Genomic DNA, 223984 nt, shown 5'->3' on the forward strand with positions numbered 1-223984 from the left:
AGCCGCCGGCCACACGCCGGTCGAACTGATGGGCGGGCCGGACCTATGAACGGGCCGTTGCTGCGGATCGAGCACCTCGAGGTGCGCTACGGCGATCTCATCGGCGTGTCCGACGTCTCGCTGGAGGTTCCCGAAGGCAGCGTGGTCGCGCTACTCGGCTCCAATGGCGGCGGCAAGACCACGACGCTGAACGCCATCGCCGGCCTCATTCCGGTGCATTCCGGATCGATCCGCTTTCGCGGCGAGGACATCGCCGGCGAGAAGGCGTTTGCGATCGTGCGCAAGGGGCTGGCGCTGTCGCCGGAAGGCTGGCGCCTGTTCGTGCAGCAGAGCGTCGAGAACAACCTCATGCTTGGCGCTACGCCGTTGCACGACAAGTCGCGCCAGGCCACGCTGCTCGAACGTGTCTACGAGATCTTTCCGCGCCTCAAGGAACGCCGCAACCAGCGTGCCGGCACCATGTCCGGTGGCGAACGGCAGATGCTCGCGGTCGGGCGCGCGCTGATGAGCGACCCGAAGCTGTTGATGCTGGATGAACCTTCGCTCGGTCTCGCGCCGGCGGTGGTCGAGTCCATGTACGAGACCTTCGGCCGCCTGCATCGCGAGGGCCTGACCATTCTGCTCGCCGAGCAGTCGATCGAGCTCGCACTGGAGGTCTCGGATTTCGCCACGGTGCTCCAGGTCGGCAAGAGCGTGCTATCAGGCACGGCGGCGGCGCTCGCGGAGGATCCGCAGGTGCAGAAGGCTTATCTGGGCGTGGACTGACCGATTTCCGCCTGGAGGCGCCCGGTATCGGGGGCGTTGGGCTGCAATATGGATATGCAACAGTAACGGCGAGGCGTCGCTACTTGATCTTGTCGTAGGCCGCCGCGAAATCGCCGAGCGGCATCGGGATCGCGATCGTTTCCTTCGCCATGTTCTGGAAGGAGACCTTGAGCTGCTTGCCCGACCGCAAGGTCGCGAGCAGGTCCGGTGCGATCGGCGTGGAGGCGTAGCAGCCGCGGTTCTCGCAGGTCTGGATCTGGAGATCGACCGCCTTGCCCTCGTCAACCTGGAGCTTGGCGCCGATGGGAAGGTTGAGGCCAAGCGGCAATTGCAGCAGCGCCACCGGTGTGCGGGTGTCGGGCGCGATGCGGATGTTGATCAGAACGATGGTCTGGCCGGTCTTGGTCAGCACCGCGTTCTGCTCCATCGCGCATTCGAGCGGTGCGTCGCGGCTGACGCTGGTGCAGCGCACGACCCAACCGGGCTGCTGCGCCGCAGCGCCGTCAGCCTGGGGCTGCGTCGGAGCCGGCGCGGACTGTGCCGCCGGGGCAGAGGGAGCCGCGTTCTTCTTGGCGCCTTGCTGGGCATGCGCGGCACCCGCCGACAACAGGACAGCGGCGGCAAGCGCGACAAGTCTGGATTGGATGGGCATGGCAAGACCGCGTTGACGTGAACCGAGGGTCTCGCTGTAACGTCGTGAGGCGCGCGGTGCAAGCTGCTACTCGGCAGCTTCCTTAACGGTGCCGTGCTCGACCGTCTCGTCGCCTTCGCCGTCACCCTTGCGGCCCCAGCCCGAGAACCAGTTGTTGAGCTCGTCGAGATAGAGATAGACGACCGGGGTGGTGAATAGCGTCAGCGCTTGACTGACGATCAGACCGCCGACCATGGCGTAGCCGAGCGGTTGGCGAATTTCGGCGCCGGTGCCGTGGCCGAGCATCAGCGGCACGCCGCCGAGCAGGGCAGCCATGGTCGTCATCATAATCGGACGGAAGCGCAACAGCGCTGCCTGCCGGATCGATTCCGCCGGCGTCTTGTGCTCGTCGCGCTCCGCGGCGATGGCGAAGTCCACCATCATGATGCCGTTCTTCTTCACGATGCCGATCAGCAGAATGACTCCGATCAAAGCAATGAGGCTGAACTCGAAGCCCGCCGCCATCAGGATCGCGAGCGCGCCGACGCCGGCCGAGGGCAGAGTCGACAGAATCGTGATCGGATGGATGTAGCTCTCGTAGAGGATGCCGAGGATCAGATAGACCACGACCAGCGCGGCGAGGATGAGGAGCGGCACGGTGCCGAGCGACTGCTGGAACGCCTGTGCCGTGCCCTGGAAGCTCGAATTGAGCGTCGGCGGCGCGCCGAGGTCCGCCATCGCCTTCTGCACGGCCTCCGTAGCCTGGCCGAGCGCGACGCCCTGGGCGAGGTTGAAGCTGATCGTGATCGCCGGGAACTGGCCCTGGTGGCTGATCGAGAGCGGGCGAACCGGATCGGTGCTCCAGGTCGCGAAGGTCGACAGCGGCACCTGGTCGCCGGTTAGCGGAGACTTCAGGTAGAGCTTGTTCAGGCTCTCGAGGCTGCCCTGCATCTCCGGCAGGATCTCGAGAATCACCTTGTAGGTGTTGAGCTGGGTGAAATACTGCGTGACCTGGCGCTGTCCGAAGGCGTCGTACAGCGTGTCGTCGATCAGCTGCGGCTGGATGCCGTAACGCGCAGCCGTATCGCGGTTGATCTTGAGCTGAACCGTGGTGCCCTGGGTCTGCTGGTCGGTCGCGACGTCGCGCAGTTGCGGCAAGGTCTGCATCTTGGCGAGAATCTTCGGCGCCCAGTCATTGAGCTCGGCGAGATCGGCGTCCTGCAGGGTGAACTCGAACTGCGTACGCGTCGGCCGGCCGCCGAGCCGGACGTCCTGGGCCGCCTGCATGTAGAGGCGGGCGCCGGACACCTTCTCGAGCTTGGGACGCAGCCGCGCGATGATCTGCTGCGCCGAGGCATTGCGGACGCTGAGCGGCTTCAGCGTGATGAACATGTTGCCGTTGTTGCCGGCGCGGCCACTGCCGCCGATGTTCATCGCGATCGTTGCGACGTCGGGGTCGTCCATTACGATTTTGCCGAGCTCGACCTGGCGGCGCTGCATCTCCGCGAACGAGATGTCCTGGGAGGCTTCCGAGGTCGCCGTGATCAGGCCGACGTCCTGTTGCGGGAAGAAGCCTTTCGGGATCAGCACGAACAGATAGACCGACAGGGCAAGGGTGGCGAAGAAGATCGCGAGCGTGGTGCGGCGCCAGCTCAGGGCATGGTCGAGCACCCATTCGTAGCCGCGCAACATTGCATCGAAGCCGCGCTCGCTCCATTGGTAGAACTTGCCGTGGGTGACCTCGCCATGGGCGCGCAGGAAGCGCGAGGCCATCATCGGCGTCAGGGTCAGCGACACGAACATCGAGACGAAGATTGTCATCGCCAGCACGACGGCGAATTCGCGGAACAGGCGTCCGATGATGCCGCCCATCAGCAGCAGTGGAATCAGCACTGCGACCAGCGAGATGCTGATCGACACGATGGTGAAGCCGATTTCCTTGGAGCCCTTGAAGGCCGCCGCCATCGGCGATTCGCCTTCTTCGATGTAGCGCGTAATGTTCTCGAGCATCACGATAGCGTCGTCGACGACGAATCCGACCGCGATGGTGAGCGCCATCAGCGACAGATTGTCGAGCGAATAGCCGACGACCCACATCAAGGCGCACGCGCCCAGCAGCGCCAGCGGCACTGTGATTGTGGGAATGACGGTCGCCCAAAAACTGCGCAGGAAAATGAAGATGACCATGACCACCAGCGCTATGGTCAGCAGCAGCGTGAACTGGACGTCCTCGACCGCTGCGCGGATCGTCGTGGTGCGGTCGCTGATGAGCTCGATCTTGATCGCGGGCGGGATCGCGGCGACGAGGCGAGGCAGGGTGGCCTTGATCCGGTCGACGGTTTCGATGACGTTGGCGCCCGGCTGCTTGAAGATCACCAGGAACACGCCGCGCTTGCCGTTGGCCCAGGCCGCCTGCTTGGCGTCCTCGGCGCCGCTGACCGCCTGGCCGATGTCGCGGATTCGCAAGGGGCCGCCGTTGCGATAGGCGATGATGACGTCGTTCCAGTCCTTGGCCTGGGTGAGCTGGTCGTTGGCGTAGATCGTGTAGGCGCGCTTCGGGCCGTCGATGTTGCCCTTGGGGCTGTCGACCGTGGTGATCGCGATCTGGCTGCGCACGTCCTCCATCGACAGGCCCTTGGCGACGAGTTTCGCCGGGTCGATCTGGATGCGGATAGACGGTTTCTGCTGGCCCCCGATGAAGACCTGCGCGACGCCGGAGAGCTGGCTGATCTGCTGGGCGAGCTGGGCGTCGACCGCGTCGCTGACGCTGGTCAGCGGCAATGTGTCTGAGGTTGCCGACAGCAGCAGGATCGGCGCGTCGGCCGGGTTGACCTTGCGGTAGGTCGGCGGCGACGGCAGGTTCTTCGGCAGCTGACCGCTCGCGGCGTTGATGGCGCCCTGCACGTCGTTGGCGGCGCCGTCGATGCTGCGGTTGAGGTCGAACTGGATGGTGATCGACGCGGTGCCCAGATAGCTCGTCGAGGTCATTTGGGCGATGCCCGGGATCTGGGCGAATTGCCGTTCGAGCGGCTGGGCCACCGACGAAGCCATGGTCTCTGGGCTGCCGCCCGGCAGATTGGCTGTGATCTGGATGGTCGGGAAGTCTACCTGCGGCAGTGGCGCGACCGGCAGCAGGGGATAGGCGACGAGACCAACGAAGAGAATGCCGGCCATCAGCAGCGAGGTGCCGATGGGATAACGGATGAAAGGTGCCGAAATCCCGCCCGCGTTCATTCCTGTCGGACCTTGTTCTGGGCCGGATCCGTACTCGCCACGGCCGTGGAGACGAGGCTTCCGGGCTGGACCTTGAATTGGCCGCCGGTGATCACTTGCTGCCCGGGCGTCAGCCCTTCGTCGACGACCGAACGTCCGTCGATGCTGTAGCTGACCTTGATCTTGTGCACCTGGGCCTTGTTGTCCTGATTGACAGAATAGGCGTAGAGGCCGTTGGTGGAGTGCTGGACCGCGTCATCCGGGACAACGGTCGCATCCTTGAGGGTGCGCACCAGCAGGCGTGTCGACACCGATTGACCGGGCCAAAGCGCGTGGTCCTTGTTCTCGAACACCGCCTTGAGCCGGATCGTGCCGCTGCTGGTGTCGACTTGGTTGTTGATGACGGCAAGCTTGCCCTCGGCCAGCGTCTTCTTGCCGTCGGTCGTGAAGGCGATCACCCTGAGCGCGCCGGCCTTCTGGCCCTCGCTGATATAGGGCAGCTGATCCTCTGGCGCGGTGAAGATCACCGAGATCGGCTCGACCTGCGAGATCGTGACGATGCCGGTCTGCGTCGAGGCGTTGACGATGTTGCCGATGTCGACCTGGCGCAGGCCCGCGACGCCGGTGATCGGCGCCTTGACCTGGGTGTAGTCGAGCTGGGTCTGCGCGTTGGAGATCGCAGCATCATCGGCGGCGATCTGTGCGGTGAGCTGGGCGACCGTGGAGCGCTGGGTGTCGACCCGCTGGGCGGTGGCGAATTCGCCGAGCTTCATGGCGCGCTGGAGCTCGAGATTGGCGTTGGCCAGATTTGCCTCGTCCTGGGCCTTCTTGGCCTTGGCCTGGTCGAGCGTGGCTTGATAGGGACGGGGATCGATCGAGGCGAGAAGCTGGCCCTCCTTGACGATCTGGCCTTCGGTGAAGGCGATCTTGTCGATCTGGCCATCCACCCTGGTCCGGACTTGGACGGTGTTGAAGCCCGCAACCGTGCCCAGACCGGTCAGGTAAACCGGAAAGTCCACCTTCTGAACTGGCGAAACGCTCACGGGGACGGCGGACGGGCGCTGCGGCCCCTTTTGTGCGGTCTGGGTTTTTCCGGCGTCGGGCGAGCCGAATTTCTGCCAACCATAGTAACCTGCGGAGGCCACGGCCGCGATGATCAGAATCCAGAGGATCGGCCGGGACTTTTTCATATCGTCTCGTGTCGGCTCTTATGCCCTAAGCTACGAATTATGAGGCAATCATAGGGTTCCAGGAGGCTTGTATAATACACGCCAAGTTCCAGTGTAAACAGCACTATCGGTTGAGAATCCTAAACAATTGGAAAGCTTTGCACGGGTTAGGCAGCTCCGTGTCACTACGGTGTGCCGTGCTGCATTCCCCCCTCAGGAACGATCAGCGTGCAAAGTTTGTGCAATGCTCGAAAGCGGTGTGCTCTGGACTGAGCGGCGCCGCGCCTAGGCCGCAAGGCGACGGCTGGCAGGAACGGTTCTAATCGTGCGGAGCTCGTTTCGGTTGTCAGGGAAATCGGCATCGGTCATATCGACGCGCCACAACGGGAGCGCAGCATGGACGAACTGAACGGCAAGCTGATCGCGTGTCAGATCCTGATCACGGGACTGATCGCACGCGTCGCCAACGAGCAGCGTGATCCCTTGCGCTTTCTCACCGAGTTCCGCGACGAGATCAGAGCCGTCGTCAACGGCGTCAACATCGCAGGCATGGACAACAGCGACCGCGTGCGCGCGGTGGCGCGGAAGACCGTCGATGAATTGTTCTCGTTGATGAAGCCGCCAAGCAGCGATTGACCATGCGCCCGCGACCGCCGATTTAGCAGCATTTTCACGCGCTCTTTAGAACGACTCCAATCTCGATTTAGAACGATTTCAAACGGCAGTTTAGAATCGCTTTGATCTGGACTTATTCAAGCGTTCTCGCGGCTTACTCGCATTGACCCGCAATTTTGCAGCCGATACCAACACTCCAATCGCTCATCGAAGTGAATGGGCGAACTGGAATATGGGGCGTGTTTGGTAATGGGGCAGGTGGTCGCACCGAAGTCGTTGCGTTCGGTCGCAGCATTCGATGAAAAGTTCACGAGCGTTTCCGGCAAGAAGGTCTCCGCTGTCGCGGGCCTGATCGCAGCAGCATCGGTGTCGAGCGGCGCGGAGGCGCAGCAGTCGAACCTGCCGCCGGTGACGGTCGATGCGCCGGTCGCGCGTCCGCGCCCGGTGGCTTCGAAGCCGACGGCGGATCAGGTCCGCGCGCGCAATGCGCTTCGCCGCGCCGCGCAGCGGCAGCAGGCGGCGCAGCAGACCGCTCCCACCACGCCGTCCGGCGAGGTTGACCGCAATCCGTATTCGGATCCGGCGGCGCCATACAAGGTCGACCACGTCCAGGCCTCCGGCAAGTTTCCCGAGCCGATGCTGAACACGCCGAAGACCATCACCGTGCTCAGCAAGGAAGTTCTCGAGGACAAGAACGCCACGACGCTGAAGGAGATCGGGCGGTCGACCGCCGGCGTGACGCTGGGTTCGGGGGAGGGGGGCAACGCGTTCGGCGACCGCTTCTTCATCCGCGGCTTCGATGCGCGCAACGACGTCTTCATCGACGGTATCCGCGATCCCGCGGTCTCAATCCGCGAAAACTTCTTCACCGAGCAGATCGAGATCCTGCGGGGCCCCGCCTCGTCCTACGCCGGCCGCGGCACCGCTGGCGGTGCCATCAACATCGTCACCAAGCAGGCGGGCGACGTCAATTTCAAGCGGATGGATACCGAGTTCGGCACCGACAGAACCAAGCGCGTCACGCTCGACGTCAACCAGGTCGTCGATCCGACCTTCTCCGTGCGCGTGGGCGGCCTGTTCCAGGACGCCAACGTCGCCGGCCGCAACTATATCACCGACGATCGCTGGGGTTCTTTCATCTCGACCAAGTACACCCCGACCAACGACATCAAGATCACGACGAACTATGTCCACACCGATCTCAGCGGCTACCCGGATTTCGGCGTGCCCTTCTACAGGCAGGGCAATGTCCCCGTGACGTCGGCGGGCATTCCGCGCGGAAACTGGTACGGCTTTCTCAACCGCGACTTCCAGACGGCGCGGCAGGATTTCGGCACCGGCACGATCGAGTACAAGGTCAACGATGCCATCACGCTGACCAGCAAGGTGCGCGGCGAGCACTCGCTGCTGAATTATATCGGCACGCTGCCGCAGAACCCGATCACGACCAGCCCCAATCCGCTGCTCTGGACCACGACGGCCAGTGCGCAGAGCCGCTACCAGAACGTGGATGTATGGGCCAACCAGAACGAGGCCACATTCAAGCTCAACACCGGCGGGGTCAAGCACACCGCAGTGTTCGGCGTCGAATATGCCAACGAAAACATCTCGATCGACCGTTACACCGGCCTCTCGTCCGAACTGTTCGGCGGCGGCTCGACCAGCAACGGAGCGGTCACGGGGGTCAATCTCTACTCGCCGCAGTACACCTACATTCCCTTCAGCAACACGCCGTCGCTGGTTGGAAATCCGACGCGCTACGGTGTCAACACCAGCAGCGTCTACGTCATGGACACCGCGAACTGGCAGGACACCATCATTGTGAACGGCGGCGTGCGCTACGACGGCTACAGCCAGAGTTCGTCGACCAACGCGGCCTATTTGAAGCAGAATGCCGATCTCGTGAATTACAACGTCGGCGCGGTCTACAAGCCGATGTCGATCGGCAGCCTGTATGCAGCCTATGCGACCTCGGCCAATCCGTTCGGGTCGGAACTTGATGCGACCGCGACCGATTACGGTGGTGTTCCGCCCAACACGGCCGTTTTGCTCGGACCCGAGCGTAACAAGGCGATCGAACTCGGCACCAAATGGGAGCTCGCCGACCGTCACCTGTTGGTAACCGGTGCGCTGTTCCAGACGACCAAGGACAACGCGCGCGAGACCGTCAACAATCTGCTGACCTCGGGCGCTGCCTACAGGATCCAAGGCATCGACATCGAGGCCGAGGGCAAGCTCACCGACCGCTGGAGCATTTTTGGCGGTCTGGTGCTGATGCAGTCGAAGGTCACGCAGAGCGGCGTTGCCTCCAACATCGGTCTGCAGCTCGCCAACATTGCCCACCAGTCGTTCAGCATGCTGACCAAGTACAAGTTCGACGGCGGCTGGGAACTCGGCGGCCAGGCGGTGTACCGCTCGAAGGTCTATGGCGGCACGTTCGCGGCCAACACCAACGAGTTGCCGAGCTACTGGCGTTTCGACGCATTCCTCGAGAAGAAGATCGACCAGAACTGGACCATGAAGTTCTACGCCCAGAACCTGACGAACAAGCTCTATTACGACTCGTTCTATCGCAGTGCCGTGCCCTTCGTGGCGGTCGCGCCAGGGCGGGCATTCTACCTCGTGACGACAGCGAAGTTCTGATCATGCTGACGTGCCTTCCTGGCGTTCTGAGCAAGGATGATGTGGCGGATTTCCGCCGCATCATGGACGTCAGCGAATGGGAGGACGGGCGCTCCACCGCCGGCTCGCAGTCGGCGATGGTCAAGCGCAACGAGCAATTGGCGCCGGACAGCGAGGTCGCGCGCAAGCTCGGCAACCGCATCATTTCGGCGCTGACGTCGAACCCGCGCTTTATCGCGGCCGCGATCCCCCTCCAGATATTCCCGCCGCTGTTCAACCGCTATGCGGCCAGCAGCGGCCACCATTTCGGCCTGCACGTCGACAATGCGATCCGCGGCGACCGCCTGACCGGCCTTCGCATCCGCACAGACCTCTCGGTCACGCTGTTCCTGGCCGAGCCGGAGGAGTACGACGGTGGCGAACTTGTGATCGAGGACAGCTACGGCTCGCACGAAGTCAAGTTGCAAGCCGGGGACTGCGTGCTCTATCCCTCGACCAGCCTCCATCTCGTGACGCCGGTGACCAGGGGAACGCGGGTTGCGTCTTTCTTCTGGCTTCAGAGCATGATACGGGACGATCAAGCCCGGAGCATGATCTTTGACCTCGACACCGCGATACAGGCGCTGGTGGAACGGCTCGGGCGTGACGATCCCGAAACGGTCAAATTGACGGGTATCTATCACAACCTCATTCGCTACTGGGCCGAAGTATGAAGATCATGTCCTTCCAAGCAAGCCTTGCCGCAGCTCTGGTGCTGGCGGCCGCCTGGCTTGCATCCCCCGTTTCTGCCCAGACACAGGCCGCCCCCGCGGCACCCGTCCAGTCGACGGCTCAGCCGTCCGCGGTCAGTCCAGCCCCGGTTGTTGCTCCGCCTATGACGCCCCAAGCTGCCGCGCCCGCGGCTGCAAAGTCCGATACGGCAGCCGGCATCGCGCCCGCCATGAAGGAACTGTCGCCCTGGGTGATGTTCATGTCGGCGGACATCATCGTGAAGGCGGTGATGATCGGGCTCGCCTTTGCATCGCTGATGACCTGGACGGTGCTGATCGCCAAGTCGATCGAATTGTCGATCGCCGCGACCAAGCTTCGCTCGGCGCTGAAGAAGATCGCAGAGGCGCGCTCGCTCGCGGAAGCGCAGATGGCGCTCGGGGCCAAGGAGGGCATCCTGCCGTCCTTCCTGGCGGCGGCGCTGCGGGAGGCGCGGATGTCGGCCGGCCTCTCCAGCGACACCGGCATCAAGGAGCGGGCGGCTTCGAGCTTCTCCGAGATCATGCGTGCGGAGGCGCGGCGCATCCGCGTCGGCATGGGCGTGCTCGCGACCATCGGCTCGACCTCGCCCTTCGTCGGCCTGTTCGGCACGGTGTGGGGCATCATGAACAGCTTCATCGGCATCTCGAAGTCGCAAACCACGAACCTCGCCGTCGTCGCGCCCGGCATCGCCGAGGCGCTGCTCGCCACCGCGATCGGCCTGGTCGCCGCCATTCCCGCGGTCATCATCTACAACTACTTCTCGCGCGTGACGAAGAGCTATCTCGAACTCGTCAGCCGTGCCTCGGGCGCTGCGGGGCGGTTACTCTCGCGCGATCTCGACCGCAGCCACGGCAGCGTGCATTCGCGCGCGGCGGAGTGACCCATGGGCGTCTCGCTCGCAGACAATGATGACGATGACGATTTCGGCGAAACGCATGAAATCAACGTCACGCCGTTCATCGACGTCATCCTGGTGCTGCTGATCATCTTCATGGTGGCAGCGCCGCTGTCGACCGTCGACCTGCCGATCGATCTGCCGACGTCGAGCGCGACACCGCAGAAGAAGCCGGACAAGCCGACCTATCTCAGCATCAAGCCCGATTTGACGCTTGCCATCGGAGAGAACCCGGTTCACCGCGCCGAGTTGATCGGCACCCTCGACGGGCTGTCCGACATGAGCAAGGACAAGTACGTGTTCCTGCGCGCCGATCGCTCGGTGCCGTATGGCGAGTTGATGGGCGTCATGGAGCTGTTGCGCTCAGGCGGCTATTCGCGGGTGAAGCTGGTTGCGCTGGAAGGCGCTCCGGGGGCGCCCGCGGCAGGCGCCGCTCAGCCTTAGAGGCCCGCTATGTCGGACGAGTCCAGACCAGCCCGGACGCTTTGGATTTTGGCAGCGATGGCGGCGCTCGCGCTCCATCTGGGCGGGGCCGCGCTCGCGTTGGCGCACCTGCGGGCCGATGACGCCGATGACGGCCTCGGCGCGGCCGGCGCGGAGTTCGCTGTCGAGATGGCCTCGCCGAAGGCGCCTGACACCGACCTTCCGCCGGGACCGGATAGTGAAGCGATGCAGGAGCAGCAGGCGCTTCCCGAGCAAAAGGCCGAGACCAAGGAAACCGAGCTTCCAAAGGATCAGTCGCAACAGGTCGACGATCCCGATCGGGTCGTCACCGAGAACATTTCGAAGAAGCCGCAGGACGAGGATCCGAAGATTGCGGCGGTCGAAACGCCCGCTGCGGAGGCCTCGCCGAAGTCCGTTGCGACGGCGCGGCAGACGCTCGACGAGGACGCGCGCGAGGCCGAGAAGGCACTGGCGCCCGTGCTGGGCATCGGCAAGGACATTCTAAAGCTCACGGCAGACTGGAATCGCAAGATTAGCGCGCACCTTACGGCCCACAAGGTCAATCCGGAAGGCAAGGAGCCCAACAATCAGAAAGTCAAGGTCAGCTTCGCGATCAACCGACGGGGCAACGTGCTTTCAGTCGACGTTGTCGAGTCGTCCGGGGATGCAGCTTACGATGCGGCCGCGATCTCGATTGTCCGCAAATCCGATCCCATCCCGCAGCCGCCTGCCAGCCTGACCGACGACCGGTTCGAGCGCACCGTCGACATCATCTTCACGCCGCCGGACGCAAGGAAAAAGAAGAAGACGGCTCAGCGCCAGTAGAGCCTGATCCCGACATAGACCACGACCAGGCAGGCGAAGATCAGGGCCACCGGGAGCGGCCGCTTCTGGGTTGCGCCCGCGGTCGCTGCCCGGAAGAAACTGGCCTTCTTCGGCTTCGGTTCGGGGCGGCGGAAAGCGGTAACATTGTCCGCCGCCGGTTCAGCCGCCCGGGGGCGGACGTCAGGTGGAGTTCCCGCGCCGCCCATCTCGGCATAGTAGGCCTTGTAGATGGCGCCGATGGTGGCCTCGGTAGCCTCACCCTCGTTCATCTGCGCCCGCAGGTTCTTGTAGCTCAGGAGGAACTCCTGCGCCTCCGGAGGCAGCGCGGACGACCCGTTGAGCTTGGCCATCATCTTCCAGGTGGCAAAATCGGCGCGAGCGCGGGTATCAGCGCGTCGCGCGATCAGCATATCGGCAGCTTTGACCAAGTCGGCCTCGAGCCCTTCGGCTTGTGTTCGGGTGTGCTGTTCAACTACGTATTGCCGGTCAGAATGAGAACAGCCTGAATCACATAACCGGTCAACGTTCGCAGTATTGCTGAAATAACATCAAGATTTAGACCGAACTGCGAGCCTGCCAGCGGTAGCAGGATCAGCAAGCCGATCAGAATCAGCATCCCGAACGGCTCGAGCCGCGCCAGCGGGAGGGCGAGCGGCCGGGGCAGCAGCCCTACCGCGACGCGCCCGCCGTCGAGCGGCGGGATCGGCATCATGTTGAACACCGCCAGCACCGCGTTGATCAGCAGTGCGTTCTTGAGATTGTCAAAGATCCATTGCGCCGAGTTCGCTGGGGCCCAGGGCAGGGCGTGCAGGGCAAGAGCTGCGGACAGCGCCAGCAGGATGTTGGTGGCGGGCCCGGCCAGCGCCACCCAGACCATGCCGAGTCTGGGGTCGTTGAGCTTGCGGAAATTCACCGGCACAGGCTTGGCATAGCCGAACAGGAATGGCGAATGTGCGAACAGCAGCATCGCCGGCAATATCAGCGTGCCGAACGGGTCGATGTGGCGGAGCGGGTTGAAGCTGACACGGCCGAGCTGCCATGCGGTATCATCACCGAGACGATGTGCGACGAAGGCGTGGGCAGCCTCGTGGAAGGTGATGGCGAGCACCAGCGGCAGCACCCACACCGAGAGGTCATACAAGGAAATGTTCACGGCTCGTCCGTCCCGGTTTGCCTGCGGTCTTGCAGCCGACCCAGCCAACCGGTGGTGCAGCAACGCGTCACCCCAACATAGGGTGGGCGGTCCCGAAATGCCACGCCGCAAATGATCGGCGAGACCAGCGGCCGTGACGTGGAGCCTTGGCGCCGGATGAGCTACGTCGGGATCGTCCCGTCATATCGGATCATGCCGTCCTCGATCGTCACCCAGCCCATCTTTTCGCTGACCCAGATGTGCTCGGTGGGCACAAACGCGTTGCGATCGTCGAAGGTCGCCAGCGCAACGCCAGCCAGCGTGCCGTTGCGCCGCCAGGCGAACAGGCGCGTGCCGCAGCGCTTACAGAACACGCGGTCGATGTTCTCGGACGACGCATAGCGCTCGGTGTCGCCCTCGACAGTCAGTGCGCGCTGGTCGAATTGCGCGCGGGCGAAGTAGGGCGAGCCCATCGCCTTCTGACAGATGCGACAATGGCAGATGCGGACGTTGAGCGGCTCGCCCTCCGCCTTGAACCGCACCGCGCCGCACAGACATCCGCCTTCTCGGATCATGGCTGCCTCAATAGGTTGCCCGCCCACCCGAGATGTCGAACACGGCGCCGGTCGAGAACGCGCAGTCCTCGGATGCGAGCCAGCTCACCATCGCGGCTAGCTCTTCCACCAGCACAAAGCGCGCTTTCGGGATTTTCGACAGCATGAAGTCGATATGCTGCTGCGTCATCTGGTCGAAGATCGCCGTCTTCGCAGCCGCGGGAGTCACCGCATTGACGAGAATGTCGTGTGCGGCCAATTCCTTGCCGAGCGACTTGGTCAGCGCGATCAGGCCGGCCTTGGACGCCGAATAATGCGAGGCGTTGGGATTGCCTTCCTTGCCGGCGATCGAGGCGATGTTGACGATGCGCCCGTACTTCTGCTTGAGCATCCAAGGCACGATCGCCTTGCAGACGATGAAAGGGCCGTCGAGGTTGATGCGCAGAACTTTCCGCCATTCCTCGAGATCGGTCTCCCAGACCGGCTTGTTGACGCCGGCGATGCCGGCATTGTTGACGAGGATGTCGATCTTGCCGAAGGCGGCCAGCGTCGCGTCGCGGGCCTGCTCGACGGCCGCGGTATCGGTGACGTCGACCTTGAAGACGCAGGTGTTATCGCCGATTTCCTTTGCCGTCTTCTCGGCCAGGGCTGCATCAAAATCCCAGATCGCGACCTTGGCGCCGGAGGCGACGAAGCGCTGAACAATGGCGCGGCCAAAGCCCTGCGCGCCGCCGGTGACGATGGCGACACGGCCGTTGAGATCGATCTTGTTCATGCCGGGCCTCTGGCGTCAGAGCATGTAGCCGCCGTCGACCACGAGGTCGACACCGGTGGTGAAGGCGCTCTCGTCGCTGCCGAGATAGACCGCCATGGATGCGATCTCGTCGGCGGTGCCGAGCCGGCCCATCTTCTGGCGGGAGACGAACATCTCCTTGCCCTGCGGCCCTTGCGCTGCGGCACGGTCGAGCATCGAAGGCGTCTCGACGGTGCCCGGGCAGATGCTGTTGCAGCGGATGCCCTTGGTGATGAAGTCGAGCGCGACCGCGCGCGTCAGCAGCGACACCGCTGCCTTCGAGGCGCTGTAGACATAACGGTTGGCCGGCGGCCGCAGCGCCGCGCAGGAGGAGATGTTGACGATGCTGCCGCCGCCGCCCGCGAGCATGTCCGGCAGGAAGGCCCTGATGGTCCGGTGCATCGACTTGACGTTGAGGTCGAACGAGAAATCAAAATCCTCTTCCGAACACTCCAGGATGGTGCCGTGGTGCACGAAGCCCGCCGCGTTGAGCAGGATGTCGACCTTGCCGACGCGCTTGGCGAAGGCGTTAACGTCGGCGGTGCTGCGCACGTCGAGCTTCGCAGTCTCGGCAATACCTTCCTTAGCCAGGCTCGCGATGCCGCTCTCATTGATGTCGGTGGCGATGACGGTTGCGCCTTCACGCGCGAATGCAATGGCGCATGCGCGCCCGATGCCTGCCGCTGCAGCCGTGATGACGGCGCGCTTTCCCTTGAGGCGGTCTGCCATTTGTATTCTCCTCGATTTTCTCAGTGCCGTAGCCCGGATGAGCGCGCGAGCGCGATATCCGGGAGCGGATGTCCCGGGTGTCGCTCCGCTCACCCGGGCTACGTGTTCCTAACTCAGTGATTATCCCGCGCTACGCCAAATGTGCCGGCGACGTTCTGATAGCGCGTAGCGAGCTCCATGCAGGCACCGGTCGACTGCTGGCCGACGGTGTTGCGATAAAGCTCCTGCCACGGCGTCTGGTTCGGCGGATGCTTGAAGCCGCCATTGGCCTTGAGCTCGGCGTGGCGCTTCTTCACCTCGTCGTCCGAGATGAGAATGTTGGCGCTGCCCTTGTTCAGATCGACGCGCACCTTGTCGCCGTTTCTGAGGATCGCGAGCCCGCCATTGGCGGCGGCTTCCGGCGAAGCATTGAGGATCGAAGGGGAGCCCGAGGTGCCCGACTGGCGGCCGTCGCCGATGCAGGGCAGGGACATGATGCCGCGCTTGATCAGCGCCGCAGGGGGCTGCATGTTCACGACCTCGGCGCCGCCGGGATAGCCGATCGGGCCGGTGCCGCGAATGAACAGCACGCAACGCTCGTCGATCTCGAGTGAGGGATCGTCGATCCGCTCGTGATAGTCCTCGGGGCCCTCGAACACGATGGCGCGGCCCTCGAATGCATTGAGATCGGTCGGGTTGCTGAGGTAGCGATCGCGGAACTCCTTGGAGATCACGCTGGTCTTCATGATCGCGGAATCGAACAGATTGCCCTTCAGCACCAGGAAGCCGGCGTCCTTCACCAGCGGCTTGTCGTAAGACCAGATCACGTCGTTGTCGGGTTTTGGCGCATTGGCGCAGTTCTCGCCGATGCCGCGGCCGTTGACCGTGACCGCGTCCTCGTGGATGCGCTTGTGCTTCATCAGTTCGCGCACCACGGCCGGCACGCCGCCGGCGCGGTGGAATTCCTCGCCGAGATAGAAGCCGGCCGGCTGCATGTTCACCAGCAGCGGCACGTCGTGGCCGACCTTCTGCCAGTCGTCGATGGAGAGCTCGACGCCGATGTGGCGCGCCAGCGCGTTAATGTGGATCGGTGCGTTGGTCGAGCCGCCGATCGCCGAATTGATCACGATGCAGTTCTCGAACGCCTTGCGGGTCAGGATGTCCGAAGGCTTGAGGTCTTCCCAGACCATGTCGACGATGCGTTTTCCCGTCTCGTAGGCGATCTGGCCGCGCTCGCGATAGGGGGCGGGGATCGCCGCACAGCCCGGCAGCGAGAAGCCGAGCGCTTCCGCGAGCCCGTTCATGGTCGAAGCGGTGCCCATGGTGTTGCAATGGCCGACCGAGGGCGCCGATGACGCCACGATCTCCATGAATTCTTCATAGTCAATCTCGCCGGCGGCGAGGCGCTCGCGCGATTTCCAGACGATGGTGCCGGAGCCGGTGCGCTCGCCATTGTGCCAGCCGTTCAGCATCGGCCCGCCCGACAGCACGATCGCGGGCAGGTTGACGGTCGCCGCCGCCATCATGCAGGCCGGCGTGGTCTTGTCGCAGCCCGTGGTCAGCACCACGCCGTCGAGCGGATAGCCGTAGAGGATTTCGACGAGGCCGAGATAAGCGAGGTTGCGGTCGAGCGCCGCGGTCGGGCGCTTGCCGGTCTCCTGGATCGGATGGGTCGGGAATTCCATCGCAATGCCGCCGGCCTCGCGGATGCCTTCGCGGACGCGATGGGCAAGCTCGATATGGTGGCGGTTGCAGGGGGAGAGGTCGTTGCCGGTCTGCGCGATGCCGATGATCGGTTTGCCGGACTGGAGCTCGGCGCGGGTGAGACCGTAGTTCAAATAGCGCTCCATATAGAGCGCGGTCATGCCCGGATTATGCGGATTGTTGAACCATTCCTGCGAGCGGAGGTGGCGGCGAGCGCCGTTGCCGGCGGGGGCATGCCCATTGGTTGGTTTTTTTGTCATTGGTTTCTCCTGCAATGCAAACGCACTGGCGTCCGTTTTATGGTATCGGCTTGTGCGATGCCCAACGGCGCGAGCGACGATTTGCCTGCCCGCTGGCGGGTCGTTTCCTCACAAATCCGATACTAGTCATGGCCACTTGGTAACGCTACCATTTTGTTCGCAACACCCCCGCCTGAAACGGCTGGCCGGTTGTCGGAACGCCGGGCCGACGAGCTTTGCCGCTCGATCACCTTGAAGCCGAGATCGAGCACCGGCTGCTCCGGACGCCGTCCGTCGATCGCGTCGATCAGCATGCTGGCGGCCGTGTTGCCCATCTCGTAGCGGTTGGTGCGCACGCTCGTCAAAGTCGGGACGGCGGAGGCCATGAATTCGAGATCGTTGAAGCCTACGATCGCGATCTGTTCGGGGATCGCGATCTCGCGGCGCCTGCATTCGAACAGCACACCCAGCGCGAGGTCGTCATTGGCGCAGAACACCGCGTCCATGCCGGGCTCCCGCGCCAGGAGATCGGTGAACAGGGCGCCTCCGAGCGTTACCGAGGTCGGAGTCGCCGTGGTGACGACGAGGCGTTGGTCGAACAGTCCGGCGTCTTTCATGGCCGAGACGTATCCGTCGAGCCGGCGCTGCACCCGCGGATCCATCCGTGCGCCGACGAAACCGATCTTGCGGTGACCTTGCGCGAACAGATGCGCAACCGCCGCACGGGCTGCGTCATAGTGCGAAAAGCCGATCATCATGTCGATCGGATTGGGTCCGATCTCCATGATCTGCACGATCGGGCAGTCGGCGGCATCGAGCATTGCGCGCGATTCCGTGGTCTGGTCGATGCCGGTGACGATCAGCCCGGCCGGCTTCTGCGCAAGAAACAGCCGCAGCAGCTTCTCCTCCTGGAGAATACTGTAGCGTGTGTTGGACAACTGGATCGAGTAACGGCTGTTTTCGGAGGCGTCGTAGATGCCGCGTAGCACGTCGGAGAACACGTTATTGGTCAGCGACGGAATCAAGACACCGATCACCTCGGTGCGCTGCGAGGCCAACGCGCGCGCCGCCAGGTTCGGTACATAGCCGAGCTCCCTGGCTGCGCTCTCGACCCGGGTCCGTTTGGCGAGCGACAGCGCCTCGGGATTGCGGAAGAAGCGGGATGCTGTGATCGGGCTGACGCCGGCGAGCTCGGCGACTTCCGCCAGCCGGATTTTGCCTGACTTGGTGCGGTTTCGACCCATTTGCTGCTCTTAACACACTCAATGTCGCAAACAAAGGAACGTTGACAGCGCTACCAGCACGGACTAACCAAAGACAAATTGCCAAAACCGCACAAACTGCCGACAATGTCGCCCGCTAAGGTTGGGCTTCGCTCGGTGAAGTCTGAAAAACAAGACGGTCGCGGCGCGAGATGCGTCGTGGACTTTCGAGGAGGGAGCTAGATGTCGTCTGTGCAAATCCGCGACGTGCGGAAATCGTTCGGCAATTTTGAAGTCCTGCACGGCGTTTCGATTCCGATCGAGGACGGCCAGTTCGTTGTCCTGGTTGGCCCCTCCGGCTGCGGCAAGTCGACGCTTCTGCGCATGCTCGCCGGTCTCGAGAACATCACCTCAGGCACGATCTCGATCGGCGACCGCGTCGTCAACAATGTCCAGCCCAAGGAGCGGGACATTGCGATGGTGTTCCAGAACTACGCGCTCTATCCGCACATGACGGTCGGCGAGAACATGGGCTTCTCGATGAAGCTGCGGGGCGAGAGCACCGAAGAGATCAACAAGCGCGTCAAGCGCGCCGCCGAGATCCTGGCACTGTCGCCGCTGCTCGAACGCTATCCGCGCCAGCTCTCCGGCGGCCAGCGCCAGCGCGTCGCCATGGGCCGCGCCATCGTGCGCGATCCGCAGGTGTTCCTGTTCGACGAGCCCTTGTCGAACCTCGACGCCAAGCTGCGCGTCGCGATGCGCACCGAGATCAAGGAGCTGCACCAGCGGCTGAAGACCACGACGGTCTACGTCACCCACGATCAGATCGAGGCCATGACCATGGCCGATAAAATCGTGGTCATGCATGACGGCATCGTCGAGCAGATGGGTACGCCGCTCGAGCTCTACGACAAGCCCGAGAACCAGTTCGTCGCCGGCTTTATCGGCTCGCCGTCCATGAACTTCCTGAAGGGTCATGTGCGGGTCAACGGCGTTGCGACCTTCGAGGGGCCGAATGGCGTCAAGCTGCCGCTCAGGAACGCGCCGGCGGCGTCCGACGGGCGTCCTGTCGTTTACGGCGTGCGTCCCGAGCATTTCACCATCGCTGACGACGGCGCCGATGCCGAGATCGTCGTGGTCGAGCCGACCGGCTCGGAAACGCAGGTGTTTGCGAAGCTCGGTGGTGAGCAGGTCGTCGCGGTCTTCCGCGAACGTCACCAGTTCAACCCGGGCGACAAGGTCAAGCTGAAGCCCGATCCTTCCGTGATTCATCTGTTCGACGAGGCGACGGGCAAACGCGTATAGCGACGCCAAAGAACTGCCAAGCAGAACTGCCCCAATACAAGACGACCCAATACAAATATAAAATTTAGGGAGAGAACGATGAGCGATTTCGACAGGCGAAGTGTGCTTAAAGTCGGTCTGGGCGGCGCGGCGCTGCTGGCCGGCCCGGGCATTGTCCCGGTACGCGCGGCGGAGTGGACCAACACGCCCGAGCCGAACGCTTCCATCCGCGTCTTGCGCTGGAAGCAGTTCATTCAGGCCGAGTTCGACAAATTCGCCGAGCAGACCAAGGCGTTCTCCGAGAAGACCGGCGTCAAGATCAAGCTCGAGGCCGAGAGCTGGGAGGACATCCGCCCCAAAGCCGCGGTCGCCGCCAATGTCGGCGCCGGTCCCGACCTGATCATCGGAACGCTCGATGATCCCCACAAATTCCCGGAAAAGCTGATCGACATGACTGACGTCGCCGACTATCTCGGCGCGCAGTATGGCGGCTGGTACCCGGTTGCCGAACGCTACGGCAAGAAGGGCAACAGCTGGATCGCCATTCCGCAGGGCGCGACCGGCGGCTGCCTGAACTATCGCGTTAGCCACGTGAAGGCCGCCGGCTTCGATGAATTTCCCAAGGACACTGCCGGCTTCCTCAAGCTCTGCCAGGCGCTGAAGAAGAACAACACGCCGGCCGGCTTCGCGCTCGGCCACGCCACGGGTGACGCCAACGGCTGGTGCCAGTGGGCGCTGTGGGCCTTCGGCGGCAAAGTCGTCAATGAAAAGAACGAGGTCGTGATCGACTCGCCGGAGACGATCGCCGCGCTCGAATACGTCAAGCAGCTCTACGAGACCTTCATCCCCGGCGTGCTGTCGTGGAACGACTCGAACAACAACAAGGCGTTCCTCAACGGCGAGCTCAGCCTGACGCTGAACGGCATCTCGATCTGGACCGTCGGAAAGAACTCGACCGATCCGAAGCAGCAGGAGATCGCCAAGGACATGAACCACGCGCCGATGCCGATCGGTCCGGTCGGCGTGTCGACCGAGCAGCAGAACGTACTGGTTTATTACGGCTACAAGCACTCGAAGTATCCGAAGGCGGTCAAGGAATACATCAAGTTCATGATGGACAAGGCGAACTACGACGCCTGGGAGGTCTCCTCCAACGGCTACGTGTCGCCGCCGCTTCCGGCCTACAACGACAACCCGGTGTGGACGTCGGATCCGAAGATCACGCCGTATCGCGACTGCCTGAAGCGCTGCCGCGACAACGGCTATGCCGGCGATCTCGGCTATGCCTCGGCCGCGGTGATGGGCGACTTCGTCGTCGTCGACATGTTCGCCGAGGCGGCGTCGGGCTCGGTGACGCCGAAGGCGGCAGCCGCACGCGCAGCCGAGCGCGCCAAGCGCTACTATCAGGTCTGATCAGCTCCAATCTACGCGGCGTCCGGTTCGCCGGACGCCGCGACTTTTCGTCGAGGGGAATCCGACATGGCAGTTTTGGCCGAGTCCACTGTCGCGCAGGCCAAGCGCAGCAGCTTGTGGACCAGAGCATTCGAGAGCCGGCATTTCCTCGGCGCGATGTTCATGGTGCCGGCAATCGCCATCCTCATCCTGTTTCTGGCTTACCCGCTGGCGCTGGGCTTCTGGCTCGGCATGACCGACACCAAGATCGGCGGCGCCGGGCGCTACATCGGCTTCCAGAATTTCGTCTCGCTGGCGAAGGACTCAGTGTTCTGGCTTTCGGTGTTCAACACCATCTTCTACACGGTCGCCGCCAGCGCGGTGAAATTCGCCATCGGCCTTTACCTGGCGCTGCTGCTCAACGAGCGGCTGCCGATGAAGTCGATGATCCGGGCGATCGTGCTGTTGCCCTTCGTCGTGCCCACGGTGCTCTCTGCGATCGCGTTCTGGTGGATTTATGACAGCCAGTTCTCGATCATCTCCTGGGTGTTGATCAAGGCCGGCCTGATCACGCGCTATATCGATTTCCTTGGCGATCCCTGGAATGCGCGCTGGTCGGTCGTCGCCGCCAATATCTGGCGCGGCGTGCCTTTCGTGGCGATCACGCTGCTGGCGGGATTACAGACCATCTCGCCCTCGCTCTATGAGGCCGCCAATCTCGACGGCGCCACCAATCTGCAGCGCTTCCGCCACATCACGCTGCCGATGCTGTCGCCGATCATCGCGGTCGTGATGACGTTCTCGGTGCTGATGACCTTCACCGACTTTCAGCTCATCTACACCATCACGCGGGGTGGACCGATCAACTCCACCCATCTGATGGCGACGCTGTCGTTCCAGCGCGCCATCACCGGCGGCAATCTCGGCGAGGGGGCGGCGATCTCGAACGCGATGATTCCGTTCCTGGTCGCGGCGATCCTGCTCAGCTTTTTCGGGCTTCAGCGTTCCCGCTGGCAGCAGGGCGGGAGGGACTGACCATGACCACGGCAGACGACCAAAGCGTCGGAATGGACTATCTCGAGAGCTTCCCGCGGAAGTTTTTTCGGGTCTACCTTCCGCTCGGCCTGATCATCTTCTTCCTGCTGTTCCCGTTCTACTGGATGGCGGTCGCGACGTTCAAGCCGGACGCGGAGATGTACGACTACGAAAAGTACAATCCGTTCTGGATCGTGCATCCGACGCTGGAGCACATCAAGAAGCTGTTCTTCGACACCGACTATCCGCTCTGGATGTGGAACACCGTGATCGTCTCGGTGTCCTCGACCTTCATCTCCCTGTTCGCCAGCGTCTGCGCCGCCTATGCGATCGAACGCCTTCGCTACAAGGGCTCGCGCTATGTCGGCCTTGCGATCTTCCTCGGCTATCTGGTGCCGCCCTCCATTCTGTTCATTCCGCTGGCGGCGATCGTGTTTCAGCTCGGGCTGTTCGACGGCAATTTGGCGCTGATCCTGACCTATCCGACCTTCCTGATCCCGTTCTGCACCTGGCTCCTGATGGGCTATTTCCGCACCATCCCCTATGAGCTGGAGGAGTGTGCGCTGATCGACGGGGCGACGCGGCTGCAGATTCTGATGAAGATCACGCTGCCGCTTTCGCTGCCGGGCGTGATCTCGGCGGGCATCTTCGCCTTCACGTTGTCCTGGAACGAGTTCATTTACGCGCTGACCTTCATCTCCTCGTCCGAAAACAAGACGATCCCGGTCGGCGCGATCACCGAGCTCGTCAATGGCGACGTCTACCACTGGGGGGCCCTGATGGCGGCGGCTCTGACCGGCTCGGTTCCCGTAGTTATCCTTTATTCCTTCTTCGTCGAGTATTATGTGTCGGCGATGACCGGCGCCGTGAAGGAATGATCGCGGGGCCTGCCTCGAGAGCGCGCCAGGACGAATCGCCGAAATCGGCGCGTTCCGGCCAATAAAAAGGAGTAGGCTCTTGCACATTCTGGTTCTGGGCGCCGCCGGCATGGTCGGCCGCAAATTGTGCGAACGGTTGTCGCGCGACGGCCGGCTCGGCAAGAGCGACATCACCAAGCTGACCATGCATGACGTGGTCGAGCCGAAGGCGCCCGAAAGAGCCGGTTTTGCCGTCGAGACCGTGTCGAGCGATTTCGCCGTGCCGGGTGCGGCCGAAAAGCTGATCGCCGGCCGTCCGGACGTGATCTTTCATCTCGCCGCGATCGTCTCGGGCGAAGCCGAGCTCGATTTCGACAAGGGCTACCGCATCAATCTCGACGGCACGCGAATGCTGCTCGATGCCGTCAGGCTTGCAGGCGGCGGCTACAAGCCGCGCGTGGTCTTCACGTCCTCGATCGCGGTGTTCGGCGCGCCGTTCCCCGATGCGATCGGCGACGAGTTCTTCCACACGCCGCTTCTGAGCTACGGTACGCAGAAGGCGATCGGCGAATTACTGCTGGCCGACTATTCCCGCCGCGGCTTCCTCGATGGCATCGGCATCCGCCTGCCGACCATCTGCATCAGGCCCGGCCTGCCCAACAAGGCGGCATCGGGCTTCTTCTCCAACATCCTGCGCGAGCCGCTGGCCGGCAAGGAAGCGGTTCTTCCCGTGTCCGAGGACGTCCGCCACTGGCATGCCACGCCGCGCTCCGCCGTCGGCTTCCTGCTGCATGCCGGCACCATGGACCTCGCCGCGGTGGGGCCGCGCCGTAATTTGACCATGCCGGGTCTGTCGGCGACGGTTGGCGAGCAGATCGCTGCGCTGAAGCGCGTCGCCGGCGACAAGGTCGCCGCCCGCATCAAGCGGGAGCCCGATCCCTTTATCGTCAGCATCGTCGGCGGCTGGCCGCGCAACTTCAATGCAAAGCGGTCGCTCGAGCTCGGCTTCACCACTGCCGAGAAGACTTTCGACGACATCATCCGCATTCACATCGAAGACGAGCTCGGCGGCAATTTCGTCGCCTGATCTCTGACTGAGCGGGTAAAGTGATGGCGAGCGTTGCTTGCATCGGCGAATGCATGGTCGAGCTCCGGCAGGCCCAGGGTGGACAATCCGCCGGACCTTCCAGCGGGCAGGGCGGGGGCCTCTACTCGCGTGGATTCGGCGGCGACACCTTCAACACGGCCGTTTACCTCGCGCGGCTCGAGGTCAAGGTCGATTATTTCACCGCGCTTGGCGACGATGCCCTGAGCGATGAGATGATCGCGGCCTGGACTGCGGAGGGCGTCGGCACGAGGCGCGTCGCGCGGCTGCCGGGCAAGCTGCCCGGCCTCTACATGATCCAGCTGGATGCGAAGGGAGAGCGCCAGTTCTTCCACTGGCGCGACAGTGCGGCGGCGCGCCAGCTGATGAACCTGCCGGAGACGGACGATCTCCTCAATTCGCTGATGAGCTACGACATCGTCTATCTCTCTGCGATCACGCTCTCGATCTACGACACGGCTGGGCGCGAGCGCCTGCTCGCGGCGATCAAGCGCGCGCGTCTGCTTGGCACCCGCTTCGTGTTCGACACCAATTTTCGCGCGCGGGGATGGCCGGATCGTGAGGTCGCGCGCGAGGTGTTTTCAGCGGCCTTCGCGGCAGCCGACATCGTGCTGACCTCGACCGAGGATCTGCTCGCTCTCTATCCCGGCGAAAGCCACGAGCAGTTGATGGCGCGCATCCCAAGCCCCGAGCTGGTGTTCCGGCTCGCCGAGCCGGTCAGCCTGCTGCGCTTTCCCGGGGGGCCCTACGAGGTCCGCGCAGAGCCCATGACCAAGCCCGTGGTCGACACCACCGCGGCCGGCGACAGCTTTGCGGCGGCCTATATCGCGGCACGGCTCGCCGGTTCCGACCCGGTCGAGGCCGCGCAGGCCGGGCACCGCCTCGCCAGCCTCGTCATCTGCTATTCCGGCGCCATCATTCCGGGTTATGCCATGCCGCCGAAGAAACGGCATCGGCCGGCGACCACGCGTCAAGCGACCAAGTGAAACGAAAGCCAAGATGACCACGACTGCCCAACAGAACCACCTCGCCGCGCTGTTCAAGGCCGCGACTGTCATTCCCGTCCTCACCATCGAGCGTATCCAGGATGCGGTGCCGCTGGCGCGTGCGCTGGTGGCCGGCGGCGTCCGCACGCTGGAGGTGACCATGCGTACCCCTGTTGCGATCGAGGCGGCGAGGGCGATGATGGCCGAGGTGCCCGAGGCGGTGGTCGGCATCGGCACGATTCTCAATCCGGCCGACTTTACCCGTGTCGAGAAGCTCGGCGTTGCGTTCGGCATCAGCCCGGGCTTGACCCCGGACCTCTTGAAGGCCGCCACCCATAGCTCCTTGCCGTTTGCGCCGGGTATCGCCACGGCCTCCGAGCTGATGATGGCGCTGTCCTACGGCTTCGACATTGCAAAATTTTTCCCGGCCGAGCAGGCCGGCGGCATCAAGGGGCTGCGCTCGCTGGGTGGGCCGTTCCCGAACGTGCGGTTCTGCCCGACCGGCGGGGTCGGCGAGGCCAATGCGGCAACCTGGCTCGCGGAGCCCAATGTGGTCGCGGTCGGCGGTTCCTGGCTGTGCCCGACGGCGGAGATCAGGGCCGGGAACTGGGCCGGCATAACTGCCATCTGCCAGCGCACCCTCGAGGCCCTTAAACCCGCGTGAAGTCTTGCCATCCCTGAGCTAAGACTTAGGTCAGCAAGAGAGCGCCAGGGAGAATGACCATGACCGCCAGCATCGTCGGATGGGCGCATACGCCGTTCGGCAAGTTCGACACCGAGACCGTGGAAAGCCTTGTGGTGAAGGTAGCCAATGAGGCGCTGGCGGATGCCGGCATTTCGGCCGGCGATGTCGACGAGATCGTGCTCGGCCATTTCAACGCCGGCTTCTCGCCCCAGGATTTTACCGCCTCGCTGGTGCTCCAGGCCGACCCGAAGCTGCGCTTCAAGCCGGCGACCCGGGTCGAGAACGCCTGCGCCACCGGCTCCGCCGCCGTCCATCAGGGCGTGCGCGCGATCGCGGCCGGCGCGGCCAGGATTGTCCTCGTTGTCGGGGTCGAACAGATGACGCGCACGCCGGGCCCGGAGATCGGCAAGAACCTGCTCAAGGCGTCCTATCTGCCCGAGGACGGCGACACTGTCGGCGGCTTCGCCGGCGTGTTCGGCAAGATCGCCAGCTCCTATTTCCAGAAATACGGCGACCAGTCCGATGCACTGGCGCTGATCGCGGCCAAGAACCATAAGAACGGCGTCGCCAATCCCTTCGCCCAGATGCGCAAGGACTTTGGCTTCGACTTCTGCCGCGCCGAGAGCGAGAAGAACCCCTACGTCGCCGGCCCCCTGAAGCGCACCGACTGCTCGCTGGTCTCGGACGGTGCCGCTGCCCTGGTGCTGGCCGACGCGGAAACCGCCAAGGGCATGAGCAAGTCGATCGGCTTCCGCGCCACCGCGCACGCCCAGGATTTCCTGCCGATGTCCAAGCGCGACATCCTCCAGTTCGAGGGCTGCACGGTCGCTTGGCAGCGCGCACTGGAGAAGGCGGGCGTTACACTTTCCGATCTCTCCTTCGTCGAGACCCATGACTGCTTCACCGTCGCCGAGCTGATCGAGTACGAAGCGATGGGCTTGACGCCGCGGGGGCAGGGTGCCCGTGCCATCAAGGAAGGCTGGACGCTCAAGGACGGCAAGCTGCCGGTCAATCCGTCCGGTGGCCTGAAAGCCAAGGGCCATCCGATCGGCGCCACCGGCGTCTCCATGCACGTGATGACCGCGATGCAGCTCGCCGGCCAAGCGCCCGAGGGCATGCAGCTCAAGAATGCAAAGCTCGGCGGCATTTTCAACATGGGCGGTGCGGCGGTTGCCAACTACGTCTCCGTGCTGGAGCCGCTGAAGTAAGGCTGCTGCACGGTAGGCAAGGCGTGAAGCGCCGTGCCCACCTTCTTATCTTGCGCTAGATCATGGTGGGCCCGCTGCGGGCCCTTAAAGCTCTTGATCGATTTGCAGGGGATGCATCATGAGCAATGACTACGAAGATTCGCTGTCGATGGACGCACTCAACGATCGCATCGCGATTCTCGAGGACAATATCCGCCAGCTCATCGAGCAGGCCGCGGCCGCCTCGGGTGAGCAGAACGAGTCGCGGATCGCTGACCGCATCAACCAGCAGAATGATGAGCTCGACCGCCTCCTCAAGATTCGCGATTCCCGTCAGAAGAAATAGCCGCCTTTCGCCGCCGGCGCATGCGGCCATACGCCGGCGGCTCTTGCGCATGCGCCGCCACTGCCGTTAGCTGGACCGAAATCGCAGGCCTCACTTGAGGCCGCGCAATCGGGAGCGAACGATGGGGCCGCTGAAGGGCATCAAGGTCGTCGACATGACCACCGTGCTGATGGGCCCCTATGCGACCCAGATGCTCGGCGATTACGGCGCAGACGTCATCAAGGTGGAGTCTCTGGACGGCGACGTCACCCGCCTGATCGGCCCGATGCGGCACGCAGGCATGGGCCCGGTGTTTCTCAACACCAACCGTAGCAAGCGCTCGATCTGCCTTGACCTGAAGAAGCCCGCCGGCCGCGAGGCCGTGCTCCGCTTGCTGAAAGACGCCGACGTTCTCGTCTACAACGTCCGCCCGCAGGCGATGGCGCGGCTTCAACTCGGCTATGACGTTGTTTCCAAAATCAATCCGCGGCTGGTCTATGCCGGCGTGTTCGGCTTCGGCCAGGACGGGCCCTATGCTGCAAAACCGGCCTATGACGATCTGATCCAGGGCGCCACCGCGCTGCCCGCCTTGATGGCGCAGACCGGTGACGGTGTGCCGCGCTATGTGCCGAACGCACTGGTCGATCGCATCGTAGGCTTGACTGCCGTGGGCGCGATCTGCGCCAGCCTCGTGCACCGCGACCGCACCGGCCGCGGCCAGCGCGTCGACATCCCGATGTTCGAGACCATGGCCGGCTTCGTCATGGGCGACCACATGGGCGGATTGACCTATGAGCCCCCGCTCGACAAGGGCGGTTACGCCCGCCACCTCTCGCGCGACCGCCGGCCCTACAAGACATCGGACGGTTATCTCAGCGTCATCGTCTACAACGACAAGCAGTGGGAGAACTTCTTTAAGGCGACGGGACGCGACGACCTGCGCGCCGACGCGATGTTCGCGACATTCGCCGGCCGCGCCGCCAATATCGACGTCGTCTATGCCGAGCTCGCGCGCATCTTCGAGACGCGCAGCACCGCGGAATGGATCGACCTGCTCACCAAGGCCGACGTGCCGGTGATGCCCATGCACGACCTCGCGTCGATGCTGCACGATGAGCATCTGGAGGCGACCGGCTTTTTCCCAGTGGTGAACCATCCAACTGAAGGGCCGATCCGGAGCATGAGGGTGACGGCCACCTGGTCCGAAACCGAAGCCGAACCGGTGCGGCTCGCGCCGCAGCTCAACGAGCACGGCGCGGAAATCCTGCGCGAGATCGGCTATTCCGCCGACGAGATCGACGCCATGGTCCGCGATGGCGTCACCCGTTCGCCGCCCCGGAATGACGATGCACTGGTGCGCCCATGAGCTTCATCACCGGCGTCGGTCTCACGCCTTTCGGCAAGCACGAAGACTCGTCCTCGCTGGAGCTGATGAGCAAGGCCGCGCAGGCTGCGCTCGACGATGCCGGGCTCAAGCGTGCCGAGATCGACGGCATCCTCTGCGGCTACTCCACCGTCTCGCCGCACATCATGTTGGCGACCGTTTTTGCCGAGCATTTTGGCATCCGCCCCAGTTACGCCCATGCCGTCCAGGTCGGTGGCGCGACCGGGCTCGCGATGACCATGCTCGCCCATCATCTCGTCGAAGCGGGCGTCGCCCGCAATGTGCTTGTCGTGGCCGGCGAGAACCGCCTCACCGGGCAGAGCCGCGATGCCTCGATCCAGGCGCTGGCGCAGGTCGGCCATCCCGACTACGAACTGCCGCTCGGCCCGACCATCCCCGCCTATTACGGCCTCGTCGCTAACAGATACATGCACGAATACGGCGTGACGGAAGAAGACCTCGCCGAATTCGCGGTGCTGATGCGCACCCACGCCTGCACTCATCCTGGTGCGCAATTCCAGGATCCCATCGAGGTCGCCGACGTCATGGGCTCGAAGCCGGTGGCGATGCCGCTGAAGCTGCTCGATTGCTGCCCGGTGTCCGACGGCGGTGCCGCCTTCGTCGTCAGCCGCGAGCGGACCGGAGAGGCCGGCGTGCGCATTCTCGGCTGTGCCCAGGCTCATACCCATCAGCACGTCACTGCAGCGCCGCGCTTAAGCGAACTCGGCGCCGAGATCTCCGTCGCCCGCGCCAGGGAGGCCACCGGCCTCGCGATTTCCGACGTGCGCTACGCGGCGATCTACGACAGCTTTACCATCACGCTCGCGATGCTGCTGGAAGATCTTGGCCTTGCTGGCCGGGGCGAGGCAGCCGCACGCGTGCGCGCCGGCCATTTCAGCCGCGACGGCGCGATGCCGCTGAACACCCATGGCGGCCTGCTCAGCTACGGTCATTGCGGCGTCGGTGGCGCCATGGCGCATCTGGTGGAAACGCATCTGCAGATGACGGGGCGGGCGGCGAATCGTCAGGTGCGCGACGCCTCGATCGCGCTGCTGCACGGCGATGGCGGCGTGCTGTCGTCCCACGTCAGCATGTTCCTGGAGCGGGTGCGATGAGCAAGCGTCTTGGCGACTGGACCAATGGCGAACAGGCCGTCACCTATCAGACCTGCACCGCATGCGGCCATGTGCAGTATTTTCGTCGCGCCTTCTGCGTGGCCTGCGGCGCGTCCGATCTGCGGGAGCAGCGCGCCAGCGGCAAAGGCAGGGTCTATGCGACGTCGCTGGTCTGCCGCGCCGCCACGCCTGAGACGCGGTCGCACGTGCCCTACAACATCGTGCTGGTCGATTGCGCCGAGGGTTTTCGCATGATGGCGCATGGTGAGAATGATCTCGCCATCGGCGATGAGGTCAATGCGAGCTTCAAGCCATTCGCCGGCAAGCTGGTGCCGTTCTTCGCCAAAGACAGATAGTGAAATTTAGTTGCTCGAATGCAGCCCGGATGGAGCGGACCGAAATCCGGGGTTTTCGCCTCACCGATAGACTTTCCCTGCTCGCGCTTCGTTCCATCCGGGCTCCTGCAGCAAAGCGAGCGGTGGGATCCGTCATTCGGGGGCGGTCCTGAGAGACCGAGCCTGGAACGGGAATTCTGGGCCTGGCCTGTGCGAGGGCCACCCCGGAATGACGAAAGCTCTCACCCGACTCTTAACTAGCGCCCGTAGAACAGGATGCTGGCGATGACGAGCATCGCCATCACCGCTAGCATATGCGCGAACGCTTCCGAGGCCGCCCCCTTGGTGGCTTCCTTCATTCCATTTTCTCCCTAGACTTGGGCGTGACTCATCGATGCGCGGTTAGCGCCCAACGGCCAATTGTTTTTACTCGGAACACCCCTTGCGAGTATCCGCCGCGATCAAGTCCCCACGCGGCGAATATCGACTGTGCCAAGGTCGTTCAGCAATGCGGCGGCATTTTGACTCGATGTTGTTGCTCCTGCGGACGCGCAAGAATACAGTTTCGTGGAAATTTCGCCGCTAACGACAAAAAGCATCAAAGGCTTAGGGAAAAACTTCAGGAAAATCATGGCCCGCATCAACTACAGCGACCCGTCCAAGGCATCCGACCGCACCCGGGAGATCCTCGACAAGAACCGCAATGCCAACATCTTCCGGATGATGTCGCATTCGCCGAGCTATTTCGAGCAGTACTGCCGGCTCGGCGGCGCCATCCGCCACAAGGGCGAGCTCGATCCGATCGTGCGCGAACTCGCGATCACCCGCACCGGCATTTTGTGCGAGGCGCCGTATGAGATCGTCGCGCACAAGCGCATCGGCAAGAATGTCGGCGTCACCGACGAGCAGAACGAGGCGCTCGAGAACTGGCAGGCCGCGAACTGTTTCAATGAAGTGCAGCGCGCCGCGCTCGCCTTCACCGACGAGATCGTCAAGCTGAACAAGCCGACGGATGCGACCTTCAAGGCGATCTCATCGAAGCTGACGCCGGCCGCACTGGTTGAACTGCAGCTCTCGGTCGGATTCTACATCATGACGTCAAAGTTTCTGGAGACCTTCGAGATCGACCTTCAGCCGGTCACCGAAGTGGTCGGCTGATCGAGCAATTGCTGTGAGGGATGCTCATGACGATCGATGAATATGCCGCCTGGGCTGCAACGATTGCGAAAGTCGATGAGCGTCCGTCGAACGAACGGCTGTCCTATCTCGGGCTCGGCCTCGCCGGCGAGTCCGGCGAAGTCGCCGACCATATCAAGAAGCTGCTCCGCGATGACTGGCTCGACCAGGCGGGCCTCGTCGAAGAGCTCGGCGATGTCATCTATTACTGGGCCTGCCTCTGCGTGGCGACCGGCCAGCAGCCATCGGAGCTGCTCAAGACCAGTGCCGCCAAGATCAAGCGGCGGATCAGCGAGGCGGCGAGCCGCTAGGCCACTCAGGTGGAGGTCAAGATATCCACTTTGGCGTTGGCGACGATCAGGCGCTCGGCCAGAAGCTGCGCAAGATTGCGCATGATGCGTTCGCTGGCGTGCGGGTGCTGCTTGCGGAAGCGCTCGAACGCTTTCAGAGGCGCCTCGAACGCGGTCGCAGCCATATCCGCGAACACGTCCGCGGAGCGGGTGGTCTCGATCAGGGCCATCTCGCCGAACGCCATGCCGGCGGTGAGTGTTGCGAGCCGCACTCCGTCGGGCAGGGTGACATGCACCGCGCCGCTGCGCAGGAAGAACAGGGAATCGGCTGCGGCGCCAGTGGTGAGGATTTTCGCGCCAGACTGATAGATCCGGATCGTGCAGATCGAGGCGAGGTCGGTCAGCTCTTCCGCGCTGAGGCCTGCGAGCAGCGGCTGCTCGGAAAGCTCGGTGGTCTCGTGAAAATCGATCGAGCCGCCATAGCGGTAGACGATCTGGTCTTCGGCCCATTCGGTCGCGGTGTCGAGCACATAGAAGTCGCGGACGTTCTTCAGCTCCGCGGTCCACTCCCGCAGGCTGTCCCATTCTTTGGAGGCGCGCCTGACGCCTGACAGGACGACGGTGACATTCAGCGCCGCCAGCTCCTCGAACGCTTCAGCCACCAGCCGCGCCCCGGCGCGTGTGGTGGAGGTGACGCGGTGGAGATCGAAAATCACGAATTGCGGCCGCGGCCGGCCCGCAAGCCGGCGTGAGACATAGTCGACCGCCGACAGCGACAGCGTGCCGACCAGCTCGATGATCCGCACCTCCTGCTCGTGGGCTGCGAGAATATCGCGCTCCTGCGGGCGGCGCACGCGCCGCGACGGGCTCTTGCCGATGTCGTAATCGGCGATGACGGCGTTGCGTGCGTCGTCGCTGCGGTTGAGCATATGCAGATCGTAATGCGAGGACAGCGCCTCGCAGACCTTGATGCCGCGCACGCTGTTGCCGTGCTTGTCGAGCCTTGGCGAATAGCTGCCGAGCCCGAGGCGGGCGGGGAGTGCGGCGAGAATTCCGCCGCCGACGCCACTCTTGGCGGGGATGCCGATCCGATAGATCCATTCGCCGGCATAGTCGTACATGCCCGACGACGTCATCACCGACAGCGTGCGCGAGATCGCGTAAGGCGTCAGCACCTGCTCGCCGGTAACCGGGTTGACGCCACGGTTGGCGAGCGTTGCCGCCATCACGGCGATGTCGCGCGCGGTGACCAGCACCGCGCATTGCCGGAAATAGACGTCGAGTACGGCCGCGACATTGTCCGAGATCACCGCATTGGTCTTGAGGAGATAGCCGATGGCGCGGTTGCGGTCGCCGGTCTGGCTTTCGGAAGCGTAGACGGCCTCGTCGACGGCGAGGTCGCGGCCGGCAAAACGACTGAGCGCGAGGCGAATTTGCTCGAAGGCGTCCGGACCCTTGCTGTCGTGGATCAGCCCGGTGCAGGCGATCGCGCCGGCATTGACCATCGGGTTGAATGGATGATTCTCCGAGTTGAGCCGGATCGAGTTGAAAGGATCGCCGGAGGGCTCGACGCCGATTGCGCTCTCCACCCTGTTTGCGCCGAGCAGGTCCAGCGCCAGCGCGAACACGAACGGCTTTGACATCGACTGGATGGTGAAGGGCGCCCTGGAGTCGCCGACCTCGTAGACATGACCGTCCAGGGTCGCGAGGCTGATGCCGAAACAGGCAGGATCGGCCTTGCCGAGCTCGGGAATGTAGTCGGCGACCGCGCCCGAGGTCTCTGCCGAGAATTCGTTGAGGCAATTGTCCAGAAACCGCAGCAAAGGCGGCTTCGAGCGGGTCCAGGCGGTAGCGAGAGGCGAAAGCGGTTTCATTGCCTCTCTTTGTGCAACGCAATCAGGGCACGCGCAACCCGTCCGGCACCACGGTCTGCCGCCGGACCAGCAGCAGGGCGAGCAAAATCGTGGGGATCAGGATGGCGAGGCCGAGCAGCGTCACCTGCATCTGCGACAGCGGCATGATGCCGCCGCCGGGGGTGGCCACCACGAAACCGCCGATCACCAGCAGCACGCGGATGGGCCACTCCAGCGCACCGGCGCCGCGGAGATCGCCGACGAAGGGCTGGTAGCCCTGGATGCCGCCGCAGATGAACAGCGTGCCGAACGCCGCGAGCGCCATCAAGCCGAGACCGGCCAGATAGGGGCTCGGCCCCTGCAGCACCAGCGCGGGATTGAGCACGAAGAAGAACGGGATGAAATAGATGATGCTGCCGACCCACATCGATTCCCAGCCCGTCTTCATCGCCGGCGAGCCGGCAATACCTGCCGCTGCGAATGATGCAATCGCGACCGGCGGGGTGATCGACGACAGCATGCCCCAGTAGAAAATGAACATGTGCACGGCCATTTTGTTCAGCCCGAGCTTCTCCAGCGCGGGTGCGACCAGGATGGCGAGGAAGATGTAGCAGGCCGTCGTGGTCAGGCCGAGCCCGAGAATCAGGCTAGTCAGGGCGCACATGCCGAGCAGCAGGAACGGATTGTCGCCGGCGATATGCAGCAGGTCGTTGGCGAGGCTCGACACCACGCCGGTCATCGAGAAGGCGCCGATCAGCAGGCCGCACCCGGCGAGGATGCCGACAAGCTCGACGAAGGTGCGGCCGTTGACCTCGAGGAATTTGCCGATGGTCGCGACAGTCCAGCGCGTGTCCTTCGAGAACAGCTGGTTGAGCACAAGAAGCAATGCGGTGGCGTAGAATGGCGCATGGCTCTCGCGCTTGAAGTAGAGCAGCATCACGATCAGGAGGGCGATGACGAAGACGTAGTACCAGCCATCCTTGATTGTATCCATGACCCGCGGCAGCTCCGCGCGCGGAATGCCCTTCAGCCCGTGTCGTGCGGCGTAGGAATCGACCTGCATGAACAGGCCGATATAATAGAGCGCGGCGGGAATGATGGCCGCGATCGCGACATCGGCGTAGCTGACATTGAGGAACTGCGCGATTACGAAGGCGGTCGCGCCCATCACCGGCGGCGCCAGCACCGCGCCGGTCGAGGCACAAGCCTCGATCGCGCCCGCATAGGAGGCGCGAAAGCCGCTCTTCTTCATCACCGGAATGGTCATGGTGCCGGCGGTCAGCACGTTGGAGATGATCGAGCCTGACATCATGCCGAGCAGGCCGCTGGCGAAGATGCACACCTTGGCCGCGCCGCCGCGGAACGTGCCACACAGCGCGAAGGCGAGATTGATGAAGAACTTTCCGGCGCCGGTCATCATCAACGCGGTGCCGAACACCAGGAAGCCGATCACGGTGTCGGCAAACGCCTGGATGGGAATGCCGAGCAGGCTCTCGCCCGACAGCACGTGATAGGCGGTCGCCTGCTCCAGCGTCGACTGCGTGCCGCGGAACGGCCCGAGCCAGCTGGATTCCGCGAACAGCGGATAGACGGTGAAGGGAAGCACGCTCAGTAGCAGGCTCCAGCCGCCGGTGCGGCGCAGCGCCTCCATCAACATCACCCACATCACGAGACCGGCTGCGATCACGCTGTTCGGCGCGCCGCCGAATTCCCAGCCGGCCTCGGCGGCCTTGCGGACGTTCGACATCAACAGCAGCGCGGCGGCAAAGGTCACGACGAAGCAGAGAAGGTCATACCAGGGAATGCGGTCGAGCGGCGCGCGCGGGGTCCCCGGGAAGATCAGGAACGTGAACGGCAGCATCAGGGCGATCAGGAGGTAGAAGTATTCCGTGTTGAGCTGGGTGTAGCCGACGAAGAAGCGCAGCGAGAATTGCTGGTTGATGCAGAGCAGGATGGTCGCGGCGGTCGCGAGGACGAGCAGCCAGCGCCACGCGCCACGCAAGCTTCGCGCGCGCGTAACTTCCGCTTCCTGCATGTTGGCGGCGGCGCCATGCGGATCGTCGAACACGATCCGCTTGGCCCCGTCCTGGGAGGGGGTGGAGACTGAAGCAGACGACATGATCGACCCCGGGCGTGGACAATTAACGCTGTGAACTAATCCTCGAACCCGTTCGGCATGTCGGCCTTCGCAAGCGCCGCGGCACGCGCCTTCATCCAGGCGTCGAGGAACGCCTTATCATCCGCAGGCGGATTGGATTTTCCGTAGTCGGTCCACGCGGCGCCAAGCACCTCTTGCCGCTTGATCAGTCCGTTGTTGTGCGCCTCCTGTGCGTCGTTCCATTGCCCGGCCTCCTTCAAAGCCTTCACCGCGCCGGGATGCACCGGCACCACCCAGTTCTTGGTCTGGCGATCGGCCGCAAGCCCGCCGGCGCCGGGCGCGGAGTCCTTGTAGGAATCGTAGTTCACGATCATCGCCTTGGTGATCGCATAGACCTGCTCGGGGGCTTGCGAGGCGTAGGCGACGAAGATCGGATAGGGATAGTTGCCGAGCTCGATCGGCTTGTCCGGCGAGATACCGGCGCCGCAGGTCGCGGTCTGCGGGAAGAAGAACGAGCCGACCTTCTGCATCCGTGCCCAGCCTTCCTTGTCCTTGGCCGGCAGCGGCGGCCAGACCAGCCCGCGCGGCGAAGTCTCGGCTTCCTTGGCGGGACCGGTGATGGTGGTGCCGAAGGCCGCATCGGTGTCGTTGTTGATCAAGCCCTTCCACATCGCGCCGTAGCTTGCGAACTCGACGATCTTGACGTCCTTCTGCGTCAGGCCGGCGAAGGCGAGCACCGCGAGCGAGTTCTGGTTCAGTGCCGGCGAGCCGACGACGAAGCCGACGCGCTTTCCCTTGAGGTCCTTCAGCTCCTTCACCCCTGTATCCGCGGCCACGCCGAGCGAACCGCAATTGCAATCAACGCTCGAGAGCAGGATCTGGAGCGGCTGCGGGCCCCATTCCCTGGAGCCGAACTCGAACACGCCCTCCTGCGCGAAATATGTCCCCGATCCCATCGCCGCGGAGACCGCGCGCTTGGCGCGCAGCGGCGCCAGACGCGCGACATCGTTGCCTGCGGGGAGCACGCGCACGTCGGTCGAGTATTTGTCCTTCATCATCTTGCCGACGCCGACCGCGATGTTGAAGCCGGCGGTACCGGTGTCATAGGCGGTGAACGTCAATGTTGCCGGCAGCTTGATGTCGTCGGCGAATGCATAGCGTGTAGACACAAAAGAAAGGCCTGCCACCACGGCAGGCGCGAGCATGATCAGCCCACGACGCATGTTTCCCTCCAATGATCCTCGCGTTTGCCGCGACGATTTCTTTCTTTGTTTGAAACAGGTTTTGTTTGAGAGATCATGTCATCGCGGTCAGGCAATGGCAACGCCGTACCGCGAACGCAGCAATGAGGCTGACAGAATGTCGCGGAAAACGACGGAGAATGCAGTCAGCTTGCGACGATTGCGATCGCCTGTCCTTCGGTAACGACGTCGTCGAGCTTCACCAGAAGCGATGTGATCTCGCCGCTCACAGGCGAAAGCACCGGTATCTCCATCTTCATCGCTTCGACCACCACAATCTCATCGCCATCTGCAACGGTTCCTCCAACTTGCACGGGAGTTGCGCAGACGCGTCCGGCGATCTCCGTGACGATCTTAATTTCTGGCATGCCATCGCCTTTTTGTTGTGGTCGCAAAATGCCTGAGGTAGTTTCTTCTGCAAGCGGAATTTAATTCCGCACAGCGGAACAAGCGGTAGGGATCATGGGACGACGTTCGGAGCGGTTGAGTAGACAAGGTGCGCTCGCTGGCGAAGCCGGTGAGGGTGATGTCATCCAGGTGGTGTCGCGCGCGTTCGACGTGTTGCGATGCTTCGAGGGCCACGAGGCCAGGCTTGGCAATCTGGAAATTTCAAATCGCTGCGGCCTGCCGCGCTCGACCGTGTCGCGGCTCACGCACACGCTGACGCGGATGGGGCAGCTGGTCTATCTGCCGCGCGATCAGAAATATCGCATCGGGCCAAGCGCGGTGGCGATGAGCGCCTCGATGATGAAGGGCGCGCAGCTGCGCAGCATGATTCGCCAGCGGCTCCAGGAAGTCGCTGAGCAACTGCCGGGCACCGTCGGCTTCGTGGTCCCCGATCGCTTCCATCTGGTCTATCTTCAGTTCGCGCGTTCGGCCTCGGCACTCGGGCTGCACGAGGGCACCGGCAGCCGCATCTCGATGGCCTCGACCGCTGCAGGCGCAGCCTACACTGCGGCATTGGCGCCCGAGGTCGGCGATGCCTTCATCGCGGACATGGAGCGGGAAGCTCCCGAGGCTGCGAAAATCCTGCGGCCCCGCGTCGAGGCCAACCGGCAGTCGCTGCATGAGCGCGGCTATGTCGTGGCCTGCGGCCTGTGGAGCCCGCATATCAACGGGCTCGCGGTGCCGATCTGGTCGCCGCAATACCAGACCTTCGTCGTCATCACGATCGGTCTTCTGTCGGCGATGTACGACGAAGAGCGCCTGCATGCCGAGGTCGCGCCGCTGATGCTCGCGCTCGGCCGTTCGCTCGGCAGCCTGATGGAGGGCGCGGAAGGCGACGTCTTCAACGCCCGCATCCCGCGTAAACCGGTCGCCATCGCCGTGCACAACAATAATAAGCCGATCAATTCGGAGGGAGTGAATGAACTGGAAGCCGGAACTCGACGAGCTCGCCCGGCGCGAAGCCTTCGCGCGGGAGATGGGCGGCGTTGACAAGGTCAAGCGTCAGCATGACCAGGGCCGACTGACTGTTCGGGAGCGTATCGACAGACTGACCGACAAGGGCAGCTTTCACGAGATCGGCGCCGTCTCCGGCGTCGGTGAATACGATTCCAGCGGCGAGTTGCAGAAATTGACGCCGGCGAACTGCGTGTTCGGCCGCGCGCGCATCGAAGGCCGCACCGTCGTCGTGGTCGGCGACGATTTCACCGTGCGCGGCGGCTCGGCGGACGCGTCCATCTCCGCAAAACCGCTGATGGCGGAGGAGATGGCGCATGATCTCCGCCTGCCCATCGTCCGCATCATCGAAGGCTCCGGCGGCGGCGGCTCGGTCAAGACTATCGAGACCAAGGGCGCGGCGAACTTGCCGGGCGGCATCGGCGGCACACGCTGGTATCGCTTCACCACCGAGAATTTGTCGCGCGTGCCCGTGGTCGCGCTCGGCCTCGGCTCGGTCGCAGGGCTCGGTGCCGCGCGTCTTGCCGCCAGCCACTATTCCATCATGACCCGGAAGTCCGCGATGTTCGTCGCAGGTCCGCCGGTGGTGAAGGCGCTGGGGCAGGACCTCTCGAAGGAAGAGCTCGGCGGCGCCGACATCCAGACCCGCGCCGGCGCGGTCGATCATGCCGTCGACACCGAGGAGGAGGCGTTTGCCTGCGCCCGGCGATTCCTGTCCTATCTGCCGTCGTCGGTCTACGAGCTACCACCGACCTTGCCCTGCACCGACAATCCGGAGCGCACAGAAGACGCGCTGATGAGCGCGGTGCCACGCAACCGCAAGCAGGTCTACAAGATACGGCCGATCGTCGAGCAGGTCGTGGACAAGGGCTCGTTCTTCGAGGTCGCCAAAAATTTCGGCAAGCCGATCATTGTCGGCCTCGCGCGGCTCGAGGGCAGGGCGGTGATGGTGCTCGCCAGCGACAGCTTTCACTATGGCGGCTCCTGGACGGCGGATGCCTGCCAGAAGGTGGTGCGCTGGGTCGACTTCGCCGAGACCTTCCATTTGCCGATCGTCTATCTCATGGACTGCCCCGGCTTCATGATCGGCCTCGATGCGGAGAAGGCGGGCACCATCCGCCATGGCGTTCGCGCTATGGCCGCGGTCAACCAGGCCACGGTGCCCTGGTGCACGGTGATCCTGCGCAACGCCTTCGGCGTCGCCGGCGTGGTGCATCAGCCCGCCGACCGCTTCTCGATCCGCTACGCCTGGCCGTCGGCTTATTGGGGCTCGCTCCCGCTCGAAGGCGGCATCGAAGCCGCCTACCGCGCGGACATCGACGCGGCCGAGGACAAGGCGGAGAAACTGAAAGAGATCGAGGACCGCCTCAACAAGCTGCGCTCGCCATTCCGTTCCGCCGAAAAATTCTGGGTGGAGGAGATCATCGATCCCAGGAAGACGCGGTCGCTGCTGTGCGAGTTCGCGCGGCTGTCGGAGCCATTGCGGAAGCCAGGGCCGCCGGAGAGTTTTTCGATCAGGCCGTAGCCTCAGCCGTCACTGCGAGCTGCTGATGCCGATCTCAGCCTAATTGCAGTTCGGCAAAATTGATCTATCGCAACACGTAGCGTTCGATTGTCTGCAAGCGTCTCGTTTGAAACGAGGGAGAGACGTCATGACAAATGCGGGTAACGCGCTGCTTTGGACAGCCATATTTTTCTGCCTGTCGTTCGCTTCGATTTTTGTAGTCTGGTTTGCCGAGAGGTTGCGCGCGGGCTTCGTAAGGAAGCCGTAAAGCCTCCTCGGTTCGCTCCCTCGTCACCTGCTGACCGGACGGCAGATGCCTGCCGCCGGGCGGTGCCTCGGCGTCGACGGCGTTGTGCTCGCGCTTTGCCGCGGCAGCGATGACGTGACCTCAAAACAATAACGCGCTACGCTTCCCGGGCAAGAACAAGAGGAAGCGCCAATCGTGTACGACTTCATTATCGTGGGCGGCGGCTCGGCGGGGTCCGTGCTGGCCCACCGGCTCTCCGCGAGGAGCGCCAACAAGGTCCTGCTCTGCGAGGCTGGACAGGACACACCGCCCGGAGACGAGCCGGCCGAGATCAAGGACAGCTATCCGGGGACGGCCTATTTCGATCCGCGCTTCCACTGGACCGAGCTCAAGGTCACGACCCAGATCGTCAGTCACAACAACCCGGACGAAGGGCGCCCGCCCCTGCGCAAATACGAGCAGGCTCGCGTGCTTGGCGGCGGCTCCTCGATCAACGGCCAGATGGCCAACCGCGGCGCGCCGACCGATTACGACGAATGGGAAGCGCGCGGCGCCGCGGGGTGGAGCTGGAATGATGTGCTGCCCTTCTTCAAGAAGGTCGAGCGCGACCTCGATTTCGACGGTCCCTACCACGGCAAGGACGGCCGCATCCCGGTCCGCCGAATCCCCAGGGAGCACTGGACGCGGCATTCGCAGGCGTTCGCGCAAGCCTTCCAGCAGGCCGGACATCAGTTCCTGCCCGACCAGAATGGCGAGTTCGTCGACGGGTTTTTCCCGGTGACGCACTCGAACCAGGCCGAGCAACGCGTCTCGGCTGCCATGGGCTATCTCGATCGAGACACGCGCAAGCGCGCCAACCTCACGATCTCCACCAACACGCAAGTCAGGGAGTTGCTGTTCGAGGGCACGCATTGCGTCGGCGTGAAGGCGGTGGTCGACGGGCGGGAGCAGGAATTCCGCGCCCGCGAGATCATTCTCTCCAGCGGCGCCATCCATTCGCCGGCGCATCTGTTGCGCGCCGGCATCGGCCCGGTCGGTCACCTCAGGGATATGGGCATTCCCGTGTTGATGGGGCTGCAGGGCGTCGGCCAGCGCCTGATGGATCATCCCTCGATCTCGCTATCGTCCTTTGTCCGCCGCGGCGCGCGGATGAACGAGCACACCAGGCGCCACATGCAGCTTGGCCTGCGTTACTCGTCCGGGCTCGAAGGCGTACCGAAAGGCGACATGTTCGTCGTCCTGCTCAGCAAATCGGCCTGGCACGCCGTCGGTGAGCAGATCGGATCGCTGCTGACGTTCGTCAACAAGACCTATTCCGAGACCGGACAGGTCAAACTTGCCTCGCGCGACACGGCAGTCGAGCCGATCGTCGAATTCAACCTGTTGTCCGACCGGCGCGACCTTGATCGCCTGATGAGCGGTTTCCGCAAGATGGCGGCCGTGCAGATGAGCGACGTGGTCAGGGCCGTGACGGACAAGCCGTTCCCGGCCTCCTATACCGATCGCGTGCGCAAGATCGGCGTGGTCAACACCAAGAATCGGATTCTGACCAAGATCGCCGCGGCCCTGATGGACGGGCCGGCGGCGCTGCGCCACTACATGATCGACAATTTCGTGGTCGAGGGCTTCACCTTCGACGACGTCATCAACGATGACGAGGCGTTGGAAGCCTTCGTGCGCAAGGCCACGATCGGCGTGTGGCACGCCTCCTGCTCGTGCCGCATGGGCCGGACCGATGATCCGATGGCGGTGGTCGATCCAGAGGGGCGCGTCAAGGGCGTGCAGGGCCTGCGCGTCGTCGATGCCTCGATCTTCCCGGTGGTGCCGTGCGCCAACACCAATTTTCCGGTCCTGATGTCGGCGGAGAAGATCGCGGCCGCGATGATGCAGTGAGCCGGCGCGGCTTTTCGGCTGGCGAACCGCCTTGTCGACGCTGACCGTCCAGGACCGCTAGTGAGACCGCAAAAGCTGAAATGGTGGGCGAGAACGGTTCCGCGGCCGACGGTCTGGCGGACATGCGTCCTTAGGCGGAACTTGGAACCCGGCTTCGGCGTTCTTTGCCAGATTTCGCCTTACGACTGAGACGGGCCGCTGACCGCGCGTCCCATCTCGGGGCCGGAGCGCACTGTCGGCGATGGAGCTTCACGGGGGTTCAATGATCAATTCATCAAGCCGGGCGCAAACCAGCGACCCCGGAGAGTTGCCCAGGATTTCGACCGGCAGTGATGGCCTCGACGATATCCTCTACGGCGGGCTCGATCCCAATCGCATGTACCTCTACGAGGGTCGGCCCGGCTCGGGCAAGACCACGATGGCGCTGCAATTCCTTCTCGAGGGCGCCCGCTGCGGTGAACGCGTGCTCTATATCTCCTTGTCGGAAACCAAGCGTGAGCTGACGCTGGTGGCACAGCGGCACGGCTGGTCGCTGGAAGGGGTCGACATCTTCGAACTGGTGCCGCCGGAGACGACGCTCGATCCGGAGCGCGAGCTCACCGTCTTCCACCCCGCCGAAATGGAACTGAGCGAAACCACAGGCCTGATATTTAAGGAGGTCGAACGGATCAATCCCGCGCGCGTGGTGCTGGACAGCCTGTCCGAGCTCCGCCTCCTTGCGCAGAACCCGCTGCGGTACCGGCGCCAGGTTCTGGCCCTGAAGCACTTTTTCACCAACCGCAACTGCACGGTCATCCTCCTCGACGATCTCTCGTCCTCCCAGGACGATCTGCAACTCCATTCGATCGCGCATGGCGTCGTGATGCTCGAACAGCTCGCCATTGATTATGGGGCAGAGCGCCGGCGGCTTCGCGTGATCAAGATGCGCGGCATTCGATTTCGCGGCGGTTTCCACGATTTCACGATCGAAGCGGGAGGGGTGCGGATATTCCCCCGTCTGGTGGCGGCGGAACATCACACCTCGTTTATCGGTGAGTTGACGCCCAGCGGCAATGCACACCTCGACCAGCTCCTGGGAGGAGGGCTCGAGCGCGGCACCAGTGCGCTGCTCTTGGGCGCCGCCGGTGTCGGCAAGTCGTCTCTCGCGCTGACCTATGCGATCGCGGCGGCAGATCGCGGTGAGCATGCGGTGTTCTTTGCCTTCGATGAAGGTCGCGGCACAGTGGAGGCCCGGGCTCGAACGCTGGGCCTGCCGCTTGAAAGCCATCTGCAATCGGGACTCATCCGATTTAAACAGATCGATCCCGCCGAAATGTCCCCCGGCGAATTCGCCGCCAATGTGCGCAACAGCGTCGAAAAGGACAACGCCCGAATTGTTGTCATCGACAGTCTGAACGGCTACCTCAACGCAATGCCGGATGAGCGATTTCTCATCCTCCAGATGCACGAGCTCCTGAGCTATCTCGGACAGAAAGGCGTGCTGACCGTCCTGATCCTCGCTCAGCACGGGCTGGTCGGTCCGATGGAAACGGCTCTCGATATCAGCTATTTGAGCGATGCCGTGCTCATGCTGCGCTATTTCGAGGTCGGCGGAACGGTGCGGCGCGCCCTCTCGGTCGTGAAGAAGCGCAGCGGCAATCATGAAAATTCCATCCGCGAGTTTCGTCTTGGCAGTGCCGGCATTACGGTCGGTCCTCCGCTGACCGGATTCAGCGGCATCTTTTCCGGGAATCCGCGTTACTCGGGCACGGAGATACCGGAGGGGCTGTCGGAATGAGCGCCGACCGCGATCATTGCGTCCTCGTGTTTGCTCCGATTGGCCGCGATGGACCGGCATCGGTCGAGCTTCTCCGCAGTTCGAATCTCGTGGCAATCAATTGTCGAGGTCTGCCTGAACTGGTCAACGAGATGTCGGCTGGCGTGGGCGCGGTGCTTCTCGCCGAGGAGGGCTTGTTCGGAAAGGATACCCAGCCGCTGGCACATTGGATCGAGCGGCAGCCGCCCTGGTCCGACCTGCCCTTTGTCATTCTTACCAGCCACCGGGAGCAGCCGGCGGTGGTTGCCTGGCGCCGCAGCATCGTCGATACACTCCGCAACGTTTCGCTGCTCGAGCGCCCGGTTCAGCCGATCACGCTGACGAGCGCAATTCAATCCGCAATGCGGGCCCGCCGGCGGCAATATGAGATTCGGACCTTGCTGCAGGCGCGCGAGCGGACGGCCCAGGAGCTCGAGAAGCTCGTGGTCGAGCGCACCCGTGCCCTCGAGGAGGCCAACAAGCATCTGCGGGCCGAAATGGAAGAGCGCGCCCGCGTCGAGGAGACCCTTCGTCAGGCCCAGAAGATCGAGGCCATTGGGCAATTGACCGGCGGAGTAGCTCACGATTTCAATAATCTGCTGATGGTGATCTCCGGTGGATTGGACATGCTCGACCGACAGACCGATCCTGATCGGCGGCGTCGGCTGTTGGAAGGAATGGTTCAGGCGGCGCAGCGTGGTGCGGGCCTGACCAGGCAGCTTCTGGCTTTTTCACGGCGGCAGAAGCTCCGGCCCGAGGCCGTCGACATCCCCGCGCAGATCGGCGGCATGCGCGAATTGCTCGATCGGAGCCTGAGAGGCGACGTTCACGTCGAGTTCGATTTTCCGGAGGGGCTTTGGCCGGTTGAGGTCGATCCGGGAGAGCTCGAACTGGTCATTCTCAATCTGGCGGTCAACGCCCGCGATGCGATGCCGAACGGCGGTACGATCGTTGTCCGTGGCGAGAACCTGGCCGGCCTGAACGAGAACGAGATCGCGGGCGATTACGTTCGCCTATCCGTGGTCGACAGGGGTGTTGGAATGAGCCCCGAGATCCTGGCGCGGGTCTTCGAACCGTTCTTCACGACCAAGGATGTGGGGAAAGGCTCGGGCCTGGGGCTTGCTCAGGTCCACGGATTTGCGACGCAATCACGCGGGATGGTTCAAATAAAATCGATCGTCGACGAGGGCACCAGCATCGAGCTCTATTTGCCGCGATCCAGGAATATCCCTTCGGGTGAACGGCACCTCATCGACCTGAACAGGGCTCGGCCCAAGAAGGCCAATCAGGGCCGAATCCTCCTCGTCGAAGACGACGACGAGGTCGCCGCGCTCGTCAGCGAGATGCTTGCGCAGCTCGGTTACCAGGTCACGCGCGCGGCCAGCGCTGCGGCGGCTCTCGGTGCCCTAGCGGACGGCCGCTCCGTCGATCTGGTGTTTTCCGATATCATGATGCCGGGCGGCATGAACGGTGTCGAACTCGCGCGCGAGATCAGAAGAAGGCGAAGCGACATTCCGGTCCTGCTGACGAGCGGATACGCCGAAGCCGCGGTTCACGACGCCGAGCAGGCTGGGATCCGGATCCTGTCGAAACCCTACCACATCGACGAGCTCGCCGCAGCGCTCGGCGCTGCAAAATCGGACTTTGCGATAGCCACAGGAGCGGGGTTGGCGACGACTCGGGGCTGACCAAGCGCGCAACAATCACTGCCCGGGTTTATGGCTCGAGGGGTACCCGGCGCAATTGTGCGCTCGGGCCGGTCGACGCCCGTCGCTGAGCGGCGCGTGCACATGCGATCGCATTTCAGTTGCGACGACACGCGTTCGTTCTCTGCGAGTTATCCATCTCCGCCGCTACGTCTGGGCTATGAGGACTGCAGAAATCGACCCGCAAATGAAGCCACTTTTGGCCGTTCTTTTAGCCGATTTCAGCCAAACTGTTATTGGTTTCTCATTGCCGGGGCAGGGATCTTCAATTTGGAGCCCTGCAATGTTCAAGGCGGTTCTTTCTGCGTGTCTCTTGGTTGCCCTCAGCTCCGTCGCTTCCGAAGCACGGACTTATCGCATTCATCAAGTACCTGAATGCAACGTCACGATGCCCTGCGACTTCTCGTATTCGCAACCGCGCCGTGAGCGGACTTCCCGGTCCCCACTGAATCCCAGGTCCTCGCTACAAGCCTATCGCGCGACGCAATTGACAGTGACCGACGCGGGCGGCGCCGCGACGACGAGCATCTCCAGCGCCCGCGTCGTCGGCAGTCGTCCGGCAGGGTGTCCTTCCTCCTTCTGCGGCTGCGGCGCGGCTCTGCGCGTGTTCGGCCGTATCGTGCCGGAATTGAATCTTGCGGCCAATTGGCTGCGCTTCCCGCGGACATCACCCGCACCGGGAATGGTCGCAGCGCGACGTGGACATGTGTTCGTCCTCGAGCAGCATTTGGAAGGGGACATCTGGATGGCGTACGATGCCAACTCGGGCGGACACGCGACGCGAATGCATGCGCGTTCATTGCGTGGCTATACGATCGTCAACCCGCGCGGGGGGTCCCTCGCCTGAGCGGCCAGCCGACATAATTGCGACGCATGAACATCCGCAAGGCGTCTGTTGACGGTTACGGCAGGTTCGCCTTGCTGATTTTCGATCTGCGACGGCTGGTCGCGCTTTATTTCAGGTACGTCTTCCGCAATCGAGCGGCACCCCGAACCCGGACGACCCGCCTCGTGTCGGGCGGATCGGTGACGCCGCATTTTACGGCGTCACCGGCACCATCAGATACTAAGCCATCGCCGCTTGCGGCTTCGGCTTCGGTTGTCGCGACAGCGTCAGCACGATCAGCGAGGCGAACACGCAGAGCGCGCCGGCGATGAAGAAGGCGGGCAGGTAGCTCTGATAGACCGTCCGCGAGAGACCGGCGCCGAAGGCAGCGGTGCCCGCGCCGAGCTGGTGGCCTGCAAAGATCCAGCCGAACACCAGATTGGCGCGCTCAGGTCCGAATTTCTGCGCGGTCAGGCGCACCGTGGGCGGCACAGTTGCAATCCAGTCGAGCCCGTAGAACATCGCGAAGATCGAGAGCCCATAGAACGAGAAATCGCTGAAGGGGAGGAAGATCAGCGAGAGCCCGCGCAGGCCGTAGTACCAGAACAGCAAATAGCGGTTGTCGTAGCGGTCCGAAAGCCATCCCGACATGATGGTGCCGAAGAAGTCGAAGATGCCCATTGCAGCCAGCAAGCCCGCGGCCTGCACCTGCGGGATGCCGAAATCGAGGCACATCGGAATCAGATGCACCTGCACGAGGCCGTTGGTGGATGCGCCGCAGACGAAGAACGTCGCAAACAGGACCCAGAACGCGCCGCTCTTCGAGGCGTCGCGCAGCGTGCCGAGTGCGACGCCGGTGATCGAGCCATGGCTGACGGGCGGCGCGGGCAGGGGTGTGGTGCCTTCGTCGCCGAAAGGGCGCAGGCCCAAATCGCTCGGACGGTCGCGCATCGCGAGCAGGACCGCGAGGGCGGAAACACCAAGCGCGATGCAGACGAAGCCGAGCGCAAGCCGCCAGCCGAAACGTTCGGTGAGGCTTGCCAGCAGCGGCAGGAACACGAGCTGACCGGTGGCGACGCTCGCGGTCATGATGCCGACGACGAGGCCGCGCCGTGCCGCGAACCAGCGCGTCGCGATGGTAGCGCCCAGCACCAGCGCGGTCATGCCGGTGCCGATCCCGATCACGACGCCCCACAGCGCGACGAGCTGCCAGACCTCCGTCATGCCGAGCGAGAGCACCAGCGCCGAGACCACGATGAGCTGCGCGGTCAGCGTGACATTTCGCAGGCCGTAGCGGTTGAGCAGGGCCGCCGCGAACGGCGCCATCAGCCCGAACAGGATGAAGCGAATCGACAACGCCGACGAGATCTCCGCCGTGCTCCAGCCGAATTCCTTCTGAAGCGGAACAATGAACACGCCGGGCGCGCCGACCGTGCCGGCGCTGATCAGCGCGGTGAGGAAGGTCACGCCGACCATCACCCAGCCGTAGTGGATATTGCGGCGGCCGAGTGTTGCCGCGAGCCAGTTCGAGATCATTGGGCCTCAATCTTGATGGGCAGGCGAGAGCCTGCGGAAGTTTTCAGAATGGCACGGGACGCGTCTGTCGGAAATGACAGAGTTCCCTCATTTCCGGACGTTCTCGTCAGTGCGTCAGGCGCTCTACCGCGATCGCAGTAGCTTCGCCGCCGCCGATGCAGAGCGCGGCGACGCCACGCTTGAGGTTTCGCGCCTCGAGCGCATGCAGCAGCGTCACGATCAGCCGTGCGCCGGTGGCGCCGATGGGATGGCCGAGCGCGCAGGCGCCGCCGTTGATGTTGAGCTTGTCGCGGGGAATGCCGAGATCGCGCTGGGCCGCCATAGCCACCACGGCGAAGGCTTCGTTGATCTCGAACAGATCGACATCGCCGGCATTCCAGCCGACTTTGTCCAAGAGCTTGCGGATCGCCGGGATCGGGGCCGTAGTGAACCATTGCGGCTCCTGGCTGTGGGTGGTGTGGCCTTTGATCACGGCGAGAGCCGGCAGGCCGCTGCGATCGGCGAGCGAGCGCTTCGTCAGCACCAGCGCAGCGGCGCCGTCGGCGTTGGCGGAGGAGGCCGCCGGCGTGATGGTGCCGTTGGCGCGGAACGCCGGCTTCAGCCCGGGGATCTTTGCGGGATCGACCTTGAGCGGATGTTCGTCATTGGCGACGATGCGGGGGCCGGCCTTCTCACTCAGCGTGATCGGCGCGATCTCGGCCTTGAACGCACCGCCCTCGACCGCCTTGCGTGCGCGGCTGAGCGTTTCCATCGCAAAGGCGTCCTGGTCCTTGCGGGTGAACTGATAGGCTTCTGCGGTGGCCTCGCCGAAATCGCCCATGGAGCGGCCGGTCTCGTAGGCGTCTTCGAGGCCGTCCATCATCATATGGTCGATGATGCGATCATGGCCGGCGCGATAGCCGCCACGCGCCTTGGCGAGCAGATACGGCGCGTTGCTCATGCTTTCCATGCCGCCGGAGACGACGATCTCGGCCGAGCCGGCGCAAATGATGTCGTGCGCCAGCATGGTCGCTTTCATGCCGGAGCCGCAGACCTTGTTGACAGTAGTCGCGCCGGTGGCATCGGGTAGGCCGGCGGCCCGCGCAGCCTGGCGCGCGGGGGCCTGGCCCTGGCCGGCGGGAAGGACGCAGCCCATGAAAACCTCGTCGATTTTCTCCGGCGCAAGCTTGGCACGCTCCAGTGCCGCGCCGATCACGTGCGATCCGAGCTTGTGCGCGGCCAGCGGCGAAAGCTCGCCCATGAAGCGGCCGAGCGGTGTCCGGACGGCGGAGACGATGACGACGGGATCGGCGGCTTCGGCCATGGGTGAGACTCCGTGAGATGCCAACTATGTAAGATTACGGTCATCATATGATGCGGCGCAAAAAATGCAACTGCACGGGGCATGAGAAATTGTCGTAGGTCGGATGAGATTTGCTCGTTCGATCGGACGAGGTGGAGAGCGCCTACCGCTTCCGATTCACAAACGCGCCCATCAGCCGCGTCGGCTCGTCCGTCAGGAACGACTCGCCGAAGACTTTGACGCTCAAATTTACCGACTCGGTCAGCGGCAGCTCCTCCCATTGCCGCAACAGTGCCTTCTGTGACCGCAGCGCCTCGGGGCCGCATTCGAGCAGGGCTTTCACGAGGTGCTCGACCTCGGCATCGAGCCCGCCTTCCGGCGCGACCTTGTCGACCAGTCCCCAGGCGAGCGCCGTCGACGCGTCGATGTTCTCAGCGGTCATCACCAGCCAGCGCGCGCGGGCCCACCCGATCAGGCGCGGCAGCAGCGCGGCATGGATCACCGAGGGAATGCCGACCCGCACCTCCGGCATGCCGAAATGCGCATCACGGGCGGCGATCCGGAAATCGCAGGCCGCGGCGACTTCGAGCCCGCCGCCGAGGCACCAGCCGGGCATGCGCGCGATCATAGGGGCCGGGAAGGCGCGCACGGCCTCGCAGAGGTCGCGCAGGCGGCTGATGAAGGCCTCGGCGGACTTCTGGTCGAGCTTGGCCATCTCCTTGATGTCGGCGCCGCCGATCATGCTCTTCTCGCTCTGGCCGCGCAGCACCACGACCCGGATGCTGCGGTCGGACGAGAGCTGCTGCAGGCCTTCGCGCACCGCATCGGTGACGGGCGAGCTCAAAATGTTCAGCGAGCCGGCATTGCAGATCGCGACATGAACGACGCCGCGCGCATCGCGCGTCACGCCGCAGTGGTTGTTGAGCATTTCCATGAGAGGATCTCTGAGCTTCGTAGACGTGCGAATACGCCGGTCAGGTCACACTTCCGGGCCGAAACGCATTGCTTGTCAAGCCGGCGGGGAGGGAGTTGCCAGCGCTAAGTCCGCAGCATAGTATGATGAAAATCATACAAAAGAGGCCGCGATGACCGACATCGATCAACTCGACCTGTTTTCGCCTGCGGGCCGGCGCGAGCGGGTGGTTGAATGGCAGGTGCCTGCGCCGGCTGCGAAAGTGGCGATGGGCCTGTCAGGCATGGATGCGATGCTGGGCATCCGCGACGGAAGGCTGCCGCCGCCACCCTTTGCCAAGCTGATCGGCTTCATCATGGCCGTGGTCGAGCCGGGCCGGATCGTCATGGAACTCGAGCCGCGCGAGGATCTCGAAAACACCATAGGCCTCCTGCACGGGGCCACAGCCGCCGCGCTGCTCGACACCGCCATGGGGTGTGCGATCTCGACCCGGCTGGAGCCCGGGCAGGGCTCCGTCACCCTCGATCTGAAAATGACCTTCCTGCGTCCGCTCTCGGTCCGGTCCGGGTTGATCTCCGCCGAAGGCAAGGTGATCAAGCTGGGACGCCAGACCAGCTACGCCGAGGGATTTGTCCGCGACGATAAGGGGGCGCTTGCGGTGCACGCAACGGCGACCTTTTCCATGATCGGCAACAATTTTACCGGGAATTAATGCGCCGTCCGGCCGATATCCGTGTTATTAGATGACCCCCGACATCCAATGAGATCCGCATGCGCTATTCCCGGGAACACAAGCAGGAAACCCACGATCGCATCGTGAAGAAGGCCTCCGTGCGGCTGCGCGAAAAGGGCGCCCACGGCATCGGTGTCGCCGACCTCATGAAGGAAGCGGGCCTGACCCATGGCGGCTTCTACGCCCATTTCGATTCCCGCGAGGCGCTGGTGATCGAGGCGTTTGGCTACGCTATGGATCGCTCGATGGAGCACTGGCGCAAGCAATCCGATCAGGTCACGCCGGAGAAGCAGCTCAGTCAGATCGTTGAGACCTATCTCTCCGCGGTGCATCGCGACAACCCCGGTCACGGCTGCTCGATCCCCGCGCTCGGCGCCGAGATCGCCCGAGAGAGCCCGAAGACGCGAAAGGCCTTTGCCGGCAAGCTCGACGAGATGATCGAGATGATCACGGACTTCATCCCGAATCTGCCGCGCAAGGCCGCGCGCAAGCAGGCGATCGCGACGCTGGCGACCATGGCCGGCACCATGTTGCTCGCGCGCATTGCCGGCTCGAGCGAGCTGTCGGATGAGGTGCTGAAGACGGGCAAGGACAGCGCGCTGGACGGCGCGCGGCATGAGCCGAAGGCTGCGGCGGCGAAAAAGGCGAAGCAGAGCTAGGCTTCAGAGCCCCGCAAACAACGCCCGCTCGCGCTCCACAATCTCGGAAATATAATCCGCCACCGCGCGGATGCGTGCGAGGTCCTTGCTGTCGGCGTGCATCAGCATCCAGAAGGTGCGGGTGATCGAGACCTCTTCCGCCAGCACCGCAATCAGCTGCGGATAGTCGGCCGCCATGAAGTGCGGCAGCACCGCAATACCGAAGCCGGCGAGCGTGGCGTTGAGTTGTGCGATCAGATTGGCGCTGCGCAAGCGTGCGGAGATCTTCGGCGACACCTGCGGCAGATAGTCGAGCTCGGGCGTGAACAAGAGCTCCTCGATATAGCCGACAAAGCGATGCTGCGGCAGCACCTCGCGCGAGGTGATTTTCGGGAAGCGTTCGAGATAGGCGGGCGCGGCATAAAGTCCGAGGCGGTAGTCGAGCAGTTTGCGGCCGACGATGCGGCCTTCCTTCGGCATGGTCAGGCTGATGGCGATATCGGCCTCGCGCTTGGAGAGGCTGAACAGCCGCGCGGTGGCCACCAGTTGCAGGTCGAGATCGGGATACCGGTCGGCGAACTGAGCGAGCCGGGGCGCCAGGAAGGCGGTGCCAAATCCGTCTGGCGCGCCGATCCGCACCGTGCCGGTCAGCCGCGCCACGGAGCCACCGACCTGCTCCTGGTTGGCGACGATGGTCGATTCCATCGCTTCCGCGCTGTCGGCGACGCGCTGGCCGGCCTCTGTCAGCAGGTAGCCGGTCTTGCGCCGGTCAAACAGCTTGGCCGAGAGGTGCTTCTCCAGCCGGTCGACGCGGCGGATCACGGTGGCATGGTCGACGCCGAGCTGTTTTGCCGAAGCCGAAACCGAGCCGCCCCGCACGATGGACAGCACGAAGCGGAAGTCGTCCCAGTCGATAGCGCCTTGATCCAGCATTTTCGCACATCTATGGTGCATTATCTCAGACTTGAATCCTATAAAATGCAGGTCGATAGGATTTGTCAAAGCGTTCAAGCTCGCCTCAAGGAGACCATTCCATGCGTTCAGTCGGACATTTCATTGGTGGCAAGGAGGTCAAGGGCACCTCGGGCCGCACCGCCGACGTTTTCGAGCCGATGACCGGTGACGTTCAGGCCAAGGTGGCGCTGGCGTCCAAGGCCGAGGTTCGCGCCGCCGTGGAAAACGCCCGCGCCGCGCAGCCGGAATGGGCCGCGACCAACCCGCAGCGCCGCGCTCGCGTCATGATGAAGTTCGTCGAGCTGGTGCAGCGCGACTACGACAAGCTGGCCGAACTGCTTGCCCGCGAGCATGGCAAGACCGTTCCTGACGCCAAGGGTGACATCCAGCGCGGCCTCGAGGTCGCGGAGTTCGCCTGCGGCATTCCGCATCTGATGAAGGGCGAGTACACCGAAGGCGCCGGCCCCGGCATCGACATCTATTCGATGCGCCAGGCGCTCGGCGTCGTCGCCGGCATCACGCCGTTCAATTTCCCGGCGATGATTCCGATGTGGAAGTTCGCTCCTGCGATTGCCTGCGGCAACGCCTTCATCCTGAAGCCGTCGGAGCGCGATCCCGGCGTGCCGATGATGCTTGCCGAACTGATGATCGAGGCGGGCCTGCCGCCCGGCATCCTCAATGTCGTCAACGGCGACAAGGAAGCGGTCGACGCCATCCTCGACGATCCCGACATCAAGGCCGTCGGCTTCGTCGGCTCCACCCCGATCGCGCAATACATCTACGAGCGCGCCGCCCAGACCGGCAAGCGCTGCCAATGTTTTGGCGGCGCCAAGAACCACGCCATCATCATGCCGGATGCCGACATGGACCAGGCAGTCGACGCACTGATCGGCGCCGGCTACGGTTCGGCCGGCGAACGCTGCATGGCCGTGTCAGTCGCGGTTCCGGTCGGCAAGGCCACTGCCGACCGCCTGATGGAAAAGCTGGTCCCGCGCGTCGAGAGTCTCAAGATCGGCACCTCGATCGATCCCTCCGCCGATTACGGTCCGCTGGTGACGCGCGAGGCGGTCGAGAAGGTCAAGGGCTATATCGACATCGGCATCAAGGAAGGCGCGACGCTCGCCGTCGACGGCCGCGGCTTCAAGATGCAGGGCTACGAGAACGGCTTCTATCTCGGCGGTTCGCTGTTCGACAACGTCACCAAGCACATGCGGATCTACAAGGAAGAGATTTTTGGCCCCGTGCTCTCGGTCGTGCGCGCGCACGATTACAAGGAAGCGCTGGCGCTGCCGTCGGAGCATGATTACGGCAACGGCGTTGCGATCTTCACCCGCGACGGCGACGCCGCGCGCGACTTCGCGGCCAAGGTCAACGTCGGCATGGTCGGGATCAACGTGCCGATCCCGGTGCCGATTGCGTATTACACCTTCGGCGGCTGGAAGAAGTCGGGCTTCGGCGATCTCAACCAGCACGGCCCGGATTCGGTCCGCTTCTACACCAAGACCAAGACGGTGACCTCGCGCTGGCCGTCCGGCGTCAAGGAAGGCGCGGAGTTCTCGATCCCGCTGATGAAGTAACCGTCGTTGGAGCGAAGCTAACAGATGCAGTTCGCTCTGAACGAGGATCAGATCGCGGTTCGCGACATGGCGTTGGCGTTTGCGGCGGAAAAGATCGCGCCGCACGCGCTGCGCTGGGACGAGGAGAAGCATTTTCCCGTCGAGGTGATGCGCGAGGCCGCCACGCTCGGCATGGGCGGCATCTACATCCGCGAGGATGTGGGTGGCTCCGCCATGACACGGTTCGACGCGGCGCTGATCTTCGAAGCGCTGGCGACGGGCTGTCCGACCACCTCGGCCTTCATCTCCATCCACAATATGGCGTCGTGGATGATCGATGCCTACGGCAGCGACACCCAGCGCCACAAATGGCTGCCCAAGCTCTGCACCATGGAGCTGATCGCGAGCTACTGCCTGACCGAGCCCGGCGCCGGCTCGGACGCGGCAGCGCTCCGCACCCGTGCCGTGCGCGACGGCGATCATTACGTTCTCAACGGCCAGAAGCAGTTCATCTCCGGCGCCGGCGGGACCGATCTCCTGGTCGCGATGGTGCGCACCGGCGGCGATGGCCCCAGCGGCATCTCGACGCTGGTCATCGACGGCAACACGCCGGGCGTCTCGTTCGGCGCCAACGAGCGCAAGATGGGCTGGAACGCGCAGCCGACCCGCGCCGTGATCTTCGAGAACGCCCGCGTGCCGGTCGCCAACCGGCTGAGCGAGGAGGGCGTCGGTTTCAAGATCGCGATGGCAGGCCTCGACGGCGGGCGTCTCAACATCACAGCGTGCTCACTAGGCGGCGCGCAGACCGCGCTCGACAAGGCGCGTTCCTACATGAAAGAGCGCAAGGCTTTTGGAAAACGCCTCGACGAATTCCAGGCATTGCAGTTCCGTCTCGCCGACATGGCGATCGAGCTCGAGGCCGCGCGTACGTTCCTGTGGCGCGCAGCGGCGGCGCTAGACCGCAAGGATCCCGACGCCACGATGCTCTGCGCGATGGCCAAACGCTTTGGCACCGATGCCGGCTTCGAGGTCGCCAACCAGGCGCTTCAGCTGCACGGCGGCTACGGCTATCTCAGCGAATACGGCATCGAGAAGATCGTGCGCGATTTGCGCGTGCACCAGATTCTCGAAGGCACCAACGAAATCATGCGGCTGATCGTGGCGCGCAAATTGATCGAGGGCGCCCGATGAGTGGAGCGGAGGAGGGCGATCTGGTCGCATGGGTCGAAGGCTCGGCCGGATTTATCAGGCTCAACCGCCCCAAGGCGATCAATGCCGTGACGCTGGAGATGTTTCGCGACATCGACAAGGCGCTCGACCGTTTTGAGGCCGATCCCGCCGTTGCCGTGATCGTGCTGGAAGGTGCCGGCGAGCGTGGCTTGTGTGCCGGCGGCGACATCCGTGCGCTCTGGGAAAGTTCGAAGGTCAATGGTGACCTCGGCAAGATCCTGTGGCGGGAAGAGTACATCCTCAACGCCCGGATCAAGAAATTCCCGAAACCTTATGTCGCCTTCATGGACGGCATTGTGATGGGCGGCGGCGTCGGACTCTCGGCGCATGCGAGCCATCGAATCGTGACTGACCGTACGAGGCTTGCGATGCCCGAGGTCGGGCTCGGTTTCTTTCCCGACGTCGGCGGCACTTGGCTGTTGTCACGCTCGCCGGGCGAGATCGGCACTTATTTCGGCCTGACCGGCCAGACCATGAACGGCCCCGATGCGATCCATGCCAGGTTTGCCGACGCGGTGGTATCGGCGGCCAAATGGCCCGAGTTGCGCGACGCGCTGACCAAAGTTCGCCAGGGCGTCACCGCGGCCGATGTCAGCAAGCTCATCAACGGTTTTGCGACCGGGGAGATCGCGGGGCCGGTCGCCGCAAAGGAGCCGGCGATCGACGCACTGTTCGGCTTCGACCGCATGCAAGACATTTTTGCCGCGCTCAAGCGCGACGGTTCCGAGTTCGCGCTGGCGACGTTGAAGACGCTCAACGAAAAATCGCCGCGCGGCATGGTGGTGACGCTCAAGCTGCTGCGGCTCGCGCGCACCGCGTCGAGCCTGGAAGAATGCCTGGTGCGCGAATATCGGGCTGCGCTGGAAGTCTTCCGCAGCGACGACTTTCGCGAAGGCGTGCGCGCCGCCGTGATCGACAAGGACCGCAATCCGACCTGGTCGCCGTCGCGAATCGAGGACGTCACGCCGGACATGCTTGCGCACTATCTCGCCGAGATCGGCGCCGACGAATTGAAGTTCAACTAACAACGTCTTTCAAGCGGAGGAAACCAAGATGGCCACGATCGCATTCATCGGTCTCGGCAACATGGGCGGCCCCATGGCCGCCAATCTGGTCAAGGCCGGCCACAAGGTCGTCGCTTTCGACCTCGCCGAGGCCTCCCGCAACCAGGCCAAGGCCGACGGTGCCGGCATCGCAGAGAGCGCTGCGGGCGCCGTGAAAGGTGCCGATGTGGTCGTCACCATGCTGCCGGCCGGCAAGCATGTGCTCGGCGTGTGGGGCGAGGTCGTTCCCGCGATGACCAAGGGCGCGTTGATCATCGACTCCTCCACCATAGACGTCGAGAGCGCGCGGCAGGCGCATGCGCTCGCGGCCAAGCACGGCGTGCTTTCGGTCGACGCGCCGGTGTCCGGCGGCACCGGCGGAGCCAAGGGTGCGACGCTCACCTTCATGTGCGGCGGCGAGGACAACGCGTTTGCAGCGGCAAAGCCCGTGCTGGAGAACATGGGCAAGAAGATCGTGCATTGCGGCGGCGCCGGCGCGGGCCAGGCGGCAAAAATCTGCAACAACATGATCCTCGGCATTTCCATGATCGCCGTGAGTGAGGCGTTCGCGCTGGCCGAGAAGCTCGGGCTCTCGCACCAGGCGCTGTTCGACGTCGCCTCGACCTCGTCGGGCCAGTGCTGGTCGCTGACGACCTATTGTCCGGTGCCCGGGCCGGTGCCGACCTCGCCCGCCAACAACGACTACAAGCCGGGCTTTGCCTCGGCACTGATGGTGAAGGATCTGACACTGGCGCAGGACGCCGCCAAGGCCGCCGGCGCGGCGACGCCGCTCGGCAAGCATGCGCAGGAAATCTATCAGGCCTTTGACGCAGCCGGCCAGGGCGGGGTGGATTTTTCCGGAATTATCGAGCACGTTAGGGGGCTGGCCGGGAAAGCCTAATGACGACATTTCAGGAAGCGCGCGCGTTTCTGCTTCACAACCGCACGGACTATGAGACAGCGGTCAAGGGCTTCCGCTGGCCGGATCCGATTCCCTTCAACTGGGCGCTCGACTGGTTCGATGCCGAGCTAGCGGCGAATGCGGACAGCAAGGATCGTCCTGCGCTCTGGATCGTCGATGCCGCGCAGGATCGGCAGACCAAGCTCTCGTTCGGGGCGTTGTCGCGCCGCTCCAACCAGGTCGCCAACTTCCTCCGCGCGCAAGGCTTGAAGCGCGGCGATCATCTCCTGCTGCTGCTCGGCAATGTCGTTCCGCTGTGGGAGACGATGCTGGCCGCGATCAAGCTCGGCGTCGTCGTGATTCCCGCGACGACGCTGCTCACCGCCGACGAGCTGCGCGACCGGCTCGATCGCGGCAAGGCAAAGGCGGTGGTGGCCGCGCAGGACCAGGTTGCGAAGTTCGCAAGTCTTGGCGCCGATAATATCGTCCGCATCGTCGTGGGCGAGGCCTCCGATGGCTGGCTTTCCTATGATGACGCCGCAAGGGCGTCGGAGAGCTTTGCAGCCGACGGCCCGACCAACGCTGACGACCCGATGCTGCTCTATTTCACCTCGGGCACCACGGCAAAGCCGAAGCTGGTGCGGCACAGCCAGCGCAGTTATCCCGTCGGCCATCTCTCGACCATGTATTGGATCGGGTTGAAGCCCGGCGACGTCCATCTCAACATCTCCTCGCCCGGTTGGGCCAAGCACGCCTGGAGCTGTTTCTTTGCGCCGTGGAATGCGGGCGCGACCGTCTTTGTGGTCAACCAGCCGCGCTTCGACGCCAAGGGGCTGCTTGCCACCATTGGCCGCTGCGGCGTCACCACGCTGTGCGCGCCGCCGACGGTGTGGCGGCTGTTCATCCAGGAGAATCTTGCGTCGTTCAAGGTGGCCTTGCGCGAGGTCTGCGGCGCCGGCGAGCCCCTCAATCCTGAAGTGATCGAGCAGGTGCAGGCCGCCTGGGGCCTCACCATCCGCGACGGGTACGGCCAGACCGAAACCACGGCGCTGGCCGGCAACTCGCCGGGGCAAAAGATCAAGGTCGGCTCGATGGGCCGGCCGCTGCCGGGCTATCGCGTGCAGGTCAGCGACGCCGATGGTCATCCGGCCAAAGAGGGCGAGGTGGCTCTAGTGCTCGGCGAAAACCGCCCCGCCGGCCTGATGCAGGGCTATCAGGGCGACGACGGTGGGCTGTCCGGCGCCGAAGGCGAGCTTTATCGCAGCGGTGACGTCGTGTTCGAGGATGACGATGGCTATCTCACTTTCGTCGGCCGCTCCGACGACGTATTCAAATCCTCCAACTATCGCATCAGCCCGTTCGAACTCGAGAGCGTGTTGCTCGAGCACGAGCTCGTCGCGGAAGCTGCCGTGGTGCCGAGCCCGGACCCGATCCGGCTCGCGATCCCCAAGGCCTATGTGCTGCTGACATCCGGTGCGGAGCCTTCGCCGGAGACGGCGCTCTCCATCTTCAGGCATCTGCACACGCGCCTTGCACCGTTCAAGCGCATCCGGCGCCTCGAGATCGTCACGGAGCTGCCGAAGACGATCTCGGGAAAGATCCGCCGCGTTCAGCTGAGACGGCTGGAGCGTGACGACGACCGCAATGATGCCCTGCGCGGCCGGGAATTCCGCGAAGAGGACTTTCCGGAGCTGCCGAAAACACGGAGTGAGACCTAAGTGAACGAAGTCTGGAAGAAGCCGCCGATTTCCTTGGACGCCTATCAGGCCATGGTTGGCAAGGAGATCGGCGTGTCGTCGTGGCACCTGGTCGATCAGCCCCGCATCGACACCTATGCCGACGTGATCGAGGATCACCAGTTCATTCACGTCGACCCGGAGCGTGCGAAGAACGAGACGGCGTTCGGCACCACCATCGCGCACGGCTTCCTGACGATGTCGCTGCTGTCGATTATGTCCTACGAGGTGATGCCCGTCATCGCGGGCACCACGATGGGGGTCAATTACGGTTTTGACAAGCTGCGTTTCATCTCGCCGGTGCGCTCGGGCAAGCGCGTTCGGGGCCGTTTCGTGCTGGCGGAAGCCAAGCTGCGCAAGCCGAATGAATTGCAGTCGCGCACCAACGTCACCGTGGAAATCGAAGGCGAGGACAAGCCCGCGCTGGTCGCGGACTGGCTCGGGTTGATCTATTTCGCCTGAGTGGGCCGTCGCTGCCGGGCTTGACCCGGCAGCCCATCGCTGCTCAAAAGTTGTCCAAATCGGTGCGCTCGAACCCTCTCCCTCGCGAGAGAGGGTGGCGAAATCGAGCGGAGCGAGATGAAGCCGGGTGAGGGGTATCTCTCCACACGCTCATCTGCCGAGACAGATCCCTCATCCGGCGCTTCGCGCCACCTTCTCCCACAAGGGGAGAAGGGAAGACAGCACAAGGAAGCACAATGGCAATCAGGTTCGACGGACGCGTCGCCATCGTCACCGGCGCGGGCAATGGTTTGGGGCGCGCGCATGCGCTGGGATTGGCAAGCCGCGGCGCGAAAGTCGTGGTCAACGATTTCGGCGGCGCGCGCGACGGCAGCGGCGGCTCGCTGTCGCCGGCGGAGACCGTTGTCGAGGAGATCCGCAAAGCGGGCGGCACCGCCATGGCCGACGGCGCCGACGTCTCGAATTTCGAGCAGGTCACCGCGATGGTCGAGCGCGCCACCAAGGAGTGGGGCAGCGTGGACCTCTTGTGTGCCAATGCCGGCATTTTGCGCGACAAGTCGTTCGGCAAGATGGAAGCGGCCGATTTCCAGAAGGTGCTCGACGTGCACCTCGTCGGCACCTTCTATTGCTGCAAGGCGGCCTGGGCCGGCATGCGCGATCGCAACTATGGCCGCATCGTCCTGACGACGTCGTCCTCCGGCCTCTACGGCAATTTCGGCCAGGCCAATTACGGAGCGGCCAAGTCCGGCATGGTCGGCCTGATGAACGTGCTGGCGGAAGAAGGCCGCAAGAGCGACATCCGCGTCAACATCATCTCGCCGACGGCAGCGACCCGCATGACGGAAGAGCTGCTGCCGCCGCAGGCGCTGCAGTTGATGAAGCCGAACGCGATCACGCCCGCGGTCGAGTACATGCTGAGCGAGGACGCGCCGACCCGCACCATCATGGGCGCCGGCGCCGGCTCGTTCGCGGTGATCAAGATCGTCGAGAGCGAAGGCATCAACCTGCCGGAGTCCGAGTGGACCCCGGATGCGGTCGCGGCGCATTTCGCCGAGATCAGCGACATGTCAAAAGCGAAGGCGCTGCAGGGAGCTTTCGAGCAGACGCAGAAATACGTGGCGCAAGCCGCTGCGCGCGCCGGGGTAAAACTCTGACAGCGGTCGCCGTCATCGGCGCCGGCCCTGCCGGTCTGATGGCGGCCGAAGTGCTCGTGCAGGGTGGTGCTCGCGTCACCGTCTACGATTCGATGCCGTCCGCTGGCCGCAAATTCCTGATGGCCGGCCGCGGCGGGCTCAATCTCACCCACAGCGAACCGCTGCCTCAGTTCATCACGCGCTACCGCGAGGCGGCGCAGAGGTTGCAGGCTGCGATCGAAGCGTTTCCGCCTGACGCGCTGCGCGCCTGGAGCGAGGCGCTGGGCGAGCCGACTTTTGTCGGCTCCAGCGGGCGTGTGTTTCCGAAGGCCTTCAAGGCCTCGCCCTTGCTGCGGGCCTGGCTGCGACGCCTCGATGCCGCCGGCGTGCACTTTGCGTTTCGCCAGCGCTGGATGGGCTGGGACGGGGACGGACGACTGGTCTTTGACCCACCCGGCGGCGGAGACGGCATCGCCGCGGACGCGATAGTGCTGGCACTCGGCGGCGCCAGCTGGCCGCGACTGGGCTCCGATGGCGGCTGGACGACGATCCTGGCCGACAAAGGCGTTGCGATCTCGCCGCTGCGGCCGGCGAACTCCGGCTTCACCGTCGCATGGTCCGAAATCTTCCGCACGCGCTTCGAGGGCCAGCCGCTCAAGGGCATCACGCTCTCCTTCGGCCCACACCGCGCCCGCGGCGAGGCCATGATCACAAGCGGCGGGATCGAGGGCGGGACGATCTATGCGTTGTCGGCCGAGCTGCGCGAGGCGATCGCAGCGAACGGCGCAGCGGTCCTGCACGTCGCGTTGCGGCCGGATGTCGATCATGGCGAACTCGTCAAGCGCCTGTCCGCCTCGCGCGGCAAGCAATCCTTCTCCAACTTCCTGCGCAAGGCTGCGCAGCTGTCGCCGGTCGCGGTCGGGCTGCTGCAGGAGGCCACCATCGGTGCTGGCCAGTCGTTGTCGGCAATATCGGCCGAGCGATTGGCGGAGCTCATCAACGCCGTGCCGGTCAAGCTCACACGCGTCGCGCCGATCGCGCGCGCGATCTCCAGCGCCGGCGGGATTTCCTTCGATGAACTCGACTCGGACTTCATGATCCGCAAACTGCCGGGCGTGTTCGCGGCCGGTGAGATGCTGGACTGGGAGGCGCCGACCGGTGGCTATTTGCTCCAGGCCTCGTTCGCGACGGGAGCTGCGGCGGGCAGGGGTGTGTTGCGACGGCTCGTCCAACTGTCGTCCTGACCATCCGCATCATGACGTCCCGGTCCGGGTTGCGAGATCCGTGAGGAGGCCGAGCACGCCGAAGCTTGCCGCCACCGCGCAGACCATCGTCCAGCGCCAAAACTCCAGGCCAGCGATGCCGCCGCCGCGCCGATGCCACCGCCAACGAAGAACAGCGCGACGAACAGGCCGTTCATGCGACCGCGGGCCTCGGGGCGCAACAGGTTGATGGCGCGGCGGCCCAGCGTCTGATCGGTGGTGATGCCGACGTCGAGCAGGATCGTGCCGAGGCTCAGTACCAGCAGACCGGTGATCTGGGATTCAAGCACGCTCGCCCAGGCACAGAGCGCAAGCGAGCCGATGATGAGCAGATGGGCGGCAAAGAACATCGGCCGCGCCCGGCCCTTGTCGCCCCAGCGTCCCGCGATCGGTGTCGCCGCGGCGCCCGCCACACCGATCAGCGCGAAAGCCGCAATTCCCTTGGCGTCGAGGTCGAACGGCGCATCCGGCAGCCGCAGCGCGACCGCCGACCAGAACGCCGTGAAGGAGGCCATGACAAGCGAGGCGGTCCAGGCCCGCACGCGCAGCACCGGCTCTTCGCGCAGCAGTCTTGGAAAGGACAGCAGTAAATCGGCGTAACTCGCGCGTGCCGACGGTCGAAGGGTTGGAAGGTAACGGGCGAGTGCGCCGGCAAGCAGGGCCATCAGAGCAGCCGAAACGACATAGTAGGCGCGCCAGCTCCAGAGATCGGCGATCAGGCTCGCCGCAGGTCGTGACAAGAGGATGCCGATCATCAATCCGCCCATCACCTCGCCGATGGCCTGACCGCGGCGATCCGGCGCCACCATAGATGCGACCAGCGGAACCATCATCTGGATCGCCGCGCAACAGGCGCCAAGGATGAAGGTGGCGAGCAGCAGAAGCGCAGGCGTCGGCGCGAGCGCCGTCGCGAGAGCGGCGAGGATCGCGCAGCCGAGTGTGCGGAGGATGACAAGCCTGTTCTCGACCAGATCGACAAGAGGCACGAGCAGCAGCAGGCCGAGTGCGTAGCCGAGCAAGGTCAGCGTGCTGATCAGCCCCGCCTGCCACGCCGGCATGGACATTGACCGGCCGATCAAGCCGAGCAGGATCTGTGGCGCGAACAGATTGGTGACGATGACACCGGCGGTGATCGCGCCGAGCCAGATCAGCGGCCGCTCGGCGAGCTGGTTTCGGGACGCAGCGAGCAATATGCTACAATTCAAATAAGCCTATAAAGAATATGCGGCTTTGTTATGAATACCCATGACCTTGTCGCTTTCGTCGCCGTGGTCGAGACCGGATCGATCGTCGCGGCATCGGCGCGTCTCAACCTCACCCAGCCCGGCGTGACCCGGCGTATTCAGAATCTCGAGGAGATGCTGGGGGCGCAGCTACTGGATCGGCTCTCGAAGCCCCTGAAGCCGACGGCAGCGGGCCATGAAGCCTACGAGCAGGGCAGGCGTCTGCTCAGGATGCTGGAGGACCTCAAGTCCGGCGTTGCCAACGACGGAATGGTCCGCGGCGAGTTCAGGCTCGGTCTGACGCCGTTTCTCTCGGAGGCAGGCCTGACCGCACCACTCGATGCGGTGCGCGCCGAATTTCCCGCGCTGGCGGTGCGGGTGGTCTCCGGTTGGTCGCCGAACCAGCTCGAGCGTGTCTGCCGCAACGAGCTCGATGCAGCCGCGATTTGTCTCCCCGACGGTGCAGTGCCGCCCGCCGATCTGGCGGCCGACGATCTCGGCGCGCAGCCCGTCGTCTTCGTCGTCGCACGCGAGATGAAGATCCCGCGCACCGTCGACCTGGAACGGCTGTCCCAACTGTCGTGGGTGATCAACCAGGACGGCTGTGGATTTCGCGATACGCTGAAGCGAAAATTCGATGCCTCGCATCTTCCGTTCAACATCGCCGTCGAGGCGCTGGACAGTGAGCTCCGCCTGTCGCTGGTGTCGCGCGGCCTCGGCGTCGGGCTGGTCACCCCGATCGCCCTCAAGCGCAGCGCATTTCGCGACAGGCTCAAGCCGGTCGCTGCGCGCGACTTCAAACCCGCCGTGCGCGCATGGGTGGTGCATCGCGCCCCCGCCGGTCGGCTGGAGCGGCCGATCAAACTCTTTCGCGATGGATTGGTCCGGGAACTCGAGGCACTGATCGGGGGCTAGCTATCGCAGCTTCCCCCGTGCCGCCACCGGCAGCGTGCCGATGATCTCCTCGCCGCGCACCATCACCACTTCGTCCATCATGTTGACGACGACGCAGACATGATTTGGCACGACCCGCACGACGTCGCCGACGTTAGGCCGGGTGTTGCTGCGGGAGAGGTCGAGGAAGCCGTGCTCCTCGGCGAAGCGTGCGATCTTCGCTTCGGGGTGCTCCAGGATGAGGCCGTGGCCGTCGAGGCCGCCGGTGTCCGTCGTCAGAGTCTTTGAGCCGGCGTCCAGAATCCCGCGCTCAGGCGCGGCGCGGCTGACCACGGTCGAATAGATGTGCAGCGCGCAGTCGTCCCAGGTGGCGACGCCGGCCGCGACCTGCATGCGGTCGTTATAGATGTAGGTGCCGAAGCGATGCTCGGTGCCGCCCTTGAGCTTGCCGAGGTTCTTCAGGTTCGGCGTCCCGCCGGTCGAGACGATTTTTGCATCCAGCCCGTGTGCGCGCACGCCGGCCAGAGCTTCGTCATAGAATTTTTGGGCGTCCGCCCAACCAGTCTCGGTCGGATACAGCATGAAGCCGGCGAATTGCAGGCCCTTGGATGCGGCAATCTCCTGCGCCAGTGCAATCGCCTCGGCGGGCGTCTCGACGCCGGCGCGCTGGCGGCCGGTATCGCATTCGACCACGACCGATAGCGGTCGACCTGAGGCTGCGGCGGCCTTGGGCAGGCCGGCGACGACGGTCGAATTGTCAGCGGCGACCGTCATGTTGGCCTTCGCCTGCAGCGCCCCTAACCGCGCCATCTTCTCTTCGCCGAGCAGGTTGTAGCTGATCAGGATATCGTCGATGCCGGCATTGACCATGATCTCGGCTTCACCGAGCTTCTGGCACGTGATGCCCTTGGCACCGGCCGCGATCTGCATCTTCGCGATGGTGGGGTTCTTGTGCGTCTTGACGTGGGGACGGTTGGCGATCCCGGCGTCGTCGCAAGCCTTCTGAATCCGCGCGATGTTGCGCTCTACCTTGTCCATGTCGATAACGGCGCAGGGCGTGCCGTATTCGCGGGCGATCTTGGCGGCAAGGGTCGTTGTCATGGAAGTCTCTGAGTTGGCGCGCATCCCGTTTGCAAAAGCGGTGCCCACTTTTGCGGAATGCACGCTAGGCCTGTTCAATCTCTTCGCGCCGCACTTCGAGCTCCAGCCATTTGTCCTCGGCCTCGGCCAGTTCCTTTTGCGCCGTCGTCAGAGCGTCGGAGGCCTGGTCGAAGCGCTTGCGATCCTTGCGAAAGAGATCGGGGTCGTCAAGGAAGCGCTGCTGCTTGGCGATCTCGGCCTGCAGCTTGGCGATGGTCTTGGGCAGCGTCTCCAGCGCGTGTTGCTCGTTGAAGGTCAAGCGTCGTCTCGCGACGCCGGACGGCACGGCTGATCGCTGCTCTCTCGTCTCTTCGACGGCCTTCGCGGTCGCGCGCTTCACGTCGGCGCCGCGCTGGGCCAGCATGTCGGTATAGCCGCCGGCATATTCGAGCCAGCGTCCGTTGCCCTCGGGCACGATCACTGACGTCACCACGCGGTCGAGAAAATCGCGATCGTGGCTGATCAGAATCACGGTGCCCTCGTAGTCGCTGAGCATCTCCTCGAGGACGTCGAGGGTCTCCAGGTCGAGGTCGTTGGTCGGCTCGTCCAGCACCAGGAGGTTGGAGGGTTTTGCCAGCGCGCGTGCCAGCATCAGCCGGCCGCGCTCACCGCCCGACAGCACCTCCAGCGGCGTGCGCATCTGTTCCTGGGCGAACAGGAAGTCCTTCATGTAACTGACGACATGCTTCGGCTTGCCGCCAACCATGACATGGTCGCCGCGGCCGCCGGTCAGCGCCTCGGCCAGCGTCGTCTTCGGATCGAGACTTTCACGATGCTGGTCGAGCGTCGCCATCTCGATGTTGGCGCCGAGCCGTATGCTGCCGCTGTCCGGTGCGCTGCCGCCGGTCAGCATCTCGATCAGCGTGGTCTTGCCGGCGCCGTTCGGGCCGACGATGCCGATGCGATCGCCGCGCTGGACGCGGATCGAGAAGCCGTCGACGATCTTTCGCTCGCCATAGGACCGGCTGATATTCTTGGCCTCGATGACGAGCTTGCCGGACTTGTCGGCCTCGGCAGCCGCCAGGTTGGCGTTGCCCGTCGCGCCGCGATGGGTGCGGCGCTGGTCGCGCAGCGCGTGGAGATTGCCGAGTCGCTTGACGTTGCGCTTGCGGCGGCCCGAGACGCCGTAACGCAGCCAGTGCTCCTCGTTGACGATCTTGCGGTCGAGCTTGTGCTGGTCGCGCTCTTCCTCCGCGAGCACCTCGTCGCGCCAAGCCTCGAAGGCACTGAAGCCGCGGTCGATCTGCCGGATCTGGCCGCGGTCGAGCCAGGCGGTGCTGCGCGAGAGATTGCCGAGGAAGCGCCGATCGTGGCTGATGATCACCAGCGCGCAGCGGCGGCTCTCCAGTTCACTCTCCAGCCATTCGATGGTCGGAAGATCCAGATGGTTGGTCGGCTCATCCAGCAGCAGGATGTCGGGCGAGGGCGCCAGCACGCGTGCCAGCGCGGCGCGGCGCGCTTCGCCGCCGGAGACATGCGCCGGATCTTCTTCGCCGCTGAGACCGAGCTGCTCGACCAGATAGCGCGCCTGATAGTGGTCGTCGCCAGCATTGAGGCCGGCCTCGACATAAGCGAGCGTGGTGGAGAAACCGGAAAAATCCGGCTCCTGCGGCAGGTAGCGAATGGTGGCGCCGGGCTGCACGAAACGGCTGCCGCCATCCGGTTCGACCAGGCCGGCGGCGATCTTGAGCAGCGTCGATTTGCCGGAACCGTTGCGGCCGATCAGGCAGACGCGCTCGCCGGTCGAAACCGACAGTTCGACGCCCGCCAGGAGCGGCGTGCCGCCAAAGGTCAGCTTGATATCGCGCAGTTGAATCAGCGGTGGCTCCATGCGGTGTCTCAGTCCTGTCTTGTTGCGGCCTGGTCGGCGCGGCGGCGCTGAATGCGGCGGATGGTCTGGTCGAGCGTCGACAGAAACGTCGAGCGGTCGCGCGGTGAATACGATTTCGGACCGCCGGTGACTTCGCCGGCCGAGCGCAAATCGGTCATCAGGTTGCGGACCGCGAGCGTCATCCCGATCGATTCCTCGGTGAACGCCTTGCCGTTGGACGCGATCACATCGGCGCCGGCCTTCACGCAGCGGCTTGCGAGCGGAATATCCGAGGTAATGACGATGTCGCCGGGCCCGGCGCGTTCGGCGATCCAGTCATCGGCTGCGTCCATGCCGGCACCCGCGGCGACCCGCTCGATCAGCGGATCCTGGGGCACGCGGATGAAATTGCCCGCGACCACGCTCACGGGCAGGCCGTGCCTGCCGGCGACGCGATAGATCTCGTCCTTCACCGGACAGGCGTCGGCGTCGACATAGATGCGGGTGGTGTTTTGAGGGTTCGTCATTGTCCGTAGATGGGGCTTGCGAAGCGGTTCCGCAGCAGCCGCGTGGTACCCCATTCGGGCCGCAAAGGCGAGGGGATTGACCCCGGTTCCTCAGGGCCTACGATCGGCCCGAAACAACAAGAAATTGGGGAAAGCCAAGCCATGCCGAACCGGCTCGAAACCTATCGCGTCGAGGCCTACAACACGGCCAAGCAATCCGAAAACAAGATGCATGACGACAATGTGGCGCGCCGTTTCGGCTTTTCCGGCGGGCTGGTCCCCGGCGTCGACGTCTTCGCCTACATGATGCATGTGCCGGTGGCGCGCTGGGGCCGCGATTTCCTGTCCCGCGGGCTGATCGAGGCGCGTTTCATCAAGCCGGTCTATGACGGCGAGACCGCCGACGTCGATGCGACCGAGCACAACGGCCTGCTCACCATCGAGGTGTTCAGCCGCACCGAGCTCTGTGCCACCGGCACGGCGTCGCTACCGGTGGCTGCGACTGCGGTATCGTGGAGCGACTATGTCGAGGTCCCCGCGATCGTCGAGCGCAAACCGGTCAACCCGGCAACATTCGAGACCGGCAAATGGCTCGGCACGACGCCGCGCCGCTGGGCCGGGCAGGACGCAGCTGACTATCTCGCCGACATCCGTGAGGCCGATCCGATCTTCGCCCAGGAGGGGCTCGGCCATCCCGGCCTGATCCAGCGCGTCATGAACCGCGTGCTGGTGGACAACACGATCCTCGGCCCCTGGATCCATGTCGGCAGCCGCATGCAATTGCTGTCAGCCGCGCGCGCCGGTGACGAGATCACCGCGCGGGCCAAAGTCACCGCGAACTACGAGAAGAAGGGCCACCGCTTCGTCGAGCTCGACGCGCTGGTGGTTGCCAACGGCACGACGCCGCTGGCGCACTGCCAGCACATCGCGATCTACCAGCCGCGCGAGCAGGCGGCGGCGTAGGGAAGGAGCAGAGCGCGTCCTCACACTCGCTGTCATTCCCCGCGAAGGCGGGGAATCCAGTACGCCGAGGCTCCTCCGTATCCCACGACCGTCTCTGGAATACTGGATCGTCCGCTTTCGCGGACGATGACAGCGGAGTTTGTGGCGACGACGGAACGCCCTTTACGCCGCTTTCCCCTTCGCATCCTGGATCGCGCGCCACACGCGTTCCGGCGTCAGCGGCATGTCGATGTGCTTGATGCCGTATTCGGAGAGCGCGTCGATCACCGCGTTCACGACCGTCGACAGGCTGCCGGCGCAGCCGGCTTCGCCGCAGCCTTTGCTGCCGAGCGGATTGGTCGTGGCCGGCACCGGGTGGTCGCCGACCGTCATGTTCGGAACGTCCTCTGCGCGCGGCAGTGCATAGTCCATTAGCGAGCCCGTGATCGGCTGGCCGCTCTCGTCGTAGCGGACGTGCTCCATCAGCGCCTGGCCGATGCCCTGGACCACGCCGCCATGGAGCTGGCCCGCGACCAGCAGCGGATTGATCACCGTGCCGAAATCGTTGACCGCGCTGTAGCGCACGATCTGCACGACGCCGGTCTCAGGGTCGATCTCGACCTCGGCAACATGGCAGCCGTTCGGGAAGGCTGACGGCACCGGTTCGCTGGTGTGATCGACGTCCAGGCTGTCGGGTACGCCCTCCGGCATCTTGCTGTCGTGCACGCGTTTGGCGAGCTCCATGATGTCGATGCTGCGGTCGGTGCCGGCGATCGTAAAGCTGCCGCCTTCGAATTCGATATCGGCTTCGGAGGCCTCCAGCATATGCGCTGCGGCGCGCTTGCCCTTTTCGATCACGAGCTTGGCGGCGCCCACGATCGCCATGCCGGTCGCGGTGATCGAGCGCGAGCCACCGGTGCCGTTGCCGGTGTGGACGATGTCGCTGTCGCCCTGCACCAGCTTGACGCTGTCGAAGGGGACGCCGAGCTGCTGGCAGAGGACCTGCGCGAATGCGGATGCGTGGCCCTGACCGTAATCGAGCGTACCGGTGATGAGCTGCACCGAGCCATCGGGATCGAACACGATCTTGCCGAGCTCGACGCCGGGAGGTGCGGTCACCTCCAGATAGGAGCCGACGGCGATGCCGCGCAGCTTGCCGGACTTCTTGCTCTCCTTCTTGCGCTTGGCAAAATTCTCGTGGTCGGAGATTTCGAGGGCCTTGTTGAAGACGGCCTGGAAGTCGCCGCTGTCATAGGTGACGCCGGAGGACGCGGCGAACGGCATCTGGTTCTGCTTGATGAAGTTGCGCTTGCGCAGGGTCAGCCGGTTGATGCCCATCTCGTCCGCGGCGCGGTCGATTAGCCGCTCCATGTAGTAGTTGACCTCGGGCCGGCCGGCGCCGCGATAGGCGCCCATCAACGTGGTGTTGGTCAGCACCGTCTTGATGTCGACGGCCATCAGCGGCGTGCGATAGACGCTGGAAAAGTTCTTGCTGGTGTTGAGCGAGAGCGGGCTGGGCGCAACGCCGGTGATGTAGGCACCGAGATTGCCGTAGCCCGAGAGCTTGGCGGCGAGGAAATGCCCCTCGGCGTCCAGCGCGAGTTCGGCGTGAATTTTCTGCGCACGGCCGTGGCTGTCGGACAAGAAGCTGGTCGAGCGTTCGTCCAGCCATTTCACCGGCAGTCCCAGCGTCTTTGCCGCGTACAGGATGCACATGTATTCGGGGTAATTGATGTTCTTCATGCCGAAGGAGCCGCCGACATTGGCGGTGAGAATGCGCACATTTTCGTTCGGCACTTTCAGGTTCTTGGCGAGATTGGCACGGTTGCCTGCCACCCCCTGCGTGGGCACCTGAAGAGTGTAGCGCTCGGTCTTCTTGTCATAGGAGGCAAGGCCAACGCGTGGCTCCATCGAGACCACGGCGACGCGGGTGTTCTCGATGTCGACCTTGGTCACGTGAGCAGCACTGGCGAAGGCCGCGTTGACCTTGTCGGTGTCGCCATAGTGGTAGTCGAGCGCGACATTGTTCGGGATGTGGTCGTAGAGCTGCGGCGCGCCGGGTTTTGCGGCTTCCTGGGGATCGGTCACCGCCGGCAGCGGCTCGATATCGAGTTCGACCGCCTCGGCCGCGTCGCGCGCCTGGGCCAGCGTCTCCGCCACCACGAAGGCGACGGGATCGCCGACGAAGCGGACCTTGTCGGTTGCGAGCGGCTGGCGGTTGGTCTGGAGCAGGGGCGATCCGTCACGGCTCTTCAGCGGCAGGCCGCAGGTGAAGGGGCCGTAGCCGGCCGCATCGAGGTCTTTGCCGGTCCACACCCCGAGCACGCCCGGCATTGCTCTGGCTGCATCGATGTTGATGCCGCGAATGACGCCATGGGCATGGGTCGAGCGAACGATCACGGCATGGGCCTGGCCGGGCAGGTTGAAATCGTCGGTGTAGCGGCCCTTGCCGCGCACCAGGGTATCGTCCTCCTTGCGGCGGACCGGCTGCCCGACGCCATATTTTTGCAGTGCAATAGCGTTTTCGAGCGTGGAGGATTTGGTGTGTTCTTGCATGGAATTGACCTGAAAAGCCGGCAAATGCGCGGTTTGGGGGCGCCTGGGGTCCGGACCCCTCAAAAATAACCCACCGGCCCGCTCACGACAACGCACGAATGGGCATGGTCCCATGTGATGCGTTGTTGCGCAGGATTGGTGCGCTGCTAATGTTTCAGGCGAAAAAGCAATTCCAGATCGGCCTAACCGGCCGCGGAAAGACAGTTTGTATGAATGACCACACGCGGCTCCGCGACGGCCTTGCGCCGCACGGTGAGCTGGGGTCGATGGCGGCGGCGTTCGCCACTGAACCGGCCGTCGGCGCGCAAGCGCCGGGAACCGGCGTCTACGCGGCGCTCGACCTCGGCACCAACAATTGCAGGCTCCTGATCGCCTGTCCGACCCACGACGGCTTTCGCGTGGTCGATTCCTTCTCGCGCATCATCCGGCTCGGCGAGGGCGTCTCGGCAACCGGGTGCATCAGCGAGGCCGCGATCGAACGCGCCATCGTGGCGCTTGGCATCTGCCGCGACAAGATCAACCTGCGCAAAGCGCGGCGGCTGCGGCTGATCGCCACCGAAGCGTGCCGCGCCGCCTCGAATGCCGAAGGCTTTCGCAGCCGCGTCGCTGCCGAGACCGGGATCGAGCTCGAGGTAATCGACCGCGAGACCGAGGCGGCGCTTGCCGTGCTCGGCTGCTCGCCGCTGGTCGATCCCAGGGGGCGCGGCGCAATCCTGTTCGACATCGGCGGCGGCTCGACCGAGCTGGTACGGATCGAGCGCGACGCCGCAAATCCGGAGCCGCGCATCAAAGCCTGGATGTCGATCCCGTTCGGTGTGGTCACGCTTGCCGAGCAGTTCGGGGGCCGCGACGTGACGGCCGAGATCTACGCCGCGATGGAGCGCGAGGTCGCCCATCACATCGCGCCGTTCGCCGAACAGCATGGCGGCGATCTCACTGATATGCATCTGCTCGGCACGTCAGGCACTGTGACGACGCTCGCCGGCATCCATCTCAACCTCGCGCGCTACGACCGCCGCCGCATCGACAGCGTCTGGATGAACGATACCGACGTCACCGCGACCATTAACAAGCTGCTTGGCATGAGCTACGAGGAGCGCGCCGCGAACAGCTGCATTAGCGTTGAGCGCGCCGATCTCGTCCTGGCCGGCTGCGCCATCCTCGACGCGATCCGCCGCGCCTTTCCGCTGCCACGCCTGCGCGTCGCCGACCGGGGCTTGCGCGAAGGCATGCTGGTCGAGATGATGCGCGAAGACGGCGCGCTCAGGAGCTGGTGAGATGGTCAAGGACACCACCGGCCGTTTGCACGTCCAGGTCAAGACCCACGGCAAGCGCAAATTGTCGTCGAAGCTCTGGCTGGAGCGGCAGCTCAACGATCCCTATGTGGTGAAGGCGAAGGCGCTGGGCTATCGCTCGCGCGCCGCGTTCAAGCTGCTCGAGATCGATGACAAATACCGGCTGCTGAAGCACGGCATGGCTGTGGTCGATCTCGGCGCCGCGCCGGGCGGCTGGAGCCAGATTGCCGCCAAGCGCGTCGGCTCGGTCGACGGCAAGGGCAAGGTCATCGCGATCGACCTGCTCGAAATCCCCGAGATTGCCGGCGTCGAGTTCGCGCAGCTCGACTTCATGGACAATGACGCGCCGGACAAGCTCAAGGCCATGCTCGACGGCGGCGCCGACATTGTCATGTCCGACATGGCTGCCAACACCACCGGTCATCGCAAGACCGACCAGCTTCGCATCGTCGGCCTGATCGAGACCGCTGCCGCGTTCGCCTGCGATGTGCTGAGGCCGGGCGGGACCTTCCTGGCGAAGGCGTTCCAGAGTGGCGCCGACGCCGAACTGCTCGCCCAGCTCAAGCGCGATTTCGCCACGGTGCGTCACGTCAAGCCGGCCGCAAGCCGTGCGGATTCCTCGGAGCGCTACGTTCTCGCGACGGGATTTCGGGGGGCTCGCAACGACGAGGTGGAGCACTAGCCCAGCCGCTGATCCCGCACATCCTGCGTATCCTCGGTCGCCGCCTTGACGGCCGCCTTGGCCGCGCCCTTGCCGGCACCTTTGCGGCTCGCGATCTCCACCGCTTTGCGGCCGGAAACTTCGTGGCCGGCATCGGCGGGCATCTGCCAGAAGAACCAGCTCGACGCCGCCGAAGTCAGGGCGATCACGAGAAAGGCCGGCGCAAACACGGTGGCGTCGAGCTCGCTGACGTGGCTGAACCACATCGTCGTCTCCACGGAGGCGGCGCCGACCGCGACGCCGGCCGAGACCGCGAGCTGCTGGTTGACGCTGACGAGCGTGGTGGCGCGGCTCATCTGCGCCTGCTCGACCTCGGCATAGGCCACCGTGTTGATCGCGGTGAACTCGAGCGAACGGAAGAAGCCGCCGACCACCAGGATGATCATGATGATCAGCAGCGGCGTCGTCACGGTGAAGAGGGCACAGGCGGCCAGGAAAACCGCACTGATGATCGCGTTCACCGTCATCAGGTTGCGGAAGCCGAAGGCGCGGATGATGCGCGCGGCCAGCGCCTTCATGCCCATGGCGCCGAGCGAGGAGCCAAACGTGACGAGGCCGGACTTGAACGGCGAGAGGCCGAATCCGATCTGCATCAGCAGTGGCAGCAGGAACGGCAGCGCGCCGATGCCGAGCCGGAACATGAAGCCGCCGAGAACGGCCGCGCGCAGTGTCGGCAGCCTCAGCAGCGTAAAGTCCAGCACCGGCGACCCCGTTCGCCGCGCGTGAAGGACATACAGCGTCATCGAAATCGATCCGCCGACGACCAGGGCGGCAACCGTGCTCCATGGCAGCAGATTGAGTCCGGCGACCGACAGCCCGAAGGCGATGCCGGCGAGCCCGAGGCCCGCGAGCACCATGCCGTAGAGGTCGAACGGCTCTCGTTCCTCGCTTTTGATGGGATCGATGAAGCGCAAGGCCATGAAGATGCCGAGCAGCCCGATCGGGATGTTGATCAGGAAGATCCAGTGCCATGACGCGTAGGTGGTGATGAAGCCGCCGAGCGGCGGCCCGATCACGGGGCCGATCAGGGCAGGGACCGTCACCCACGCCATCGCGTTGACCAGCGCGCTCTTGTCGACCGACCGCAGCAGCACGAGGCGCCCGACCGGCGTCATCATTGCCCCGCCCATGCCTTGGAGGATGCGCGCGAACACGAAATCGGTGACCGATGTCGAGAGCGCGCAGCCGACCGAGCCGACCATGAACACGCCGACGGCAATCGCAAACACCAAGCGCGCGCCGAACCGGTCGGCGGTCCAGCCGCTCGCGGGGATGAAGACCGCAAGCGACAGCAGATAGGAAGTGATCGCGAGCTTGAGCGTCAGTGGGCTGGTGCCGATGTCGGCCGCAATCGCGGGCAGCGACGTGGCGATCACCGTCGAGTCCATGTTCTCCATGAAGAGAGCAGTGGCTACGATCAGCGGAATGATGCGTTGCTTGTCGACCATGACGGATTGGTAATGGATATCGGGAACGAAGGGCGAGAATTGCGGCTTATCACCGCCACTGGGCCGCGACCATTGCGGATCGACGCATAGCACCTAAATCCCGCGTGACCCCAGGTGGGTGCGCCCTGCGCCGGAGATCACGATGATCTGCCGTTCGCCAGTGCGTGCCGCCGCGAAGGCTATCCGCCGCCGAACTTGCCCAAAAAAGCCTGTGCATGGCTGGCCGGCGGTCCGAATTGCTTTGATTCGTCGCCCGCCCGTGCTATCGACCCGCGTCAACCCCACCGATGGGCTCCGATTCTCCGGCGTTGCCGCAAGGTACGCCGAGGGCGGCGCTCATCCATAGCTATTTGCGGCAGGGCCGCGGAAGGAGTTGGCACATGGCCACGGTGCAACAAGGCATTCGCGAAGCCCTCACGTTCGACGACGTGCTGCTGAAGCCGGGCCTGTCGGACGTCATGCCGGGCGAGGTCGACATCCGCTCCCGCGTCACCCGCGCCATTCCGCTCAACATCCCGATCATGGCCTCCGCCATGGACACGGTCACCGAAGCCCGCATGGCGATCGCCATGGCGCAGGCCGGCGGCATCGGCGTCATCCATCGCAATTTCGATCCCGAAGGGCAGGCTGCCCAGGTGCGGCAGGTCAAGCGCTACGAGTCGGGCATGGTGGTGAACCCGCTCACGATCAGCCCGGACGCCACGCTGGACGACGCGCTCAAGCTGATGAGCGATCACGGCATCTCCGGCATTCCCGTCGTCACCGGTGCGGGCAAGTCCACGCCGGGCAAGCTGGTCGGCATTCTCACCAACCGCGACGTCCGCTTCGCCACCGACCGCCAGCAAAAAATCTCCGAGCTGATGACGCATGAAGGTCTCGTCACGGTGCGCGAGAATGTCAGCCAGGACGAGGCGCGGCGGATGCTGCATCAGCATCGCATCGAGAAGCTGCTTGTGGTCGACGAGCAGTATCGCTGCGTCGGCCTGGTCACCGTGAAGGACATGGAGAAGGCGGTCGCCCATCCGCTGGCCTGCAAGGACGCGCAGGGCCGCCTCCGCGTCGCCGCCGCCACCACGGTCGGCGATAGCGGCTTCGAGCGCACCGAGCGGCTGATCGATGCCGGCGTCGATCTCGTCGTGGTCGACACCGCGCACGGCCATTCCCGTCACGTGCTCCATGCGGTCAACCGCATCAAGCGCCTGTCCAATTCCGTGCAGGTCGTTGCCGGCAACGTCGCGACCTCGGAGGGTGCGCAGGCGCTGATCGATGCGGGCGCGGACTGCATCAAGGTCGGCATCGGCCCGGGCTCGATCTGCACCACGCGCATCGTCGCCGGCGTCGGCGTTCCCCAGCTCACCGCGATCATGGATGCGGTCGAGGCGGCGAAGAAGTCGGACATCCCCGTCATTGCCGACGGCGGCATCAAGTTTTCCGGAGACCTTGCCAAAGCGCTCGCTGCCGGTGCCGACATCGCGATGGTCGGCTCGCTGCTCGCCGGCACCGACGAGACGCCCGGTGAAGTGTTCTTGTGGCAGGGCCGCTCCTACAAGGCCTATCGCGGCATGGGCTCGGTCGGCGCGATGGCGCGCGGCTCGGCCGACCGCTACTTCCAGCAGGACATCAAGGACACGCTCAAGCTCGTGCCCGAAGGCATCGAGGGCCAGGTGCCCTACAAGGGCCCGGTCGGCAACGTCATGCACCAGCTCGCCGGCGGCCTGCGCGCCGCGATGGGCTATGTCGGTGCAAAGGACATGAAGGACCTGCACGACAAGGCCCAGTTCGTCCGCATCACCGGCGCGGGCCTGCGCGAAAGCCACGTCCACGACGTCACCATCACGCGCGAGGCGCCGAACTATCCGGGCGGGGGTTAGGCTCGCGGCTGCGCGTTGGAATTGCCCAAATGACGGTGTCATGCCCCGCGAAGGCGGGGCATCCAGTACGCCGCGGCCTTTCGGCTCTACCACGACCCTCTCGGATTACTGGATCGCCCGCCTTCGCGGGCGATGACAGCGAGAGTGTGCTTTTGTGTTGACGTGCTCCGCTCCCTCCGCTTCCGTTCGCGCCGAAGCATAATCAGGAGGAAGCCATCATGTCCCAAGGCAAACGCATCGTTCTCGCCGCGCGTCCCGTCGGGGAGCCAAAGCCGTCCGATTTCCGCATCGAGGAATTCGCGGTTCCTACGCCTGCCGCAGGCGAAGTCCTGCTGCGCACGATCTGGCTCTCGCTCGATCCCTATATGCGCGGGCGCATGAGCGACGGTCCGTCCTACGCGACGCCGGTGCCCGTCGGTGGTGTGATGGAAGCCGGTACGGTCTGCGAGGTCGCAGCCTCCAACAATCCAAACTTTGCCAAGGGTGACATCGTGCTCTCGCGCGCGGGCTGGCAGACGCACGCGATCTCCGACGGCAAGGGGCTGAACAAGATCGACCCGAAGCTCGCGCCGATCTCGACGGCCGTCGGCGTGCTGGGCATGCCCGGCATGACCGCCTACACGGGCCTACTCGATATCGGCAAGCCGCAGCAAGGCGAGACCGTCGTCGTCGCCGGCGCCTCCGGCGCGGTCGGCTCGGCCGTGGGACAGATCGCGAAGATCAAGGGCGCACGCGCGGTTGGAATCGCCGGCGGCAAGGACAAATGCGATTACGTCGTGAAGGAGCTCGGCTTCGATGCCTGCATCGATCACCGCGATCCCGATCTGGCGACGAAGCTGAAGGACGCCTGCCCGAAGGGTATCGACGTCTATTTTGAGAATGTCGGCGGCGCCGTGTTCGAGGCGGTGTTCCCGCTGCTCAATGCGTTTGCGCGCGTACCCGTCTGCGGCCTCATCGCCCACTACAACGACACTGAAGCGAAGCCGCCGAAATGGGCCGCCAGCATGATGCGCGCGACCCTGACCAAGCGGCTGACCTTCCGCGGCTTCATCGTCTCCGACTTCGCCTCCCGCCATGGCGACTTCCTGCGCGACATGTCCGGCTGGGTCCGCGAGGGCAAGGTCAAGTACAAGGAGTTCGTCACCGAGGGCCTGGAGAGCGCGCCCGAAGCCTTCATGGGGCTTCTCAAGGGGGCCAATTTCGGCAAGCAGCTGGTGCGGGTCGGGCCGGACAAAGCTTGATCGGCCGCTCTCGCCCCCTCGGGGGCCGGGTATGGTTAACAAAGAGTGACTGATCGGCCACACCCGCCCGTAAAAGCCGCAGGTGTGACCGTCGGTTCATTGACGGGCTCGCGAAGGCATTGAATCATTGCGCATATTTCAGGTGCGATGATGTTAGAGCTTGTTGTTTTCTGCGTAATCCTGCTGGCTGCCGGTTATTGGGCGACCATGTTTGTCATGGGCCGTCGCGACGACGTCATCCATGGCAAGTTCGTCCATACCGAGGACGTGTTCGCGCAATCCGCGATGCCCACACCCACGCCGCCATTCCCCAAGCGTCCGGCCAAAGCCGCGCGGCCTGCCAATGTTCCGCCTGCCAGTAACGGGGCCAGGCCGGTGAACAGCGACGCGCTGCAGTCCTTGCTTGCCGCGATCCAGCAGGATCTCAAAAGCGTCGCTTGAGCAGCGATGGGGGCGCTAATGCGCACCGCCCATCTGGGCGAGCAGCTCCTCGATATCGATATCGACCTGGCCCGCAGCCCTGACGTGGCGAACCTCGAAGCCGTCGGGCTGGAAGGGGTACTCCACGAGCCCGACCTCCTTGATCGCGATCCGGTCCTGGCGCGCATCGTTGATCTTGAAGCCGGCCGACGGCGCCCAGACGTGGCGGGTGTGGCGCCAGGTAAAGTCGCGCCGCTGGTGCACGTGACCGCTGGCGATGAGGCGCAGGTCGACATGTGCAAACATCTCGATCAGCCGCGCGCGGGCCGGCTGCGGCACATAGCGGATCGACGTCTCCGGCGTCTCGGGGTCGTCGGGCCCGTTGAGAAATACCGGCTTGTGTACGAACAGCGCGACCGGCTTGCCGTTCGTGCGCGAAACTTCCGAAGCAAGCCAATCGAACTGCTCGGCCTCGAAGGCGAGCCCTGAGTTCATCACCAGCGAGTTGAGGCCGAGGAAGCACCAGCCCGCGGCCTCGAACGACCAATGGTCCTCGCCGATGATCTCGCGGAATTGCTGACGATGCGCTTCCGCGACCGGCGGCTTCGGCGCAGGGCCGATCGCGGTCGGATTGTCGCCAATGTCGTGATTGCCGGGGATGTAGCGGCAGGCGGCGGGCAGGGCATCGTGCAGGCCCTTGGCGAATTCGACATCGTCGCGGCTGGTCGGCCCGTCGAACGAGACGTCGCCGGTGTTGACAACGAGATCGGGCCTATCGGTGTCGATATGCTCGCTGAGCGCCTGGAAGTTGGCGATCAGGCCAGGGAAGCGCCGGCCAAGATGGGTGTCGGAGATCTGTGTCAGGCGAAATTCGGACATGGATCGATCATAGGCCACGCCCGACGTCGGAACGATGACGGCGCGTCCGCGGTCAGCGATCGAACAAAGTTTAAAGCACGCGATAGCGGATTGTGTAGGCGTCTTGCGGGGCGACCGGGCTTGCCAGCGGCGAGGCGATGCGGTCGGCGAGGTGCCAAGGGCCGAACTGAGGGCCGAACTGAGCGCCGGACTGTTCGGAGCGATGCGGCTCGGCCGGCAGGCGGAGGCGGAATTCGAAGGTGCCCTTGCCGGGCAGGTTCACGACCAGCACGCGGTCCGCAGTGCGGTGGTTGAGCGGTACCGCGCCACGCAGCACGGAGCGGCCATCACCGAGCTCCCGCACGCCCTCGACCAGTGCCAGCGTCTGGTTGCGGTCGGTATGCAGCTCGATCTGGGTGTCGGACGCCGCCGCCAAGGTCTCCTTGGGCATGCGGATCTCGAACTCGACCGCGGGTTTCGAGGGATTGAGGCCGAGATAGGCCAGCGCGGCATGGCGCATGTCGTAGGCGGCAAACGCAAACAGAGCGAGGGCGGCGAGCGCAGCGAGGCCATGCCTGAGGACATCGCGCCAGGTCCGATAGCTCATTCGGAAGTAGACCGTCATTGCCAGCGCCACCGCGAGCGCCGTCGCGATGCCTGCCAGCGCCGACATCAGGATGCCGAACTGGCCGTCGGCGGACTCGGTCAAAGCGCCGGTCAGGCTGCCGAACTGGCTGAAGAGGGTGTTCATGGCGGTCTCTCGCCTTGCGCGCCCCAAAGGGGGAAATCGCTTTAACTGTCGACAGTGGGTCGCCTCATCGGGAACGCCGGTTCAACTCGTTGATTGTCAGGACCAGCGGTGACCGCTAATGGACGCTAGCTGTGGTCTCCGCCGGATGGGAAATCCCGGGAAATTCCGATGTCCATTCAAATGGTTTTGCTGCCGGTCTTCGTGCAGGTCGGTCTCACCTTCGCGCTCCTGATCGCCATGGCGCTGGGACGCCGGCGCGCGCTCGTCTCCGGCGAGACCAAGAGCCGTGACATTGCGCTCGGCGAGCCCAACTGGCCCAAGGGCGCCACACAAATCGCCAATTGCTACCGCAACCAGTTCGAATTGCCGGTGCTGTTCTACGCCCTGATCGCGCTGGCGCTCCCGTTGCGCCATGCCGATCTCTTCATCGTGCTGATGTCCTGGGTGTTCGTGGTGACGCGCTTCGTCCATGCCGGAATCTTCGTCTCCTCCAACAATCTCGGGCGCCGCTCCACGATCTGGCTCGCCGGCGTGCTCGTGCTGCTCGCGATGTGGATCTACTTCGCACTGAAGATGCTCTTGTTGATCTGACGGTTAGCCGTCGGATTTGATCTGAAAGATTCAAATGACTCCCGCTGCCCGGCTGTCCGCAGCCATCGAACTGATCGACACCATCGAGAAGGACCGCGTGCCCGCGGCCAAGGCGCTGAAGGAGTGGGGCACCGCGCACCGCTTCGCCGGATCCGGCGACCGCGCCGCCATTGCCGGCCTCGTCTGGGACGTGCTGCGCCGCTATGCCTCGAGCGCCTACCTGATGGATTCGGATACCGCGCGTGCGCGGCTGATCGGCATGCTTCGCCTCGAGCGCAACATGGATACGGCGACGATGGCCGCGCTGTTCGACGGCAGCCGCTTTGCCCCCGCGCCGTTGACCGAGCCCGAGCAGGCCGCGCTCGCCTCGCGGTCGCTTGAAGGTGCCCCGGCCGCGATCGCCGGTGACTATCCGGAATGGCTGGATCCGTATTTGGCAAAAGCGTTCGGCGACGAACGCGTCGCGGAGGCGGCCGCGATGGCGAGCCGGGCGCCGCTCGACCTGCGCGTCAACACGTTAAAATCCAATCGCGACAAGACGCTGGGGGCGCTTGCTCACCTTCATGCGAAACCGACGCGTTGGTCCGCAACCGGCCTGCGCATCGAGCTTTCGGCCGATGCGCGCAACCCCGGTATCCAGGCCGAAGAGGATTTTATCAAGGGTGCCATTGAAGTGCAGGATGAGGGGTCACAGCTTGCGGCTGCCTTGACCGCGGCAAAACCCGGCGAGCAGGTGATCGATCTCTGTGCGGGGGCCGGCGGCAAGACGCTGGCGCTCGCCGCGATGATGCAGGGCAAGGGCCGGCTGATCGCGACCGACAGCGACAAGCGGCAACTTGCGCCCATTCACGAACGCCTGTCGCGCGCCGGCGTCCACAATGCCGATGTGCGCACGCCCAAGGGCGAGGCCGATCCGCTGGCGGAGATCAGCGCGACCGCCGACCTCGTCGTGATCGACGCGCCCTGCACGGGAACCGGAACCTGGCGCCGCAATCCCGATGCCAAATGGCGCATGCGTCCGGGCGCGCTGGAGATCCGCTTGCGGGACCAGACCGCGGTGCTCGATCGCGCGGTTCCGCTGCTCAAGGCCGGCGGCCGCATTGCCTACATCACCTGCTCGGTGCTCTCAGAGGAGAACGGCGACCAGGTGAGGGCGTTCACCGCCCGCCATCCCGAGTTCGCTGTGGTGCCGCCCGAGCAGACCGCGAGCGTGCTCTGGGACAAGGCCGAGGAGTTTGCGCAAGCCGCGCTGCAATCGCCGGAAGGCTGGCTGATGACACCGCGGCGGACGGGAACGGACGGGTTCTTCGTCTCGGTCTTGAAGAAGGCATAGCCCACCCCACGACATCGCGGATGACGCGACGCCTGTCTCACCAAACAAGAACCCCGCGAACCGGAACCCGGTCGCGGGGTTTTCTAACTCGACGTTCTGCCGGTACGTCCGTGGTCAGAACGGTGCGCGGGCTTTAGCCGACGCGGAGATTGTCAGCCGAGGACTTGCCGCTGCGACGATCGGCGACGATGTCGAACGAGACCTTCTGACCTTCGTTGAGGGTCGAGAGGCCAGCGCGCTCGACGGCGCTGATGTGCACGAACACGTCCTTGTCGCCGTCATCCGGCTGAATGAAACCAAAGCCCTTTTGATTGTTGAACCACTTCACGGTGCCCATAGCCATGGGAATTTCCTTTGCTTAAGAAGTTAACACGCGGACCGGTACGCACTATTGCGCCCATAGTCCTGATCAGTCGATGTTGGAGAAATCATCTGAAGCGTGCGCGCCCGTCAGCAACGAAGCGAAGCGGCCCAGTCGTTCGGCCAAGTATCGATGATCACAATATAGCGAGATTTTGGGGCCACTTCAAGGCACCACCCGCCGCTCGGGATGTCGCCGAATTTTGCTATTTTGCGGTGCAAATTAACCCTTCCGGGGCGCCTCAATCGACGATAAACAGCGTCGCCCCCGTCGCCGTCGAGGACCGGTGCGCTGCATCGCCGAAATCCGAGACCTGGTAGCTCATCCCCGCCGTGAGCTTGAACTTGCGGCCGTCGCGCAGCTCGCTGTCGAGCTCGCCCTGCAGCACGTACAGCACGTGGCCGCGGTCGCACCAATGGTCGGCGAGATAGCCCGGCGAATATTCGACCATCCGCACCCGGAGATCGCCGATGTCGAGCGTGCGCCACTGGGCTTGCCCGGTCTCGCCGGGATGGACGGTCGGCTCGACCTTGCTCCAGTCGGTGACGGTGAAGGGGGAGGTGGGCAGCTTCATGATGGTGATCCTGGGGCGGCGACGGCAGTGCCGTTACTATCGGATGCTTTCGCGGTAGTCCTCATTTTTACAGTTCTTATTGTTTTCGGCCCTTATTTTTGCCCATGCATCAGCGCGCAATCTGCCGTCACCGGCATCCTGCTTGCGATGATGACCCAGACCAGCAGCGCGGCGGCACTGATTCCCGCGCCGAGCACGCAGACGCCGGACCAGCCGGCCATCGCGTACACCATCGTCGACGCGATCGCGCCAATCGCGCTTCCGACCGAGTAGAACACCATGTAACCGCCCACCAGTCGGCTCGCCGCATCGGGCCGCACGGCGATGATCAGGCTCTGGCTCGTCACGTGCACGGCCTGGAGTCCCAGATCCAGCACGATCACGCCGGCGACGACCAGCCAGAGCGAGCTTTGCAGGCAGGCGATCGGAGCCCAGGCACCCAGCATCAGCAGCAGTGACAGCCCGGTGGTCCGCTGGGCCCATCCGAGATCGGCAAGCCGCCCGGCATTGCGCGCCGCGAGCGCTCCGGCGAACCCGGCGACGCCGAGCAATCCGATCGTGGTATGCGACAGCGCGAAGGGAGGCGCCGAGAGCGGCAGCACGATCGACGTCCAGAACACGTTGAGATTGGCGAAGATCAGAAACGCAAACAACGCGCGCTCGCGCAGTATCGGCTCCTCGACAAACAGCGAGGCGGTTGAGCGCAACAGCGACAGATAAGAGGATCGGGCCAGCGCCGACTGCCGGCCGCGCGGCAGCACGCGCAGGAGCAGCGCCGCCATGGCCAGCATGAGGCCGGCCGAGACCAGGTAGACCATTCGCCAGCCGCCGAAATCGGCCAGCGCGCCCGAGGCGAACCGCGCCAGCAGGATGCCGGCAACGACGCCGCTCGTGACGGTGCCGATCGCGCGGCCGCGCCCGTCCGGTCTGGCCAGCGTCGCGGCAAAGGCGACGAGGACCTGGACGACGACGGCGAGCATGCCGACTAGCGCCATTCCCACAAGCAGCACGGCGGCATGCGCCGCCGTGCCGACGATGACGAGGCCGATCGCCGACAGCACGGTCTGGCCGACGATCAGGCGGCGGCGATCCCAGAGGTCGCCGAGCGGCACGATTAGGATCAAGCCGAACGCGTAGCCGATCTGGGTGAAGGTCACCACCATCCCGATCGCGGCGGGGTCGATGCCGAGATCGCGCGCCATTGCATCGAGCAGCGGCTGCGCGAAGTAGATATTGGCGACGCTCAGGCCGCAGGTCAGCGCCAGCAGCATCGCCATCCCGTGCGAGAGCCCGCGCCCGGCGTCATCGTCGGCCTTTTCGTCGGCGTTGGTCGGTCCGGCTGTGGCGGCATCGGGGATTGTCATTGTCGTCTCCGGCACGTTCTATCTAGTCCTAAAATAAGACCAGTTGCACGCCGTACTGTCCAGTCCTATTTTAAGACCAGTTTGGAGGGCGGCGAATGAAGCGGACCGGTTTTGCCGAGGCTGACTGCCCGGTGGCGCGTGCACTGGACGCAGTTGGGGACATTTGGTCGCTTCTGATCGTGCGCGATGCCTTCGACGGGCTGCGTCGATTTGGCGATTTCCAGAAGAACCTCGGCATCGCCAAGGGCATGCTCACTGCGCGGCTGCACAGGCTGGTGGAGCTTGGCGTGCTCGAACTGATTCCGGCCTCCGACGGCAGCGCCTATCGGGAATATGCGCTGACCAAGAGGGGGCGCGAGCTGTTTCCAGTCGTGGTCAGCTTGCGCCAATGGGGCGAAGCGAATCTCTACGCGCGCGGCGAAGTCCATTCGGACCTGGTGGACGAGACGGGCCAGCCGGTCGGGAAGCTCGTGCTTCCGTCGCGGGCCGGCCGTCCGCTGGCATGGTCCGATACCAGGGTGAGAAAGGCCGGTCTGCGCAAGCGCTGATTCGCGTCGGCCTTGGTGCGTCCTCGAGCTAGAAGCGCGACTCAGGGCACCGGATGATTCGCCGATCCCTGCACGATCTTTCCGGCCGCGTTCACCCGCAGATATTCGCAGATCCGCTTTCCCCGCTCGTTCTCGTAGAACACCACCACGCTATCAGGGCTGACGAACAATTCGATCAGCGAGAAATGCAGATTCGGCAACAGGGCGAGCGCCTTGCCCCAATAGGCGCGCAACGCATCCTTTCCGCGCACGGTGCCGCTTTCATCGAATCCCATCGCGGGGATGCGGTCCGAGGTCATCACGGTGTCCTCGTCATAGAGCGTGAGCACGCGTTCGAGGTCGCGCGCGTTCCAGGCCTCGACCCAGGTGCGGCCGAGCGCGGCGAGAGTCGACGGCTGATGATGGTTTGGCATGGCGTTCTCCCTGATCGGCCCTTGGTGAGTGGCGGGCCATATAGGTCAATAATACTTACCTATATCGATTTGTCCATACCCCAAAGAAGAATGTGGGCGCGCGGCCCGCGCGGTTGCGGGCGGGGGCGCCGTCGCGTATCTGCTTGCCATGACAGCAGCACAGACCGACCGCTCCACGTCGACGCCCTCGGTGGCCTCGGCGCACGACAAGATTCTCATCGTCGACTTCGGCAGCCAGGTGACGCAGCTCATTGCGCGTCGCGTGCGCGAGGACGGCGTCTATTGCGAGATCGTCCCGTTCAACAAGGCCGAACAAGCCTTCAACGAGATGAAGCCGAAGGCGGTGATTCTCTCCGGCGGCCCTGAATCGGTGCATGAGGCCGGCTCGCCCCGCGCCCCGCAAGCGATCTTCGATTCCGGGGTGCCCGTGATGGGCATCTGCTACGGCCAGATGGCCATGGCGGAGCAGCTCGGGGGCACGGTCGAGGGCGGCCATCACCGCGAATTCGGCCGCGCCGATGTCGAGGTGAAAGCGCCGAGCAAGCTGTTCGAGGACGTCTGGTCGCCAGGCGGCAAGAACCAGGTCTGGATGAGCCATGGCGACCGCATCACCAAGATGCCGCCGGGCTTCTCGGTGGCCGGCACCTCGCCGAACGCGCCGTTCGCCATCATCCAGGACGAGACGCGCAAATATTACGGCCTGATGTTCCACCCCGAAGTGGTGCACACACCGGACGGCGCAAAACTCATCCGCAATTTCGTTCGCAAGATCGCAGGCCTGTCCGGTGACTGGACCATGCGCGCCTTCCGCGAGGAGGAGATCGCCAAGATCCGCGCCCAGGTCGGCAAGGGCAGGGTGCTCTGCGGCCTGTCCGGTGGGGTCGATTCCGCGGTCGCGGCCGTGCTGATCCACGAAGCGATCGGCGAGCAGCTCACCTGCGTTTTCGTTGATCACGGCATGCTGCGCCTTGACGAAGCGAAGACGGTCGTCGACCTGTTCCGCCACCACTACAACATCCCGCTCGTGCACGTGGATGCCTCGAAGCAGTTTTTGGGCGAGCTCGAAGGCGTCACCGACCCGGAAGTGAAGCGCAAGACCATCGGTCGCCTCTTCATCGAGGTGTTCGAGGCGGAGGCCAAGAAGATCGGCGGCGCTGACTTCCTGGCGCAAGGCACGCTCTATCCTGACGTGATCGAGAGCGTCTCCTTCACCGGCGGCCCGTCGGTGACGATCAAGTCGCACCACAATGTCGGCGGTCTCCCCGAGCGCATGAACATGAAGCTGGTCGAGCCCCTGCGCGAGCTGTTCAAGGACGAGGTGCGCAAGCTCGGCCGCGAGCTCGGCCTGCCCGAAATCTTCGTCGGCCGCCACCCGTTCCCGGGCCCCGGCCTCGCCATCCGCTGCCCCGGCGAGATCACCCGCGACAAGCTCGAGATCCTGCGCAAGGCGGACGCGGTCTACATCGACCAGATCAGGAAGCACGGTCTCTACGACGACATCTGGCAGGCCTTTGCCGTGCTGCTTCCTGTGAAGACCGTGGGCGTCATGGGCGACGGCCGGACCTACGACTTCGTCGTCGGCCTGCGCGCCGTCACCTCCACCGACGGCATGACCGCGGACTTCTACCAGTTCGACATGAAGTTCTTGGGCGAGACCGCGACGCGCATCATCAACGAGGTCAAGGGCGTGAACCGGGTGGTGTATGACGTGACCAGCAAGCCGCCTGGGACGATTGAGTGGGAGTGATAAACGATAGCCTCAAGCTGTCTCAGGTAGTCTAAAAATCGAGTCAGTTATCTACTAGCAGAGGTTTGATCGTCTCAAACTGTTTGGGCTCGTATATCACTCGATCGCGGTTACTCCGTCGGTATTGATTGCGAAATTCGTAGGAGGTACCGTCAGGTGGTCTGACGGTACCTTGAGGCAATACTAACCGCAGGCCGATCTTGCTGACGGATCGAGAGCTCTGCTCTGAAGCCCAGAACAAAGCGGCTGCCTGCGACGGGATGTATGCGGCGTTTTTCCCACAGAGACCATTTTCTTTAGGTGCGACTATCGCCTGAAAGGGCGGCGCGAACCGCTGGCTATCAGCCGATAAATCGCCGATCTGCGCGATTGTTGGCATGCGAGCCGGCAGCGTTGAATGCGGCATAATCTGTCGCTGCGCGAGGCCCGCACTCTGCTCGACCGCTAAGCGGACGTGTATCTGAGCATATCAATTCAATATGCGGACTCTAATGTTCGCTTTATAACTGCTGAGCAGCATCAAGGAGTGCCAGTCCGTGCCATTAGGTCAATTTACTGCCTTCTACCCATCAAGGCCATTTTGGGCGTGCAGTAAACCCGACTTCTCATGCCGTGAGCGCGAAGGCTGGTTTCAAGACCAAATGGCAGAAGAAGTCTTTTCGTGTGAGACAGATTCCTACACGATAAAGATTTGTAGGGACGGTCGGATCATGCTCCGCATTGAGGCTTTGGAAGGAGATCAGGAACAAGACAAGCCTGGGGGGATTGGGGACATCGTAAGAAGGTGGGGTGAATATCTCGATTTCCTAAACGCCTTCTACCTGCTGCTGGACTCGGCGATGCTGGAAGTCGCCAACTTTGCCTATTTCAATCTTCATGAGATCACCAACCGAGATGCATTCCGCGTTAGCTACGCAGGCGGTAAGAGCGTCAGTGAAAACATAGCAACAGAAAGCATTGCATCTGTCTTCCAAATGGGTCGGTACCTTTCTAGCTACCAGCATGGAATCCCGATCGAGTACGACTCAAAAATCACAATGCGGCAAGTCGTCCCTATTGAGGTCGTTCAGCGTGCCTCGACTATGTTTGCTTCTGTCATTAGTTCGCCAAGATCCGAAAAGGACTTGGCATCCTTTGCGAAGGGGTTAGGCGAGTACAAAGTTGGAAATTACGAGACATCTCTAGTTCTGGCCTGGTTCATTACTGAAGGTAGCATTGCCAACTTGTGGGATCGTCACCTCGATAGCCTCAATCGTGAATATGAGAACGGCCAAAAGAAGATTAATCGTGAGAGGCGTGATTTACTAGTTGGCCGCGATTTCACCATCAGCATGGTCTCCAATTTGCTGGAGCTTTGGGATGTACTGCCAAACTCTCTATTCAAAGACATAGACGCCGTTCGAGGGTTTCGGAACAGGATTGTCCATAAGTCGAAATATGTGCCGAACGCAACGGACACTCAGCTTGCACTGAAAACAGCACAAGTGATGATCGAACGGATATGGAACATTTCCTTCGTCCCGAGCCTGAGCTATTCGGTAACCGGTATATGATGCCCAACTTGGCGGTGCAGGGACGCTGCGCTCATCCGGGCGACGAATCCAATCTCGTCTCGTAGGGTGGATTAGCACGTAAGCAGCCCGTAGGATGGGTAGAGCGCAGCACAACCCATCGTGCTTGCAAGACGGATGAAGGGTGGACTGGGCATTACGGTGACAGTGCATAAAACTTGCTACGCCCGACCCAGGCCCCACCAGGTCCAGGCGCCTGCTGACAAGTTCGACATCCTGCGCCAGGCTCACGCCGTCTACATCGACGAGATCCGGAAAGCAGGCCTCTATGACGACATCTGGCAGGCTTTTGCCGTGCTGCTCCCGGTCAAGACCGTCGGCGTCATGGGCGACGGTCGCACCTACGGCTTCGTCGTGGGCCTGCGGCCGGTGACCTCCACCGACGGCATGATCGCGGACTTCACTAGTTCGACATGAAGTGTCTCGGCGAGACCGCGACGCGCATCATCAACAAAGTGAAGACGCGAACCGGGTGGTGTACGACGTGACGAGCAGGCCGCCGGGACGATTGAGTGGGAATAATTTTTCGAGACTGAGTGAGGGCGGCGAACCGAACGGAGAAGACCTTGTTGAACGATACGGGACTTCCGAAGCTCAAGCCTGGCAATAAGCTCAACAAGCGCGGCGACCGCGACGGCATGGACGTCGCCGTCCTGCCCATCAATAGGCGCAAGCAGATCTGTGAAAGCGGCGACCACACCATCAAGGCGGTGCATTGATGCGCGCCGCGTTGAAAGTGGTGATGGCCGCGATGTTTGCCATGCCGGCTGCGGCGGCTCTGGCGAAGTCTCCGGACTGCGCGAGTTGGCCCACGAACATGGCCCTCGTGCACCTCAAGAACGCCGGCCTGATTGATATCCCATCCGTGATCGAGGCGCAGACCAAGGCCGTTCGTCTCGCATCCGAAAAGGTCGGCAAGGACCTCCACCAGCAGGTTTACGACATCACGTTTCACACCAGGGATGGCAAGACGATCGAAGTCATCACGAACAGCCAGGCATCAAGCGAGGAATGCTCGATGAGCGGCGTCGACGTCTACGTGGTCTCGAAGAAAATCGGCGGGTCGGCAGAGCTGCCATCTGACGGCAGGCCTAAAAAGTGATCCGGCAGCACCGGAAGCTCAAGAACCGAAATTGACCTGCAGCGGATGTGTAAGGCGGATTAGCCGCAAGGCGCAATCCCCCTACGATCTCTGTCACGGCTTCACGAACCGATACACGAAGCGATCGGTTTTGCCCTTGATGACGGGATCGAACACCTTGATCTCATGCGGATCGTCCTTGTTCGCGAGCATTGTGCTTTGCGCGTCCAGCACGAAGCCGGCCGCCTCCACCTCCTTGCGAACGGATGCAGGCTCAATCCGATGCAGCGATTGGGCCTCGCTCGTGCCCGCCCCGAGCGCGGCGGCGTGGTCGACGATGACGTAGCACCCGCCGGGCTTCAGCCGCTCGTAGACGGCGCGATTGAAGTCGGCCGCCGTCGCGCCCCTGGCCTGGATCAGCGCGGTGTGGAGGTCGTGATAGAACAGGTGCAGCCACAGGACATCCGCTGGTCGCGTGACCTGCGGCATCGCCACGAGGTCCGCTGACACGGCTTCGACGTTGTCTCGGCCCGGCTCCTTCGCAAGCCTCCGCATAAGGCCGAGCGGATCGTTCTTGAAGTGCGCGACTTCGGCCGGCACGAAGCTGTCAACCCGTCCTTCGGGTCCCACGATCTCGGAGAAGACACGGGTCCAGTCGCCGTCGCCTGGGTAAACGTCGATCACGGTGGCGCCCGCATCGATACGTGCGAACCGGATCAACTCGGACAGCTTGGATTGGTCGTACATCTGGATTTCCTTTAGGCTTGGGCATTCGACACGCGCGCGGCTCGTGCCAGTGCCTGCGTGTCGACGTACTCCCGGATGTTCGTCAGTTTGCCGTTGCGAACGGTGATGGCGAAGACCCAGTCGTCCCTAAACGTCTTGTTCGTGGCTTTGATCTTTCCCTTTGCGAATCCGACGACCAGGACCCGGTCTCCTTGCGCCACGAACTCGCGGGGTTCGGTGGACGTTTCGATCGACTTGGATGCCCTCTCGAGCAAATCCGCCACCCCGTCGTGCCCGCGATGCGTTCCGGCCAGCGGCCAGTCCTCGCCGGGGATGATCCACTCGATGTCTTCGGCGATCAGCGCCAGCAGAGTTTCCCTGTCGCCTCGGCCGATCGCGGCGAAGAAGTCCTTCACGGTCTGGATGTTTGTCTCGATACTCATGGGAATTTCTCCATTTCGCTCCGATCGGATCGCGCTCGATCCGATCGCATGCTTCGTGTCCTCGTGTTCATCAGTCGAACTTGACCAAATCCTTGAAGATCAGGTGGCCCCAGCTGTTTCCGCGCGCCTGCACAAGCAGCCCGCCTTCCGAAAGCCCGCCGAGCTTGATCGGCGCGAAGCCGAGAGTTTCCGCAAGCGTGCCAATCGCCGCTGCGGCAGCGTCATCGTCGCTCGCCAGGAACACGACTCTCCTGCCACCATGGACGGCCGGATCCTGGGCAAGGACGGCAGCACCCAAATGGTTGAAGCCCTTGACCAGTCGACCGCCGGTGAAGGCTTGCGCGAGGGCCTTGGACGAAGGTTGTCCCCCCAGTTTCTCAGGCGGCACGCCGTAGGCGTTGGTCACATCGACGATCGTCTTGCCCTGCCAGGTGGGCAGCGCTTTCGCGACATCCTGGTGCGACTCGAAACGGACCGCCAAAAAGACGATGTCCGCCTTGACGGCGTCCGCCAGCTTTTTGGGAATGATCGAGGGTCCGATCACGGCCGCGGCGGATGTAAAGCTTTCCGGGTCGCGCGTGGTTGCAACGGAGACTTCGATGCCGTTGCGGGCAAACGCGCTGGCCAGGGCTTGGCCGATAGGGCCGAAGCCGATGATTGCGTAGCTCATGATGTTTCTCCGAACTTGTGTCGATGGCGCGGTCAGACCTGGGCCATTCCGCCATCGACGGCGAGCTCCACGCCGGTGATGTAAGAACTTTCATCGGAGGCGAGGAACGTGACGGCAGCCGCGATTTCCTCCGGCTTGCCCCTGCGACCCATCGGGACCTGTGAAGCAAATTGGCTGGCCGCTTGCTCGGCTTGCTCGCGGGTCAAGCCCGTCGTCGTCTCCAGGGCGGGGGTCTCCGTTGGCCCGGGGCTCATCGTATTGACGCGGATTTTGCGGTCCTTCAGCTCCAGCGTCCAAGCGCGCGAGAAGCTGCGCACCGCCGCCTTGCTCGCGGCGTAGACGCTGAACCCCGGCAGCCCCTTCACGTTCGACACCGAAGAGTTCAGGATGATCGAACCGCCGTCCTTAAAGGGGGGGAGGGCTTTCTGCACCGTAAAGAACAGGCCCTTCACGTTCACATCGAAGGTCTGGTCGAAATGGGCCTTGGTCGCTAGCGCGAGCGGCGCGATTGTCCCCGCGCCTGCGTTCGCGAAGAGAATGTCGATGTGACCATGTTTCTCCTTCACGACGGCATAGAGCCGGTCCAGATCTTCCAGGCGCGACACGTCGCTCACGACCGTCGTCACGTTTCTCTCGATGAAGGCTGCGGCCTCCTTCAGCTCTTTCTCGCGTCGCCCGGTGATCACCACGTGCGCACCTTCGTCCACGAAGCGCTTGGCCGTGGCCAATCCAATGCCGCTGCTGCCGCCGGTGATGACGGCGATCTTGCCTTCTAGTTTTTTCATGATGTTTATCTTTCATTGTGTGTGGGCCAGGCGCGGGACCGCGCCGGGATCAGAGTTGCGCCAGGCCGCCGTCGACGGCGACTTCGCTGGCGGTCATGAAGCTGCTGTCCGAGGAGGCGAGAAAGGCAGCCACCGCCCCGATCTCCGCCGGATCGGCCATGCGCTGCAGCGGAGTCATCGCGGCGAACACCTTCTGTCCCTCTTCGCCCAGCGCTTCCTTCGCGAGTTCGGTCGCGGTCGCTCCGGGCGACAGCACGTTGACCCGGATGCCGCTGCCTTTCAGGTCCTCCGCCCAGGTCCGCGCGAGGTTTCGCACGGCCGCCTTGCTCGCGCTGTAGGCGCTCATGGCCGGGGCGCCCGTCGTGCCGGCGCTCGATCCCGTCAGGATGATCGAACCGCCCCGGCGCATCAGCGGCAGCGCCTTCTGCACCGTGAAAATCGTACCCTTCACATTGGTGTCGAAGGCCTCATCGATGTGCGCGGCGGTGATCTTGCCGAGCGCAAGCTGACTTCCCGCGCCGGCATTGGCGAAGACGATGTCGAGGGTTCCGCGCTCGGCCTTCACCGCCGCGTAGAGGCGGTCGAGGTCGGCTTCATCCGAGACTGAGCCCTTCACCGCGCGGGCATTGGGCCCGAGGGCGGCGACAGCAGCGTCGAGGGCTTGCTGTCGGCGGCCGAAGATGAAGACGAAAGCGCCATCCTCGATGAAGCGCTTTGCCGCGGCGCGGCCGATGCCGGTCGCGCCACCCGTGATGACTGCAACCTTGCCGTCAAGCTTTCCCATGATGTCTCCTGTCGTGGTGTCGGGGCAGCATCTGCTCCCGAGGACCCCGACATAGGTCCGCCGGCCCCAGGCGTTGAGTGCGGAAGCGCGCACATCGGTGGTGCGAAATCGATCCGGCCGGACGACTAACGCCGACGGCGACGATCGGTGTCCGTCGCTCAGAATGGGCCCTGCTGGCCGGAACCGGCTATGATGACTGCCCATACTGCTGTAGGAGGCATCAGATACGGCTTGAAAGGCGCACCGCGCGGTGCGGGATTGCACCATGATCGACTGGGACGATGTTCGCTATTTTCTAGCCGTCGCGCGGGGAGGCTCGGTGCGGGCGGCCGCCGAGCACCTCGGCGTGAACCACGCGACCGTGCTGCGACGCATCGCCCAGCTCGAGGAACGCCTCGGGGTCCAGATGTTCGAAAAGCTGCCTTCGGGCTACCGGCTGACGGCTGCGGGCGAGGAGGTCCTCGAATTCGCCGACCAGATGGAAGCCTCGTCACACCAGCTGGAGACGCGCGTGTTCGGGCGCGATCAGAGCGTGCGCGGGCGTCTGCGGGTGACGCTGGCGCCGCCGATGGCGACACATTTGCTGATGCCTGATTTCGCCGATTTCGCGCGTCTGCATCCCGATATCGAGATGGATGTCCTGTCGTTCGGCGAACTGGCAAATCTGACCAACCGTGAGGCCGACGTCGCGATCCGCGTCGTCTACGACCGCAAAACCCTGCCGCAAAATCTTCATGGCATGAAGGGACCGGAGCTGTTCGGCGCCGTCTACATGTCCAGGGATCGACTGGCCGCGTGGCGTGCGGGCGCGCCGGATCCCTTCCGCTGGATCGTCATCAGCATGCACGGCATCCCGGATTGGGCCAGCGCGGGCGAGGTTCGCACCACGGGCGTTCCATTCAGGACCAGTGACGCCGGAGCGCAGATCGCTGCTGTCCGGCAAGGGCTGGGGATCACGACACTGCCGTGCTTCGTCGGCGATGCCGACCCGCTGCTGGTGCGGGTGCCGGGGACCGACCTGCACATGTACGGAACGGTCTGGCTCCTCACGCAGGGAGAGACGCGCAAGACCAAGCGCGTGCGGCTGTTCACGGAGTTCGTATCACGCAGGCTCGCCGCGTACGCGCCGCTGCTGGCGGGGCTGTCGGTGGCGCGCGAGTGACGCGGGGCGGGTCGTGGGCGGAAAGCTTGGCCTCGACAGATCAATGCGTTATCGTGCTTCCGAAACAATCGAGTGGGAGTAGGGTTGTGACTGCTATTGATCCAGCATCGCTGGGTGTTGTTTCCTGGAGAGGCAGCGCCGCTTAGGTCATGGGGTTTGGGGTATTCATCCATCGATTGGACTCGATCTACGACGACAGCCCCGCTGAGCAGTACCAATTTCCCAGTCAATATCTTCATCGCGTTGAAGCCTGCATCGGCGATTGGATAGTATATTACGAACCGAGCAAGGTTGCTGAAACGCGCGGTTACTTTGCAATTGCTCGGGTTCAGCAGGTTCTTCCCGATCCCGGTACTTCCGGGATGTATCTCGCTTTAATGGAACCGGGAAGCTATCTCGATTTTGCCAATTCAGTCCCATTCAACGGACCGACGGGTCCAGTAGAGCGCGGTGTTCTTAACGAACAGGGGCGGATTTCAGGACGCGCTCAGTCCGCAGTCCGCCCAATCTCTCCCGACGATTTCAATAGAATATGCGAGCTTGGTTTCGCGGAGAACGCGCCGCTGCTGCCGCGGCGCGACGGCGACCTTCCATCGCTCGATCTTAACGACCAGCCGCAGGTGCCATTCGCGGTTGAGCAGCAGCGCGACCGGGTTAGCGTAACGATCTCGAAAGTCCTGCGTGATCGAGTTTTCCGCCGCATCGTGCTGCGTGCCTATGAAGAGCGTTGCGCCGTCACCGGCCTCAAGCTCATCAATGGAATGGGGCGCGCGGAGGTCGCGGCGGCTCACATACGCTCCGTCGAGGCAAACGGGCCGGACATCATCAGCAATGGCGTTGCTCTTTCGGGCACCGCACATTGGATGTTTGATCGTGGTCTCATCAGCTTCGCGGACGATCTGGAGATATTGATCTCGCGCCAGACAAACGATCTGGAGGGAGTGCAATCGATCATCAACAAGACGGGGCGCGCTCTTGCGCCGCGTCGTGCGTCAGATCGGCCACATCCGCACTTCTTAAAGTGGCACCGCGAGCATTGTTTCAAGCAATAAGCAAAACCATACGGCTCATGCGCTCGTACCCGCCCGCCGCTGAGCCGCAATCAGCATCTCCACAAACGCGGTCACCTTCGGCGGGCGGAAGCGGGCTGCGGGGTAGACCGTGTGGATGCCGCCGGATGGCAGTTGCCATTGCGGCAGGATGTGGATGAGGCGGCCCGCCGCGAGATCGTCGGCCACCAGGAAATCCGGCAGCACCGAAAGGCCGCCGCCGGCGAGCACCGCTGCGAGCACCCCCGGCGTCGTGTCGATGGCGATGCTCGCCTGCAGGCGCACGGCGCGTCGGTCGAGATCACCGCGCGAGAACTGCCACAGCAACGGCTCGCGCAGCGCCATGTTGGCGATGAACGGCAGCGTCACCAATTCGTCGGGATCGCGCGCGGCGGCGATCCGATCCGCGAATGCGGGAGCGCCGACCAGACATTGCCGGAACGATCCGATCTTGCGCGCCTGCAGGTTGGAATCGACCAGCCACCCCACACGGATCGCCATGTCGATCTGGCCTGAGGCGAGATCGACGGTCTGATCTTCGAGCGTCAACTCCACGCGGCAGTGGGGATAGCGTGCCGCGTAGGCCGTGACGACGGCGATGACGACGGCGGTGCCGTAGTCGTTGGGCGCCGTGATCCGCAAGGTGCCGGTCGGCGCGGCGGCTGCCTGAGCGAGCTCGTCGAAGGCATCCTCCGCTTCGCGCAGGATCATGACGCAGCGCGAATGAAACATGCGGCCCGCCTCGGTCGGATGAACCCGGCGCGTCGTGCGCACGAGCAGGCTGGTGCCGAGATCGCGCTCCAGCTGCGCCACCTGCTGGCTCACCACGGCCTTGGTGATGCCGAGCCGTTCGGCGGCCCGCGTGAACGATCCGCTGTCCACGACGGCTGCGAAGTAGGCCAGTCGGTTCAGGTTCATGGGCTCTGTCCGGTCAGATTTATTGTCAGTCAATACCATACATTATGTCTGTTTTGTTGATATTTATCTACCAATGTGCGCGTGCCACATTGCGGTTCAAGGAGATCGCCATGTCCGCGCCCATTCAAATCACCTACCTGTTCGATCCGCTCTGCGGCTGGTGCTACGGCGCCGCCACGCTGCTCGAACAGCTCGTGACCCGTCCGGATTTCGCTGTCGAACTTGCGCCGACAGGTCTGTTCGCCGGCGAGGGCGCCCGTCCGATGGACGACGGCTTTGCCGCTTATGCCTGGAGCAACGACCAGCGGATTTCGCGCTTGAGCGGCCAGCCCTTCAGCGAAGCCTATCGCCGCGATGTGCTGGGCGACCGTACGCGCCTGTTCGATTCCGGTCCGGCGACACTGGCGCTCACGGCTGTCGCGCTCACGGCGCCTGATCGGGAGTTCGCGGCGCTGAAGGCCTTCCAGCTCGTCCGCTATGTCGAGGGCCGCGACAGCACGGACATCTCCGTTCTGTCGGATGTGCTGCGCGCGATGAATTTGCCGGAGGTTGCCGCGCGCCTGGCGAGCCCCGACGCCGCGTTGATCGCCGCGTATCGCGCACGCCTCGAGGCCGCGCGTGCCGAGATGCGCCGGTTCGGCGTCAGCGGCGTCCCGGCCCTGATCGTAGGGGCCGGCGATGACCGCCGCCTCGTGCAGGCAAGCGCCCTGTTCGGCAGCCTGGACGTCCTCGTCGACGGACTGAAGGCGGCCTGAGCGCCGCGATCAACAGAGACCGGACCATCCAGCTTTCATTTCGCAATCGTAGACAAGCACCAGGAGACCAACATGCTGACAAGGAGAACCATCATGAAAACCACTCTCGCCGCGGGCGCCGCCGCCGTCTTCGCACGCGCAGGCCTCGGCCATGCCGCGGGCGGGCTCGCCTGGAAGCATTTTCCGGCCGGACAGAACGGCTTCTTCCGGGCGCCCGTTCTGGTGTCCGGGCCGAGCGAAGCCGTGCTGATCGATGGCGGCTTCACGCTGTCCGATGGCAAGGCTGTCGCCGACGCCATCAAGGCCACCGGCAAGAAGCTCACCACCATCTATATCAGCCAGTCGGACCCGGATTATTATTTCAGCCTCGGCGCGATCAAGGCTGTCTTCCCCGAGGCCCGCGTGCTCGCGTCGCCAGCGACATTGGCGGCCATTCACGCCAGCGTCGAAAAGAAGCTTGCCGTCTGGGGGCCGCAACTCAAGGCGAACGGCCCGCAGGTGCTGGCCGATGTGGTCATCCCCGAAGCGTTCGACGGCAAGACGCTCAGCGTCGACGGCGAGACCATCGAGATCGTCAGCGCCGACGGCCTGGCCAACCGGCGCTATCTGTTCGTACCCTCGCTCAACGCGGTGTTCGGCGGCGTGCTGATCTTCTCCGGCGTCCATGTCTGGACCGCCGACACGCCGACCAGGGAGCAGCGCGCCGCCTGGATCGCCAATCTCGAAAAGATCGCGGCGCGCAAGCCGGCGATCGTCGTGCCCGGCCATTTGTCGGCGGATGCGAAGACCGACCTGTCCGGTGTCGAGCACACCATCGCCTACCTCAAGGCGTTCGACGAAGAGTTGGCCAAAACCAAGGATTCGGCGGCGCTCAAGGCGGCGATGGAAGCGCGCTTCCCCGGCCTCGGCATGGGCGTTGCGCTCGACATCGGCGCCAAGGTCGCCACCGGCGAGATGAAGTGGGGTTGAGATGGGGGCGAACCTCGACCTGATCCGCGCCACCTATGAGGGATCATCGTCGGAAGAGAACGGCCGCAACTTGCTGGCCGCTCTCGCTCCCGATGCCGCATGGACCGAAGCGGAAGGGTTTCCATACGCGGGCACCTATGTCGGGGCCGAGGCGATCATATCAGGCGTGTTCCGGCGTCTCGCCATCGAATGGACCGGCTACCGCGCCGATGTTCACACCTATCTCGAAGACGGCGACCGCGTCGCCGCCTTCGGCGTCTACTCCGGGACCTACAAGGCGACGGGCAAGTCCATGCGCGCCAATTTCGCGCATCTCTATCTGGTGAAGGACGGCAAGATCGCCAGCATGACCCAATATGTCGACACCGCGATGGTGCAAAAGGCATTGGAGCCTGCCGGCCGGTAACAGCCGCATCACGTCGGAATGCAGGAGGGGGAGCCCGCGACATGCGGGCTCCCCTTTTTCGTTCCGGCGTCTGCTAGATCTTGATGGAATTGTGCCTGGCCGAGGAAGTCCACCGCGCGCCAGAACGTGGTCATGGATATGACCGCCGGCCCCGTCTATACCGAGGTCCCACGACAGGCCAGAGCGGCGATCGTATGCTCGCAGTCATGGTGTTGAAGATATGACTGCCGACGACCTTGGATTTTTGACGTGAGGAGCCATGGCGGTTTCGGAAGACAACAAATCTCTCGCCCGCTATCTGAGAGATGTTACGCAGGGTTCACCGACGGTTACGAAATATTGGGATGACGCCCACGTCAGTGACGTCGACATCATGATCATCAAGGACGTGCCGGCAGGAGGCGTTTCCACTTATGCCAGCCTCGCGCTCTCTGACGCAAAAACCGGCCTGACGTCTGGCGGCAAGGCCCTGGGCGTCGAGATTCTGCTGGCTCTGGCGACGGCCGAGGGCGCCAACATGATCGCGACTTGCGCTTTCAGCATCAAGAAGGGCGAGATCACACCCTTGCCCGGCGTCGTCATTCCGCGAGCCCTGGAACTGTATGGCGAAGGGCGCGAGATGAAGCACGCCATGCTCATCTCTCCGTTCGTGTGGGACCTGGAAACACAGTCCTTCTCGGCCAAGTCCGTCGCCTGGCTGCAGGTACTGCCTATTTCCGACGCCGAGCGGGACTACGCGCTGGCGAACGGGCCCGAAGCGCTGGAGGATCTGCTCCAGGACCGACAGATCGATGTGTTTGACATCGATCGTCCCAGCGCTCTTTGATACCCTGACCGCCGCTATCTTCGTGGACGCCTGCGCTTCGCCTGGAGGATGCTGATGGCATTCGGCCCGATGGGTATCGCTTCGCGTCTCCCTACCGCGGCGCCAGCCCCGCACCGTTTTGAAATGCCAACAGCCCAATGCAGAAAATCGCTGCGCCAACCCACAGCACCACCGGGACCAGGTACGGCGACGAAATGACTTCGAGCACCGGGAACGCTTTGTCTGAAACAAACCTTCTGTGTGCCACCCATGCGGTTGCGACGAGGGGTGTAAAGGTGACAACGAAGTAGAGCGCCCCCAAAACCCAGCCAAAGGCGGTCAAATCCCTGGATCGCGTGACCTCTCCCGCGAAGCCAAGCGCGGCAATTGATACGAACGCGCCCAACGCGCTGATGAGGAGCTCGGCAGCCAGGACGACGATGGATAGAGTTGCAGTCATGCTTGGATTCCGTTTGCGAATGAGATTTCCCTGAAGCCGCAGCCCGGATGGCCGGTGACCGCATCAGCCACGATTGAAGTCCTCGAGATCGCGGATGAAGCGTTCGAAGTCGGGCGCCAGTTCGTGCAGAGGAAGGCAGTTCATCCGTACTGACATCTTGAAGGGGAACGCCCACTTTGTGGGTGAAGGGGGGCCGACAGTCTAACGCGTAGAGGAAGGTGCTTGCAATCGGTGTGGTCTTCCCTGAGGAAACCAGTTGCCGGACGTAGCTCCATCCGGGCTAGCGATCCGTGCCAAACCGCAAGATCGGTCGAGCGTGTCATGGCCGTCAGCGACTAGATGGCGCCGCCACGGAGGAGGGACGATGAAGGCGGCGCTGCAAAACTATCAGGACCGCATGCGACGAGTGCTGGACCATATCGACCGGCATCTCGACGGAGATCTGGACCTGGACGGCTTAAGCGCTGTTGCCGCCTTCTCGAAATTTCATTTCCACCGGCAGTTCTCGGCAACCTTCGGATTATCTGTGCATCGCTATGTCCAGCTGGCCCGCATGAAGCGCGCTTCGCACCAGCTGGCCTATATGGACGCCCTTGATGTCACGGATGTTGCGATGGATGCCGGTTACGACGCACCGGATGCCTTCGCCCGCGCCTTTCGGCAACGGTTCGGGCAATCTCCGTCGTCGTTCCGGAAGTCTCCCGACTGGGAGCCGTGGCTTGCGGCCTTAGGGCCTCTCGACAATGCGAGGAGCAAGCTCATGCAGAAGACCCTTACCACTGACGACGTGACGATCCGCGATGTGCCCCCGACACCGGTGGCGATCATGGAGCATCGCGGCGACCCGGCGACGCTTCCCGCCACAATCCAGCGCTTCATCGCGTGGCGCAAGGCGGCTCACCTGCACCCCAGCACAAGTCCGACCTTCAATGTCTGGCGTTCCGAGCGGCGGCCTGCATCACCCGCCGATTACAGCGTGGACCTTTGCGTCGGGACCGCACAAGCGATCGTGGCGAACGGCGAAGAAATCAGGGCCAGCGAGATCCCCGGCGGACGCTGCGCGGTGCTGCGCGTCGTCGGCTACACCGACAATCTCGAGCCGGCCGCGCTCTTCCTTTATCGCGACTGGCTTCCCGCCAGCGGCGAAGAAGCGCGCGACTTCCCGATCTATTGCCAGCGGCTGAGCCTGTTCCCGGAGGTGCCGGAGCACGAGACGGTCGCGGACGTTTTCTTGCCGCTGAAGTAGCGTCTGCTGACGGCGGCCTGTCACTCCGATCGCGGAGACCGGCAGGCCGCCATTCGCGGATCAATACCGCCACGATGTGATCCCGCGTTCAACTCGGGAAACGGGTGGCAGCTCGCTGGTGCCTGATGTCTTGTTCGGCTCCTTTTTGACATCAGGAGAGTCTCACGGTGGAACTGGCAAACAAGACGATCATCGTAACCGGCGCCAGCAGCGGTATCGGTGCTGCCGCAGCATCGTTGTTCGCGTCCGAAGGCGCCGATGTGGTGCTCGGGGCGCGTCGCGGCCCCGAGCTGCAGGCCGTTGTTGCAAGCATCAAGAGCGCCGGAGGGCGCGCGACGTTTCTCGCCGGGGATGTTCGGGACACCGGCCATGCAGCCCGCCTTGTCGAGCACGCCGTCAAGACTTTCGGAAAGCTCGACGGCGCTTTCAACAATGCCGGCATTGTCGGCGAGATGACGCCAGTCCCCGAGATGAGCGTCGAAAACTGGACCGATGTGCTTGCGGTGAATCTCACCTCGGCGTTCCTCAGCGCGAAGGCGCAGATCCCGGCACTGCGCAAGCAGGGCGGCGGTTCGATCGTTTTCACCTCGTCCTTCGTTGGCTTCAGCAACGGGGGCCTGCCGGGAATGGCGGCGTACGCAGCCTCAAAGGCAGGACTGATCGGCCTGGCTCAATCACTGGGCGCCGAGCATGCGGCCGAAGGCATTCGCGTCAACGCGCTTCTGCCTGGAGGGACCATCACCCCGGCGGCGGGCGAAGGAAATCCCGACGCCCTGAATTTCATCGCCGGGCTCCACCCGATGAAGCGGATGGCCAGTCCCAAGGAGATCGCGCAGGCGGCGGTTTTTCTCCTGAGCGACCGGGCATCGTTCATGACGGGCAGCCCCATGACGGTTGACGGCGGCATGTCGGTCCGCCTGACCTGACCACGAATCCGCTCGGGCTCTACCGACGGGGTTCTGCGCCGTCGATCGAGCCAATTGATAGCGGGGCGCGCAGTGCGCGAAAGGCCTGCTTCACCCGTGCGCCTCCTGCCAGTGCGGATAGGTGACATAGGCGGTGACGGCGCCTTGCTCATGCGAGCGAATGGTGACCTGCGTGCCCTTGGGCATGTGGACGGTCTCGCCCGGACCGGCGGTCACGGTGCCGGCGTTGCTCGACACCGAGAGCTTCCCTTCGAGCACGATCATGACGTCGTCGATGGCGATTGTCTCGTCGAGGATCTGGTTCGGCGCGTAGCGGCCGTAGCCGATGGTGATCGGCGCGCCGTGACGCTGGTCGATCATGTTGCCGACGAATATGTCGCCATCCTGGCCGGGCGAACGCTCGAGCGTTGCGTCCAGATGGCAAACTTGCGAACTTGCATGAGATGTCTTCCGTCTTTTCAAAGTGGGCGGGTTGAGGACGATAGAAGCCTCAGGCAAGTGTTTTGTTCAGCGCGCCTTGCGGGACCGTTTGACGCAGATGGTGCGACGATGGCTGGCGCGCAGGAGACGATTGGTGCCCAGCCCACGGCGACGGTCGCCTCGGCGCAAACACTGGATGTTCGCCACGCGTCTCCATGATACGAAACCCCCGTCGTTCGCTTCCGGAGCCAATGTTCATGTCTGCCACCGCGCCGAGTCAGTCGCCCGCAACCGCCGCCGAAACCGATCCCGAAACACTCGGCTGGATGAAAGGCTTCCCGCCGTCTCCGGACCGCACCATCAGCTTCCAGGATGGTTCGTTCCGCAGCTTCCCCGAGCTACGCTGGGCATGGAGCAACATCCGCCAGCTGGTGCCGACCGTGAATGTCTGGCGCGGGGCGGAGCCTGCGTCGGTGCTGCCGCGGCAAGACCATGACATCGGCGCGTCGGCCTCGACCACCATGGACGGGCGGCCCATGACGTTCGCGAAGATGCTCGAGGAGACCTACACCGACGGCATCGCCGTGCTGCATCGGGGCAAGCTGATCTATGAACGCTATTTCGGCGCGTTGAAGCCGCATAAGCCGCATATCGCGATGTCGGTGACAAAATCGTTCACGGGCGTGCTCGCCGGCATTCTGGTCGCCGAGGGCAAGATCGATCCGCAGGCGCCCGTCACGGACTATGTGCCGGAGCTGAAGGCGAGCGCGTTCGGCGACGCGCGCGTGCACGAGGTCATGGATATGACCACCGGGCTCGAATACACCGAGGTCTACACCGACAAGAACTCGCATGTGTGGGGACTGCGGCGCGCCAACGGCATGGCGCCGATTCCACCCGACTATGACGGTGCGACCACCATCTTCGATTTCCTGGTCGGGCAAAAGAAGCAGGGCGAGCACGGCAAGGTCTTTGCCTACAAGACTGTCAATTCCGACGTGCTGGCCTGGATCATCCGGCGCGTCAGCGGCGTGACGTTGTCCGATCTGCTCTCCGAGCGCATCTGGCAGCCGATGGGCGCGGAGGAAGACGCGCATTACCACGTCGATCGCATCGGCACCGAAAGCGGCGGCGGCGGCCTGTCGACCTGCTTGCGCGATCTCGCCCGATTCGGCGAGACCATGCGCAATCACGGCCGCTTCAACGGCCGGCAGATCGTGCCTTCATCTGTCGTCGAGGACATCGCGCGCGGCGGCGATCCCGAAAAATTTAAGCCGGCTGGCTACACCACGCTAACAGGTGCCTCCTATCGCAATCAATGGTGGGTCACGCACAACGCCCACGGCGCCTATATGGCGCGCGGCGTTCACGGGCAGGGCATCTATATCGATCCCAAGGCCGAGATGGTGATCGCGCGCTACGCCTCGCACCCCGCAGCGGGCAACGCCGCCAACGATCCCGTGACGCTGCCGGCCTACATGGCGCTGGCGAAGGAGCTGATGGCGGCCGGGTGAGGCCGCCTATGGCAGCTCCCGCCAGCGCATCGGCAGAATGCCGTCCTGCCTGAAACTGTCGATGAAGCGGAACCGGGCGGCTTGCGGATTGGGACGGGCTTCGATCGGTGTGCCCAGGATCTGCACGACGTCGTTCTCGTCATAGGTGGGCCAGGGTGGCAGGCCTGATCCGTTGGGATCGCCGTGCGCTGCGAAATTCACCCAATAGGCCATCATGGTCCGCGCCAGAGCGCGGTCCTCTTCGGCCGGCGGTGCCGAGCTGCCGATCACCTGTTGCGGAGTGAGTGTGCCGAACACGAACGGAATTTCAGTCACGTGCGAGGCGATCGGCGTGTAGTGCGAGGTATAGCTGAAGTGATAGCCGTAGACCGGCGCTCGTCCCCCGCGCCGATGCAGACGCAGCCACTGCCAGCATTGCTCGCCGACCACGATGTCGCCCGTGAGCGCCGCCGCGGAAGTCCTGGCCTCCGCATCCGTCGCCGCGGGATAGACCTTCAAGAAATCGGTCATGCGCTCCTTCCCGAACATCGCTTCGGCCGCGGCGAGAAAGACTTGTGCCGATTGATCGGGGAGTGACTGCGAACGGAAAGGAAATTCCTCGGCCGCATTCCAGCCCGCCAGCAGCGGGATGTGCATCTGTTCGCCGCGCCGGAAGCGCCGCGCGGGCACATCAGGAACGACAAGACCATCGATACTCGGCGAGAAGGCCGTCACGACCGGGCTGGTCCTGAAACTCCACGGCGCGGCTGCATTCAACGAATCGGCCGGCATGCTGCGCAAAGCTGCGATCGACGCGTTGTCCTGTTGCCGGGCAAAAGCGAGACCACGCGCGCGGGCTTCTTCAAAGCCCTGAAGCGGGCCGTGTTTGCCATCCCAGAACGCGCCGCTCTGTCCTATGGCCTTGTGAAACAGTCCGTGCGCGAGCGGCGAGGCGATCAGGATTCCGATGGCCATGGCGCCGGCGGATTCGCCGAACACGGTGACGTTCTCGGGGTCGCCGCCGAAGCCGGCGATGTTGGCCTTGACCCAGCGCAGCGCCGCCAGTTGATCCTGCAGGCCGTAATTGCCTGAAGGCGCCTCCGCGTCGAGATCGGGGTGGGCGAAGAAGCCTAAGATGCCGAGGCGGTAGTTGAAGCTGACGACGACGACACCTTTCGCTGCTAGCGCGTTGCCATCGGTTGCGGGATTCGCCGAGGAGCCGAACTGAAAGCCGCCGCCGTGAATCCACACCATCACGGGCCGGTTCTCATCCGCGTGCTTCGCCGCGGTCCAGATGTTGAGATAGAGGCAATCCTCGTCGCGCGGTCCCGGCCGCGGGTCGTTTTCGAGCGCCGATAGACACCCCGCGCCGAACACAAGCGCATCGCGCACGCCATCCCAGGACTCCGGGGGCTGCGGAGCGCACCAACGCAGAGGCCCGACCGGCGGTGCTGCGTAGGGAATGCCTTTGAACGCGATCACGCCGCTTGCATCGCGCGGGCCGCCACGCACGGCCCCCGCTTGCGTGCGGACCACGCGTTGCAGCCCGGCTGCTGTCGTACTCGTGAAACCATGCATGGCCGTTTCTTTCGATAGCGTGGGCGGCGCCCGGACGCCCCCGGGCAGGTTCAGGCGGCACCCTATCGACATTCCTCTTCGCTCGATTTAGATGTTCTGCCAATCAATTTCTAAAAACCGGCAACATGCGGCAGCCGCTCCGTTTTCCATGGCCTGATCTTGATGTGGATGATGTCTCCGCGCCCGTTATCGCCGTGCGCGTCGACGTGATCGGGACCAAGGACGAGGTGCCCGATCACAGGCACCGCAAGGGGCAACTTGTCTTTGCGCTGGGCGGCGCCGTGACGTGCCGCGTTCCCACCGGTCTGTGGATGGTGCCGCCGCATTGCGCGGTGTGGATTCCAGGAGGCATGCAGCACAGCAACCTCGCGACGGAAAACGCCCGGCTGTTTTTCGTCTACATCGAGCCTGAGGTCGTGGACCTGCCGGATCGGTGCTGCACGCTTTCGATCTCCCCACTGCTGCGTGAAGTGATCGTCGAGCTGGCCAATCAGATCGCGGATGACGAGGCGAGGGTGGAGCTTCTGGCGAGCGTCCTGCTGCGCGAGCTTCCCCGCATGCCGGTTCAGCAGCTGCATCTGCCGCTCTCGCCCGAGCCGCGGTTGAAGAAGATTGCCGCGGCGCTGGCGAAAAACCCTTCCGATCGCAGGACGCTGGCCGAATGGGCCGATCGCGTCACGCTGAGCGAGAGCAGCCTCGCGCGTCTCGTGGTCAGGGAGACGGGCTTAAGCTTCGGGCGGTGGCGCCAGCAATTGCACCTGATCGTCGCCTTGCGGGAGCTGACGTCCGGCGCGAGCGTGCAGCAGGTGTCCGCCGATCTCGGCTACGACTCCGTCGCGGCCTTCATCACCATGTTCAAGAAGGCGCTCGGGAAACCACCAGGGAAATATCTGAGCGGTATTTTCCCTGAATATAAGAATTGACTTATATTAGCGTCGACCGATATTAATCCTGGCACGAAACGACAAGGAGGAGCGCCATGGAGATCGACGTCGTCAGGGTATTAGGGCTGGTTACGCGTTCGGTGAGGAATTTCGAGAAGGACGGGAAGGCAGCCAGTGCGGTGACACTGACGCGGCTTTACGAGACCAGCGTCGACGATCTCTGGGACGCAGTGACCAGCGAGCAACGCATTCCGCGCTGGTTCTTGCCGGTCGAGGGAGATCTCCGGCTCGGCGGAAAATACCAGCTCAAGGGGAATACAGGCGGGACCATCACGGCATGTACGCCGCCGACCCATTTTGCGGCGACCTGGGAATTCGGCGGCGCGATGAGCTGGATCGACGTCAAGCTGACGGCAGAACGAAGCCAGGCGCGGCTGACGCTCGAGCACACCGCGATGATCGAGGATCATTGGAATCAGTTCGGTCCAGGGGCAGTCGGGATCGGCTGGGATCTCGCCATTGCCGGGCTGGAGCGATATGTTGCGACCGGGGCATCGGTCGACCATGAGACGGCCGAGGCATGGATGGGCTCTCCCGCGGGCAAGGAATTCATGACGAGCAGCGGCGAGTATTGGCGCGCAGCGCATGTCGCAAGCGGCGTGGATCCTGCGTCCGCGAAACAGCGGTCGGACCGTACCATCGCTTTCTATCGCGGCGAGACGCCGCCCGACGTGGCGCATCCGGGCACAGGAAGCTGATGCAAATCTTCGAGGTCCTTGCCGACCCCGTCCGCCGTCGCATCCTCGAGCTGCTTGCGCCCGGCGAGATGGCGTCCGGCGAGGTCGTCGAAGTGATCGGAGCGGAGTTCGGGATCACGCAGGCCGCCGTGTCGCAGCACCTCAAGGTGCTGCGCGAGAGCGGCTTCGCGACGGTTCGGGCGGAGGCGCAAAGACGGCTCTATTCGGTCGATGCTGCGGGCCTCCAAGCGGTGGATGCATGGATCGGTCAGTTCCGCAATTTCTGGGAGCCGAAGCTGGATGCGCTGGCGACGGAAATCGCGCGCGGCAAACGCGAGCGTCGTAACGCGCCAATGAGCAAGCGGAGCGGGAAGCGGGCGTGAAGGCATCGCGGCCACGCCTCATGGAGACGTTTCCGTTCTTTGCCCGGCGGGGGATGGGCTTAAGCGGCGGCATCTCGGTGTCGCCCGGGCTGGCGGCCCATCTGAGGCCGTACTGCAGGTTCGCGGCCTGCGCGGCGGCGACAAGCTGTACAAAGCCCCAGACGATTGCGGCGGGCAGCATCGATAGCTCGAAGCTCATCGCCATTGGCTGTCCCCCAATCTGCAAGAAATCAGCGCGATCCCGGGTGCCATCCGGGAGTTTGGGAATCTCGGGATCGAGGTGATCCCAGGCATATCCGCGCGAGCAGAACAGCACGACGGACGGTTTGAACGTGCTGGCATCGTCCAGCGTGCCGACATAGATGCCGATTAAGTCCGGCTTCTCGTCCGGCTTGTTGTAGATGGGCGAGCCGCAGTTCGGACAGAACCCTTTGCGCTTGACCGCTCCGCTGACGGCAGTGCGCTCGATTTCGCGCACCTCGCCTGTCACCGCGACTGCGCTGCGCGCGAACACGAAGATGGAGCTGTGGCCGCTGCCGGTATCGCGCTGACAGTCGCTGCACTGGCATTGGAAGCCGCGGATCGGCGCGGACGCAATGGTGTAACAAACCGCGCCGCAGGCACAACGACCTGAATATGTCATTCGTCTCCCTCCCAACGGGCCGGCGCGATTTCACACAAGCCGGATATTTGCCGGCCCGCTCACTCGCGCGACATCTTCTCGAACCTCTTCACCAGCCGCTCCCGCTTCAGCCGCGACAGGCGCTGGATCCAGAACATGCCGTCGAGCTGGTCGATCTCGTGCTGGTGGCAGACAGCACGCAAGGCTTCCGACTCCTCTTTGTGCATGCTGCCGTCGAGATCCCGATAGCTGATCCGCACGCGGGCGTGGCGCTGGACCTCGTCGTTGACGCCGGGCATCGAGACGCTGCCTTCGCGATGCAGGATCATCTCGGGTGAGGCCCATTCGATCTCCGGATTGACATAGGTCTGTGCACCGTCCCTGGCGTCGAGCTCGAGCACGACGACGCGCAAGGGCACGCCGACATGCGGCGCCGTGATGCCGATGCCGGGCGCGGCGCGCATAGTCTCGAGCAGATCATTTGCAAGCTCGCGGAGCGCATCGTCGAACGCGGTGACGGGGTGAGCCGGCATGGCGAGCCGGCGGTCGGGATAGCGGACGATCGGGCGAATGGTCATGCAAGCTCCTAGCACTCACGGATGGTTGAAGCATCCCGTTCTTGACGCCCTACCAACTGGAAGGTAGCTAGGGACCATGACCCACGTTTCCTCGACAGCCGACGACATCCTGGCCTGCGCGCGCAGCTTGATCATCGCGGGCGGCTACAATGGTTTCAGCTACGCCGACGTGGCCGAGGTGGTCGGTATCCGCAAGCCGAGCATCCACCATCATTTCGCCAGCAAGGTCGATCTGGTCCGCACGCTCGTGTCGCGCTACCGCGCCGAAGCCGAGGCGGGACTGTCCGCGCTCGAGCGCAATGTCCCTGATCCGCGCGACCAGCTCGAAAACTATGTCGCGTACTGGAAGGCGTGCATCAATGATGCGACAGCGCCGTTCTGCGTGTGCGCGCTGCTGGCCAGCGAGCTTCCGATCCTGCCGGAGGAGGTTGCGCTCGAAGTCCGTGCGCACTTCCGCTCCTTGGCTTCCTGGCTGACGGCCGTCATGGAGCGTGGCAAGCGGAAAGGGCAACTCAAACTCTCCGGCACAGCCCGCGTCGAGGCCGAAGGATTCATGGCGACCATTCACGGCGCCATGCTGTCGGCGCGTGCCTATGGCGATCCAAAGATGTTCGGTGTGATTACCACCCCGCTGCTGGACCGGCTGTCCAACAAGCACTGAGAGACATCGGCGAGACGATGACGATAGCCAGCAAGTGGGCTGGATCGAAGACGGTTTCGTGTGTGTAAGAAAACTACCAACTAGTAGGTATAGGAGAGACTGCGATGGCGCGATATCAATTGAATCCGGTTCATTGCGACCGCGAGCGATGGCTGAAGCAATATTACTTCGTGCGAGCGGCGTTCTCGGTTGCCTGGGTCGCTGCTGCGTTTGCCGCCGGGGCTTCTTCTCCAGTGATCGCCGGCGCCTTGCTCGTCCTCTATCCCGCATGGGACGCCGCTGCCAACTTCGCGGACGCGGTTCGCAGCGGCGGACTCGCTCAAAGCCGCCCGCAGGCTCTGAACGTTGTGGTCAGCCTGGCGACCACCGTCGCGGTGCTTGTGACCTTGCAGATGAGCATGAACCGGGTGCTCGGAATCTTCGGGGCATGGGCGATCCTGTCGGGATTGCTCCAACTCGGAACGGCCATCCAGCGCTGGCGGAGTTTTGGCGCGCAATGGGCCATGGTGCTCAGCGGGGGCCAGTCGGCTCTCGCAGGCGGCTTCTTCATCTTTCAGGCCACGATGCCCGCGATCGCGAATGTCGCGGGCTATGCTGCAGTCGGTGCGCTCTACTTCCTGGTCTCGGCGGTCTGGCTCACGGTCGGCGAGTGGCGGCGTAGCGCGGCTGTTTGAAGCCTTGCCATTCAAGCCTTGTCGCGGACGCTCACCCGTCCGGATAGGGCGTGCCGTCCTTGTGCACGAATCGGCCGTCGGAGTTGGCGCTCATCATGTCGATGTCGGAGCAAATCGTGAGATCGTCGGGCGAGCGAGAGCCGACTTCGAGATAGAGGGCGATGGCGCTCGAACGGTTGATCAAGTGATGGCCGTTGCCGCTGTTTTTCGCGAAAGCGGCGCAGTCACCGGCGCGGAGCACGATCTCGCATTTGTCCTCGATCAGCGTCACTTCGCCTTCGAGGACATAGACGAATTCGTCCTCATGCGAGTGCCAATGCCGCTGGCTCGACCAGTTGCCGGGCGGCAAGCGCATCAGGTTGACGCCGAAATCGGACAAGCCTCCGGCATTGCCGAGCCGCTGCCGGACCCGATCGGCGCAAGGTGCATCGAAGGGCGCGGGGTAGCCGGCGCCCTTGCGGGCGGGTACGGCAGCGATGTCGATTTTCGGCATAAGCATTTCCCTGCAGTTCTCTAGCGTTGCGTGGCCTGGCACATCGCGGAGCGCCAGGCGCGTCGTCGAACCCGGTCACGGATTTCGCCGCATCCGCACGGCCAGTTCCGCACGGCAAGGCCGGATGGCGCGCGAGGAGGCGGACGATCACGTTAGCGACGGGACGAATTCAATAGCGGCGGGATGATGCCATCATGCAGGTGTTTTGCCCGACGAGTCAAACGGCGGGTCTTCCTTCGCACTGCAAAGAGCTGCGCTGTAAGTCCTTGATCCGACAGCGCCCCGCTACTGTGCATGGGGTTGTTTTCGCGTTTTTTGTTTGGCAGGTCACAAAAGCGTGCCGCAAAAACTTGCGTCGGCCTGTCGGCCCACCATGTTCCCATTCGTCTTCCACCCAGACAGATCTGACGGGAGACCAAAATGAACGCTTCCTCCTATCGCTGGGTGATCGTCGCCGCGGGCGGCTTGCTCGGCTGCGTCGCCATCGGCGGCATGTTTTCGCTGCCGGTATTCCTGCAGCCGATCGCAAAGGACACCGGCTGGTCCGTGACCGGCATCTCCAGCGCCATGACGATCGGCTTTCTGGCAATGGCCTGCACCAGCATGGTCTGGGGCACGTTGACGGACCGGTTCGGGCCGCGGCTGGTGGTGCTGACGGGATCGACGGTGCTGACCGTGAGCCTGTTCGCGGCGAGTCACGCCACCTCGCTGCTGGCGTTTCAGTTCGTCTTCGGGCTTCTGGTCGGAGCGTCCTGTGCGGCGATCTTCGCGCCGATGATGGCGACCGTGACCGGCTGGTTCGACACCCATCGCAGCCTCGCGGTCTCGCTGGTGTCGGCCGGCATGGGCATGGCGCCGATGACGATGGCGCCGCTCGCGGCCTGGCTCGTCTCCGGCCATGACTGGCGCACCTCGATGCAGATCGTGGCGCTGGTGGTCGGCGCCAGCATGATCCCGGTCTCGTTCCTGGTGCGCCGCCCGCCGGCGCTCGCGCACGCCGTGGCCGCGCCTGCGGGCGAGGGGGCCGTGCAAGGTGAGATGTCGATGGGAGAGGCGCTGCGCTCGCCGCAATTCCTGATCCTGCTCGCGACCAATTTCTTCTGCTGCGCCACGCATTCCGGTCCGATCATTCACACCGTCTCCTATGCCGTGAGCTGCGGCATCCCGCTGGTCGCGGCGGTGACGATCTACAGTATCGAAGGCTTTGCCGGCCTCGGCGGACGCATCGCCTTCGGCCTGATGGGTGACCGCTTCGGCGCCAAGCGCGTGCTCGTCTCGGGCCTGCTGTTGCAGGCCTTCGGCGCACTCGCCTATGTCTTCGCGCATCAGCTCGCGACGTTCTACGCCGTCGGGGCCGTCTTTGGCTTCATCTATGCCGGCACCATGCCGCTCTACGCGGTGCTGATCCGCGAAAATTTCCCGCTCAAGATGATGGGCACCGTGATCGGCGGCACCGCCATGGCCGGCAGTCTCGGCATGGCCACGGGCCCGCTCGCCGGCGGCCTGATCTACGATGCGTTCTCGAGCTACGCCTGGCTCTATATCGCCTCCTGGGCGATGGGCCTCGGCGCCTTCCTGATGGCGATGAATTTCAAGCCGTTCCCGAAGCCGCAAGCGGAGTTGGCGCCGGCGGCAGCGTAAGCAGGTTCATCGAGGCGCAGCGCTAGAGCTGCGCCTCGATCGCGAGCTTGTCGACGATGGACCACACGTGCCGTATTTTTCCGTCGCGAAATCGATAGAACACGTTTTCGCAAAAGGACACGCGCCTGCCGTTCACATCCAGCCCCAGAAACTTTCCAGCCGGCGTGCAATCGAACTTCAGCCGGGACGCGATGTGGGGCGGATCGCAGACCAGCAGCTCGATGTCGAAATGCAGATCCGGAATTGCGCGAAAATCCTGCTCCAGCATGGCGCGATAGCCGGACAGTCCGAATGGTCGCGCATTGTGGGCGACGTCATCGTGGACGAACTGTCCGAGGGCGGGCCAATCCTGCCGGTTCAGGCAGGCGATGTAGTCGCGGTAGATGTCGGCGAGGTCGGACCTGGTCATGGCGTGCTCCTGCGGCTCCGGCCCTAACGCGGCAACGAGAGAAAAGGCGCCGGCGCTCACAGGCGTTTTTCGAAGAACAGGTCCGGGTAGGGGTCGTCATTGAAGCGGGGGATCTCGCTCCAGCCGCTTCGTCGGTAGAGCTGGCCGGCTTCCGCCAAGGCGCTGTTGGTGTCGAGCCGCAATAGCTTGATGCCGAGCCCGCGCGCGGCGTTCTCGGTCATGTCCATCAGGCGCCGGCCGAGCCGCAATCCGCGCGCCGCCGGTGCGACCCACAGCCGCTTGATCTCGGCATAGCCGTGATCGGTGCCCTTGAGCCCGACGCAGCCGACCGGTAGCGTGTCCGACATCGCGACGATGAACGTGCCGCGCGGGCGGCGCATATCCTTGGCGTCGGGATCGCGCGACAGCGAGACGTCGAACCCCTGCTTGAAGCGGCGGCCGAGCTCGCCATAATATTCGCCGAGGCAATAGCGCGCCTGTTCGCTCCGCGGGTCCATCTCGTCCAGCGTGACGCGCTCGCGCGTCAGCGCGGAAGCAACCAAATCCATCGCCGCCAGCAGCGCCTCGCGTTGCGCATGTTGGGCGAGGAAGCCCTCGGCCTGCGTATTCGACAGCGCCTCGTAGGCCGCGAACTCGCGCCGGCCCGCACGCGTCAACGTCGCGACGCGACGGCGCGCATCGTCCTCATGCGCATTGGTCTCGACCAGCCCTTCGTCCTCGAGGCAGCGGAGGAGGCGGCTCATCAGGCCGGAATCGAGGCCGAGATAGTCGCGAATCTCGGCCACGTCCGAACGTCCATGCCCGATCGCGTTGAGCACGCGCGCCGCCCCCAGTGGCCGCCCGCGTCCCAGGAATGACGTGTCGAGCGCGCCGACAGCGGACGTGACGGCACGATTGAAGCGGCGGACGCGGGAAACAGGGTCGAGCATGATATATCTGACTTTAGTCAGACATATCATCGAAGTCAATCAGTGCACGTTTTCGCTTCACCAGCGAACTGCGCTTCAATCCAGGCCCAGGACCTTGCGGGATTTCCGCGTGAGTTTCGCCGCGATCAGCGCGTGCGCCTGCGCCAGATAGGCCGTGAGCTCGGCGTCCGGCAGCGCGTTGTTGCCGACGAGTTGCACCCATTTGGCGCGCGCCAGATAGGGCGCCGGCCGCGCAAGGCCGTGCTCGATCAGCATGGCATAGGCCATGTTCGAGACCTTGAACATGTAGCCGCCGGAGCGCGCGGCAAAGCCGCCGCCGAGTGCGAACATCTTGCCGCCGACCTTGAACACGGAGGTACCCTCCCACTGCACCACCTTGGTGACGGCGGGCAGGCGCAGGCAGCGGGTTTCGAAAGTTTTGGGAGTCATCGCCTAAGCGATAGCACAGCGTACGCGGCTTGCAACGCCGCAACGATGGAGCGCCTCTGCGTGCCGCACCGCGTCCGCGATACGAGAGGAACGACCCCACTTGTATCGTGCCGTCCGATCCCCCACACTCCACATCACTCAATCAGTCACAGGAATAAGGTCATGGCTCGCATTCGCTGTATCACCGAGATGGGGATGGGCGTCGACGTTCACGGCAGGGACGCCACCAAGGCGGCGAAGCGTGCCGTTTCTGATGCCATCAGGCATTCGAGCCTCGGCTTCTTCCGGATGATCGACAAGACTGCGAACGACATGTTCGTCGACGTCACGATCGCGGTGCCGAATCCCGAAGCCGTCGACAAGGACGCGGTCGCGAAGGAGCTGCCTTACGGCACCGTCACCGTCAACGCGGTGAAGGGCGGGCTGGAGATTCCCTCGGCTGCGGAGCAGGGTAACGACCCCATCCTCATCGCCAATGCCGCCGTCATCGTCAGCTTCGATAAGGACTAGGCCGGTGTCCGACGGTGACGTGACCCTACTGGATCGCCCGATCTGGAGCGCGCTGACGACCAGCCACAAACATCTGGCCGAGGGTGGCCCGGGAGCGCTGCGCTATCCGGTGGACGTGACGCCTTTTGCCGACATGGTCGACATGTCCGAGACGAGCTTTGCCGAGCTCGGCAATCTCCTGTCGGGCTCGCAGGTCGCCGCGCTGTTCACACCCGAGGCCGTCGACGTTCCCGCCGGTTTCAAGGTCGTGCTGGCCGGACCCTGCGAGCAGATGATCGGCTCCCCGGCCGATAGCCCGCTTCGCGATGCCGAGATCGTCCGGCTGGGTGCAGCCGACGTTCCCGCCATGATGGCATTGACGGAGTTGACGAAGCCCGGTCCATTCGCGCGGCGCACGCACGAACTCGGGACGTTTCTTGGCATCCGCGCCGGCGGCGAATTGGTCGCGATGGCCGGCGAGCGCATGAAGCCGGGCAATTTCGTCGAGATGACGGCCGTCTGCGTCCACCCTGATCATCGGGGGCGGGGCTACGCGCAGGCGCTGCTGGCGGCGGTCGCGCGGCAGATCGAGGCGCGCAGCGAAATTCCGTTCCTGCACGTGTTCTCGAGCAACTCGTCGGCCATCGCGCTGTACCAGCGGCAGGGGATGCGGACTCGGCGCCGCCTGCACGTGACTGCGTTCATGAAGCAGAGATGAGCCGCGCCGTCCGGTCAGGCTTCATATCTGGCGAATTCACGCTATATCGATCCCAACCATCATTGGGGAAACACATGGACGCCAGAACACCTGATTTTTCCGCCACGCGGACAGCAATGCAGAGTTACGTCGATCAGGAGATCATTCCGGGTGCATCCTGGGCGGTGCTGCGGGGCCGCGAGGTCGTCGATCAGCAGTGCGTCGGTTTCGCCGATCGCGAGACCAGCACCGCGCTGCGGCCCGATCACATTTTTCGCGCCTTCTCCAATACCAAGATCTTCGTCACCTGCGCGATCATGCTGTTGGCCGAGGAAGGCCGCATCGGGCTCGATGACGTTGTCGAGAAATTCCTGCCGCAACTCGGCAATCGCAAGGTTCTGAAGCCGGGCGCTTTGAGCCTTGCCGACGTCGAACCGGCGAAGAGCCCGATCACGATCCGGCAGCTTCTGACCCATACCTCCGGCCTCAGCTACGGCATCTTCGATCCCGGCACGGTGCTGTTCAAAAGCTATAACGAGGCACGCGTTCTCAATCCGTTGACGCCGCTGACTGACATGATCGACCGGCTCGCCGATCTGCCGCTGTCCTTTCATCCCGGCGCGTCCTGGGAATATTCGGTTGCGACCGACGTCCTCGGGCGCGTCGTGGAGGTCGTCTCCGGCAAGCCGCTCGACGCCGTGCTCAAGGCGCGCATTTTCGAGCCGCTCGGCATGACCGACACCGGCTTCCACGTGCCGGACGCGCAGCAGGGCAGGCTGGTCGCCCTCTACAACGGCGCGGACGTGCTCGATCCCATGAAGCCCGGCCTCACCCGGGCCGACGACCTGCCTTATCCGCAGGCCTATCGGCGGCAGTTCCCGCGGCTGTCGGGCGGCGGCGGACTGGTCTCGACCTTGCCCGACATGCTCGCATTGATACAGGCGCTGCTTCCCGGCTCGGATGCTCTGCTGAAGCCGGAGACGCTGCGGCAGATGACGACGAACCAGCTGCCCGCCGGCGAGAACATTCGCTTCGCCAATCTCGGCCCGATCCCCGGCAAGGGCTTTGGCCTCGGCGGCGCGGTCACCTTCGCGCCGATGCCGTTCGATCCCCCGAATTCGACCGGCGAATTCCAGTGGGGCGGCCTCGCCGGCACCCATTGGTGGATCTGCCCGCAGGCCAATACCGCCGGTGTGCTGATGACGCAGCGCTACATGGGCTTCTGGAATCCGTTCTTCTTCGAGTTCAAGCGTCTGGCCTATCAGGCCGTCGGAGGCTGATCGCGAAAAAAATTGCAGGTCGCCGCGAATCCTTTCCGGTCGTCGCGCCCTCTCTTGACGGTCGAGGCATTTTGCTTCGGCTCATCTCGGAGGATGTGATGGCATTTTACAGAAAGAACATCGGCGGCCTGCATCAGGCCGTGCGGATCGCCTTAGGCGTCGCGGTGGCGGTCGCGGCATTCGTGTATCTTACCGGCGCTGCGGCGTGGCTGGTTGCGCTCGGCGGCGCCGGCTTCGCACTGACCGGCCTCTTCGGCTATTGTCCGATTTGCGCGATGGCCGGCATCGGAAGAGGAGGCGCGTCGTGAGCGCGGCCGGGATCTCGCCGGACCTGTTCGAGGCCGCGCGCCTCGGCGATCCCCAGGCGATCGCGTCTCTGCTCGAGACGGCGCAACCGAACATCCGCCGCTACGCCCGCGCCACCTGTCGCAGCTCGGCGGACGCCGAGGATGCGACGCAGGAGGCGCTGTGGATCCTGTTTCGCCATGTCGGCACGATCCGCTCGTGGCTGGCGTTTTCGGCCTGGCTGTTCAGTGTGGTCCGCCGCGAATGCCTGCGGCTTGCCCGCAAGGCAGGCCTCGCGCCGGCGATCGACGACGGAGAGGCAGAGGCGCTGCTGCTGTCGCGTCCTGAAGCCGATTTGCGGATCGACATCGCGGCGGCCTTCGAGGCGCTGCCGCCGCACTACCGTGACGTCGCGCTGATGCGCGACGTCAAGGAAATGACCATCGACGAGATCGCCGTCGCGCTCGGCGCGACCCGGCAGACCGTGAAGGCACGTCTGCATCGCGCCCGCGCCCTGATGCGCGAATATCTGACGTGAGCCATGACCGATTATCAAAGACGTGACGACCTGAAATCTATCCCGGCCTTCGTGGCGCTCGCGCCGGTCGAGGCCAACGCGTTCCTTGCGTTCAACCACGCGGTCGAGCGCAAGGACGGATTGATTCCGCCAAAATATCGCGAGCTGATCTCGCTCGCGGTCGCGCTCACCACGCAATGCGCCTATTGCCTCGACGTGCACACTGCGCAGGCGGCGAATGCCGGTGCAACGCGAGAAGAAGTCGCGGAAGCCGCGTTGATTGCGGCCGCGGTTCGCGCCGGCGGCACGCTCGGCCATGCGTTGTTGGCGCAGCGCCTGTTCGAGCGACATCGGGGCGAGGAACTGGGATAGAGGAGCGGGCGGATGTCCCGCAGAGATCAGGAACTTGCCAAACTATCTCGGCCTCGACGGATTTCGCTTCGGCTGGGTCGTCGCCTGGATCGACCAGCGCGGCGATCACGGCTTTGATTATTCGCCGGGTCTTGCGCGGCTGCTCGCGCTGCCGCATGCCGGGGCGATGATCGACATGCCGATCGGATTGAAATGGAGTGGTTATCGCATCTGCGATTTGCGCGCACGCGAGCTGGTCGGTCCCGCCGTGTTTCTCGGCGCCCGCCGCGATCTCTGGACGTTCGCCGATATGGCGGCAGCCAATCGCCACTACTGGGAGCGCGAGGGCAAGGGCAGGGGCGTATCGGCGCAGCTCTGGAACATCAGGGACAAGATCAGGGACGTCGACGCGATCATGACGCCGGCGCGGCAGGCGACCATCGGCGAAGCGCATCCGGAATTGATTTTTTGGAATTTGGCTGGGCGGGTCCGGCTTGCAAAGAAGACATCGGCGGAGGGCCGCGGGCAGCGCATCGCACTCCTGCAGCAGCGCGGCTTCGGGCGCTTGCCGACATGGCTGACTCAACGACATGGCACCGGCATCGGCGGTGACGATCTGATCGACGCCTGTGCCTGCGCGATCGCGGCACGCGACAGCACGCAGCGGTTCGGCGGGGAGGAGACCGATCCGCGGGGCTTGCGGATGGAGATCAATTATTGAGGCCGTCGGGGTGCGAGGAGCCGGGAAAAAGCTGCAATTTATTTGAAGCTTGCAGGAACAGACGACGGCTGGCCCGCGTTCCTCGTGCGAACCGAACACGGAGAAGCTCGTCCGATGAGGGATGTCAGTCAGTTCGCGACCGCGATGCTTGCGCTCGTCTTCACCGGAGCACTGCTCGTCACCGGCCAGCTCTTCATCGAGCAACGCGCACAGCGCGATGTGATGCACGCCACCAACCATTTGCTGCGGCCATTGTGACCTGTACGGGAAAATGACCTGACTACTCGACCTTGCGTCGTTCGTCCGCTCGCCTAGACTAGGCGGCATCTCATGAACGAAGCCGGGGTCCTGATGTCCGATCTGTCCGCCTTTCCCATCACCAAGCGCTGGCCGGCCAAGCACCCGGAGCTGCTCCAGCTTTATTCGCTACCGACGCCGAACGGCGTCAAGGTCTCGATCATGCTGGAAGAGATCGGGCTTCCCTACGAAGTCCATCTCGTCGATTTCGGCAAGGATGACCAGAAGACGCCGGAATTCCTCTCGCTCAATCCGAACGGCAAGATCCCGGCGATCCTCGATCCCGATGGTCCCGGCGGCAGGCCGCTGCCGCTGTTCGAGTCCGGGGCGATCCTGCAATACCTCGCGGAGAAGACCGGCAAGCTGCTGCCGCAGGACGCCGCGCGCCGTTATCAGACCATCCAGTGGCTGCATTTCCAGATGGGCGGCATCGGGCCGATGTTCGGCCAGGTCGGCTTTTTCCACAAATTCGCCGGCAAGGACTTCGAGGACAAGCGGCCGCTCGAGCGCTACGTGGGCGAAGCCAAGCGGCTGCTCGGGGTGATGGAGATGCATCTTGCCGGCCGGCAATGGTTCATGGACGACGATTACACCATCGCGGACATCTCCATGCTCGGCTGGGTGCGCAACCTCATCGGGTTCTACGGCGCCCGCGATCTCGTCGAGTTCAGCCAGTTCAAATCCGTCGCCGCCTGGCTCGACCGCGGGCTGGCGCGTCCGGCGGTCGAGCGCGGGCTGAACATTCCGAAGCGGCCGTGAGATCAGGTTAGCGCCTTTTGGGTCATGTAGAGCGCCATCAGCAAGATGAGGGCGATCATGACCCGGCGCAGCACCGATTTGCTGACGCCATTAGCCGCGCGTGCGCCGAGATCGGTGCCGACCCAGAGGCCGGCAAGGATGCCGATGATGGCAGGCCAGCCGACCATGAGGCCCTTGCTCCAGTAGATCCAGGCCGCCGGAATATTGGTCGGGATGACCGAGAAGACGAGGCTGACGAGCTGGGCCTGATGCTGCGGCACCCGCAGGCCCGCCGCGAGCCCGACGGTGATCGCGAGCCCACCGCCGATGCCCATGAAGCCGGAGGAAAATCCGGCAAGCATGCCGATGAGGAGCAGCGGCAGCCAAGGCAGCTTGTCTCGGTCGCAGGTCTCATTGCTTTTCTCCTCGCGGTCGCGGCGCAGGATCAGGAGAGCGATCAGCGCGACGAGATAGACGACGTAGGTCCATTGCAACACCGAGTCGGAGACTGCGGCCGCAGCGTAGCCGCCGCCGGCACCGCCGAAGAGAAACCCGATGCCGATCCAGACGATCCACAGCAACGGGCTGCGATTGCCGCTCTGCCAGTAGCGGCGAACGCCCGCGAGTCCCGTCGGTGGAACCTGCGTGATCAGCGATGTCCCCTGGGCGACGTGTTGCTCGGCGCCCAGTAGCAGTACGCTGAAAATCACGAGGCCGCCTCCGGGACTCGTGCCCATGAAGCCCGATGTCAGCCCGCCGATGAGGCCGACCCCAATGCCTGCGAGCAGGTCATGGACCCACGACATCGCTCAGCTCCTGGTCCGTCGCTTGACGTCGGCCTTTGTGGTGCGAAATCCATCGATCACGCCGGTCACGGCCGCCATGCAGGCCTCGATGTCAAAATCCTGGCCCCAGCATTTTTGCAGCACAAAACCCTGGAAGATCGCGATCAGCACGCGCGCGATCGCTTCCGCACCGAGATCGCGTTTGATGAGGCCGTCATGCTGGCCCCGCTCGACCAGGGCGACGATCAGGGCGCGGGGCATGTCGATGCCTTCCACGACGCTGGTGCGGACGCGGCGGTTGCGTAGGGCTTCGGCCCAGCCATGGATGCCGACACGGCGGCGCGCTTCGCCGGCGGAGTCGGTGAGCCATTGCGCGTAGACGCCGACCAGCGCGTGAAGTCCTTCGATCGGATCGCCGGATCCTTGCGCGACCGAATTGAGCACGGCCTCGCGCCGATGCCGGTCGTCGGCGAGTGCCTCGATCAGATCGTCCTTGCTCTGGAAGTAGAGATAGACCGCACCGTGGCTCAGCCCCGACCGTTTGACGATGTCGGCCATCCCGGTCTGGTGAAAACCGTCCTCGGCGAAGCAGGCAAGGGCGGCTTCGAGAATCTGCTGCCGCCGGCCTTCACGTTGCTTGTCGCTGATTTTCGGCATTCGCCATCCACAAAAAAATGACAAATCAATCGTTTTAGTCGTTCTGCAGGACAAGCAGCTTCGCAACACTGATTTGATAAAAAACGATCAGTCAGTCATTTTTATGTGAAAGGGTATCGTGGTCAAGCCCGAGGAACCGGGGGCCGGGAAACAGGAGGTAACCTTCAAAGGCGCCCCCGGCGGCCAGGAAACGCCCCTTGAGCGCGCGGTCCTAGAACAGCCGTCCGCCGTTCGGCACGGGCTTGCTCGGCTGCACCAGCACGACCTTGCCGTCGGCATCGGGGAAACCGAGGGTCAGCACCTCCGAGACAACGGGGCCGATCTGGCGCGGCGGGAAATTCACGACCGCAGCCACCTGTTGGCCCACTAGCGTTTCAAGCGGATGATTTTCGGTGATCTGCGCCGAGCTCTTGCGCACGCCGATCGCGGGACCGAAGTCGATCCACAGCCGCCAGGCCGGCTTGCGCGCCTCGGGGAACGGCTTTGCATCGACGATGGTGCCGACGCGGATATCGACCGCGAGAAAAGTGTCGAAGTTGATGGTCGGCGATGCGGTCGCGGCTGGATCGTGGGTGACGTGCATGGAGTGTCCGTTCGAAGAGCTGGCATCGTTTTCGCAATATTGTCGCGCGAACCGGAGTTGCGTACAACGCCTTGGGATCACGATACGACGCATGCGCGAGGAACGCTTTGCCCAACATCATCTACGGCATCAAGAACTGCGACACCATGAAGAAGGCGCGCGCCTGGCTCGACAGCCATGGCGTCGCCTACGCGTTTCACGACTACAAGACGGCGGGCGTGGAGAAGGACAAGCTCAAGCAGTGGAGCGAGAAGGTCGGTTGGGAGACGCTGCTCAACCGCGCCGGCACGACTTTCAAGAAGCTGCCCGATGCCGACAAGGAAGGCCTCTCCGAGAAAAAGGCGCTGGCGTTGATGCTAGCGCAACCATCGATGATCAAGCGGCCGGTGCTTGAAGTCGGCGGCAAGCTGCTGGTCGGCTTCAAGCCGGAGATCTATGCCAAGGAAGTCACGACCAAGGAAGCCGCCGCCAAATCGCGCTGACCGCTAGTTCAGCTCGATGATCTCGGTGGGAACACCTGAGCCCTGCTGGTCCGCGAACTCGACCAGTTCGGCCGGCGCGATGCGGCCCGGGGTGCGATGGAACAGGTCGTGGTCGATCACCGCGCGCAATCTCGGGCGCGGCAGCGCGTCATTTCCGCGCATCAGATTCTTGATCTCGAAGCCGCCGTCCTCGCAGAAGGTCTTGAGCGACGCGATGATGTGACAGACCTTGCCGTCGCTCTGGAACGGCAGCAGCAGGCGCTCATAGGCGACGATGCGGCCGTAGATGTCATCGACGTCGGCAACGCTGTAGACAGGCAGCCCACGCGCCACGCATTCATGATAGACCGGCATCACCAGGGGCGCGAGACGCGGCCCGATATAGTCGTCGAGCAGAACGCCCTTGCCGGTGTGTCCATAGGCGCGCGAGATGCGCGTGCCTTCGCTCTGGATGGTCAGACGCGGTGTCGGCATCGACGCATCCACCGTATAATAGATCAGATCGGAGAGCTCTTCCTCGAGCCGCGCAGGCTGGTACTCCCAGATCGCCGGGGCCGTCTGCTCGCGCGCATAGAGCCGCAGCCACGTGTTCAGGAGATCACGCTGCCTGATCGACTTGACCACGGAAGGAGCCGCGCTTGCAAAATCCAAGACAATATTCCCGGCGAATAGAAATTCCGGACGCATGAAACCCGCGCATGATCCTCGCTGCGGGAAAATTTTCTATGAAGGCTGGCGCATGGAACGAAAGACCGTTAACGACGGCTTGATGACCGGCGCTTTGCGAACCGGGAAGCCGGGCAGGCGCGACATCAAAACATGTCCGACTAAGGGAGCATAAGTCTCCCGGCCGGAGGCCTGACCTGCTCAGCTTTCCGCCTTGCCTAACCCCCGTCACCTCCGGCATATTCCGCGCCCGGAGGCGGCGTTCCGGATGGGCTCCAGGGAGTGGCTCCAAGGGCCTCCGGAAAGCCGAAGCAACAAGGATAGCCACGCGCGTTGTGCGGGCAGGGGGAAAACTGTTTGGCCGATGAGTTCATTCTCGAAACGGAAGGCTTGACCAAGGAGTTCGCGGGCTTCTTCGCCGTCCGCGACGTTGCGCTCAAGGTTCGCCGTGGGAGCATTCACGCGTTGATCGGCCCGAACGGCGCCGGCAAGACGACGTGCTTCAATCTTTTGACCAAGTTCCTCAAACCGTCTGCCGGAAAAATCCTGTACAAGGGGCAGGACATCACCGCGATGGCGCCCGCCGACGTGGCTCGCCTGGGGCTGGTTCGCTCGTTCCAGATCTCGGCGGTATTTCCCCATCTCACCGCGCTGGAAAACGTGCGCGTCGCGCTTCAGCGCCAGCACGGCAGCTCCTTCGATTTCTGGCGCTCCAAGTCCGTCCTCAACCAATTCAACGATCGCGCGCGCGAGCTGTTGAACGATGTCGGCCTCAGCGAGTTTTCCAATACGCCCGCGGTCGAGATGCCCTACGGGCGCAAGCGCGCACTGGAGATCGCAACCACGCTCGCGCTCGACCCGGAGATGATGCTGCTGGACGAGCCGATGGCCGGCATGGGCCACGAGGACATCGACAAGATCGCGGCGTTGATCAAGCGCATCTCCGCGAAATACACCATCCTGATGGTCGAGCATAATCTGAGCGTCGTTGCCAATCTCTCCGACATCATCACCGTGTTGACGCGCGGCCAGGTGCTGGCGCAAGGCCATTACAGCGAGCTCACCAAGGACGAACGCGTCAAGGAAGCCTATCTGGGAGCCGGTCATGGCTGAGACTGCAACGGCGGAAGCTCCCGCAAAGGCCGCGAGCGGCGGCAACCTCCTCCAGGTCCGCAACCTCGAAGCTTGGTACGGCGAGTCCCACATCCTGCACGGGATCAACTTCGACGTGAACGCGGGCGAGGTCGTCACCCTGCTCGGGCGCAACGGCGCCGGCAAGACCACCACGCTGAAGTCGATCATGGGCATCATCGGCAAGCGCACCGGCTCGGTGAAGTTCAATAACCAGGACATCATCCGCACGACCTCGGACAAGATCGCGCGGATGGGAATCGCGTTCTGCCCGGAAGAGCGGGGAATTTTCGCCAGCCTCGATGTCCGCGAGAACCTGCTGCTGCCACCGGTGGTGCGTCCCGGCGGATTGCCGCTCGAGCAGATCTTCGATCTGTTTCCGAACCTGAAGGAACGGCTCAACAGCCAGGGAACCAAACTCTCCGGCGGCGAGCAGCAGATGCTCGCGATCGCGCGCATCCTGCGCACCGGCGCGAACTTCCTGATGCTGGACGAGCCGACGGAGGGTCTCGCGCCCGTCATCATCCAGCAGATCGGCCACACCATTGCGCGGCTCAAGAAGGAGGGTTTTACGATCCTCCTGGTCGAGCAGAACTTCCGGTTCGCATCCACTGTCGCTGACCGCTATTACGTGGTCGAGCACGGCAAGATCATTGACGGATTTTCCAATGCGGAGCTCGCCGCCAACATGGACAAGCTCCACACCTATCTCGGTGTCTAGAACTGCCAACAAGAAGATTCATAGGGAAGTAGCATGATGACAAAGTCGATTGCGTCGTTTCTGCTCGGCACGGCGCTGGCCGTGACCACCGCGGGCGTAGCCTTCGCGCAGGACAAGACCGTCAAGATCGGCGCGCTGTCCGATCAGTCCGGGCTCTATGCCGATCTCGGCGGGCCGGGCTCGACGCTCGCCGCGCAGATGGCCATTGAAGATTCCGGTCTGGCTGCGAAGGGCTGGAAGATCGACATCATCTCGGGTGATCACCAGAACAAGCCCGACATCGGCACCGCGATCGCGCGGCAATGGTTCGACGTCGACAAGGTCGACCTCATCGTCGACGTGCCGAATTCCGGCGTGGCGCTCGCGGTCAACAACGTCATCAAGGAAAAGAACGGCGTCTATATCAACTCGGGCGCGGCGACCTCGGATTTGACCAACGCGCAGTGCTCGCCCAACACGGTGCACTGGACCTACGACACATACATGCTGGCCCACACCACCGGCCAGGCGCTGGTGAAGGCCGGCGGCGACACGTGGTTCTTCCTGACCGCGGACTACGCCTTTGGCGCGGCGCTGGAGCGCGACACCACCGCTGTCGTTACCGCAAATGGCGGCAAGGTGGTCGGCGGCGTCAAGCACCCGCTGAACACGCCGGACTTCTCGTCCTTCCTGCTCCAGGCGCAGGCTTCCAAGGCCAAGATCATCGGCCTTGCCAATGCCGGCGGCGATACCACCAACACGATCAAGCAGGCGGCCGAGTTCGGCATCGTCAAGGGCGGCCAGAAGCTCGCGGCGCTGCTGCTGTTCCTCACCGACGTCAAGGCGATCGGGCTCGAGACCGCACAGGGCCTCAACTTCACCGAGACCTTCTACTGGGACATGAACGACCAGACCCGGGCGTTCTCGAAGCGCTTCGCCGAGAAGATGAAGAACAACGCGCCGCCGACCATGGTGCAGGCCGGCGTCTATGCGGGCGTGCGTCACTATTTCAAGGCACTGGAAGCGCTCGGCGGCAACCCGCATGACGGCGTCAAGGTCGTCGAGAAGATGAAGTCGATGCCGACGGAAGACGATCTGTTCGGCAAGGGCGAGATCCAGCCCAACGGCCGCACCATCCACAATGCCTATCTGTTCGAGGTGAAGAAGCCCTCCGAGTCCAAGGGACCGTGGGACTTCTACAAGCTGGTCGGCACGGTGCCGGGCGACCAGGCCTTCACGCCGCTGTCCGAGAGCAAGTGCGCGCTCTTGAAGAAGTAAGCCAACCGCCCGCAGGCCATCAGGCCTGCGGGCGACTTTCAGGGAACGCCGAAGGGACCAGGTGCGGGATCGATGCAGGCTCTTTACGCTCAGCTACTGGTAGGACTGATCAACGGCTCGTTCTACGCGCTGCTCAGTCTCGGGCTTGCCGTGATCTTCGGCATGCTCAACATCATCAATTTCGCCCATGGCGCACTCTACATGATGGGCGCGTTCGTCGCCTACTTCCTGCTGAACCTCGGCGGCATCAACTACTGGTGGGCGTTGCTGCTTGCGCCTGTTATCGTCGGCATCTTCGGCATGATCCTGGAACGGACCATGCTGCAATGGCTGACCGGGCTGGATCATCTCTACGGCCTGCTGCTGACCTTCGGCATTGCGCTGATCGTGCAGGGCGTGTTTCAGAACTACTTCGGCTCCTCCGGCCTGCCTTACGCCATTCCGGACCAGCTTAAGGGCGGCATGAATCTCGGCTTCATGTTCCTGCCCGTCTATCGCGGCTGGGTCGTCATCTTCTCGCTGGTGGTCTGCATCGCGACCTGGTTCCTGATCGAGAAGACGCGGCTCGGCGCCTATTTGCGCGCCGCCACCGAAAACCCGACGCTCGTGCGCGCCTTCGGCGTCAACGTGCCGCGCATGATCACGCTGACCTACGGCCTCGGTGTCGGCCTTGCAGCGCTCGCCGGCGTGCTGTCGGCGCCGATCAACCAGGTGCGGCCGTTGATGGGCGCCGACCTCATCATCGTGGTGTTCGCGGTGGTCGTGATCGGCGGCATGGGATCGATCATGGGCTCCATCATCACCGGCTTCGCGCTCGGTGTGATCGAAGGCCTGACCAAATATTTCTACCCCGAGGCCTCCAACACCGTCGTGTTCGTGCTGATGGTGCTGGTGCTCTTGGTGAAGCCAACGGGATTGACGGGAAGGGCGGCCTGATATGACAGCCTTGACGGACGACACGCTGCCGGTAACCCCGCGCGCGATCCGCGACGAGATGATCGTGTTCGTGGTGATGGCGCTGCTGCTGGCTTCGGTGCCATTCACGGGGGTCTACCCGTTCTTCGTGATGCAGGCGCTGTGCTTCGCGCTGCTCGCCTGCGCCTTCAACCTGCTGATCGGCTACGGCGGTTTGCTGTCCTTCGGCCATGCGATGTTCCTGGGCACGGCCGGCTATTGCAGCGCGCATGCGCTGAAAGTATGGGCGCTGCCGCCGGAACTCGGCATCCTCGTCGGGGTCGCCGGTGCCTTCGTGCTCTCGCTCATCACGGGCTATATCTCGATCCGCCGCCAGGGCATCTATTTCTCGATGATCACGCTGGCGCTGTCGCAGCTCTTGTACTTCATCTACCTCCAGGCGCCGTTCACCCATGGCGAAGACGGCATCCAGGGCATTCCGCAGGGACGCATGTTCGGCGTCTTCGATCTGACCAAGCCCACCGTGCTCTACTACGTGGTGCTGGTCGGTTTCCTCGCCGGCTTCCTGCTGATCTTCCGCATCATCAACTCGCCGTTCGGCGAAGTCCTCAAGGCGATCCGCGAGAACGAGCCGCGCGCGATCTCGCTGGGTTACCGCACCGATCAGTACAAGTTCCTGGCTTTCGTCCTGTCGGGCACGCTGGCCGGCTTTGCCGGTGCGCTGAAAGTCTTCGTGGCGCAGAATGCCTCGCTCACCGACGTGCACTGGTCGATGTCGGGCGAAGTCGTGCTGATGACGCTGGTCGGCGGACTCGGAACCGTCTTCGGTCCCGTGGTCGGTGCCTTCGTGATCATCGCCATGCAGCAATATTTGGCGGGGTTCGGCCAATGGGTGACCGTGATCCAGGGCTCGATCTTCGTGATCTGCGTGCTCACCTTCCGCCGTGGCGTCATCGGCGAAATAGCGCATTACTTCCGGCGGTCGCTGTAAGTCATTGATATAATAGAAGATGTGTTGACGCGCGAAAGCGGTGGATGATCCAGCTCCACGGGCGTGAGGTGGCACGCGCGTGGATCGAAAATGGTCTATGACAGTTTCATGACGGCCCGCTTGGGCCAGGCCATCATCCAACCGGTAGTCTCTCCCCCATGATGCGATTGTTTCGCGCTTTCCTGCCGAAGGAAGAACGGTTCTTCGACCTGTTCGACCGCCACGCCCAGACCGTGATCCAGGGCTCGATCGCGCTCCAGAGCATGCTCAACGGGGGCGAGGAGACGCCGGTCTATTGCCAGCGCGTCAACCAGTTCGAGAACGATGCCGACAACATCACCCGTGAGGTGCTGACCGCGGTGCGCCGCACCTTCATCACCCCGTTCGACCGCGGCGACATCAAGAACCTGATCACCTCGATGGACGACGCCATCGACCAGATGCAGCAGACCGCCAAGGCCGTGATGCTGTTCGAGGTCCGCAGCTTCGAGCCGCCGATGCGGGAGATCGGCGGGCTTCTGATCGAATGCGCCAATCTGGTCGGCCGCGCGCTGCCGCTGATGCAGAAGATCGGTCAGAACGTGGCCATGCTGACCGCGATCACGGAAGAGCTTGGCAAGCTGGAAGGCCGCGTCGACGATCTCCATGATATCGGGCTGAAGGAACTGTTCCTCAAGCATCGCGGCGGCAACGCGATGGATTTCATCGTCGGCGCAGAGATCTACGACCATCTCGAGAAAGTCGCCGACCGCTTCGACGACGTCGCGAACGAGATCAACAGCATCGTCATCGAGCAAGTTTAGGGCAGGGGCCACGCCGTGGATGTTGCGTTGGGTCTTCCCGTCCTGGTCGGATTGATCGCCGTCGCGCTGCTGTTCGACTTCCTGAACGGCCTGCACGACGCCGCCAATTCGATCGCGACCATCGTCTCGACCCGCGTATTGCGGCCGCAATACGCGGTGTTCTGGGCCGCGTTCTTCAACTTCGTCGCCTTCATGGTGTTCGGGCTGCACGTTGCCCAGACTATCGGCACCGGCATCATCGATCCCGCGATCGTGGATGCTCAGGTGATCTTCGCCGCGCTGGTCGGCGCCATCGTCTGGAACCTGGTGACATGGGCGCTCGGCATCCCATCGTCCTCGTCTCATGCATTGATCGGCGGCTTGTTTGGTGCCGGCGTGGCCAAAGCCGGCCTTTCAGCGGCGGTCTGGAGCGGGTTGTCCAAGACGGTGATCGCCATCGTGCTGTCTCCGCTGGTCGGCTTCCTGCTCGCGATGGTGCTGGTCGCGATCGTCTCCTGGGCCTCGGTGCGCTCCACGCCCTTTGCCGTGGATCGCGCCTTCCGCATCCTGCAATTCGCCTCCGCCTCGCTCTATTCGCTCGGTCATGGTGGTAACGACGCTCAGAAGACCATGGGCATCATCGCCGTGCTGCTCTATTCGCAGGGCCAGCTCGGCGGCGAATTCTTCGTACCCTTCTGGGTGGTGCTCTCGTGCCAGGCCGCGATGGCGATGGGGACGCTGATGGGCGGCTGGCGCATCGTCCGCACCATGGGCCTGCGCATCACTAAGCTGACCCCGATGCAGGGCTTTTGCGCCGAGACCGGCGGTGCCGCGACCCTGTTCATGGCGACCTTTCTCGGTGTTCCGGTCTCGACCACCCACACCATCACCGGCGCCATCGTCGGCGTCGGCGCGGCCCGCCGCCTCTCGGCGGTGCGCTGGAACGTCGCCAGCTCGATCGTCTATGCCTGGGTGATCACGATGCCGGCCTCGGCCATCGTCGCCGCACTGAGCTGGTGGGCGGTCAAGATCTTCGTCAGGTAACCAGCTTCAGTCCGACAATGCCGGCGACGATCAGCCCGATGCTGGCGAGGCGGAACGCGGTGGCCGGCTCGCCGAACAGGATGATGCCGAGCGTCGCGGTGCCGACCGCACCGATGCCGGTCCAGACCGCATAAGCGGTTCCAATCGGCAGCGATTTGAGAGCGAGCCCGAGCAGGATGATGCTGCCGGCCATGGCGCCGAGCGTGAGGATTGACGGAACGAGCCTGGTGAACCCCTCGGTATATTTGAGGCCGATGGCCCAGGAGATCTCCAGCAGACCGGCGACGAACAGGATGCTCCAGGCCATGACGACCCTCCATTCAAGGCAGGGTCGTCCCCGCGACTGGTGTGCTGATAGCAAGGGAAGGCCGTCCCTCCCAACCCAAGCCCGATATGGGGCTGGCCGGAAGCCTCCGCAATCACCAGATCAGGCTTGATCAGGCTCATTTTCCCTGCCAAACGCTGCCGCAATGTCCGACATCGCCACCACAGCCGAATCGACGGCCCGTTCCTCGCTTGCCGCTGAAGTGTCGCGGCGGCGTACCTTTGCGATCATCTCGCATCCGGACGCCGGCAAGACCACGCTGACCGAAAAGCTGCTGCTGTTCGGTGGCGCCATCAATCTGGCCGGCCAGGTCAAGGCCAAGGGCGAGCGGCGCAACACGCGTTCGGACTGGATGAAGATCGAGCGCGAGCGCGGCATCTCGGTCGTGACATCGGTCATGACTTTCGAGTTCGAGGGCCTCGTGTTCAACCTGCTGGACACGCCGGGCCACGAGGACTTTTCGGAAGACACCTATCGCACGCTTACGGCGGTCGATTCCGCCGTCATGGTGATCGACGCCGCCAAGGGCATCGAGGCGCGCACCCGAAAGCTGTTCGAGGTATGTCGTCTTCGGGATATCCCGATCATCACCTTCATCAACAAGATGGACCGCGAGAGCCGCGACGTCTTCGAGCTCCTCGACGAGATCGAGAAGACGCTGGCGCTCGATACCACGCCGATGACCTGGCCTGTCGGCCGCGGCCGCGAGTTCCTCGGCACCTATGACGTCGTCAATGGCGGCGTGCGCCTGCTCGAAGGCGGTGGCGCCAAGACCGGCGCGGCGCAGCAGATCGAGATCGCCGAGCTCGCCAAGCTCAATGCCAATCTCGACGTGTCGGCGGTCAAGGACGAGCTCGAGCTCGTCACCGCGGCTTCAAAACCGTTCGAGCTCGAAGCGTTTCGCGAGGGCCATCTGACGCCGGTTTATTTCGGCAGCGCGCTACGCAATTTCGGCGTCGGCGACCTGCTGCAAGGGCTCGGCAAGTTCGCGCCCGAGCCGCGCGCGCAGGAGAGCGACCAGCGCAAGGTCGAAGCCACCGACCCGCGCATGAGCGCCTTCGTGTTCAAGATCCAGGCCAATATGGATCCCAACCACCGCGACCGTATCGCCTTCGCGCGGCTGTGCTCCGGCAAGCTGAGCCGCGGCATGAAGGCGAAGCTCGTGCGCACCGGCAAGAGCATGCCGCTGTCCAGCCCGCAATTCTTCTTCGCGCAGGACCGTTCGGTTGCGGACGAAGCCTATGCCGGCGACGTCGTCGGCATTCCCAATCACGGCACGCTGCGCATCGGCGATACGCTGACCGACGGTGAGGATTTCAACTTCGTCGGCGTGCCGAGCTTTGCGCCGGAAATCGTCCGCCGCGTGCGTCTCGCCGATGCGATGAAAGCGAAGAAGTTGAAGGAAGCGCTTCAGCAGATGTCGGAAGAGGGCGTGGTGCAGGTGTTCCGCCCGCGCGACGGCGCACCGGCGTTGGTCGGAGTCGTTGGCGCACTCCAGCTCGACGTGCTCAAGGCCCGGCTGGATGCGGAATATTCGCTCCCAGTCGAATTCGAGGTCAGCGAGTTCCAGCTCGCGCGCTGGGTCTCGTCGGACGACCGCAAGAAGCTCGATACCTTCATCGCTGCCAACACCTCCAGCATCGCCGACGATGTCGACGGCGATCCCGTCTATCTGGCGCGGAACGAGTTCTATCTCGGCTACACAAGGGAACGGGCGGAGGGCATCGAGTTCACCAACGTCAAGGACGTCAAGAAGAAGGGCTAGGGTGGGGCTCCGTCCGCTCCTCACCCTCCGCTGTCATGCCCCGGCTTAACCGGGGCATCCAGTACGCCGCGGCCTCTCGGCTCAACAACGATCGCCTCTGGAATACTGGGTCGTCCGATCAAGCCGGACGACGACACCGTGGGTAAACGCGAGCACGTGAACGCGAATGGCTTGAAGCCGCTTCAAGTCCTACCAATTTGAATGTGGTCGCCCGTTTGGTGCTCCCGATGTTGCGCGCAATCCTCGTGCTGTTCCTGACCGTCTTTGCCGTGATCGCCGCCGATGCGCGGCCGCGACAAATCAACCCAATTCCGTTTTCGCACGAGCCGTGCAGCGTCCTCGATGGCCGGCCCTGCACGCCGTCCTATTGCAGCCCGCTCGAGCCTGGCCCCTGCATTCCCGAGATCGACTATCCCTACGGCCAGAACCTCCAGCTCACGATCCAAAGCGTGCCGGCGGAGGCGGATCGCGCCAAATACCAAAAGCCGGATCACGATCTCGATACGATTGGCGATCTCTTCGCCGAGCTGCGCAGCTGCTGGTCGCCGCCATCGGACAATGCGCGCGCGGGCATGCAGATCGCCGTGCGCTTCAGCTTCAACAAATCGGGCGGCCTGATCGGCCCGCCGCGCCTGACCTTTGCGACCGCAGGCGTGCCCGCCGAGACGAGAACTACCTATCTTAATGCAATCAATTCATCGTTGAACGCCTGCCTGCCGCTGAAGTTCACCGGCGGTTTTGGCGGTGCCATCGCCGGGCGGCCGATCGCGATCCGGTATGTCGACAATCGCGAGATCGGCAAGTAGCGCATCAGTTGCGACCCGCGGCCAATCGATGATACGCCATGGGCTGGGGCGCTGGTTGAGGGGAGAATCTCGTGGGTCTGCTGGTTATGATCCTGGGGCTTGCGCTGTTTTTTGCGGCGCATGTGTTCACGACGAAACGCGATGCACGCGCGCAGGCCATCGCGAGAGTGGGCGAGGGGACCTACAAGATCCTCTATTCGCTTGCCTCGCTTGCGGGGCTCGCACTGATCATCTGGGGCTTCGCGCATTATCGCGCGACCGGCTGGATCGACGTCTGGTATCCGCCGAAGGCGCTGAAGCACATCACGCTCGCACTGATGCTGCCCGCGGTCATCCTGGTGGTTGCGTCCTATCTGCGCGGCCGCATTTACGCGACACTGAAGCATCCGATGCTGGCCGGCATCAAGCTGTGGGCGGCGGCGCATCTTCTGGCCAATGGCGATCTCGGCTCCATCATCCTGTTCGGGTCCTTTCTGGGCTGGGCGGTGTATGACCGCATCACGCTGAAGCGTCGCACCGATGGCGGCGGTCCGCCGATTCCGGTCGGCGGCGTCACCAACGATCTGATCGCGGTCGTGGTTGGAATCGTCGCTTATCTGGCGCTGGCTTTTGCGTTCCATCCCGTCGTCATCGGCGTTCCCGTGATGGGCGGCTAGCCGATCAGCACAAGACAGGACCGCATGCCCGTGCGCGGAAGATAACGAAAGTAACAAGCCAAGGGCAATCCGATGGACTGGTCGCATTCTCAGATCCCGCCAATGCGGTTCGAGGCGCGCTTCGGCGATCGGGTGGTACCGGCATTTTGCGATCGGCCGTCGAGCCTGTGGGCGATGATTGCGGACGCCTGCGCCCGCAATCCCGACGGCGAAGCGCTGATCTCAGGCGGTGTCCGGCTGAGCTGGCGGCAGGCCGTCGAGCAGGCTGCGCGGATCGCGGCGGGATTTCGCAAGCTCGGATTGCAGCGCGGCGATCGTGTCGCGATCCTGCTCGGCAACCGCGTCGAATTCCCGCTGCTGCTGTTTGCTGCCGCCCATGAGGGGCTCGTCACGGTGCTGCTCAGCACGCGGCAGCAGAAGCCGGAAATCGCCTATGTGCTCGCCGACTGCGGCGCCAAGATCCTGATCCACGAGGCGGCACTTGCGGAGCGGCTGCCGGACGCACTGGACGTGCCCGATGTGATCGACCGCATCGCCATCGACCACGATCCGGCTCTGTCGGATTTCGCGGTGCTCGTCGACAACGCCCCGGCCGCGGCGCCGGTCGAGACGAGCGAGGAGGACACCGCGATGATCCTCTACACCTCGGGCACGACAGGCAAGCCGAAGGGCGCGATGCTGGCCCATTGCAACATCGTCCATTCCTCGATGATCTTCATGTCCTGCCTGCAATTGACGGCGGCCGACCGTTCGATCGCGGCAGTGCCGCTCGGCCATGTCACCGGCGTGGTCGCCAACATCACGACGATGATCTGCTGCGGTGGCGCGTTGATCATCATGCCGGAGTTCAAAGCCGGCGAATATCTCAAGCTCGCCGCGCGCGAGCGCGTCACCTACACGGTGATGGTGCCGGCGATGTACAATCTGTGCCTGCTCCAGCCCGATTTCGAGAGCTACGATCTGTCGAGCTGGCGCATCGGCGGCTTTGGCGGTGCTCCGATGCCGGTTGCCACCATCGAGAAGCTCAAGGCGATCATTCCCGGCCTCGCGCTGGCGAATTGCTACGGTGCGACCGAGACCACGTCGCCGTCCACGATCATGCCGGGCGAGTTGACGGAAAGCCATATCGACAGCGTCGGACTGCCGTGTCCGGGTGCACGCATCCTGGCGATGGACGCGGACGGGCGTGAGCTGCCGCCTGGGAAAATCGGCGAGCTCTGGATCCAGAGTGCCTCCGTCATCAAGGGCTATTGGAACAATCCGAAAGCCACGGCCGAAAGTTTCACCAGCGGGTTCTGGCATTCCGGCGATCTCGGCTCGGTCGACGCGGAGGGATTTGTCCGGGTGTTCGACCGGCAGAAGGACATGATCAACCGCGGCGGCCTGAAGATCTATTCGGCCGAGGTCGAGTCCGTGCTGGCCGGCCACCCGGCCGTGGTTGAGAGCGCGATCGTCGCCAAGACGTGCCCGGTGCTGGGCGAACGCGTCCACGCCGTGGTGGTGACGCGTACGCCGGTGGACAGCGAGGCCTTGCGCGCCTGGTGCGCGGAGCGGCTGTCGGACTACAAGGTCCCGGAAACCATGGTGATCACCACGGAGCCCTTGCCGCGCAATGCCAATGGCAAGGTGCTGAAGCGGCAGCTGCGGGAGCTGTTGGGAACCTGATCCGGGGAGGCGTCTCTCCGGGCTGTCCCGGGTGGTTAACGCCTTGATCGGGCTCGCTTTGCCTTGCCACCGCCATATCGTTAGGGTACCCCGCCGCCACGTGGGGGACGGGATTCCTGACGCGAACGCTTTGGCGCGCGCACCCGGATGGGCATGGGATTAGCATAAGTGTCTGAATTATTTGACGAAGTCGACGAGGAAGTACGTCGCGAACAGCTCAAGAAGCTGTGGGATAAGTATTCGATTTTGTTCATCGCCCTGATGGTGCTGATCGTCGCCGCCGTGGGTGGCTGGCGCGGTTACCAATATCTTGAAGCCAAGAAGGCTGCCGAGGCCGGTGCTGCCTTCGAGACGGCCGCTGAGCTGTCCGAGCAGGACAAGCATGCGGAGGCCGAGGCGGCCTTCACCGAGCTCGCAGCCAAGGCTCCATCGGGCTATCGCACCCTGGCGCGGCTGCGTGCTGCGGCCGAGGCGGCGTCCCGCGATCCGAAGGCAGGCGCCAAGTTGTATGACGACATTGCCGCCGACCGCAGCGTAGGCGGCGAGTGGCAGGATCTGGCGAAGATCCGGGCCGCCGGTCTCCTGCTCGACAGCGCCGGCTATGCCGACATGCAGCAGCGGCTGGAAGCCTCCACCGCGCCCAAATCGACCTTCCGTCACACCGCCCGCGAAATGCTGGCGCTGTCGGCCTGGCGCAACAACGATGTGACTGCCGCCCGCAAATGGCTCGACGCGATTGCCGAGGACGGCGAAACGCCGCCCGGCCTGCGCTCACGCGCCGAGGCGCTGCAGGCCCTGCTGCCGCCCGTAGCGAAGAGCTGAGCCGAGAGCTGAGACGAGATACCGACATGCGCCGCACGCCACGCTTGATCGCAACCGCCGTCCTGATCGCCTTCACGGGCGTGCTGGGCGGTTGCTCCAGCTTCGATCCGAGCGACATGCTCGACTTCCTCGACACCAAGAAGAAGCTGCCGGGCGACCGCAAGCCGGTGTTCCCGGAAGGCGTGCCCGGCCTCGAGCAAGGCGTTCCGAAGGATATGTACAAGGGCGCCCAGCAACAGCCCGATCCGAACGGACCCGCCGTTGCGGCTCTGCCCACCGAGCCGAAGCCGGCGAAGGGCGCCAAGGCGAAAAAGACCAGGCAGCCGGCCACCGCAGCCGTCGCGCCGGCTGAGGCGCCCGCCGGCGAAGTCGACGGCGAGGCCCAGCCCGAGGCCGCGCCGCCCGCGGCCACGCCGCCGCCCAGGCAGAAGATCGTGCGCAAGCGCACCACCGCGCCGCCGCCCGATCAATCCGTCCAGCAGGCGCAACCGACCCAGACCACCCAGCAGCAAACGCAGGGCGCCTTCCCGGCGCCCATGCCGAGCGGCAGCTTCTCGCGCTGATTTTTTCATTTCATTGACAGGCGCGGCTCCGGCAGCGCACGAATGACCCATGTCCTTTAAGATTGCCATTATCGGCCGACCCAATGTCGGCAAGTCGACGCTGTTCAACCGTCTGGTCGGACAGAAGCTCGCGCTTGTCGATGACCTCCCCGGCGTCACCCGCGACCGCCGCGAGGGCGAGGCCAGGCTCGGCGATCTCGACTTCACGATCATCGACACCGCCGGCCTCGATGAGGGTGCCAAGGGCTCGCTGACCGCCCGCATGCAGGAGCAGACGGAGGCCGCGATCGCACAGGCCGACGCGCTGTTCTTCGTGATTGATGCCCGCATGGGCCTCACGCCCAACGATCGCGCCTTCGCCGATTTCGCCCGCAAGGCCAACAAGCCGGTGATGCTCGTCGCCAACAAGAGCGAAGGCAAGCACGGCGATGCCGGCGCGATGGAGGCTTTCGCGCTCGGCCTCGGCGATCCCATCCAGATCTCGGCCGAGCATGGCGAGGGCCTGGGTGAGCTCTATGACGCCTTGAGAGAGCTGATGCCGGAGCCCGTCGAGGAGGAAGAGGTCGAGGACGACGAGCCGCTGACGGAGGAAGAGGCGGCCACGCGTCCGATCCGGGTCGCGATCGTCGGCCGGCCCAACGCCGGCAAGTCGACGATGATCAATCATCTGCTCGGCGAGGAGCGCCTGCTGACGAGCCCGGAGGCGGGTACCACGCGCGATTCCATCGCGGTCGAGATCAACTGGAAGGGGCGCGAGTTTCGGGTGTTCGACACCGCAGGTCTGCGCCGGCGCTCGCGGATCGAGGAGAAGCTCGAGAAGCTCTCGGTCGCCGACGCACTGCGCGCGGTGCGCTTTGCCGAAGTCGTCGTGATGATGATGGATGCGCAGAACCGCTTCGAGGAGCAGGATCTTCGCATCGCTGACCTGATCGAGCGCGAGGGTCGCGCCGTCGTGCTCGCTGTCAACAAATGGGACCTGATGGAGAGCAAGGGCGGCGGCGCGATCTCGAACCTGCGCCGCGATGCCGATCACTTGCTGCCGCAGATCAAGGGCGTGCCGATCGTCGCCGTCTCCGGCTTGATGGGCGAGGGCATCGATCGATTGATGCAGGCGATCCAGGATGCCTATGCGCTTTGGAACAGGCGTGTGTCGACCGCGGCGCTGAACCGCTGGTTCGAGGAGGCGGTCCAAGCCAATCCGCCGCCGGCCGTGTCCGGACGACGACTCAAGCTGAACTACATCACGCAGACCAAGGCCCGCCCGCCAAGCTTCGTGTTGTTCTGCTCGCGTGCGGACGCGGTACCGCAGTCGTATCTGCGATATCTCACCAATTCGCTGCGTGAGGCCTTCGAGCTGCCCGGCACGCCGGTGCGTATCACCTTGCGCGAGAAGGCCAATCCGTTCGCCCACAAGCGCAAGCGGCCGTCGTGAGCAACGACGCCGGCGAGGCGATGGCGCAGGGCGCAGCGCCAGTCCGGCGCGGTGCGGTCGCCTTCATCTTCGTCACCATCCTGCTCGATATGCTCGCGCTCGGCGTGATCATGCCGATCCTGCCAAAACTGATCGAGAGCTTCGTCGACAACGACACGGCCCATGCGGCCCGCATCTTCGGCCTGTTCGGCACCGCATGGGCGCTGATGCAGTTCGTATTCTCGCCGGTGCTCGGCGCGCTGTCGGATCGCTTCGGGCGGCGGCCGGTGGTGCTGCTGTCGAATTTCGGGCTCGCGGCGGATTATGTGCTGATGGCGCTGGCGCCGTCGCTGGTCTGGCTGTTCGTCGGCCGCGTCATCTCGGGCATCACCTCGGCCAGCATCTCGACCGCCTTTGCCTATATCGCCGACATCACGCCGCCGGAGCGGCGCGCCGCGGTGTTCGGCAGGATTGGGGCTGCGTTCGGCGCCGGCTTCGTGCTGGGCCCGGCGCTGGGCGGTCTGCTCGGCGATATCGATCCGCGCCTGCCGTTCTGGGCCTCGGCGGCCCTGAGCTTTGCCAATGCACTCTATGGGCTCTTCATCCTGCCGGAATCGCTGGCGCCAGATAAGCGCGCGCCGTTCCGCTGGAGGAGCGCCAATCCGCTCGGAGCGCTCCGCCTGCTGCGTTCCAACGCCGTGCTCGCTGCGTTGTCCGTCGTCAACTTCATCGCGCAGGTCGCGCATGTCGTGCTGCCCTCGACCTTCGTGCTCTATGCCACCTATCGCTACGGTTGGGATTCGAAAACCGTGGGGTTGACGCTGGCGATGGTCGGCATCTGCGCCATGGTGGTGCAGGGGCTCGCGATCGGCCCGATCGTGCGCGTGCTCGGCGAACGCAACGCGTTGTTGATGGGCCTGTGCTGCGGCGCGGTCGGCTTCGTGATCTTCGGCGCGGCGCCGACCGGGCCGCTGTTCTGGATCGGCATTCCCGTGATGTCGCTGTGGGGCATTTCGGGCGCCGCCATGCAATCGCTGATGACGCGGCTGGTCGCGCCCGATCAGCAGGGCCAGTTGCAGGGCGCGACCGCGAGCGTGCAGAGCGTGTCGCAGCTCGTCGGCCCGTTCCTGTTCACGCTGACGTTTTCATATTTCATCGGCGTCAGCGCGCCGTGGCAGCTGCCCGGCGCGCCGTTCCTGCTCGCGGCGGTGTTGATGGTGATGTGCGTGGCGATCGCGGTGCGGGCGCTGGGAGCGACGAAGACGGTTACGTAGGGTGGGCAAAGCGAAGCGTGCCCACCGCCTTCTTCAGTTGTGGAGAGATGGTGGGCACGGCGCTTTCGCGCCTTTGCCCACCCTGCGACACCAATGCCTTTACTTCTTCACCAGCGGGCACTCGCTGTCCTTGAGCGGCTTGGCCGCATCTTCCGCCGGGATGGTGGCGATCAGCTTGTAATAGTCCCACGGTCCCTTGGATTCTTCCGGCTTCTTCACCTCGAACAGGAAGGCGGGAATGATGCGGCGTCCGTCCTCGCGCAGCGGGCCCTTGCCGAACAGCGGATCGTCGGTCGGAAGCTCCTTCATCTTGGCGACGACCTTGGCGCCGTCATGCGGATTGCCGCCGAGCGCGTCCATGGCCTTGAGGTAATGCAGCACGGCGGCATAATTGCCGGCCTGCGTCATCGAGGGCATCGCCTTGTTGGCGACCTTGTCCTGAAAGCGCTTCGAGAAGGCGCGCGTGCCTTCGTTGAGATCCCAATAGAAGGATTCGGTGAAGGTCAGGCCGTGCGCGGTCTTCAGACCGAGCGAGTGGACGTCGTTGATGAACAGCAACAGCGCGGCGAGCTTCTGGCCGCCTTCGACGATGCCGAACTCGGCCGCCTGCTTGATCGAGTTGGTGGTGTCACCGCCGGCATTGGCGAGACCGATGATCTTCGCCTTCGAGTTCTGCGCCTGCAGCAGGAAGGAGGAGAAATCCGACGTGTTGAGCGGATGCTTGACGCCGCCGAGCACCTTGCCGCCGTTCGCGGTGACGACCGCGCTGGTGTCACGCTCGAGCGCGGCACCGAAAGCGTAGTCGGCGGTCAGGAAGAACCAGCTGTCGCCGCCGGCCTTGGTCAGCGCCTTGCCGGTACCGTTGGCGAGCATGTAGGTGTCGTAAGTATAGGAGATGGTGTTGGCGTTGCAGGCCTTGCCGGTGAGGTCGGCACTGGCACCGCCATTGTTGAGCAGGACCGCGTTCTTTTCCTTGACGACGTTGCTGACGGCCAGCGCCACGCCGGAGTTCGGGGTGTCGGCGATCACATCGACCTTCTGGGTGTCGATCCACTGCCGCGCGATGTTGACGCCGACGTCCGGCTTGTTCTGGTGGTCGCCGCTGATCACATCGATCTTCCAGCCCTTGGCACGAAGACCGGAATCTTCCACCGCCATGTTGACCGCCGCCACGGCGCCGGGGCCGCCGATGTCGGCATAGAGGCTGGACATGTCGTTGAGCACGCCGATCGTGACCGACTTGTCCTGGGCGAAGGCGGATGTGGCAAAACCGAAGGCGGCACAGGCCAGAAGGGCCGCAGAGCGGCGCGCGAACGTGGTCGTCATAAAAGATTTCCTCCATTGTCAAACATGCGGACGGCTCTCTTGAATGGGAGCCTTGTTCCGGCTGATGGCTCTACCGTGTCCCACGGCCGGCGGCAATGCGCCTAAAGCCGGATGACGCTGCGTCGCAGCGTCATCCCTCCGTTAACTTTTGGAGAAAATGCGTCGAGACGCTATTTCAGCGCGTCCGATGTCAGCTTGAATTTCTGGATGCGCTTCCCGGTGTCGACCTCGGCGGTATAGACGTTACCCTTGGCGTCGATCGCCATGGCATGCACCCAGTGGAATTGTCCGGCATTGCGGCCGTTGTGCCCGAAGCTGCCGACCACGTTGCCGTCCTCGCGCTTGATCACCCTGATCTCGTTGTTCTCGCCGTCGGCGCTGAGCAGCCAGGTCTGCTTCGGGTCGGGCCAGATCGCGACATCCCACACCGCGCCGTTACCGAGCGTGTTCTTCTCGAAGAAGAACTCCTTCACGAAGCTGCCGTCCGTCTTGAACACCTGGATGCGGTTGTTGATGCGGTCGCAGACGTAGACGAGGCCGTCATTGGCGAGCTTCACGCAGTGGACGGGATTGCCGAACTGCTGGGACACTGGCGCCTTGGGATCATACGCCGCCTGCTTGGTGTCGTCGGGCTTGTTGCCGTAGGCGCCCCAGTGCCGCTTGTAGGCGAGCGTGGTCGCGTCGAACACGATGACGCGGCGATTGCCGTAGCCGTCGGCGACGTAGATTTCGTTGGCGGCCTTGTCGATCGCGGTCTCGGCGGGCTTGCCGAGCTGCGTCGTGTCGTTGCTGCCGAGGCTCGGCGCGATCTTGCCGATCTGGGCGACGAACTTGCCGTCGAGCGTGAATTTCAGGATGGCGTTATCATTGTCGGCATTGCCACCGACCCAGACGAAGCCGCGCTCGTCGACCTCGATGCCATGCTCGCGGCCGACCCATTCATAGCCTTCGCCCGCGCCGCCCCACGATCGCAGCAGATTGCCGTCGCTGTCGAATTCGAGCACGGGCGGCGCCGAGACGCAGCATTTCGAGCGCGGCGGAGTGAGGCTCGCGCCTTTCTCGTCGTCGGTGAGCGAGCGGGGACGATGGATCACCCAGATGTGGCCCTGCCAGTCGACGGTAATGCCGCCGACCTGGCCGAGGATCCAGTTGTTCGGCAACGGCTTTGGCCAGGAAGCATCGACCGCGAAGGTCGGGACATCGCCGGCGGTCGCCGCGCCCGGAAGCGCAAACGCGACGGCCACGATCAGAACGGAGAGGACGCGAGAGACATTTGCGAGCGCACGCTTAAAGCCTGCGCGATTCCGCCATGGCGCCATGGCAACCTCCCTTTATTGGCTTGCGGCTTGCTGCCGCTTGAGCGCGGGCAGTCAATCGCGGGGAGGCCGTCAAGTCAATCAGGCCGGCGAGCGGAAGCTCATCAGGCTGCGGGTCTTGTAGTCGTAGAACTTGCCGGTCTCGGTCCAATCAGGCGCGCACATCGGCACGATGAATTCGGCGACCTGCTCGGCTGTATCGAGCGTCGTTGGGTCTTCGCCCGGCATCAGCGTCGCGCGCATCCGGGTGCGGACGGGGCCCGGAGTGAACAGATTGACGCGCAGCTTGGTGTTCGCGGTCTCCTGCGCCCAGGCGCGCGCCAGCGTTTCCAGCGCCGCCTTGGAGGCGGCGTAGGGGCTGACATAGGCGGTCGCCTTGTTGGCCGCGCCGGAAGTGACGAACACCGCGCGGCCGGCGTCGGACTGCTTGAGCAGCGGCTCCATGCAACGGATCAGCTGGAAGTTCGCGGCGACGTTGACCGCCATCACGTCGGTGAAGGCCTTCAGCTCGATATGGCCGATCGGTGAGGAGGGCCCAAGCACGCCGGCATTGCCGACGAGGATGTCGAGCTTACCGTACCGCTCATGCAGGCCGGCACCTAGGCGCGCGATGCCGTCGGAATCGGTGAGGTTGAGCGGCACCAGCGTGGCGCTGCCGCCGTCCTTGCGGATCTCGTCGTCGAGCTCTTCCAGCCCGCCCTGCGTGCGCGCGACCGCGACGATATGCGCGCCGGCCCTGGCCAGCGCTTTTGCCGTGGCGAAGCCGATGCCGCGCGAGGCGCCGGTGACGAGAGCGATGCGGTTGGCGAGGGGATTTGTCATCGAAAGGTTCTATCCAGCGTCGTCCTGGCGAAAGCCAGGACCCATACGCCGTGACGTTTATGGCTAGGGAAGATGATTGTCACACCTTCTTCGAACCAGAAAGGCCTGTTGTAATGGATCCTGACGAGCCTAGCTCGCCTCCGCCAGCAGCGACAATTGCCGCGGCTGCTGCTCGGTCTGGGTCTGGTCGGTGAGGTGGGTCGGATACGCCCCGGTGAAGCAATGATCCGAGAATTTCGGATTGGCGGGGTCGCGGCCGGGCTCGCCCATGGCGCGGTACATGCCGTCGATCGACAGGAAGGCGAGCGAGTCGGCGCCGATGATCTCGCGCATCTCTTCCAGCGAATGTGTCGCCGCAAGAAGACCACCACGGTCCGGCAGATCGATACCGTAATAGTCGGGATAGAGGATCGGCGGCGAGGCGAGGCGGAAATGCACTTCCTTGGCGCCGGCATCGCGCATCATGCGGACGATCTTCTTCGAGGTGGTGCCGCGTACCAGCGAATCGTCGATCAGGATGATGCGCTTGCCTTCGATCGCGGCGCGGTTGGCCGAATGCTTCATGCGCACACCGGATTCGCGGATCGCCTGCGTCGGCTGGATGAAGGTGCGGCCGACATAATGGTTGCGGATGATGCCGAGCTCGAACGGGATACCGGAATGCTGGCTGTAGCCGACTGCGGCGGGCACGCCGGAATCCGGCACCGGCACCACGACGTCGACCGGCACGTGGCTCTCGCGCGCAAGCTGGGCACCGAAGGCCTTGCGCACCTCGTAGACCGAGCGGCCGTGGACGATGGAATCCGGACGGGAGAAGTAGATGTACTCGAAGATGCAGGGACGCGGCGCGATCGGCGGGAACGGCTTGTGGATGTCCTGCCCGTTCTCGTCGAACACGATGACCTCGCCGGGCTCGATGTCGCGGACGAAGCGTGCGCCGATGATGTCGAGTGCGCAGGTCTCGGAGGTCAGGATCGGACAACCATCGAGTTCGCCGAGCACCAGCGGACGGATGCCGCGCGGATCGCGCGCGCCGACCAGCTTCTTGTTGGTCAGCGACACCAGCGCATAGGCGCCCTCGATCTCGCGCAGCGCGTCGATATAGCGCTCGATGAAGCGGCTGCGCCTGGAGCGCGCGACCAGGTGCAGGATCACCTCGGTGTCGGTGGTCGACTGCATCATCGCGCCGTTCCTCACGAGCTCGCGGCGCAGCGTCAGGCCGTTGGTGAGGTTGCCGTTGTGGGCGACCGCAAGGCCGCCGGCATTCAGTTCGGCGAACAGCGGTTGCACGTTGCGCAGGATGGTCGCGCCGGTGGTGGAATAGCGGACATGGCCGACTGCCATTGTGCCGGGCAGGCGGTCGATCACCTCTCGGCGGGAGAAGGTGTCGCCGACGAGGCCGAGGCGGCGTTCGGAATGAAAGCGGCCGCCGTCATAGGAGACGATGCCGGCGGCTTCCTGGCCGCGGTGCTGAAGGGCGTGGAGGCCGAGCGCCGTGATGGCGGCGGCATCGGGGTGGCCGTAGATGCCGAAGACGCCGCATTCCTCGCGCAGCGTATCCCCCTCCAGATCGTCTTGAAGTTCCAGCGCGGCCGGGCCGAGATCAAGTAGGGCGTCCTGGTCAGGATTTCGCATCTCGTCCGAGCCTCTCGTTAGGGCTTAATCAACGCGCCGCGGGTTTCTCGATCAGCTTTTTAAGGCTGTCACGAGCCGGTTTGCTGTATCCGTCGCCACTGCCCGAAGGCTGCTGCTCGGAATCAGTTTGCTCTTCATCTGGTTTGTTTTTCTTGAATCTCTTCAAGATGGTGTTCTCGGGGTCGTCAGGCAAGAGGGCCATCAGCCAATCCCCGGTTCCCTGCAGCACCACGCGGGATTTGGCCCCCGTGACCCAGTCCGGGCGCTGCTTGTCCGGCACGAGCCAGGTGAAGAACAGGAAAGCGACCACGACGATCAAAAGCCCGCGTGCCAGCCCGAACAGAAAGCCGAGCGTGCGGTCCAGCGCGCCGATGCGCGAATCCAGGATCATGTCGGAGATCCGGACCGTGATCACGGAGACCACGACCAAAGTGCCCACGAACACGCCGGCGACCACAACCACGCTCGCGACGGTATCGTTGTTGAAATAGGTCTTTGCGGTCGGCAGCAGCTTCGAGAATGAATAAAGCGTGACAATCGCCGCCGTGCCCCAGGCCGCGATCGACAGGATTTCGCGCATGAAGCCGCGAACCATGGCCAGCAGGCCCGAAATCAGCATCACACCGAGCAGGATCAGGTCGAGGATGGTTACTGGCATCGGCTGGTCTGGTCCGCTCGTACTTCAAGGTGCTCAGCGAATCGGTGCTTGGCCGCCGCCCTAAGTGAGGGCCAGACGACGTTCCCGGCAAGGCCGCAACCACGCAATCCCATGCTGCTTTTGTGACGGCTGTATAGCGGCGAGGGCGGGGGACGTCACCACCGGCTAACCCTCTCCACGGCGGAATCTTGCTGGTGTGGCATTTTTCTCTGCCGGTGCGCTCGAGTCGCCCCGCCGGGAGCCGCGTGCGGCGATCTCGGCGACCAATGTCGTCAGGCTGTTGATCGCGTTCAGCGCCAGGCCGGCATCGCCGCCGGCTTCGCCCCGGCCCGATTCGGGCAGAACGGCACGCTGGAAGCCGAGTTTTGCCGCTTCTTTCAGCCGGGCCGGGGTCTGCGCTACCGGGCGCACCACGCCGGACAGCGAGATCTCGCCGAAATAGACCGCATCGGAGGGCAACTGCGCATTAACCAGCGAGGACACCAGCGCCGCCGCGGCGGCCAGATCAGCCGCGGGCTCGTGGATGCGCAGGCCGCCCGCGACGTTCAGATAGACGTCGTGGCCGGACAGCTTGACCCCGCAATGGGCTTCCAGCACCGCCAGCACCATCGATAGCCGGCTCGGATCCCAGCCCACCACGGCCCGCCGCGGGGTGCCGAGCGAGGTCGGCGCCACCAGTGCCTGCAATTCGACCAGAACGGGTCTTGTACCCTCGATACCCGCGAAGACTGCGGTGCCGGGCGTGCCGAGATCGCGCTCCGACAAAAACAGCTCGGAAGGATTGGTGACTTCGCGCAGGCCAAGCCCGGTCATCTCGAACACGCCGATCTCGTCGGTCGGCCCGAAACGATTCTTCACGGCGCGCAGGATGCGGAATTGCTGCGAGCCTTCGCCCTCGAACGACAGCACCGCATCGACCATGTGCTCGACCACGCGAGGGCCGGCGATCTGTCCGTCCTTGGTGACATGGCCGACCAGGATGATGGCCGCGCCGGTCCTTTTGGCAAAACGGATCAGGGCCTGCGCCGAGGCGCGCACCTGCGTCACCGTGCCGGGTGCCGATTCCACCGTGTCGGTCCACATGGTCTGGATCGAATCGATCACGATCAGCCGCGGCACCGCGCCTTCAGACAGCGTCGAGACAATGTCCTCGACCGACGTTTCGGCGGCGAGCTGCACCGGCGCATCCGACAGCCCGAGCCGTTCGGCGCGCAACCGCACCTGCGCGACCGCCTCTTCGCCGGAGATGTAGACGACGCGGTGTCCGGCGCGCGCGAGCAGGCTTGTGGCCTGCGTCAGCAGCGTCGACTTGCCGATGCCGGGATCGCCGCCGACCAGCAGCACCGAGCCGCGGACAAAGCCGCCGCCGGTCACGCGATCGAGCTCCGTCATGCCGGAGGACAGGCGCGGGGCGTCCTGGGTTTTTCCGGACAGGCTCTCGAGCGCGAAGGTCCGCCCCTTGCGCTTGGAGCGGATCGACACCGGCACGCTGCCGGTCGTGTCCTCCTCCGCGAGCGTATTCCACTCGCCACAGGACTCGCACTTGCCCTGCCAGCGGTTATAGGCCGCGCCGCAGTTCTGGCAGACGAAGGAAAGTGTGTTCTTGGCCATGGGGACAGCGAGTCCGGGGACAGCGAGTCGGGGGTTTCAGGTTTGCTGATAGCACGGAATGACGGGTCGAGAGATTGAGTCCGGGCGCTCCCCGAAGCCCGGCTACGGCTGCGCCGCGTTCCAGAGCATGGAGAGGCCGGCCGCGATCATGATTGCGTCCATCACCAAGCGGAACATCTCCGGCTTCAAGCGCAGCACGAAGCGTTTGGCGATGAAGGCGCCGGCCATCAACGACGATCCTGCGACCAGGCCTTTGACGAACACATCGCCGGTCAGCGCGCCGAAACGTTCGAAGGTCACGGATTTCGCAACATAGAGCCCGAGCGAAGATGCCGCTTCGGTGGCGAGGAAAGCGCCGCGGGACAAGCCGTAGAACAGGAATAGCGGCACGCTGAGCGGGCCGGTGGAGACGACGATGCCGGTGAGATAGCCGATGACGGCCCCACCGATCGCCAGATGCCAGAGATTGGCCTTGAGATCGTGCCGCGCCAGCCAGTGCCGAACCGGCACCATCGCGATCAGGAAGACGCCGATGGCAAGATCGACGGCGTGCGAGGGCAGCGCCAGCAGTGTCCGCGCGCCGAGCACGGCGGCTGGAATGCCTGTGACCGAATAAGCCGCGCAGGCGCGCCAGTCGACCTCGCGCCACCACGCCAGGATTCGTGAGAAGTTGGCCATGACGGCGGCCACCGCCATGATCGGCACCGCCTCCTTTGGCCCATAGGCATAGACCAGCACCGGCATCAGCATGATCGACGAGCCCGTGCCGACGATGCCGGAAATGGTGCCTGCGACGAGGCCGACGATGAGGACGAAGAGGAAAGCCAAAACCGTCTCCACGAATCGGGAGAGTTTAGCCGCGGCCCGCGGCGCGGGCGATCCGCGAGGCGAGAGAACCTTATCTTGCCGAGAGCCCGGCGTTAACCATCGCCGACGGTTCCAGTCTGAGCGAAATCGCTTCGAAGTTTCTTAAACCTTACTGGGTACCTCTCTTGGGCATAGTGACCTGGGGGAAGAAGAGTATGGGTAAGCGAGCCAAACGCGGAAAGGCGCAGACGTTCGCAATCCCGATGGCCGCGAGAGTTGCAGTTGGCGCCGTCGCCGTCGCAGCGTTGGGGTACGGCTTGCTGTCCCGACCGGCGAACGTGCAACCGGCACGAAAGCCGTCCGCGCACGAAGCCCAAGCGTCATCAACTCCGGTTTACGTCTCAGCGCCTGTTCATGCATCAGCTCCGACGCCGGCTTCGGCTCCGCTTACGGCCCCGGCGCCTCTGGTCGAACCGCCCAAAGCGGCTGACGTTCCCGGAGCATTCGTGCGGCAGGTGGTTGACTACGCCAGCCGCCAGACGCCGGGCACCGTAATCATCGATACCAAGAACACATTCCTCTATCTCGTTCTGAACGACGCGCAGGCACTGCGCTATGGCATCGGTGTTGGCCGCGAAGGTTTCACATGGTCCGGTGAGCAGACTGTGGCTCGTAAGGCAGAATGGCCGGATTGGCATCCGCCTGCGGAGATGGTCTCGCGTCAGCCTTATCTGCCGCGGTTCATGGCCGGAGGTCCTGGCAACCCGCTCGGCGCTCGGGCGATGTATCTGGGCGAGACCGAATATCGAATTCACGGCACCAACAAGCCCGATACGATCGGGAAGCGGGTCTCGTCCGGCTGTATCCGACTGACCAATGAGGACGTCGTTGACCTCTATGATCGCGTGAAAGTCGGCGCGAAAGTGATCGTGCTTCCGACGACCGTTGCCCGCCGAGCACCCCAGGGAGCGCCAGCCGACGCCGCGTTCCGGTTACCGGACCCGGCATCACCGCCGAACCGGCCCTCGGCAACTCACGCGCAGATGCCGTCATCTGGAGCGAAGATCGCCGAGGCGCAGTAATTCGTCCTCCGTCCTCATCCTGAAACGGAGGACAAGGAGGCAATTCAAGTCGCCTACGAGGTCATCCGGCCCGAAGCTTGTGACAGGCACAACAATTTATGGCTTGTAGGGCGGAGGACAGACCACCACCTCGCCCGGAGAACTTCTCCGGCACGGCTCAGTCACCCCGATTGCGGTATGAGTATAAGCGTAGCTCAGAGCTGCGCCGGTTAGAGCAGCACCAAGGATTGCAATTTGCCATCGCAATTTCATGCCTTCGACTTCCCGAAGAGGGGCGTCGACGCGCTGCCCCTTCATATCGAAGCCCGAGCTGTCTCCCGTAGGCCCTTCGCATCGCATGACGCGCTGCTGCGATGAAGTCCACGCTCAACCGTGTCGACGACCACTTCTGAAAACATCCCGCCAGTGTTTGCCCGACGCGTCAAATCAGTGTTTCGGAGCATGCGTAACCCATTGATTTGCCAGCCATCGGCTACTGTGCATGGGGTTGTTTTTCATGTTTTTGTTGAGTTGGCGCGGCAAGTCGGTGCTCGCAGCACATGGGGCAAGTCCGGCTACGCGCTGCTGACAGCATGTTGGCAGCAGGGTCCGGCTACGACCATCTCCTGACAAAACAAAGAGTGGGTCATGCGGGTCGAGGGAAGCTGTCATTGCGGTGAGACGGTGTTCGAGGTGACGGAGGCGCCCGCGAGCGTCACCCGTTGCACCTGTTCGCTCTGCGCCAAGCGCGGCGCGTTGTGGGCCTATTACACGCCGGCGCAGTTTCGGCTGCTGTCGCCCGCGGAGAACGTCGCGACCTATCTCTGGGGCAGCCGCACCGTCAAACACCATTTCTGCGCAAGCTGCGGCTGCGGTACCTATTCGGAGTCGCCGGACTGGTCGACCGGCAAGCCCGATTTCGACAATCCGAGGGTCGCCGTCAACGCGCGCCTGTTCGACGAGTTCGATCTCGAGACCGTGCCGGTGACCATGATCGATGGCAAGAATTTATGGTGAGCATGCGCTCTCGCGCATGTCTGCTGCTCGTCCGTGCTCTTGAGGCCCTCTTGAAAAGCTGATCTGTTTCCGGCCCGACAGAAAAAGGGGAGGAAGCCGATGATGCGTCTTTTCGCGCGAGTGATGCTCGCGATGTGTCTGGCCGTTGTAGCCGGCTTCAATGCGCAGGCGCAGACCAGGCCCAAGGTCACGACATCAGGACCGGATTTCCCCAAGGCCGCGCTGTTCGTCGGCAACAGCTTCTTCTATTACAACAACGGCATGCCCGGGCATCTCTCCTTCATGGAGCGGGCTGCGGACCCTGAAAACAAGACGGCCTATCGCAACACCATGGCGACGATCGGCGGTTCCGGCCTCGATTGGCATGACATGGACAACCTGCTGCGGCCGGGTGGCCTCGGCGCCTATTCGTTCGACGAGCAGAACAACGTCGTCTTCAACAAGCCGGGCAGGCAGTACGACGCCGTCGTGATGATGGATTGCAGCCAGTGCCCCATCCATCCGCAATTGAAGGACGCGTTCACGACCTTCGTAAAGAAGGACAGCGAGATCGTCCGCGCCAACGGCATGCGGCCGGTCTTGTTCATGTCCTGGGCTTACGCCGACAAGCCTGAGATGACGGAAGCGTTGGCCGAGGCCTACACAATCGCAGGCAATGCCAATGATGCGCTGGTGATCCCCGCAGGTTTTGCCTTCGCGCGCGTGCGCAAGCTGCAGCCCGAGCTCAATCTGTATGCGCCGGACAAGCGGCACCCGAGCCCCGCAGGCACATATCTGGCGACCTGCGTGACGTTCGCCGCGCTGACCGGCCGCTCGCCGGTCGGCAATTCCTACACGATGGGACTGGACGGCCCGACGGTGGAGCTGCTGCAGAAAGCAGCGTGGGACACGGTGCAGGAGTATTACGGGCGTTGACCTAGCGCAGCACGACCCACGCCGGTGCGTGGTCGCTCGCGCCTTCTTCGCCGCGAACCTTCTTGTCCACGCCGGCTTTTGCCAGGCGTGAGACGAGGGCAGGGCTGAGCAGGACATGGTCGAGCCGCAGGCCCGCATCTCGCGGCCAGCGGTTTCGCTTGTAATCCCAGAAGGTGTAGATGCGCTGCTCGGGGTGCAGTTCGCGGATCGCGTCACACCAGCCTTGTGCCAGCAGCGAGGCAAAGGCCGCACGGCTCTTCGGTTGGATCAAGGCATCCTTGTCCCACGAGCGCGTCGGATAGATGTCGAGCTCATCAGGTGCAACGTTGTAGTCGCCGGCGAGCACCACGGGCAGCTCCTGCTTGAGCAAGGTTCTGGCATGGCGCTTGAGCCGCGCGAACCAGTCGAGCTTGTAGTCGAATTTCGGTCCCGGCTGCGGATTGCCGTTCGGCAGGTAGATGCTGGTGACGATGACACCGCGTACCGCGGCCTCGATGTAGCGGGCTTCGTGATCGGCAGGTTTTCCCGGCAAGCGATCGCGGGTGAGAATGGGCTCGGCATTGCGGGCCAGGATGGCGACGCCGTTCCAGGTCTTCTGTCCACACCACACTGCGCCGTAACCGGCCTTTTCGATCGCGGTCGCCGGAAATTCGCCATCACTTGCCTTCAACTCCTGAAGTGCGACGACATCTGGCTTCGCCGTTCGCATCCATGCCAACAGATTGGGCAGGCGGCGATTGATGTTGTTGATGTTGAATGTCGCGATCTTCATGTAGAGCTACCGGCTCCTGCCTTCCGTTACCGGAGAAACAATGTCCAAGTTGAGCTTTGCCGTCATCGCCGTCGCCGTTGCGTTCTCCGGGGTTGCCTCGGCACAATCATCCGATCCGCGCGGCGCGTGCAAGGCCGACTACGACAGATTCTGCGCCGGCATTGCGCCGGGCGGCGGCATCGTTGCCTGCCTCAACGGCAAGCGCGACAAGCTCAGCGCAACCTGCAAGACGGCGCTGGACAGCAGGAAAAAGAAGTAGGCGGCAAGTCGCTCAGCCCGGCAGCGGCGGCGCGCTTGCGGGCTGTTCGATCGATGGCGGAGCGGGCGTCTGCTGCTCGACCGCCTGCGCGGAAGCCGGCTTGGCCAGCGGCTCCACCACATTTCCGCCCTTGTAGATGCGGGCGTAGCGGCGGCCGAGGCTGGTCAGCACCTCGTAGCCGATCGTTCCGAAATGATGCGCGAGCTCGTCGACGGTGATGCCCTCGCCGAGCAGCGTGACCATGTGGCCGCGCCGAGCCGCATTCGGCGGCAGATCGGTGATATCGATCGCGATCAGGTCCATCGAAACGCGGCCGGCGACCGGACAGCGCTTGCCGGCGACGATGACCTCGGCGCCGCGGGTGCCGTCATTGGAGCTTGCGGCGCGGAAATAGCCGTCGGCATAACCGACCGCGATGATCGCGAGTTTCGTCGGTCGCCGTGCCGTCCAGGTGCCGCCATAGCCGACGCTCTCGCCGCGCTCGACATTGCGGATCTGCACAATGCGGGCCTTGAGATCGACCACCGGCTGCATCGGATTGTCAGCCTCCGGCGTCGGGTTGACGCCGTAAAGCGCGGCGCCCGGCCGCACCATGTCGAACTGGAAGGGCGCGCCGAGGAAGACGCCGGACGAATTGGCGAGCGCCGCCGGCACGCCGGAGAATTCGCTGGCGATGCCGCGGAAGGCCGCGAGTTGCTTGGCATTCACCGGGTTGTTGAGCTGCTCGGCCGAAACCAGATGGCTCATCACCAGCGTAATGCCGTGATCGCCGGCGTTGATGCGGGGGATAATGGCCTGCGCTTCCGCGAGCGTCAGGCCGAGCCGATTCATGCCGGTGTCGATGTGGATGGCGGCGCCACCGGTCCAGCCGGTGCGGCGGCAGAACACGTCCCATTCGGCGAGCTCGTTGAGATCGCCGATCACGGGGCGGCAGTTGATCTGGGCGTAGTGCTCGCCGGTGTTCTGGAAATAGCCGCCGAGCACGTAGATCGCAGGCTCCGGCACCGCCGCGCGCACCTTGCGCGCTTCCCCGATGGTGGCGACGAAGAAGGTCTTGCAGCCGGCCTTGTTCAGGGCACGCGCGACTTGCTCGGCGCCGCAGCCATAGGCGTCTCCCTTGATCACCGCCGAGCATTCGGCCGGCACCGCCGTCTTCTCGAGCTTGCGCCAATTGGCGATGATGGCATCGAGATCGACGGTGAGCACGCCGCCGAAGGTCGCGAGCGCGGCAGCCTGATTGGCCTCCGCGGAGAGAAGGCCGGATTGCGGGATCATTTTCGGGTCGGACGCCATTGTCATGGCGCCGTTTTACGCAAGAGGCCGGTCAGGTTCAACCCAGGGAACTCAGTAGTCGCCGCCGCCGCGGTCCGGCACCTGGCTGTCCGGCGCAAGGTCGCCGAACCGGGTGACCGACGCTTCGAAGGCCAGATCGACGGTGCCGGTCGGGCCGTGGCGCTGCTTGCCGATGATGACTTCGGCCTTGCCGTGCGCAAGATCCATGTCCAGGCGCCATTTTTCGTGCTCGGGTGTGCCCGGGCGCGGCTCCTTGTTTCCGAGGTAATATTCCTCGCGATAGACGAACAGCACGACGTCGGCGTCCTGCTCGATCGAGCCGGATTCGCGCAAATCCGAGAGCTGTGGCCGCTTGTCGTCGCGCGATTCGACCTGGCGCGAGAGCTGCGAAAGCGCAATCACGGGCACGCTGAGTTCCTTGGCGAGCGCCTTCAGACTGGTCGTGATCTCGGTGATTTCCTGCACGCGGTTTTCGCTGCGCTTGCCCGAACCCGACAAGAGCTGGATGTAGTCGATGACGATGAGGTCGAGGCCCTTCTGCCGCTTCAGCCGGCGGGCGCGCGCCATGAGCTGCGCAATCGAGAGACCGCCGGTCTCGTCGACATAGAAGGGCAGCGACTGCAGCTCGATCGAGACCTCGCGGATCTTCTCGAAATCGGCCTCCGAGATGCCGCCGCGGCGGATCGAGGAGGAAGGGATGCCGGTGCGCTCGGCCACAATACGCGTGGCGAGCTGGTCGGCCGACATTTCGCAGGAGAAGAAGCCGATGACGCCGCCATGGGCAGCCTTCATGGTGCCGTCGGCCTGGAGTTCTGGAACATAGGCCCGGGCGACGTTGTAGGCGATGTTGGTCGCTAGCGACGTCTTGCCCATGCCGGGGCGGCCGGCGACGATGATGAGGTCGGAGTGCTGCAACCCGCCCATTTTGGTGTCGAGGTCGCGCAGGCCCGTCGAGATGCCCGACAGCTTTCCGTCGCGCTGGAACGCTTTCGCGGCCAGATCGACCGCAAGCGTCAGCGCCTGCGAGAATTTCTGGAAGCCTCCGTCATAGCGGCCGGATTCGGCGAGTTCGTAGAGGCGGCGCTCGGCGTCCTCGATCTGCGCCCGCGGCGCGAAGTCGACCGGGGCGTCATAGGCGACATTGACCATGTCCTCGCCGATGCCGATCAGGTCGCGTCGCAATGCCAGATCGTAGATGGTGCGCCCATAATCCTGCGCATTGATGATGGTCGTCGCTTCGGCGGCGAGGCGCGCCAGATATTGCCCGATGGTCATGCCGCCGATGTCGGTGTCGGCGGGCAGGAAGGTCTTCAGGGTGACGGGCGTCGCGATCTTGCCCATCCGGATCAGGCTGCTGGCGGTCTCGAAGATGGTCTGGTGCAGCGGCTCGAAATAATGCTTCGGCTCCAGAAAATCGGAGACGCGGTAAAACGCGTCGTTGTTGACCAGGATCGCGCCCAGAAGGCTCTGTTCCGCCTCGATGTTATGCGGCGCGCTCCGATAGGCCGGGGTTCCGGCTTCGGGCGCGAGTTTGAGAACGTTCGAATCAGTCAGGGCCATGGTCGAGCGATAGCAATTTTCTGGGGCGGATGCGGGGCCGGGATAAAGCGCCGCCTCAGCCCAAAGCGGAAGCAAAAGCTCGCCGCTATCAACCGATCATTAAAATGGTGGATGATTGACCGCCGCAGCACGCGCCGCGCTTGACGGATTTCGTGGAACCAGGTCGCTGCCTAGATGCGGTCGTTACGCACCCCGGAAAACGCCGGATGAAGTGAACCTGATGGGGTGCCGGGCAGACACATCGAGACGCGCGGGAATGACCCACGGCCAGGCGCTTTTGGCTCGGTTCAGACCAGCAGGAGGTAGACCAGTGCAACCAGGGCCGCCCCGACGCCGGTAGCGATCAGGGCGTAATCGGTGCGGAGGTCGTCCTGCACGTCGAATGAGGTTTTGGTCTCGTTGCTCATGGCGACGGTCTAAGCCAGGGCTGACGAGACTTATGTGAAGCAGATCACATCTCCCCGGATTCTTTCGGGGGTACAGCCGGAACAGGTTAGCGGGCGGGGGGTTGTCTCCTGATCTGCCACCAGGGAACGAGGCAAGCGATGCGGCCAGAACGGCAGCCCCGGAATTGGCGAAGCGAAGCAGGCAGCCGACTTTGGCTGTCGGGGCTGATCGCGGCCATGGAGCACGCTGAGCGGCCGGAAGTGCGTCGGGAACCGGTCGCCCCTGAAATCCTGAAAGCGCTGCGGATGCAATTGGCCTTAACGGCCTCTTCCCCGTCCGCTCCGGTTTCGACCCTGCGCCACTAGGACTCATTCACCAGCCAGCTTCAGCCTCGGCGTGGCGCCGGCTTCGACGGCCCGCAGTCGGGCTTCTTCACGCGCGATGTAGTTGCGCGTCATCGGCACGACGCCCTGACGGCGGGTGAGTTGAATCTGGAAGTTCATCATATGCTGCTTGCGGAACGTCATCTCGCTGGCTGCAAGATAAAATTCCCACATCAGCGCGAAGCGCTCGTCATACAGCTGCACGGCTTCTTCGCGTCGCGCCATGAAGCGCTCGCGCCATGCCTTCAGGGTTTCGGCGTAATGAAGGCGCAAAATCTCGATGTCGCAGACCAGCAAGCCCGCCCGCTCGATCGCCGGCAGCACCTCCGAGAGGGCGGGGATGTAGCCGCCGGGAAAGATGTATTTGGCGATCCAGGGATTGGTGGAGTCCGGGCCCTGCGAACGGCCGATCGAGTGCAGCAACATGACGCCGTCCTTATCCAGCAGCTCGGCGCAGCGCCGGAAGTAGGTGTCGTAGAAGCGGGCGCCGACATGCTCCAGCATGCCGACTGAGACGATGCGGTCGAACGGACCGGCGATGTCGCGATAGTCCTGAAGCAGGAATTTGGCCGATCCGGTCAGGCCCTTTTCGGCTGAGCGCGCATTGGCGATCTGCAACTGCTCGGTCGACAACGTTATGCCGGTGACGTCAGCACCTGCGATCTCGGCGAGATAGAGCCCAAGTCCGCCCCAGCCCGAACCGATGTCGAGGACGCGCTGGCCGCTCTTGACGAGCAGCTTTGCGGCGACGTGCCGTTTCTTGGCAAGCTGTGCATCGTCGAGCGTGCTCTCCGGCGTCTCGAAATAGGCGCAGCTATATTGCTTGTCGGCGTCGAGGAAGAGCGAATAGAGCCTCGCATCGAGATCGTAATGATGTGCGACGTTGCGGCGGGATCGCGGGCGCGGATTGAACTGCTTCAGGTGCCGCACCAGATAGCGCAGGTGCCACCAGGGTTTTGCCCAGTGCGGCAACAGGTCGGGTTGACCGAGCAGGATCGCGAGAGCATCAGCTATGGTGCCATGCTCGACAATGAACTCGCCGTCCATATAGGCCTCGCCAAGCCCGAGCTCGGGATTGACGAGGATCTTCCGCTCTGCGTCCGCGGTGACGAAGCGGACTGCGACCGGTTCGCCCGAGCCGTCGCCGACGGTGAACTTCGAGCCCTTCGCCGTGGTCACCGTCATCGACCCGCGGCGGATGAATTGAGACAGGAATTGACGCAACAATCGGTCCATCGGCACCCATCCTCTCGAGCGAACCCGAAGAGATGCGACTAACCCGGCCTTTCACACCCTACGCCCGGGCATCTCAGCGGTTCCTATGCGCTTGCATCTAGATCTAGGGAGGTGTCCCGGGCCCGCTATTGCGCTGTGCTCAAAGCGGATATTCCAAAACCGCTTAATCACATCCTTGCGCGCGGTGCCTGCTTCCATTCGCGGCTCAATCGGATAAAAGGTGACCCGCCGCGGCGCCGCCTGCCGGCTGCACCTCTCGGAATTCAATGGAGATGATGGGAATGTCGAGCCGAGCGCTCAGCCTCGCGACGATCTTGCTTCTGATCGGCTTCGGCGCGACCGATACCGTTCTCGCGCAGGCGACGAACCTCGAGGCCGGCAAGGCCCCATCCCAGCTTTTCGCGCAGACCTGTAATGCATGTCACAAGAGCCCGCGCGGCCTTTTGAAAACAGTGGCGCCGGGCTCCTTGCCGGGCTTCCTGCGCCAGCATTACACGACCAGCCCCGACATGGCCGGCGTGCTTGCCTCCTACCTCGTCTCCAACGGGGCCACCGACACCCGCTACCAGGCGAAGGACGGCCATAAGGACGGCAAGGACAAGAAGGACGGCGCCAAGGATAAGGACAAGGAAGCCAATACCAATCCCGCGCAGTCTCCTGAACATCAGGGCCGCCGGCAACGTTCCCAGGAGTCCGCCAAGCCGGAAGGCGAGGGTGCCGCTCCCGCGGCCGAGGGCGCGCGTCAGAAGCGCGCCGCGCGGCCGGCCGAAGAAGGAACGAAGGAAGGTGCGAAGCCCGAGGGCCAGGCTGTCCCCGAAGGGCGCAAGGCCAAGCGTCTCGGCAAGCGCGGCAAGCCGGGAAGTGATGAGGCGCCGAAGGTCGATGCCGCGGCGCCGACGGCAGACGACAAGAAGAGCGAGCCGAAGGTCGAGTCCAAGCCTGAGACAAAGCCCGAGACTGCGAAGGTGGATTCCGGCGAAGCTAAATCCGAAGGCAGCAAACCCGAAGGCAGCAAGCCGTCCGACAAGCCCGCCGAGGCCAAGCCGGAAAGCGCCAAGGTGGAGCCGCGCGGCAGCGAAGCTCCGGCGTTGCGGCCCGATCCGGTGCCGCAGGTGACGCCGGCCGCACCGTCCGCCGCGAAGCCCCCCGAGCCAGCTGCGCCAAAGGCGGCGGAAGAGGCTGCTCCCAAGCCCGCCGCGAGCGCCGAACCGCCAGCGAAGTCGCAGGAACCGGCGCCGCCCGCGACCGCTGCGACTCCACCGGCGCCAGCCGAATCGTCCGGTCCGCCGACGCCGCCGATTTCGCGATAGGCGACCACATTTTTAGACATGCGAAGGCCGCGCTCTCGCGCGGCCTTCGTCGTTTTGGCTACAAGCTCAATCTGCTGTCGCCCGCGGTCGGCGAGAAGCGGATCTGCCGGGCGAGGGTGATCAAGTCGGGCCGTCAGGTCTCCGTCGCCGCAGCCGGCGTTTTCTGCGTCAGCGCCGGGGTCGAGACCATACGGCGACGGCGCTCGCGTCGATCGCGATGCTGAGCGAGGATTGTGCCGCCACAACGAAAAACCCGGCCGCCTGAGGCGACCGGGCTTCGAAAGCCTGCGCGAACGCGAGGCTTACTTCTCGGTCTCTTCCGCGGCCGGCGCCGGCTCGGCGTCGTCCTGCAGGGCTTCCGGGTCGAAGAACTCGCCGGCGGCTGCGATCGCTTCGGCCGCAGCATCCCGGTCTTCGTTCCGGCTCGAGATGTCCTCGCCGCGGTTGATGCGCTCGGCCTCGTCCTGGCTGCGCGCCACGGTGACACTGATCTCGACCTCGACCTCGGGGTGGATGGCGACCGTGATGGTGTGCTTGCCGATGGTCTTGATCGGCGCATCGAGCTGAACCTGCGGGCGGGACAGCGAAACGCCGTCGGCTTCGAACGCCACGACGATGTCGCGCACGTTGACCGAGCCGAACAGTTGACCGGCTTCCGAAGCTTGACGGATCACGATGATGTTCTTGCCCTGGATCTTCTCGGCGACCTTGGACGCCTCGCCCTTGGACTCAAGGTTGCGAGCCTCGAGCTCGGCCTTCATGCCGTCGTACTTGGCACGGTTGTCGGCGGTGGCGCGCAGCGCCTTGCCGCGCTTGAGCAGGAAATTGCGGGCATAGCCGTCGCGAACCTTCACGACTTCGCCCATGTGACCGAGCTTGTTGACGCGTTCCAGCAAAATGACTTCCATATTCGTTCTCCTTTGATGTGTTGAGTGAGGTGGAATTTCGAACTTGAACTTTCGGACTTGAACTCAAGAGGTCGGCAGCGGCGGTGGCTGGCGCGTGCGAAGGAAGCGTTCGCGGAGGCCGAACACGGCATCGGCGAGGCCGAGGATCACCATCGCGATGACGGGCCATCCGAACACGACGACGACGGCGTAGGTCGAGCCGAGCCAGAAGGTGCGGCTCTTCAGCGCCAGCGTCAGCGTATGCAGCACGGCAAAGCCGGTCAGCGCGTACCCCATCATCAGCGCAGCCGTCGCGATTTGCGCCGCGATCGCAAGCAGTCCGCCGGTGAAGCAGAAGGCGAGCGCGACGCAGAGCGCCACGAGCGTCATCGGCGGCAGCTCCGCGGTCATCAGGTCCGGCAAGGGGCGCCGCAACCGGCCCGACGTCGCCGTCACCTTGGTGCTGAGCCAGAGGTTGAGGGTCAGCGTCATCATCGCAACGATGGTGGCACCCGCCGGCAAGATACGCACCAGTGCGCCGACGAATTGGTCGGTCTCGCCGGAGCTCTGCGGGTCGGCGGCGCGGAGGAGGCGCATCAAGCCACGGCGCAGCGTGCCGGTGATGGTCTCCGCGTCGGTGCCGATCGTGAGCAGCGCGGCGATCGTGGTCAGTGTGGCGAAGCCCGCGATCCACAGCAGGATACGGCCGACCGGATACCACTCCAGCGCAGGCTCGGTGGGCGGCTCGGCGGCGGGCTCCGGCGCGGCGGCTCCGACCGGCCGGCTGAGCAGGACGAGATGGCCGAGCCACCAGGCCGGCAATGCGACGGTGAGGGCGAAGGCGATGCAATAGGGCAGGCCGAACAGGGCGCCGAGGCCAAGCGCGGCGGCGATGCCGCCGAGGCTCGCGCAAAGCGGTCCCCAGCCGATCGAAGCGACCATCAGCGGCAGCGGTGCGAGATAGAACAGGACGAGCGAGATCAGCGCGCCCGAAATGATCGAGGCGAACATCAGGGCCGACGCAGCGCCGGCGATCAGAGCTATCAGTCCAAAGGCCATCATCAGCTGTCCCGCTCCCTTCGAGCGGTTAGAGGCATCTCGCCCCAACCATCGGCGACCGGACGACCCGGAAGCCTTATGAGAAACTAGGTCGTACGGCCCGGCGGCGATGTCGCCGCCGGGCCGAATTCGTCTTAGCGAATGACGTAGGGCAACAGGCCCAGGAACCGCGCGCGCTTGATGGCGCGGGCAAGCTCACGCTGCTTCTTCGCGGACACCGCGGTGATGCGGCTCGGCACGATCTTGCCGCGCTCGGAGACGTAACGCATCAGCAGCTTGGAGTCCTTGTAGTCGATCTTCGGAGCATTCGCGCCCGTGAACGGGCAGCTCTTGCGGCGACGGAAAAACGGGCGGCGTGCACCAGCTTCAGCCATTGTTCTTACTCCCCATCCGTCGTGGTGGTGGTGGTTTCAGCGTCTTCACGCGGACGGCGCGGACCGCGGTCACCGCGGAAGCCGCCGCCTTCACGATCGCCACCACGGAAACCACCCTCGCGGTCGCCACGGAAGCCACCGCCTTCGCGATCGCCACGGAAGCCGCCGCCACGGTCGTCACGCTCGCGGTCACGGTCGGCCTTGCGCATCATCGCGGACGGGCCTTCCTCGAGCTCCTCGACGCGGACGCTGAGATAGCGGATCACGTCTTCGCTGATGCGCTCCTGGCGCTCGATCTCGGCGATCGCCGCGGACGGCGCGTCGATGTTGAGCAGCACGAAATGCGCCTTGCGGTTCTTGTTCATGCGGTAGGTGAGGGAGCGTACGCCCCAATTCTCGGTCTTGGTGACCTTGCCGCCGAGACCTTCGACGATGCCGGTCATCTGCGCAGTCAGCTCTTCGACCTGCTGCGTGCTCGCGTCTTGGCGCGCGAGAAAAACATGCTCATAGAGAGCCATGGAAGTCCTTTCCTCATGTTGGCGCATCGCCCGGCGTCAAGCCCTTAAGAGGCCTTCGGAAAGGACTCTGGGATTAAGCTCAGAAGGCGGAAACACGGGACGACGGGCCGACTGGCCCTGCCACACCAAAATCACGAATGATTTGCTGAGACCGTCCGTTCAGCTCCCGGCCGGGGTCTGCGGATGGGCGCCTTATACGGATTTCGGCTGACTTGGCAAGGTTGCAGGCGCCGTTTCGGCGCGGGGATCGCAATGCGGGCGGCCGGATCCGCCGCCGACCATCATACCGGCTTGATTTATTTGTTTGTATATCATACAAATAAATCAACCGGAGCGAACTCCAATGGCAGAAAAGCCGGCCCACGAGCCCCTCAAGGAGGCAGGCGATCCCAAACACGCCGCCCGCGCCACGCGGTCGGCCGGCCGCAAAATGCGCTCGCTGCTGCTTGATGCCGCGAGCCCGCTGTTTCGGGAGCGGGGGCTGTCGGGTACGGCGATCACCGACATCGCGGCCGCTGCGAACGCGTTCCCGAGCCAGATCACCTATTATTTCCGTACCAAGGAGGCGCTGTTCGTCGAATGCGCCTGCCGCGAGCTGCTGTATCTGGCGCGGGCGACCGAGCAGGCGGCGCTGAAGGCGCGCGCGCCGCGGGATTATACCCACGCGCTGGCCGAGACCGTGACGACGAGCGATTCGGTGGCCTTCTTCGCCGAGGCGCTGACGCTGACGCGGCGGCGCCAGGATCTCGCGCCGCTGGTCGAGCGCACCATCGAGCGCCTGCACAGTGAAGGTGCGCGGGCCTATGCGAGCCAGGTCGCGCGGCACGGCTGGCGCTCCCTGCGCGCGCCCGACGAGAGTTCGCGGCGGTTCTGGGCCGTCGCCATCGGCGTCATCCTTGAGGGCTACGCCATGGGCCGTTCGCCCGAGGCGCTGTGCGCCGAGATGCTGCGCGTGCTGGGCGAACAGGCGAAATCCTCTGATGACACTGCGCGGCTGCGCCTCGTCGACGCGCGCGACGCATCGAGCAATTCGAATGAGGAGGATTAGGCCATGACTGCGCTTCGCATGCGTGCCCGCAATTTCCTGACCGACGAGCAACTTGCCGACGTGCGCCGGCGCGTGACCTGGAAAGGCGTCGCGCTGATCGCGCACGCCTGGGCGCTCATCATCGCGGCAATCGCCTTGGTCGCGTGGTGGCCCAATCCGATCACTTATGTGCTCGCCGTTGCCATCATCGGCTCGCGCCAGCTCGGGCTCGCGATCCTCATGCATGACGGCGCGCATGGCTGCCTGTCCCCCGACGAGAAGACCAATCTGACCCTAAGCCAGTGGTTCTGCGCCTATCCTCTGTTTGCGGAGACGCGCAGCTATCGGCGCTATCACCTTCAGCACCATGCGCGCACCCAGCAGGAGGACGATCCCGATCTCGTGCTGTCGGCGCCGTTTCCGATCACGAAGCTGAGCTATCGCCGCAAGTTCATTCGCGACCTCACCGGGCAGACCGGCTACCAGCAGCGCAAGGCGCAATTGCTCAACGCGCTCGGGCCGAAGGACTGGCCATCGCGGCAGCGCGCGGCGCATTTGTGGGAGAAGCTTGGCCCGCAATGTCTGGTCAATGGCGCGATGTTCGCAGCGCTCACGGCGGCCGGCGTGTGGTGGGCCTATCCGCTGCTATGGCTGGTGCCGCTCCTGACCTGGATGATGGTCATCACCCGCATCCGCAACATCGCAGAGCACGCGGTCGTACCTGACAGCAACGATCCCCTGCGCAATACCCGCACCACCTATGCCAATTTCCTCGAGCGCTTGTTCATCGCGCCGTACTACGTGAACTACCACCTCGAACATCATCTCCTGTTCTACGTGCCCTGCTACAATCTGCCGAAGGTGCACCGCTTGCTGAGTGAGAGCCGGCATGCGGGCCGGATGGAGGTGCAACCGAGTTACGCCGCCGTGCTGCGGCTTGCGACCGCGAAGCCGAACCGCGATGACCGGCCGGGGCAATTGGTCAACAGCGCGCGCCGTGCGCAGGCGGGGTCCGAGGTCGATGCCAACCAGACGGCTGGCGGATTCTAGGAACCCGTCACTCCGGTTGAAGGCTGCCAGTCGAAGGCTGATCGAAGTTCCCATCTTGGCTTGACATTCCGGCCCCGGACAGTGTCTACGGCCCCCTTTGGAGCTTGATCCGGAACCATGGCCTAAGGCCGCGAGTCATCGGCTGCCGGTTCTCGCAGGGATCACGCCCGACAAGCAGGGAGCGCCGATGACGGCAGCATTCACATTTCCGGGGCAGGGTTCCCAGGCGGTCGGCATGGGCAAGGCCCTGGCCGATGCCTTTCCGGTGGCGCGCGCCGTGTTCGACGAGGTCGATGCCGCGCTGGGGGAGAAGCTGACGGCGACCATCTGGGATGGTCCGGCTGAAACCCTCCAGCTCACCCAAAACGCCCAGCCGGCCCTGATGGCGGTGTCTATCGCCACCCTGCGGGTGCTGGAGGCCGAAGCCGGGTTTTCCGTGCGGCGGGATGCGGCCTTCGTCGCCGGCCACTCGCTCGGCGAATATTCGGCGCTGGCCGCGGCCGACAGCCTGACGATTTCCGAGACGGCGCGGCTGCTTCGCATCCGCGGTCTCGCAATGCAAAAAGCTGTGCCGGTCGGCGTCGGTGCGATGGCCGCTCTGCTCGGCCTCGACTACGAGGCCGCCGTGGCGGTGGCGGAGGAGGCCGCTCAGGGAGAGGTCTGCCAAGCCGCCAACGACAATGGCGGCGGGCAAGTGGTCGTCTCCGGCGACAAGGCTGCGGTCGATCGCGCCGTCGAGATCGCCAAAACCAAGGGCGCTAAGCGAGCAATGCTGCTGCCGGTGTCCGCACCGTTCCATTGCAAACTGATGCAGCCGGCTGCCGACGCAATGGCGGAGGCGCTGGCCGGGGTCACGCTCAAGGCGCCGGCCGCCCCGCTGGTGTCGAATGTGCTGGCGAGCGCGATCACCGATCCCGACGAGATCCGCCGGCGCCTGGTCGAGCAGGTCACCGGCACTGTGCGGTGGCGCGAGTCGGTTGCCTATATGGCGGGGCAGGGCGTCACCCGTTTCTTTGAGATCGGTGCCGGCAAGGTGCTGACGGGCCTGGTCAAGCGTATCGCAGACGGTGCCGTCGGCGTTGCGGTCGGTGGTCCCAACGACATTGCTGCTGCCAAAGATGCATTGGCTGCTGCCAAGCAGGCCTGAAGCGCGATAATTCGTCGTCGCGCGCGAGTTCTACAGTTGACGCACGACCCTTTCGGAAAACCGCTGCGCGCGTTTCCGGATCGTGCCTTGGAGGAGTTATCGATGTTCGATCTGACTGGCAAAAAGGCGCTCGTCACCGGCGCAACCGGCGGCATCGGCGGCGCGATCGCGCAGGCGCTGCACGCGCAGGGCGCCACCGTCGCGATATCGGGGACGCGCAAGGAAGTGCTGGATGAGCTTGCAGGCAAGCTCGGCGAGCGCACCCATGTGCTGCCCTGCAATCTCTCCAAAGTCGAGGAGGTCGAAGCGCTGGTGCCCGCTGCGGAGGCGGCGATGGGACAGGTCGACATCCTCGTCGCCAATGCCGGCATCACGCGCGACAATCTCTTCGTGCAGCTCCGTGACGAGGACTGGGAGGAGGTCATCAACATCAATTTGACCTCGACCTTCCGGCTTGCCCGCGCCGCAACCAAATTGATGATGCGCAAGCGCTTCGGCCGCATCATCGCCATCACTTCGGTGGTCGGCGTCACCGGCAACCCGGGGCAGGGCAATTATACTGCGTCGAAGGCAGGCCTGATCGGGATGATCAAGACGCTGGGTGCCGAATACGCCAAGCGCGGCGTCACCGCGAACTGCATCGCTCCCGGCTTCATCAAGACCCCGATGACCGATGCGCTCAACGACAAGCAGCGCGAAACGATTCTGACCAAGGTTCCGGCCAATCGCCTGGGGACGCCAGAGGACATCGCGGCGGCCGCCGTCTACCTGAGTTCGAACGAAGCGGCCTATGTCACCGGCCAAACCATCCACGTCAACGGCGGCATGGCCATGATCTGACGCCTCATGCCGCACCGCCCCTTGGGCAGCCGAATGCGGCAAACGGCCGTTTCCGGAGCGAAATGAGGCTTGTAGTCAACGCAATTGAAGTATGATAACCGGACCTTCAACGGATGGGCAAAGAACGCCATTGCAGGTTTTTGAAACCCTGTATATTGGCGATGCGGAGCCTTGGCCGTCATTCGCCGGGCCTGCATCGGTTAGGATGGGGCCAGATCAAAGTTCGTAAGCGAAGGCAGTCAACGACCACGACGGCTCGTATCGTCCCGGGGGGTCGGGTCTACAGGGAACAACACGAGGTTATGCAATGAGTGAGATTGGCGAGCGGGTTAAGAAGATCGTGGTCGAACACCTTGGTGTTGAACCCGAGAAGGTTGTCGACGCTGCGAGCTTCATCGACGACCTCGGCGCCGACAGTCTGGACACCGTCGAGCTGGTGATGGCGTTCGAAGAGGAATTCGGTTGCGAGATTCCGGACGATGCCGCGGAAACGATTCTCACCGTCGGCGACGCCACCAAGTTTCTCGAGAAGAACGCGAAGAGCTAACGCTCTTCATTTTCGCGGGGACAACATTGAAACCGGACGGACCGCCCAACAGCGGTCAGCCGGTTTCTTGTTATTGGCCGTGAATCTTTCGATGCGGAGTTTTCGGACATGAGGCGGGTTGTCGTTACGGGTCTTGGCATGGTTTCGCCACTCGGCTGCGGAGTCGAGCCGACCTGGAAGCGCATCCTCGACGGCGAAAGCGGCGCACGCAAAATCGAGAGCTTCGATGTCTCCGATCTTCAGACCAAGATCGGCTGCACGGTCGTGCGCGGCGACGGCACCAACGACACTTTCAATCCCGACATCTGGATGGAGCCGAAGGACCAGCGCAAGGTCGACGACTTCATCATCTTCGGCATGGCCGCAGCCGGCCAGGCGCTCGACGATGCCAACTGGCATCCCGAGACCGAAGAGGATAAATGCGCCACCGGCACCATGATTGGATCCGGCATCGGCGGCCTCAACGGTATCGCCGAGACTGCGGTCCTGCTGAAGGAACGCGGGCCGCGCCGGGTCTCGCCGTTCTTCATTCCGGGCCGCCTGATCAATCTCGCCTCCGGTTATGTCTCGATCAAGCATGGGCTGAAGGGGCCGAACCATTCGGTGGTCACGGCCTGCTCGACCGGCGCTCACGCGGTCGGCGATGCCGCCCGCCTGATCGCGCTCGGCGATGCCGACGTCATGGTTGCGGGCGGCGCGGAATCGCCGATCGGCCGCATCGGCATTGCCGGCTTCAACGCCGCGCGTGCGCTCTCGACAGCCTTCAACGAAACGCCTGAGAAGGCCTCGCGTCCCTACGACAAGGACCGGGACGGCTTCGTGATGGGCGAGGGCGCCGGCGTTCTGGTCCTGGAAGAGCTCGAACACGCCGAGCGCCGCGGCGCGAAGATCTATGCCGAGGTGATCGGCTACGGTCTCTCGGGCGATGCCTACCACATCACCTCGCCGTCACCCGACGGCGACGGTGGCTTCCGCAGCATGGCGGCAGCGCTCAAGCGCGCCGGCCTCACCGCGTCCGATCTCGACTACATCAATGCGCACGGCACCTCGACACCGCTCGGTGACGAGATCGAGCTCGGTGCGGTCGAACGTCTGCTCGGCAATGCCGCTTCCAAGGTCGCGATGTCCTCGACCAAATCGTCGACCGGTCACCTTCTGGGTGCGGCTGGCGCGATCGAGGCGATCTTCGCCATTCTCGCGATTCGCGATAATGTCGTGCCACCGACCATCAACTTGGACAATCCATCGGTCGAGACTGCGATCGATCTCGTGCCGCACAAGGCGAAGAAGCGCGAGGTCAACGTCGCGTTGTCGAATTCTTTCGGTTTTGGCGGTACCAACGCGTCGGTGATCTTCCGGCGTCCGGTCCAATAGTTTGTGTTTGCGACGAATCCACCGTTTTGCCGTATTCGGCGATAGTCATACAAGTGGGCGCGTGTACTTGGCCAGACAAGCGATTGTCGGGTCGCATTTGAACCGGCAGGATTCAGGTTGCTTCGATGAGTGAAAGGCCGCCCATTTCGCCCCGGAGCCCGCGGGCAGCGCTCGAGCCCGAGCAGGTCCCGCCGCCGCCGAAGCGATCGGACCGCGCGCGCAATCCGTTCGTGATCGTCGGCAACGCCATCATCACCCTGCTGCTGATTGCAATGATCGGTGCGGGCGGCGTGTACTATTACGGCCGGCAGGTGCTCGAGGCGCCGGGACCGCTGAAGGAAGACAAGATCGTCAATATCCCGCAGCGCGCCGGCAAGCGCGACATCGCCGAGACGCTGAACCGGGAAGGCGTGACCGACGTCAATCCGTGGGCGTTCATTGCCAGCGTCGCTGCGTTGAAGGCGAGCTCGGACCTCAAGCCCGGTGAATACTCGTTCCAGAAGAACGCGTCCTTGCGCGACGTCATTGCCACAATCGTCGAGGGCAAGGTGGTGCAGCATGCCGTGACGATTCCGGAGGGCCTCACCTCCGAGCAGATCGTGGCGCGCCTGTCCGACAACGACATCTTCACCGGCAGCGTGCGTGAGCTGCCGCGCGAAGGCACGCTGCTGCCCGAGACCTACAAGTTCCCGCGCGGCACCCCGCGCGATCAGGTGATCCAGCGCATGCAGCAGGCGCACAAGCGCGTGCTGACCGAGATCTGGGAGCGCCGCAATCAGGACATTCCGGTCAAGAGTCCGGAGCAACTGGTGACGCTGGCCTCGATCGTCGAGAAAGAGACCGGCAAGCCTGACGAGCGCAGCCGTGTCGCCGCGGTGTTCGTCAATCGCCTGAAGCAGAGGATCAAGCTGCAGTCCGATCCCACGATCATCTATGGCCTCGTCGGCGGCAAGGGCACGCTCGGCCGTCCGATCAAGCGCAGCGAGATCACGCAGCCTTCGCCCTACAACACCTATGTCATCGAGGGCCTGCCGCCGGGCCCGATCTCCAACCCCGGCCGCGCCTCGCTCGAGGCTGCCGCCAACCCGGCCCGTACCCGCGACCTCTATTTCGTCGCGGATGGTACCGGCGGGCATTCCTTTACCGAGACCTACGACGCGCACCAGAAGAACGTCGCCAAGCTGCGCGCCATGGAAAAGCAGATCCAGAACGACACGGTCGAGCCGGCCGAGGACGCGCAGCCGCCGGCCGGCGCCGCGCCCGGCGCCGCCGATACGCCGACGGCGACGACGCCGGCACGCCCCAACCAGCAGAAGAAGCCGCCGGCCGCTCGCCCCGCGGGTCCGCCGCCGGCCCGACAAGGCGCGGTGCAGGCCTCGCCCCCGGTGGTGCAGCGCTAGGCCTGCGCGTAGACCTGCCCCGCGGGACTTTGCGGATTACATTTTCCTGCAAAATAGTCTTAAGATTCGCGTGGCTTGATGGCCGCGCGAATCCCGTGCTTCTGGAGAAATTGACCTGATGGCGTTGTCGTCCATGACCGGCTTTGCCCGAAGCCACGGCGCGAGTGGGCCGTATACGTTCGAATGGGAATTGAAGTCGGTCAATGCCAAGGGCTTTGACTTGCGGGTGCGGCTGCCGCAGGGGTTCGACGAGCTCGAGGCTCATGCCAAGAAGCGCGCCGCCGAGCTGCTCTCACGAGGCACCGTCTACGCCAATCTGACCGTCAAGCGGGCAAATGCAGCCACCAGCGTCCGCGTCAACGAGGACGTGCTCAACGCCGTCCTCAAGGCCGCCGCCGTGATCGCCGGCAAGGTCGATGCGGTCGCGCCGAGCGTCGACGGGCTTTTGGCCATCAAGGGGGTCATTGAGGTCGCCGAGCCCGAGGGCGACGAGGAGGAGGACAAGGCCGCGCGCGCCGCCGCCGCGGATGCCTTCGACAAGGCGCTCGCCGAACTCGTCGAGATGCGCAAGCGTGAGGGGACCTCGCTCGGGCAGATCCTGATCCAGCGCGTCGACGAGGTCGAGCAGCTGGCGAAGAAGGCGGAGGCCGCGCCCGGTCGCAAGCCCGAGGCGATCAAGGCCAGGCTCGCCGAGCAGATCGCGAGCCTCCTCGACACCTCCGACCGTTTTGATTCCGACCGCCTGATGCAGGAAGCGATCCTGATTGCGACCAGGGCCGACATCCGCGAGGAGCTCGATCGGATCGCCTCGCACATCGCGCAGGCGCGCGAGCTGATCGGCAAGGGCGGTCCGGTCGGGCGCAAGCTCGACTTCCTGGCGCAGGAGTTTCACCGCGAAGTCAACACCTGCTGCTCGAAGTCGAACGACATCGAGCTGACCAATACGGGGCTCGCCATGAAGAACGTGGTCGAGCAGTTCCGCGAGCAGGTCCAGAATCTGGAGTGATCGATGACGATTGGCGGTCACGGAACTGATGGTGTCGAGCGGCGCGGATTGATGTTCGTGCTGTCCTCGCCGTCGGGTGCGGGCAAGACGACGCTGTCGCGCATGTTGATCGACCGTATGCCCGGCCTTCGAATGTCGGTGTCGGCGACCACGCGGGCGATGCGGCCGGGCGAGGTCGACGGCAGGGATTATTCGTTCGTCGACAAGGCTACCTTCGGCGCGATGGTGAAAGCCGACCAGCTGCTGGAATGGGCGACCGTGTTCGACAACAGTTACGGCACGCCGCGTGCGCCGGTCGAGGCGGCGCTGTCAGCCGGGCAGGACGTGCTGTTCGACATCGACTGGCAGGGCACGCAGCAGCTCCGAGAGAAGGCGCGCGCCGACGTCGTCAGCGTGTTCATCCTGCCGCCCTCGGCTGCCGATCTCGAGAAGCGGCTGCATTCGCGCGCGCAGGATTCCGACGAGGTGATCCGCAAGCGCATGAGTCGCGCCAGCCACGAGATGAGCCACTGGGCTGAGTACGACTACATCGTCATCAACCACGACGTTGACGAGGCCTTCGCCGAGGTGCAGTCGATCCTGAAGGCCGAACGCCTCAAGCGCGAGCGGCAGACCGGCCTCGTGGGCTTCGTGCGAGGTCTGCAAGGTCAACTTCAAGGCTAGTAGGCTGCGTCAGCCGCGGCCCGTCCTTCGCCAACCGTTCCAGCATCGTCGTGATCACGTCGATGTCGATGGCGTTCTCGACTCCCGCGTCGTCATGGCCGGCCGGCTCTTCGTCATTCACGTCGTTGGCCGCGAGCTGCGGTGCGGCCTCGATCTGGAGTTCTCCGTTGAAGATATCGGCCTCGTCGAGCTCTGCGGCCTCGACGTGGACCTGGTCTTGCGCTTGCGGGGCGAGCTCGTCGATCACATCGATCTCGCGATCGATCGCGGCGAGCTGCGCGGTCTTGAGCTGGGTTGACTGCGGACGCAGGGCATCGAAATCCACCGGGCGGGGCTGCCAAGCGTGCGGCGCGCCGGCGGGCGCAGCGTTGAGCCAGGGTGCACGGCCATCGTCGTGATCGTGCGGCTCAAAATTGTCCCAGTTGACGCGGCGCTGGTCGGCGGCCCGGACGCGCATGCCTCCACCGGCGAAGCGGTAGATGACGCTGGCGAGGATGCCGGCAAGCGCCAGCGCGCCGCCGATCACGAGCAGCAGCATCTGGAGCGAGCCGGTCTGCTTGTCGGCGGTGCTGTCTGCTGCGGCCAGAGCCATCGGAGCAGGGGACTTCGCCGGCTTCGCGGTCGGCTGCGCGGCGGCCGCGACAGGTGCAGGCGACGGCTGCTCTGTGGGCGCGGCGGACGCCGTGGAGGCGTCGGGCCAGCGCCCGGCGACGGCGGGCTGCTGTGCGTTGGCGTCAGCGGAGGGGTTCGCAGCTTGCTGCGTCGGGGCCGGTCCCGCCTGTGCAGGCGTCTTCACGGCGGCGATGCTCTGCGGCGTCAGATATTCGGCGCGCGCGTCCTGGACCGAGTGCTGCTGCGGCACGGCTGAATCCGCTGCAGGCGTATCGGGCGCAGTCTGTGCGGTTTGGGTGGCCTTGCCGCCTTCGGCGCGCAGATACCAGCACTGCCGCTTGGTCGCGCGCTCGAGGCGATAATGCCAATGCTGGCCCTGCGGCGCGGCGCCCTTTGGCGAGCCAAGGCAGTCGCTCGCGGCATTTGCCGTGCTCGGTGGCGTCGATGCATTCTGCGACACGGCGGCAAGTGGCGCGCCGGCAATGATGCTGCCTACGAGGGCAGATAAGAATTTTGCGGTGCGGTTGCCCATCCTGGTCTCCCGATTACGCATGACGCAACTCGTTACCTTCCCTTTGTCGTCAAAGACTTGGGTGGCAATGAGCCGCAAATCCGGAGAGGATGTGGCCTGAATCGGGCTTGCGCGGCGTTCGTTCCCCCGCGAAACCAGACTTTTTCGCTGCTATTGCTTGGTCGAAGTCCAGGTTCCGCCGCAGCCGTCCGAGCGGCGGAAGGAACCGGAGCCGCTGCGGGCAGCGAGGCGGCCCGAGCCGGTAAAGGTCACGCCATCACCTTGACCGAACGTGCTGACCGCGCCGCTCGCGCTGACGGTACCCGTGACGCCTTGGCCTATGACCTTGCCCGAGGAGACCACGACCGCGCCGGACGTGGTGCCGCCGCAGCCGACGCTGACGACCATCCAGGCACCGTCGAAACTCCCGCCACCGCCTCCACCACCGCGTCGCGAGGAGCTGCGCGGCTCCTCGGCGGGCTTGCTGCGACGCGCCGAGGGGGCCGGCTCGGCGGAACGATCCGACCGCGAGCCGGACAGCGATTTCTCGTCATTGCCGATCGAGCCGCCGGCGCTGCCGGACTGCGCAACGGCGGACGGTGGAGCGCCGACGGCGGACAGGAAGACGGTCAGGGCAATCGCAGGGATGATGGCGCGCATGAGTAAAAATCCAGAATGAAAAATCGTATCAGCGGCCGGAGCCGTCGGCACAGACGGAACCGATAATGCGGCAAGCTTTGCCAGCCTTGCCGCATTCGTCAAGCGCGGCATCTTTCGCGCGCCGCACGCTGTCGCGCTGGACCAGCGACCAGGATTTGTCGGAGATCGCGAACGCGCCGCAGCGGTTGCCATAGAAAGACAGCTCGATCGGACATTTGGCGCCGGCGCAATTGCCGCGCGCATCCGCCACCGCCGCGCGCCGCGAGGCGTGGTTCCAGGAGATGCCCCATTTGCTGCCGTCGGGGCCGTAGACGATCGAGCCCCATGGCTTCAGGTCCTCCATCTTGCGCATCCGCAACAGCAGGCCTTCGGTGGCTTCGCCCGTCGGCGCCATGGAAATCCGCTGCTGGAGTTTCGTGATCGCGCGGGTCAGTCCATCAGGGCTGTCAGGATCGAAATTGAGCTCGTAGAGCCGCTCGCTGAGTTCGCTCAGCAGGGCGGCATCGCGCAACGGGACGCGGTCTGGATCGGCGCGCAGCCGATCCGCCGGCAGCGGATCGGGCTGCATCGCTGCGACCTGCGGCGGCGCGGTTTGCGTGGGGGCGACGAAATAGAAGGTGCCGTCGATCGGCGAGGACGACACCCAGGGCTGCTGCGCGCCGGACGTGGCGCGCTTCACCGCGAGGCCGACCTGGTTGAAGGTCTGGAACACGTCGAGGCCCGCGGTCCGGACCGTCGCGGCCAAGGCCTTGGTGTAGGGGCTGTGGCCGTCGCTGCCGTCCTGGGCGACGTTGCCGGGTTGGGTTGCGTAGGAGATCAGCGTGCCCTCGGGCGCGCGCATCTGCGCGAGGCCGCCATCGGAGGCGCGCAGGCCGCGTGAGCCGAAGGGGTTGTTGCGGCAGGCGTCCAGGATCACGAGGTTGAGGCGCGTGCCCGATCCCTGCATCTGGCGCAGCACGAGGTTGACATCGGTCATCTGGAAGTCGACGTCGGCCTCGCGGGTCGGATTGGCGCCGACCGGCACGAGATAGTTGGCGCCCGAGACCTGCACGCCGTGGCCGGCATAATAGAACAGCGCGACGTCGGCGCCCTGCACCTGCCGGCCAAAGCTCTGCACCGCCAGATCCATCGCGCCCTTGTCAAGATCGAGTTGGGCGCGGCCTCCGACCAGCGTAAAGCCGAGCAGGCCAAGCGTGTCCGCCATCAGGCTCGCGTCCTTGGATGGATTGTCGAGCGGCGTGATGTTCTTGTAGGCGGAGTTGCCGACCACGAGCGCGATGCGCTTCTCGGCCGATGCCGGGTGCGTTGCGACGACGAGCAGGGCTGCGACCAGCATCGCCAGCCCCGGGACGCGATTGAAAATCCTCGCGCGCATCAAAATTCCCCAAACAATATCGCCATTCTACCAGCTCGAGGCGCGGGCGAAAAGCGGTGCGACAGTGTGTACAGCGTTGGCCGGTCGCGCCGGGGAGGGCGCACGCTTGCGCGTTCCCGCGGCAGATTCTGCCCGAACCTTGCTGCCGTTCATCGCCCAACTGGAGGCCAAAGGGCGCAGGGAAGGCCGGGCGCCGGCGGCACCCGTTGGTCCGTGCGCTACAGGAATGCACACGGGGTGGACCGATAGGGTGGCCGATCGCCCGGCCTTCCCTGCGCGGATGGTTTTAACGGTGTCCTTCGTGCACTCCCCGGGGAGCGATGCACTATTGCCCCCGTCGCCTGGCCGATCGCTGATGCGCGCGCCCGGTCGGGCCGCCACATCACCGCGAGGCTTGACGCACAGACCCCGGGCGTCAGGACCACACGACTTCTCCGTCCGCGGACGGTCCGGCCGAAATCATCGAGGGCTTGCGTGTGCTCACCCCCGATGACCGACAAGCCCGCTCTCCAGCGCCGTGTCGTACGCGTCGCGCGAGGACTCACGGTTGCCCGCCCTGTCGTCACGCCGCCCGCGCCGTCGCTGCCGCGTCCACCGCCACCCGGCCCGCATGTCGTGACGGTCGCGAACGCCCCTTTGGCAGGGCCAGGATGACGGGCGTATGCCACAAATCCGAAATTCGGAAAAGCGAAATATTTTTGCGCGGAGGCCTTGACGGGGGTGTTTTGCCCGACGCGTCAGCGCCGGTGGCGAACGACCCAAATCGGGCTTGGAGCCACCTGAAACGCTTGTCATCCGCTGGCAAGAACAATGTCGAAATGCGCGACCAACGCATGCCTCTCAAGGCGTGATGGCGAATTTTGCAGAGTAACGATTAACCTTTCCGGATGCGGGGCCGCATTGAGCCAGCGGTCGGTCACGTTTTCTTCTTCGCCAGCGAAATACAACTGGGTCACCAGGCAATCGAACCGCCCCTCAACGGTGAGATGAATGTGCGGCGGCCTGACGTCGCCCTCTGCTGTCGGATAGCGGCCCGGTTTGACGGTACGAAAGCTGTAGTGCCCGGCCGCATCCGTTGTGAGACGCGCGAAGCCTTTGAAATTGGGATCGAGCGGCGCCGGATTGATATCACTCGGATGACGATATTTCCCCGCCGCGTTGGCTTGCCAGATGTCAATGCGTGCATGCGGCACCGGCGCTCCCGAACGCGTGAGCACGCGTCCGCTGAGATGGATGAGCTGGCCCAGCGCCTCAGCGGTGCTGCCGCTTGGACGTGCCAGATCGGTTGCCAGATCGGGGTGCTCCGAGACCGGGTAGAACGGGCCGACAATCTGCGGCGGCGTGATCGCCAATGCTGCTGCATCGCGGCCACTCGTCTGGGCTTTGGATGGGGTCTGGCTCATCAAGGCAGCTTGATATCCGCATCCTTGACGACCTTGCCCCAGTGGGCGATGTCACTCCGGATTCCCTCACCAAATTCTGCGGCGGTGCCACCCACGGCTACGGCTCCTATCTTGTCGAGCGAAGCGCGGATCTTCGGCTCGAGAAGTACCTTGTTAATTGCCTTGTTGAGCTGCGACGTTACTTCCGCAGCCGTTCCACGCTTCGCTGCAAAGCCGATCCAATCGGCTGTCACCAGATCGGGAAAGCCTGCCTCGATCACAGTGGGAATGTCTCCCAGGGCAGCAATCCTGGTGGGGGCGGTGACGGCAAGCGCTCGCAACTTGCCGGTCGCAATGAGGTCAATAACCGGAAGCGTGGTGACAAACATGTATTGGACGTTGCCGCTGATCAGATCGGTGATTGCTTGGGAAAACTGCTGGTAGGGCACGTGGGTGGCGCGCACGCCCGCCTGCAATGCAAACATTTCGCCGATCAGGTGCGAGGGGGTGCCGAAGCCCGCGGAAGAGAAGTTGAGCTTCCCTGGCTTGCTCTTGAGCAACGCCACCAGACCGGCTAACGAGTCGACCGGCAAGGAAGGCGTTGTAACGAGCACGGTGTAGGATTTCGATATCTTGATCACCGGATCGAAATCCACATCCGCCCGTGTCTCCGCCTTCGGAAGCAGGGCCGGGGTGACCGTCATCGGAAGGCTCATGGTCAGCAGTGTATAGCCGTCCGCCGGACGACCGCTCACGTCGTTCATGGCAATGGTCTGCAGCGCACCGGGGCGATCTTCCACCACAAGTCGCCAGCCTTCATTGGCCGCGAGCTCGTCGGCGATCATGCGGCTGATGATGTCGGGCGGTGTCCCCGCGCCGGCAGGGACGACAACACGTATGAGATTGGACGGATAAGGCTGCGCGGCGACCTTGCCGGGCAGCAACAATCCCGCGAGGCTTCCGAGCAGGAAGGTGCGACGGGGTACGTGAATGTTCGACATGGCTGCTCCAATCCTTGGCGGTGGAGGGTAACGCGAATTGCAGCTTGTCCCGCGGACCTATATAAGAAAAGTTCTATTTCTCGATAGTTCTATTCCATTTCGGAAAGGGTCGCATGCTCGATGCATCCCAGATCAGCCGTCGGATCAAGCTGCGGCAACTGAACGTGTTTATCGCCGTCGTGGAATACGGGAGCATGGCGAAGGCGGCCGAGCACCTGGCAATTTCTCAGCCTGTCATATCCAAGATGATCGCAAGCCTGGAGCAAACGATCGGCCTTCCGCTTCTGGAGCGCAGCCGGCTCGGCGTTGAGCCCACGCTTTACGGCAAGGCCTTGCTCAAGCGCAGCATTGCTTTGTGCAACGATTTGCGGAGTGGCGTCGACGAGCTGCAATCGCTCGCTGATCCCGCGGTGGGTGAATTGCGCATTGGCAGCACCGAGCCCGTGATGGCCGGACTACTGCCCGCCATCATTGACCGGCTATCCCGGCAATATCCGAGGCTCGCGCTTCACATCATCGAGGGCGAACCGCCGGAGCTTCAGGATCGTCATCTGCGCAATCACGACATCGACCTCATGATAGGGCGCCTGCCGAGCCCGACACCGGCTGCCGATACCGATGTCGAAGTGCTGTTGCACGAAAGCGGTGTCGTTGTCGCAGGCTTGCACAGTCCGTGGGTGGGGCGGCGCAAGATCCGCCTCGACGAGCTGGTCAACGAGCGTTGGTGCCTGCCGCCGCGCGAAAGCTTTCCGGGCGGCTGGATTGCCAACGCATTTCACGCCTCCGGGCTGGAGGTGCCACGTGCCAGCGTAACCGTGTATTCGATCCTTATGCAGTCGGCGTTGCTCTCGTCGGAACGATTCCTGAGTTTCCTTCCGGCATCGATGTTGCACTTCAGCGCGAAGCGGCTGTCGATGAAGGTTTTACCGGTGGAAATGCCTATTCAGATGTGGCCGATCGGGATCATTGCGATGAAGGGCAGAACGCCAAACCCTGCTCAGCGGCTGCTCGTCGAGTGCGCCCGGGAGGTCGCAAAGCCGCTCGCAGGTAAGCGAAACGCCTCGCCAAATCGGAGAAATTGAAACTGATTGTTCTTCTGCTTCACATCGCGTCGTTCCGCTCCTACGCGGCCATCGTCGGCTACCCCGGGGTAAGGCGGTGGCCGGGCGAGCGCAGCGAGCATTCCGGAGTGCTGCCGCGGAACGATTTCTGGAATGCTTGTCTTCGCCGGAAATGACGCCGAGGAGATGGCGGTCCAACCGGATCACCTCGGGAAACTTATCCTTCAGGCCGTCGTTTAATTGCGGCTGAGGAGACGCCATGCCGATCAAGGACCAGATCAAAAATCTCGCCAAGAAGTTCGTTGAGGATCACCCCGACGCGGCAACGCTGCGGGCGCTCGTGCGGGCTCGGAAGCCGACAGCCATCCGTTTCCAGGACGATGGCATCGTGCCGAATAACCCGCATTTTCCCGTCTTGCTCTATCGCGGCGGGGTGAACCTGAAGACCCGGCGTTTTGCTCCAGAGGTCATCATCGACACGCTGTTCGATCGTCACGGCTGGGGCCGCTCTTGGCGCGATACGGTTTATGACTTTGTCCACTATCATTCGCAGATCCACGAAGTGATGGGCGTGGCACGCGGCACGGCCAGGATCGAGTGCGGCGGGATCAAGGGGCGAATCCTGAGCGTGAAGGCCGGAGATGTTCTGGTCCTTCCCGCAGGCACCGGACACCGACTGATCGAGTCCAGCCGGGACTTCCTGGTCGTCGGAGCGTATCCGCAGGAGGGGACGTATGACGAGTGCACCGACACGCGAGAGCGTCCTGACGCCAGCAAACGCGTCGCCAAGGTCCGCAAGCCGAAGACCGATCCCGTGCTGGGTGCCGGCGGCCCGTTGCTCAAATCATGGCGGATAAAGCCATCGCGATCGTGAGGCGGGGGATCGCTTTTGCTGTGCCGGTTCGAATGTCGTTCGTTGGAACGCCGCCCGTCTTTGTCAGGTCAGATAATCCGGCGTGAAATCCGCGAGCGCGCGGAGCTCGTCGGGTTGCAACAGCTCGATCTCGCTTCCCTCCCAGGCAATCAATCGGCGCCCTCTCAGCTCCTGGATGGTGCGATTGACGTGGACGATCGACAGTCCGCAGGCATCGGCGACGTGCCGCTGCGTCATCGGCATCTGGAAGCGGCCGTTCTTGACGAGGCCCACGACCTCCAGCCTTGCGGCGAGCTCGCAGATCAGATGGGCCACCTTCGGCAGTGCCGCCTGTGCGCCGAGGCGCGCGATCCATTGTCGCGAGATCGCCGCATCGATCAGCGTCTCGCGCCAGAACGCGCAGGTCAGGTGAATGGAGCCGTCGAGCAGCTGCTTGAGTTGGCTGTGTGCGACGTAGCCGACGAGGGAAGGGCCAAGACCGACGAGGTCCGCATCCATCGGCGAGACCAGCAGCGTGTGGAGGCACGGCATGTCGCCGGGAACGTGGAAGGCGAGGATCTGGCTGCGATCGCCGACGATGCGCGCCTGATAGAGGAAGCCGCTGACGACGAAAACGCAGCGAGAGGTATCTTCACCCTGGCGCAGCAGGGTCTCGCCGTCGGAGACCTGGCGCAGCGTGGACGGCAGAGCCGCGATCTGGCGGCGTTCGTCGTCGGAGAGGCCTTCAATCGCCTGGAGATGTGCGATGAACTTGGGGTGCGGCATGGAGAGGAGGAGGTGTTTCAGTCGTCACCCGGCATCGCCGGCTCGAGCAGGCATCGTGAGAGTTTGGCGATGGTCCAATCGGACACGGGAACCGCCTGGAACTCGCGGATGGCGCGCGCAAGCTCCTGATCCGACATCGGCCGCGCCGGCTCCTTCAGCGCGCCTCGCTGGAAGGCAGCGCTGATACTGTCCAGGTGCTCGCCCGACTCCGATGCGAACAGGTGGCGAATGCGCTTCAGGATCGTCGTAGAGCTCATGCGAATGGCGGGCGCAGTCAGCGATCGAGGGACGGTGGGCTGCGACTAAGTAATGTCGAAGACCGGTAGCAACCTGTGCTTCCGACCCGCGTTCTAGTCCGCTGGATACGGGCCAGATGTATCATTTGATCGAACCGGCAGGATTTTTGGCGGGACACATGGAAAAAGCGCATGACGTGCTGATCCGGAACTTGGGCGAGCACACCGCGCTCGCCCAGGAGGATGTCGCCGAAATTCGCGGGCTGACCTTTGTGCAGCGCGAGTTCGCGCCGAACGAGGATTTCATCCGTCAAGGTGACGAACCCGAGCATTCGGCGCTGGTCGTCTCCGGCATGATCGCGCGCTACCATTTGCTCGACAGCGGCCGGCGGCAATACCTCGCGTTCCATCTGTCCGGCGACCTGCCGGACTCCCAGGGCTTGTTCATCGACCAGATGGACCATGGCCTCTGCGCCCTCGGGCCTGCCTCGGTGGCCTTCATCCCGCATCGCGAATTGTTCATTGCCTTCCGGCGACGGCCGACCTTCGCACTGTCGGTTTGGCGCGAGACCCTGCTCGATGCCGCGATCTTTCGCGAGGCCATCACCAACAACAGCGCCCGGCCGATGCACGCACGCATGGCACACCTGTTCTGCGAGCTGTTCTACCGCGCCCGCGCAGCGCAGCTCGTCCGCGGCAATCGCTGCCGCCTGCCGCTCAGCCTGGCGCAGCTCGGCGAGACCTTGGGTATGGCGATCGCGACGGTGAACCGGACGCTCGCCGACCTCAGGCGGAGCGGGACCATGGACATGCACGACGGCGAGCTCATCGTCATGAAATGGCGCGAATTGCAGCGGCTCGGAGGCTTCAGTCCGACCTATCTGCACTTGAAGCGCCAATCGCCGCCGCATGCGTGAGACCTAAAGCTAACCGTCCGCGGCCGTGCGTCCCATCACCTCGTCAAAGTGCTTCTTCACCCAGTCGTTGCAGGAGCAGGCTCTGGCTTCGAGCGCCGGCGCATCTAGGATCAGGATGGCGCCGCGGCGTGTCGCGAGGATCCGCCTGGCCTTGAACATCTGGATGACGCGGCTGGCATAGCTGCGGGACACGCCGAGCATGCCGGCCAGCTGCTCATGGGTGAGGGGGATCTCGGGGCCGCCGACGTGCTCCTGCGCGGAGATGATCCACTTGGCGGCGCGCTGCTCGATCGAATGCGCGGCATTGCAGGCCGCGGTCTGGAGCAGCTGCGCGAACTGGCAGTCGGCGTAGCGAGAGAAGATTTGCAGAAGCGTGGCCGACCTCTGCTGGGCCTGCTCGAGCACGCGCGGCGGCAGCCGCAGCAGGGTGCCGCCCAGCTTCACGACGATGCGCGAATAGGCCAGCGAGGCGCTGCGGCCGGCGGCAATGCTCACCGCGCCCTCGCGCCCGACCAGCAGGCTTTCGACCTCGCGATCGTCCTCGACCGGCACGGCGAACGACACGAGCGTGGAGCGGCAGGGAAAATGGACCGCCGCCACCTCGTCGCCGGCATGATAAAGGATGTGGCCCGCCTCGAGTTCGACCGGCTGGAGGTGCGGCGCGAGCAGTTCGAAATCCGGGCGGCTGAGCTGCTGGAGAAGATCGTTCTGGGGCCGACCGGTCACATGTCTTGCTCTGGCCGGGAATCGGCACCGGCCAGAACCCTACGTTTCCGTGACGGAGCCGACGGTTCCAAAGTGCACACAAGGCGTTTTTCAGCCGTTGAAAAATGGCCTCCGGCTTGCGGAATTCCAGAAAGTTTTGGCGAGGCATGGGACGAGGCAATGGCGCAGCCGAACCCAGCGGCCTTCAACATTGCGAGCTCTGTGCAGGAGTGCACACAGCAGGGGCGCGGCTCCAGCGTAGCGCGCTCGTCGCGGAGCGCCGCAGCCCGTGCGCTCTGCCCGACGGACCGCCGGCCTATACCTCAACGCCGCCGGGCCGGCGGGCCCGAGGGCGGCCGGGATGTTCATCACCCGAAGTTCGTCACCCGAAGCGTGCTTCGCAATCGTGCGCGGGCCGGCCTTTTTCCGCGTGGGCGCGATAGGCATCGATCGCCCTGTTGGCGAGCATCAGTTGCCGGCGCTCGCCGGTCCTGAGCTGGGCCTCAATGGCGTCGAGCAGGACGTTCGCCGTCTCGTCCGGGGAGCCGAGCTCTCCGCTCTGCTCCAGGAAACTCCAGGCGATGAAGAATGCGTTCTCGACGGTGCAGCGAATGGACATGGCTGCCAACGCGGCGCGGCCGTTGCCGTTCCGCGGGACAGACGAATGCTTTGAATTGGCGCGCGTGCCCGCTACTTCAGCGAGCTGCCGATCGAGGTGAACTTCTTGTTCAGCGTCGCGCCGAGATTGTTGACGACGGCGATGATCGCAAGCGCAATGCCGGCGGCGATCAGGCCGTACTCGATCGCTGTGGCGCCGGACTCGTCGGCGAGGAAGCGGCGGATCGTCTGCATGGTTGCCAGAAATCCAAAAAGAGAGCTGGCGAGGACCGTATTCTGCAGAGAGCGGGTTCCCCAATTTGGAACACGGGTCTGCGTCAGTTTCTAGTTCTTGAGCACGATGCGGCCGACGACCTTGCCGGCGCGAAGCTCGTCGATCCATGTTTGGACGTCGGCCATCGGCTCCTCGCGCATCGGCGTCGGCTTGATCTTGCCGGCGCGGGCGAGCGCCATCAGCTCGTGAGCCTCGGTGAGTGTGCCGACCATGAAGCCCTCGATGGTCATGCGCTTGTAGACCCATTGCACCATCGGCAACGTGAACTGCCCCCCCATCAGGCCGGAGACCACGATCTTGCCGCCGCGCGCGGCGACGGCGACCGCGAAAGCCATGGACTTCTCGTTGCCCGCGAAGTCGACGATCTCGTCGAAGCCGCCATCGGTTTCCTTGAGGATGCGCTTGACCACGTCGGGCTCGGCCGGATCGTAGGCCACCGCCGCGCCGTTCTTCAGCGCGGTTTCGCGCGCGGCACCGCTGAGGTCGGCGACCGTGATCGGCTGCTTGAACATGGCCGCCGCGAAGGAAAGGCCCATCATGCCGACACCGCCGAGGCCGATCAGCAGGAGGTTGCGCTGGCGCGGCCCGTCGACCAGGCGCTTGAGCGCGCCGTAGGCGGTGACGCCGGAGCACATCAGCGTCGCGGCCTGGTTGACGGGCAGGGGATCGTAGTCGAGCAGATATTTCGCGTCGGGCACCAGCACGTGGGTAGCGAAGCCGCCGTCGATGGAGACGCCGAGAAAGCGCTGTCTGGCGCAGAGATTCTCGTCGCCATTGGCGCAGTCGCGACACTGGCCGCAACCGATCCACGGAAACACCGCCTTCTTGCTGCCGACGAGACCGGCGAATACCTCGGGGCCGACTTCCTCGACCACGCCCGCGATCTCGTGGCCGAGCGTGAAGGGCAGCGTCATGCCGCGCGTGGTGTCGAGCTTCTTGCCGCCGCCGAGATCGGCGTAGCCGTCCTGGATGTGCAGATCGGAGTGGCAGAGGCCGCAACGCTCGATCCGCACCAGCACCTCTCGACCTTGCGGCTTCGGCGTCTCGACGATGGTCTCGCACAGCGGCGCATCGAACTTGACGAGGGACTGCCGACGCATCAACGCCATATTTCTTCCTCCGAAATTATCTCTCTGTTTCGCTGCGTATATTGGCCAATTCACGGGCCATGGCAACAAAGCCGGAAATCGGAACGGTCTCCGCGCGCCGCGTCGCATCGACGCCGGCAGCTGCGGCGAGCCGCGCGGGATCGGCGCCGAGCGCCTTCAGGCTTTGCCGCAGCATCTTGCGGCGCTGGCCGAAGGCGGCGGCCGCGACCTGTTCGAGCAGCTTGCGATCGCAGGCGAGAGGCGTTTCGCGCGGGATCAGTCGCACAACGGAAGACGTAACCTTCGGCGGCGGCACGAAGGCGGACGGCGCGATGTCGAACAGGATCTTGGTCTCGCAGCGCCAATTGGCGAGCACGCCGAGTCGGCCGAAGGCCTCTTCGTCCTCGCGCGCCACGATGCGCTCGCCGACCTCGCGCTGGAACATCAGGACCATCATTTCGTACCAGGGCGGCCAGGGTTCGGTGGTGAGCCAGCCGACGAGGAGGTGGGTCGCGATGTTGTAGGGCAGGTTGGCGACGATTTTTGCTCTTTCGCCTGATAGCAGCGGGCGCGGGTCGAAGGTCATGGCGTCGCCATGGACGATCTCGAGACGGCCGGGATAGCGCGCAGCAATATCCTGCAAGGCAGGGATCGCGCGCTCGTCATGCTCGATGGCGATGACGCGTCTGGCGCCGAGCGCGAGCAGGGCGCGCGTCAGCCCGCCCGGGCCGGGGCCGATCTCGATGATGGTGGAATCCTCGAGTGGAGCCGCCGCACGCGCGATGCGCGCGGTGAGATTGAGGTCGAGGAGGAAGTTCTGGCCGAGCGATTTGCGCGCCGACAAGGCGTGCTGGCGAATGACCTCGCGAAGCGGCGGGAGGTCATCGATCGTGCTCATCGGGTTTTCGCAGCCGCCATCCGGCTCGCAAGCCTCAACGCGGCGATCAGGCTTGCCGGATTGGCCTTGCCGGTGCCGGCGATGTCGAAGGCGGTGCCGTGGTCGGGCGAGGTGCGGATGAAGGGCAGTCCGAGCGTGACGTTGACCGCGTCATCGAAGGCCACAGTCTTGATCGGGATCAGCGCCTGGTCGTGGTACATGCAGACGGCGCAGTCATAGCTGTTTCGCGCGGCTTCGTGGAACATGGTGTCGGCGGGGAGCGGTCCCTTCGCCTCGATACCGTCGCCCCGCAACGTCTTGATCGCCGGCGCGATCACGGTCTGCTCCTCGTGGCCGAGCGAGCCGTCCTCGCCCGCGTGCGGATTGAGGCCGGAAATCGCGATGCGCGGATTCGCGATGCCGAAGCGGGATTTGAGTTCGGTCGCGACGATGCGCACGGTCGAGACGATCAGCTCGCTGGTGAGCTGGGCCAGTGCATCGCGCAAGGAGACGTGGATGGTCACGGGCACTACGGCGAGCCGCGGCGACCACAGCATCATCACCGGCTGCGGCGTGGGGCCGTCTTCCGCGGCGAGCTCTGCGAGGAATTCGGTATGGCCGGGATGGCGGAAGCCGGCACGATAGAGCACGCTCTTGGCAATCGGATTGGTGACAACGGCGCCGGCGCGGCCCTCGCGGACATCCGTGACCGCCTGGCGGATCGAGGCGAGCGCGGCCGGCGCGCTCGATGCGTCGGGCTTGCCGGGCGCGGCGCTCGCGGGCTCGCCGGACGCAACCACGGGCAGGGCCTCGGGGAAGGCGGCCTCGGCCTCGCCGGTGGTCACCGAAGCGATCCTGACGGCAGCGCCGAGCGCCTTGGCGCGGCGGGCGATCAGCGCCTCGTCGCCGAGCAGATAGAAGGCGGGCAGGTCCAGTTCGCGGCGCTTGAGCCAGGCTGCGATGGTGATGTCGGGGCCGATGCCGGCAGGCTCTCCCAGCGTCAGGGCGAGGGGCTTGGCAGGCTGCTTGGCCATCAGCGGTTGCGATACTCGATCATCGCCGCCTTGCGGAGCTCCTCGAGATAGGTCTTCTGGGTCTTCTCGTACTTCTCCTGATACATCTTCTCGCGGACCTCGCGCTTCTTCGGCGTGTCGATCATGGTCGGCTTGCGCGAGCACAGCACCACCATCTCGATGCCTGCCTTGGTCGTCTCGGGCGCGGTCAGGTGGCCGATCGGCGTGTCGTCGAGCACCTTACGCAGCGCCTCGGGTAATTCAGCGGTGGTCTTGGTGACGACGTCGCGGATGGTGGCGTTCGGCGTGGAGCGGAACAGCGAATTGGCTTCTTCGCAGCTTCCGACGCGCGAGCGATACTGCTCGGCTTCCTTATGCCGTGTCTCCAGGAACGCCGGCGACGAGCCCCGTGGCACGATCAGCACGATCGGCTGCATCTTGTATTCGGTGCCCTCGATCTGCAGCTTGTCGCCGGTCTGGGCCTGCACGGCCTGCGCGACGTCCTTCTCGCCGACCAGCAGCTTCTCCTTGAAGCGGCCGCGCACGAGGCTGGTCCAGACCATCTCGGCCTTCATGCGGCTCTTCAGGGTTTCGGGGCGGACGCCCTTGACCTCGAGCGACTTGGTGAGCTGGTCCGGCGAGATGCGCATGCGCTGCGCCATGCCCTCGTAGGACTGGTTGATGTCGGAGACGCCGGGGTCGACACCATATTTCTTGCCTTCCTTCATCTTCACCCGGTCGTCGATCAGCTCGTTGATGACGTCCTGGCGGGCCGGTGTCTTCTGCGTCGTCAGCTGGTCGAGCTTGGAGCGCTGCTCGATGTCGAAGTCGGTGATGGGATCGCCGTTGACCATCAAGACGATGTTCTGCGCACGCAACGGCGCGCCGGCCAGCAGCAGGGCGGCGAGGATGAGGAAGAGGCGGAAGACAGGCAATGGGATCGTCATATTTGTCGCTCGCATGTCAGCCGAGGTGAACCTGCGATCGGGAACACGCGGCCGGCACCTTCAAACCGTTCACTGGAGTCCGCCGCCGGAACTGCTGGTGGTCGCTGTGTTCGCCAGCGTGCGCAGGCCGATCTGGAACATGATCGCGTGGTTCAGCACGGGCGGGGTCGAGCCTGCGGAATAGCTATACGCAGTTACATAGTTCAAGCCGAGCACAAAACAATCGTCGACGTAGCCGGCACCGAGCACATACTGGTTGATCTTGTTGGCCTCAAGGTCCCAGCGCGCCGAGCCCGTGACCACCCAATTGGCCGCGAGCTTGATCGAGCCTGACGTCAGGATGCCCTCGCGGCGGGTTAGATAGCCGAGTTCCGGCTGCGCCGCGTAATTGCCGTACAGCATGCTGACTGACCAGCGGTTGAAGTTGGCGCGGCCTTCCGCCTCGAAGCGCTGCACGTTCCAGGTCTGCTCGTCCATGCGCGAGCGAACGCTGAACGTATAGGTGCTGTTGGGCGAATAGGCGGCGCTCGCCACATAGTCGGAGCGCGGCCTTTGCAGGCCGGAATCCACGCCGGTATTGATGGAGTCCTGGACCGCGAAGGAGTTCATGCCGAACAGCTGGTAGGACTGGCCGAACAGCGTCTTGATGGCTCCGCCCCTGTCGAACTGCGTGGTGGACTGCACGCCGACATTGGCGCGGCCGCCGCCCTCGACACGGTCGTAGCCGGAGAACTTGTCGACGCTGAACAGGTTCGAGGCGTCGAACACCATGCTCTGCGCGTCCTCGTTGGGGAGCTTGCCGGCATAGGTCTCGTTCGGCCGGATGATGATCTGCGCGATCGGCTCGATGGTGGTCGAACCCCAGGGCTGAACGTTGATGAAGGGGTAGCGGTATTCGAGGCCCACGGTCGGCATCAGGCGGAGCGCCTGGGTATCGCCGACGGGCAAATAGTTCGACACGCCCGGCTGGTTGGAGACCGAGGAGTTGATCGCGTCGGCGCGGAGAATGGCGAACGGCGTCCAGATTTCACCGAACGGATCGGTGAAGGACTTGCGCCACTGCGCTTCCGCCGTCAGGCGGGTGTAGGTACCCGGGAAGCCGCGCAGCAGGCACTGCGACGGCGTACGCGCGAGCGGATCGGCCGACACCGTCGTGCACAGGCTGTTGGTGTTGGCGAGCGTCGTGATCGGATCGAACACCGCGGTGTCACGCGACAGGTTCACGAAATTGGTCTTGTAGCTGAACTCGCCGCCGAAGACTGGATAGTTCAGCACGTTCGAGTAGTCGATCACGGGGTAGACGACCGGCACCTGGTTCTGGTTGCCCGAGTAACTCAGCCAGTACATCGTGCGCGCGTCGAAGAAGCTGCGATTGCCGACACCGGTCAGGTAAAGCTGCGAGAGTGCATCCGTCGGCAGATACAGGAACGAGCCCAGCGGATCGCGATATTGCGACAACCGATAGTCCGAGAAGAAATAATAGTCGGACATCAGGACACCGTCCCAACCCCAGACCCATTTGTCGTTCAGCGCGAACTGACCCTTGGTGTCGACGGCGCCGCGGAACTGCTTGTCGCCGGGCTGGCCAGCGAGCGCGCTCCGATCGAGCTGGTCGATGCCGTAGACGCGGATCTGATAGGCGCCGTCCATCAGGCGCTGGCGAAATTCGGCCTGGAACAGCACGCCCTGCCTGGACGTGATGCGCGGGTTGAAGGTGGCGTCCATGTCGGGCGCGATCGCCCAGTAGAACGGAACCTCGACGCCGTAGCCGAACGGCGTATTCGACGTGAAGCCCGGCATCAGGAAGCCGGTCTTGCGCTTCACGGTCGGGTCGGGCGTCGAGAAATAGGGCATATAGGCGATCGGCACGCCGAAGAATTCGAGCTGCGCCGTCTCGAAATACAGCATCTTCTCCTGCTGGTCGTGGATGATGCGCGCACCCTTGACCTGCCAGAGCGGCGGCTTCTTCGGATCGTCCTTGCACGGCGCGCAGGCCGTGTAGACGCCGTTCTCGAACACCGTGTAGTTGCCGCTGGAGCGATCGGAGCGGCTCGCCGCCATGCGGGTCTGGTCGGCCGTATCAACGCGCAGCGAATCGACGAAGCCGTCACGGTAGTCGTCGGACAGGTCCAGGATCTCGGCATAGGTGATCTTGCCGTCGGCATCCGTCATACGGATGTTGCCTTCGGCATGGAGCCGCTTGGTCTTCTGGTCGTAGATGACCTTGTCGGCCTCGACGCTGGTGCCGTTGTAGAACAGCTGGACGTTACCGACCGCGGAGACGCGCGAATTGTTGTAGTCGTAATCGACCTCGGTCGCCTGAACCAGCATCTGGTTGTCGTTGACGGCCTTCGGCGGCTTCGCACGCGGCGGCAGCGGATTGTAGGTGAAGCTCTGGGCGGAGGCCGGCGTCACGGCGGCAACGTCCATCACGCCACCGAGCGATGCCACGGCGGCGACAGCAAGCAGGAATCTGCGAATGGACAAGCCACACCCGTTCGCGCGCACCAATGTGCGCCGCGTCAAACGAGACACGGGCCCTCGGTGGACGGCCGTCACTATCCGTCCTCCTGATACAGCAAGGCCAAAAAGCCGGTGAGGCCGCCCACCACCACGGGCAACCACGCCGCAGCGATCGGATGCATCAACTCAGCCTTGCTCAAATCTTCAGTCACTTTCGACAGAACGTAGAGCAGAAAGCCTGCGCCCACGCCACTCAAAACCATCTTCTGCACGCCGCCCATCCGGAAGAAGCGCAACGACACGGAGGCCGCGAGCATCACCATGGCTGCAAGCAAAAACGGCTGTGCCAGAAGCTTCTGATACTGGAGTCGGTATCCGGCTGTCGCGAAGCCCGAGCTTTCGGATGAGCGGATGTAGCTCGGTAGTTGCCAAAAGGACACAGTCTCGGGTGTGGAAAAGCTGTTGCGGACCTGGGCCTCGGTCAGCGTGGTCGGAATCTCCAGGCTGGCCTGATCGACCGGCGGCGAATCCAGCGAGAAGCGGCGGACGCCCTTGAACAGCCAACGGCCGGCCTCGAGCGTCGCCTCGCGCGCCTCGACCCGTTCCTTGAAGTGCTGCTCTGTGTCAAACCGGAACAGCGTGAGTCCGGTGAGCCGGATACCCTGCTGCTCGCTGCGCGCCGCATTGATGATCGTCTCGCCGTCGCTGGTCTTCTGGTTGAGCCAGAAGCCGGAGGCGTCCTGAATGCCGCCGCCGGGCGCCGAGCCGAACAGCTCGGCTTCCATGCGCTTGGACAGCTCGCGCAGATTGGCCGACATCGGATTGTAGGCGACGGTGGCGATCACGCCGATCAGGAGCGCGCTGCCGAGCGCCGGCGAGATGAATTGCCATGCGGAGACGCCGGCGGCGCGCGCGACGACGAGCTCGAGCCGGCGGGAGAGGGCGAGATAGCAGGTCATGGCGCCGATCAGCATGCAGAACGGCGTCAGCTTCTCCAAAAGCTGCGGCACGCGGAACAGCGAGGTCTCGGCCACCATGACTGCGGAGGCGGATGCGAGCCCTGAGGTCTTGCGCACCATCTCGATGTAATCGACCAGCACCAGCAGCAGGAAAATGCCGGCGAACACGCCGAGCGCCGCGACCACGAAACGGCCGGCGAAATAGCGCCCGAGTGTGTTGGTGAGCATGCTCATGCGGTGGCCGGCCGTCCGAACAGCCGCGCGATCCGCGCGTTCGACCTGTTGATGGCCTCCATGAGGCGCGGCGGCGGTTCGACCACAAGGCCGCCAATGATGATCGCCAGCCCGACGCCGATGGCACCAACGACCATGGCATATTGGACCAGCACCGCGCCCGGCGATTTCACCGCCATCACCGAGCAGGCGAAGCCGGCCATGCGCAGGCCGAACACGGCAAGGATCGAGGAGCCGATCGAGAAATTGCGGCTCTGGCGCGTGGTGCGAGGCGCACCCAGAAACGCAAAGGTCAGCACGGCAAAGGCGAAGGGATAGATCGGCGCCAGCAGGCTGTCATGCAGGGCCGAGCGGAACTGGCCGGGAATCTGCTTGTAGACGGGATCGTCCTCGGACGGCGAGAGCAACTCCCAGAGATAACGCTCGCGGATGCCGAGGGTGACGTCGCGGCCCTGGCCCGAGAACTTGGACATGTCGAAGCCGTAGCGGCCGAACGCCACCAGCGCGGGATCGCGCTTGCCGGCCTCGAAACGCTGGAGATTGCCAGTCTCCAGCACCAGGAACGATCCGGTCTCGTTCTTCACGACTTCGCCGTGCTCGGCGACGATCGAGACCCGCTCGTTCGGATCGCGGCGGTCGTCGATGAAGATGCCGGCGAGGATGCCGCCGGGCTGGCGTTCGCGAATCCGGATCGTCAGGTTCTTGTCGAGCTGGGCGAAGCGGCCGGGCTGCAGGATGTTGGTGAGCACGTCGGCGGTGATCTCGGCGTCCCACTGCTTGATCCGCCGCATGCCGTCGGGAGCGAGATAGGCCGCGATGAAGGCGACCAGCAGCGCCACCACGCAGGTGGCGTAGAAGAACGGATAGAACAGCCGGAACGGCGAGAAGCCGGCGGCATTCATCACGATGATCTCGGAATCGGTCGCGAGCTTGTTCAGCGTATGCGAGATCGCGATCATCAGCGCGATCGGCGAGATAATCAGGACCAGCGCGGGCACGACGAGGCTGGTGATCCCGAGGAAGGTCAGGATGGTCTGACCCTGGCTCGTCATCAGGTCAATGCCGCGCAACGCCTGCGTAATCCAGATCACGCCCGTGAGGCTGACCAGGACCAGCGCAAACGACGCGAGCGTCGTGCGGAAGATATACCTATCGATTGACCCCATGCGCTACCGCACGAATCCCACCAAGTCCCCAATGCCGGCCGGAATTCCGGCTGTCCAACCAATCCCCGCAAGGGGATCCCCAAGGTCGGCCAACCATCTCATCCGCCGGCTTACTCTCTCAGTACCATCCCTTTGATCCGTCAACAAAATGGCTGCCCCGTGGCACCCTCAATATATGGTTAATATTTCCCTCGTTGTGGCCCCTCGGCCACGGGGAGTGCTTGGCATCTGCCGGGCCGGTGGCCCATAGTGCGGGACGCTCAGTGAATCGCCGTTCAGCTCCGGCCCGTGGCCGGGACCGCCGATCGGTAAAAAGCGCAATGTTTTTGAGGAGTTACTCATGTCCGATGCCATTAAGGTCGGCTTCGTTCCATTGTCTGCCGCCGCCCGTGGCGTCATGGTCGTGTTCTGCGACGACAGCCTGAAGCTCGGCCCGGCGACCGCCAAGGCGCTCGGCGGGGCCACCGAACTCGTGAAGCGGGCGGCCACCGCCGCCGCTTTCAAGGGCAAAAGCGGCGCGGCGCTCGACATCCTTGCGCCCGAAGGCGTGAAGGCCACCCGCCTGATCGTGATCGGTGCCGGCAAGGCGGCCGGCCTGAAGGCGAACGACTTCCCCAAATTCGGCGGCGTGGCGGCGAGCAAGCTTCCGGCCGGGGCGGCGGCCATGACCATCATGGCGGAGCTTCCAAACGGCGCCATGACCAGCGAGCAGGCGGTCGCGATCGCCTCGGGCCTGCGGCTGCGCACCTACAAGTTCGACCGCTACAAGACCAAGAAGAAGGACGGCGAGGAGGGCGGCACGCGCGCCGACGTCTCGTTTGCGGTCGGCGACGTGGTCGCCGCGAAGAAGGCGTTTACATCGGCGGCTGCGATCGTGGACGGCGTGATCATTGCGCGCGACCTCGTCAACGAGCCGCCGAACGTGCTTTTTCCCGAGGAGTTCGCGCGCCGCGCAGGCCTGCTCCGCAAGCTCGGCGTCAAGATCGAGGTGCTCGACGTCAAGGCGATGGACAAGCTCGGCATGGGCGCGCTGCTCGGCGTCGGCCAGGGCTCCGCGCGGCCGAGCCGCACCGTCATCATGCGTTGGGACGGCGGCAAGAAGGGTGAGGCGCCGGTTGCCTTCGTCGGCAAGGGCGTCTGCTTCGACACCGGCGGCATTTCGATCAAGCCGGCCGGCAGCATGGAGGACATGAAGGGCGACATGGGAGGCGCTGCCTGCGTCGTCGGCCTGATGCATGCGCTCGCGGCCCGCAAAGCCAAGGTCAACGTCGTCGGCGCCATCGGCCTGGTCGAGAACATGCCGGACGGCAACGCGCAGCGCCCGGGCGACATCGTCACCTCGATGTCGGGCCAGACCATCGAGATCATTAACACCGACGCGGAAGGCCGCCTGGTGCTTGCCGATGTGCTCTGGTACGTCGCCAAGAAAACCAAGCCGAAATTCATGGTGGATCTGGCGACGTTGACCGGCGCCATCGTGGTCGCGCTCGGCACCGAGCATGCCGGCATGTTCTCCAACAATGACGAGCTTGCCGAGCGGCTGCTGGCGGCCGGCATCGAGAGCGGCGAGAAGGTCTGGCGCCTGCCGCTTGGCCCCGAATACGACAAGCTGATCGATTCCCAGTTCGCCGACATGAAGAACACCGGCGGCCGCCATGGCGGCTCGATCACCGCGGCACAGTTCCTCCAGCGCTTCGTGGACGGCACGCCCTGGGCGCATCTCGACATCGCTGGGACCGCCATGGGCGCGCCGAAGACCGACATCAATCAGAGCTGGGGAAGCGGTTACGGAGTTCGCTTGCTCGACCGTCTGGTCGCCGACCATTACGAGCGCAAATGACCCGAGATGACTGAAGTCCTTTTCTACCATCTGCAAAACATGACGGTGGAGAACGTGTTGCCGCCGCTTCTCGAGAAATCGCTCGAGCGCGGCTGGCGCGTCGTGGTGCAGTCGAATTCGCCGGAGCGCGCCGATGCGCTCGACGCTCATTTGTGGACCTATCGCGACGATTCCTTCCTGCCGCACGCGACATGGCGGGTGAGCGACGCCGCCGATCAGCCGATCGTGCTGGCGGTCGAGGAGGACAATCCGAACGGTGCCAATGTCCGCTTTCTCATCGACAACGCCGCGGTGCCGCAGGACGCGCAGGGCTATGAGCGCATGGTGCTGCTGTTCGATGGCGACGATCCGGACGCGCTTGCGTTCGCCCGCAGCGCCTGGACGGATTGCAAGGCGCGGGGATTTGATGTCACTTATTGGCAGGCTGACGAGCGGGGCCGGTGGCAGAAGCGGAATTAGCGGTCGCTCGCAATTAATGATAATTTGCACTTTTCGGGTGATGATGGCTTTTGTCACCTTCGTGCCGCAAAGTGATGTTGCTACAATTGCTTAGGGCCGATCCTTCACTCGGGGATTTTAGTTTATCGTGCGACATCAAAAGCTTCCCAGCTCGCTCATAATTGCGTTGGCGGCCGTAGCCCCGCTGGTTGCGGGCTGTTCGGGCGGGACCGATCTGTTGTCCAGGGATGCCCAGTGGTTCAACACGCCCAGCCGCCTGTTCATCAAAAGCATCTCGATTGAGTCGCCGCCGCTGACCCCCGACAAGCCGGTTGGGGCCGAGGATCTGGTCAGCGCCGACGGGGCTTGTGCCGGCATGGCGCCGCCGCCCGGGCCGGCTGATGCGAATGCGTCGACGACCGCGCCGGCTCCCATGGGCGGCACCGTCGCGCTCGGCCACACCGAATGCGATGTGGTGCGCGGCATCGGCGCGCCCTCGAGCGTCAACCTCTCCGGTGATGCCGCCGGCAGGCGCGTTGCGGTCGTGACCTGGACGACCGGTCCGCGCGCTGGCATCTATACCTTCACGGCCGGTCGCCTGTCCTCGATCGAGGGCACGCCGGAGGCGCCGGTCATGCCGAAGGCGACCAAGCCGAAGCCGAAGAAGAAGTCGGCGTAACACGGGTCGACCTTTTGGCCTGAAGCTGGTTGCGGCTGTCGATGCGATCAGCCGCGCACTCCTATCCCCATCATCAAGCGGCTTTGCATTCCTTGATCGCGGTGGCCGAGGCGTGAACCGTGATCTCTCCCGTTCGCGCTCGCCGGCGATCTTGTTCGCGAGTTTCGACATCGCGGATGCCGACCTTCGCCCAAAGTGCCTTCATTGCCTCGAGCTGCGTTCTTCCGCGCGCGTTGAAAATCACGGGGGCGTTACGCGTGATCCGTGATCAGGCGGTTCGTGATGAGCAAGCCTTCGCATCCGCTGTCGGAAACTGCCCCGAAGCAAAACTGGAGGAAATCTCCAGAATAATCACGCGCGTCTCAAGCAACGGTTCAAGAATGTCATGTGCGCGAATGCTACGCGTCGAAGGGAGGGGCTAGGTCGGAAGGATCATTTGGATGTCCATTACCTCTGTGTTTTCCCCGGTTACGGGGCAACTCATCATTTTCGGCGACAGCGCGAATAACGGCCTCGTGATAAGTCGCGACAAGTCCGGCCGCATCCTGGTTGATAACGGGCACGTGAAAACGGTTGGTGGCGAACCCACGGTCGACAACACCACCGCGATCGACATCTTCGGTCAAGGCGGTGACGACACGATCACCGTCGACGAATGCCACGGACCGATGCCGGCGGTGCACATCTTCGGCGGCGACGGCAATGACAGGATCACGGGCGGCTCGGGAGCCGACCTCCTGTTTGGTCAGGCCGGCAACGATTTGATCAAGGGCGGCGGCGGCAACGATCTGCTGTTCGGCGGAGCGGGTAACGACGTCCTGGACGGCGGCAGCGGCGACAACCAGCTGTTCGGCGAGGCCGGCGACGACGTCATGATCTGGAATCCCGGCGGCGGCACCAACCTGTTCGAAGGTGGTGAGGGCAACGATACGGCTCAGGTCAACGGAAACAACGCCGCCGAGACGTTCACAATCAGGGCGAACGGCACCCGCGTGCGGCTCGACGGGACGGGCGCGGCGCCGTTTTCGCTCGACATCGGCACGACTGAAAATCTCGTCTTGCACAGCGGCGGCGGCGACGATGTCATCACCGCGGGCAATGGGCTCGGCAGCCTGATCTCGCTGACGCTCGATGGCGGCGCCGGCAACGACCGGATCATCGGCGGCGACGGCAACGACCTCATCATCGGCGGCAGCGGCGACGACATCGTCAATGGCGGACGCGGCAACGACGTCGCCCAGCTCGGGAGTGGCGACGACACTTTCATCTGGAATCCCGGTGACGGCAGCGACACGGTCGAGGGCGGCTCGGGCAGCGACAAGCTGCTTTTCAATGGCGCCAACATCAACGAGACCATCAACATCTCGGCCAATGGCGGCCGGGTGCGCTTCACCCGCGATGTCGCCAACATCACGATGGATCTCAACAGCGTCGAGCAGATCGAATTCGATGCGCGCGGCGGCGCCGACAACATCACCGTCGGCGACCTCACCCGGACCGGCGTCAAGCAGGTGCTGGTTGATCTCGGAGCCGTTCCGGGAGGGACGCAAGGCGACGGCGCTGCTGATACGGTGACCGTCAACGGCAGCAACGGCAATCAGCACATCGAGGTCACAGCCGCGGGCACAACGGTCACGGTCACGGGGCTGCCGGAGGTCGTGACGATCGCAAATGCAGAGGCCGGCAACGACCGGCTGGTCGTGCAGGCGCTCGGCGGCAACGACGTGATCGATGCATCCACGCTCGGCGCGGCGATCGGGCTGACCATCGACGGCGGTGCGGGCAACGACACCATCACCGGCAGCCAGGGAGCCGACACCCTGATCGGCGGCGACGGCAACGACAAGGTCATCGGCGGCCGCGGCAATGACGTCGCGCTTCTCGGCGCAGGCGACGACATCTTCACGTGGAATCCCGGTGACGGCAGCGACACTGTCGAAGGCGGCACGGGAACCGATACGCTGGTGTTCAACGGCGCCAATGTGGCCGAGACCATGTCGATCTCGGCGAACGGAAGCCGTGCGCTACTCACCCGTGACGTCGGTGCTATCGTCATGGACCTCGCCGGCGTCGAGCACGTGCAGATCGCGGCGGCAGGCGGCGCCGACAACATCACCGTCAACGATCTGACCGGGACAGGAATCACGCAGGTTGCCATCGACCTCAGTGCCGGCCCCGGCAGCCAGAGCGGCGATGCCGCGGCGGACCGCGTGACCGCGAACGGCACGACCGGTGACGACAACATATCGGTCGTGACCGCCGGCGGATCGATCGTGGTCAACGGCCTCGCTGCGCAGGTGACGATTGCGCATGCGGACGCCGGTGATGTGCTCGGCATCAACGGCGGCCAAGGCAATGATGTCATCGATGCGTCTTCCATCAAGGCGGGACAGTTGTTCAGCCTCAACATCAATGGCGGCGACGGCAACGACACCATCACAGGCAGTGCCGGCAATGACATTGTGAACGGCGGACGCGGCAACGATTTCGCCAATCTCGGTGCGGGCGACGACACCTTCGTCTGGAACCCCGGCGACGGCAGCGATACCGTCGAAGGCGGGAAGGGCACCGACACTCTGGCATTCAACGGCGCCAATATCAGCGAGAACATCAACATCTCGGCCAATGGCGGCCGGGTGCTGTTCACGCGAGATGTTGCCGCCATTGCGATGGACCTGAACGGGGTCGAACATGTCGACTTCAATGCTCTCGGCGGTGCCGACAACATTACGGTCGGTGACCTCTCCGGCACCGGCGTCAGCCAGGTCGACCTCGATCTCGGCGCCAATGACGGCGCCGCGGATACCGTGACCATCAACGCAACTGGCGGCAACGACGTCATCACGGTGACCGAGCACGACGGCATCATCACGGTGTCGGGGCTTGGCCAGGACATCAACATTACCGATGCCGGCGCGGGCGACAGGATCGTCATCAACGGTCTCGATGGCGACGACGTCATCACGGCCTCCGGTCTGCACGGCGGCATCCAGCTCGTTGCCAATGGCGGCAACGGCGACGACGTGCTGATCGGCAGCCCCGGCAACGACACGCTGGCAGGTGGTGCCGGTGATGACGTGCTGATCGGCGGCGGGGGCCTCGACGGCGGCACCGGCAACAACGTCGTCATCCAGGGCGGTGCGTTCGCGGCCGCGATGCTGCTCAACCAGGCCATGGCGGCCAGCTTCGTCCCGGCAGGTGAGGGGAACGGCGAGATGCCGCTGCCCGATCCGCACGCGATGCAGAACCAGGTGCTCGCACCGCCGCAGCACGCCTGAAGCCGACTGCATCGGCCCGGAGAACGCTCATGACGACGAACGCGGTCTCCACCGATACGGGGCTCGATGCATTGCTGACACTGCTGCATCTGCAAGGTGTTGCGGCCGATCGCGAGCAGCTCAGGCACCGGCTGGGCGCGGCAAGCTTCGGCGCAGCGGATATCGTCCGCTGCGCCAGGTCTCTCGGACTTAAAGCGCGAACCTATCGAACGCAGTGGAGCCGTCTGTCGGACACCCCGCTGCCTGCGATCGCAATGCTGCGGGACGGCGGCTTCATGGTCATCGCAAAGGCCTCCGCCGATAAGGTGCTGGTGCAGTCCCCGGAGGCGCCGCGTCCGGTACTGATGGATCGCGACGAGCTGTGCGCGATCTGGGACGGCGGCTTGATCCTGATGGTTCGGCGCGCCGGCCTGTCCGACCTCGGGCGGCACTTCGATATCACCTGGTTCATCGGCGCGATCGGCAAATACCGGCGGCTGCTGGGCGAGGTGCTGGCGGCTTCGTTCTTCCTCCAGCTTTTTGCGCTGGTCTCGCCGTTGTTCTTCCAGGTCGTGATCGACAAGGTGCTGGTGCACCGCTCGCTGTCCACGCTCGACGTCCTCGTCATTGGCCTCGTCGTCGTCTCCCTGTTCGACACCGTGCTCGGGATCCTGCGCAATTACCTGTTTGCGCACACCACCAACCGCATTGACGTCGAGCTCGGGGCACGCCTGTTCCACCACCTGCTGGCGCTGCCGATGGCGTGGTTTCAGGCCAGGCGCGTCGGAGATTCCGTGGCCCGGGTCCGTGAGCTCGAGAACATCCGCAATTTCATCACCAGCTCGTCGCTGACGCTTCTCATCGACCTGGTCTTCACCTCGGTGTTCTTGGCGGTGATGTTCGCCTATTCGGCGCAGATGAGCTTCATCGTGCTGGCATCGTTCCCGTTCTACATCGCGATCTCGGCCGTGGCGACGCCGCTGTTTCGCCGCAGGCTGGACGAGAAATTCCGCCGCGGCGCCGAGAACCAGGCCTTCCTGGTCGAGAGCGTCAGCGGCATCGAAACGCTGAAGGCGATGGCGGTCGAGCCGCAGATGCAGCGCCGCTGGGAAGAGCAGCTCGCAGGCTATGTCTCCGCGAGCTTCGGTGTCACCAGCCTCGGCAACACGGCTAGCCAGCTGGTGCAGCTCGTCAGCAAGGTCGTCACCGCCGCCATTCTCTATGTCGGCGCCAGACTGGTGATCGGTGACGCATTGACCGTCGGCGAGCTCGTTGCCTTCAACATCTTCGCAGGGCGGGTGTCGGCCCCGGTGCTGCGGCTCGCGCAGGTCTGGCAGGATTTTCATCAGGCGCGACTGTCGATCGCCCGGCTCGGCGACATCCTCAACAGCGCGGCGGACCCTGCTTACTCCGCGGCCCGCGCGGGGCTGCCGCCGATCCGGGGCAACATCCGCTTCGAGCACGTCTCTTTCCGCTACCGGCCCGATGGGCCGGAGATCCTGCACGATGTCTCATTCGACATTCCAGCCGGACAAACCGTCGGCATCGTCGGATCGTCCGGTTCGGGCAAAAGCACCTTCGCCAAGCTGGTGCAGCGGCTCTATGTACCGCAAGGCGGCCGCGTGCTGGTCGACGGAATGGATCTGATGACGACCGACCCGGCCGGACTCCGTCGGCAGATCGGAATCGTGCTCCAGGACAACATGCTGTTCAACCGGTCGGTGCGCGACAACATCGCGCTGGCCGATCCAAGCCTGCCGATGGATCGCATCATCGATGCGGCGAAGCTGGCGGGCGCGCATGATTTCATTCTGGAGCTCCCCGAGGGCTACGATACGGTGGTCGGCGAGCGCGGCTCGACGCTCTCGGGCGGGCAGCGCCAGCGCATCGCGATTGCCCGCGCACTGGTGGGCAATCCCCGGATCCTGATCTTCGACGAAGCCACCAGCGCGCTCGACTATGAAAGCGAGCGGATCATCCATGACAACATGAAGGAGATCGCGAAAGGCCGCACCGTCCTGATCATCGCGCACCGTCTGTCCACCGTCCGCGGCGCCGATCGCATCTTCACCCTGGAACGCGGCCGTCTGGTCGAGGACGGCACGCATGATGCGCTGATCAAGACCGGCGGCCGCTATGCCGCCCTGCATCGTCTCCAGGGAGGCATTTATGAGGTCGGCTAACACTGTGCCGGCCGCTCGTCCGGAGCAGACCGTGATCCCGTTCCGGAATGGAAAGGGCCGGCGCGCCGAGGAAGTCGCCTTCCTGCCGGCGGCGCTGGAAATCACGGAAACACCGCCATCGCCGATCGGCCGCGCCATCGCCCTGGCCCTCATGCTGCTTGTCTGCGCGGCGCTGGCCTGGTCGGCTTGGGGCACGATCGACATCGTGGCCTCCGCAACCGGCAAGGTCGTGTCGAGCGGGCGAAGCAAGGTGGTCCAGCCGTTCGAGACCGGCGTGGTGCGCGCCATTCACGTGCAGGACGGGCAATCGGTCAAGGCGGGCGACCTGCTGATCGAGCTCGATCCGACGGTGAACGCCGCAGAGCGCGATCGTCTGCATGACGATCTCATGGCCGAGCGGCTCAACGTCGCGCGCCTCCGCGCCGCATTGGCGGGCGGCGAAGGGGTATCCGCTGATCTCGTCGTACCAGAGGATGCCGATCCCATGCTGGTTGCGACGCAACGGCAGCTCCTCGCCAATCAGGTCGGCGAGAACAGGGCCAAGCTCGCGGCGCTGGCACGTCAGGAAGCGCAGAAGGAGGCCGAACATCAGACAATTGCGGCGACGATTCACAAGCTTGATGCGTTGCTGCCGATCACCCAGCAGCGTGTCGAGATCCGCAAGACGCTGATGGAGAAGGAAATCGGCTCGAAGCTGACCTACTATGAGACCCTCCAGCTCCAGATCGAGCAGCAGGAGGAGCTTCGCGTCCAGAGCAGCCGCTTGAAGGAGGCCGAGGCGGCCGTCGCCGCGATCCGGGAGACCCGCATCCAGGCCCTGGCCGAGTACAGGAAGAGTCTCTCCGACGAGCTGGCTAAGAGCGAACAGAAAGCCAATGGCGTCGCACGCGATCTGATCAAGGCGCAGCAGAGGACGAGGCTTCAGCAACTGACGTCGCCGGTCGACGGCGTCGTGCAGCAGCTTGCGGTCCACACCGTGGGCGGCGTGGTCACGCCCGCGCAGTCGCTGCTGGTAATCGTGCCGACCGATACGCGGCTCGAGATCGAGGCGATGATCTCCAATCGCGATATCGGATTTGTCGAGGCCGGGCAGGGTGCTGCCATCAAAATCGACACTTTCAATTTCACCCGCTACGGGCTTCTCGCAGGCCAGGTCGTGAGCGTCTCGCAGGACGCCATCATCCGCGACCGGCCGCAGGAGCGCGGGAGCGACCGTCCGCTCGCGACACAACGCGACAGCAGCGAGCCCAGCGGGCAGGAGTTGAGCTACAGCGCCCGCATCTCGCTCGATCGCACCCAGATGCAGGTGGACGACCGCCTCGTCAGCCTGTCGCCGGGAATGGCGGTGACCGTCGAGATCAGGACCGGTTCGCGCACCATCCTGAGCTACCTGCTATCGCCGCTGCAGCGCTACCGGCACGAGATCATGCGCGAGCGCTAGTTCCCGCATGATGCCGACGAAGCTTCGCGAGACGCGCTGAGAACCAATCGGGCTTTTCGGCAGCTACACCATGCCGCGGGCGCGCCACTCCTGATGAAGTCATTTTGGTGTGGCCCCGCAGCCCGGAATGCGTACATAGGAGCAAGCAAAAAATTTGGAGGAAAGCATGCGGCTCATTGCCCTCGTATCGGCTCTGGTCCTGCCGTTTGGCGCGGCGCTCGCCCAGGACTATCCGATCAGGCCCGTCACCATGCTGGTGCCGTTCGCCGCCGGCGGACCTACGGACACGATTGCTCGCCTGACCGCGGCCGGCATGGCGAAATCGCTTGGCCAACAGGTCGTCGTCGAGAACGCGCCTGGCGCCGGTGGTACCATCGCCACGACCCGCGCCTCGCGAGCCCAGCCCGACGGATACACGCTGCTGATCCATCATGTCGGCCTCTCGACGGCCGCCACACTGTACCGCAACCTCAGCTATGACACGAAGACGGCCTTTGCGCCGATCGGGCTTGTGACCAATGCGCCGATGACCATCATCGCGCGTCCGGATTTTCCGGCCGACACGCTGAAGGAATTGGTCGCCTACGCCCAACAGCAGGGCGACAAGTTGACCTATGCCAATGCCGGACTCGGCGCGGCGTCGCATCTCTGCGGCATGCTGTTCATGACAGCGATCCAGAAGCAGCTCACCGCGGTGCCCTACAAGGGCAACGGCCCCATCATGAACGACCTTCTCGGCCGGCAGATCGATCTTACCTGCGACCAGGCGACGAATACCACCGGCCCGATCATGTCGAAGCAGGTCAAGGCCTATGCGATCACCACCAAGGAGCGGCTGAAGAGCCTGCCCGATCTGCCGACCGCCGACGAGGCCGGCCTCAAAGGGTTCGAACTTGGCGTCTGGCACGGCATCTATGCCCCCAAGGGCACACCACCGGCGGTCGTTCAGAAGCTGACCGCGGCGCTCCAGTCCGCCCTTAGGGATTCCACGCTGATCGCCCGGTTCAACGACATCAACACGGAGCCGGTCCCGCAGGAGAAGGCGACGCCGGAGGCGCTGGCCGCGATGCTCGCGAGCGAAGTCGACCGTTGGGCTCCGATGATCAAGGCAGCGGGCCAATTCGCGGACTGAGCCATTCCTGCTCAATTCGTGCCGACATCGCTGCGTGAGCGGGCTAAGTCACCACGGTAAAGAACAGTCCATTCAACAGCCAATCACCGGGTAGCAAAATACCGGTACTGTGCATGGGGTTGTTTTTGCGATTTTAATGTCGGGCCGGTCGCGGAGGCGTCAACCCGCCGCCTCGTCGAACTGCGTGCTCGCCTCGAGCCACTGCTCCTCGGCACGCGCCAGCGCGTCGGCCGCATTGGCGCGCGCTTTCGACAGTTGCGCGGCCTGCTTGGGATCGCGGGTGAAGATGTCGGGCAGGGCCAGCGCAGTGTCGATCTTGCTGATGATCTCGCTGACGCGGGCGATCTCGGTTTCGGCTTCCGCGATACGTTTCTTCAGCGAGCCGCGATTGTCCGATCTCGGACGCTGCGGCTTCTCGCTCGGCGCGTTGCGCTCGCGCGGGGCGGGCTCGCCATTGCGCGCGGACAGCACCAGGCGGCGATATTCGTCGAGGTCGCCGTCGTAATTAGTCACGGTGCGGTCGGCGACGATCCAGAGTTGATCGGCGCAGGACTCGATCAGATAGCGATCATGCGAAACCATGATGACGGCGCCGGGGAATTCGTTGATGGCTTCCGCAAGCGCGGCGCGGCTGTCGATGTCGAGATGGTTGGTCGGCTCGTCCAGGATGATCATGTTGGGGCCGAAGAAGGTCGCCAGTCCCAGCAGGAGCCGCGCCTTCTCGCCGCCCGACAATTTTCCGACCTTGGTATCGGCCGCCTTGCCGGAAAAGCCGATCGCACCGGCGCGGGCGCGTACTTTGGCTTCGGGCGCCTCGCCCATAAGCTTGCGGACGTGGTCGTAGGTCGAGGCATCCTCGTTCAATTCGTCGAGCTGGTGCTGGGCGAAATAGGCAATCGAGAGCTTGTCGGCGCGGGTCACCTTGCCCGAGAACGGCGCGAGGCGGCCGGCGAGCAGCTTCACGAGAGTCGACTTGCCGTTACCGTTCGAACCAAGGAGCGCGATGCGGTCGTCATTGTCGACGCGCAAGGTGACGCGGTTCAGCACGGGCGAGTTCGGATCGTAGCCGACCACGACGTTGTCGGCGGCGATGATCGGCGGCGACAGGATTTTCTCGGGCGCGGGAAAGCTGATCTCGTGTACGTCCTGGGTGACCAGCGCCGTGATCGGCTTCAGCCGCTCCAGCATTTTCACACGGGACTGCGCCTGGCGGGCTTTCGAGGCCTTGGCCTTGAAACGGTCGACGAAGGCTTGCAGGCGGGCGCGTTCGGCTTCCTGGCGCTTGACCGCTTTGGCATCGAGCATCTCGCGCATGGCGCGCTGCTCCTCGAAGGAGGAGTAGGTGCCCTTGTAAAGGGTGAGCTTGCTGCGATCCAGATGCAGGATCTGGTCGACCGAGCTTTCCAGCAGATCGCGATCATGGCTGATCACGATAACGGTGCGCGGATAATGCGCGAGGTGATCCTCGAGCCACAGCGTGCCTTCGAGGTCGAGATAGTTGGTGGGCTCGTCGAGCAGCAACAGGTCGGGAGCCGCAAACAGCGTTGCGGCGAGCGCAACGCGCATGCGCCAGCCGCCGGAGAATTCGGCGCAGGGGCGGAGCTGGTCGGCGGCGGAGAAGCCGAGACCGGAAAGGATGGCTGCGGCGCGGCTCGGCGCCGAATGCGCGTCGATGTCGACCAGCCGGGTCTGGATCTCGGCGATCTGGTGCGGGTCGGTCGCGCTCTCGGCCTCGGTGAGCAGTGCGTCGCGTTCGAGGTCGGCCTTGAGCACGACCGAGATCAGGCTCTCGGGGCCGTTCGGCGCTTCCTGCGCCAGGCTGCCGACGCGCCAGCGGGGCGGCAGGCTCACCGTGCCGTGCTCAGCGGCGAACTCGCCGCGGATCACCTTGAACAGGGTCGATTTGCCGGTGCCGTTGCGACCGACCATGCCCACGCGGGATCCGGGCGTGATCTGCACGGAACTCTGGTCAATCAGAAGGCGTCCGGCGAGGCGGATGGAGAGGTCGGTGATGGAGAGCATGCGGCCTTGTCACCGCACCCGCGATCAAACGCAACCCGTTTTTCTGTGTTTGCAAGCCGGTGCTTGTCAACTCAGTGCGAATCGCGCTCGCGCTGCTTCAGCTCATTGAGGAGTTGCTCGAGGTGCGTCGGCAGCCTGGCTTCGGGCCGCAGGCTCTGCTGGAGCCGTTCGCCCACCGCATCGCGGATCGAGCGGCTGGTGCGCCGGTCGATTTGCTCGCTATCGTCGGCGAAAAGGCTAACCATCGCAGAGTTCCGTGTTCTCAAAGAAGCGACACGGTACCAAGTCCTTGGCCCCCAAATGGTTTCGCCACTCGCGGCGATTGCGCGGCATTCTAGCAAAAATTGTGTGAAGCCGCGCAATATCCTCTCCGAATACAAAGCCCCGGCGCTGGGGGACGCCGGGGCTTCGCCTGGAAGGTACCTTGGGGGCTCAGGTATCTTTGGAAAGGTGCTGTCGGGCTCAGTAGCAGCGGTTGATCATCCGCCAGCGGGGTCCCCAGGGAGTCGGGACCAGCCGGCGCACATAGCAGCCGCCATAGCCGTAGGAGACGGGAGCATAGAAGCGCGGTCCACCCCAGCCGTGGCCGTTGTGCCAGCCACCGCCGCCGTGCCAGCCGCCGCCGCCACCATGCCAGTGCGCGGAGGCGGAGGTCGGCGCCAGCGCGGCACCAAGCGCAACCGCGGCGACGGCGGCGAGGGAAAGTTTCCTCAACATGGTGATCTCCTCAAATCTGTTGGCGCGGGGCTATCGCGTCGATGGAAAGGCCGCCGAAACGGTCTGCCTCTGAAAGAGGCTTTGGTTTCGATGGACCCGAGGTTATCCGAGCGAGGCTGAACCAAACCCTGACGAGGCCTTCAGAATGGGTTCATCTGGGTGAAATCATTGTAATCCACGTTGGACTTCCAACCCTGAAAGGGGGACCCACCACGCGTCCGCAATGGATGGGAAGGAGACACGCTGAAGCTAAGCTTCGCGTCTGCCTTGAGTGCTACGGTCATATAGAGTCTGCCATGGTCGATCCTCAGTCACACCAGGAAGGGGCCTTCGCGTGATCACCGTTTGGGGCGGACAGACCTCGCGATCGATCCGGGTCGTATGGGTGCTGGAGGAGATGGGCCTTCCCTACCGCGTGCGGCAGGTGGACATGCTGGCCGCCAAGCAGGACCCCGAGTTCCTGGCGGTCAACCCCGCTGACTACATCCCGGCGATCCAGGACGGCGACGTCGTCATGGTCGAGTCGATCGCGATCATGGAGTACCTCGCTACGGGCCGACGCCGCTGGCGCCTGCGCCGCAGGATCCCACGTTCCCCGCCTACCAGCAATTTCCGCATCTGGGCGAAGCCGGTCTCGCGACCCTGATGATGCCCGTCGTCGTCAGCCGCTTCATCGCGCCCGACGCCGAACGGGAGAACTGGGGCGCGACCTGGTGCCTGCAGTCGTTCCAGAAGCGGCTAAAGCTTGTCAGCCAACGGCTTGCCGACTCGTCCTACCTTGCCGGCGAGGCTTTCACAGCAGCCGACATCTCGGTGACCTACGCCCTGAACCTGGGCCAACGGAACTGCGGGATCACCCTCGGCGACGCCGAACAGGCATATCTCGCCCGCACCACCGGCCGCGACGCCTACAAGCGTGCCATGGAGCGTTCGCACGAAGGGGTGAACACCTGATTCCCGTTTCGTCCGCGAATCGAGACACGAGAGGTCAGCACTCAACGTCATGGGGTCGAAAGCGGCCCTAAGCCCGACGCCGACCTTCGGACGCCCAGATCGCCGCCATCTACAAGTATCGGTTCAGGTGAACACTCGCCCTCGGCCTGCGGCGAAGCGCCCGCGAGCCCGTTTGGGCGGTCGCTTGCCGTATCGCGAAGGCGCCGATATAAGCCCGGCAACTCCGAACCACTGTTTTCTCTTCAAGGACAACATCATGGCCATCGAACGCACCTTCTCGATCATCAAGCCCGACGCCACCGCGCGCAATCTCACCGGTGCGGTTAACGCCGTGATCGAGAAGGCGGGCCTGCGCATCGTCGCGCAGAAGCGTATCCGCATGACCAAGGAACAGGCCGAGACCTTCTATGCGGTCCACAAGGCGCGCCCCTTCTTCGGTGAGCTCGTGGAGTTCATGACGTCGGGCCCCGTGGTCGTCCAGGTGCTGGAAGGCGAGGGTGCCGTCGCCAAGTATCGCGACGTGATGGGTGCGACCGATCCGTCCAAGGCGGCTGACGGCACCATCCGCAAGCTCTACGCAAAGTCGATCGGCGAGAACTCCGCGCACGGCTCGGATGCGCCGGAGACCGCCGCGATCGAGATCGCGCAGTTCTTCTCGGGCAACGAGATCGTCGGCTGATCCGTCAGCCGATAAGGTAACGAGACGCGGCGAAAGGACGTAGTGTGAACTGGCTCTGGCAGATCTTCGATCCCGCTACGATCGGGGCATTCTTCACCCAGTTCCGCGTTGAGATGGCCGAACCGACCTTTTGGGTCGCGGTCGGCAAGATCATCTGGATCAACATCCTCTTGTCCGGCGACAATGCGCTGGTGATCGCGCTTGCCTGTCGCGGCCTCAAGCCGCGGCATCGGCTGTGGGGCATGATCCTCGGTGCGGGCGCCGCGGTGCTGCTGCGGATCATCTTCACGGGCATCGTCGCGAGCCTGATGGAGTTGCCGTACCTCAAGCTGGTGGGCGGCCTCGCGCTGATCGTGATTGCGGCCAAGCTGCTGGTGCCGGAGCAAGAGGACGAGGACGGCGTCGAGTCGGCGTCGCATCTGTGGCAGGCCGTGCAGATCGTCGTCGTTGCCGACATCGTCATGAGCCTGGACAACGTCATTGCGGTGGCCGCGGCCGCCAATGGCAGCGTGCCCTTGCTGGTGCTCGGTCTTGCCATCAGCGTGCCCTTGATCGTCGCCGGCGCGGCGCTGATCATGGCGCTGCTCGCAAAGCTGCCGGTTCTGGTGTGGGCCGGCGCGGCGCTGCTCGGCTGGATCGCGGGCGAAGTGATCGCGACCGATCCCGGCATCGCGCCGAGGCTGCATGCGCTGTTCGACGGTCCGTTCGGCGCTTCGCTCGACAACATGCTCGGCGCCTTGCGCATCCCGCCGCAATTCGCCCATGGCGGCGGAGGCGGCGAATATCTCTGCGCAGCTCTCGGCGTCGTTGTCGTGCTGGTCGTCGGCTCCATCTGGCGCCGCCGCAGCATGAGCGCGGCCGCGCTGGAGTCCTCCGAACGCCACGTCAAGGCCTCGGCGGAGTAGATCTATCTTTTGAGCATGATCTCTTGGGAAAAGCGCTAGCGTCGGACGATCGAGCCGGCGCGGTTGATCAGGCGGGCGAGCGCGCGGAAGCGGCTGCCGACTCGATCCGCGACGAGATCGCCGAGGCGGTGCTCGAACACCAGCAACAGCTTGCGGCCCATGCTGCGGAAATGCGTCGCGGGCAAGACGCCCGGACGCGCCGCCGAGATCAGATGTGCGACGCGGAAGGCCGCGCCCAGCAGGCGGGCGCGTTCGAGCTGCGCCGGCGTCAGCAGCTCCTGCATGGCGACCGGCGGCTGGTTCTCCTCGCTGAGGCCCGCATAGCGATAGAACACGGACAACCCGACGAAGGCGCGCTCGGTGTGGGTGATCGCGCCGAAATTACCGTTGACGACGAGGCTCAGCGTCTGCTCGCCGCGATGGTCGGGATGCACGCGCCACCCGATGTCGGACAGCAGGCACGCGGCGTGGCGCAGGCGGCGGTCTTCTTCGGTCTCGCGCAGCTTCACCACGCGCGCGAGGCGGTCGGTCCAGGCGATCAGCTCGCGGGCGTGCTTTGCCGAACGCGACAGCAGCTGGTTCAGCTCCTCGGCCGCGCAGATCAGTCCGTCCTTGTTGCGCTCGGACTCCGGCAGCTTCTCGTGCAGCAGGCCCTCGCGCACGCCGAAGGTCGAGAACACGATGGTCTTCGGCTTCGCCACCCGGATGATGTGCTCGAGCACCAGCGCCGCATAGGTGAGGAGCGGACGCCGGGCATCGGCGACGATCTCGATGTCGGCGAGCATGCCGGCGGCCGCAAGCCGGCGGAGACGACGCGAGAAATCGAGCGCCTCGGCCGCCGAAATCGAATAGCCGTGCATCACCTGCAGCGGATAGCCGCTCTGGATGATGTGGATGCGCGCAAGCGCGCGCCAGGTGCCGCCGACCGCGTAGAAGCTGCGGCTGCTCCCCGCCTTGAGCTGCGGCACCCCATCGAGCGCTTCGCGCACGATGCGGTCGGCGCGTTTCAGGGATTTATGCGCGAGGTCCTGCAGCGCGAGGCCGCCGAGCGGCAGCGTCACGCCGCTGCGCACGGTGTTTTTGCGCACGTCGATCAGTTCGAGCGAGCCGCCGCCGAGGTCGCCGACGATGCCGTCAGGATGATGGATGCCGGAGATCACGCCAAGCGCCGACAGCCGCGCCTCGCGCGGGCCCGACAGGATCTCGATCTTCACCGCGCAGATGCGCTCGGCTTTCGCGATGAAGTCGGCGCCGTTGGAGGCATCGCGGCAGGCGGCGGTCGCAATCGCAAACACCCGCCCGACCTGCATGACCCGGCACAGCGCACGGAAGCGCTTGAGCGAGGTCAGCGCCTTGTCGACGGCGTCGGGCGCAAGCAGTCCCGTGCTCTGCACTTCGCGCCCGAGGCCGCACAGCGTCTTCTCGTTGAAGATGGGAATGAGGCTCCGCGTCAGTCCCTCGTAGACGACGAGACGGACCGAGTTGGAGCCGATGTCGATGACCGCGACGCTCGAGCCGCGCTTGCGCGGCCGCTTCACGTCGACGATCCCGGATCAGGATTGATGACGTTCATTACGGCGCGTGAGGCGGCGCGGCGAGGATTCCTTGAGCGACTTACCACGGCCAGACAGACTCGGATTTGTCATGAAGTAGTTGTGGACGTTGAAAGGCTCCTCGCCCTTCGCGGTCTTCATACGCGTTGAGGACCCGTCCGGCAACAATTGCCAGCTCTGTTCATTGTCCTTGAGATTCGCGACCATGATCTGTTCGAGAACCTGCTGATGCACCGTGGGATTCTGCAGCGGACACAGCACCTCGACGCGGCGGTCGAGGTTGCGCGGCATCATGTCGGCTGAGGAGATATATACAGCCGCTTTCGCGCTCGGCAGGCCCTGGCCCATGCCGAAGCAGTAAATTCGGCCGTGTTCGAGGAATCGTCCGATGATCGACTTGACGCGGATGTTCTCCGACAGGCCGGGAATACCGGGCCTGAGGCAGCAGATACCGCGCACCACGAGCTCGACCTGCACGCCGGCCTGGGAGGCCTCGTAGAGCGCGTCGATGATATCGGGGTCGACCAGCGCGTTCATTTTCATCCAGATCGCAGCAGGCCGGCCGTGCCGCGCATGCGCGGTCTCGCCCTGGATGTGCTCGATGATGCGCTTGCGCAAGGTCAGCGGAGACACCGCCATCTTTTCCAGATCGCTCGGCGCAGCGTAGCCGGTGATGAAGTTGAACACGCGCGCGGCGTCGCGGCCGATGGTCGGCTCCGAGGTGAAGTAGGAGAGGTCGGTGTAGATGCGCGCGGTCACCGGGTGGTAATTGCCGGTGCCGGTGTGGACGTAGGTCGTGAGGCTGCCGCCCTCGCGCCGCACCACCATCGAGAGTTTCGCGTGGGTCTTCAGTTCGAGGAAGCCGTAGACGACCTGCACGCCGGCGCGTTCGAGGTCGCGCGCCCAGCGGATGTTGGCCTCCTCGTCGAAGCGGGCCTTCAGCTCGATCAGCGCGGTGACGGATTTGCCGGCTTCGGCGGCTTCCACGAGCGCGCGCACGATCGGCGAGTTGCTGGAGGTGCGGTAGAGCGTCTGCTTGATGGCGACGACGTCGGGGTCGCGCGTCGCCTGCTGGAGAAACTGCACCACGACGTCGAAGGATTCGTAGGGGTGATGGACGACGAGGTCCTTCTGCCGGATCGCAGCGAAGATGTCGCCGCCTTGCTCGCGCACGCGCTCGGGATGGCGCGGCACGTAAGGGGTGAATTCGAGATCGGGCCGGTCAAGGCGGGTGAGCTGCGAGAGCTCGTTCATGGCGAGCACGCCATCGACCAGGAACACCTCGTCGTCGGCGGTCGACAGCGCGTGCTGCACGAAACTGCGCAGCTGCTCCGGCATCTTGGCGTCGATCTCGAGTCGGATCACCGAACCGCGGCGGCGGCGCTTCAGCGCGGTCTCGAACAGGCGGACGAGATCCTCGGCCTCTTCCTCGATTTCGAGTTCGGAGTCGCGGAGGACGCGGAAGGCGCCCTGGCCGTGAAGATTGTAGCCGGGGAACAGGCGGTTGATGAACAGCGCGGTGGCCTGCTCCAGCGAGATCAGCCGGACGACCTTGCCGTCAGCCGGCAGACGGATGAAGCGGTCGATCTTGCCGGGCATGCGGATCAGCGCGTTCATCTGCTTGCCGTCGGCGGCGCGCGTGAGCTGGAGCGCGATGGTGAAGCCGAGGCTCGGAATGAACGGGAAGGGGTGGGCCGGGTCGATCGCGAGCGGCGTCAGCAGCGGGAACACGTTGCTGAGGAAGTAGTCCTCGACCCAGGTTCGTTCCGCCTTGGTGACCTCCTTGCCCTCGACCAGCACGATACCCTCGTCGGCGAGCGTGCCGCGCAGGTCGCGCCAGATTGCCTGCTGGTCGGAGGCAAGCTGCGAGACGGTCCGGTTGATGAGCGCGAGCTGCTCGGACGGGGTCAGACCGTCGGGGCTGCGCTCAGCAATACCCTCGCGCACCTGGGCCTTGATGCCGGCGACGCGGACCATGAAGAACTCGTCGAGGTTATTCGCTGAAATCGACAGGAATCGCACCCTCTCCAGCATGGGGTGGCTGGGATTGACCGATTCCTCCAGGACGCGGCGGTTGAAGTGCAGCCAGGAAAGCTCGCGATTGATGAACCGCTCGGGGCTCGATGCGATCGCCGGCGGGCCTTCGGCTTCCGGGGCTTTTTCTTTAACTTCAACAGCTTGCGCAGAATCCATCAGAAGTCGGTCCATCCAGTTCGCCCCAATTTGCGACTTACGCGCAAAACCCGCGGGAGCATGTGTTAGAGCGATGACGTTTCGATGACATTGATGTTCCGCCGCCCGGCCGCGTCAACCCGCCTTGGTCAGACATCCCGGAGCAGCTCGGCCGCCAGGGCCCGGGTGACGGGGCGGCCGAGGCGCAAGGCCTCGCTGTCCAGCAGGTCCACAGCCCGTCGGGCGGCGGCCGAGGACCGCTCCAGGCGAGTGGCGAGGTAGCTGACCACGCTCTCGTCCACCGCGAGCTGGCGGTCGGCGCAGAACTTGACGATCAGGCCGCGGAAGAGCTGGTCGTCGGGCGGCAGCAGCGAGACAACGGGGACGGCGCGGAGCCGCGAGCGCAGGTCGGCGAGCTCGATCTCGAGAGACGCGGGCACCTCGCGTCCGGTGAAGAGGACGTAGGCGCCGTCCTCGCGGGCCAGATTCATCAGATGGAACAGGGCGCGCTCGTCGAATTCCCTGGCTTTGGGATCCTCGACCACCAGCGCGCCGGTGGCGAGCGCAGCCGGGACGGCCTCGGCGGTCAGCCCATTGGCCGTGGTCGAGCGGGCGCCTGAAGCCTCGGCCCAGATCGCGGCGAGATGGCTCTTGCCGCTTCCTTCCGGGCCGGCCAGCCACATGATTCGGTTCGGCCATTCCGGCCAGGCGTCGATGAGGGCAAGACCGGCGGCGTTGACGGGGCCTTCGAGGAAATTGTCCCGGCTCAGGCTCTCCGCATGCGGAAGCGAAAACGCCAACTGTCGGGGATGAACGCGGCTTGGCACGCTTGCTTTGCTCCGTGCCGGCGTGCCGGCTTCGTTTGACGAGATGCGACCTAATCGAGCGGGAGTTGGCCTTTTACGGGGCCGCTCCCAACTCACTTGGCCTCGATCGTGCTCATGTGCCGCAACCATTCGACAAGATAGAGCGACACGGAGGAGAGCGTGAAGACCGTGACGAGGCCCATCAGGATTATATCATAAGGACCGGGTTTGAAGCCGAAGGCGAGGGCGGCCAGCACCAGCGCCGCGAACGCCACTTGGGCCACAGTGTTGAGCTTGGATACCTTTGAGGGCTTCATCTCCACAGGTCGGTCGAACAGCCACGATATGATCACGGCGGCGACGATCATGATGTCGCGCGAGACCACCAGGATGACGATCCAGCGCGGAATCGCGCCCCAGATGCCGAGCGCCATGTAGATCGAGACCAGCAGCGCCTTGTCGGCGAGCGGGTCGAGCAAGGCGCCGAGCTCGCTCGTCATGTTGAAGCGCTTGGCAAGGAAGCCGTCGACCGCGTCGCTGATACCGGCGATCAGGAATACGGCGAACGCCACCTCCATTTGGCTCGACACGATGGCCCAGACGATGATCGGGACCAGCATGATGCGGCCCAAAGTAATGATGTTCGGTATACTCACACGGCGCTTCCCGGCACCCGGCCTGACCTCGAATTCGGCCCTTTGGAGGCTGAACCGGTTGATATCTCTACATAGTATACGGCGGCGCGCCATGCGAGCCATTGCGCGTCCCCGGAATTCGACGTAACCAGCCGCAAACCCACTGGAAATCGGGCATGACCGACCGCAAAAACGGCCTCACTTACGCCGATTCAGGCGTCGATATCGATGCGGGCAACCGCTTGGTCGACCTGATCAAGCCGATGGTGCGCGCCACCGCACGGCCCGGCGCCGACGCCGAAATCGGCGGATTCGGCGGCCTGTTCGATCTCAAGGCGGCCGGTTTCAAGGATCCCATCCTGGTGGCCGCGACCGATGGCGTCGGCACCAAGGTCAAGATCGCGATCGAGACCGGCCTGCATGGCGGGATCGGCATCGACCTCGTCGCCATGAGTGTCAACGACCTCGTGGTGCAGGGCGCCGAGCCGCTGTTCTTCCTCGACTATTTTGCCTGCGGGAAGCTCGATCCGGAGGCGACCGCGTCGATCGTCGCCGGTGTCGCCGAAGGCTGCCGCGAATCCGGCTGCGCCCTGATCGGTGGCGAGACGGCCGAGATGCCCGGCCTCTACAAAGACGGCGACTACGACCTCGGCGGCTTTGCCGTCGGCGCCGCGGAGCGGGGCACGCTCTTGCCGCGCAAGGACATCGCCGCCGGCGATGCCGTGATCGGGCTCGCTTCGTCGGGCGTGCACTCCAACGGTTTCTCGCTGGTGCGCAAGATCGTGGAACAATCCGGCCTCGGCTTCGGGGCGCAGGCGCCGTTTGCGCCCGTCATGACGCTGGGCGGCGCGTTGCTGACGCCGACGCGTCTCTACGTCAAATCCTGCCTGCGCGCGATCCGCGAGACCGGCGCGGTGAAGGGGCTTGCCCACATCACCGGCGGCGGCTTCACCGACAACATTCCGCGCGTGCTGCCGAAGCATCTCGGCGTCGGTATCGATCTGGCGCGCCTGCCAGTGCTGCCGGTGTTCAAATGGCTGGCCGCGCAGGCCGGCATCGCCGAGCTCGAAATGCTGCGGACCTTCAATTGTGGGATCGGCATGATCGCGATTGTCGAGCCGGACAAGGTCGAAGAGGTCGTGGAGATCTTCACTGACGCCGGTGAGACCGTGGCACAGCTCGGTAGCGTGATCCCGGCCGAGGGCGAGCACCGCGTCGTCTATAACGGCCATCTCGACCTGGCGCTGTAATGACCGGCGCTGTAATGAAACGCCGCGTCGCCATCCTGATTTCCGGCCGTGGCTCCAACATGGCTGCGCTGATCAAGGGCGCGGCCGCGCCGGATTTTCCGGCGGAGATTTCGCTCGTCATCTCGAACAAGGCCGATGCGCTGGGGCTGGAAAGGGCCAAAGCGAGCGGCGTGAAGACGCTGGTGATCGAAAGCAAGCCGTTCGGCAAGGACCGCGCCGGCTTCGAGAAGGTGCTGCAAGCAGCACTCGATCAGCACGGCATCGAGCTGATTTGCCTCGGCGGCTTCATGCGCCTGTTCACGGCCGAATTCACCAAGGCGTGGTACGGGCGGATGCTCAACATTCATCCCTCGCTGCTGCCGTCCTTCCCCGGTCTCGACCCGCACGGCCAGGCCTTGCGCGCCGGCGTCAAGCTGTCCGGCGCGACGGTGCACTTCGTGATCCCCGAGACCGACGCCGGTCCAATCGTGATGCAGGGCGCGGTTCCCGTCAGCGACCACGACACGGCGGACACGCTGTCGGAGCGTATCCTTGAAGTCGAGCACCGCATCTATCCCGCAGCACTGAGCCTGCTCGCGACCGGCAAGGTCCAGATCGAGGGCGATGTGTGCAGGACCGCGGGCAGCGGGCCGTCGGAGAATTTTCTGGTTTCGCCGTTGGTGCGGTGAAGCGCCGTCGCACTCGGAATACTTCTCATTCCAAACAAAAACCCCCGGCAGAGCCGGGGGCAACGTCATGATCTCTTGCGCAGACCGCGAGAGAAATCAGGAAACCTTGAGGTTCTCCGCGGATGCCTTGCCGCGGTTCTCCACGAGATCGTATTCAACCACCTGATTTTCATTGAGGGTCGAGAGTCCGGCGCGCTCGACGGCGGAGATGTGGACGAAGACGTCCTTGTCACTGCCGTTCGGCTTGATGAACCCATAGCCCTTGGTTGGGTTGAACCATTTGACGGTGCCCTTTTGCGGCATCCTCAGTCTCCTCCGCTAGATACAAAAACGACGCGGCCGCTTTTCGCGTGCCACGCCACAAACGGGCTTCCGGTAGTCTGTTCGAGTCTTGTCTCAATGTCGCGAAACGCACAGTCGAGCGGCCAATTCCGATTGTGTCCGATATTGCAACATGAAAATCGCCCGTTAGCAAGCCGCGCGCGAATTTCAAGACTTCGACCCGAGTGCCCGCCCGCAATTTGCGACCTGTGGCCGCGGAACCACAATCGGAAGCAATGCCTTTGCCGGGACGCGCCAGCCGGTTGACCCTCAGTAACAGTTCGGCACAAATCGCGGCACGCGTGCGCCGCTCCTGTTGCTTTTTTGCGCGCCGCCCTTTGCTTCAGGATTTGTCGCCATGTGCTGCATTTCGCAGCCCTCAGAGACACGGCAGGCGATCAGGCTGAACCGCGTCCGCTGGATCGCGGCTGCCGTGGCGTTTGCTCTCATCATGGTACTGTCGACGACATCAGGCTTTGCGCAGAGTCCCACGCCCACGCCGACCCCGACACCCACGCCGTCACCGACGCCGATTCCGATGCCAATTCCGATGCCGACCGCGACCAATTACGACCAGTCGGCCGGCAACAGCTCGCTCAATCTCGGCTCGAATTTCCTGGAGCGGCTCGGAAACCAGGCATCTGGCGGCGTCAACCGGGCGTTTCGGACCAATCCCGGCGGCGGCGGCGCGTCGGCGAGCACGGAAGACCCGCGCTACCGCACCTGGTTCGAGGGTTATGGCATCTCGGTCCGGACGGATGCGCAAGGAGACTTTGTCGGCGACAAGCGCAAGACGTTTGGCGGTGTCGCAGGCTTTGGCGCGCGGCTCGCGCCGGGTGTCAATCTCGGCTTCTCCGTCGACCAGAGCCACACCGATATCGACGTGCCGCTCGCACTTCAGTCCGCCACGCTGGATCTGACGCAACTCGGCTTCAGCGGCTCGGTCGACAAGGGCCCCTGGACCTGGGCCTTCGCGGTGGTGCACGGCTTCGGCAAGGTCCGCTCCAGCCGGGATACTGGCCTGGGACTTGCGACCGCGGGTTATCGCGCCGCAATCGACGGCGCGCTGACCGAGATCAGCTATTACTGGACCAAGGACCAGATGCGCATCGTGCCCAAGGGCGCACTGGAATATGTCCGCGCCACCAGCGTCGCGTTCCAGGAGGTTGGCGGCCTCGATCCACTCAATGTCGGCTCGACGGCGCTCTCGCGCGCGCGCGTCATGATCGGAGCCGAGATCGGGCGCTACTTCATCTTCGACCAGAAGATCCTGGACCTGTCCGCCTACGGCAAGTTCGTCGACAGTTTCTATCAGAACCTGGGATCGGTGCAGGTCAGCCTCGGGACCCAGAGCATCGTCGTGCCCGGCATCGGCGAGAGCCGCTACGGTACGGATGCAGGCGCCTCGGCCTCGCTCAGCCTGACCAACACGGCGCGGCTCTACGTCAACTACGACGGCAAGTTCCGCAACGAGCTGACGTCGCACCAGGGCACGGTCGGCTTCGAATATCGGTGGTGAAGCGAAGCCTGCCCGCGTCGGCCAGAGGAGGATCCGGAAAACTGCGAAGCGGTTTTACGAAAGCATCATGCTCGAGCTTTAAGTCGGCATTGCCGCGACATAACCCGTCAATCCAAAGGCCGCGCGCGCGGCCGTCATCATCGGCGCCAGCGCGTTCGGGTGGATGAACTCGTCGCGGAAACAGGGATGGATCTTGGGATCGAAGATTTTCTTCAGCCAATCGACCACGATCTTGTGGCGCTCGGAGGCGCGGAACTCCTTATGATAGGTGAGCCAGAGATCGGCGTGGTGGCTGACGCCGAGATCGACGGCAACCAGCGGGGCGCCGAGCGCGATCGAAACCGTCGGCAGGAATCCGATGCCGGCGCCGCGCTCCACCGCATAGAGCACGCCGACCGAGGAGTTGGTCTTGATCCCGACGATGCCCTCGAGCGACTTCAGTCCGAGCACGCGGGCGTAGGCGCCGTCGTCGACCTGCGGGGCGCTCTGCTTGATGATGCGGTGGTTCTTCAGCTCGGCCAGGGTCGCGGGCACGCCGTAGAGGTTTTCGTACTCCTTGGAGACGAAGGGATAGATGTGCAGGCGGCCGAGCTTGGCGACGATCAGATCGGGATTGGTCGGCGGCTCGAGCTGGATCGCGATATCGGATTCGAGCCGCGCGACGTCGGCCTGTTCCATCGCGCAGCGCAGGTCGACGGTGATCTTGCGATAGGTTTTCTGGAAATCGATCAGTCGCGGCAGAATCCAGAAATTGCCGGGGCCTTCCGTCACCGCGACGCGCACGGTGCCTGACATATCGTTCGACGATCGCGAAGCACGCCGGAACACATTGAAGGCATGACGCTCCATGTGCGCGACGTCGGCGATCATCGCGCTGCCTTCGTCGCTGAGCGTGAGCCCGCTCTGGTCGCGCAGGAACAGCTTGCAGTCGATGCTCTCTTCGAGCCGGTCGATCCTGCGCATCAGGGTGGTGGAGGTGAGCCCGAGCTCCTCGGCGGCGTTGCGGAAGCTTTTATATTTTGCGCAAGCTAAAAACAGTTTCAAATCGTCCCAGGACATGTCCAGGGTTTCTTCACGGTGCTGCATCACCGCAGCACCCCGGTGCAATAACTGCTGCATACGCCTGATCCCCAGCCGCTAAGCTCATCGCCATAGCGGGGCACGAAAGCCGCGAACGATAGAGGGGCGACATGAGTATGGAAAGGGGCTCGTTTGCCGCAAGGCATGATTTCGACGCGCTGCCGCTCAGTCCGGATGTCGACGTCCGTCGCGCCAAATTTTCCGAAATCGCCGCGCTTTCGCAGTTGGCGCACCGGCTGGTGCCGGGCGTTCGGATCGGGGCGACTGAGCTTGCAAAATATTTCGCCTTCGATCCCGAGAGCATCCTGACTTTCAGCCGGAAGGGCAACCTTGTCGGCGGCATGGCCTTCCTGTTTCTCAACGATCGCGGGCATGATGCGTTGCTGCTCGACGAGATCTGCCTCACCGCGCCGGAGACGCGCTATCTCGCGTCCGCGAAGGAAGACGTTTCCGCTATCTACATCTGGGCGATCGCGGCGACGGGGCGCGGCGTCGCCGGTCTCGGCAAGGCCGCGGCTCATCTTAGACAGCTAAGGTTTCGCAACGCGGATTGCTATGCGCAGCCGTCAACCGTGGCCGGCCGCGACATCATGAAAGCGACAGGCTTCGAGCCTGTTCCAAGCTTCCAACCCGACCTCTGGTGCTACGAGCGGCCCTGGCATCGGCAGCCGATGCGCATGCCGAGCGCGATCATCCAAGCAAGGAGTTTTGCAGATGCACGGTACTAGGATTACTCTCGCCAAGCCCGATTCCCGCGCCATCACCATTCGCCTCGCGCGCGATCTCACCGATCTCATGCTGGTCACCTCGATCCGCTCAGCCGTCTATCTCGCCGAGCAGGATTGCCCGTTCGATGAAGAGTTCGACGGCAACGACATGGTTGCCGCGCATTTCATCGGCTATGTCGGCAACGAGCCTGCGGGCTGTCTGCGGGTGCGGTTCTTCGGCGATTTCGCCAAGGTGGAACGGCTTGCGGTGCGGCACCAATACCGGCGGTCGCGCGTCTCGTTCAAGCTGGTACAAGCGAGCGTCGACTATGTGAAGCGCAAGGGCTTTCGCAAGATCTACGGCCAGGCGCAGGACCGGCTGGTCGATTTCTGGGCCCATTTCGGCGCCAAGCCGCTTGGTCACAATCGCAAGATCACATTTTCCGACTTCTCCTACACAGAAATGCTGCTGGAGATCGAACCGGGTCCGGATGCCATTACGCTGGACAGCGATCCTTACGTGATCATCCGCCCCGAGGGCGATTGGGACCGGCCGGGCGTGCTCGACGCCTCGGCAGGACGGGCTGTGACGTCGCCGCTGCGAGACGTCGCGCTCGCTGGCCGTTGAAACTGGTGCAGCTGCGCGCAAAACCATGCTGGTTTCCATCACAGACGATCCGCCGATCCTGGTCTGCACGGATCTCCAGGTCGAATATCTGACCCCCGGACGTCGCCACGTCATCCTCGACGGCGATGCCGCAACGGCGCGCTGCGTGGAACTGCTGACGTTCTGGCGCGACAATCTCTGGCCGGTGATGCATCTGAAGCGCATCGCGCAGGCGGCCTGGTTCAATCCGGCATCCAAGCTGACCGATTGGATCGCGGAGGCGAAGCCGCGGCCGGGAGAAATGACCTTCGAGCACCCGCTGCCGTCGGCCTACAGTTCGGCGCGGTTTGTGGACTACATGTCCAATATCCGCAATGTCCGTTGCGTGCTCGCGGGCTTTTCCCTGGACGAAACCGTCCTGGCCACCGCTATTGACGGGTTTCACCGCAGTCATCGCTTCCAGGTGGTGGCCGACGCGGTGGCCTGCCGGCAGCCGGGGACTGGCGATGCTGCCGCCTACAAGCATGCGGTAGTGAATGTGATCGGGAATTTTGCTACAATCCAGTCCAGCGCCGAACTGATCAGAACCAGCGGCGCCGTTGCGGTGTAGGCGGCCGCGATCGACGGATGGAGTGGGACATTGTCACGGGGAGATCAGCTCGAGGAGCTGGCAAGCGACCTGTCGCGTGCCGCCGAGGCGGCACGCCGTCTTGGTCTGCCAACGACGGTGTATCTGCTCTCGATGGCGCTGGTGGAGGTGCGGGAGGCCGCTGCCGCCGATAGCGATGGGAATGACGACGGTGCGGCGTGACAGCTGCCCGATGTGCGGCTTTGTGCAACGCAGCTGAGCGCTTCCTGCCGACGAATTGACGTTGCAAGTTTTGCGCGGTGGCAATAGCCAAGGAGCTGGATCATCGAGTGATGACGCTGGCCGCGCCGGCGACGTGACGCTTTCAAGGATTCCTGCAAATGTCCATGCTGCCCAATTCGCAAGAGGCCCGGGATCTGGCCTACCAGCTCCATCCCTACACCAACGCGCGCGCCCATCAGCAGGCCGGTCCCCTGGTGATCGAACGCGGCGAGGGGCCTTACGTGTTCGATGCGTCGGGCAAGCGCTATTTCGAGGCGATGGCAGGCCTGTGGAGCGTCGGACTCGGCTTCAACGAGAAGCGGCTGGTCGACGCCGCGCACAAGCAGATGCTGGCGCTGCCGTTCTATCACACGTTCTCCGCCAAATCGCACGGGCCCTCGATCGATCTCGCCGAGAAGCTGGTCGCGCTCGCGCCTGTTACGATGAGCAAGGTGTTCTTCACCAATTCCGGCTCGGAGGCCAACGACACTGTTCTGAAGTTGATTGCCTATCGTTCCAATGCGCTCGGCCAGCCACAGCGCAAGAAGGTGATCAGCCGGATGCGCGCCTATCACGGCGTCACCATCGCGTCCGCCAGCCTCACCGGGCTGCCGAACAACCACCGCTCTTTCGACTTGCCGCTCCCGAACATCCTGCACACGGGCTCGCCGCATTTCTACAAGGATGGCGCGCCCGGGGAGAGCGAGGAAGCGTTCGCGACGCGGCGGGCCGAGGAACTCGATGCGCTGATCCAGAAGGAAGGCCCGGACACGATCGCTGCGTTCTTCGGCGAGCCGGTGATGGGCGCGGGCGGCGTCATCGTGCCGCCGGCGACCTATTGGGACAAGATTCAGAAGGTGCTGAACAAGTACGACATCCTGTTGGTCGCCGACGAGGTCATCTGCGGCTTCGGCCGCACCGGCAAGATGTTCGGCTGCGAAACCTACGGCATCAAGCCCGACGCCATCGTGGTCTCCAAGCAGATCACCTCGAGCTATTTCCCGCTGTCGGCCATCATGATGAACGATCGCATGTTCGAACCGATCGCCGACGAGAGCAACAAGATCGGCGTGCTCGGCCACGGCTTCACCGCGGGCGGCCATCCGGTGGGCTCGGCGATTGCGCTCGAGAATTTGAAGATCATCGAGGAGCGGGGCCTGGTTGCGCACGCCGCCGAGCTCGGTGGCTACATGCAAGGCAAGCTGCGTGAACTCACCAGCCATCCACTGGTGGGCGAGGTCCGCGGTGTCGGCATGATCGCTGCGATCGAACTGGTGCTGGACAAGGCGCGCAAGACCGCAGCGGCAACGCCGGGCGCCGTCGGCGGCATGGCCAGCCGCATGCTGCAGGAGCGCGGCGTGATCTCGCGCAACATGCTCGATGCCATCGCCATCTGCCCGCCGCTGATCGTCACCAAGGCCCAGATCGACGAGCTGGTCGCGGCGATTTCAGGTGTGCTGGACGACATGAAGCCCGAAGTGGCGAAGCTGACGCCGGCGTAGGGGACGGCGCTTCACGCGTGAGCGTAGCGCTCTATCACACCCCCGATGTCGTCCTGGCCTAGTGCGCAATTGCGCACTAGGCCAGGACGACATCGGGGGGCATCGGGGCTATTCCGCTCGCTGAACCCCGATCACGCGGCCTTTCTCGACCGCCAGCGCCAGCTCGCCGCGCTTCAGTTTCAGGGCGGCCTCGCCGAACAGCTCGCGGCGCCAGCCGCGTAGCGCCGGCACGTCGGCCTCGTCGTCGGCCGCAATCTCCTCGAGATCGTCGACGGTCGCAATCACCTTGCTGGCGACCGCATGGCGCTCCGCGGTCATGCGCAGCAACACCTTCAACAGCTCGACGATCGCGGCGCCATTGTTATTGTTGCGCGGCTTTTCCAGCTTCGGCAGCGTGGCGTGATCGCGCGCCAGCCCGCGCTCGACAGCGGCGACGATGTCGGCGCCCCATTTGGATTTCTCAAAACCCTTCGGCACGGAGCGCAGGTTTGCGAGCTTCTCGATCGTGTTCGGCGCATGGGTCGCGATGTCGCTGACGGCCTCGTCGCGCAGCACGCGGCCTCGCGGCACGTCGCGGCTCTGCGCCTCCTGCTCGCGCCAGGCGGCGACCTCCATGAGGACCGCAAGGTCCTTGGGCTTGCGCACCCGCGTCTTGAGCCGTTCCCAGGCGCGCTCGGGATGGAAGTCGTAGGTCTTGGGCGAGGTCAGGACTTCCATCTCGATCGAGACCCATTCGCTGCGCCGGCGCTTTTTAAGGTCGGCATCGAGCGCTGCGAACACGTCGCGCAGATGCGTGACGTCGGACACGGCGTAGTGCATCTGCTCCTTGGTCAGCGGCCGGCGCGACCAGTCGGTGAAGCGGTGGGTCTTGTCCGGGCGGTGTCCGGTGACCTTCTCGACCAGCGCGTCGTAGGCGATGCTGTCGCCGTAGCCGAGCACCATGGCCGCGACCTGGGTATCGAACACCGGGTGCGGGATGATACCCGCCTGGTGCCAGATGATCTCGATGTCCTGGCGGGCGGCGTGGAACACCTTCAACACGCCCTCGTTGCCCATCAGCTCGAAGAACGGCTTGAGGTCGATGCCCTCGGCCAGGGTGTCGATGACGATCGCTTCCTCGGCGCTGGCCATCTGCACCACGCACAGCAGCGGGTAATAGGTGGTCTCGCGCAGGAACTCGGTATCGACGGTAATGACGGGGTGCTTGGCCAGCCGGCTGCAGGCAGCCGCAAGGTCAGCGGTGGTGGTAATCAAATCCATGAACGGCCCATGACAAGTCCATCAGCCGTTCTGCCGAAAGCGCTGTGATGTCAAGGGGCTCGAAGCGAATTCGAGCCTTGCATTTGGAGCGGAATCGCATTTTCCGACGAAAATCCTATTCGTAGCGGACCCGCCGGGAGGGTTTGCGCGCGCAGGGCAGTGCCACCACGACCACGCACATGGCGACCAGCGCCAGCCCCAGGAACTCGAAAACCAACAGATCCACGGCAAAATCCCCCAGCAACATTGCTAAACTTGTCGGGGGCGAATTGAGGGTCTGTTAATTCTCGTGGTTACCGGCGGCGGGTCGGGCCGGATGGTGGACGGGGGGTTAACGGCCGCGGCATGCCATGCAGGCGTCACGGCATCCGGCGTCAGGTCATGAGCTTCGGCAGGGCGGCCGCCAAGGCGTCCACGGCGGCGCGAACTTTCGGCGGCATCCGGGGCGAGCGTGGCCAGAGCGCGTGGCAGTCGTAGAGAAATCCCGGCTGACCGCTCAACAGAGTGACGAGTGTACCGGCGCGTAGGCGTTCGCGGACTAGCCAGTATGGCAGCCAGGCCAGTCCCATCCCCTGTGACGCGGCGTCCGCGATGGCGTCGAGATCGTCGAGCCTGAGCCTTCCCGCCGGCACGATTTCGCTCGGAGGCTGGCCCTCGCGGGGAAACAGCCACGGCCGGACGCGTCCGGAGCGGCGATAGATGATCGCCTGATGCTGGGCAAGATCGTCGAGCGATTTCGGCTTGCCGTTGGCGCGCAAGTACGAGCGCGTGCCGCACACCACCATGCGCTGGCTTGCGATGCGCCGCGTCATCAGGCCGGATTGATCGTGTAGATCGCCGGTCCGGATCGCAAGATCGTAGCGGCCCTCGATGATGTCAGCGATCGGTCGCCGAACGAGAGATCGAGCTCCAGATGGGGATATCGTCGCGCGAGCTTCATCAGCAAGGGGGCGATGCAGTGCCGGCCCAGCAGGGCAGGCATGGTCACGCGGAGCCGGCCACGCGGCTCGGACAATTCGTCGGAAGCGACGGCGTCGGCGGCCACGGCTTCAGCGAGCACAGTGCGGCAGCGCTCGTAGTAGGCTTGGCCTGTCTCGGTCAGGCTCTGGCGCCGTGTGGTGCGGTTGAGGAGGCGGACGCCCAAGCGCTCCTCGAGGAAACGAACGTGCTTGCCGACCATTGGCCCCGACATTTCGAGCGCATCGGCGGCAGCGGCGAACGAGCCTACATCAACCGCCTTGACGAAGACGGCCATGCTGGTCAGGCGGTCCATGATTGCAAACTCCTGGTTTCGACTGTTCACCCCTCTGCACGCTTTATCCGGCGCCGCCCGGTTGGCATAGCTCCATTGAATTCAATTGTTTTGGAGTGTGTTTATGGCGCGCGTCGTTCGCTTCCACAGACATGGTGGCCCCGAGGTGCTGCGCATCGAGACCGTCGACGTCGCGCCGCCAGGGAGGCGCGAGGTGCAGATCAGGGTCAAGGCCCTCGGGCTCAATCGCGCGGAAGCGCTCTTGCGGAAGGGGACCTATATCGAGACCGCGACCTTTCCGTCCGGCCTCGGTCTCGAGGCCGCCGGCATCGTCGAGGCGATCGGCGAAGGCGTGAGCGGCTTCTCGCCGGGCGAGGTCGTCAGCATCGTGCCGCCCGTGTCGATGGTGCGATGGCCGGCTTATGGCGAGCTCGTCACGTTTCCGGCGGAGTTCGTCGTGAAGCACCCGCCCGAGCTCGGCTTCGACGCCGCGGCCGCGGTATGGATGCAATATCTGACGGCGTTCGGCGCTCTGGTCGATATTGCTGGGCTGGAGCGAGGGGAGTCCGTAGTCATCACCGCGGCGTCGAGTAGCGTCGGGCTTGCAGCGATTCAGATCGCGAACCGGATCGGTGCGATCCCGATTGCAGTGACGCGAACCTCGATCAAGCGGCAGGCCCTGCGCGATGCTGGCGCCGCCGACGTCATCGCCTCCGTGGAAGAGGACATCCGGTCACGGCTGCAGGACATTGTCGGCTCAAACGGCGTTCGCGTGGTGTTCGACGCGGTCGGCGGTCCCATATTTGGGCCGCTCACCGCCGCGATGTCGCCGGGTGGCGTTCTCATCGAATATGGCGGCCTGAGCCCAGAGCCAACGCCGTTTCCGCTGGTCAACGTACTGACCAAGAGCCTGACGCTGCGCGGCTATCTCGTGCACGAGATCATCCGCGACCCCGCGCGGCTTGCTAAGGCGAAGACCTTCATCCTCGACGGGCTGCGGGACGGCGCATTGCAACCGATCATCGCCAAAACGTTTCAGTTTGAGGAGATCGTCGAAGCGCATCGCTTTCTGGAGTCAAACGAGCAGTTCGGCAAGATCGTGGTAACGATCTGAGCGAATGATCGTCTTGAACAAACGATTTCGGCACCCCCGCATCTGGATTATGCCTTCGGCTCGTCCACGTGCGCACCGAGCTTGCCTCACGTCCCGCAGAACGTCTGCAGCACCCGCTGCTCCGGCAGCGGCGGATCGGCGTAGGCTGCATAGTCCGGCTGGCCCTCGAACGGTTTAGCCAGCACCTTCACGAATTCCTCGAACGGCGTGTAGTCGTCATCGTTGACCGCGGCCTGGATCACGGCCTCGACGCGGTGGTTGCGCGGGATGAACATCGGGTTGACGGCGTGCATGGCGGCTTGCCGTTCGGCTGCGGTTTGCGGCTCCAGCGCCGTGCGCTCGTGCCAGCGCCTGGCCCACTCGTCGAACGCCGCGGGGTCCATGAATTGCGCGCGTGCATCGTCAGCAGCCGGATCGCCAGCGGCGTCGCCGAGTTTGCGGAAGGTGAGGGTGAAGTCGGCCTGGTTCTTGGCCATGGCGTCCAGCAGGTCCTGGATCAGCGCGTCGTCGCCGTCGCGCTCCGTGAACAGGCCGATTTTCTTGCGCAGGCCCGCCTGATAGGCGTCGCTGAACGTGTCGGAGAAGGCGCCAAGAATGTCTTGGGCCTCGGCGACCGCCTTTTCCTGATCGTCGGAAAACAGCGGCAGCAGGCATTCGGCAAGCCGGGTCAGATTCCACAGCGCGATGCGCGGCTGGTTGGCATAGGCGTAGCGGCCCATCTCGTCGATCGAGGAAAACACTTGCGACGGATTGTAGGCGTCCATGAAGGCGCACGGACCGTAATCGATGGTCTCGCCTGAAATCGATGAGTTGTCGGTGTTCATCACGCCGTGAATGAAGCCGACCAGCAGCCAGCGTGCGACCAGATCGGCCTGGCGTGCGACGACGCCACCGAGCAGCGCGTGATAGGGCCGCTCGGCGCCGAGCAGCTCCGGATAGTGCCTGGCGATGACGTGGTCGGCGAGCCGGCGAATGGCATCGGTGTCGCGGCGGACGGCGAAGAACTGGAAGGTGCCGACGCGGATATGGCTCGAGGCGACGCGGGTCAGCACCGCGCCGGGCAGCGCGGTCTCGCGGATGACGTGCTCGCCGGTGACGGCGGCAGCGAGTGAGCGCGTGGTGGGGATGCCCAATGCGAACATCGCCTCGCTGACGATGTATTCGCGCAGCACCGGCCCGAGCGCGGCACGGCCGTCGCCGCGGCGGGAGAATGGGGTGGGACCGGAGCCCTTGAGCTGGATGTCGCGGCGGATGCCGTCCTTGTCGATGACCTCGCCGAGCAGGACCGCCCGTCCGTCGCCCAGCTGCGGTACGAATTGCCCGAACTGGTGGCCGGCATAGGCCATGGCGATCGGATCGGCGCCGGCGGGAACCGTCTTGCCGGCCAGGATTTCGGCGCCCTCAGGGGTTTCCAGCACATCAGGATCCAGCCCGAGCTGGACCGCCAGCGGCCGGTTCAGCTTGATCAGCCGGGGCGCTGCCACCGGCGTCGGTGCGACCCGGGCGAAAAAGCTGTCCGGCAGCGCCGAATAGGAGTTCTGGAACGGGAAATGGACTGTCATGGCCTCAAGATAGGCGTGGAACGCCTGATGGCAAAGGCTTGAGCCGAGATTGGGCAAAAATGGCCACTTCCAGCCGAAAACGGGCCGTTCCCTTGGTTGCCGCCCCCGTCCTGCCGAGGTAAACCCTGCCGCAACTTTGAACCTGCCGTTTCGGCGGTTCGATTCGATCCTCCGACATTGAATTTAGGACGACCATGCATCGCTACCGGTCACATACATGCGGCGCGCTCCGCGAGAGCAACATCGGCGAGACGGTCCGCCTTTCAGGCTGGGTCCATCGCGTTCGCGACCATGGCGGCGTGCTGTTCATCGACCTGCGCGACCATTACGGCCTGACCCAGTGCGTGGTCGATCCGGACTCGCCGGCGTTCTCGCAGGCCGAAAAGCTGCGTTCGGAATTCGTGGTGCGGATGGACGGTAAGGCCCGTCGCCGCCCCGAAGGCACCGACAATGACGATCTGCCGACTGGCAAGATCGAGATCTATGTCAGCGAGATCGAGGTGCTGGGCCCGGCCGGCGACCTGCCGCTGCCGGTGTTCGGCGACCAGGAATATCCTGAAGACATCCGCCTGAAGTACCGCTTCCTCGATCTGCGTCGCGAGAAGCTGCACCAGAACATCATGACGCGCGTCGAAATCATCAAGTCGATGCGCAGGCGCATGGAGGGGCAGGGCTTCTTCGAGTTCAACACGCCGATCCTGACCGCGTCCTCGCCGGAGGGCGCGCGCGACTTCCTGGTGCCGTCGCGCATTCATCCCGGCAAGTTCTATGCCCTGCCGCAGGCGCCGCAGCAGTACAAGCAGCTCTTGATGATGTCGGGCTTCGATCGCTACTTCCAGATCGCGCCCTGCTTCCGCGACGAGGATCCACGCGCGGATCGTCTGCCGGGCGAGTTCTACCAGCTCGACGTCGAGATGAGCTTTGTCACGCAGGACGATGTCTTCGCCGCGATGGAGCCTGTCATCACGGGTGTGTTCGAGGAGTTTGCCAAGGGCAAGCCGGTGACCAAGGGCTGGCGCCGGATTCCGTTCGCGGAAGCCTTGCGCAAATACGGCAGCGACAAGCCGGACCTGCGCAACCCGATCGAGATGCAGGACGTCTCCGAACACTTCCGCGGCTCCGGCTTCAAGGTGTTCGCGCGCATGTTGGAGGACCCCAAGAACCAGGTCTGGGCGATCCCGGCGCCGGGTGGCGGCTCGCGCGCCTTCTGCGACCGCATGAACTCCTGGGCGCAGGGCGAAGGTCAGCCCGGCCTCGGCTACATCATGTGGCGCGAGGGCGGCGAAGGTGCCGGTCCGCTTGCCAACAACATCGGTGCTGAGCGCACCGCCGCGATCCGCGCGCAGATCGGCGTGAAGGAAGGCGACGCCGCCTTCTTCGTCGCCGGCGATCCCGACAAGTTCTGGAAATTTTCAGGGTTGGCCCGCAACAAGGTCGGCGAGGAGTTGAACCTCACCGACAAGGAGCGGTTCGAGCTGGCCTGGATCGTCGACTTCCCGATGTACGAGTACAACGACGAGGACAAGAAGGTCGACTTCTCGCACAACCCGT

At 64.1% G+C, this 223984-nt stretch carries 220 protein-coding genes and 7 pseudogenes (2 of these 227 only partly in view); 131 read left to right on the forward strand and 96 right to left on the reverse strand.

The window, feature by feature from the left end:
- Window positions 1-49: the 3' portion of an ABC transporter ATP-binding protein gene (locus IVB42_RS37875; RefSeq protein WP_247398213.1), read on the forward strand. The gene continues 719 nt to the left of window position 1, outside the view; the window shows 49 of its 768 coding nt (coding positions 720-768); the start codon falls outside the window, past its left edge; its stop codon occupies window positions 47-49.
- Complete coding sequence (locus IVB42_RS37880) at window positions 46-765, forward strand: ABC transporter ATP-binding protein (RefSeq protein ID WP_085395898.1); 720 nt, start codon at window positions 46-48, stop codon at window positions 763-765. Before IVB42_RS37875 ends, IVB42_RS37880 begins: the two co-directional genes overlap by 4 nt.
- A gap of 79 nt (window positions 766-844) precedes the next feature.
- Here IVB42_RS37880 and IVB42_RS37885 read toward each other — a convergent pair whose 3' ends face one another.
- From IVB42_RS37885 to IVB42_RS37895, 3 genes are all read right to left on the reverse strand, one after another.
- On the reverse strand, window positions 845-1417 hold the full coding sequence (locus IVB42_RS37885) for an invasion associated locus B family protein (RefSeq protein ID WP_162496410.1): 573 nt from the start codon (window positions 1415-1417) through the stop codon (window positions 845-847).
- Between the two features lie 66 nt (window positions 1418-1483).
- Complete coding sequence (locus IVB42_RS37890; RefSeq protein WP_247398211.1) at window positions 1484-4630, reverse strand: efflux RND transporter permease subunit; 3147 nt, start codon at window positions 4628-4630, stop codon at window positions 1484-1486.
- Window positions 4627-5799, reverse strand: a complete 1173-nt coding sequence (locus IVB42_RS37895) for an efflux RND transporter periplasmic adaptor subunit (protein WP_247398210.1) — start codon at window positions 5797-5799, stop codon at window positions 4627-4629. The genes IVB42_RS37890 and IVB42_RS37895 overlap by 4 nt, the downstream gene beginning before the upstream one ends.
- A 375-nt stretch (window positions 5800-6174) precedes the next feature.
- Here IVB42_RS37895 and IVB42_RS37900 point away from each other — a divergent pair, with 375 nt between their 5' ends.
- The 6 genes from IVB42_RS37900 (at window position 6175) to IVB42_RS37925 (ending at window position 11929) form a co-directional block, all read left to right on the forward strand.
- Window positions 6175-6414, forward strand: a complete 240-nt coding sequence (locus IVB42_RS37900; protein ID WP_085352792.1) for a hypothetical protein — start codon at window positions 6175-6177, stop codon at window positions 6412-6414.
- Between the two features lie 228 nt (window positions 6415-6642).
- Window positions 6643-9036 (forward strand): TonB-dependent receptor, encoded by a 2394-nt coding sequence (locus IVB42_RS37905; protein ID WP_085362163.1) that lies wholly within the window; start codon window positions 6643-6645, stop codon window positions 9034-9036.
- Between the two features lie 2 nt (window positions 9037-9038).
- Window positions 9039-9728, forward strand: coding sequence for a Fe2+-dependent dioxygenase (locus tag IVB42_RS37910; RefSeq protein WP_085352794.1), 690 nt, complete (start codon window positions 9039-9041; stop codon window positions 9726-9728).
- Window positions 9725-10645 (forward strand): tonB-system energizer ExbB, encoded by a 921-nt coding sequence (gene exbB, locus IVB42_RS37915; RefSeq protein WP_085352795.1) that lies wholly within the window; start codon window positions 9725-9727, stop codon window positions 10643-10645. Before IVB42_RS37910 ends, exbB begins: the two co-directional genes overlap by 4 nt.
- Window positions 10646-10648: 3 nt before the next feature.
- On the forward strand, window positions 10649-11104 hold the full coding sequence (gene exbD, locus IVB42_RS37920) for a TonB system transport protein ExbD (protein ID WP_018459254.1): 456 nt from the start codon (window positions 10649-10651) through the stop codon (window positions 11102-11104).
- Between the two features lie 9 nt (window positions 11105-11113).
- Window positions 11114-11929 (forward strand): TonB family protein, encoded by an 816-nt coding sequence (locus IVB42_RS37925; RefSeq protein WP_085352796.1) that lies wholly within the window; start codon window positions 11114-11116, stop codon window positions 11927-11929.
- Here IVB42_RS37925 and IVB42_RS37930 read toward each other — a convergent pair.
- From IVB42_RS37930 to IVB42_RS37960, 7 genes are all read right to left on the reverse strand, one after another.
- Window positions 11917-12339, reverse strand: a complete 423-nt coding sequence (locus tag IVB42_RS37930; RefSeq protein ID WP_085352797.1) for a hypothetical protein — start codon at window positions 12337-12339, stop codon at window positions 11917-11919. The two genes, IVB42_RS37925 and IVB42_RS37930, sit on opposite strands and share 13 nt — an antisense overlap.
- 62 nt (window positions 12340-12401) lie before the next feature.
- A complete protein-coding gene (locus tag IVB42_RS37935) occupies window positions 12402-13082 on the reverse strand; it encodes a site-2 protease family protein (RefSeq protein WP_026233763.1) in 681 nt (226 codons plus the stop codon).
- 161 nt (window positions 13083-13243) lie between these two features.
- Window positions 13244-13636, reverse strand: coding sequence for a GFA family protein (locus tag IVB42_RS37940; protein ID WP_085362164.1), 393 nt, complete (start codon window positions 13634-13636; stop codon window positions 13244-13246).
- A 7-nt stretch (window positions 13637-13643) separates the two neighbouring features.
- Complete coding sequence (locus tag IVB42_RS37945; protein WP_018459249.1) at window positions 13644-14390, reverse strand: SDR family NAD(P)-dependent oxidoreductase; 747 nt, start codon at window positions 14388-14390, stop codon at window positions 13644-13646.
- Between the two features lie 15 nt (window positions 14391-14405).
- Entirely contained in the window at window positions 14406-15137 is a 732-nt protein-coding gene (locus IVB42_RS37950; protein ID WP_018459248.1) for an SDR family oxidoreductase, read from the reverse strand.
- A gap of 113 nt (window positions 15138-15250) precedes the next feature.
- The gene (locus IVB42_RS37955) at window positions 15251-17080 is read right to left on the reverse strand and encodes an IlvD/Edd family dehydratase (RefSeq protein ID WP_085352800.1); all 1830 of its coding nucleotides are present in this window, start codon (window positions 17078-17080) and stop codon (window positions 15251-15253) included.
- A 122-nt stretch (window positions 17081-17202) separates the two neighbouring features.
- Entirely contained in the window at window positions 17203-18303 is a 1101-nt protein-coding gene (locus tag IVB42_RS37960; RefSeq protein WP_085395903.1) for a LacI family DNA-binding transcriptional regulator, read from the reverse strand.
- A 201-nt stretch (window positions 18304-18504) separates the two neighbouring features.
- Between IVB42_RS37960 and ugpC the strand changes: the two genes are divergently transcribed.
- The 12 genes from ugpC (at window position 18505) to IVB42_RS38020 (ending at window position 29972) form a co-directional block, all read left to right on the forward strand.
- Window positions 18505-19566 carry a sn-glycerol-3-phosphate ABC transporter ATP-binding protein UgpC gene (gene ugpC, locus IVB42_RS37965; protein WP_007592328.1) on the forward strand — a complete coding sequence of 354 codons (1062 nt, stop codon included), beginning with the start codon at window positions 18505-18507 and terminating at the stop codon, window positions 19564-19566.
- A gap of 78 nt (window positions 19567-19644) precedes the next feature.
- Window positions 19645-20958 carry an ABC transporter substrate-binding protein gene (locus tag IVB42_RS37970; protein WP_018459245.1) on the forward strand — a complete coding sequence of 438 codons (1314 nt, stop codon included), beginning with the start codon at window positions 19645-19647 and terminating at the stop codon, window positions 20956-20958.
- Between the two features lie 66 nt (window positions 20959-21024).
- Complete coding sequence (locus IVB42_RS37975; RefSeq protein WP_247398209.1) at window positions 21025-21972, forward strand: sugar ABC transporter permease; 948 nt, start codon at window positions 21025-21027, stop codon at window positions 21970-21972.
- A gap of 2 nt (window positions 21973-21974) precedes the next feature.
- The gene (locus tag IVB42_RS37980) at window positions 21975-22850 is read left to right on the forward strand and encodes a carbohydrate ABC transporter permease (protein ID WP_007592322.1); all 876 of its coding nucleotides are present in this window, start codon (window positions 21975-21977) and stop codon (window positions 22848-22850) included.
- A gap of 79 nt (window positions 22851-22929) precedes the next feature.
- Window positions 22930-23916: a D-erythronate dehydrogenase gene (denD, locus tag IVB42_RS37985; RefSeq protein WP_247369214.1), complete on the forward strand. Its 987-nt coding sequence runs from the start codon at window positions 22930-22932 to the stop codon at window positions 23914-23916.
- A 23-nt stretch (window positions 23917-23939) separates the two neighbouring features.
- Window positions 23940-24920, forward strand: coding sequence for a sugar kinase (locus tag IVB42_RS37990; protein ID WP_247398196.1), 981 nt, complete (start codon window positions 23940-23942; stop codon window positions 24918-24920).
- A 13-nt stretch (window positions 24921-24933) separates the two neighbouring features.
- The gene (gene eda / locus IVB42_RS37995; protein WP_018459241.1) at window positions 24934-25584 is read left to right on the forward strand and encodes a bifunctional 4-hydroxy-2-oxoglutarate aldolase/2-dehydro-3-deoxy-phosphogluconate aldolase; all 651 of its coding nucleotides are present in this window, start codon (window positions 24934-24936) and stop codon (window positions 25582-25584) included.
- Window positions 25585-25643: 59 nt separating this feature from the next.
- Window positions 25644-26813 (forward strand): acetyl-CoA acetyltransferase, encoded by a 1170-nt coding sequence (locus tag IVB42_RS38000; RefSeq protein WP_007609038.1) that lies wholly within the window; start codon window positions 25644-25646, stop codon window positions 26811-26813.
- 118 nt (window positions 26814-26931) lie between these two features.
- Window positions 26932-27138, forward strand: a complete 207-nt coding sequence (locus tag IVB42_RS38005; RefSeq protein WP_018459240.1) for a hypothetical protein — start codon at window positions 26932-26934, stop codon at window positions 27136-27138.
- A 121-nt stretch (window positions 27139-27259) separates the two neighbouring features.
- Complete coding sequence (locus IVB42_RS38010; RefSeq protein WP_247297549.1) at window positions 27260-28483, forward strand: CoA transferase; 1224 nt, start codon at window positions 27260-27262, stop codon at window positions 28481-28483.
- Window positions 28480-29616, forward strand: a complete 1137-nt coding sequence (locus tag IVB42_RS38015) for a thiolase family protein (RefSeq protein ID WP_247472089.1) — start codon at window positions 28480-28482, stop codon at window positions 29614-29616. Before IVB42_RS38010 ends, IVB42_RS38015 begins: the two co-directional genes overlap by 4 nt.
- Window positions 29613-29972, forward strand: a complete 360-nt coding sequence (locus tag IVB42_RS38020; protein ID WP_247398190.1) for an OB-fold domain-containing protein — start codon at window positions 29613-29615, stop codon at window positions 29970-29972. The genes IVB42_RS38015 and IVB42_RS38020 overlap by 4 nt, the downstream gene beginning before the upstream one ends.
- Before the next feature lie 440 nt (window positions 29973-30412).
- Here the strand turns inward: IVB42_RS38020 and IVB42_RS38025 are convergent, their stop codons facing one another.
- Window positions 30413-30583 carry a hypothetical protein gene (locus IVB42_RS38025; protein ID WP_158091581.1) on the reverse strand — a complete coding sequence of 57 codons (171 nt, stop codon included), beginning with the start codon at window positions 30581-30583 and terminating at the stop codon, window positions 30413-30415.
- Here IVB42_RS38025 and IVB42_RS38030 point away from each other — a divergent pair.
- Entirely contained in the window at window positions 30582-31109 is a 528-nt protein-coding gene (locus tag IVB42_RS38030) for a carboxymuconolactone decarboxylase family protein (protein WP_085352807.1), read from the forward strand. The genes IVB42_RS38025 and IVB42_RS38030 overlap by 2 nt on opposite strands.
- Window positions 31110-31135: 26 nt before the next feature.
- The gene (locus tag IVB42_RS38035) at window positions 31136-31438 is read left to right on the forward strand and encodes a nucleoside triphosphate pyrophosphohydrolase family protein (protein ID WP_026233761.1); all 303 of its coding nucleotides are present in this window, start codon (window positions 31136-31138) and stop codon (window positions 31436-31438) included.
- A gap of 5 nt (window positions 31439-31443) precedes the next feature.
- Here the strand turns inward: IVB42_RS38035 and glsA are convergent, their stop codons facing one another.
- From glsA to IVB42_RS38055, 4 genes are all read right to left on the reverse strand, one after another.
- Window positions 31444-33291, reverse strand: coding sequence for a glutaminase A (glsA, locus tag IVB42_RS38040; RefSeq protein ID WP_247297542.1), 1848 nt, complete (start codon window positions 33289-33291; stop codon window positions 31444-31446).
- A 22-nt stretch (window positions 33292-33313) separates the two neighbouring features.
- Complete coding sequence (locus IVB42_RS38045; protein WP_247398188.1) at window positions 33314-35389, reverse strand: TRAP transporter permease; 2076 nt, start codon at window positions 35387-35389, stop codon at window positions 33314-33316.
- A 35-nt stretch (window positions 35390-35424) separates the two neighbouring features.
- Window positions 35425-36591 carry a TAXI family TRAP transporter solute-binding subunit gene (locus tag IVB42_RS38050; protein WP_018459232.1) on the reverse strand — a complete coding sequence of 389 codons (1167 nt, stop codon included), beginning with the start codon at window positions 36589-36591 and terminating at the stop codon, window positions 35425-35427.
- A 164-nt stretch (window positions 36592-36755) separates the two neighbouring features.
- Window positions 36756-36977, reverse strand: coding sequence for an acetyl-CoA carboxylase biotin carboxyl carrier protein subunit (locus IVB42_RS38055; RefSeq protein ID WP_018459231.1), 222 nt, complete (start codon window positions 36975-36977; stop codon window positions 36756-36758).
- Window positions 36978-37071: 94 nt separating this feature from the next.
- Between IVB42_RS38055 and IVB42_RS38060 the strand changes: the two genes are divergently transcribed.
- The 6 genes from IVB42_RS38060 (at window position 37072) to IVB42_RS38085 (ending at window position 46002) form a co-directional block, all read left to right on the forward strand.
- Window positions 37072-38046, forward strand: a complete 975-nt coding sequence (locus IVB42_RS38060) for a helix-turn-helix domain-containing protein (protein WP_247398186.1) — start codon at window positions 37072-37074, stop codon at window positions 38044-38046.
- Window positions 37976-39535, forward strand: coding sequence for a carboxyl transferase domain-containing protein (locus IVB42_RS38065; RefSeq protein ID WP_247398184.1), 1560 nt, complete (start codon window positions 37976-37978; stop codon window positions 39533-39535). The genes IVB42_RS38060 and IVB42_RS38065 overlap by 71 nt, the downstream gene beginning before the upstream one ends.
- Window positions 39536-39956: 421 nt before the next feature.
- Window positions 39957-41654 carry a GMC oxidoreductase gene (locus IVB42_RS38070; RefSeq protein WP_247398182.1) on the forward strand — a complete coding sequence of 566 codons (1698 nt, stop codon included), beginning with the start codon at window positions 39957-39959 and terminating at the stop codon, window positions 41652-41654.
- 262 nt (window positions 41655-41916) lie between these two features.
- A complete protein-coding gene (locus IVB42_RS38075; RefSeq protein WP_247398180.1) occupies window positions 41917-43431 on the forward strand; it encodes an ATPase domain-containing protein in 1515 nt (504 codons plus the stop codon).
- Window positions 43428-45137, forward strand: a complete 1710-nt coding sequence (locus tag IVB42_RS38080) for a response regulator (protein WP_247398179.1) — start codon at window positions 43428-43430, stop codon at window positions 45135-45137. Before IVB42_RS38075 ends, IVB42_RS38080 begins: the two co-directional genes overlap by 4 nt.
- A 301-nt stretch (window positions 45138-45438) precedes the next feature.
- On the forward strand, window positions 45439-46002 hold the full coding sequence (locus IVB42_RS38085; RefSeq protein ID WP_247398177.1) for a hypothetical protein: 564 nt from the start codon (window positions 45439-45441) through the stop codon (window positions 46000-46002).
- Window positions 46003-46221: 219 nt separating this feature from the next.
- Here IVB42_RS38085 and IVB42_RS38090 read toward each other — a convergent pair whose 3' ends face one another.
- From IVB42_RS38090 to IVB42_RS38100, 3 genes are all read right to left on the reverse strand, one after another.
- Entirely contained in the window at window positions 46222-47517 is a 1296-nt protein-coding gene (locus IVB42_RS38090; protein ID WP_247398175.1) for an MFS transporter, read from the reverse strand.
- A gap of 106 nt (window positions 47518-47623) precedes the next feature.
- Entirely contained in the window at window positions 47624-48820 is a 1197-nt protein-coding gene (locus IVB42_RS38095) for an acetyl-CoA C-acyltransferase (RefSeq protein WP_085352818.1), read from the reverse strand.
- A 142-nt stretch (window positions 48821-48962) separates the two neighbouring features.
- Window positions 48963-49733: an enoyl-CoA hydratase gene (locus IVB42_RS38100; RefSeq protein ID WP_247398174.1), complete on the reverse strand. Its 771-nt coding sequence runs from the start codon at window positions 49731-49733 to the stop codon at window positions 48963-48965.
- Between the two features lie 151 nt (window positions 49734-49884).
- Between IVB42_RS38100 and IVB42_RS38105 the strand changes: the two genes are divergently transcribed.
- Both IVB42_RS38105 and IVB42_RS38110 read left to right on the forward strand, forming a co-directional pair.
- Window positions 49885-50424 (forward strand): PaaI family thioesterase, encoded by a 540-nt coding sequence (locus IVB42_RS38105; protein WP_247398172.1) that lies wholly within the window; start codon window positions 49885-49887, stop codon window positions 50422-50424.
- A gap of 59 nt (window positions 50425-50483) precedes the next feature.
- Window positions 50484-51104 carry a TetR/AcrR family transcriptional regulator gene (locus tag IVB42_RS38110; RefSeq protein ID WP_247398170.1) on the forward strand — a complete coding sequence of 207 codons (621 nt, stop codon included), beginning with the start codon at window positions 50484-50486 and terminating at the stop codon, window positions 51102-51104.
- Window positions 51105-51107: 3 nt separating this feature from the next.
- Here IVB42_RS38110 and IVB42_RS38115 read toward each other — a convergent pair whose 3' ends face one another.
- Entirely contained in the window at window positions 51108-52016 is a 909-nt protein-coding gene (locus IVB42_RS38115; protein ID WP_247398168.1) for a LysR family transcriptional regulator, read from the reverse strand.
- A gap of 101 nt (window positions 52017-52117) precedes the next feature.
- Here IVB42_RS38115 and IVB42_RS38120 point away from each other — a divergent pair, with 101 nt between their 5' ends.
- From IVB42_RS38120 to IVB42_RS38155, 8 genes and pseudogenes are all read left to right on the forward strand, one after another.
- Entirely contained in the window at window positions 52118-53614 is a 1497-nt protein-coding gene (locus IVB42_RS38120; RefSeq protein WP_247398166.1) for a CoA-acylating methylmalonate-semialdehyde dehydrogenase, read from the forward strand.
- Window positions 53615-53638: 24 nt separating this feature from the next.
- A complete protein-coding gene (locus IVB42_RS38125; protein WP_247398164.1) occupies window positions 53639-54784 on the forward strand; it encodes an isobutyryl-CoA dehydrogenase in 1146 nt (381 codons plus the stop codon).
- Entirely contained in the window at window positions 54781-55848 is a 1068-nt protein-coding gene (locus IVB42_RS38130; RefSeq protein ID WP_247398162.1) for an enoyl-CoA hydratase/isomerase family protein, read from the forward strand. The genes IVB42_RS38125 and IVB42_RS38130 overlap by 4 nt, the downstream gene beginning before the upstream one ends.
- 13 nt (window positions 55849-55861) lie before the next feature.
- A pseudogene (gene mmsB, locus IVB42_RS38135) lies at window positions 55862-56767 on the forward strand (3-hydroxyisobutyrate dehydrogenase); the annotation flags it as partial.
- Window positions 56767-58485 (forward strand): AMP-binding protein, encoded by a 1719-nt coding sequence (locus tag IVB42_RS38140; protein WP_247398161.1) that lies wholly within the window; start codon window positions 56767-56769, stop codon window positions 58483-58485. The pseudogene mmsB and the gene IVB42_RS38140, both read left to right, overlap by 1 nt.
- Window positions 58486-58965: a MaoC family dehydratase gene (locus IVB42_RS38145; RefSeq protein WP_018459212.1), complete on the forward strand. Its 480-nt coding sequence runs from the start codon at window positions 58486-58488 to the stop codon at window positions 58963-58965.
- A gap of 236 nt (window positions 58966-59201) precedes the next feature.
- Entirely contained in the window at window positions 59202-60119 is a 918-nt protein-coding gene (locus IVB42_RS38150) for an SDR family NAD(P)-dependent oxidoreductase (protein ID WP_018459211.1), read from the forward strand.
- Window positions 60116-61342 carry a TIGR03862 family flavoprotein gene (locus IVB42_RS38155; RefSeq protein ID WP_083926554.1) on the forward strand — a complete coding sequence of 409 codons (1227 nt, stop codon included), beginning with the start codon at window positions 60116-60118 and terminating at the stop codon, window positions 61340-61342. Before IVB42_RS38150 ends, IVB42_RS38155 begins: the two co-directional genes overlap by 4 nt.
- Here the strand turns inward: IVB42_RS38155 and IVB42_RS38160 are convergent.
- On the reverse strand, window positions 61261-62550 hold the full coding sequence (locus IVB42_RS38160; protein WP_247398158.1) for an MFS transporter: 1290 nt from the start codon (window positions 62548-62550) through the stop codon (window positions 61261-61263). The genes IVB42_RS38155 and IVB42_RS38160 overlap by 82 nt on opposite strands.
- Window positions 62551-62595: 45 nt before the next feature.
- Here IVB42_RS38160 and IVB42_RS38165 point away from each other — a divergent pair, with 45 nt between their 5' ends.
- Entirely contained in the window at window positions 62596-63498 is a 903-nt protein-coding gene (locus IVB42_RS38165) for a LysR family transcriptional regulator (RefSeq protein ID WP_085352823.1), read from the forward strand.
- Here the strand turns inward: IVB42_RS38165 and IVB42_RS38170 are convergent, their stop codons facing one another.
- The 3 genes from IVB42_RS38170 to IVB42_RS38180 all read right to left on the reverse strand — a co-directional run bounded on the left by IVB42_RS38170 (window position 63499) and on the right by IVB42_RS38180 (window position 66954).
- Window positions 63499-64578, reverse strand: coding sequence for an alanine racemase (locus tag IVB42_RS38170; protein WP_085353048.1), 1080 nt, complete (start codon window positions 64576-64578; stop codon window positions 63499-63501).
- Between the two features lie 64 nt (window positions 64579-64642).
- The gene (locus IVB42_RS38175) at window positions 64643-66448 is read right to left on the reverse strand and encodes an ATP-binding cassette domain-containing protein (protein WP_247398155.1); all 1806 of its coding nucleotides are present in this window, start codon (window positions 66446-66448) and stop codon (window positions 64643-64645) included.
- Window positions 66449-66456: 8 nt separating this feature from the next.
- Window positions 66457-66954, reverse strand: a complete 498-nt coding sequence (locus IVB42_RS38180; RefSeq protein ID WP_007609125.1) for a YaiI/YqxD family protein — start codon at window positions 66952-66954, stop codon at window positions 66457-66459.
- Between the two features lie 141 nt (window positions 66955-67095).
- On the opposite strand from IVB42_RS38180, the gene IVB42_RS38185 reads away from it, so the two are divergent.
- Window positions 67096-67896 (forward strand): hypothetical protein, encoded by an 801-nt coding sequence (locus IVB42_RS38185; protein ID WP_247398149.1) that lies wholly within the window; start codon window positions 67096-67098, stop codon window positions 67894-67896.
- A 162-nt stretch (window positions 67897-68058) separates the two neighbouring features.
- Here IVB42_RS38185 and IVB42_RS38190 read toward each other — a convergent pair whose 3' ends face one another.
- Entirely contained in the window at window positions 68059-70431 is a 2373-nt protein-coding gene (locus tag IVB42_RS38190; RefSeq protein ID WP_247472096.1) for a xanthine dehydrogenase family protein molybdopterin-binding subunit, read from the reverse strand.
- A gap of 209 nt (window positions 70432-70640) precedes the next feature.
- Here IVB42_RS38190 and IVB42_RS38195 point away from each other — a divergent pair, with 209 nt between their 5' ends.
- Entirely contained in the window at window positions 70641-71708 is a 1068-nt protein-coding gene (locus IVB42_RS38195; protein ID WP_247398145.1) for a Ppx/GppA phosphatase family protein, read from the forward strand.
- 1 nt (window position 71709) lies between these two features.
- Window positions 71710-72408, forward strand: coding sequence for an RlmE family RNA methyltransferase (locus tag IVB42_RS38200; protein ID WP_018459201.1), 699 nt, complete (start codon window positions 71710-71712; stop codon window positions 72406-72408).
- Here IVB42_RS38200 and IVB42_RS38205 read toward each other — a convergent pair.
- Window positions 72405-73895, reverse strand: a complete 1491-nt coding sequence (locus tag IVB42_RS38205) for an MFS transporter (protein ID WP_247398143.1) — start codon at window positions 73893-73895, stop codon at window positions 72405-72407. The genes IVB42_RS38200 and IVB42_RS38205 overlap by 4 nt on opposite strands.
- A gap of 380 nt (window positions 73896-74275) precedes the next feature.
- On the opposite strand from IVB42_RS38205, the gene guaB reads away from it, so the two are divergent.
- From guaB to IVB42_RS38220, 3 genes are all read left to right on the forward strand, one after another.
- On the forward strand, window positions 74276-75766 hold the full coding sequence (gene guaB, locus IVB42_RS38210; RefSeq protein ID WP_007609139.1) for an IMP dehydrogenase: 1491 nt from the start codon (window positions 74276-74278) through the stop codon (window positions 75764-75766).
- Between the two features lie 218 nt (window positions 75767-75984).
- Window positions 75985-77007, forward strand: a complete 1023-nt coding sequence (locus tag IVB42_RS38215) for an NADP-dependent oxidoreductase (protein WP_085395926.1) — start codon at window positions 75985-75987, stop codon at window positions 77005-77007.
- A 150-nt stretch (window positions 77008-77157) separates the two neighbouring features.
- Entirely contained in the window at window positions 77158-77448 is a 291-nt protein-coding gene (locus IVB42_RS38220) for a hypothetical protein (RefSeq protein WP_085396004.1), read from the forward strand.
- A gap of 15 nt (window positions 77449-77463) precedes the next feature.
- Here IVB42_RS38220 and IVB42_RS38225 read toward each other — a convergent pair whose 3' ends face one another.
- Entirely contained in the window at window positions 77464-78306 is an 843-nt protein-coding gene (locus IVB42_RS38225) for a metallophosphoesterase (protein ID WP_247398141.1), read from the reverse strand.
- A 70-nt stretch (window positions 78307-78376) separates the two neighbouring features.
- Window positions 78377-79036: a hypothetical protein gene (locus tag IVB42_RS38230; RefSeq protein WP_018459197.1), complete on the reverse strand. Its 660-nt coding sequence runs from the start codon at window positions 79034-79036 to the stop codon at window positions 78377-78379.
- A 168-nt stretch (window positions 79037-79204) separates the two neighbouring features.
- Between IVB42_RS38230 and IVB42_RS38235 the strand changes: the two genes are divergently transcribed.
- The gene (locus tag IVB42_RS38235) at window positions 79205-79627 is read left to right on the forward strand and encodes an MAPEG family protein (protein ID WP_026233755.1); all 423 of its coding nucleotides are present in this window, start codon (window positions 79205-79207) and stop codon (window positions 79625-79627) included.
- A gap of 34 nt (window positions 79628-79661) precedes the next feature.
- Window positions 79662-80960: an RsmB/NOP family class I SAM-dependent RNA methyltransferase gene (locus tag IVB42_RS38240; RefSeq protein ID WP_018459195.1), complete on the forward strand. Its 1299-nt coding sequence runs from the start codon at window positions 79662-79664 to the stop codon at window positions 80958-80960.
- Window positions 80961-81093: 133 nt separating this feature from the next.
- Here IVB42_RS38240 and IVB42_RS38245 read toward each other — a convergent pair whose 3' ends face one another.
- From IVB42_RS38245 to IVB42_RS38255, 3 genes are all read right to left on the reverse strand, one after another.
- Entirely contained in the window at window positions 81094-81303 is a 210-nt protein-coding gene (locus tag IVB42_RS38245) for a cold-shock protein (RefSeq protein WP_007592195.1), read from the reverse strand.
- A 259-nt stretch (window positions 81304-81562) separates the two neighbouring features.
- Window positions 81563-81895 (reverse strand): DHCW motif cupin fold protein, encoded by a 333-nt coding sequence (locus IVB42_RS38250; protein WP_018459194.1) that lies wholly within the window; start codon window positions 81893-81895, stop codon window positions 81563-81565.
- A 92-nt stretch (window positions 81896-81987) separates the two neighbouring features.
- Entirely contained in the window at window positions 81988-83172 is a 1185-nt protein-coding gene (locus IVB42_RS38255) for an MFS transporter (protein WP_245288535.1), read from the reverse strand.
- A 182-nt stretch (window positions 83173-83354) separates the two neighbouring features.
- On the opposite strand from IVB42_RS38255, the gene IVB42_RS38260 reads away from it, so the two are divergent.
- Complete coding sequence (locus IVB42_RS38260; RefSeq protein ID WP_018459192.1) at window positions 83355-83807, forward strand: helix-turn-helix domain-containing protein; 453 nt, start codon at window positions 83355-83357, stop codon at window positions 83805-83807.
- Between the two features lie 41 nt (window positions 83808-83848).
- Here the strand turns inward: IVB42_RS38260 and IVB42_RS38265 are convergent, their stop codons facing one another.
- A complete protein-coding gene (locus tag IVB42_RS38265; protein ID WP_247398139.1) occupies window positions 83849-84220 on the reverse strand; it encodes a nuclear transport factor 2 family protein in 372 nt (123 codons plus the stop codon).
- Window positions 84221-84368: 148 nt separating this feature from the next.
- On the opposite strand from IVB42_RS38265, the gene guaA reads away from it, so the two are divergent.
- The 5 genes and pseudogenes from guaA (at window position 84369) to IVB42_RS38290 (ending at window position 88640) form a co-directional block, all read left to right on the forward strand.
- Window positions 84369-85967 (forward strand): glutamine-hydrolyzing GMP synthase, encoded by a 1599-nt coding sequence (guaA, locus tag IVB42_RS38270; protein WP_247398137.1) that lies wholly within the window; start codon window positions 84369-84371, stop codon window positions 85965-85967.
- A gap of 710 nt (window positions 85968-86677) precedes the next feature.
- Window positions 86678-87520: a hypothetical protein gene (locus IVB42_RS38275; RefSeq protein ID WP_247398135.1), complete on the forward strand. Its 843-nt coding sequence runs from the start codon at window positions 86678-86680 to the stop codon at window positions 87518-87520.
- A gap of 219 nt (window positions 87521-87739) precedes the next feature.
- Window positions 87740-88049 (forward strand): annotated as a pseudogene (locus IVB42_RS38280) (GMP synthase (glutamine-hydrolyzing)); the annotation flags it as partial.
- A 55-nt stretch (window positions 88050-88104) separates the two neighbouring features.
- Window positions 88105-88257, forward strand: coding sequence for an integrase (locus tag IVB42_RS38285; RefSeq protein ID WP_247396411.1), 153 nt, complete (start codon window positions 88105-88107; stop codon window positions 88255-88257).
- Entirely contained in the window at window positions 88257-88640 is a 384-nt protein-coding gene (locus IVB42_RS38290; RefSeq protein WP_247396409.1) for a hypothetical protein, read from the forward strand. Before IVB42_RS38285 ends, IVB42_RS38290 begins: the two co-directional genes overlap by 1 nt.
- 93 nt (window positions 88641-88733) lie before the next feature.
- Here IVB42_RS38290 and IVB42_RS38295 read toward each other — a convergent pair whose 3' ends face one another.
- The 5 genes from IVB42_RS38295 to IVB42_RS38315 all read right to left on the reverse strand — a co-directional run bounded on the left by IVB42_RS38295 (window position 88734) and on the right by IVB42_RS38315 (window position 92027).
- The gene (locus IVB42_RS38295; protein WP_247396407.1) at window positions 88734-89366 is read right to left on the reverse strand and encodes a class I SAM-dependent methyltransferase; all 633 of its coding nucleotides are present in this window, start codon (window positions 89364-89366) and stop codon (window positions 88734-88736) included.
- An 11-nt stretch (window positions 89367-89377) separates the two neighbouring features.
- Entirely contained in the window at window positions 89378-89788 is a 411-nt protein-coding gene (locus IVB42_RS38300) for a nuclear transport factor 2 family protein (RefSeq protein WP_085395934.1), read from the reverse strand.
- A gap of 70 nt (window positions 89789-89858) precedes the next feature.
- Window positions 89859-90458: an NAD(P)-binding domain-containing protein gene (locus IVB42_RS38305; RefSeq protein WP_085395935.1), complete on the reverse strand. Its 600-nt coding sequence runs from the start codon at window positions 90456-90458 to the stop codon at window positions 89859-89861.
- Window positions 90459-90490: 32 nt separating this feature from the next.
- Window positions 90491-91243 (reverse strand): glucose 1-dehydrogenase, encoded by a 753-nt coding sequence (locus IVB42_RS38310; RefSeq protein WP_247396404.1) that lies wholly within the window; start codon window positions 91241-91243, stop codon window positions 90491-90493.
- Window positions 91244-91292: 49 nt separating this feature from the next.
- On the reverse strand, window positions 91293-92027 hold the full coding sequence (locus IVB42_RS38315; RefSeq protein WP_085352864.1) for an SDR family oxidoreductase: 735 nt from the start codon (window positions 92025-92027) through the stop codon (window positions 91293-91295).
- Between the two features lie 265 nt (window positions 92028-92292).
- On the opposite strand from IVB42_RS38315, the gene IVB42_RS38320 reads away from it, so the two are divergent.
- Together IVB42_RS38320 and IVB42_RS38325 are read left to right on the forward strand one after the other, a co-directional pair.
- Window positions 92293-93189, forward strand: a complete 897-nt coding sequence (locus tag IVB42_RS38320) for a LysR family transcriptional regulator (protein ID WP_247396402.1) — start codon at window positions 92293-92295, stop codon at window positions 93187-93189.
- Between the two features lie 149 nt (window positions 93190-93338).
- The gene (locus tag IVB42_RS38325; RefSeq protein WP_039800641.1) at window positions 93339-94241 is read left to right on the forward strand and encodes an HNH endonuclease; all 903 of its coding nucleotides are present in this window, start codon (window positions 93339-93341) and stop codon (window positions 94239-94241) included.
- Window positions 94242-94256: 15 nt separating this feature from the next.
- Here IVB42_RS38325 and IVB42_RS38330 read toward each other — a convergent pair whose 3' ends face one another.
- A complete protein-coding gene (locus tag IVB42_RS38330) occupies window positions 94257-95156 on the reverse strand; it encodes a LysR family transcriptional regulator (RefSeq protein ID WP_247396397.1) in 900 nt (299 codons plus the stop codon).
- Between the two features lie 110 nt (window positions 95157-95266).
- Between IVB42_RS38330 and IVB42_RS38335 the strand changes: the two genes are divergently transcribed.
- The 4 genes from IVB42_RS38335 (at window position 95267) to IVB42_RS38350 (ending at window position 98112) form a co-directional block, all read left to right on the forward strand.
- Window positions 95267-95911 (forward strand): DsbA family protein, encoded by a 645-nt coding sequence (locus IVB42_RS38335; protein WP_247396394.1) that lies wholly within the window; start codon window positions 95267-95269, stop codon window positions 95909-95911.
- A gap of 72 nt (window positions 95912-95983) precedes the next feature.
- Window positions 95984-96880, forward strand: coding sequence for an MBL fold metallo-hydrolase (locus IVB42_RS38340; protein ID WP_247396391.1), 897 nt, complete (start codon window positions 95984-95986; stop codon window positions 96878-96880).
- Window position 96881: 1 nt separating this feature from the next.
- Window positions 96882-97286, forward strand: coding sequence for a nuclear transport factor 2 family protein (locus tag IVB42_RS38345; protein WP_204510960.1), 405 nt, complete (start codon window positions 96882-96884; stop codon window positions 97284-97286).
- Window positions 97287-97545: 259 nt separating this feature from the next.
- Window positions 97546-98112 (forward strand): suppressor of fused domain protein, encoded by a 567-nt coding sequence (locus IVB42_RS38350; protein ID WP_085352868.1) that lies wholly within the window; start codon window positions 97546-97548, stop codon window positions 98110-98112.
- 91 nt (window positions 98113-98203) lie between these two features.
- On the opposite strand, the gene IVB42_RS38355 is transcribed toward IVB42_RS38350, so the two are convergent.
- Window positions 98204-98551 carry a hypothetical protein gene (locus IVB42_RS38355; RefSeq protein WP_085352869.1) on the reverse strand — a complete coding sequence of 116 codons (348 nt, stop codon included), beginning with the start codon at window positions 98549-98551 and terminating at the stop codon, window positions 98204-98206.
- A gap of 364 nt (window positions 98552-98915) precedes the next feature.
- Between IVB42_RS38355 and IVB42_RS38360 the strand changes: the two genes are divergently transcribed.
- Window positions 98916-99797: an AraC family transcriptional regulator gene (locus IVB42_RS38360; protein ID WP_247396388.1), complete on the forward strand. Its 882-nt coding sequence runs from the start codon at window positions 98916-98918 to the stop codon at window positions 99795-99797.
- Window positions 99798-99964: 167 nt separating this feature from the next.
- Window positions 99965-100723 carry an SDR family oxidoreductase gene (locus IVB42_RS38365; protein ID WP_204510964.1) on the forward strand — a complete coding sequence of 253 codons (759 nt, stop codon included), beginning with the start codon at window positions 99965-99967 and terminating at the stop codon, window positions 100721-100723.
- Window positions 100724-100813: 90 nt separating this feature from the next.
- Here the strand turns inward: IVB42_RS38365 and IVB42_RS38370 are convergent.
- Window positions 100814-101163: pseudogene (locus IVB42_RS38370) on the reverse strand (ethanolamine utilization protein).
- A gap of 237 nt (window positions 101164-101400) precedes the next feature.
- Here IVB42_RS38370 and IVB42_RS38375 point away from each other — a divergent pair.
- On the forward strand, window positions 101401-102657 hold the full coding sequence (locus IVB42_RS38375; RefSeq protein WP_247396385.1) for a serine hydrolase: 1257 nt from the start codon (window positions 101401-101403) through the stop codon (window positions 102655-102657).
- A 6-nt stretch (window positions 102658-102663) separates the two neighbouring features.
- Here the strand turns inward: IVB42_RS38375 and IVB42_RS38380 are convergent, their stop codons facing one another.
- Window positions 102664-104214, reverse strand: coding sequence for a carboxylesterase family protein (locus IVB42_RS38380; RefSeq protein WP_247396382.1), 1551 nt, complete (start codon window positions 104212-104214; stop codon window positions 102664-102666).
- A 125-nt stretch (window positions 104215-104339) separates the two neighbouring features.
- On the opposite strand from IVB42_RS38380, the gene IVB42_RS38385 reads away from it, so the two are divergent.
- The 3 genes from IVB42_RS38385 to IVB42_RS38395 are packed head-to-tail and all read left to right on the forward strand — an operon-like array spanning window position 104340 to window position 106218.
- Window positions 104340-105137, forward strand: a complete 798-nt coding sequence (locus IVB42_RS38385) for a helix-turn-helix transcriptional regulator (protein WP_247391351.1) — start codon at window positions 104340-104342, stop codon at window positions 105135-105137.
- Between the two features lie 56 nt (window positions 105138-105193).
- A complete protein-coding gene (locus tag IVB42_RS38390) occupies window positions 105194-105856 on the forward strand; it encodes an SRPBCC family protein (RefSeq protein WP_247391353.1) in 663 nt (220 codons plus the stop codon).
- Complete coding sequence (locus IVB42_RS38395; protein WP_018459176.1) at window positions 105856-106218, forward strand: metalloregulator ArsR/SmtB family transcription factor; 363 nt, start codon at window positions 105856-105858, stop codon at window positions 106216-106218. The genes IVB42_RS38390 and IVB42_RS38395 overlap by 1 nt, the downstream gene beginning before the upstream one ends.
- Before the next feature lie 361 nt (window positions 106219-106579).
- On the opposite strand, the pseudogene IVB42_RS38400 reads toward IVB42_RS38395, so the two are convergent.
- Window positions 106580-106861, reverse strand: a pseudogene (locus tag IVB42_RS38400) (GFA family protein); the annotation flags it as partial.
- 59 nt (window positions 106862-106920) lie between these two features.
- Window positions 106921-107418, reverse strand: a complete 498-nt coding sequence (locus IVB42_RS38405) for a peptide deformylase (protein WP_085395946.1) — start codon at window positions 107416-107418, stop codon at window positions 106921-106923.
- Window positions 107419-107494: 76 nt separating this feature from the next.
- Between IVB42_RS38405 and IVB42_RS38410 the strand changes: the two genes are divergently transcribed.
- Together IVB42_RS38410 and IVB42_RS38415 are read left to right on the forward strand one after the other, a co-directional pair.
- Window positions 107495-108079 (forward strand): TetR/AcrR family transcriptional regulator, encoded by a 585-nt coding sequence (locus IVB42_RS38410; protein WP_085352877.1) that lies wholly within the window; start codon window positions 107495-107497, stop codon window positions 108077-108079.
- A 104-nt stretch (window positions 108080-108183) separates the two neighbouring features.
- Window positions 108184-108753 (forward strand): DUF308 domain-containing protein, encoded by a 570-nt coding sequence (locus tag IVB42_RS38415; RefSeq protein WP_247391355.1) that lies wholly within the window; start codon window positions 108184-108186, stop codon window positions 108751-108753.
- Between the two features lie 31 nt (window positions 108754-108784).
- Here IVB42_RS38415 and IVB42_RS38420 read toward each other — a convergent pair whose 3' ends face one another.
- The gene (locus IVB42_RS38420; RefSeq protein WP_018459171.1) at window positions 108785-109246 is read right to left on the reverse strand and encodes a cupin domain-containing protein; all 462 of its coding nucleotides are present in this window, start codon (window positions 109244-109246) and stop codon (window positions 108785-108787) included.
- Window positions 109247-109666: 420 nt separating this feature from the next.
- Between IVB42_RS38420 and IVB42_RS38425 the strand changes: the two genes are divergently transcribed.
- On the forward strand, window positions 109667-110887 hold the full coding sequence (locus IVB42_RS38425) for an MFS transporter (protein ID WP_247391357.1): 1221 nt from the start codon (window positions 109667-109669) through the stop codon (window positions 110885-110887).
- 22 nt (window positions 110888-110909) lie between these two features.
- Here the strand turns inward: IVB42_RS38425 and IVB42_RS38430 are convergent, their stop codons facing one another.
- The 3 genes from IVB42_RS38430 to IVB42_RS38440 all read right to left on the reverse strand — a co-directional run bounded on the left by IVB42_RS38430 (window position 110910) and on the right by IVB42_RS38440 (window position 112654).
- Complete coding sequence (locus IVB42_RS38430; RefSeq protein WP_204510968.1) at window positions 110910-111296, reverse strand: ester cyclase; 387 nt, start codon at window positions 111294-111296, stop codon at window positions 110910-110912.
- Window positions 111297-111352: 56 nt separating this feature from the next.
- Entirely contained in the window at window positions 111353-112225 is an 873-nt protein-coding gene (locus tag IVB42_RS38435) for a bifunctional helix-turn-helix transcriptional regulator/GNAT family N-acetyltransferase (RefSeq protein ID WP_204510969.1), read from the reverse strand.
- 75 nt (window positions 112226-112300) lie between these two features.
- The gene (locus IVB42_RS38440) at window positions 112301-112654 is read right to left on the reverse strand and encodes an MmcQ/YjbR family DNA-binding protein (protein ID WP_085352880.1); all 354 of its coding nucleotides are present in this window, start codon (window positions 112652-112654) and stop codon (window positions 112301-112303) included.
- A gap of 162 nt (window positions 112655-112816) precedes the next feature.
- Here IVB42_RS38440 and IVB42_RS38445 point away from each other — a divergent pair, with 162 nt between their 5' ends.
- The 9 genes from IVB42_RS38445 (at window position 112817) to IVB42_RS38485 (ending at window position 118050) form a co-directional block, all read left to right on the forward strand.
- A complete protein-coding gene (locus IVB42_RS38445; RefSeq protein ID WP_026233749.1) occupies window positions 112817-113164 on the forward strand; it encodes a Lin0512 family protein in 348 nt (115 codons plus the stop codon).
- A 4-nt stretch (window positions 113165-113168) separates the two neighbouring features.
- The gene (locus IVB42_RS38450; protein ID WP_085384875.1) at window positions 113169-113861 is read left to right on the forward strand and encodes a GNAT family N-acetyltransferase; all 693 of its coding nucleotides are present in this window, start codon (window positions 113169-113171) and stop codon (window positions 113859-113861) included.
- Between the two features lie 74 nt (window positions 113862-113935).
- Window positions 113936-115120 carry a serine hydrolase domain-containing protein gene (locus IVB42_RS38455; protein WP_346348230.1) on the forward strand — a complete coding sequence of 395 codons (1185 nt, stop codon included), beginning with the start codon at window positions 113936-113938 and terminating at the stop codon, window positions 115118-115120.
- Window positions 115121-115218: 98 nt separating this feature from the next.
- Complete coding sequence (locus IVB42_RS38460) at window positions 115219-115428, forward strand: DUF2892 domain-containing protein (protein ID WP_247391363.1); 210 nt, start codon at window positions 115219-115221, stop codon at window positions 115426-115428.
- Window positions 115425-115943 (forward strand): sigma-70 family RNA polymerase sigma factor, encoded by a 519-nt coding sequence (locus tag IVB42_RS38465; protein ID WP_247391365.1) that lies wholly within the window; start codon window positions 115425-115427, stop codon window positions 115941-115943. Before IVB42_RS38460 ends, IVB42_RS38465 begins: the two co-directional genes overlap by 4 nt.
- 3 nt (window positions 115944-115946) lie before the next feature.
- Entirely contained in the window at window positions 115947-116294 is a 348-nt protein-coding gene (locus tag IVB42_RS38470) for a carboxymuconolactone decarboxylase family protein (RefSeq protein ID WP_247391367.1), read from the forward strand.
- A 34-nt stretch (window positions 116295-116328) separates the two neighbouring features.
- Window positions 116329-116994, forward strand: a complete 666-nt coding sequence (locus IVB42_RS38475) for a DUF429 domain-containing protein (RefSeq protein WP_247368782.1) — start codon at window positions 116329-116331, stop codon at window positions 116992-116994.
- A gap of 114 nt (window positions 116995-117108) precedes the next feature.
- Window positions 117109-117252: a hypothetical protein gene (locus IVB42_RS38480; protein ID WP_162847292.1), complete on the forward strand. Its 144-nt coding sequence runs from the start codon at window positions 117109-117111 to the stop codon at window positions 117250-117252.
- Between the two features lie 93 nt (window positions 117253-117345).
- Window positions 117346-118050, forward strand: a complete 705-nt coding sequence (locus tag IVB42_RS38485) for a glutathione S-transferase N-terminal domain-containing protein (protein ID WP_247297681.1) — start codon at window positions 117346-117348, stop codon at window positions 118048-118050.
- Between the two features lie 2 nt (window positions 118051-118052).
- On the opposite strand, the gene IVB42_RS38490 is transcribed toward IVB42_RS38485, so the two are convergent.
- The 3 genes from IVB42_RS38490 to IVB42_RS38500 form a co-directional block, all read right to left on the reverse strand.
- Window positions 118053-118835, reverse strand: a complete 783-nt coding sequence (locus IVB42_RS38490) for a sulfite exporter TauE/SafE family protein (RefSeq protein WP_085352886.1) — start codon at window positions 118833-118835, stop codon at window positions 118053-118055.
- Between the two features lie 3 nt (window positions 118836-118838).
- The gene (locus IVB42_RS38495; protein ID WP_085362174.1) at window positions 118839-119471 is read right to left on the reverse strand and encodes a TetR/AcrR family transcriptional regulator; all 633 of its coding nucleotides are present in this window, start codon (window positions 119469-119471) and stop codon (window positions 118839-118841) included.
- A 211-nt stretch (window positions 119472-119682) separates the two neighbouring features.
- Window positions 119683-120054, reverse strand: coding sequence for a tRNA-binding protein (locus tag IVB42_RS38500; protein WP_247391370.1), 372 nt, complete (start codon window positions 120052-120054; stop codon window positions 119683-119685).
- Between the two features lie 107 nt (window positions 120055-120161).
- Between IVB42_RS38500 and IVB42_RS38505 the strand changes: the two genes are divergently transcribed.
- Complete coding sequence (locus IVB42_RS38505) at window positions 120162-120536, forward strand: ArsC family reductase (protein WP_018459155.1); 375 nt, start codon at window positions 120162-120164, stop codon at window positions 120534-120536.
- A gap of 3 nt (window positions 120537-120539) precedes the next feature.
- Here IVB42_RS38505 and IVB42_RS38510 read toward each other — a convergent pair whose 3' ends face one another.
- Complete coding sequence (locus tag IVB42_RS38510; RefSeq protein ID WP_018459154.1) at window positions 120540-121223, reverse strand: PAS domain-containing protein; 684 nt, start codon at window positions 121221-121223, stop codon at window positions 120540-120542.
- Between the two features lie 336 nt (window positions 121224-121559).
- Here IVB42_RS38510 and IVB42_RS38515 point away from each other — a divergent pair, with 336 nt between their 5' ends.
- The 7 genes from IVB42_RS38515 (at window position 121560) to IVB42_RS38545 (ending at window position 128043) form a co-directional block, all read left to right on the forward strand.
- Window positions 121560-122315, forward strand: coding sequence for an ABC transporter ATP-binding protein (locus IVB42_RS38515; RefSeq protein WP_018459153.1), 756 nt, complete (start codon window positions 121560-121562; stop codon window positions 122313-122315).
- Window positions 122308-123054 (forward strand): ABC transporter ATP-binding protein, encoded by a 747-nt coding sequence (locus tag IVB42_RS38520; protein WP_007609233.1) that lies wholly within the window; start codon window positions 122308-122310, stop codon window positions 123052-123054. Before IVB42_RS38515 ends, IVB42_RS38520 begins: the two co-directional genes overlap by 8 nt.
- Window positions 123055-123087: 33 nt before the next feature.
- Window positions 123088-124311, forward strand: coding sequence for an ABC transporter substrate-binding protein (locus IVB42_RS38525; protein WP_018459152.1), 1224 nt, complete (start codon window positions 123088-123090; stop codon window positions 124309-124311).
- A 72-nt stretch (window positions 124312-124383) separates the two neighbouring features.
- Window positions 124384-125247: a branched-chain amino acid ABC transporter permease gene (locus IVB42_RS38530; protein ID WP_018459151.1), complete on the forward strand. Its 864-nt coding sequence runs from the start codon at window positions 124384-124386 to the stop codon at window positions 125245-125247.
- A gap of 1 nt (window position 125248) precedes the next feature.
- The gene (locus IVB42_RS38535; RefSeq protein ID WP_007592084.1) at window positions 125249-126217 is read left to right on the forward strand and encodes a branched-chain amino acid ABC transporter permease; all 969 of its coding nucleotides are present in this window, start codon (window positions 125249-125251) and stop codon (window positions 126215-126217) included.
- Window positions 126218-126375: 158 nt separating this feature from the next.
- Entirely contained in the window at window positions 126376-127020 is a 645-nt protein-coding gene (locus tag IVB42_RS38540; protein ID WP_018459150.1) for a DUF47 domain-containing protein, read from the forward strand.
- A gap of 15 nt (window positions 127021-127035) precedes the next feature.
- Window positions 127036-128043, forward strand: a complete 1008-nt coding sequence (locus IVB42_RS38545; RefSeq protein ID WP_085395960.1) for an inorganic phosphate transporter — start codon at window positions 127036-127038, stop codon at window positions 128041-128043.
- Here IVB42_RS38545 and sugE read toward each other — a convergent pair.
- Window positions 128036-128350 carry a quaternary ammonium compound efflux SMR transporter SugE gene (gene sugE / locus IVB42_RS38550; protein WP_085395961.1) on the reverse strand — a complete coding sequence of 105 codons (315 nt, stop codon included), beginning with the start codon at window positions 128348-128350 and terminating at the stop codon, window positions 128036-128038. The genes IVB42_RS38545 and sugE overlap by 8 nt on opposite strands.
- A 163-nt stretch (window positions 128351-128513) precedes the next feature.
- On the opposite strand from sugE, the gene IVB42_RS38555 reads away from it, so the two are divergent.
- The 8 genes from IVB42_RS38555 (at window position 128514) to IVB42_RS38590 (ending at window position 137330) form a co-directional block, all read left to right on the forward strand.
- Entirely contained in the window at window positions 128514-130133 is a 1620-nt protein-coding gene (locus IVB42_RS38555; protein ID WP_247396350.1) for a peptide chain release factor 3, read from the forward strand.
- A 227-nt stretch (window positions 130134-130360) separates the two neighbouring features.
- A complete protein-coding gene (locus IVB42_RS38560; protein WP_085352892.1) occupies window positions 130361-130939 on the forward strand; it encodes a hypothetical protein in 579 nt (192 codons plus the stop codon).
- 71 nt (window positions 130940-131010) lie between these two features.
- Window positions 131011-131595, forward strand: coding sequence for an NnrU family protein (locus tag IVB42_RS38565; RefSeq protein ID WP_026233743.1), 585 nt, complete (start codon window positions 131011-131013; stop codon window positions 131593-131595).
- Between the two features lie 72 nt (window positions 131596-131667).
- Window positions 131668-133260 carry a class I adenylate-forming enzyme family protein gene (locus IVB42_RS38570; protein WP_247396347.1) on the forward strand — a complete coding sequence of 531 codons (1593 nt, stop codon included), beginning with the start codon at window positions 131668-131670 and terminating at the stop codon, window positions 133258-133260.
- 168 nt (window positions 133261-133428) lie between these two features.
- Window positions 133429-134082, forward strand: a complete 654-nt coding sequence (locus IVB42_RS38575) for a tetratricopeptide repeat protein (RefSeq protein ID WP_247396343.1) — start codon at window positions 133429-133431, stop codon at window positions 134080-134082.
- 26 nt (window positions 134083-134108) lie between these two features.
- Window positions 134109-134645, forward strand: coding sequence for a hypothetical protein (locus IVB42_RS38580; RefSeq protein WP_247472107.1), 537 nt, complete (start codon window positions 134109-134111; stop codon window positions 134643-134645).
- Window positions 134646-134694: 49 nt separating this feature from the next.
- Entirely contained in the window at window positions 134695-136077 is a 1383-nt protein-coding gene (gene der / locus IVB42_RS38585; protein WP_247368773.1) for a ribosome biogenesis GTPase Der, read from the forward strand.
- Window positions 136074-137330, forward strand: a complete 1257-nt coding sequence (locus tag IVB42_RS38590; protein ID WP_247396340.1) for a TCR/Tet family MFS transporter — start codon at window positions 136074-136076, stop codon at window positions 137328-137330. The genes der and IVB42_RS38590 overlap by 4 nt, the downstream gene beginning before the upstream one ends.
- Before the next feature lie 99 nt (window positions 137331-137429).
- Here IVB42_RS38590 and IVB42_RS38595 read toward each other — a convergent pair whose 3' ends face one another.
- The 7 genes from IVB42_RS38595 to IVB42_RS38625 all read right to left on the reverse strand — a co-directional run bounded on the left by IVB42_RS38595 (window position 137430) and on the right by IVB42_RS38625 (window position 145526).
- Window positions 137430-138656, reverse strand: coding sequence for an ABC transporter substrate-binding protein (locus IVB42_RS38595; RefSeq protein WP_085395967.1), 1227 nt, complete (start codon window positions 138654-138656; stop codon window positions 137430-137432).
- Between the two features lie 170 nt (window positions 138657-138826).
- Window positions 138827-139975 carry a hypothetical protein gene (locus IVB42_RS38600; protein ID WP_247396336.1) on the reverse strand — a complete coding sequence of 383 codons (1149 nt, stop codon included), beginning with the start codon at window positions 139973-139975 and terminating at the stop codon, window positions 138827-138829.
- A gap of 78 nt (window positions 139976-140053) precedes the next feature.
- Window positions 140054-140794, reverse strand: coding sequence for an SDR family NAD(P)-dependent oxidoreductase (locus IVB42_RS38605; RefSeq protein WP_247396333.1), 741 nt, complete (start codon window positions 140792-140794; stop codon window positions 140054-140056).
- A gap of 129 nt (window positions 140795-140923) precedes the next feature.
- Window positions 140924-142429 carry an amidophosphoribosyltransferase gene (gene purF / locus IVB42_RS38610; RefSeq protein WP_018459135.1) on the reverse strand — a complete coding sequence of 502 codons (1506 nt, stop codon included), beginning with the start codon at window positions 142427-142429 and terminating at the stop codon, window positions 140924-140926.
- Between the two features lie 28 nt (window positions 142430-142457).
- Window positions 142458-143087: a CvpA family protein gene (locus IVB42_RS38615; protein ID WP_007592055.1), complete on the reverse strand. Its 630-nt coding sequence runs from the start codon at window positions 143085-143087 to the stop codon at window positions 142458-142460.
- A 165-nt stretch (window positions 143088-143252) separates the two neighbouring features.
- Window positions 143253-144698 (reverse strand): DNA repair protein RadA, encoded by a 1446-nt coding sequence (gene radA, locus IVB42_RS38620; RefSeq protein ID WP_247396330.1) that lies wholly within the window; start codon window positions 144696-144698, stop codon window positions 143253-143255.
- A gap of 102 nt (window positions 144699-144800) precedes the next feature.
- On the reverse strand, window positions 144801-145526 hold the full coding sequence (locus IVB42_RS38625; RefSeq protein WP_094183584.1) for a sulfite exporter TauE/SafE family protein: 726 nt from the start codon (window positions 145524-145526) through the stop codon (window positions 144801-144803).
- A 194-nt stretch (window positions 145527-145720) separates the two neighbouring features.
- Here IVB42_RS38625 and IVB42_RS38630 point away from each other — a divergent pair, with 194 nt between their 5' ends.
- The 3 genes from IVB42_RS38630 (at window position 145721) to IVB42_RS38640 (ending at window position 148498) form a co-directional block, all read left to right on the forward strand.
- On the forward strand, window positions 145721-146587 hold the full coding sequence (locus tag IVB42_RS38630; protein WP_247391450.1) for a L,D-transpeptidase: 867 nt from the start codon (window positions 145721-145723) through the stop codon (window positions 146585-146587).
- A gap of 627 nt (window positions 146588-147214) precedes the next feature.
- Complete coding sequence (locus tag IVB42_RS38635) at window positions 147215-147583, forward strand: GFA family protein (RefSeq protein ID WP_085352902.1); 369 nt, start codon at window positions 147215-147217, stop codon at window positions 147581-147583.
- Window positions 147584-147682: 99 nt separating this feature from the next.
- A complete protein-coding gene (locus IVB42_RS38640; RefSeq protein ID WP_018459130.1) occupies window positions 147683-148498 on the forward strand; it encodes a hypothetical protein in 816 nt (271 codons plus the stop codon).
- A 1-nt stretch (window position 148499) separates the two neighbouring features.
- Here IVB42_RS38640 and IVB42_RS38645 read toward each other — a convergent pair whose 3' ends face one another.
- Window positions 148500-149270: an exodeoxyribonuclease III gene (locus IVB42_RS38645; protein ID WP_018459129.1), complete on the reverse strand. Its 771-nt coding sequence runs from the start codon at window positions 149268-149270 to the stop codon at window positions 148500-148502.
- 40 nt (window positions 149271-149310) lie between these two features.
- On the opposite strand from IVB42_RS38645, the gene IVB42_RS38650 reads away from it, so the two are divergent.
- Window positions 149311-149529: a cysteine rich repeat-containing protein gene (locus IVB42_RS38650; RefSeq protein WP_247396327.1), complete on the forward strand. Its 219-nt coding sequence runs from the start codon at window positions 149311-149313 to the stop codon at window positions 149527-149529.
- Window positions 149530-149541: 12 nt separating this feature from the next.
- On the opposite strand, the gene alr is transcribed toward IVB42_RS38650, so the two are convergent.
- The 3 genes from alr to IVB42_RS38665 all read right to left on the reverse strand — a co-directional run bounded on the left by alr (window position 149542) and on the right by IVB42_RS38665 (window position 154388).
- Window positions 149542-150822, reverse strand: a complete 1281-nt coding sequence (gene alr / locus IVB42_RS38655; RefSeq protein WP_247396415.1) for an alanine racemase — start codon at window positions 150820-150822, stop codon at window positions 149542-149544.
- 51 nt (window positions 150823-150873) lie between these two features.
- Window positions 150874-152382 carry a replicative DNA helicase gene (locus IVB42_RS38660; protein WP_018459126.1) on the reverse strand — a complete coding sequence of 503 codons (1509 nt, stop codon included), beginning with the start codon at window positions 152380-152382 and terminating at the stop codon, window positions 150874-150876.
- Window positions 152383-153137: 755 nt separating this feature from the next.
- A complete protein-coding gene (locus tag IVB42_RS38665) occupies window positions 153138-154388 on the reverse strand; it encodes a cyclopropane-fatty-acyl-phospholipid synthase family protein (RefSeq protein WP_247396324.1) in 1251 nt (416 codons plus the stop codon).
- A 281-nt stretch (window positions 154389-154669) separates the two neighbouring features.
- Here IVB42_RS38665 and IVB42_RS38670 point away from each other — a divergent pair, with 281 nt between their 5' ends.
- Window positions 154670-155698: a hypothetical protein gene (locus tag IVB42_RS38670; protein WP_247368411.1), complete on the forward strand. Its 1029-nt coding sequence runs from the start codon at window positions 154670-154672 to the stop codon at window positions 155696-155698.
- Between the two features lie 59 nt (window positions 155699-155757).
- A pseudogene (locus tag IVB42_RS38675) lies at window positions 155758-155963 on the forward strand (PaaI family thioesterase); the annotation flags it as partial.
- Window positions 155964-156000: 37 nt separating this feature from the next.
- On the opposite strand, the gene rplI reads toward IVB42_RS38675, so the two are convergent.
- The 4 genes from rplI to rpsF form a co-directional block, all read right to left on the reverse strand.
- Window positions 156001-156606 (reverse strand): 50S ribosomal protein L9, encoded by a 606-nt coding sequence (gene rplI / locus IVB42_RS38680; RefSeq protein WP_007609316.1) that lies wholly within the window; start codon window positions 156604-156606, stop codon window positions 156001-156003.
- A gap of 63 nt (window positions 156607-156669) precedes the next feature.
- Window positions 156670-157647, reverse strand: a complete 978-nt coding sequence (locus IVB42_RS38685) for a hypothetical protein (protein WP_085395973.1) — start codon at window positions 157645-157647, stop codon at window positions 156670-156672.
- Between the two features lie 131 nt (window positions 157648-157778).
- Entirely contained in the window at window positions 157779-158018 is a 240-nt protein-coding gene (gene rpsR, locus IVB42_RS38690) for a 30S ribosomal protein S18 (RefSeq protein ID WP_007592020.1), read from the reverse strand.
- Window positions 158019-158023: 5 nt separating this feature from the next.
- Window positions 158024-158536 (reverse strand): 30S ribosomal protein S6, encoded by a 513-nt coding sequence (rpsF, locus tag IVB42_RS38695; protein WP_007609318.1) that lies wholly within the window; start codon window positions 158534-158536, stop codon window positions 158024-158026.
- Window positions 158537-158879: 343 nt separating this feature from the next.
- On the opposite strand from rpsF, the gene IVB42_RS38700 reads away from it, so the two are divergent.
- The 9 genes from IVB42_RS38700 (at window position 158880) to gmk (ending at window position 167590) form a co-directional block, all read left to right on the forward strand.
- Window positions 158880-159584, forward strand: coding sequence for a TetR/AcrR family transcriptional regulator C-terminal domain-containing protein (locus tag IVB42_RS38700; protein ID WP_247368408.1), 705 nt, complete (start codon window positions 158880-158882; stop codon window positions 159582-159584).
- Window positions 159585-159587: 3 nt separating this feature from the next.
- Window positions 159588-160613, forward strand: a complete 1026-nt coding sequence (locus IVB42_RS38705; protein ID WP_247396322.1) for a fatty acid desaturase family protein — start codon at window positions 159588-159590, stop codon at window positions 160611-160613.
- A 187-nt stretch (window positions 160614-160800) separates the two neighbouring features.
- Window positions 160801-161760: an ACP S-malonyltransferase gene (fabD, locus tag IVB42_RS38710; RefSeq protein ID WP_247472109.1), complete on the forward strand. Its 960-nt coding sequence runs from the start codon at window positions 160801-160803 to the stop codon at window positions 161758-161760.
- 102 nt (window positions 161761-161862) lie between these two features.
- A complete protein-coding gene (fabG, locus tag IVB42_RS38715) occupies window positions 161863-162600 on the forward strand; it encodes a 3-oxoacyl-[acyl-carrier-protein] reductase (RefSeq protein ID WP_085396013.1) in 738 nt (245 codons plus the stop codon).
- Window positions 162601-162907: 307 nt separating this feature from the next.
- Window positions 162908-163147 (forward strand): acyl carrier protein, encoded by a 240-nt coding sequence (locus tag IVB42_RS38720; protein ID WP_006020277.1) that lies wholly within the window; start codon window positions 162908-162910, stop codon window positions 163145-163147.
- Between the two features lie 108 nt (window positions 163148-163255).
- Complete coding sequence (gene fabF / locus IVB42_RS38725; protein WP_026233736.1) at window positions 163256-164521, forward strand: beta-ketoacyl-ACP synthase II; 1266 nt, start codon at window positions 163256-163258, stop codon at window positions 164519-164521.
- 125 nt (window positions 164522-164646) lie between these two features.
- Window positions 164647-165921 carry an endolytic transglycosylase MltG gene (gene mltG / locus IVB42_RS38730; protein ID WP_204510990.1) on the forward strand — a complete coding sequence of 425 codons (1275 nt, stop codon included), beginning with the start codon at window positions 164647-164649 and terminating at the stop codon, window positions 165919-165921.
- A gap of 118 nt (window positions 165922-166039) precedes the next feature.
- The gene (locus tag IVB42_RS38735) at window positions 166040-166927 is read left to right on the forward strand and encodes a YicC/YloC family endoribonuclease (protein WP_247396299.1); all 888 of its coding nucleotides are present in this window, start codon (window positions 166040-166042) and stop codon (window positions 166925-166927) included.
- Between the two features lie 3 nt (window positions 166928-166930).
- Entirely contained in the window at window positions 166931-167590 is a 660-nt protein-coding gene (gene gmk, locus IVB42_RS38740; protein WP_018459113.1) for a guanylate kinase, read from the forward strand.
- Here the strand turns inward: gmk and IVB42_RS38745 are convergent.
- The 5 genes from IVB42_RS38745 to IVB42_RS38765 form a co-directional block, all read right to left on the reverse strand.
- Window positions 167523-168734, reverse strand: a complete 1212-nt coding sequence (locus tag IVB42_RS38745; RefSeq protein WP_247396296.1) for a hypothetical protein — start codon at window positions 168732-168734, stop codon at window positions 167523-167525. The two genes, gmk and IVB42_RS38745, sit on opposite strands and share 68 nt — an antisense overlap.
- Before the next feature lie 150 nt (window positions 168735-168884).
- A complete protein-coding gene (locus IVB42_RS38750; protein ID WP_204510992.1) occupies window positions 168885-169373 on the reverse strand; it encodes a hypothetical protein in 489 nt (162 codons plus the stop codon).
- Between the two features lie 28 nt (window positions 169374-169401).
- Window positions 169402-170748, reverse strand: coding sequence for a caspase family protein (locus IVB42_RS38755; RefSeq protein WP_247396294.1), 1347 nt, complete (start codon window positions 170746-170748; stop codon window positions 169402-169404).
- A 791-nt stretch (window positions 170749-171539) separates the two neighbouring features.
- Complete coding sequence (locus tag IVB42_RS38760) at window positions 171540-172151, reverse strand: protocatechuate 3,4-dioxygenase (RefSeq protein WP_247338059.1); 612 nt, start codon at window positions 172149-172151, stop codon at window positions 171540-171542.
- Window positions 172151-173131 carry a tripartite tricarboxylate transporter substrate-binding protein gene (locus IVB42_RS38765; RefSeq protein ID WP_247368398.1) on the reverse strand — a complete coding sequence of 327 codons (981 nt, stop codon included), beginning with the start codon at window positions 173129-173131 and terminating at the stop codon, window positions 172151-172153. The genes IVB42_RS38760 and IVB42_RS38765 overlap by 1 nt, the downstream gene beginning before the upstream one ends.
- Window positions 173132-173244: 113 nt before the next feature.
- Between IVB42_RS38765 and IVB42_RS38770 the strand changes: the two genes are divergently transcribed.
- A complete protein-coding gene (locus IVB42_RS38770) occupies window positions 173245-174213 on the forward strand; it encodes a LysR family transcriptional regulator (RefSeq protein ID WP_247396291.1) in 969 nt (322 codons plus the stop codon).
- Between the two features lie 238 nt (window positions 174214-174451).
- On the forward strand, window positions 174452-175066 hold the full coding sequence (locus tag IVB42_RS38775; protein WP_247396288.1) for a cupin: 615 nt from the start codon (window positions 174452-174454) through the stop codon (window positions 175064-175066).
- Between the two features lie 63 nt (window positions 175067-175129).
- On the opposite strand, the gene IVB42_RS38780 is transcribed toward IVB42_RS38775, so the two are convergent.
- Entirely contained in the window at window positions 175130-175831 is a 702-nt protein-coding gene (locus IVB42_RS38780) for a Crp/Fnr family transcriptional regulator (RefSeq protein WP_247396287.1), read from the reverse strand.
- 17 nt (window positions 175832-175848) lie between these two features.
- Window positions 175849-176088, reverse strand: a complete 240-nt coding sequence (locus IVB42_RS38785; protein ID WP_247396285.1) for a hypothetical protein — start codon at window positions 176086-176088, stop codon at window positions 175849-175851.
- A gap of 158 nt (window positions 176089-176246) precedes the next feature.
- Between IVB42_RS38785 and IVB42_RS38790 the strand changes: the two genes are divergently transcribed.
- Window positions 176247-176984: a Crp/Fnr family transcriptional regulator gene (locus IVB42_RS38790; RefSeq protein ID WP_018459103.1), complete on the forward strand. Its 738-nt coding sequence runs from the start codon at window positions 176247-176249 to the stop codon at window positions 176982-176984.
- 9 nt (window positions 176985-176993) lie between these two features.
- On the opposite strand, the gene IVB42_RS38795 is transcribed toward IVB42_RS38790, so the two are convergent.
- The 10 genes from IVB42_RS38795 to lptF form a co-directional block, all read right to left on the reverse strand.
- On the reverse strand, window positions 176994-177710 hold the full coding sequence (locus IVB42_RS38795; protein ID WP_247391398.1) for a Crp/Fnr family transcriptional regulator: 717 nt from the start codon (window positions 177708-177710) through the stop codon (window positions 176994-176996).
- A gap of 361 nt (window positions 177711-178071) precedes the next feature.
- A complete protein-coding gene (locus IVB42_RS38800) occupies window positions 178072-178308 on the reverse strand; it encodes a hypothetical protein (protein WP_018459101.1) in 237 nt (78 codons plus the stop codon).
- 71 nt (window positions 178309-178379) lie between these two features.
- Window positions 178380-178541 carry a Flp family type IVb pilin gene (locus tag IVB42_RS38805; protein ID WP_018459100.1) on the reverse strand — a complete coding sequence of 54 codons (162 nt, stop codon included), beginning with the start codon at window positions 178539-178541 and terminating at the stop codon, window positions 178380-178382.
- A gap of 90 nt (window positions 178542-178631) precedes the next feature.
- Window positions 178632-179690 carry an alcohol dehydrogenase gene (locus tag IVB42_RS38810; protein ID WP_247396281.1) on the reverse strand — a complete coding sequence of 353 codons (1059 nt, stop codon included), beginning with the start codon at window positions 179688-179690 and terminating at the stop codon, window positions 178632-178634.
- A 16-nt stretch (window positions 179691-179706) separates the two neighbouring features.
- Window positions 179707-180567, reverse strand: coding sequence for a 16S rRNA (adenine(1518)-N(6)/adenine(1519)-N(6))-dimethyltransferase RsmA (gene rsmA / locus IVB42_RS38815; protein ID WP_018459098.1), 861 nt, complete (start codon window positions 180565-180567; stop codon window positions 179707-179709).
- Window positions 180564-181580, reverse strand: coding sequence for a 4-hydroxythreonine-4-phosphate dehydrogenase PdxA (pdxA, locus tag IVB42_RS38820; protein ID WP_085352922.1), 1017 nt, complete (start codon window positions 181578-181580; stop codon window positions 180564-180566). Before pdxA ends, rsmA begins: the two co-directional genes overlap by 4 nt.
- Window positions 181580-182506 (reverse strand): SurA N- domain family protein, encoded by a 927-nt coding sequence (locus tag IVB42_RS38825; RefSeq protein ID WP_026233734.1) that lies wholly within the window; start codon window positions 182504-182506, stop codon window positions 181580-181582. The genes pdxA and IVB42_RS38825 overlap by 1 nt, the downstream gene beginning before the upstream one ends.
- Before the next feature lie 69 nt (window positions 182507-182575).
- Window positions 182576-185065, reverse strand: a complete 2490-nt coding sequence (locus IVB42_RS38830) for an LPS-assembly protein LptD (RefSeq protein ID WP_026233733.1) — start codon at window positions 185063-185065, stop codon at window positions 182576-182578.
- Window positions 185065-186162 (reverse strand): LPS export ABC transporter permease LptG, encoded by a 1098-nt coding sequence (gene lptG, locus IVB42_RS38835; protein ID WP_018459094.1) that lies wholly within the window; start codon window positions 186160-186162, stop codon window positions 185065-185067. The genes IVB42_RS38830 and lptG overlap by 1 nt, the downstream gene beginning before the upstream one ends.
- Window positions 186159-187328, reverse strand: coding sequence for an LPS export ABC transporter permease LptF (gene lptF, locus IVB42_RS38840; RefSeq protein ID WP_247396279.1), 1170 nt, complete (start codon window positions 187326-187328; stop codon window positions 186159-186161). The genes lptG and lptF overlap by 4 nt, the downstream gene beginning before the upstream one ends.
- A 340-nt stretch (window positions 187329-187668) precedes the next feature.
- On the opposite strand from lptF, the gene IVB42_RS38845 reads away from it, so the two are divergent.
- The 7 genes from IVB42_RS38845 (at window position 187669) to IVB42_RS38875 (ending at window position 198298) form a co-directional block, all read left to right on the forward strand.
- Complete coding sequence (locus IVB42_RS38845; RefSeq protein WP_247472110.1) at window positions 187669-189168, forward strand: leucyl aminopeptidase; 1500 nt, start codon at window positions 187669-187671, stop codon at window positions 189166-189168.
- 6 nt (window positions 189169-189174) lie between these two features.
- The gene (locus IVB42_RS38850; RefSeq protein ID WP_247396278.1) at window positions 189175-189627 is read left to right on the forward strand and encodes a DNA polymerase III subunit chi; all 453 of its coding nucleotides are present in this window, start codon (window positions 189175-189177) and stop codon (window positions 189625-189627) included.
- A 166-nt stretch (window positions 189628-189793) separates the two neighbouring features.
- On the forward strand, window positions 189794-190285 hold the full coding sequence (locus IVB42_RS38855) for a hypothetical protein (protein ID WP_018459090.1): 492 nt from the start codon (window positions 189794-189796) through the stop codon (window positions 190283-190285).
- 440 nt (window positions 190286-190725) lie between these two features.
- Complete coding sequence (locus IVB42_RS38860; RefSeq protein ID WP_247396277.1) at window positions 190726-193563, forward strand: calcium-binding protein; 2838 nt, start codon at window positions 190726-190728, stop codon at window positions 193561-193563.
- A gap of 29 nt (window positions 193564-193592) precedes the next feature.
- Window positions 193593-195725 carry a type I secretion system permease/ATPase gene (locus tag IVB42_RS38865; protein ID WP_247396275.1) on the forward strand — a complete coding sequence of 711 codons (2133 nt, stop codon included), beginning with the start codon at window positions 193593-193595 and terminating at the stop codon, window positions 195723-195725.
- On the forward strand, window positions 195712-197166 hold the full coding sequence (locus tag IVB42_RS38870; RefSeq protein ID WP_247396273.1) for an HlyD family type I secretion periplasmic adaptor subunit: 1455 nt from the start codon (window positions 195712-195714) through the stop codon (window positions 197164-197166). Before IVB42_RS38865 ends, IVB42_RS38870 begins: the two co-directional genes overlap by 14 nt.
- Before the next feature lie 166 nt (window positions 197167-197332).
- The gene (locus IVB42_RS38875) at window positions 197333-198298 is read left to right on the forward strand and encodes a tripartite tricarboxylate transporter substrate-binding protein (protein ID WP_085352933.1); all 966 of its coding nucleotides are present in this window, start codon (window positions 197333-197335) and stop codon (window positions 198296-198298) included.
- Window positions 198299-198457: 159 nt separating this feature from the next.
- Here the strand turns inward: IVB42_RS38875 and IVB42_RS38880 are convergent, their stop codons facing one another.
- The 3 genes from IVB42_RS38880 to IVB42_RS38890 all read right to left on the reverse strand — a co-directional run bounded on the left by IVB42_RS38880 (window position 198458) and on the right by IVB42_RS38890 (window position 201037).
- A complete protein-coding gene (locus IVB42_RS38880) occupies window positions 198458-200320 on the reverse strand; it encodes an ABC-F family ATP-binding cassette domain-containing protein (protein ID WP_247396272.1) in 1863 nt (620 codons plus the stop codon).
- 71 nt (window positions 200321-200391) lie between these two features.
- The gene (locus tag IVB42_RS38885) at window positions 200392-200565 is read right to left on the reverse strand and encodes a hypothetical protein (RefSeq protein WP_007609361.1); all 174 of its coding nucleotides are present in this window, start codon (window positions 200563-200565) and stop codon (window positions 200392-200394) included.
- Between the two features lie 217 nt (window positions 200566-200782).
- Window positions 200783-201037: a sulfur globule protein precursor gene (locus tag IVB42_RS38890; RefSeq protein ID WP_247368370.1), complete on the reverse strand. Its 255-nt coding sequence runs from the start codon at window positions 201035-201037 to the stop codon at window positions 200783-200785.
- A gap of 334 nt (window positions 201038-201371) precedes the next feature.
- Here IVB42_RS38890 and IVB42_RS38895 point away from each other — a divergent pair.
- The 3 genes and pseudogenes from IVB42_RS38895 (at window position 201372) to IVB42_RS38905 (ending at window position 203575) form a co-directional block, all read left to right on the forward strand.
- Window positions 201372-201991, forward strand: a pseudogene (locus IVB42_RS38895) (glutathione S-transferase family protein).
- 256 nt (window positions 201992-202247) lie between these two features.
- Complete coding sequence (gene ndk, locus IVB42_RS38900; protein ID WP_018456271.1) at window positions 202248-202670, forward strand: nucleoside-diphosphate kinase; 423 nt, start codon at window positions 202248-202250, stop codon at window positions 202668-202670.
- A 44-nt stretch (window positions 202671-202714) separates the two neighbouring features.
- A complete protein-coding gene (locus tag IVB42_RS38905) occupies window positions 202715-203575 on the forward strand; it encodes a TerC family protein (RefSeq protein WP_085352939.1) in 861 nt (286 codons plus the stop codon).
- Window positions 203576-203610: 35 nt separating this feature from the next.
- Here the strand turns inward: IVB42_RS38905 and ppx are convergent, their stop codons facing one another.
- The 4 genes from ppx to IVB42_RS38925 form a co-directional block, all read right to left on the reverse strand.
- Window positions 203611-205113, reverse strand: a complete 1503-nt coding sequence (gene ppx / locus IVB42_RS38910) for an exopolyphosphatase (RefSeq protein ID WP_085352941.1) — start codon at window positions 205111-205113, stop codon at window positions 203611-203613.
- 15 nt (window positions 205114-205128) lie between these two features.
- Window positions 205129-207321, reverse strand: coding sequence for an RNA degradosome polyphosphate kinase (locus IVB42_RS38915; RefSeq protein WP_026233127.1), 2193 nt, complete (start codon window positions 207319-207321; stop codon window positions 205129-205131).
- 128 nt (window positions 207322-207449) lie between these two features.
- Complete coding sequence (locus tag IVB42_RS38920; RefSeq protein WP_026233128.1) at window positions 207450-208127, reverse strand: DnaA/Hda family protein; 678 nt, start codon at window positions 208125-208127, stop codon at window positions 207450-207452.
- A 92-nt stretch (window positions 208128-208219) separates the two neighbouring features.
- Window positions 208220-208762: a CDP-alcohol phosphatidyltransferase family protein gene (locus IVB42_RS38925; RefSeq protein ID WP_026233129.1), complete on the reverse strand. Its 543-nt coding sequence runs from the start codon at window positions 208760-208762 to the stop codon at window positions 208220-208222.
- Between the two features lie 155 nt (window positions 208763-208917).
- Here IVB42_RS38925 and purM point away from each other — a divergent pair, with 155 nt between their 5' ends.
- Window positions 208918-209991: a phosphoribosylformylglycinamidine cyclo-ligase gene (gene purM / locus IVB42_RS38930; RefSeq protein WP_085352944.1), complete on the forward strand. Its 1074-nt coding sequence runs from the start codon at window positions 208918-208920 to the stop codon at window positions 209989-209991.
- A gap of 14 nt (window positions 209992-210005) precedes the next feature.
- The gene (purN, locus tag IVB42_RS38935) at window positions 210006-210659 is read left to right on the forward strand and encodes a phosphoribosylglycinamide formyltransferase (RefSeq protein ID WP_247391410.1); all 654 of its coding nucleotides are present in this window, start codon (window positions 210006-210008) and stop codon (window positions 210657-210659) included.
- Between the two features lie 96 nt (window positions 210660-210755).
- Here purN and IVB42_RS38940 read toward each other — a convergent pair whose 3' ends face one another.
- Window positions 210756-210962 (reverse strand): cold-shock protein, encoded by a 207-nt coding sequence (locus IVB42_RS38940; protein ID WP_007591938.1) that lies wholly within the window; start codon window positions 210960-210962, stop codon window positions 210756-210758.
- Between the two features lie 376 nt (window positions 210963-211338).
- Between IVB42_RS38940 and IVB42_RS38945 the strand changes: the two genes are divergently transcribed.
- A complete protein-coding gene (locus IVB42_RS38945) occupies window positions 211339-212499 on the forward strand; it encodes an autotransporter outer membrane beta-barrel domain-containing protein (RefSeq protein WP_247396270.1) in 1161 nt (386 codons plus the stop codon).
- A gap of 78 nt (window positions 212500-212577) precedes the next feature.
- Here the strand turns inward: IVB42_RS38945 and IVB42_RS38950 are convergent, their stop codons facing one another.
- Window positions 212578-213618: a LysR family transcriptional regulator gene (locus IVB42_RS38950; RefSeq protein ID WP_018456281.1), complete on the reverse strand. Its 1041-nt coding sequence runs from the start codon at window positions 213616-213618 to the stop codon at window positions 212578-212580.
- 71 nt (window positions 213619-213689) lie between these two features.
- Here IVB42_RS38950 and IVB42_RS38955 point away from each other — a divergent pair, with 71 nt between their 5' ends.
- The 5 genes from IVB42_RS38955 (at window position 213690) to IVB42_RS38975 (ending at window position 217245) form a co-directional block, all read left to right on the forward strand.
- Window positions 213690-214307 carry a hypothetical protein gene (locus IVB42_RS38955; RefSeq protein ID WP_026233132.1) on the forward strand — a complete coding sequence of 206 codons (618 nt, stop codon included), beginning with the start codon at window positions 213690-213692 and terminating at the stop codon, window positions 214305-214307.
- Complete coding sequence (locus IVB42_RS38960; RefSeq protein WP_247396269.1) at window positions 214294-214914, forward strand: GNAT family N-acetyltransferase; 621 nt, start codon at window positions 214294-214296, stop codon at window positions 214912-214914. Before IVB42_RS38955 ends, IVB42_RS38960 begins: the two co-directional genes overlap by 14 nt.
- Window positions 214915-214939: 25 nt before the next feature.
- Window positions 214940-215503, forward strand: a complete 564-nt coding sequence (locus tag IVB42_RS38965) for an isochorismatase family protein (RefSeq protein WP_085352950.1) — start codon at window positions 214940-214942, stop codon at window positions 215501-215503.
- Window positions 215504-215533: 30 nt separating this feature from the next.
- Entirely contained in the window at window positions 215534-215704 is a 171-nt protein-coding gene (locus IVB42_RS38970; RefSeq protein ID WP_007609402.1) for a hypothetical protein, read from the forward strand.
- 158 nt (window positions 215705-215862) lie between these two features.
- Window positions 215863-217245, forward strand: coding sequence for an aspartate aminotransferase family protein (locus IVB42_RS38975; protein WP_247396267.1), 1383 nt, complete (start codon window positions 215863-215865; stop codon window positions 217243-217245).
- Between the two features lie 108 nt (window positions 217246-217353).
- Here IVB42_RS38975 and rnd read toward each other — a convergent pair whose 3' ends face one another.
- The 3 genes and pseudogenes from rnd to IVB42_RS38985 all read right to left on the reverse strand — a co-directional run bounded on the left by rnd (window position 217354) and on the right by IVB42_RS38985 (window position 219778).
- On the reverse strand, window positions 217354-218505 hold the full coding sequence (gene rnd / locus IVB42_RS38980) for a ribonuclease D (protein WP_018456286.1): 1152 nt from the start codon (window positions 218503-218505) through the stop codon (window positions 217354-217356).
- 115 nt (window positions 218506-218620) lie between these two features.
- Window positions 218621-218752: a hypothetical protein gene (locus tag IVB42_RS42120; RefSeq protein WP_018456287.1), complete on the reverse strand. Its 132-nt coding sequence runs from the start codon at window positions 218750-218752 to the stop codon at window positions 218621-218623.
- A gap of 127 nt (window positions 218753-218879) precedes the next feature.
- Window positions 218880-219778 (reverse strand): annotated as a pseudogene (locus IVB42_RS38985) (LysR family transcriptional regulator).
- 103 nt (window positions 219779-219881) lie between these two features.
- Here IVB42_RS38985 and IVB42_RS38990 point away from each other — a divergent pair.
- A complete protein-coding gene (locus tag IVB42_RS38990) occupies window positions 219882-220871 on the forward strand; it encodes a zinc-dependent alcohol dehydrogenase family protein (protein WP_204511006.1) in 990 nt (329 codons plus the stop codon).
- Window positions 220872-220957: 86 nt separating this feature from the next.
- Here the strand turns inward: IVB42_RS38990 and IVB42_RS38995 are convergent, their stop codons facing one another.
- The gene (locus IVB42_RS38995) at window positions 220958-222433 is read right to left on the reverse strand and encodes a protein adenylyltransferase SelO (RefSeq protein ID WP_247396265.1); all 1476 of its coding nucleotides are present in this window, start codon (window positions 222431-222433) and stop codon (window positions 220958-220960) included.
- Between the two features lie 194 nt (window positions 222434-222627).
- Between IVB42_RS38995 and aspS the strand changes: the two genes are divergently transcribed.
- Window positions 222628-223984, forward strand: the 5' portion of a protein-coding gene (aspS, locus tag IVB42_RS39000; RefSeq protein WP_085352954.1) for an aspartate--tRNA ligase. 416 nt of this gene lie beyond the right edge of the window; the window shows 1357 of its 1773 coding nt (coding positions 1-1357); it begins with the start codon at window positions 222628-222630; the stop codon falls past the right edge of the window.

Origin of the sequence: Bradyrhizobium sp. 45 (assembly GCF_023073155.1) — a bacterium.
GTDB lineage: Bacteria > Pseudomonadota > Alphaproteobacteria > Rhizobiales > Xanthobacteraceae > Bradyrhizobium > Bradyrhizobium canariense_D.

Excerpts from the sequence above, each read along its gene's own strand:
- IVB42_RS38580 (WP_247472107.1), top strand. The coding sequence starts at position 134,109 with ATGCGCCGCACGCCACGCTTGATCGCAACCGCCGTCCTGATCGCCTTC.
- IVB42_RS38750 (WP_204510992.1), bottom strand. The coding sequence starts at position 169,373 with ATGCGCGCCATCATCCCTGCGATTGCCCTGACCGTCTTCCTGTCCGCC.
- IVB42_RS38825 (WP_026233734.1), bottom strand. The coding sequence starts at position 182,506 with ATGACGATCCCATTGCCTGTCTTCCGCCTCTTCCTCATCCTCGCCGCC.
- IVB42_RS38060 (WP_247398186.1), top strand. The coding sequence starts at position 37,072 with ATGGGACGACGTTCGGAGCGGTTGAGTAGACAAGGTGCGCTCGCTGGC.
- IVB42_RS37990 (WP_247398196.1), top strand. The coding sequence starts at position 23,940 with ATGGCGAGCGTTGCTTGCATCGGCGAATGCATGGTCGAGCTCCGGCAG.
- IVB42_RS38445 (WP_026233749.1), top strand. The coding sequence starts at position 112,817 with ATGGCTCGCATTCGCTGTATCACCGAGATGGGGATGGGCGTCGACGTT.
- IVB42_RS37930 (WP_085352797.1), bottom strand. The coding sequence starts at position 12,339 with ATGCTGATCGCGCGACGCGCTGATACCCGCGCTCGCGCCGATTTTGCC.
- IVB42_RS38770 (WP_247396291.1), top strand. The coding sequence starts at position 173,245 with ATGCTCGATGCATCCCAGATCAGCCGTCGGATCAAGCTGCGGCAACTG.
- IVB42_RS38945 (WP_247396270.1), top strand. The coding sequence starts at position 211,339 with ATGTGCTGCATTTCGCAGCCCTCAGAGACACGGCAGGCGATCAGGCTG.
- IVB42_RS38350 (WP_085352868.1), top strand. The coding sequence starts at position 97,546 with ATGGCGGTTTCGGAAGACAACAAATCTCTCGCCCGCTATCTGAGAGAT.
- IVB42_RS38865 (WP_247396275.1), top strand. The coding sequence starts at position 193,593 with ATGACGACGAACGCGGTCTCCACCGATACGGGGCTCGATGCATTGCTG.
- IVB42_RS38430 (WP_204510968.1), bottom strand. The coding sequence starts at position 111,296 with ATGACCAGGTCCGACCTCGCCGACATCTACCGCGACTACATCGCCTGC.
- purN (WP_247391410.1), top strand. The coding sequence starts at position 210,006 with ATGAAACGCCGCGTCGCCATCCTGATTTCCGGCCGTGGCTCCAACATG.
- IVB42_RS38860 (WP_247396277.1), top strand. The coding sequence starts at position 190,726 with ATGTCCATTACCTCTGTGTTTTCCCCGGTTACGGGGCAACTCATCATT.
- IVB42_RS38325 (WP_039800641.1), top strand. The coding sequence starts at position 93,339 with ATGGGGTTTGGGGTATTCATCCATCGATTGGACTCGATCTACGACGAC.
- IVB42_RS38050 (WP_018459232.1), bottom strand. The coding sequence starts at position 36,591 with ATGCGTCGTGGGCTGATCATGCTCGCGCCTGCCGTGGTGGCAGGCCTT.
- rnd (WP_018456286.1), bottom strand. The coding sequence starts at position 218,505 with ATGGATTTGATTACCACCACCGCTGACCTTGCGGCTGCCTGCAGCCGG.
- IVB42_RS38190 (WP_247472096.1), bottom strand. The coding sequence starts at position 70,431 with ATGCAAGAACACACCAAATCCTCCACGCTCGAAAACGCTATTGCACTG.
- IVB42_RS38265 (WP_247398139.1), bottom strand. The coding sequence starts at position 84,220 with ATGCCAAACCATCATCAGCCGTCGACTCTCGCCGCGCTCGGCCGCACC.
- IVB42_RS38120 (WP_247398166.1), top strand. The coding sequence starts at position 52,118 with ATGCGTTCAGTCGGACATTTCATTGGTGGCAAGGAGGTCAAGGGCACC.
- IVB42_RS38125 (WP_247398164.1), top strand. The coding sequence starts at position 53,639 with ATGCAGTTCGCTCTGAACGAGGATCAGATCGCGGTTCGCGACATGGCG.
- IVB42_RS38380 (WP_247396382.1), bottom strand. The coding sequence starts at position 104,214 with ATGCATGGTTTCACGAGTACGACAGCAGCCGGGCTGCAACGCGTGGTC.
- IVB42_RS37910 (WP_085352794.1), top strand. The coding sequence starts at position 9,039 with ATGCTGACGTGCCTTCCTGGCGTTCTGAGCAAGGATGATGTGGCGGAT.
- IVB42_RS38085 (WP_247398177.1), top strand. The coding sequence starts at position 45,439 with ATGTTCAAGGCGGTTCTTTCTGCGTGTCTCTTGGTTGCCCTCAGCTCC.
- IVB42_RS38015 (WP_247472089.1), top strand. The coding sequence starts at position 28,480 with ATGAGCTTCATCACCGGCGTCGGTCTCACGCCTTTCGGCAAGCACGAA.
- der (WP_247368773.1), top strand. The coding sequence starts at position 134,695 with ATGTCCTTTAAGATTGCCATTATCGGCCGACCCAATGTCGGCAAGTCG.
- IVB42_RS38115 (WP_247398168.1), bottom strand. The coding sequence starts at position 52,016 with ATGCTGGATCAAGGCGCTATCGACTGGGACGACTTCCGCTTCGTGCTG.
- guaB (WP_007609139.1), top strand. The coding sequence starts at position 74,276 with ATGGCCACGGTGCAACAAGGCATTCGCGAAGCCCTCACGTTCGACGAC.
- IVB42_RS38950 (WP_018456281.1), bottom strand. The coding sequence starts at position 213,618 with ATGCAGCAGTTATTGCACCGGGGTGCTGCGGTGATGCAGCACCGTGAA.
- purF (WP_018459135.1), bottom strand. The coding sequence starts at position 142,429 with ATGCGAAATCCTGACCAGGACGCCCTACTTGATCTCGGCCCGGCCGCG.
- IVB42_RS38570 (WP_247396347.1), top strand. The coding sequence starts at position 131,668 with ATGGACTGGTCGCATTCTCAGATCCCGCCAATGCGGTTCGAGGCGCGC.
- sugE (WP_085395961.1), bottom strand. The coding sequence starts at position 128,350 with ATGGCCTGGAGCATCCTGTTCGTCGCCGGTCTGCTGGAGATCTCCTGG.
- IVB42_RS38845 (WP_247472110.1), top strand. The coding sequence starts at position 187,669 with ATGTCCGATGCCATTAAGGTCGGCTTCGTTCCATTGTCTGCCGCCGCC.
- IVB42_RS38030 (WP_085352807.1), top strand. The coding sequence starts at position 30,582 with ATGGCCCGCATCAACTACAGCGACCCGTCCAAGGCATCCGACCGCACC.
- IVB42_RS37905 (WP_085362163.1), top strand. The coding sequence starts at position 6,643 with ATGGGGCAGGTGGTCGCACCGAAGTCGTTGCGTTCGGTCGCAGCATTC.
- IVB42_RS38990 (WP_204511006.1), top strand. The coding sequence starts at position 219,882 with ATGGCGCGCGTCGTTCGCTTCCACAGACATGGTGGCCCCGAGGTGCTG.
- IVB42_RS38195 (WP_247398145.1), top strand. The coding sequence starts at position 70,641 with ATGAATGACCACACGCGGCTCCGCGACGGCCTTGCGCCGCACGGTGAG.
- IVB42_RS37925 (WP_085352796.1), top strand. The coding sequence starts at position 11,114 with ATGTCGGACGAGTCCAGACCAGCCCGGACGCTTTGGATTTTGGCAGCG.
- IVB42_RS38790 (WP_018459103.1), top strand. The coding sequence starts at position 176,247 with ATGGAAAAAGCGCATGACGTGCTGATCCGGAACTTGGGCGAGCACACC.
- IVB42_RS38535 (WP_007592084.1), top strand. The coding sequence starts at position 125,249 with ATGACAGCCTTGACGGACGACACGCTGCCGGTAACCCCGCGCGCGATC.
- IVB42_RS38260 (WP_018459192.1), top strand. The coding sequence starts at position 83,355 with ATGAAGCGGACCGGTTTTGCCGAGGCTGACTGCCCGGTGGCGCGTGCA.
- IVB42_RS38300 (WP_085395934.1), bottom strand. The coding sequence starts at position 89,788 with ATGAGTATCGAGACAAACATCCAGACCGTGAAGGACTTCTTCGCCGCG.
- IVB42_RS38595 (WP_085395967.1), bottom strand. The coding sequence starts at position 138,656 with ATGACGACCACGTTCGCGCGCCGCTCTGCGGCCCTTCTGGCCTGTGCC.
- IVB42_RS37890 (WP_247398211.1), bottom strand. The coding sequence starts at position 4,630 with ATGAACGCGGGCGGGATTTCGGCACCTTTCATCCGTTATCCCATCGGC.
- IVB42_RS38760 (WP_247338059.1), bottom strand. The coding sequence starts at position 172,151 with ATGAGCCAGACCCCATCCAAAGCCCAGACGAGTGGCCGCGATGCAGCA.
- IVB42_RS38390 (WP_247391353.1), top strand. The coding sequence starts at position 105,194 with ATGGAGATCGACGTCGTCAGGGTATTAGGGCTGGTTACGCGTTCGGTG.
- IVB42_RS38100 (WP_247398174.1), bottom strand. The coding sequence starts at position 49,733 with ATGGAAATGCTCAACAACCACTGCGGCGTGACGCGCGATGCGCGCGGC.
- IVB42_RS38420 (WP_018459171.1), bottom strand. The coding sequence starts at position 109,246 with ATGCCGAAAATCGACATCGCTGCCGTACCCGCCCGCAAGGGCGCCGGC.
- ndk (WP_018456271.1), top strand. The coding sequence starts at position 202,248 with ATGGCCATCGAACGCACCTTCTCGATCATCAAGCCCGACGCCACCGCG.
- IVB42_RS38110 (WP_247398170.1), top strand. The coding sequence starts at position 50,484 with ATGCGCTATTCCCGGGAACACAAGCAGGAAACCCACGATCGCATCGTG.
- IVB42_RS38885 (WP_007609361.1), bottom strand. The coding sequence starts at position 200,565 with ATGGTTAGCCTTTTCGCCGACGATAGCGAGCAAATCGACCGGCGCACC.
- IVB42_RS38775 (WP_247396288.1), top strand. The coding sequence starts at position 174,452 with ATGCCGATCAAGGACCAGATCAAAAATCTCGCCAAGAAGTTCGTTGAG.
- IVB42_RS38075 (WP_247398180.1), top strand. The coding sequence starts at position 41,917 with ATGATCAATTCATCAAGCCGGGCGCAAACCAGCGACCCCGGAGAGTTG.
- IVB42_RS38940 (WP_007591938.1), bottom strand. The coding sequence starts at position 210,962 with ATGCCGCAAAAGGGCACCGTCAAATGGTTCAACCCAACCAAGGGCTAT.
- radA (WP_247396330.1), bottom strand. The coding sequence starts at position 144,698 with ATGGCCAAGAACACACTTTCCTTCGTCTGCCAGAACTGCGGCGCGGCC.
- IVB42_RS38315 (WP_085352864.1), bottom strand. The coding sequence starts at position 92,027 with ATGGGAAAGCTTGACGGCAAGGTTGCAGTCATCACGGGTGGCGCGACC.
- IVB42_RS38745 (WP_247396296.1), bottom strand. The coding sequence starts at position 168,734 with ATGGGCAACCGCACCGCAAAATTCTTATCTGCCCTCGTAGGCAGCATC.
- IVB42_RS38395 (WP_018459176.1), top strand. The coding sequence starts at position 105,856 with ATGCAAATCTTCGAGGTCCTTGCCGACCCCGTCCGCCGTCGCATCCTC.
- IVB42_RS38440 (WP_085352880.1), bottom strand. The coding sequence starts at position 112,654 with ATGACTCCCAAAACTTTCGAAACCCGCTGCCTGCGCCTGCCCGCCGTC.
- exbD (WP_018459254.1), top strand. The coding sequence starts at position 10,649 with ATGGGCGTCTCGCTCGCAGACAATGATGACGATGACGATTTCGGCGAA.
- IVB42_RS38055 (WP_018459231.1), bottom strand. The coding sequence starts at position 36,977 with ATGCCAGAAATTAAGATCGTCACGGAGATCGCCGGACGCGTCTGCGCA.
- IVB42_RS38005 (WP_018459240.1), top strand. The coding sequence starts at position 26,932 with ATGAGCAATGACTACGAAGATTCGCTGTCGATGGACGCACTCAACGAT.
- IVB42_RS38175 (WP_247398155.1), bottom strand. The coding sequence starts at position 66,448 with ATGGAGCCACCGCTGATTCAACTGCGCGATATCAAGCTGACCTTTGGC.
- IVB42_RS38090 (WP_247398175.1), bottom strand. The coding sequence starts at position 47,517 with ATGATCTCGAACTGGCTCGCGGCAACACTCGGCCGCCGCAATATCCAC.
- IVB42_RS38340 (WP_247396391.1), top strand. The coding sequence starts at position 95,984 with ATGCTGACAAGGAGAACCATCATGAAAACCACTCTCGCCGCGGGCGCC.
- IVB42_RS38375 (WP_247396385.1), top strand. The coding sequence starts at position 101,401 with ATGTCTGCCACCGCGCCGAGTCAGTCGCCCGCAACCGCCGCCGAAACC.
- IVB42_RS38630 (WP_247391450.1), top strand. The coding sequence starts at position 145,721 with ATGGGTAAGCGAGCCAAACGCGGAAAGGCGCAGACGTTCGCAATCCCG.
- IVB42_RS38000 (WP_007609038.1), top strand. The coding sequence starts at position 25,644 with ATGACCGCCAGCATCGTCGGATGGGCGCATACGCCGTTCGGCAAGTTC.
- IVB42_RS38355 (WP_085352869.1), bottom strand. The coding sequence starts at position 98,551 with ATGACTGCAACTCTATCCATCGTCGTCCTGGCTGCCGAGCTCCTCATC.
- IVB42_RS38250 (WP_018459194.1), bottom strand. The coding sequence starts at position 81,895 with ATGAAGCTGCCCACCTCCCCCTTCACCGTCACCGACTGGAGCAAGGTC.
- IVB42_RS37950 (WP_018459248.1), bottom strand. The coding sequence starts at position 15,137 with ATGGCAGACCGCCTCAAGGGAAAGCGCGCCGTCATCACGGCTGCAGCG.
- IVB42_RS38130 (WP_247398162.1), top strand. The coding sequence starts at position 54,781 with ATGAGTGGAGCGGAGGAGGGCGATCTGGTCGCATGGGTCGAAGGCTCG.
- IVB42_RS38330 (WP_247396397.1), bottom strand. The coding sequence starts at position 95,156 with ATGAACCTGAACCGACTGGCCTACTTCGCAGCCGTCGTGGACAGCGGA.
- IVB42_RS38290 (WP_247396409.1), top strand. The coding sequence starts at position 88,257 with ATGCGCGCCGCGTTGAAAGTGGTGATGGCCGCGATGTTTGCCATGCCG.
- rpsF (WP_007609318.1), bottom strand. The coding sequence starts at position 158,536 with ATGGCTCTCTATGAGCATGTTTTTCTCGCGCGCCAAGACGCGAGCACG.
- IVB42_RS38485 (WP_247297681.1), top strand. The coding sequence starts at position 117,346 with ATGTCCGATCTGTCCGCCTTTCCCATCACCAAGCGCTGGCCGGCCAAG.
- IVB42_RS38240 (WP_018459195.1), top strand. The coding sequence starts at position 79,662 with ATGACTCCCGCTGCCCGGCTGTCCGCAGCCATCGAACTGATCGACACC.
- IVB42_RS38530 (WP_018459151.1), top strand. The coding sequence starts at position 124,384 with ATGCAGGCTCTTTACGCTCAGCTACTGGTAGGACTGATCAACGGCTCG.
- IVB42_RS38255 (WP_245288535.1), bottom strand. The coding sequence starts at position 83,172 with ATGGCGATGCTGCTGGCGCTGACCTGCGGCCTGAGCGTCGCCAATATC.
- IVB42_RS38890 (WP_247368370.1), bottom strand. The coding sequence starts at position 201,037 with ATGTTGAGGAAACTTTCCCTCGCCGCCGTCGCCGCGGTTGCGCTTGGT.
- IVB42_RS38875 (WP_085352933.1), top strand. The coding sequence starts at position 197,333 with ATGCGGCTCATTGCCCTCGTATCGGCTCTGGTCCTGCCGTTTGGCGCG.
- eda (WP_018459241.1), top strand. The coding sequence starts at position 24,934 with ATGACCACGACTGCCCAACAGAACCACCTCGCCGCGCTGTTCAAGGCC.
- IVB42_RS38635 (WP_085352902.1), top strand. The coding sequence starts at position 147,215 with ATGCGGGTCGAGGGAAGCTGTCATTGCGGTGAGACGGTGTTCGAGGTG.
- glsA (WP_247297542.1), bottom strand. The coding sequence starts at position 33,291 with ATGAAACCGCTTTCGCCTCTCGCTACCGCCTGGACCCGCTCGAAGCCG.
- gmk (WP_018459113.1), top strand. The coding sequence starts at position 166,931 with ATGACGATTGGCGGTCACGGAACTGATGGTGTCGAGCGGCGCGGATTG.
- rpsR (WP_007592020.1), bottom strand. The coding sequence starts at position 158,018 with ATGGCTGAAGCTGGTGCACGCCGCCCGTTTTTCCGTCGCCGCAAGAGC.
- IVB42_RS38470 (WP_247391367.1), top strand. The coding sequence starts at position 115,947 with ATGACCGATTATCAAAGACGTGACGACCTGAAATCTATCCCGGCCTTC.
- IVB42_RS38345 (WP_204510960.1), top strand. The coding sequence starts at position 96,882 with ATGGGGGCGAACCTCGACCTGATCCGCGCCACCTATGAGGGATCATCG.
- IVB42_RS38955 (WP_026233132.1), top strand. The coding sequence starts at position 213,690 with ATGAGTATGGAAAGGGGCTCGTTTGCCGCAAGGCATGATTTCGACGCG.
- IVB42_RS38220 (WP_085396004.1), top strand. The coding sequence starts at position 77,158 with ATGTTAGAGCTTGTTGTTTTCTGCGTAATCCTGCTGGCTGCCGGTTAT.
- IVB42_RS38010 (WP_247297549.1), top strand. The coding sequence starts at position 27,260 with ATGGGGCCGCTGAAGGGCATCAAGGTCGTCGACATGACCACCGTGCTG.
- IVB42_RS38665 (WP_247396324.1), bottom strand. The coding sequence starts at position 154,388 with ATGGACCGATTGTTGCGTCAATTCCTGTCTCAATTCATCCGCCGCGGG.
- IVB42_RS38685 (WP_085395973.1), bottom strand. The coding sequence starts at position 157,647 with ATGATGGCCTTTGGACTGATAGCTCTGATCGCCGGCGCTGCGTCGGCC.
- IVB42_RS38810 (WP_247396281.1), bottom strand. The coding sequence starts at position 179,690 with ATGGCGTTGATGCGTCGGCAGTCCCTCGTCAAGTTCGATGCGCCGCTG.
- IVB42_RS38915 (WP_026233127.1), bottom strand. The coding sequence starts at position 207,321 with ATGGATTCTGCGCAAGCTGTTGAAGTTAAAGAAAAAGCCCCGGAAGCC.
- mltG (WP_204510990.1), top strand. The coding sequence starts at position 164,647 with ATGAGTGAAAGGCCGCCCATTTCGCCCCGGAGCCCGCGGGCAGCGCTC.
- IVB42_RS38215 (WP_085395926.1), top strand. The coding sequence starts at position 75,985 with ATGTCCCAAGGCAAACGCATCGTTCTCGCCGCGCGTCCCGTCGGGGAG.
- IVB42_RS38360 (WP_247396388.1), top strand. The coding sequence starts at position 98,916 with ATGAAGGCGGCGCTGCAAAACTATCAGGACCGCATGCGACGAGTGCTG.
- IVB42_RS38480 (WP_162847292.1), top strand. The coding sequence starts at position 117,109 with ATGAGGGATGTCAGTCAGTTCGCGACCGCGATGCTTGCGCTCGTCTTC.
- IVB42_RS38435 (WP_204510969.1), bottom strand. The coding sequence starts at position 112,225 with ATGCTCGACCCTGTTTCCCGCGTCCGCCGCTTCAATCGTGCCGTCACG.
- IVB42_RS38460 (WP_247391363.1), top strand. The coding sequence starts at position 115,219 with ATGGCATTTTACAGAAAGAACATCGGCGGCCTGCATCAGGCCGTGCGG.
- IVB42_RS38880 (WP_247396272.1), bottom strand. The coding sequence starts at position 200,320 with ATGCTCTCCATCACCGACCTCTCCATCCGCCTCGCCGGACGCCTTCTG.
- IVB42_RS38540 (WP_018459150.1), top strand. The coding sequence starts at position 126,376 with ATGATGCGATTGTTTCGCGCTTTCCTGCCGAAGGAAGAACGGTTCTTC.
- IVB42_RS38320 (WP_247396402.1), top strand. The coding sequence starts at position 92,293 with ATGATCGACTGGGACGATGTTCGCTATTTTCTAGCCGTCGCGCGGGGA.
- IVB42_RS38805 (WP_018459100.1), bottom strand. The coding sequence starts at position 178,541 with ATGCAGACGATCCGCCGCTTCCTCGCCGACGAGTCCGGCGCCACAGCG.
- IVB42_RS38455 (WP_346348230.1), top strand. The coding sequence starts at position 113,936 with ATGGACGCCAGAACACCTGATTTTTCCGCCACGCGGACAGCAATGCAG.
- IVB42_RS38495 (WP_085362174.1), bottom strand. The coding sequence starts at position 119,471 with ATGCCGAAAATCAGCGACAAGCAACGTGAAGGCCGGCGGCAGCAGATT.
- IVB42_RS38640 (WP_018459130.1), top strand. The coding sequence starts at position 147,683 with ATGATGCGTCTTTTCGCGCGAGTGATGCTCGCGATGTGTCTGGCCGTT.
- IVB42_RS37880 (WP_085395898.1), top strand. The coding sequence starts at position 46 with ATGAACGGGCCGTTGCTGCGGATCGAGCACCTCGAGGTGCGCTACGGC.
- IVB42_RS38555 (WP_247396350.1), top strand. The coding sequence starts at position 128,514 with ATGTCCGACATCGCCACCACAGCCGAATCGACGGCCCGTTCCTCGCTT.
- IVB42_RS38615 (WP_007592055.1), bottom strand. The coding sequence starts at position 143,087 with ATGCCAGTAACCATCCTCGACCTGATCCTGCTCGGTGTGATGCTGATT.
- IVB42_RS38960 (WP_247396269.1), top strand. The coding sequence starts at position 214,294 with ATGCACGGTACTAGGATTACTCTCGCCAAGCCCGATTCCCGCGCCATC.
- rplI (WP_007609316.1), bottom strand. The coding sequence starts at position 156,606 with ATGGAAGTCATTTTGCTGGAACGCGTCAACAAGCTCGGTCACATGGGC.
- IVB42_RS38305 (WP_085395935.1), bottom strand. The coding sequence starts at position 90,458 with ATGAGCTACGCAATCATCGGCTTCGGCCCTATCGGCCAAGCCCTGGCC.
- IVB42_RS38800 (WP_018459101.1), bottom strand. The coding sequence starts at position 178,308 with ATGTCCATTCGCTGCACCGTCGAGAACGCATTCTTCATCGCCTGGAGT.
- IVB42_RS38080 (WP_247398179.1), top strand. The coding sequence starts at position 43,428 with ATGAGCGCCGACCGCGATCATTGCGTCCTCGTGTTTGCTCCGATTGGC.
- IVB42_RS37955 (WP_085352800.1), bottom strand. The coding sequence starts at position 17,080 with ATGACAAAAAAACCAACCAATGGGCATGCCCCCGCCGGCAACGGCGCT.
- IVB42_RS37895 (WP_247398210.1), bottom strand. The coding sequence starts at position 5,799 with ATGAAAAAGTCCCGGCCGATCCTCTGGATTCTGATCATCGCGGCCGTG.
- exbB (WP_085352795.1), top strand. The coding sequence starts at position 9,725 with ATGAAGATCATGTCCTTCCAAGCAAGCCTTGCCGCAGCTCTGGTGCTG.
- lptG (WP_018459094.1), bottom strand. The coding sequence starts at position 186,162 with ATGAGCATGCTCACCAACACACTCGGGCGCTATTTCGCCGGCCGTTTC.
- IVB42_RS38720 (WP_006020277.1), top strand. The coding sequence starts at position 162,908 with ATGAGTGAGATTGGCGAGCGGGTTAAGAAGATCGTGGTCGAACACCTT.
- IVB42_RS38230 (WP_018459197.1), bottom strand. The coding sequence starts at position 79,036 with ATGAACACCCTCTTCAGCCAGTTCGGCAGCCTGACCGGCGCTTTGACC.
- IVB42_RS38020 (WP_247398190.1), top strand. The coding sequence starts at position 29,613 with ATGAGCAAGCGTCTTGGCGACTGGACCAATGGCGAACAGGCCGTCACC.
- IVB42_RS38490 (WP_085352886.1), bottom strand. The coding sequence starts at position 118,835 with ATGTCGTGGGTCCATGACCTGCTCGCAGGCATTGGGGTCGGCCTCATC.
- IVB42_RS38425 (WP_247391357.1), top strand. The coding sequence starts at position 109,667 with ATGAACGCTTCCTCCTATCGCTGGGTGATCGTCGCCGCGGGCGGCTTG.
- guaA (WP_247398137.1), top strand. The coding sequence starts at position 84,369 with ATGACAGCAGCACAGACCGACCGCTCCACGTCGACGCCCTCGGTGGCC.
- IVB42_RS38705 (WP_247396322.1), top strand. The coding sequence starts at position 159,588 with ATGACTGCGCTTCGCATGCGTGCCCGCAATTTCCTGACCGACGAGCAA.
- IVB42_RS38755 (WP_247396294.1), bottom strand. The coding sequence starts at position 170,748 with ATGCGCGCGAGGATTTTCAATCGCGTCCCGGGGCTGGCGATGCTGGTC.
- IVB42_RS37960 (WP_085395903.1), bottom strand. The coding sequence starts at position 18,303 with ATGGGTCGAAACCGCACCAAGTCAGGCAAAATCCGGCTGGCGGAAGTC.
- IVB42_RS38185 (WP_247398149.1), top strand. The coding sequence starts at position 67,096 with ATGCCGAACCGGCTCGAAACCTATCGCGTCGAGGCCTACAACACGGCC.
- IVB42_RS38035 (WP_026233761.1), top strand. The coding sequence starts at position 31,136 with ATGACGATCGATGAATATGCCGCCTGGGCTGCAACGATTGCGAAAGTC.
- IVB42_RS38025 (WP_158091581.1), bottom strand. The coding sequence starts at position 30,583 with ATGATTTTCCTGAAGTTTTTCCCTAAGCCTTTGATGCTTTTTGTCGTT.
- IVB42_RS38510 (WP_018459154.1), bottom strand. The coding sequence starts at position 121,223 with ATGCGTCCGGAATTTCTATTCGCCGGGAATATTGTCTTGGATTTTGCA.
- lptF (WP_247396279.1), bottom strand. The coding sequence starts at position 187,328 with ATGGGGTCAATCGATAGGTATATCTTCCGCACGACGCTCGCGTCGTTT.
- IVB42_RS38205 (WP_247398143.1), bottom strand. The coding sequence starts at position 73,895 with ATGGTCGACAAGCAACGCATCATTCCGCTGATCGTAGCCACTGCTCTC.
- IVB42_RS38150 (WP_018459211.1), top strand. The coding sequence starts at position 59,202 with ATGGCAATCAGGTTCGACGGACGCGTCGCCATCGTCACCGGCGCGGGC.
- IVB42_RS38335 (WP_247396394.1), top strand. The coding sequence starts at position 95,267 with ATGTCCGCGCCCATTCAAATCACCTACCTGTTCGATCCGCTCTGCGGC.
- pdxA (WP_085352922.1), bottom strand. The coding sequence starts at position 181,580 with ATGGCCAAGCAGCCTGCCAAGCCCCTCGCCCTGACGCTGGGAGAGCCT.
- IVB42_RS38660 (WP_018459126.1), bottom strand. The coding sequence starts at position 152,382 with ATGGCCCTGACTGATTCGAACGTTCTCAAACTCGCGCCCGAAGCCGGA.
- IVB42_RS37940 (WP_085362164.1), bottom strand. The coding sequence starts at position 13,636 with ATGATCCGAGAAGGCGGATGTCTGTGCGGCGCGGTGCGGTTCAAGGCG.
- IVB42_RS37970 (WP_018459245.1), top strand. The coding sequence starts at position 19,645 with ATGAGCGATTTCGACAGGCGAAGTGTGCTTAAAGTCGGTCTGGGCGGC.
- alr (WP_247396415.1), bottom strand. The coding sequence starts at position 150,822 with ATGGCGTCCGACCCGAAAATGATCCCGCAATCCGGCCTTCTCTCCGCG.
- IVB42_RS37980 (WP_007592322.1), top strand. The coding sequence starts at position 21,975 with ATGACCACGGCAGACGACCAAAGCGTCGGAATGGACTATCTCGAGAGC.
- IVB42_RS37945 (WP_018459249.1), bottom strand. The coding sequence starts at position 14,390 with ATGAACAAGATCGATCTCAACGGCCGTGTCGCCATCGTCACCGGCGGC.
- IVB42_RS38605 (WP_247396333.1), bottom strand. The coding sequence starts at position 140,794 with ATGACAAATCCCCTCGCCAACCGCATCGCTCTCGTCACCGGCGCCTCG.
- IVB42_RS38295 (WP_247396407.1), bottom strand. The coding sequence starts at position 89,366 with ATGTACGACCAATCCAAGCTGTCCGAGTTGATCCGGTTCGCACGTATC.
- rsmA (WP_018459098.1), bottom strand. The coding sequence starts at position 180,567 with ATGAGCACGATCGATGACCTCCCGCCGCTTCGCGAGGTCATTCGCCAG.
- IVB42_RS38235 (WP_026233755.1), top strand. The coding sequence starts at position 79,205 with ATGTCCATTCAAATGGTTTTGCTGCCGGTCTTCGTGCAGGTCGGTCTC.
- IVB42_RS38170 (WP_085353048.1), bottom strand. The coding sequence starts at position 64,578 with ATGACAACGACCCTTGCCGCCAAGATCGCCCGCGAATACGGCACGCCC.
- IVB42_RS38415 (WP_247391355.1), top strand. The coding sequence starts at position 108,184 with ATGGCGCGATATCAATTGAATCCGGTTCATTGCGACCGCGAGCGATGG.
- IVB42_RS38670 (WP_247368411.1), top strand. The coding sequence starts at position 154,670 with ATGTCGAGCCGAGCGCTCAGCCTCGCGACGATCTTGCTTCTGATCGGC.
- IVB42_RS38525 (WP_018459152.1), top strand. The coding sequence starts at position 123,088 with ATGATGACAAAGTCGATTGCGTCGTTTCTGCTCGGCACGGCGCTGGCC.
- IVB42_RS38520 (WP_007609233.1), top strand. The coding sequence starts at position 122,308 with ATGGCTGAGACTGCAACGGCGGAAGCTCCCGCAAAGGCCGCGAGCGGC.
- IVB42_RS38410 (WP_085352877.1), top strand. The coding sequence starts at position 107,495 with ATGACCCACGTTTCCTCGACAGCCGACGACATCCTGGCCTGCGCGCGC.
- IVB42_RS42120 (WP_018456287.1), bottom strand. The coding sequence starts at position 218,752 with ATGTTGCTGGGGGATTTTGCCGTGGATCTGTTGGTTTTCGAGTTCCTG.
- IVB42_RS38785 (WP_247396285.1), bottom strand. The coding sequence starts at position 176,088 with ATGAGCTCTACGACGATCCTGAAGCGCATTCGCCACCTGTTCGCATCG.
- fabD (WP_247472109.1), top strand. The coding sequence starts at position 160,801 with ATGACGGCAGCATTCACATTTCCGGGGCAGGGTTCCCAGGCGGTCGGC.
- IVB42_RS38105 (WP_247398172.1), top strand. The coding sequence starts at position 49,885 with ATGACCGACATCGATCAACTCGACCTGTTTTCGCCTGCGGGCCGGCGC.
- IVB42_RS37885 (WP_162496410.1), bottom strand. The coding sequence starts at position 1,417 with ATGCCCATCCAATCCAGACTTGTCGCGCTTGCCGCCGCTGTCCTGTTG.
- IVB42_RS38560 (WP_085352892.1), top strand. The coding sequence starts at position 130,361 with ATGTTGCGCGCAATCCTCGTGCTGTTCCTGACCGTCTTTGCCGTGATC.
- IVB42_RS38850 (WP_247396278.1), top strand. The coding sequence starts at position 189,175 with ATGACTGAAGTCCTTTTCTACCATCTGCAAAACATGACGGTGGAGAAC.
- IVB42_RS38765 (WP_247368398.1), bottom strand. The coding sequence starts at position 173,131 with ATGTCGAACATTCACGTACCCCGTCGCACCTTCCTGCTCGGAAGCCTC.
- IVB42_RS38870 (WP_247396273.1), top strand. The coding sequence starts at position 195,712 with ATGAGGTCGGCTAACACTGTGCCGGCCGCTCGTCCGGAGCAGACCGTG.
- fabF (WP_026233736.1), top strand. The coding sequence starts at position 163,256 with ATGAGGCGGGTTGTCGTTACGGGTCTTGGCATGGTTTCGCCACTCGGC.
- IVB42_RS38600 (WP_247396336.1), bottom strand. The coding sequence starts at position 139,975 with ATGGCGCCATGGCGGAATCGCGCAGGCTTTAAGCGTGCGCTCGCAAAT.
- IVB42_RS38180 (WP_007609125.1), bottom strand. The coding sequence starts at position 66,954 with ATGACGAACCCTCAAAACACCACCCGCATCTATGTCGACGCCGACGCC.
- IVB42_RS38200 (WP_018459201.1), top strand. The coding sequence starts at position 71,710 with ATGGTCAAGGACACCACCGGCCGTTTGCACGTCCAGGTCAAGACCCAC.
- purM (WP_085352944.1), top strand. The coding sequence starts at position 208,918 with ATGACCGACCGCAAAAACGGCCTCACTTACGCCGATTCAGGCGTCGAT.
- ugpC (WP_007592328.1), top strand. The coding sequence starts at position 18,505 with ATGTCGTCTGTGCAAATCCGCGACGTGCGGAAATCGTTCGGCAATTTT.
- IVB42_RS38650 (WP_247396327.1), top strand. The coding sequence starts at position 149,311 with ATGTCCAAGTTGAGCTTTGCCGTCATCGCCGTCGCCGTTGCGTTCTCC.
- IVB42_RS38065 (WP_247398184.1), top strand. The coding sequence starts at position 37,976 with ATGAACTGGAAGCCGGAACTCGACGAGCTCGCCCGGCGCGAAGCCTTC.
- IVB42_RS38310 (WP_247396404.1), bottom strand. The coding sequence starts at position 91,243 with ATGAAAAAACTAGAAGGCAAGATCGCCGTCATCACCGGCGGCAGCAGC.
- IVB42_RS38140 (WP_247398161.1), top strand. The coding sequence starts at position 56,767 with ATGACGACATTTCAGGAAGCGCGCGCGTTTCTGCTTCACAACCGCACG.
- IVB42_RS38275 (WP_247398135.1), top strand. The coding sequence starts at position 86,678 with ATGCTCCGCATTGAGGCTTTGGAAGGAGATCAGGAACAAGACAAGCCT.
- IVB42_RS38780 (WP_247396287.1), bottom strand. The coding sequence starts at position 175,831 with ATGCCGCACCCCAAGTTCATCGCACATCTCCAGGCGATTGAAGGCCTC.
- IVB42_RS38700 (WP_247368408.1), top strand. The coding sequence starts at position 158,880 with ATGGCAGAAAAGCCGGCCCACGAGCCCCTCAAGGAGGCAGGCGATCCC.
- IVB42_RS38385 (WP_247391351.1), top strand. The coding sequence starts at position 104,340 with ATGCGGCAGCCGCTCCGTTTTCCATGGCCTGATCTTGATGTGGATGAT.
- IVB42_RS38995 (WP_247396265.1), bottom strand. The coding sequence starts at position 222,433 with ATGACAGTCCATTTCCCGTTCCAGAACTCCTATTCGGCGCTGCCGGAC.
- IVB42_RS38405 (WP_085395946.1), bottom strand. The coding sequence starts at position 107,418 with ATGACCATTCGCCCGATCGTCCGCTATCCCGACCGCCGGCTCGCCATG.
- IVB42_RS38965 (WP_085352950.1), top strand. The coding sequence starts at position 214,940 with ATGCTGGTTTCCATCACAGACGATCCGCCGATCCTGGTCTGCACGGAT.
- IVB42_RS38500 (WP_247391370.1), bottom strand. The coding sequence starts at position 120,054 with ATGCACGTCACCCACGATCCAGCCGCGACCGCATCGCCGACCATCAAC.
- IVB42_RS38165 (WP_085352823.1), top strand. The coding sequence starts at position 62,596 with ATGAATACCCATGACCTTGTCGCTTTCGTCGCCGTGGTCGAGACCGGA.
- IVB42_RS38645 (WP_018459129.1), bottom strand. The coding sequence starts at position 149,270 with ATGAAGATCGCGACATTCAACATCAACAACATCAATCGCCGCCTGCCC.
- IVB42_RS38735 (WP_247396299.1), top strand. The coding sequence starts at position 166,040 with ATGGCGTTGTCGTCCATGACCGGCTTTGCCCGAAGCCACGGCGCGAGT.
- IVB42_RS38045 (WP_247398188.1), bottom strand. The coding sequence starts at position 35,389 with ATGTCGTCTGCTTCAGTCTCCACCCCCTCCCAGGACGGGGCCAAGCGG.
- IVB42_RS37975 (WP_247398209.1), top strand. The coding sequence starts at position 21,025 with ATGGCAGTTTTGGCCGAGTCCACTGTCGCGCAGGCCAAGCGCAGCAGC.
- fabG (WP_085396013.1), top strand. The coding sequence starts at position 161,863 with ATGTTCGATCTGACTGGCAAAAAGGCGCTCGTCACCGGCGCAACCGGC.
- IVB42_RS38225 (WP_247398141.1), bottom strand. The coding sequence starts at position 78,306 with ATGTCCGAATTTCGCCTGACACAGATCTCCGACACCCATCTTGGCCGG.
- IVB42_RS37900 (WP_085352792.1), top strand. The coding sequence starts at position 6,175 with ATGGACGAACTGAACGGCAAGCTGATCGCGTGTCAGATCCTGATCACG.
- IVB42_RS38245 (WP_007592195.1), bottom strand. The coding sequence starts at position 81,303 with ATGGCTATGGGCACCGTGAAGTGGTTCAACAATCAAAAGGGCTTTGGT.
- IVB42_RS38095 (WP_085352818.1), bottom strand. The coding sequence starts at position 48,820 with ATGGCCGAAGCCGCCGATCCCGTCGTCATCGTCTCCGCCGTCCGGACA.
- IVB42_RS38975 (WP_247396267.1), top strand. The coding sequence starts at position 215,863 with ATGTCCATGCTGCCCAATTCGCAAGAGGCCCGGGATCTGGCCTACCAG.